Annotated in this window: 208 protein-coding genes, 10 pseudogenes and 1 riboswitch (1 of these 219 only partly in view); of the genes and pseudogenes, 119 read left to right on the forward strand and 99 right to left on the reverse strand. The window is 54.8% G+C overall.

The genetic code is table 11. From position 1 onward, the window contains the following. Positions 1–19 precede the first annotated feature (19 nt). The 3 genes and pseudogenes from ACYAC5_RS20580 to ACYAC5_RS20590 all read right to left on the reverse strand — a co-directional run. A complete protein-coding gene (locus ACYAC5_RS20580; RefSeq protein ID WP_192413349.1) occupies positions 20–319 on the reverse strand; it encodes a putative quinol monooxygenase in 300 nt (99 codons plus the stop codon). A 27-nt stretch (positions 320–346) separates the two neighbouring features. Then, on the reverse strand, positions 347–559 hold the full coding sequence (locus ACYAC5_RS20585) for a hypothetical protein (protein WP_309837885.1): 213 nt from the start codon (positions 557–559) through the stop codon (positions 347–349). Further along, positions 538–780, reverse strand: a pseudogene (locus ACYAC5_RS20590) (glutathione S-transferase N-terminal domain-containing protein); the annotation flags it as partial. The gene ACYAC5_RS20585 and the pseudogene ACYAC5_RS20590, both read right to left, overlap by 22 nt. Positions 781–949: 169 nt before the next feature. Here ACYAC5_RS20590 and ACYAC5_RS20595 point away from each other — a divergent pair. Beyond that, complete coding sequence (locus ACYAC5_RS20595; RefSeq protein WP_462063306.1) at positions 950–1,549, forward strand: TetR/AcrR family transcriptional regulator; 600 nt, start codon at positions 950–952, stop codon at positions 1,547–1,549. Positions 1,550–2,067: 518 nt separating this feature from the next. Here the strand turns inward: ACYAC5_RS20595 and ACYAC5_RS20600 are convergent. Further along, positions 2,068–4,524, reverse strand: a complete 2,457-nt coding sequence (locus ACYAC5_RS20600; protein WP_312464496.1) for a membrane-bound PQQ-dependent dehydrogenase, glucose/quinate/shikimate family — start codon at positions 4,522–4,524, stop codon at positions 2,068–2,070. Positions 4,525–4,828: 304 nt separating this feature from the next. On the opposite strand from ACYAC5_RS20600, the gene ACYAC5_RS20605 reads away from it, so the two are divergent. Next, positions 4,829–5,257 carry a cupin domain-containing protein gene (locus ACYAC5_RS20605; RefSeq protein ID WP_192413343.1) on the forward strand — a complete coding sequence of 143 codons (429 nt, stop codon included), beginning with the start codon at positions 4,829–4,831 and terminating at the stop codon, positions 5,255–5,257. Between the two features lie 457 nt (positions 5,258–5,714). On the opposite strand, the gene ACYAC5_RS20610 is transcribed toward ACYAC5_RS20605, so the two are convergent. From ACYAC5_RS20610 to ACYAC5_RS20625, 4 genes are all read right to left on the reverse strand, one after another. Further along, on the reverse strand, positions 5,715–6,737 hold the full coding sequence (locus ACYAC5_RS20610; protein WP_192413341.1) for an NADP-dependent oxidoreductase: 1,023 nt from the start codon (positions 6,735–6,737) through the stop codon (positions 5,715–5,717). Beyond that, positions 6,727–7,557 (reverse strand): oxidoreductase, encoded by an 831-nt coding sequence (locus tag ACYAC5_RS20615; RefSeq protein ID WP_309837886.1) that lies wholly within the window; start codon positions 7,555–7,557, stop codon positions 6,727–6,729. Before ACYAC5_RS20615 ends, ACYAC5_RS20610 begins: the two co-directional genes overlap by 11 nt. 132 nt (positions 7,558–7,689) lie before the next feature. After that, a complete protein-coding gene (locus ACYAC5_RS20620; protein ID WP_309837310.1) occupies positions 7,690–8,472 on the reverse strand; it encodes an SDR family NAD(P)-dependent oxidoreductase in 783 nt (260 codons plus the stop codon). A gap of 74 nt (positions 8,473–8,546) precedes the next feature. Further along, a complete protein-coding gene (locus tag ACYAC5_RS20625) occupies positions 8,547–9,638 on the reverse strand; it encodes an alkene reductase (RefSeq protein ID WP_309837311.1) in 1,092 nt (363 codons plus the stop codon). Between the two features lie 134 nt (positions 9,639–9,772). Here ACYAC5_RS20625 and ACYAC5_RS20630 point away from each other — a divergent pair, with 134 nt between their 5' ends. Further along, complete coding sequence (locus tag ACYAC5_RS20630) at positions 9,773–10,321, forward strand: TetR/AcrR family transcriptional regulator (RefSeq protein WP_309837313.1); 549 nt, start codon at positions 9,773–9,775, stop codon at positions 10,319–10,321. Positions 10,322–10,417: 96 nt separating this feature from the next. Here the strand turns inward: ACYAC5_RS20630 and ACYAC5_RS20635 are convergent. Continuing rightward, a pseudogene (locus ACYAC5_RS20635) lies at positions 10,418–10,737 on the reverse strand (tyrosine-type recombinase/integrase); the annotation flags it as partial. Between the two features lie 608 nt (positions 10,738–11,345). On the opposite strand from ACYAC5_RS20635, the pseudogene ACYAC5_RS20640 reads away from it, so the two are divergent. After that, positions 11,346–11,891, forward strand: a pseudogene (locus ACYAC5_RS20640) (cysteine hydrolase family protein). A 155-nt stretch (positions 11,892–12,046) separates the two neighbouring features. Here ACYAC5_RS20640 and ACYAC5_RS20645 read toward each other — a convergent pair. The 4 genes from ACYAC5_RS20645 to ACYAC5_RS20660 form a co-directional block, all read right to left on the reverse strand. Then, positions 12,047–12,448 (reverse strand): VOC family protein, encoded by a 402-nt coding sequence (locus ACYAC5_RS20645; protein WP_280173241.1) that lies wholly within the window; start codon positions 12,446–12,448, stop codon positions 12,047–12,049. Between the two features lie 293 nt (positions 12,449–12,741). Next, a complete protein-coding gene (locus tag ACYAC5_RS20650; RefSeq protein WP_280173240.1) occupies positions 12,742–13,863 on the reverse strand; it encodes an alkene reductase in 1,122 nt (373 codons plus the stop codon). 101 nt (positions 13,864–13,964) lie between these two features. After that, entirely contained in the window at positions 13,965–14,738 is a 774-nt protein-coding gene (locus tag ACYAC5_RS20655) for an enoyl-CoA hydratase/isomerase family protein (protein WP_110866701.1), read from the reverse strand. Between the two features lie 123 nt (positions 14,739–14,861). After that, positions 14,862–15,743, reverse strand: a complete 882-nt coding sequence (locus tag ACYAC5_RS20660) for a LysR family transcriptional regulator (protein ID WP_309837317.1) — start codon at positions 15,741–15,743, stop codon at positions 14,862–14,864. Positions 15,744–15,866: 123 nt separating this feature from the next. Here ACYAC5_RS20660 and ACYAC5_RS20665 point away from each other — a divergent pair, with 123 nt between their 5' ends. The 4 genes from ACYAC5_RS20665 to ACYAC5_RS20680 all read left to right on the forward strand — a co-directional run bounded on the left by ACYAC5_RS20665 (position 15,867) and on the right by ACYAC5_RS20680 (position 21,196). Then, positions 15,867–16,499, forward strand: coding sequence for a glutathione S-transferase family protein (locus tag ACYAC5_RS20665; protein WP_280173238.1), 633 nt, complete (start codon positions 15,867–15,869; stop codon positions 16,497–16,499). Positions 16,500–16,580: 81 nt separating this feature from the next. Continuing rightward, the gene (locus tag ACYAC5_RS20670) at positions 16,581–17,300 is read left to right on the forward strand and encodes an SDR family oxidoreductase (protein WP_280173237.1); all 720 of its coding nucleotides are present in this window, start codon (positions 16,581–16,583) and stop codon (positions 17,298–17,300) included. Positions 17,301–17,848: 548 nt separating this feature from the next. Then, positions 17,849–19,102, forward strand: coding sequence for a sensor domain-containing diguanylate cyclase (locus ACYAC5_RS20675; RefSeq protein ID WP_280173236.1), 1,254 nt, complete (start codon positions 17,849–17,851; stop codon positions 19,100–19,102). Positions 19,103–19,651: 549 nt separating this feature from the next. Beyond that, positions 19,652–21,196, forward strand: coding sequence for a methyl-accepting chemotaxis protein (locus ACYAC5_RS20680; RefSeq protein WP_462063313.1), 1,545 nt, complete (start codon positions 19,652–19,654; stop codon positions 21,194–21,196). A gap of 363 nt (positions 21,197–21,559) precedes the next feature. On the opposite strand, the gene ACYAC5_RS20685 is transcribed toward ACYAC5_RS20680, so the two are convergent. Together ACYAC5_RS20685 and ACYAC5_RS20690 are read right to left on the reverse strand one after the other, a co-directional pair. Continuing rightward, positions 21,560–24,676, reverse strand: a complete 3,117-nt coding sequence (locus ACYAC5_RS20685; protein ID WP_462063315.1) for a multidrug efflux RND transporter permease subunit — start codon at positions 24,674–24,676, stop codon at positions 21,560–21,562. A gap of 46 nt (positions 24,677–24,722) precedes the next feature. Next, positions 24,723–25,613 (reverse strand): ABC transporter six-transmembrane domain-containing protein, encoded by an 891-nt coding sequence (locus ACYAC5_RS20690; protein WP_110866708.1) that lies wholly within the window; start codon positions 25,611–25,613, stop codon positions 24,723–24,725. Between the two features lie 86 nt (positions 25,614–25,699). On the opposite strand from ACYAC5_RS20690, the gene ACYAC5_RS20695 reads away from it, so the two are divergent. Both ACYAC5_RS20695 and ACYAC5_RS20700 read left to right on the forward strand, forming a co-directional pair. Next, positions 25,700–26,281 carry a TetR/AcrR family transcriptional regulator gene (locus tag ACYAC5_RS20695; RefSeq protein ID WP_217547616.1) on the forward strand — a complete coding sequence of 194 codons (582 nt, stop codon included), beginning with the start codon at positions 25,700–25,702 and terminating at the stop codon, positions 26,279–26,281. Between the two features lie 463 nt (positions 26,282–26,744). Beyond that, complete coding sequence (locus tag ACYAC5_RS20700; RefSeq protein ID WP_137387222.1) at positions 26,745–27,914, forward strand: ROK family transcriptional regulator; 1,170 nt, start codon at positions 26,745–26,747, stop codon at positions 27,912–27,914. 8 nt (positions 27,915–27,922) lie between these two features. Here the strand turns inward: ACYAC5_RS20700 and ACYAC5_RS20705 are convergent, their stop codons facing one another. Beyond that, positions 27,923–29,350 carry an amino acid permease gene (locus ACYAC5_RS20705; protein WP_462063318.1) on the reverse strand — a complete coding sequence of 476 codons (1,428 nt, stop codon included), beginning with the start codon at positions 29,348–29,350 and terminating at the stop codon, positions 27,923–27,925. Between the two features lie 492 nt (positions 29,351–29,842). Here ACYAC5_RS20705 and ACYAC5_RS20710 point away from each other — a divergent pair, with 492 nt between their 5' ends. Next, complete coding sequence (locus ACYAC5_RS20710; protein WP_110866711.1) at positions 29,843–31,117, forward strand: Glu/Leu/Phe/Val family dehydrogenase; 1,275 nt, start codon at positions 29,843–29,845, stop codon at positions 31,115–31,117. Between the two features lie 75 nt (positions 31,118–31,192). Here ACYAC5_RS20710 and ACYAC5_RS20715 read toward each other — a convergent pair whose 3' ends face one another. Next, complete coding sequence (locus ACYAC5_RS20715; RefSeq protein ID WP_101761060.1) at positions 31,193–31,483, reverse strand: hypothetical protein; 291 nt, start codon at positions 31,481–31,483, stop codon at positions 31,193–31,195. Positions 31,484–31,845: 362 nt separating this feature from the next. Between ACYAC5_RS20715 and ACYAC5_RS20720 the strand changes: the two genes are divergently transcribed. Then, positions 31,846–32,058 (forward strand): hypothetical protein, encoded by a 213-nt coding sequence (locus ACYAC5_RS20720; protein ID WP_462063320.1) that lies wholly within the window; start codon positions 31,846–31,848, stop codon positions 32,056–32,058. Between the two features lie 135 nt (positions 32,059–32,193). After that, the gene (locus tag ACYAC5_RS20725) at positions 32,194–32,586 is read left to right on the forward strand and encodes a tautomerase family protein (RefSeq protein WP_462063322.1); all 393 of its coding nucleotides are present in this window, start codon (positions 32,194–32,196) and stop codon (positions 32,584–32,586) included. A gap of 101 nt (positions 32,587–32,687) precedes the next feature. On the opposite strand, the gene ACYAC5_RS20730 is transcribed toward ACYAC5_RS20725, so the two are convergent. Genes ACYAC5_RS20730 through ACYAC5_RS20740 form a run of 3 tightly spaced genes read right to left on the reverse strand, consistent with a single transcriptional unit; the run spans position 32,688 to position 37,074 of the window. Next, a complete protein-coding gene (locus tag ACYAC5_RS20730) occupies positions 32,688–34,490 on the reverse strand; it encodes an ABC transporter ATP-binding protein (protein WP_309837328.1) in 1,803 nt (600 codons plus the stop codon). After that, complete coding sequence (locus tag ACYAC5_RS20735; RefSeq protein WP_309837330.1) at positions 34,487–35,929, reverse strand: M81 family metallopeptidase; 1,443 nt, start codon at positions 35,927–35,929, stop codon at positions 34,487–34,489. Before ACYAC5_RS20735 ends, ACYAC5_RS20730 begins: the two co-directional genes overlap by 4 nt. An 11-nt stretch (positions 35,930–35,940) precedes the next feature. Then, entirely contained in the window at positions 35,941–37,074 is a 1,134-nt protein-coding gene (locus tag ACYAC5_RS20740; RefSeq protein ID WP_309837332.1) for an ROK family transcriptional regulator, read from the reverse strand. 201 nt (positions 37,075–37,275) lie between these two features. Between ACYAC5_RS20740 and ACYAC5_RS20745 the strand changes: the two genes are divergently transcribed. From ACYAC5_RS20745 to ACYAC5_RS20765, 5 genes are all read left to right on the forward strand, one after another. Continuing rightward, positions 37,276–38,811 (forward strand): ABC transporter substrate-binding protein, encoded by a 1,536-nt coding sequence (locus ACYAC5_RS20745; RefSeq protein ID WP_280173231.1) that lies wholly within the window; start codon positions 37,276–37,278, stop codon positions 38,809–38,811. Between the two features lie 18 nt (positions 38,812–38,829). Then, positions 38,830–39,750 carry an ABC transporter permease gene (locus ACYAC5_RS20750; protein ID WP_008108101.1) on the forward strand — a complete coding sequence of 307 codons (921 nt, stop codon included), beginning with the start codon at positions 38,830–38,832 and terminating at the stop codon, positions 39,748–39,750. After that, positions 39,750–40,616: an ABC transporter permease gene (locus ACYAC5_RS20755; RefSeq protein WP_137387230.1), complete on the forward strand. Its 867-nt coding sequence runs from the start codon at positions 39,750–39,752 to the stop codon at positions 40,614–40,616. The genes ACYAC5_RS20750 and ACYAC5_RS20755 overlap by 1 nt, the downstream gene beginning before the upstream one ends. Further along, complete coding sequence (locus ACYAC5_RS20760; RefSeq protein ID WP_309837335.1) at positions 40,613–41,557, forward strand: ROK family protein; 945 nt, start codon at positions 40,613–40,615, stop codon at positions 41,555–41,557. Before ACYAC5_RS20755 ends, ACYAC5_RS20760 begins: the two co-directional genes overlap by 4 nt. A gap of 148 nt (positions 41,558–41,705) precedes the next feature. Then, on the forward strand, positions 41,706–42,938 hold the full coding sequence (locus ACYAC5_RS20765) for an MFS transporter (protein WP_101761051.1): 1,233 nt from the start codon (positions 41,706–41,708) through the stop codon (positions 42,936–42,938). Positions 42,939–43,042: 104 nt separating this feature from the next. Here ACYAC5_RS20765 and ACYAC5_RS20770 read toward each other — a convergent pair whose 3' ends face one another. Further along, positions 43,043–43,918: a LysR family transcriptional regulator gene (locus ACYAC5_RS20770; protein WP_192234573.1), complete on the reverse strand. Its 876-nt coding sequence runs from the start codon at positions 43,916–43,918 to the stop codon at positions 43,043–43,045. 123 nt (positions 43,919–44,041) lie between these two features. Here ACYAC5_RS20770 and ACYAC5_RS20775 point away from each other — a divergent pair, with 123 nt between their 5' ends. Continuing rightward, a complete protein-coding gene (locus ACYAC5_RS20775; RefSeq protein ID WP_101761049.1) occupies positions 44,042–44,767 on the forward strand; it encodes a pirin family protein in 726 nt (241 codons plus the stop codon). Between the two features lie 129 nt (positions 44,768–44,896). On the opposite strand, the gene ACYAC5_RS20780 is transcribed toward ACYAC5_RS20775, so the two are convergent. Continuing rightward, the gene (locus ACYAC5_RS20780) at positions 44,897–45,334 is read right to left on the reverse strand and encodes a 6,7-dimethyl-8-ribityllumazine synthase (protein WP_101761750.1); all 438 of its coding nucleotides are present in this window, start codon (positions 45,332–45,334) and stop codon (positions 44,897–44,899) included. Between the two features lie 175 nt (positions 45,335–45,509). Then, positions 45,510–45,629: riboswitch (TPP riboswitch) on the forward strand. A gap of 129 nt (positions 45,630–45,758) precedes the next feature. Between ACYAC5_RS20780 and ACYAC5_RS20785 the strand changes: the two genes are divergently transcribed. The 8 genes from ACYAC5_RS20785 (at position 45,759) to fepB (ending at position 52,155) form a co-directional block, all read left to right on the forward strand. After that, a complete protein-coding gene (locus ACYAC5_RS20785) occupies positions 45,759–46,703 on the forward strand; it encodes an FAD-dependent oxidoreductase (protein ID WP_309837338.1) in 945 nt (314 codons plus the stop codon). Further along, complete coding sequence (thiS, locus tag ACYAC5_RS20790; RefSeq protein WP_101761748.1) at positions 46,687–46,884, forward strand: sulfur carrier protein ThiS; 198 nt, start codon at positions 46,687–46,689, stop codon at positions 46,882–46,884. The genes ACYAC5_RS20785 and thiS overlap by 17 nt, the downstream gene beginning before the upstream one ends. 3 nt (positions 46,885–46,887) lie before the next feature. Then, positions 46,888–47,646 (forward strand): thiazole synthase, encoded by a 759-nt coding sequence (locus ACYAC5_RS20795; protein WP_192413250.1) that lies wholly within the window; start codon positions 46,888–46,890, stop codon positions 47,644–47,646. A gap of 11 nt (positions 47,647–47,657) precedes the next feature. Beyond that, positions 47,658–48,623, forward strand: a complete 966-nt coding sequence (locus ACYAC5_RS20800; RefSeq protein ID WP_309837343.1) for a HesA/MoeB/ThiF family protein — start codon at positions 47,658–47,660, stop codon at positions 48,621–48,623. Beyond that, entirely contained in the window at positions 48,620–49,336 is a 717-nt protein-coding gene (locus ACYAC5_RS20805; RefSeq protein ID WP_309837345.1) for an ABC transporter ATP-binding protein, read from the forward strand. Before ACYAC5_RS20800 ends, ACYAC5_RS20805 begins: the two co-directional genes overlap by 4 nt. Then, positions 49,320–50,054 carry an ABC transporter permease gene (locus ACYAC5_RS20810; RefSeq protein WP_309837347.1) on the forward strand — a complete coding sequence of 245 codons (735 nt, stop codon included), beginning with the start codon at positions 49,320–49,322 and terminating at the stop codon, positions 50,052–50,054. Before ACYAC5_RS20805 ends, ACYAC5_RS20810 begins: the two co-directional genes overlap by 17 nt. 9 nt (positions 50,055–50,063) lie before the next feature. Further along, complete coding sequence (locus ACYAC5_RS20815; RefSeq protein WP_192413242.1) at positions 50,064–50,993, forward strand: ABC transporter substrate-binding protein; 930 nt, start codon at positions 50,064–50,066, stop codon at positions 50,991–50,993. A 211-nt stretch (positions 50,994–51,204) separates the two neighbouring features. Continuing rightward, on the forward strand, positions 51,205–52,155 hold the full coding sequence (gene fepB / locus ACYAC5_RS20820; protein WP_192413240.1) for a Fe2+-enterobactin ABC transporter substrate-binding protein: 951 nt from the start codon (positions 51,205–51,207) through the stop codon (positions 52,153–52,155). On the opposite strand, the gene entS is transcribed toward fepB, so the two are convergent. The 4 genes from entS to fes form a co-directional block, all read right to left on the reverse strand. Continuing rightward, the gene (entS, locus tag ACYAC5_RS20825) at positions 52,152–53,414 is read right to left on the reverse strand and encodes an enterobactin transporter EntS (protein ID WP_192413238.1); all 1,263 of its coding nucleotides are present in this window, start codon (positions 53,412–53,414) and stop codon (positions 52,152–52,154) included. The two genes, fepB and entS, sit on opposite strands and share 4 nt — an antisense overlap. Before the next feature lie 105 nt (positions 53,415–53,519). After that, complete coding sequence (locus ACYAC5_RS20830) at positions 53,520–61,922, reverse strand: amino acid adenylation domain-containing protein (protein ID WP_462063332.1); 8,403 nt, start codon at positions 61,920–61,922, stop codon at positions 53,520–53,522. A 52-nt stretch (positions 61,923–61,974) separates the two neighbouring features. Further along, positions 61,975–62,196 carry an MbtH family protein gene (locus tag ACYAC5_RS20835; protein ID WP_110866731.1) on the reverse strand — a complete coding sequence of 74 codons (222 nt, stop codon included), beginning with the start codon at positions 62,194–62,196 and terminating at the stop codon, positions 61,975–61,977. Then, positions 62,189–63,547 (reverse strand): enterochelin esterase, encoded by a 1,359-nt coding sequence (fes, locus tag ACYAC5_RS20840; RefSeq protein ID WP_462063334.1) that lies wholly within the window; start codon positions 63,545–63,547, stop codon positions 62,189–62,191. The genes ACYAC5_RS20835 and fes overlap by 8 nt, the downstream gene beginning before the upstream one ends. A gap of 278 nt (positions 63,548–63,825) precedes the next feature. Between fes and ACYAC5_RS20845 the strand changes: the two genes are divergently transcribed. Both ACYAC5_RS20845 and ACYAC5_RS20850 read left to right on the forward strand, forming a co-directional pair. Next, positions 63,826–66,012, forward strand: coding sequence for a TonB-dependent siderophore receptor (locus tag ACYAC5_RS20845; protein WP_462063336.1), 2,187 nt, complete (start codon positions 63,826–63,828; stop codon positions 66,010–66,012). 173 nt (positions 66,013–66,185) lie between these two features. After that, on the forward strand, positions 66,186–66,671 hold the full coding sequence (locus tag ACYAC5_RS20850; RefSeq protein ID WP_462063338.1) for a hypothetical protein: 486 nt from the start codon (positions 66,186–66,188) through the stop codon (positions 66,669–66,671). Between the two features lie 69 nt (positions 66,672–66,740). Here the strand turns inward: ACYAC5_RS20850 and ACYAC5_RS20855 are convergent, their stop codons facing one another. From ACYAC5_RS20855 to ACYAC5_RS20870, 4 genes are all read right to left on the reverse strand, one after another. Then, positions 66,741–67,370 (reverse strand): LysE family translocator, encoded by a 630-nt coding sequence (locus ACYAC5_RS20855; RefSeq protein WP_277975089.1) that lies wholly within the window; start codon positions 67,368–67,370, stop codon positions 66,741–66,743. A 25-nt stretch (positions 67,371–67,395) separates the two neighbouring features. Then, positions 67,396–67,932, reverse strand: coding sequence for a GNAT family N-acetyltransferase (locus ACYAC5_RS20860; protein WP_192413226.1), 537 nt, complete (start codon positions 67,930–67,932; stop codon positions 67,396–67,398). Next, positions 67,913–68,224, reverse strand: coding sequence for a type II toxin-antitoxin system TacA family antitoxin (locus ACYAC5_RS20865; protein ID WP_110866736.1), 312 nt, complete (start codon positions 68,222–68,224; stop codon positions 67,913–67,915). Before ACYAC5_RS20865 ends, ACYAC5_RS20860 begins: the two co-directional genes overlap by 20 nt. 214 nt (positions 68,225–68,438) lie before the next feature. After that, complete coding sequence (locus tag ACYAC5_RS20870; protein ID WP_110866737.1) at positions 68,439–68,750, reverse strand: PTS lactose/cellobiose transporter subunit IIA; 312 nt, start codon at positions 68,748–68,750, stop codon at positions 68,439–68,441. A gap of 168 nt (positions 68,751–68,918) precedes the next feature. Here ACYAC5_RS20870 and ACYAC5_RS20875 point away from each other — a divergent pair, with 168 nt between their 5' ends. From ACYAC5_RS20875 to ACYAC5_RS20895, 5 genes are all read left to right on the forward strand, one after another. After that, positions 68,919–70,253 carry a PTS sugar transporter subunit IIC gene (locus tag ACYAC5_RS20875; protein WP_061719102.1) on the forward strand — a complete coding sequence of 445 codons (1,335 nt, stop codon included), beginning with the start codon at positions 68,919–68,921 and terminating at the stop codon, positions 70,251–70,253. 9 nt (positions 70,254–70,262) lie between these two features. Then, positions 70,263–71,690, forward strand: a complete 1,428-nt coding sequence (locus ACYAC5_RS20880) for a glycoside hydrolase family 1 protein (protein WP_192413225.1) — start codon at positions 70,263–70,265, stop codon at positions 71,688–71,690. A 9-nt stretch (positions 71,691–71,699) separates the two neighbouring features. Continuing rightward, entirely contained in the window at positions 71,700–72,017 is a 318-nt protein-coding gene (locus ACYAC5_RS20885) for a PTS sugar transporter subunit IIB (RefSeq protein WP_008110135.1), read from the forward strand. A 78-nt stretch (positions 72,018–72,095) separates the two neighbouring features. Beyond that, positions 72,096–72,869, forward strand: a complete 774-nt coding sequence (locus ACYAC5_RS20890; RefSeq protein WP_036650080.1) for an FCD domain-containing protein — start codon at positions 72,096–72,098, stop codon at positions 72,867–72,869. A 78-nt stretch (positions 72,870–72,947) separates the two neighbouring features. Continuing rightward, positions 72,948–73,880, forward strand: a complete 933-nt coding sequence (locus ACYAC5_RS20895) for a protein kinase domain-containing protein (RefSeq protein ID WP_462063343.1) — start codon at positions 72,948–72,950, stop codon at positions 73,878–73,880. A gap of 60 nt (positions 73,881–73,940) precedes the next feature. Here ACYAC5_RS20895 and ACYAC5_RS20900 read toward each other — a convergent pair whose 3' ends face one another. Then, entirely contained in the window at positions 73,941–74,849 is a 909-nt protein-coding gene (locus ACYAC5_RS20900) for a LysR family transcriptional regulator (protein ID WP_462063413.1), read from the reverse strand. Positions 74,850–74,991: 142 nt separating this feature from the next. Here ACYAC5_RS20900 and ACYAC5_RS20905 point away from each other — a divergent pair, with 142 nt between their 5' ends. Beyond that, positions 74,992–75,993, forward strand: coding sequence for a zinc-binding alcohol dehydrogenase family protein (locus ACYAC5_RS20905; protein ID WP_462063345.1), 1,002 nt, complete (start codon positions 74,992–74,994; stop codon positions 75,991–75,993). Between the two features lie 115 nt (positions 75,994–76,108). Beyond that, the gene (nfsB, locus tag ACYAC5_RS20910; protein WP_110866742.1) at positions 76,109–76,762 is read left to right on the forward strand and encodes an oxygen-insensitive NAD(P)H nitroreductase; all 654 of its coding nucleotides are present in this window, start codon (positions 76,109–76,111) and stop codon (positions 76,760–76,762) included. Positions 76,763–76,835: 73 nt separating this feature from the next. Here nfsB and ACYAC5_RS20915 read toward each other — a convergent pair whose 3' ends face one another. Next, on the reverse strand, positions 76,836–77,018 hold the full coding sequence (locus ACYAC5_RS20915; RefSeq protein WP_255527765.1) for a sensor histidine kinase: 183 nt from the start codon (positions 77,016–77,018) through the stop codon (positions 76,836–76,838). Between the two features lie 540 nt (positions 77,019–77,558). Here ACYAC5_RS20915 and ACYAC5_RS20920 point away from each other — a divergent pair. The 4 genes from ACYAC5_RS20920 to ACYAC5_RS20935 all read left to right on the forward strand — a co-directional run bounded on the left by ACYAC5_RS20920 (position 77,559) and on the right by ACYAC5_RS20935 (position 81,105). Then, positions 77,559–78,251, forward strand: coding sequence for a hypothetical protein (locus tag ACYAC5_RS20920; RefSeq protein WP_192413222.1), 693 nt, complete (start codon positions 77,559–77,561; stop codon positions 78,249–78,251). A 225-nt stretch (positions 78,252–78,476) separates the two neighbouring features. Further along, positions 78,477–78,956: an Hcp family type VI secretion system effector gene (locus ACYAC5_RS20925; RefSeq protein WP_061719111.1), complete on the forward strand. Its 480-nt coding sequence runs from the start codon at positions 78,477–78,479 to the stop codon at positions 78,954–78,956. A 231-nt stretch (positions 78,957–79,187) separates the two neighbouring features. Then, entirely contained in the window at positions 79,188–79,958 is a 771-nt protein-coding gene (locus ACYAC5_RS20930) for a transporter substrate-binding domain-containing protein (protein WP_192413220.1), read from the forward strand. A gap of 73 nt (positions 79,959–80,031) precedes the next feature. Then, a complete protein-coding gene (locus tag ACYAC5_RS20935) occupies positions 80,032–81,105 on the forward strand; it encodes a DUF2817 domain-containing protein (protein WP_192413488.1) in 1,074 nt (357 codons plus the stop codon). Here the strand turns inward: ACYAC5_RS20935 and ACYAC5_RS20940 are convergent. Further along, positions 81,100–81,870: a 2OG-Fe(II) oxygenase gene (locus ACYAC5_RS20940; protein WP_192413218.1), complete on the reverse strand. Its 771-nt coding sequence runs from the start codon at positions 81,868–81,870 to the stop codon at positions 81,100–81,102. The genes ACYAC5_RS20935 and ACYAC5_RS20940 overlap by 6 nt on opposite strands. 99 nt (positions 81,871–81,969) lie before the next feature. Here ACYAC5_RS20940 and ACYAC5_RS20945 point away from each other — a divergent pair, with 99 nt between their 5' ends. Genes ACYAC5_RS20945 through ACYAC5_RS20960 form a run of 4 tightly spaced genes read left to right on the forward strand, consistent with a single transcriptional unit; the run spans position 81,970 to position 85,547 of the window. Next, on the forward strand, positions 81,970–82,869 hold the full coding sequence (locus tag ACYAC5_RS20945) for a LysR substrate-binding domain-containing protein (RefSeq protein ID WP_192413217.1): 900 nt from the start codon (positions 81,970–81,972) through the stop codon (positions 82,867–82,869). Positions 82,870–82,927: 58 nt separating this feature from the next. Beyond that, entirely contained in the window at positions 82,928–84,226 is a 1,299-nt protein-coding gene (locus ACYAC5_RS20950; RefSeq protein ID WP_462063350.1) for an SLC13 family permease, read from the forward strand. Positions 84,227–84,247: 21 nt separating this feature from the next. Beyond that, complete coding sequence (locus ACYAC5_RS20955; protein WP_101761724.1) at positions 84,248–85,105, forward strand: AraC family transcriptional regulator; 858 nt, start codon at positions 84,248–84,250, stop codon at positions 85,103–85,105. Between the two features lie 34 nt (positions 85,106–85,139). Next, complete coding sequence (locus ACYAC5_RS20960; protein ID WP_110866750.1) at positions 85,140–85,547, forward strand: DUF2000 family protein; 408 nt, start codon at positions 85,140–85,142, stop codon at positions 85,545–85,547. 63 nt (positions 85,548–85,610) lie between these two features. Here the strand turns inward: ACYAC5_RS20960 and ACYAC5_RS20965 are convergent, their stop codons facing one another. From ACYAC5_RS20965 to ACYAC5_RS20975, 3 genes are read right to left on the reverse strand one after another with little or no spacing between them, the layout of a single operon-like run. Continuing rightward, positions 85,611–86,933 carry an amidase gene (locus ACYAC5_RS20965; RefSeq protein ID WP_462063353.1) on the reverse strand — a complete coding sequence of 441 codons (1,323 nt, stop codon included), beginning with the start codon at positions 86,931–86,933 and terminating at the stop codon, positions 85,611–85,613. 4 nt (positions 86,934–86,937) lie between these two features. Beyond that, complete coding sequence (locus ACYAC5_RS20970; RefSeq protein ID WP_462063355.1) at positions 86,938–87,609, reverse strand: MBL fold metallo-hydrolase; 672 nt, start codon at positions 87,607–87,609, stop codon at positions 86,938–86,940. A 2-nt stretch (positions 87,610–87,611) separates the two neighbouring features. Further along, the gene (locus ACYAC5_RS20975; RefSeq protein ID WP_462063357.1) at positions 87,612–88,292 is read right to left on the reverse strand and encodes an SDR family NAD(P)-dependent oxidoreductase; all 681 of its coding nucleotides are present in this window, start codon (positions 88,290–88,292) and stop codon (positions 87,612–87,614) included. Positions 88,293–88,424: 132 nt separating this feature from the next. Between ACYAC5_RS20975 and ACYAC5_RS20980 the strand changes: the two genes are divergently transcribed. Then, complete coding sequence (locus ACYAC5_RS20980; RefSeq protein WP_462063359.1) at positions 88,425–89,360, forward strand: LysR family transcriptional regulator; 936 nt, start codon at positions 88,425–88,427, stop codon at positions 89,358–89,360. Here the strand turns inward: ACYAC5_RS20980 and ACYAC5_RS20985 are convergent. Continuing rightward, positions 89,318–90,352, reverse strand: a complete 1,035-nt coding sequence (locus ACYAC5_RS20985; protein ID WP_110866755.1) for a LacI family DNA-binding transcriptional regulator — start codon at positions 90,350–90,352, stop codon at positions 89,318–89,320. The genes ACYAC5_RS20980 and ACYAC5_RS20985 overlap by 43 nt on opposite strands. A gap of 217 nt (positions 90,353–90,569) precedes the next feature. Between ACYAC5_RS20985 and ACYAC5_RS20990 the strand changes: the two genes are divergently transcribed. From ACYAC5_RS20990 to ACYAC5_RS21005, 4 genes are all read left to right on the forward strand, one after another. After that, complete coding sequence (locus tag ACYAC5_RS20990) at positions 90,570–91,598, forward strand: ABC transporter substrate-binding protein (RefSeq protein WP_101761718.1); 1,029 nt, start codon at positions 90,570–90,572, stop codon at positions 91,596–91,598. Positions 91,599–91,738: 140 nt separating this feature from the next. Then, complete coding sequence (locus tag ACYAC5_RS20995) at positions 91,739–93,961, forward strand: ABC transporter permease (RefSeq protein ID WP_462063362.1); 2,223 nt, start codon at positions 91,739–91,741, stop codon at positions 93,959–93,961. Further along, positions 93,958–95,019, forward strand: a complete 1,062-nt coding sequence (locus tag ACYAC5_RS21000) for an ABC transporter ATP-binding protein (protein WP_061719127.1) — start codon at positions 93,958–93,960, stop codon at positions 95,017–95,019. Before ACYAC5_RS20995 ends, ACYAC5_RS21000 begins: the two co-directional genes overlap by 4 nt. A 14-nt stretch (positions 95,020–95,033) precedes the next feature. After that, positions 95,034–95,834 carry an inositol monophosphatase family protein gene (locus tag ACYAC5_RS21005; RefSeq protein WP_101761717.1) on the forward strand — a complete coding sequence of 267 codons (801 nt, stop codon included), beginning with the start codon at positions 95,034–95,036 and terminating at the stop codon, positions 95,832–95,834. 36 nt (positions 95,835–95,870) lie between these two features. On the opposite strand, the gene ACYAC5_RS21010 is transcribed toward ACYAC5_RS21005, so the two are convergent. Further along, positions 95,871–96,509, reverse strand: a complete 639-nt coding sequence (locus ACYAC5_RS21010) for a LysE family translocator (protein WP_192413203.1) — start codon at positions 96,507–96,509, stop codon at positions 95,871–95,873. 280 nt (positions 96,510–96,789) lie between these two features. On the opposite strand from ACYAC5_RS21010, the gene ACYAC5_RS21015 reads away from it, so the two are divergent. The 7 genes from ACYAC5_RS21015 to ACYAC5_RS21045 all read left to right on the forward strand — a co-directional run bounded on the left by ACYAC5_RS21015 (position 96,790) and on the right by ACYAC5_RS21045 (position 103,611). Further along, complete coding sequence (locus ACYAC5_RS21015; protein ID WP_277975074.1) at positions 96,790–98,010, forward strand: lactonase family protein; 1,221 nt, start codon at positions 96,790–96,792, stop codon at positions 98,008–98,010. A gap of 291 nt (positions 98,011–98,301) precedes the next feature. Then, positions 98,302–99,543 (forward strand): urea ABC transporter substrate-binding protein, encoded by a 1,242-nt coding sequence (locus tag ACYAC5_RS21020; protein WP_110866760.1) that lies wholly within the window; start codon positions 98,302–98,304, stop codon positions 99,541–99,543. 11 nt (positions 99,544–99,554) lie between these two features. After that, complete coding sequence (locus ACYAC5_RS21025; protein ID WP_462063366.1) at positions 99,555–100,424, forward strand: branched-chain amino acid ABC transporter permease; 870 nt, start codon at positions 99,555–99,557, stop codon at positions 100,422–100,424. Next, positions 100,424–101,452, forward strand: coding sequence for a branched-chain amino acid ABC transporter permease (locus ACYAC5_RS21030; protein ID WP_462063368.1), 1,029 nt, complete (start codon positions 100,424–100,426; stop codon positions 101,450–101,452). Before ACYAC5_RS21025 ends, ACYAC5_RS21030 begins: the two co-directional genes overlap by 1 nt. Further along, positions 101,449–102,180, forward strand: a complete 732-nt coding sequence (locus tag ACYAC5_RS21035) for an ATP-binding cassette domain-containing protein (protein ID WP_137387268.1) — start codon at positions 101,449–101,451, stop codon at positions 102,178–102,180. The genes ACYAC5_RS21030 and ACYAC5_RS21035 overlap by 4 nt, the downstream gene beginning before the upstream one ends. Continuing rightward, a complete protein-coding gene (locus ACYAC5_RS21040) occupies positions 102,173–102,877 on the forward strand; it encodes an ABC transporter ATP-binding protein (RefSeq protein ID WP_192413198.1) in 705 nt (234 codons plus the stop codon). The genes ACYAC5_RS21035 and ACYAC5_RS21040 overlap by 8 nt, the downstream gene beginning before the upstream one ends. Positions 102,878–103,032: 155 nt before the next feature. Then, the gene (locus tag ACYAC5_RS21045) at positions 103,033–103,611 is read left to right on the forward strand and encodes an ANTAR domain-containing response regulator (RefSeq protein ID WP_277975072.1); all 579 of its coding nucleotides are present in this window, start codon (positions 103,033–103,035) and stop codon (positions 103,609–103,611) included. On the opposite strand, the gene ACYAC5_RS21050 is transcribed toward ACYAC5_RS21045, so the two are convergent. After that, positions 103,600–104,547 carry a helix-turn-helix domain-containing protein gene (locus ACYAC5_RS21050; protein WP_462063369.1) on the reverse strand — a complete coding sequence of 316 codons (948 nt, stop codon included), beginning with the start codon at positions 104,545–104,547 and terminating at the stop codon, positions 103,600–103,602. The genes ACYAC5_RS21045 and ACYAC5_RS21050 overlap by 12 nt on opposite strands. A 118-nt stretch (positions 104,548–104,665) precedes the next feature. Next, on the reverse strand, positions 104,666–106,060 hold the full coding sequence (locus ACYAC5_RS21055; RefSeq protein ID WP_277975071.1) for an amidase: 1,395 nt from the start codon (positions 106,058–106,060) through the stop codon (positions 104,666–104,668). Between the two features lie 276 nt (positions 106,061–106,336). Between ACYAC5_RS21055 and ACYAC5_RS21060 the strand changes: the two genes are divergently transcribed. From ACYAC5_RS21060 to ACYAC5_RS21090, 7 genes are all read left to right on the forward strand, one after another. Next, positions 106,337–107,767: a hypothetical protein gene (locus ACYAC5_RS21060; RefSeq protein WP_462063370.1), complete on the forward strand. Its 1,431-nt coding sequence runs from the start codon at positions 106,337–106,339 to the stop codon at positions 107,765–107,767. A gap of 387 nt (positions 107,768–108,154) precedes the next feature. Next, on the forward strand, positions 108,155–109,360 hold the full coding sequence (locus ACYAC5_RS21065) for an SfnB family sulfur acquisition oxidoreductase (protein ID WP_462063371.1): 1,206 nt from the start codon (positions 108,155–108,157) through the stop codon (positions 109,358–109,360). 9 nt (positions 109,361–109,369) lie between these two features. Next, positions 109,370–110,572, forward strand: a complete 1,203-nt coding sequence (locus tag ACYAC5_RS21070) for an SfnB family sulfur acquisition oxidoreductase (protein WP_462063372.1) — start codon at positions 109,370–109,372, stop codon at positions 110,570–110,572. Beyond that, positions 110,569–111,930, forward strand: coding sequence for an LLM class flavin-dependent oxidoreductase (locus ACYAC5_RS21075; protein ID WP_462063373.1), 1,362 nt, complete (start codon positions 110,569–110,571; stop codon positions 111,928–111,930). Before ACYAC5_RS21070 ends, ACYAC5_RS21075 begins: the two co-directional genes overlap by 4 nt. Before the next feature lie 20 nt (positions 111,931–111,950). Continuing rightward, complete coding sequence (locus ACYAC5_RS21080) at positions 111,951–112,757, forward strand: MetQ/NlpA family ABC transporter substrate-binding protein (RefSeq protein WP_462063374.1); 807 nt, start codon at positions 111,951–111,953, stop codon at positions 112,755–112,757. Positions 112,758–112,759: 2 nt separating this feature from the next. Next, positions 112,760–113,860, forward strand: coding sequence for a methionine ABC transporter ATP-binding protein (locus ACYAC5_RS21085; protein ID WP_462063375.1), 1,101 nt, complete (start codon positions 112,760–112,762; stop codon positions 113,858–113,860). Beyond that, on the forward strand, positions 113,844–114,494 hold the full coding sequence (locus ACYAC5_RS21090) for a methionine ABC transporter permease (RefSeq protein WP_061719142.1): 651 nt from the start codon (positions 113,844–113,846) through the stop codon (positions 114,492–114,494). The genes ACYAC5_RS21085 and ACYAC5_RS21090 overlap by 17 nt, the downstream gene beginning before the upstream one ends. 88 nt (positions 114,495–114,582) lie before the next feature. Here the strand turns inward: ACYAC5_RS21090 and ACYAC5_RS21095 are convergent, their stop codons facing one another. Further along, the gene (locus tag ACYAC5_RS21095; protein WP_462063376.1) at positions 114,583–115,485 is read right to left on the reverse strand and encodes a LysR family transcriptional regulator; all 903 of its coding nucleotides are present in this window, start codon (positions 115,483–115,485) and stop codon (positions 114,583–114,585) included. Between the two features lie 100 nt (positions 115,486–115,585). Here ACYAC5_RS21095 and ACYAC5_RS21100 point away from each other — a divergent pair, with 100 nt between their 5' ends. After that, positions 115,586–116,653: an SDR family oxidoreductase gene (locus ACYAC5_RS21100; protein WP_192413174.1), complete on the forward strand. Its 1,068-nt coding sequence runs from the start codon at positions 115,586–115,588 to the stop codon at positions 116,651–116,653. Positions 116,654–116,820: 167 nt separating this feature from the next. Here the strand turns inward: ACYAC5_RS21100 and yahO are convergent, their stop codons facing one another. The 8 genes and pseudogenes from yahO to ACYAC5_RS21140 all read right to left on the reverse strand — a co-directional run bounded on the left by yahO (position 116,821) and on the right by ACYAC5_RS21140 (position 122,328). After that, positions 116,821–117,090: a DUF1471 family periplasmic protein YahO gene (gene yahO, locus ACYAC5_RS21105; protein WP_101761698.1), complete on the reverse strand. Its 270-nt coding sequence runs from the start codon at positions 117,088–117,090 to the stop codon at positions 116,821–116,823. Positions 117,091–117,252: 162 nt separating this feature from the next. After that, positions 117,253–117,882 (reverse strand): NrsF family protein, encoded by a 630-nt coding sequence (locus ACYAC5_RS21110; protein WP_192413172.1) that lies wholly within the window; start codon positions 117,880–117,882, stop codon positions 117,253–117,255. Further along, the gene (locus tag ACYAC5_RS21115; RefSeq protein ID WP_192413169.1) at positions 117,869–118,426 is read right to left on the reverse strand and encodes a sigma-70 family RNA polymerase sigma factor; all 558 of its coding nucleotides are present in this window, start codon (positions 118,424–118,426) and stop codon (positions 117,869–117,871) included. Before ACYAC5_RS21115 ends, ACYAC5_RS21110 begins: the two co-directional genes overlap by 14 nt. A 17-nt stretch (positions 118,427–118,443) precedes the next feature. After that, a complete protein-coding gene (locus tag ACYAC5_RS21120) occupies positions 118,444–119,673 on the reverse strand; it encodes a protein-disulfide reductase DsbD family protein (RefSeq protein WP_462063377.1) in 1,230 nt (409 codons plus the stop codon). 15 nt (positions 119,674–119,688) lie between these two features. Then, positions 119,689–120,255: a peroxiredoxin gene (locus ACYAC5_RS21125; RefSeq protein WP_101761694.1), complete on the reverse strand. Its 567-nt coding sequence runs from the start codon at positions 120,253–120,255 to the stop codon at positions 119,689–119,691. 94 nt (positions 120,256–120,349) lie between these two features. Next, positions 120,350–121,223 (reverse strand): annotated as a pseudogene (locus ACYAC5_RS21130) (HipA domain-containing protein). Between the two features lie 20 nt (positions 121,224–121,243). Beyond that, positions 121,244–121,486 carry a type II toxin-antitoxin system antitoxin HipB gene (hipB, locus tag ACYAC5_RS21135; RefSeq protein WP_110866779.1) on the reverse strand — a complete coding sequence of 81 codons (243 nt, stop codon included), beginning with the start codon at positions 121,484–121,486 and terminating at the stop codon, positions 121,244–121,246. A gap of 176 nt (positions 121,487–121,662) precedes the next feature. After that, complete coding sequence (locus ACYAC5_RS21140; RefSeq protein ID WP_192413165.1) at positions 121,663–122,328, reverse strand: TetR/AcrR family transcriptional regulator; 666 nt, start codon at positions 122,326–122,328, stop codon at positions 121,663–121,665. A 79-nt stretch (positions 122,329–122,407) separates the two neighbouring features. Here ACYAC5_RS21140 and ACYAC5_RS21145 point away from each other — a divergent pair, with 79 nt between their 5' ends. Further along, positions 122,408–123,928 (forward strand): MDR family MFS transporter, encoded by a 1,521-nt coding sequence (locus tag ACYAC5_RS21145; RefSeq protein ID WP_462063378.1) that lies wholly within the window; start codon positions 122,408–122,410, stop codon positions 123,926–123,928. Between the two features lie 5 nt (positions 123,929–123,933). Here ACYAC5_RS21145 and ACYAC5_RS21150 read toward each other — a convergent pair whose 3' ends face one another. The 3 genes from ACYAC5_RS21150 to ACYAC5_RS21160 all read right to left on the reverse strand — a co-directional run bounded on the left by ACYAC5_RS21150 (position 123,934) and on the right by ACYAC5_RS21160 (position 126,788). After that, complete coding sequence (locus ACYAC5_RS21150) at positions 123,934–125,349, reverse strand: amidohydrolase family protein (protein WP_462063379.1); 1,416 nt, start codon at positions 125,347–125,349, stop codon at positions 123,934–123,936. A 7-nt stretch (positions 125,350–125,356) separates the two neighbouring features. After that, positions 125,357–126,319: an ABC transporter substrate-binding protein gene (locus tag ACYAC5_RS21155; protein WP_462063414.1), complete on the reverse strand. Its 963-nt coding sequence runs from the start codon at positions 126,317–126,319 to the stop codon at positions 125,357–125,359. A 175-nt stretch (positions 126,320–126,494) separates the two neighbouring features. After that, positions 126,495–126,788: a hypothetical protein gene (locus tag ACYAC5_RS21160; protein WP_462063380.1), complete on the reverse strand. Its 294-nt coding sequence runs from the start codon at positions 126,786–126,788 to the stop codon at positions 126,495–126,497. 45 nt (positions 126,789–126,833) lie between these two features. On the opposite strand from ACYAC5_RS21160, the gene ACYAC5_RS21165 reads away from it, so the two are divergent. Both ACYAC5_RS21165 and ACYAC5_RS21170 read left to right on the forward strand, forming a co-directional pair. Further along, a complete protein-coding gene (locus ACYAC5_RS21165) occupies positions 126,834–127,811 on the forward strand; it encodes an isopenicillin N synthase family dioxygenase (protein ID WP_280173192.1) in 978 nt (325 codons plus the stop codon). 239 nt (positions 127,812–128,050) lie between these two features. Next, on the forward strand, positions 128,051–128,602 hold the full coding sequence (locus ACYAC5_RS21170) for a C40 family peptidase (protein WP_462063381.1): 552 nt from the start codon (positions 128,051–128,053) through the stop codon (positions 128,600–128,602). Between the two features lie 37 nt (positions 128,603–128,639). Here the strand turns inward: ACYAC5_RS21170 and fhuE are convergent, their stop codons facing one another. After that, a complete protein-coding gene (gene fhuE, locus ACYAC5_RS21175) occupies positions 128,640–130,793 on the reverse strand; it encodes a ferric-rhodotorulic acid/ferric-coprogen receptor FhuE (protein WP_462063382.1) in 2,154 nt (717 codons plus the stop codon). A gap of 452 nt (positions 130,794–131,245) precedes the next feature. Between fhuE and ACYAC5_RS21180 the strand changes: the two genes are divergently transcribed. The 5 genes and pseudogenes from ACYAC5_RS21180 to ACYAC5_RS21200 all read left to right on the forward strand — a co-directional run bounded on the left by ACYAC5_RS21180 (position 131,246) and on the right by ACYAC5_RS21200 (position 133,729). Next, a complete protein-coding gene (locus ACYAC5_RS21180) occupies positions 131,246–132,334 on the forward strand; it encodes a YncE family protein (protein WP_255527759.1) in 1,089 nt (362 codons plus the stop codon). Positions 132,335–132,387: 53 nt separating this feature from the next. Then, positions 132,388–132,495, forward strand: a pseudogene (locus ACYAC5_RS21185) (dihydrodipicolinate synthase family protein); the annotation flags it as partial. Between the two features lie 154 nt (positions 132,496–132,649). Beyond that, positions 132,650–132,865: a YdgH/BhsA/McbA-like domain containing protein gene (locus tag ACYAC5_RS21190; protein ID WP_007890154.1), complete on the forward strand. Its 216-nt coding sequence runs from the start codon at positions 132,650–132,652 to the stop codon at positions 132,863–132,865. A gap of 194 nt (positions 132,866–133,059) precedes the next feature. After that, positions 133,060–133,275 (forward strand): YdgH/BhsA/McbA-like domain containing protein, encoded by a 216-nt coding sequence (locus ACYAC5_RS21195; RefSeq protein WP_277975052.1) that lies wholly within the window; start codon positions 133,060–133,062, stop codon positions 133,273–133,275. Positions 133,276–133,417: 142 nt separating this feature from the next. After that, on the forward strand, positions 133,418–133,729 hold the full coding sequence (locus ACYAC5_RS21200) for a cupin domain-containing protein (protein ID WP_277975051.1): 312 nt from the start codon (positions 133,418–133,420) through the stop codon (positions 133,727–133,729). 201 nt (positions 133,730–133,930) lie between these two features. Here ACYAC5_RS21200 and ACYAC5_RS21205 read toward each other — a convergent pair whose 3' ends face one another. Both ACYAC5_RS21205 and ACYAC5_RS21210 read right to left on the reverse strand, forming a co-directional pair. After that, positions 133,931–134,620, reverse strand: a complete 690-nt coding sequence (locus ACYAC5_RS21205; protein WP_462063383.1) for an N-acetylmannosamine-6-phosphate 2-epimerase — start codon at positions 134,618–134,620, stop codon at positions 133,931–133,933. Beyond that, complete coding sequence (locus tag ACYAC5_RS21210; RefSeq protein ID WP_462063384.1) at positions 134,617–136,176, reverse strand: PTS transporter subunit EIIC; 1,560 nt, start codon at positions 136,174–136,176, stop codon at positions 134,617–134,619. The genes ACYAC5_RS21205 and ACYAC5_RS21210 overlap by 4 nt, the downstream gene beginning before the upstream one ends. A 152-nt stretch (positions 136,177–136,328) precedes the next feature. Here ACYAC5_RS21210 and ACYAC5_RS21215 point away from each other — a divergent pair, with 152 nt between their 5' ends. Further along, positions 136,329–137,156, forward strand: a complete 828-nt coding sequence (locus tag ACYAC5_RS21215; RefSeq protein ID WP_192413146.1) for a MurR/RpiR family transcriptional regulator — start codon at positions 136,329–136,331, stop codon at positions 137,154–137,156. Positions 137,157–137,275: 119 nt separating this feature from the next. On the opposite strand, the gene ACYAC5_RS21220 is transcribed toward ACYAC5_RS21215, so the two are convergent. From ACYAC5_RS21220 to ACYAC5_RS21240, 5 genes and pseudogenes are all read right to left on the reverse strand, one after another. Beyond that, a complete protein-coding gene (locus tag ACYAC5_RS21220; RefSeq protein ID WP_137387291.1) occupies positions 137,276–139,213 on the reverse strand; it encodes a MacB family efflux pump subunit in 1,938 nt (645 codons plus the stop codon). Next, complete coding sequence (locus ACYAC5_RS21225; protein WP_110866794.1) at positions 139,210–140,385, reverse strand: efflux RND transporter periplasmic adaptor subunit; 1,176 nt, start codon at positions 140,383–140,385, stop codon at positions 139,210–139,212. Before ACYAC5_RS21225 ends, ACYAC5_RS21220 begins: the two co-directional genes overlap by 4 nt. 353 nt (positions 140,386–140,738) lie before the next feature. Then, complete coding sequence (locus ACYAC5_RS21230; RefSeq protein WP_192413144.1) at positions 140,739–142,439, reverse strand: ABC-F family ATP-binding cassette domain-containing protein; 1,701 nt, start codon at positions 142,437–142,439, stop codon at positions 140,739–140,741. 364 nt (positions 142,440–142,803) lie between these two features. Next, positions 142,804–143,952: a glycosyltransferase family 4 protein gene (locus ACYAC5_RS21235; protein WP_462063385.1), complete on the reverse strand. Its 1,149-nt coding sequence runs from the start codon at positions 143,950–143,952 to the stop codon at positions 142,804–142,806. Between the two features lie 392 nt (positions 143,953–144,344). Continuing rightward, positions 144,345–144,425, reverse strand: a pseudogene (locus ACYAC5_RS21240) (hypothetical protein); the annotation flags it as partial. A gap of 7 nt (positions 144,426–144,432) precedes the next feature. Between ACYAC5_RS21240 and ACYAC5_RS21245 the strand changes: the two are divergent. The 5 genes and pseudogenes from ACYAC5_RS21245 to ACYAC5_RS21265 all read left to right on the forward strand — a co-directional run. Beyond that, a pseudogene (locus tag ACYAC5_RS21245) lies at positions 144,433–144,696 on the forward strand (MFS transporter); the annotation flags it as partial. A 94-nt stretch (positions 144,697–144,790) separates the two neighbouring features. Continuing rightward, on the forward strand, positions 144,791–145,273 hold the full coding sequence (locus ACYAC5_RS21250) for a glutathione peroxidase (protein ID WP_280173188.1): 483 nt from the start codon (positions 144,791–144,793) through the stop codon (positions 145,271–145,273). A 158-nt stretch (positions 145,274–145,431) separates the two neighbouring features. After that, positions 145,432–146,190, forward strand: a complete 759-nt coding sequence (locus ACYAC5_RS21255; protein ID WP_210080406.1) for a MurR/RpiR family transcriptional regulator — start codon at positions 145,432–145,434, stop codon at positions 146,188–146,190. A 117-nt stretch (positions 146,191–146,307) separates the two neighbouring features. Continuing rightward, positions 146,308–147,816 (forward strand): PTS transporter subunit EIIC, encoded by a 1,509-nt coding sequence (locus ACYAC5_RS21260; RefSeq protein ID WP_462063386.1) that lies wholly within the window; start codon positions 146,308–146,310, stop codon positions 147,814–147,816. An 18-nt stretch (positions 147,817–147,834) separates the two neighbouring features. Further along, a complete protein-coding gene (locus tag ACYAC5_RS21265) occupies positions 147,835–149,268 on the forward strand; it encodes a 6-phospho-beta-glucosidase (protein WP_462063387.1) in 1,434 nt (477 codons plus the stop codon). A gap of 38 nt (positions 149,269–149,306) precedes the next feature. On the opposite strand, the gene ACYAC5_RS21270 is transcribed toward ACYAC5_RS21265, so the two are convergent. Then, positions 149,307–149,993 carry a RipA family octameric membrane protein gene (locus ACYAC5_RS21270; RefSeq protein WP_312462238.1) on the reverse strand — a complete coding sequence of 229 codons (687 nt, stop codon included), beginning with the start codon at positions 149,991–149,993 and terminating at the stop codon, positions 149,307–149,309. 178 nt (positions 149,994–150,171) lie between these two features. Here ACYAC5_RS21270 and ACYAC5_RS21275 point away from each other — a divergent pair, with 178 nt between their 5' ends. The 4 genes from ACYAC5_RS21275 to ACYAC5_RS21290 all read left to right on the forward strand — a co-directional run bounded on the left by ACYAC5_RS21275 (position 150,172) and on the right by ACYAC5_RS21290 (position 152,753). Then, entirely contained in the window at positions 150,172–150,525 is a 354-nt protein-coding gene (locus ACYAC5_RS21275) for a DUF1428 domain-containing protein (RefSeq protein ID WP_462063388.1), read from the forward strand. A 223-nt stretch (positions 150,526–150,748) separates the two neighbouring features. Next, positions 150,749–151,390: a LysE family translocator gene (locus ACYAC5_RS21280; protein WP_462063389.1), complete on the forward strand. Its 642-nt coding sequence runs from the start codon at positions 150,749–150,751 to the stop codon at positions 151,388–151,390. A gap of 122 nt (positions 151,391–151,512) precedes the next feature. After that, a complete protein-coding gene (locus ACYAC5_RS21285) occupies positions 151,513–152,376 on the forward strand; it encodes a substrate-binding domain-containing protein (protein ID WP_462063390.1) in 864 nt (287 codons plus the stop codon). Between the two features lie 26 nt (positions 152,377–152,402). Then, complete coding sequence (locus tag ACYAC5_RS21290; protein ID WP_462063391.1) at positions 152,403–152,753, forward strand: DUF3147 family protein; 351 nt, start codon at positions 152,403–152,405, stop codon at positions 152,751–152,753. A gap of 199 nt (positions 152,754–152,952) precedes the next feature. On the opposite strand, the gene ACYAC5_RS21295 is transcribed toward ACYAC5_RS21290, so the two are convergent. Then, positions 152,953–153,243 (reverse strand): hypothetical protein, encoded by a 291-nt coding sequence (locus ACYAC5_RS21295; protein ID WP_462063392.1) that lies wholly within the window; start codon positions 153,241–153,243, stop codon positions 152,953–152,955. A 117-nt stretch (positions 153,244–153,360) separates the two neighbouring features. Then, positions 153,361–153,612, reverse strand: a complete 252-nt coding sequence (gene ycgZ, locus ACYAC5_RS21300) for a regulatory protein YcgZ (protein WP_110866812.1) — start codon at positions 153,610–153,612, stop codon at positions 153,361–153,363. A 274-nt stretch (positions 153,613–153,886) separates the two neighbouring features. Between ycgZ and ACYAC5_RS21305 the strand changes: the two genes are divergently transcribed. Then, positions 153,887–154,138: a type II toxin-antitoxin system RelE/ParE family toxin gene (locus ACYAC5_RS21305; protein WP_462063393.1), complete on the forward strand. Its 252-nt coding sequence runs from the start codon at positions 153,887–153,889 to the stop codon at positions 154,136–154,138. Between the two features lie 125 nt (positions 154,139–154,263). Beyond that, entirely contained in the window at positions 154,264–154,590 is a 327-nt protein-coding gene (locus tag ACYAC5_RS21310) for a helix-turn-helix domain-containing protein (RefSeq protein ID WP_137387307.1), read from the forward strand. A gap of 102 nt (positions 154,591–154,692) precedes the next feature. On the opposite strand, the gene ACYAC5_RS21315 is transcribed toward ACYAC5_RS21310, so the two are convergent. Next, on the reverse strand, positions 154,693–155,526 hold the full coding sequence (locus tag ACYAC5_RS21315; protein WP_462063394.1) for an oxidoreductase: 834 nt from the start codon (positions 155,524–155,526) through the stop codon (positions 154,693–154,695). A 111-nt stretch (positions 155,527–155,637) separates the two neighbouring features. On the opposite strand from ACYAC5_RS21315, the gene ACYAC5_RS21320 reads away from it, so the two are divergent. Beyond that, positions 155,638–156,573, forward strand: a complete 936-nt coding sequence (locus ACYAC5_RS21320) for an AraC family transcriptional regulator (protein ID WP_462063395.1) — start codon at positions 155,638–155,640, stop codon at positions 156,571–156,573. Between the two features lie 54 nt (positions 156,574–156,627). Then, complete coding sequence (locus ACYAC5_RS21325) at positions 156,628–157,830, forward strand: FAD-dependent oxidoreductase (protein ID WP_462063396.1); 1,203 nt, start codon at positions 156,628–156,630, stop codon at positions 157,828–157,830. 159 nt (positions 157,831–157,989) lie between these two features. On the opposite strand, the gene yddG is transcribed toward ACYAC5_RS21325, so the two are convergent. Both yddG and ACYAC5_RS21335 read right to left on the reverse strand, forming a co-directional pair. After that, positions 157,990–158,877: an aromatic amino acid DMT transporter YddG gene (gene yddG, locus ACYAC5_RS21330; protein ID WP_192413124.1), complete on the reverse strand. Its 888-nt coding sequence runs from the start codon at positions 158,875–158,877 to the stop codon at positions 157,990–157,992. A gap of 126 nt (positions 158,878–159,003) precedes the next feature. Continuing rightward, positions 159,004–159,855, reverse strand: a complete 852-nt coding sequence (locus tag ACYAC5_RS21335; protein ID WP_192413115.1) for a Vmh family MBL fold metallo-hydrolase — start codon at positions 159,853–159,855, stop codon at positions 159,004–159,006. Positions 159,856–159,977: 122 nt separating this feature from the next. Here ACYAC5_RS21335 and ACYAC5_RS21340 point away from each other — a divergent pair, with 122 nt between their 5' ends. Then, a complete protein-coding gene (locus ACYAC5_RS21340; RefSeq protein ID WP_280173183.1) occupies positions 159,978–160,856 on the forward strand; it encodes a LysR family transcriptional regulator in 879 nt (292 codons plus the stop codon). A gap of 119 nt (positions 160,857–160,975) precedes the next feature. On the opposite strand, the gene ACYAC5_RS21345 is transcribed toward ACYAC5_RS21340, so the two are convergent. Further along, positions 160,976–161,746, reverse strand: coding sequence for an AraC family transcriptional regulator (locus ACYAC5_RS21345; protein ID WP_462063397.1), 771 nt, complete (start codon positions 161,744–161,746; stop codon positions 160,976–160,978). A gap of 117 nt (positions 161,747–161,863) precedes the next feature. On the opposite strand from ACYAC5_RS21345, the gene ACYAC5_RS21350 reads away from it, so the two are divergent. Continuing rightward, a complete protein-coding gene (locus ACYAC5_RS21350; RefSeq protein WP_462063398.1) occupies positions 161,864–162,652 on the forward strand; it encodes a sulfite exporter TauE/SafE family protein in 789 nt (262 codons plus the stop codon). Positions 162,653–162,761: 109 nt separating this feature from the next. Here the strand turns inward: ACYAC5_RS21350 and ACYAC5_RS21355 are convergent, their stop codons facing one another. Beyond that, entirely contained in the window at positions 162,762–163,832 is a 1,071-nt protein-coding gene (locus tag ACYAC5_RS21355; RefSeq protein ID WP_462063399.1) for an ABC transporter substrate-binding protein, read from the reverse strand. A gap of 86 nt (positions 163,833–163,918) precedes the next feature. After that, positions 163,919–164,569, reverse strand: a complete 651-nt coding sequence (locus ACYAC5_RS21360) for a TetR/AcrR family transcriptional regulator (protein WP_462063400.1) — start codon at positions 164,567–164,569, stop codon at positions 163,919–163,921. Positions 164,570–164,660: 91 nt separating this feature from the next. On the opposite strand from ACYAC5_RS21360, the gene ACYAC5_RS21365 reads away from it, so the two are divergent. The 3 genes from ACYAC5_RS21365 to ACYAC5_RS21375 all read left to right on the forward strand — a co-directional run bounded on the left by ACYAC5_RS21365 (position 164,661) and on the right by ACYAC5_RS21375 (position 165,822). Beyond that, a complete protein-coding gene (locus ACYAC5_RS21365; protein ID WP_217548336.1) occupies positions 164,661–164,918 on the forward strand; it encodes a YdgH/BhsA/McbA-like domain containing protein in 258 nt (85 codons plus the stop codon). 76 nt (positions 164,919–164,994) lie between these two features. Then, positions 164,995–165,438 carry a DUF417 family protein gene (locus ACYAC5_RS21370; protein ID WP_217548333.1) on the forward strand — a complete coding sequence of 148 codons (444 nt, stop codon included), beginning with the start codon at positions 164,995–164,997 and terminating at the stop codon, positions 165,436–165,438. A gap of 48 nt (positions 165,439–165,486) precedes the next feature. After that, a complete protein-coding gene (locus tag ACYAC5_RS21375) occupies positions 165,487–165,822 on the forward strand; it encodes a DMT family transporter (RefSeq protein WP_008106908.1) in 336 nt (111 codons plus the stop codon). Positions 165,823–165,861: 39 nt separating this feature from the next. Here the strand turns inward: ACYAC5_RS21375 and ACYAC5_RS21380 are convergent, their stop codons facing one another. Beyond that, positions 165,862–166,914, reverse strand: coding sequence for an SDR family oxidoreductase (locus ACYAC5_RS21380; RefSeq protein ID WP_462063401.1), 1,053 nt, complete (start codon positions 166,912–166,914; stop codon positions 165,862–165,864). A 97-nt stretch (positions 166,915–167,011) separates the two neighbouring features. Here ACYAC5_RS21380 and ACYAC5_RS21385 point away from each other — a divergent pair. From ACYAC5_RS21385 to biuH, 4 genes and pseudogenes are all read left to right on the forward strand, one after another. After that, a pseudogene (locus tag ACYAC5_RS21385) lies at positions 167,012–167,911 on the forward strand (LysR family transcriptional regulator). 199 nt (positions 167,912–168,110) lie between these two features. Beyond that, positions 168,111–169,559 carry an amidase gene (locus ACYAC5_RS21390; RefSeq protein WP_192413108.1) on the forward strand — a complete coding sequence of 483 codons (1,449 nt, stop codon included), beginning with the start codon at positions 168,111–168,113 and terminating at the stop codon, positions 169,557–169,559. Continuing rightward, positions 169,552–170,862 (forward strand): purine-cytosine permease family protein, encoded by a 1,311-nt coding sequence (locus tag ACYAC5_RS21395; RefSeq protein ID WP_222183440.1) that lies wholly within the window; start codon positions 169,552–169,554, stop codon positions 170,860–170,862. Before ACYAC5_RS21390 ends, ACYAC5_RS21395 begins: the two co-directional genes overlap by 8 nt. Then, complete coding sequence (biuH, locus tag ACYAC5_RS21400; RefSeq protein ID WP_101761567.1) at positions 170,855–171,562, forward strand: biuret amidohydrolase; 708 nt, start codon at positions 170,855–170,857, stop codon at positions 171,560–171,562. The genes ACYAC5_RS21395 and biuH overlap by 8 nt, the downstream gene beginning before the upstream one ends. On the opposite strand, the gene ACYAC5_RS21405 is transcribed toward biuH, so the two are convergent. Continuing rightward, positions 171,559–172,461, reverse strand: coding sequence for an alpha/beta hydrolase (locus ACYAC5_RS21405; RefSeq protein ID WP_192413103.1), 903 nt, complete (start codon positions 172,459–172,461; stop codon positions 171,559–171,561). The two genes, biuH and ACYAC5_RS21405, sit on opposite strands and share 4 nt — an antisense overlap. Before the next feature lie 186 nt (positions 172,462–172,647). Here ACYAC5_RS21405 and ACYAC5_RS21410 point away from each other — a divergent pair. Then, positions 172,648–172,827 (forward strand): annotated as a pseudogene (locus ACYAC5_RS21410) (PIN domain-containing protein); the annotation flags it as partial. Between the two features lie 42 nt (positions 172,828–172,869). On the opposite strand, the gene betA reads toward ACYAC5_RS21410, so the two are convergent. From betA to betI, 3 genes are read right to left on the reverse strand one after another with little or no spacing between them, the layout of a single operon-like run. Next, entirely contained in the window at positions 172,870–174,549 is a 1,680-nt protein-coding gene (betA, locus tag ACYAC5_RS21415) for a choline dehydrogenase (protein WP_192413101.1), read from the reverse strand. A gap of 28 nt (positions 174,550–174,577) precedes the next feature. Continuing rightward, positions 174,578–176,050, reverse strand: coding sequence for a betaine-aldehyde dehydrogenase (betB, locus tag ACYAC5_RS21420; RefSeq protein WP_280173174.1), 1,473 nt, complete (start codon positions 176,048–176,050; stop codon positions 174,578–174,580). A gap of 13 nt (positions 176,051–176,063) precedes the next feature. Next, positions 176,064–176,657 (reverse strand): transcriptional regulator BetI, encoded by a 594-nt coding sequence (gene betI, locus ACYAC5_RS21425; protein ID WP_101761563.1) that lies wholly within the window; start codon positions 176,655–176,657, stop codon positions 176,064–176,066. A 255-nt stretch (positions 176,658–176,912) separates the two neighbouring features. Between betI and ACYAC5_RS21430 the strand changes: the two genes are divergently transcribed. Continuing rightward, entirely contained in the window at positions 176,913–178,943 is a 2,031-nt protein-coding gene (locus ACYAC5_RS21430) for a choline transporter (RefSeq protein ID WP_462063402.1), read from the forward strand. A gap of 83 nt (positions 178,944–179,026) precedes the next feature. Then, positions 179,027–180,001, forward strand: a complete 975-nt coding sequence (uvsE, locus tag ACYAC5_RS21435) for a UV DNA damage repair endonuclease UvsE (RefSeq protein ID WP_462063403.1) — start codon at positions 179,027–179,029, stop codon at positions 179,999–180,001. Here uvsE and ACYAC5_RS21440 read toward each other — a convergent pair. From ACYAC5_RS21440 to ACYAC5_RS21450, 3 genes are read right to left on the reverse strand one after another with little or no spacing between them, the layout of a single operon-like run. Then, the gene (locus ACYAC5_RS21440; protein WP_192413091.1) at positions 179,988–180,461 is read right to left on the reverse strand and encodes an OmpA family protein; all 474 of its coding nucleotides are present in this window, start codon (positions 180,459–180,461) and stop codon (positions 179,988–179,990) included. The genes uvsE and ACYAC5_RS21440 overlap by 14 nt on opposite strands. Beyond that, positions 180,458–181,672 carry a diguanylate cyclase domain-containing protein gene (locus ACYAC5_RS21445; protein WP_137387329.1) on the reverse strand — a complete coding sequence of 405 codons (1,215 nt, stop codon included), beginning with the start codon at positions 181,670–181,672 and terminating at the stop codon, positions 180,458–180,460. Before ACYAC5_RS21445 ends, ACYAC5_RS21440 begins: the two co-directional genes overlap by 4 nt. A gap of 1 nt (position 181,673) precedes the next feature. Then, positions 181,674–182,234: a YfiR family protein gene (locus ACYAC5_RS21450; protein WP_462063415.1), complete on the reverse strand. Its 561-nt coding sequence runs from the start codon at positions 182,232–182,234 to the stop codon at positions 181,674–181,676. Between the two features lie 474 nt (positions 182,235–182,708). Here ACYAC5_RS21450 and ACYAC5_RS21455 point away from each other — a divergent pair, with 474 nt between their 5' ends. Beyond that, entirely contained in the window at positions 182,709–184,757 is a 2,049-nt protein-coding gene (locus ACYAC5_RS21455; RefSeq protein WP_462063404.1) for an FUSC family protein, read from the forward strand. 174 nt (positions 184,758–184,931) lie between these two features. On the opposite strand, the gene ACYAC5_RS21460 is transcribed toward ACYAC5_RS21455, so the two are convergent. Beyond that, positions 184,932–186,368: a 6-phospho-beta-glucosidase gene (locus ACYAC5_RS21460; protein WP_277975018.1), complete on the reverse strand. Its 1,437-nt coding sequence runs from the start codon at positions 186,366–186,368 to the stop codon at positions 184,932–184,934. A gap of 11 nt (positions 186,369–186,379) precedes the next feature. Further along, positions 186,380–187,831, reverse strand: a complete 1,452-nt coding sequence (gene ascF / locus ACYAC5_RS21465; protein WP_277975017.1) for a PTS cellobiose/arbutin/salicin transporter subunit IIBC — start codon at positions 187,829–187,831, stop codon at positions 186,380–186,382. A gap of 249 nt (positions 187,832–188,080) precedes the next feature. Between ascF and ACYAC5_RS21470 the strand changes: the two genes are divergently transcribed. Further along, positions 188,081–189,100, forward strand: a complete 1,020-nt coding sequence (locus tag ACYAC5_RS21470) for a LacI family DNA-binding transcriptional regulator (RefSeq protein WP_277975016.1) — start codon at positions 188,081–188,083, stop codon at positions 189,098–189,100. A 123-nt stretch (positions 189,101–189,223) separates the two neighbouring features. Here ACYAC5_RS21470 and ACYAC5_RS21475 read toward each other — a convergent pair. Continuing rightward, positions 189,224–189,382 (reverse strand): annotated as a pseudogene (locus ACYAC5_RS21475) (acyl-CoA thioesterase family protein); the annotation flags it as partial. A gap of 231 nt (positions 189,383–189,613) precedes the next feature. On the opposite strand from ACYAC5_RS21475, the gene ACYAC5_RS21480 reads away from it, so the two are divergent. The 8 genes from ACYAC5_RS21480 (at position 189,614) to ACYAC5_RS21515 (ending at position 196,140) form a co-directional block, all read left to right on the forward strand. Continuing rightward, positions 189,614–190,039 (forward strand): RidA family protein, encoded by a 426-nt coding sequence (locus tag ACYAC5_RS21480; RefSeq protein ID WP_008106850.1) that lies wholly within the window; start codon positions 189,614–189,616, stop codon positions 190,037–190,039. A 13-nt stretch (positions 190,040–190,052) separates the two neighbouring features. Next, complete coding sequence (locus ACYAC5_RS21485; RefSeq protein ID WP_462063405.1) at positions 190,053–190,727, forward strand: DUF1028 domain-containing protein; 675 nt, start codon at positions 190,053–190,055, stop codon at positions 190,725–190,727. An 8-nt stretch (positions 190,728–190,735) separates the two neighbouring features. Further along, positions 190,736–191,887 carry an acetylornithine deacetylase gene (gene argE / locus ACYAC5_RS21490; protein WP_277975014.1) on the forward strand — a complete coding sequence of 384 codons (1,152 nt, stop codon included), beginning with the start codon at positions 190,736–190,738 and terminating at the stop codon, positions 191,885–191,887. A gap of 39 nt (positions 191,888–191,926) precedes the next feature. Next, positions 191,927–193,075, forward strand: coding sequence for an ABC transporter ATP-binding protein (locus ACYAC5_RS21495; RefSeq protein ID WP_277975013.1), 1,149 nt, complete (start codon positions 191,927–191,929; stop codon positions 193,073–193,075). A gap of 18 nt (positions 193,076–193,093) precedes the next feature. Further along, positions 193,094–194,077: an NAD(P)H-quinone oxidoreductase gene (locus ACYAC5_RS21500; RefSeq protein ID WP_462063406.1), complete on the forward strand. Its 984-nt coding sequence runs from the start codon at positions 193,094–193,096 to the stop codon at positions 194,075–194,077. Between the two features lie 11 nt (positions 194,078–194,088). Then, positions 194,089–194,700 (forward strand): glutathione S-transferase family protein, encoded by a 612-nt coding sequence (locus ACYAC5_RS21505; RefSeq protein WP_277975011.1) that lies wholly within the window; start codon positions 194,089–194,091, stop codon positions 194,698–194,700. 64 nt (positions 194,701–194,764) lie between these two features. Then, positions 194,765–195,214, forward strand: coding sequence for a type II 3-dehydroquinate dehydratase (locus ACYAC5_RS21510; RefSeq protein WP_137387340.1), 450 nt, complete (start codon positions 194,765–194,767; stop codon positions 195,212–195,214). Next, positions 195,211–196,140, forward strand: coding sequence for a 2-hydroxyacid dehydrogenase (locus tag ACYAC5_RS21515; protein ID WP_277975010.1), 930 nt, complete (start codon positions 195,211–195,213; stop codon positions 196,138–196,140). The genes ACYAC5_RS21510 and ACYAC5_RS21515 overlap by 4 nt, the downstream gene beginning before the upstream one ends. 32 nt (positions 196,141–196,172) lie before the next feature. On the opposite strand, the gene ACYAC5_RS21520 is transcribed toward ACYAC5_RS21515, so the two are convergent. Next, positions 196,173–197,135 carry a LysR substrate-binding domain-containing protein gene (locus tag ACYAC5_RS21520; RefSeq protein ID WP_137387342.1) on the reverse strand — a complete coding sequence of 321 codons (963 nt, stop codon included), beginning with the start codon at positions 197,133–197,135 and terminating at the stop codon, positions 196,173–196,175. Positions 197,136–197,214: 79 nt separating this feature from the next. On the opposite strand from ACYAC5_RS21520, the gene ACYAC5_RS21525 reads away from it, so the two are divergent. From ACYAC5_RS21525 to ACYAC5_RS21545, 5 genes are all read left to right on the forward strand, one after another. Further along, positions 197,215–197,514 carry a hypothetical protein gene (locus ACYAC5_RS21525; RefSeq protein WP_277975009.1) on the forward strand — a complete coding sequence of 100 codons (300 nt, stop codon included), beginning with the start codon at positions 197,215–197,217 and terminating at the stop codon, positions 197,512–197,514. Next, positions 197,504–198,535 carry a polyamine ABC transporter substrate-binding protein gene (locus tag ACYAC5_RS21530; RefSeq protein WP_277975008.1) on the forward strand — a complete coding sequence of 344 codons (1,032 nt, stop codon included), beginning with the start codon at positions 197,504–197,506 and terminating at the stop codon, positions 198,533–198,535. The genes ACYAC5_RS21525 and ACYAC5_RS21530 overlap by 11 nt, the downstream gene beginning before the upstream one ends. Before the next feature lie 63 nt (positions 198,536–198,598). Continuing rightward, a complete protein-coding gene (locus ACYAC5_RS21535) occupies positions 198,599–199,453 on the forward strand; it encodes an ABC transporter permease (RefSeq protein ID WP_101761544.1) in 855 nt (284 codons plus the stop codon). Between the two features lies 1 nt (position 199,454). Then, a complete protein-coding gene (locus ACYAC5_RS21540; RefSeq protein ID WP_192234783.1) occupies positions 199,455–200,273 on the forward strand; it encodes an ABC transporter permease in 819 nt (272 codons plus the stop codon). Positions 200,274–200,399: 126 nt separating this feature from the next. Continuing rightward, entirely contained in the window at positions 200,400–201,650 is a 1,251-nt protein-coding gene (locus ACYAC5_RS21545; RefSeq protein WP_462063407.1) for a flavin-containing monooxygenase, read from the forward strand. Positions 201,651–201,740: 90 nt separating this feature from the next. On the opposite strand, the gene mqo is transcribed toward ACYAC5_RS21545, so the two are convergent. Continuing rightward, positions 201,741–203,387 carry a malate dehydrogenase (quinone) gene (gene mqo, locus ACYAC5_RS21550; protein ID WP_110866851.1) on the reverse strand — a complete coding sequence of 549 codons (1,647 nt, stop codon included), beginning with the start codon at positions 203,385–203,387 and terminating at the stop codon, positions 201,741–201,743. Between the two features lie 456 nt (positions 203,388–203,843). Here mqo and leuC point away from each other — a divergent pair, with 456 nt between their 5' ends. The 4 genes from leuC to ACYAC5_RS21570 are packed head-to-tail and all read left to right on the forward strand — an operon-like array spanning position 203,844 to position 207,807. Next, on the forward strand, positions 203,844–205,265 hold the full coding sequence (gene leuC, locus ACYAC5_RS21555; RefSeq protein ID WP_462063408.1) for a 3-isopropylmalate dehydratase large subunit: 1,422 nt from the start codon (positions 203,844–203,846) through the stop codon (positions 205,263–205,265). A gap of 1 nt (position 205,266) precedes the next feature. Continuing rightward, entirely contained in the window at positions 205,267–205,902 is a 636-nt protein-coding gene (leuD, locus tag ACYAC5_RS21560) for a 3-isopropylmalate dehydratase small subunit (protein ID WP_462063409.1), read from the forward strand. Then, positions 205,899–206,813, forward strand: a complete 915-nt coding sequence (locus tag ACYAC5_RS21565) for an alpha/beta fold hydrolase (protein WP_462063410.1) — start codon at positions 205,899–205,901, stop codon at positions 206,811–206,813. The genes leuD and ACYAC5_RS21565 overlap by 4 nt, the downstream gene beginning before the upstream one ends. Before the next feature lie 31 nt (positions 206,814–206,844). Then, complete coding sequence (locus ACYAC5_RS21570; protein ID WP_462063411.1) at positions 206,845–207,807, forward strand: LysR substrate-binding domain-containing protein; 963 nt, start codon at positions 206,845–206,847, stop codon at positions 207,805–207,807. Between the two features lie 129 nt (positions 207,808–207,936). Here the strand turns inward: ACYAC5_RS21570 and ACYAC5_RS21575 are convergent, their stop codons facing one another. Next, the gene (locus ACYAC5_RS21575; protein WP_101761538.1) at positions 207,937–208,242 is read right to left on the reverse strand and encodes a YdgH/BhsA/McbA family protein; all 306 of its coding nucleotides are present in this window, start codon (positions 208,240–208,242) and stop codon (positions 207,937–207,939) included. Between the two features lie 349 nt (positions 208,243–208,591). Continuing rightward, positions 208,592–210,460 carry a low affinity potassium transporter Kup gene (gene kup, locus ACYAC5_RS21580; protein ID WP_137387352.1) on the reverse strand — a complete coding sequence of 623 codons (1,869 nt, stop codon included), beginning with the start codon at positions 210,458–210,460 and terminating at the stop codon, positions 208,592–208,594. A gap of 348 nt (positions 210,461–210,808) precedes the next feature. Between kup and ACYAC5_RS21585 the strand changes: the two genes are divergently transcribed. Then, a complete protein-coding gene (locus ACYAC5_RS21585; protein WP_277975000.1) occupies positions 210,809–211,918 on the forward strand; it encodes an SDR family oxidoreductase in 1,110 nt (369 codons plus the stop codon). Between the two features lie 41 nt (positions 211,919–211,959). Here the strand turns inward: ACYAC5_RS21585 and ACYAC5_RS21590 are convergent, their stop codons facing one another. The 3 genes from ACYAC5_RS21590 to ACYAC5_RS21600 form a co-directional block, all read right to left on the reverse strand. Continuing rightward, positions 211,960–212,760 carry a MetQ/NlpA family ABC transporter substrate-binding protein gene (locus ACYAC5_RS21590; RefSeq protein ID WP_101761535.1) on the reverse strand — a complete coding sequence of 267 codons (801 nt, stop codon included), beginning with the start codon at positions 212,758–212,760 and terminating at the stop codon, positions 211,960–211,962. A gap of 91 nt (positions 212,761–212,851) precedes the next feature. Beyond that, the gene (locus ACYAC5_RS21595; protein WP_192413481.1) at positions 212,852–213,655 is read right to left on the reverse strand and encodes an MBL fold metallo-hydrolase; all 804 of its coding nucleotides are present in this window, start codon (positions 213,653–213,655) and stop codon (positions 212,852–212,854) included. A gap of 141 nt (positions 213,656–213,796) precedes the next feature. Next, positions 213,797–214,126: a gamma-glutamylcyclotransferase family protein gene (locus ACYAC5_RS21600; protein ID WP_192413047.1), complete on the reverse strand. Its 330-nt coding sequence runs from the start codon at positions 214,124–214,126 to the stop codon at positions 213,797–213,799. Positions 214,127–214,260: 134 nt separating this feature from the next. Here ACYAC5_RS21600 and ACYAC5_RS21605 point away from each other — a divergent pair, with 134 nt between their 5' ends. Further along, the gene (locus ACYAC5_RS21605; RefSeq protein ID WP_192413045.1) at positions 214,261–215,280 is read left to right on the forward strand and encodes an MBL fold metallo-hydrolase; all 1,020 of its coding nucleotides are present in this window, start codon (positions 214,261–214,263) and stop codon (positions 215,278–215,280) included. Between the two features lie 128 nt (positions 215,281–215,408). Here ACYAC5_RS21605 and ACYAC5_RS21610 read toward each other — a convergent pair whose 3' ends face one another. The 12 genes from ACYAC5_RS21610 to ACYAC5_RS21665 all read right to left on the reverse strand — a co-directional run. Beyond that, a complete protein-coding gene (locus tag ACYAC5_RS21610; protein WP_309837541.1) occupies positions 215,409–215,852 on the reverse strand; it encodes a hypothetical protein in 444 nt (147 codons plus the stop codon). A 139-nt stretch (positions 215,853–215,991) separates the two neighbouring features. Further along, a complete protein-coding gene (locus ACYAC5_RS21615; protein ID WP_309837542.1) occupies positions 215,992–216,702 on the reverse strand; it encodes an SDR family oxidoreductase in 711 nt (236 codons plus the stop codon). A gap of 139 nt (positions 216,703–216,841) precedes the next feature. Next, the gene (locus ACYAC5_RS21620) at positions 216,842–218,128 is read right to left on the reverse strand and encodes an MmgE/PrpD family protein (RefSeq protein WP_309837544.1); all 1,287 of its coding nucleotides are present in this window, start codon (positions 218,126–218,128) and stop codon (positions 216,842–216,844) included. A gap of 16 nt (positions 218,129–218,144) precedes the next feature. Continuing rightward, complete coding sequence (locus tag ACYAC5_RS21625) at positions 218,145–218,909, reverse strand: ABC transporter ATP-binding protein (protein WP_309837546.1); 765 nt, start codon at positions 218,907–218,909, stop codon at positions 218,145–218,147. Then, the gene (locus ACYAC5_RS21630) at positions 218,906–219,772 is read right to left on the reverse strand and encodes an ABC transporter ATP-binding protein (RefSeq protein WP_192234809.1); all 867 of its coding nucleotides are present in this window, start codon (positions 219,770–219,772) and stop codon (positions 218,906–218,908) included. Before ACYAC5_RS21630 ends, ACYAC5_RS21625 begins: the two co-directional genes overlap by 4 nt. After that, the gene (locus ACYAC5_RS21635) at positions 219,765–220,700 is read right to left on the reverse strand and encodes an ABC transporter permease (RefSeq protein ID WP_192234811.1); all 936 of its coding nucleotides are present in this window, start codon (positions 220,698–220,700) and stop codon (positions 219,765–219,767) included. Before ACYAC5_RS21635 ends, ACYAC5_RS21630 begins: the two co-directional genes overlap by 8 nt. Further along, complete coding sequence (locus tag ACYAC5_RS21640; RefSeq protein ID WP_462063412.1) at positions 220,697–221,767, reverse strand: ABC transporter permease; 1,071 nt, start codon at positions 221,765–221,767, stop codon at positions 220,697–220,699. The genes ACYAC5_RS21635 and ACYAC5_RS21640 overlap by 4 nt, the downstream gene beginning before the upstream one ends. A gap of 12 nt (positions 221,768–221,779) precedes the next feature. Beyond that, positions 221,780–223,372: an ABC transporter substrate-binding protein gene (locus ACYAC5_RS21645; RefSeq protein WP_192413035.1), complete on the reverse strand. Its 1,593-nt coding sequence runs from the start codon at positions 223,370–223,372 to the stop codon at positions 221,780–221,782. Positions 223,373–223,389: 17 nt separating this feature from the next. After that, positions 223,390–224,817 (reverse strand): M20 family metallopeptidase, encoded by a 1,428-nt coding sequence (locus ACYAC5_RS21650; protein WP_192413480.1) that lies wholly within the window; start codon positions 224,815–224,817, stop codon positions 223,390–223,392. A gap of 133 nt (positions 224,818–224,950) precedes the next feature. After that, entirely contained in the window at positions 224,951–225,865 is a 915-nt protein-coding gene (locus ACYAC5_RS21655; protein WP_192234817.1) for a LysR family transcriptional regulator, read from the reverse strand. A 205-nt stretch (positions 225,866–226,070) separates the two neighbouring features. Continuing rightward, the gene (locus ACYAC5_RS21660) at positions 226,071–227,441 is read right to left on the reverse strand and encodes an amidohydrolase (RefSeq protein ID WP_192413034.1); all 1,371 of its coding nucleotides are present in this window, start codon (positions 227,439–227,441) and stop codon (positions 226,071–226,073) included. Positions 227,442–227,547: 106 nt separating this feature from the next. Further along, on the reverse strand, positions 227,548–228,642 hold the 3' end of the coding sequence (locus ACYAC5_RS21665; protein WP_462063023.1) for a GH36-type glycosyl hydrolase domain-containing protein. Its footprint extends 7,503 nt past the window's final position; only the last 1,095 of its 8,598 coding nucleotides appear in the window; its start codon lies beyond the right edge, outside the window — the gene reads right to left on this strand; it ends in the stop codon at positions 227,548–227,550.

Below are 228,642 nucleotides of genomic sequence, written 5' to 3' on the forward strand. Positions count from 1 at the left end.
ACCTGCCGGTTAGATGGTTTCAGGCGTTTCCGCCCGCTATTTTTTTCAGTGCCACGACTTCTGAATGCTCAATATACGGCGGGAGTTCGCTGAAGAGTTTAACGATATGGTCAGCATTCAGATGCTTTTGCAGTAGGTCAAGAGAAGACCATTCTTCGGTCCAGACAAAACGACGGGGATTCTTTGCGTCCTGGTTAAGTTGATAAGTAATGCAGCCTTCTTCACTCAGAGTTCTCGCAATGACGCTGCAAAACATTTCATGAACCTTATCTTCAAAGCCTTCCTTAACGGTAAATAATGCGACGACCGGTACAGTCATAGTGCCTCCTGAATAGTAACAATTGGTTTATTGAGCCTGATCAAACAGGTTATTCACGCCGCTCAGGGCAGACATGAAATCAAGATAGATGCGCGTCTTTGCACCGAATCGGATGTCATTGACAATCGTGAGAGAGCGCAATAATGGATAAAGCCTGAAGTCCGATTCATTGATCTCTTCCCGGTACTCCAGGAGAGTCTCGAGTTCACCGAGCTGGCATTCCCTTTGCCTTTCAGGAATCTCTCGCCATACTGCCCATCAACGTAGTGAACGATATCCATACTTTCAGCCATGAAGGTGCCGTCGTCCTTCTCAAGGATGGGAGCAATCTTTTTACCAACCATGCTGGTGGGCGTTTCAGCTTCAGGCATTGCGCGCAGTTCAAAAGGAATTTTCTTTATCCCAAAAATCATGCGGGCCCGCACGTAGAATGGACAATGCTCGTAAATATGTAATTTCATCAAGCAACCTCCTTGTAGATTTTAGATTACTCACAAGTAACATTACTATTGAGTAATGTTACTTGTGAGTAATCTTGGTGTCCACACATAATCCTTTATTTTACTTAGCTGTTAGAGAGTGATTACACTAGATGCGTTGCTCATCCAGTTTACTTATCGGAGCCCTGCTTTGTCACATCGCGTTACCCAGCCTCAGAACAGTCCGCAGCCTACCAGAGGCGAAGTAACCCGCCAGCGCCTGCTGGAGCATGCCTGCCGCGAATTCGCCAGACTGGGATTTCACAGCACTAAAGTGAGCAATATCGTCAAAGCCAGCGGGCTGAGCCAACCCACGTTTTACATCTATTTTGACAGCAAAGAAGCCGCATATGAGGAGCTCGTTCATGAGTTTCGCCGCAGACTCAGGATCATCACGAAAGATTTGCTGATCCAAAAGCCCATCGGCGGAGAAGCCTTGGTCAAAAGTCTCCAGTTCAGCTTTATCAGTTTCCTGAGTTTTCTCGCAGAAGATCCGGATCTGACAGAAATTGGTCTGTTCCAGCCGCCGGGCTGCACAGAAACTAAAGCCTCGCTCGCCGTATGGATCGCGGACAACATTGCACAGGAGCAGGAGCTGGGGGTATTCAGCAAGGACGTCGATGCGCTGACGGTCGCGCGATGCTTCGTCGGGATGATCGATCAGGCTGCCAGGGTTTCCCGGGATGAAATGACTTTGGAAGAGCTGGCAATGGGCTGTGCGCGTGTGCTGTGTAAGGGCATAGGGCATTGAGTCGGGTTTTACACCCTTAATCGAAAAAGTGGCGGCAAAAAACTAAAACTCAGACATCTGTCCTTGTAATGACTCTGATAGAGCCTGCACCTCCACGTCTGCAAAAAATTTAACCATTTCTACCGCATCAACGAGGGTAAATCCCCGTTGCGTGCTGTCTGTGGTCTCGTTAAGCGCCTCACTCGCATAAAGGGTATAGCATTATCCCGTCTCTTTTTACTGCATGGTTAACTTGCCTGACAGCACTTAGGCTGCATCGGCATGGGTGGGTATGCCGGGGTAATTCCGTGTGGGGTGGGAGGGGCATACGCATGACGGAAAGCTGTGGCCTGCCCGAAGGATAGTGCTAATAAGGCTGCCCGCTCCATGCTTTATTGCTCTGAAGTACGAGTACGTGCTGCAGGTAAACCTGCTGCGGTTTTTTTTAGCGTGTTCATCCTTCATACACTCCCCTTAAATTTAATTATCGCTGAGTATAGCAGCCGCAAAAACGGCACCCGCAGGTGCCGTGATGGCTATCAGAATGTGTCCGGTAACGCGTAGGCGATGACGTAATCGCCTTTACCTGTTCTCATGAAATGATGTCCGGTTGCTTCGATCACCAAATACTCTTTACCGTTCTGTTCATAAACCATTGGGTTTGCCTGGCCACCTGCCGGCAGCGGCGCTGACCAGACCGTTTTCCCGGTTCTAATATCAATGGCACGGATAAGGTCATCCGTCGCTGCTGCAATGAAGACCAGCCCGCCTTTGGTTACGGCAGAACCCCCATTGTTAGGGGTTCCGATGTTAATCGGCATACCGGTTGGAATGCCAAACGGACCGTTTTTCCTGGCCGTCCCCAGCGGGCGATCCCAGACGGTGTGCCCGGTACGCAAATCAATTGCACGAATGCCACCGTACGCGGGCTCGTTGCAGAGCATGCCGGTAAAGCCATTCTGCCAGCCCGGATTGATGTTTAGAGCGAACGGCGCGCCGCTCTGCGGTGTCAGCGGACTGGCATGGGTGTCAAGGTTATAGCCAATTTTATCCGAAGGATGGACGTGAAGCTTATCCGCAACGCTCCTTGCCACAAACTCGGTATAGTTAACGGTGTTGTTATAGTTGGCAATGACTAGACCATTCACAGGGTCAACTGAAACGCCACCCCAGTCACTTCCGCCGTTGTAGCCCGGATAGGAAATAAACGGTCTTCCGATTGAGCCCGGCGTATAGGCGCCTCTGTAGTCAGCCTGCTGGAATTTAATCCGGCAGTACAGCTGGTCCAATGGCGTTAGCCCCCAGGTGCTGGCAGGCGTCAGATCCGGTTTGCGCATGCTGTTGAAAGTGGAATATGGCTGGGTCGGCGAACGCTTATCCGGGTCGGTTCCTCCCTGTGGCGCTGGCTTTTCAATCACATCAAACAGCGGCTTGCCGTTTTCACGATTAAGGACGTAAAGCTCAGCGTTTTTGGTCGGCAGAATGATGGCGGGAATTTTACTGCCATCGGCCTGAGGATAGTCAACGAGGGTAGGTGGTGAGCCCAGATCGAAATCCCAGATGTCATGATGGGTCGTCTGGAAGTTCCAGCGCGGGAGCCCGGTGTTGATATCAAGTGCTACCAGCGAATCGCCGTACTTCAGCTCAGCAGGGGTACGCGGCGCGCTCCAGTAGTCACCGGAAGGGTTAGCGACAGGAAGATACACCAGCCCCAGTTTTTCATCACCGGTAAACGAGGTCCAAACGTTAGGACTTCCGCGCTTGTAAGCGTCATTGCCGTGCTTAGGCGTGGCGTCCTCAGGATTAGCAGCATCCCATGCCCACTTTAGCTTGCCGGTTCGAACGTCGTAGGCTTTAGTAACGCCTGGCGGGCCAAAGACACGCTGGCCGTCAATGACCTGATGACCAACAACAATCGTATCCCTGATCACTACCGCTCCGGAGGTAATCGAAACGTAGCCGGTGTAGGTTTCACCCATATCCTTAAGGATCGATACCTCGCCGTTATTGCCGAAATCAGTGCAACGGGTTCCGTCCTGCGCATCCACCTCGAATACACGGGCATCCAGCGTGCCCAGAATGATCCTGCGATCGCAGTGCTGATACACGCTGGCGGTGGCAGGAGCGGGCTGCGAAGGTTGTTGAGAGGGTTTCTGAGTACCGTCAAAATAGGCCAGAGAGCGGCATGCAGGAGTGTAAGGCAGCGCATCCCGGTTAATTTTAGGGTCAAAGCGCCATTTTTGTTTTCCCGTAGTAGGGTCTAAGGCGACTATGTTGTTTGCAGCTGTACAGACATAAAGGAAATCACCCACTTTGATTGGCGTGTTCTCCGTTCCCCAGCGAGCGCCTGGTGGCAAATCTCCCGCATGAGTCTGCCAGGCAACCTTCAATTTACTGACGTTTGCAGGCGTAATCTGTGACGTTGAAGAATAACGTGCTGCAGACAAATTTCCACCATAGGCAGGCCAGTCATTTTTGACCTCCTGTGAAGTGGTTCCGGTACCGGTGTCAGCGGAAAAGTTTTTACCGTCAGGTGCCGGAAAACCATTGGCTTCGGTCGTGTTATGAGGAAGAAATGCCAGACCGCCCGCGCCAATAAAGGTGAGAACCAGTACTCCCGTCACAGCCCCGCTGTGCTTACGCTGCAGGCGTGGAAGCAGCGTTGACAGGTGGAAGGAGAACGCGATCGCCAGCAGCAGTATCAGTGCGAAACGAGGCACCCAGCGCCAGTAATCCGTACCGGATTCAGATATCGTCCAGAACAGCGTGCCGAAGAACAGCAGGCTGAACCAGAGAACCGCAATAGCTTTCCCCCTGAAAAGGGCCACCCCAGACAGAATGCTGAGGACGCCTGCAATGGCGTAATACCAGTTACCTCCCAGCGAGATAAGCCAGACACCGCCGGCAAGCATGTAGATTCCCAACAGCAACAGTATTGCTGCAAGCAGTTTACCGACCCATCCTGGACGGTTCTTGAGGTTTGAAGGTTGATTCACGATTATGACCTTGCCTGTATGAATAATTAAACTAAATAAAGCGCGCAAATTGTTATCACGATGTAAGTATTTTGTCACACCAGTTATTTATTTTAAGCACTAATTATCCAATGAGCCTTTAATTCATGAGCGCATGAGAAAAAACTCATCATATTAAAAATGAAAATGTACGCCTATAGTTTTATGGGGCAGGTGCGCTTGAGTAGTGAGGTATTAATCAGATGGTTGGGTTCATAAAATATCTGCTTTATTTATCTCATAAAGTACGCATCTGAAATTTCGTTAACTTTAAAAGGGATTAAATATGGGAACTAAAAGCCAAAAGAAATCCGAGCGATTCATTCCTGCTGAAATAGCTAAGAAACTCCCTGAGACCTCTGAAAGCATGCTGGCGGATGAATATCTGACGGACAGGCCTCAAGCCAGTTGCAGGGTCTTCCGAGCCTACAAAGGTGTTCCCCCGCATTTCCATCAACAGTGTGATGAGTATTTATATGTTGTATCCGGCAGAGGGACGTTCTGGATGGAAGATGAAAGCACCGAGGCCGAGTTTGCTCCGGGTCACCTGTTATTTTTTGAGCGTAACGTGATTCATGCGCTGCCAACGCTCATTGAAGAGCCTGTCGTTTTCCTGTCCATCGACAGTCCCCGTCGGGAACCTGATGATATCATTTTTGTGAACCCTGAGGACGGCTCTGCGTCTGACTTTATGCTACGTAACGGGCAGGGATAGCGCGCAATTGCCCGATGTTCTGCCGTGAGTGTTCTGGCGACAGAGGTCGGGCAGGCCACATATCAAAGCCGTACCTGTCATGCGTGGCATGGTCTTCTGATGCAGAGTTCAGTTAGTGTGATTTCATTCAAAAGCAATAAGTCAGCTAAAGCCGGTTTAGAAATCAGTATTTGTTTCAACCGATTTGACATTCGTGTACAAGATACTGAGCCGATGATCTTTTCGCTCATTTTTAAAATCACCGTCAGCCAGAGATCTTATACCTTCAACTATTAATTTCTCATTCAGAGCCGTCGCATCCGCTAATGGCAGGAAACGGACGCGCGCGTCAGGCTCGCTATGAGCGAATAGCGGACATTCACGGCCATCAATTTAGCTGACAACATGCCCTTGATATATCGTCAAATTAGTGGAGTTTTTCTTTCGATATTCTTTAAACAGATTCAAATTTCATTAGTTATGACTCCTGCATCTTAACGACTACTTTGCCCTTCGCGTGCCCCTGATCCAAATAGGCAAGAGCTTCCTTTGCTTCTATAAAAGGGAATACCTTGTCGATCACCGGCCTGATTTGTTCTGCCTCAATGAGTTTGCCGATTTGGGCGAGCTGATCGCCATCAGGACGGACAAAAAGAAATGAATAAGTGAGGCCTCGATTTTTTGTAAGACGTATGATCTTGCGGCTCATCAGCCCGAAAACTAAACGCAGCAGGACGTTTAGTCTCCGCGACCGGGCGAACGCAGCATCTAATGGACCGATGAGAGAAACAATCTTTCCACCCGGCTTGAGAATTTGGGTGGATTTTTCAATTGAATCGCCTCTGATAGTGCCGAGAACCACATCGTAGCCGCTCAGCTCGTTTTCAAATTCCTGCTTTTTATAATCAATCACTTCGTCTGCGCCAAGATGACTCACCCACCCGGCGTTGTCTGTGCTGGTTGTCGTGGCCACCTGTGCGCCAAGGTGCTTCGCCAGTTGGATGGCAAAACTGCCAATCCCCCCGGAACCTGCCGGGATGAAGACCTTCTGACCAGGCTGCAACCCGGCTCGCTCTGTCAGCGCCTGCCAGCATGTGAGGCTCACCATCGGGAGCGAAGCCGCCTGCACGAAATCCAGGTTCGTGGGTTTTATGGCTGCAGCGCTCTCTGGCACCACTGCAAACTCCGCAAGAGAACCTATTCCCGTGTCGAAAGTGCTGGCGAAAATTTCGTCACCAGGCTTGAACCGCATCACTCGACTCCCCACGGCGATGACAACCCCGGCTAAGTCGCTTCCCAAAGTGGCGGGGAGTTTAAAATGCAAAACCGGTTTGAATATTCCGGTTGGGATCATGTTATCAATCGGGTTCAGACCCACAGCGAAAACTTTTACCAGAATTTCATTATCATTGGGGGAAGGGCAATCGATATTATCGAATCCCAGCTCAGGGGATTTACCATAGCGTTTAAACGTAAGTGCTTTTATCGTCTTATTCTTCATTTATTTTTTTCGCATCAAGCTGAAGACTTTTGCGCACCACATTATCCAGGAATGACGCAGGAGCGAATCTGAGAATAAAATTCAATTGACCTGCCAGCCTTCCCGCCGTGTAGCGCACCTTTGGGCGTAAAGTCTGAGCAGCTTTAACCACCACGTCAGCCACCACCTCCGGACTTTCCGCCTCAGCCATTGCTTTGCTCACCACTTTCGTCAGCTTAGCCCGGATCTGGTCATACTCCTGAAGCTTTGCATCCGCCTCGATATTATTGGCTTCAAACTGTGTTTTCATGTAGGCAGGTTCGATGACAGACACTCTGATGCCCTGTGTGCGCAGTTCATGATCCAGTGCTCCGGTATACCCTTCGACCGCATGCTTACTGGCAGCATAAAGTGCCACATACGGCAACGGAACGATGCCGAGTATCGAACCGATATTGATGATGCGCCCGCTGCCCTGACGGCGCATATGAGGGATCACTGCGCGGCTCAACCTGACGATGCCCAAAAAGTTGGTGTCGAAAATGTGTTTGGCCTGTTCGACAGAACTCTCTTCCGCCGCCGCTGGAGCAACCCCAAAGCCCGCATTATTAACCAGAACATCGATTCGCCCCTCCAGACGCAGCAACTCCTCAATGGCGGCCTCGACAGAAGCGTCGTCCGTCACATCCAGCGCCAGTAAAGGAAATGGATGCTTTCCCGCCTGAGCGCCACGCCGGCTCGTACCATATACCGTAAATCCTGCGGCTAAAAGTTTGTGACCAGACGCTTCGCCGATACCCGAGGACGCGCCGGTAACCAGTGCAACACGTTTTTTTGCCATGCTGAATAAGACCTTCATGAGATGTTTCAGGTTTCTCATCGCTGATGAGACGACAGGCTGTAATGGATTTATGTCGGATTTACCGCTGTGCAGAACAGCCGGAAGACCGTTCTGCACAGGACACCTCATTGATTACAGTGATTTATATCGTTCTGCGGATTCATCTTGTTTGATGTCCGAAAGCAGAGCCTGACGCGAAGCATCCAGGGTGTCCCAGCGGGCAGCATTATGTAAAGGCGGAATGGTGACCCGTTCACGGCGGTCAAAACCTACCAGTGCGGCATCCACTAATTCGCCCACTTCCATGAATTTTGCCGAGTTAGTGATGTCGATACCCGCACGGTCCCAGATTTCCGTGTAAGTGCCGGCAGGGAGCACCGCCTGGATATAAATGCCTTTAGATGACAGCTCGACATTCATTCCCTGAGACAGGAAAAGCACGAAGGCTTTGGTGGCGCCGTAAACCGTCATGGCAAATTCTGGGGCGAGGCCGACGATGGAACTGATGTTGACGATCGATCCCTCGCCCGCTTGCACAAAGCGTGGTGCCACGGCACTGGCAAGTCTCGTCAGCGCAGTAACATTAAGCGCGATAAGGCTTTCTATTGAATCAGGTGTCTGCTCTGCAAAACTGCCGGACTGTGCAACACCCGCGTTATTGATAAGAATGCCAATCTGCGCGTCTTCACGCAGGCGAGCTTCGACCACAGCTAAATCGCTCGTTTGCGTAAGGTCAGCAGGCAAAACATCGACAGAAATGCCATTTTCCTGTCGCAGACGATCGGCCAGTATTTCTAACTTCGTTTTGTCGCGCGCAACCAAAACCAGGTCGTGGCCCCGGCGGGCGAACCGTTCAGCGTAAACCGCACCAATACCCGTGGATGCGCCTGTAATGAGAACTGAAGCTTTAGTCATAATTTGATCTTCTTTATCAAAGTGTAAACATAATTCGCCATGTGCGATGTATGAAGAACCGTCACACCGGTGCTTTACTTACTGGTCTCAGTCAGCGACGGGTAATCGGTATATCCCGCTGCGCCACCGCCATAAAGTGTTTCAGGATTGATTGAGGCCAGAGGTGCGCCCGTCTTCAGCCTTTCGACCAGATCGGGGTTGGAGATGAACGGGCGACCAAACGCGAACAGATCGGCTTTACCCTGCGCAAGCTGAGCGGACGCCAGTTCCAGGTCATAGCCATTGTTGCCAATGTAGGTGTTTTTAAAACGCTGGCGCAGGGAGTCGTAATTGAACGGGGATACATCACGCGGGCCGCCCGTCGCACCTTCAACTACATGGAGGTACACGATGCCTAATGCGCTGAGTTGGTCAGCGACGTAATCATATTGCTGCTGCGGATCACTGCACGAAATCGCATTAGCAGGAGAAACCGGTGAAATACGTACGCCGGTGCGGTCAGCACCAATCTCATCTTTTACAGCCGCCGTGACTTCCAGCAACAGGCGCGCACGATTCTCAACAGAGCCGCCGTATTCATCAGTACGCTGATTTGCGCCATCTTTGAGGAACTGTTCCAGTAGATAACCATTCGCGCCGTGAATCTCTACGCCGTCAAAGCCGGCGGCAATGGCATTGGCCGATGCCGTTCTGAAATCGTCGATAATCCCCGGTATTTCCTGCAACTCCAGCGCACGTGGCTCAGAAACATCAGCAAAGCCATTGTTCACAAAGGTTTTTGTCTCGGCGCGAATGGCTGACGGCGCGACCGGTGCAGCGCCACCCGGCTGTAAATCGACATGCGAAATTCGTCCTACGTGCCATAACTGTACAAATATGCGCCCACCTTTGGCATGCACCGCGTCAGTCACTTTACGCCAGCCATCGATCTGAGCCTGCGTGTAGATCCCCGGCGTATCCTGATAGCCCTGCGCCTGTGCGGAGATCTGCGTGGCTTCAGTGATCAGCAATCCTGCTGTGGCACGCTGGGCGTAGTAGGTCGCCGCCAGTTCGCCCGGTACCAGCCCCGCTCCGGCCCGGTTACGTGTCAGCGGTGCCATCACGATGTGGTTGGCCAGTGTTAGTGAGCCAAGTTCATAGGGTTGAAATAATGTCTGATTCGTCATGCTTATTCGCCCGTTAATGGTGGGTTGAGGTGTCAATGTAATGATGATGATCATAATCTATAAAGTCAACCCGTTTGATTACGGTCATCATCAATGTATACTTAAACTCAATTTTTAAGAGGGGGCAGGAAAGCATGAAAGTGTCGAAAGAGCAGGTTCGGGAAAACCGGACACGCATTGTTGAAACGGCCTCAGAACTCTTTCGCGAACGCGGTTACGATGGCGTGGGCGTGGCGGAACTGATGTCAGCGGCAGGCTTAACCCATGGCGGGTTTTACAAGCACTTTGGTTCAAAGGCAGACTTGATGGCGGAAGCGATGAGCTGCGGATTTACGCGTACTGCAGAAAGCACGGCAGGTGTGGACCGGGAAAAATTTATTGCATACTACCTCTCCCGACAACATCGCGATGATATGGGAAAAGGGTGCGTGATGTCAGCACTGGGCACCGATACATCCCGTCAGTCTGAATCAATTAAGGCGACATTTGCCGCTGGAATTGAACGCCAACTCGCCGTTTTAGGAATTGAAAATGGCACGCGCGCTGACCTGATAGATACCATCGCCCATCTTGTGGGTGCACTGGTGTTGTCTCGTGCCTGCCCAGATAATTCCGCTCTGGCTGATGAAATTCTGGATGTCTGCCGTGCGCGTCTTGTTAATCATGAAGCCAGTGAGGATTGAATGTGTTGGGCTAAGGGGACTTGTTTTCAGCAGTGCATATAAATAAATCACCAACGTCCGCTTCTGGCACAGGGCTGCTGTTGCAACCCTCGCTAGTTAGACTTCAATCGATTCAGATATCTCCAGGGCATCATCGACTTTAATGCCCAGGTAACGAACTGTGCTTTCGAGTTTTTTATGGCCCAACAGAAGCTGGATTACCCTCAGATTTTTTGTTTTTTGTAGATTAGATAAGGTTTAGTCCTGCGCATAGAATGCGTGCTGTAAAGCGAATCGTCGAGACCGAGCTTCTCAATCCATCCGTGAAAAATACGGTTATATTGCCGGGTTGAGATGTGGCGTTATGAGCCAACGCGAGACTGGAATAGATAGTCGCCATTTCGCAGGTGAGCCATTTTGATCCAGGCCGCTACTGCCCCCTGTGCAGTATGAAGAATACAGAGTAGCCACTTTAAGTAAGGCTGAATGTGTCAAACTTTTCGATGAAACTAACCACAAAAAGTTCATCCTTAGCCACGAACGCAGTTTCATGAAGCCGTTGCTATCTGATAAACAGCATTAACCTGTTATAAGATGCAATGAGATAAATAGACGAGCTAAGCCAGGTGAAACTGCATAACTCAGATAATATCTGCTTTTGCCAAAAGTGTAATGACGTCAGGCCAATGTCCCATATTAGCGAGAAGCGGAAGCCAAATTGCTTTCCTTTGCGGGGCAGGGGGTGCCAACAAAGCTCGGCAATATTGAGGAAACATATTTGTTGAATCCGGTAAATCTCAGTGCTAAAAGAAAAGAGCAATTTTTTTGGATTCGTTGTGTTTCCTGTTCCTGATACCCAACCCATAAGAGAAAGTCAGAAAATGATTAAGTCAGTTCATCCAGTTACAACCGTTACCACCACCGGAACTTTCGGCGGCGTGGGCGTATCTGTGACTGGCTCCTGACAAAACAGACTCTGACTCCCCGCCAAACCGGACGGGGAAGAAAATTTCTCCGTTCATGACTCACTGAATGGAGATACATCATGATTTCATCTGAAAATGCGCTTTTAGTTATCGATATGCAGCAGGGACTTTTCCGTGGCCCCGCCTCACCGTATTTTGCCGACTCGGTTCTGTCTAACATCTGCTTGCTGATTGAAAAAGCGAGGTAGGCTAAGGTGCCCGTATTTTTTGCCCGCCACACCGGACCTGATGATTCTCACTTCTCTGAGCAAAGTCCGTTGACACAACTGATACCCGAAATGAATGTGAACGCCGAGCACGATGTCGTGTTTATCAAAAAGCACCCCAACTGTTTCCGGGATACGAACCTGCAGCGTCAGCTTAGCCAGCGAGGTGTTAAGGAACTGGTTATCGCCGGGATGAAAACAGAATTCTGTGTGGACACTACCTGCCGCGCAGCACCGGAACAGGGATTCAGGACCGTGCTGATTTCAGATGCGCACACGACAATGGATAACAATTACCTTTCCGCAAATGAAATCATCAGCCACCACAACGTCACACTAGCTGGCCCGTTTGTGTCGCTCGCGACAGCAGCTGACTGGGCCTTTCACTCTGAGAAATGAGTTGAGACTGAGAGCCGCCCTCAGGGCGGCTAAGGTGCTTAAAGTCCGCTTCAGGCACGAAGCAGAAGTGCGTCTTAGACAAGGTCCGCTATGAGCGAAAAGCGGACATTATTTTGGGGGCGGAAACGTCGTAATGACTCAACCGTTAGGGAGTTTTAATTTTGCTTGTTCTGGTAAAGATCCCAGCGGTTGCCGTACAGGTCCTCAAATACAACTACTGTTCCGTACTCCTCTTCGCGAGGCTCTTGGGAGAATGTAACGCCTTTTAATTTCATGGAGTTGTAGTCGCGCCAAAAGTCATCAGTTTGCAGAAAAAGGAATACCCTTCCACCACATTGATTGCCTATAAAATCTTCCTGCCTCTCATTTGAAGCGCGTGCCAGTAGAAGATTGCAATCGCTTTCCGGGTTAGGTGTGATTACGACCCAACGTTTACCCTGCTGAGGTGTATCTTCAACGAGAGTAAACCCCAGCGTTTCCGTGTAATACTCAATTGCCCGATCATAGTCATCAACGACTATGGCCACATATCCCATGCATCGCTTCTGCGTTCTCATTTCTGTTCCATTAGGTTTCAGACATAACTACCAAGAAACATTTTTTTAACATAAATGATCCTTAGTTGCATTATGGGTTTGTCCAAAGCACTGAAGTCTGCTTTTCGCTCATAGCGGACATGGGCCTGCACAACGTCCGTTATGAGCGAAAAGCGGACGTCTCAGCTTTAAAAAGTTGATGTCGATTTTAAATTACAAATGATCCGGTATTAGTTTGGCGTACCGGATCATCAATAATGACTAAATTTTCTATGGTTCTAAAGCACATGTGGTCGATGCAATCAAACCACCCTTTACAGCGGTAAAGGGGAATAAGCAGGAAAATCGGTATAACCTCGCGCGTCCCCGCCAAAGAAGGTGTCGCGGTTAAATGCGGTCAATGGGAATGCATGGCGAATACGCTCTGGCAAGTCGGGGTTTGAAGTGAAAAGGCGACCAAAGGCGATTAGATCAGCGTCACCCTGTTGCAGCATACTTTCTGCATCATCCGGCTTGAAACCGCCTGCCGCAATAATGGTTCCCTGATAAAAAGCACGCAAATCTCGGCTTGCGACCGGTTCGGAATAATGTCCTGACTCCCTGTCATCTGGACCGACGATACGGGGTTCAATAATGTGCAAATAGGCCAGCTCTAACGGGTTCAATTGCTCGACCAGATAGCGGAAAGTCGCCGTGGGATTACTGTCATGCATATCGCCATAGATACCGCTCGGAGAAATACGTAAGGCAACGCGTCCCGGCCCCCACACAGCATTGAGTGTTTCCACTGACTCCAGCAAAAAACGCGCACGGTTTTCAAGGCTGCCACCGTAGTTATCAGTGCGCTGATTGCTGCCATCCAGCAGAAACTGTTCAGGTAAATAGCCATTGGCTGCATGCAACTCGACACCATCAAATCCAGCGGCTTTGGCTCGAAGGGCGGCCTGTCGCAGCTCATCCATAAGACCTTTTATCTCACTCGTTTCTAATGCACGGGGCTCAGGAAAAAGTTTGCCCTCATACGCGCCCTGGGGATTTTTAACCACGCCATAGGTATCTCTGGCGATCAGCGCAGAAGGGGCGATGGGTTGGCGGCCTGCTGACAATTCAGGCAGCGACTGGCGGCCCGGATGCCAAAGCTGAAGTACGATTTGACTGCCACGAGCATGTACCGCCTCGACTAATCGTTGCCAGCCCGACTGTTGTTCATCAGTAAAAATACCCGGAGCATCTTCATAAGCGTTAGCAAAGGGAGACACAGCTGTTGCTTCAGCGATAAGTAGTCCTCCCTGACTTGCACGCTGGCGATAGTATTCAATCATTAATTCGCCCGGGATACCGCCCTTTACGGTTCGCATGCGCGTGGTGGGCGCCATCACCACGCGGTGACTCAGCTGTAATTTTCCAGCAGAAACAGGTAACAGTAACGTCTTCATAATATTCCCCTCGCAATGAGGAAGAGCTCCTGTTCACAGGGAGTTCCTCGTTATGGTCATTATCAAGTTCAGTGGTTTACTTTATCGGTGGTGGCTAGCCATCAGGCCTGTTGCTGAGCCATGGTGTGTACAACCTGGGCCGCGCTTATTCCCTCAAGGGCCAGACCATAACCAATGCCTTCTTCTAACAGTCGTTTCAGGCGTTGAGTCAGTGCAATACGGGTATAACGCGAGGTCAGCGGCGGAAGGGCGGCAATACCATCAGCAATTTCATGTGCACGAGCAAGGAGGTTATCTGCGGGAACAATTTCGTTCACTACCCCCCACTCTTTCGCCGTCTGCGCATCAAGCACCTGACGGGTAAGCAGGAAGTAACGACCGCGGATTGAGCCGATGACTTCTGGCCACAAAATGTGAACGCCATCGCCGGGAACAATACCGAATTCGAAATGGGGTTTATCCTGGAAAACCGTCTCTGGAGTTGCCAGTACGATATCGGTCAGCAAGGCATATTCGCTGTGAAGCAGCACCGGGCCATTTAACGCGGTGATCATCGGGACTTCGATATCCAGAATGTTGCTGAGCACCTTTTTGCCTTCACGCAGGATTTTGTCGAAACCGAGCGGACTGAAGAAATCGAACCCTTCCGGGCTGATGGCGTCCATAAAGGCATCACCTGAGCCGGTTAGGATCACAGCGCGGTTTTCACGGTCTTCGCCGATGGCGTGAAAAAGGGAAACAAACTGTTCGTGGGTGTGGCCATCAAAAACCAGCTTTTCACCGGCTGTGTGGAACTGGACTTCCAGTACGCCATTGGGTTTGCGCGTCAGGCGGGCATTGGCAAAGGCATTACGATAAGAGTCAAACGTTGTCATGGAGGCGATCCTTGTTGTTTCCAGCCCGGAGTGGCTGGCCGTGAAACAACACTATTCCATTCCCATTAAAAAGGGATCGCCTCATGATTAGATAACAGCTATTCCCATAAGGAATAGCTGTAGCTATTTTTCCGCCATGATGGTTTCAACAAAGCCGGCGAACTGTCGTGCTTTGGCGCTTGCCAGACGGCCATTAGGGAACACGGCCCACAAATCGATGGATGGCAGCTGCCATGCCGTTAGCACTTTTCTGACCGCGCCGCTTTTAAGTTCCCCTGCAAACATCCAGTCAGAAGCAATGCACAATCCCATATGACTGAGCACGGCAGCGCGCTGACCTTCGGCGGCACTGACTCGAATGCGCCCTCTCAAAGAAATGGGAATAACCGCGTCCTCGCGGGTAAATGACCACAGGCTTGGCTGAGGGTTATAAAGAACGGCATCATGTTCTGCCAGTTCGGCTGGCGTGCTGGGCTCCCCTTTGCTGGCAAGATAGTCTGGCGTGGCGATAACGGATCGTGGACTTGTCGCCAGTTTACGGGCTACGGCAGTAGAGTCGGGCAGGTTTCCCATCCTTAACGACACGTCAACACCTTCGGCAATCAGGTCAATCACCCGGTCATCAAGAATGACGTCCACATCCAATTCGGGGTGTTCCTCAAGAAAACGTGGAAGCTGAGGAATGACATGCAGCCTCGCAAACGTGGTGGCTGCTGAAATGCGTAATTTTCCGGACAGCCCTTTTCCCGCGCCTCTGGCGGCCAGTTCAGCCTCGTCTGCTTCCTGCAAGGCGAGACGCGCCCGCTCGTAAAATCGCTGGCCTGCCTCGGTTGGTGTCAGGCCATGGGTTGAACGGGTCAACAAACTGGTGTGTAAGCGGGCTTCTAGCTGAGCCACAATTTTCGATACGGCAGGTTGACCGATGTTGAGCTGTCTGGCCGCAGCTGAAAAAGACCCTGTATCCACTACGCGAATAAACGTGGCCATAGCCTGAAAGCGATCCATCTCATTCCCCTGAAGAATAGTTGTTATCCCGGCAGGATAACTACTATTCCCGTGACGTGCCAGCCAATATCTTGCACAGCACCTCGGGAATGGCCCGGCGGTAATTTTAACCAGGAAAGGATCATGATAGATATCTATGCATTTGCTACGCCTAACAGCATCAAAGTGCCGATTGCGCTGGAAGAACTCGGTCTTGATTATATTTTACACGCTGTGAATGTGCGTAAAGGAGAGCAGAAATCGGCTGAATTCATCACCCTTAATCCTCACGGCAAAGTCCCGGTGCTTGTCGATACGGATGCCGGTTTCGGGAAGCGGGTGCTGACCGAATCCGCCGCTAATCTGGTTTATCTTGCCGAAAAGAACGGAATACTTTTGCCTGCCGCTGGCCTGGAAAGAGCGCGCGTATTTGAGCAGTTATTTTTTCATGCTTCTGGACTGGGGCCTGCTTTTGGTCAGGCCGGATTCTTTCTACGTCAGGCAGCTGGGCCGCAACCGCTGGCAATGCAACGTTTTTCATCAGAAGCCGACCGTACAGTAAAAGTGCTGGATAGCATCCTTGCCGATCATGAGTTTGTCGCTGGAGAGGCATTTTCGATTGCCGATATCGCGCACTTTGGCTGGTTGTGGCGTCGCGAGTTTGCTGGCGTAAGCCTTGAAAACGCACCGAATGTTACACTATGGTTTGAACAGATGGCGGCACGCCCTGCCGTCAAGCGCGCGATTGAACGCGTTAACGCGCTCGCCTCAGTTTGAGGCGCTGCACTTTAGAATATCTGAGAGATGGTTTTTAACCCTGTTCCGGCGCTCTGTCCCTGAGATCAATAACTGGAGTAAATGATGAAGAAAACATTTCTGATTACCGGTGCCAGTAAGGGCATCGGGCTGGCACTGTCCCATCGGCTTGCCGGTGCGGGGCATCAGGTGGTTGGACTGGCGCGAGGCGCTAACCCACACTTTCCCGGTACCTTAATCAACGCAGATCTGGCAGACGTTGAGCAAACCCGCCAGACCTTTGAATCCTTGAGTCAGCAATTCGTCTTTGACGGGATAGTAAACAACGTCGGGCTGGTAAAGCCACAGCGCCTTGGTGAAATCGATTTAACCCAGTTTGACGATGTGATGCGCGTCAATCTCTTCCCGGCGATACAGGGAACTCAGGCTATTCTGGCTGGAATGAAGGATCGGGGCTGGGGAAGGATCGTCAATATTTCCAGTCTTACCGTGCTGGGCAGCGTTGAGCGGACCGCGTATGCCGCAGCTAAAGCGGCCTTGATTAGTTTCACCCGTAACTGGGCTCTGGAACTCGCTCAGACCGGAATTACCGTGAACGCCGTGGCGCCCGGTCCTACTGAAACCGAACTTTTCAGGGCAAACAATCCGCCAGGAAGTGAGGGTGAGGCGCGCTATCTTGCGGGTGTACCTATGAAACGGTTTGGGCAACCGGTTGAGATCGCTGCAACAATTGCCTTTCTGATGTCGGAGGATGCGGCCTTTATAACAGGACAAACCTTATATGTTGATGGCGGTGCATCGATAGGCAACCTAATTTTTTGATAGGTAAAAATCGAGGCCAGAATCAAATTTTGCCCCTTCAAGTGACTTAATAGCGGCATGCTGTTATGTCCGCTGTTGGCGAGAAGCCGACATGCACACTGCACGATCCACTTTAACCACGAAGCAGGTCATGTGTTTACAGCTCTGAGAGCGTTGAGAAGAAAGCAAAGTATGATGACTCAATACTCACCTATAATTGCCCGACTGAAGACGGAGCGGTGAATATTGCCTATGCATTTTCAGTCGCGCCCACGCGTATGGCATGAGCATCAGATGTCGCTGGATAATACCTGCTCGATAAAAAGCACGAAGCGAAACGCCGTGTCGAGATCGGCAATGTTTAATGCGGGTCACTAAAGATCCTGAACTCATCAGCCGATAAATAGAGATCAGCTTTTGCGGCCCTAAGATGCCTCATAACAGGCTCTGGCAGTGCTGCGATGGAAAGCATGACGTTATCATAATCAGGCACTTTTTCAGCACCTGATGGGTTTTAGCAGCAGAAATAAATGTGTTCAGCATCATCGGCAAACAACGGAATCACCAGCATGAATATCGCGATCAAACCCACACTTTCTGCCGTTTGGTCGACGGATGCACGGGGCATTTGCATTGCCAGCCAGGAAAGCCCTGAAGGCTTATTGCCCCTACTTAAAGGCATAACGCTTTGTGAGTGGCTTAGCCTTGCGCTGGTAGAGGAAGATGCAAAAATCGCGATGCAGCTGACAGCGGCATTAGAGTTTAAGACGCCATTTAATATAGAGGTGCCGATCAAGTGTCTGGATGGAACGATGCGCCATGTGATTGTTTCAGGTCTGCCGGCATGCCAACCAGGTGATTCTCATACACAGTTTAGCGGCTTCGTTTTAGATGTTACCGGACAGCGCAAAGCCCTTCAGGACGCGCTGCGCACGGCGACAGAATATCGTTTGTTGATTGAAAACAGTACTGATCTGATCGCCCACTGTGATGCGGATGGTCGGTACGTTTCGATCTCTCCTTCGTATAGCGAAATGATAGGCTGGTCAGCCGATGAAATAGTGGGCCAGCTGGTGGTGGACTTCCTGCATATCGACGATCAAAAGCCTGCTGCGGCAGTTCTGGCAAATATCTTCAACGGTGCTGAGTTACCAGACGTCGTCGAGGTGCGTAAAAGGCATCGTAACGGTCACTACATTACACTTGGCACTAAGGCCTGCGGCGTAAGCGATCCCTCTACAGGTAAAAATATCGGAGCAGTGCTGGTTTCGCGTGACATCACCCGTGATAAAGAAAAGATGTTGATGCTTGAGCTGCTCGCGACCCGCGACACCTTAACCGGACTGCCAAACCGAGCCTGGATCAACGACAAAGTGCAATCCATGCTTACGCACGTAGAAGATCCTGCGTATACGACTGTCCTGTTTATCGATCTGAATGGATTCAAAGCAGTTAACGATTCGATGGGGCACGCAATAGGGGATATGTTGCTGCAGCAGGTAAGCGAACGGCTACAAAGTTGCATGCGCCAGGGCGACTCGTTAGCACGTCAGGGAGGAGACGAGTTTGTCGTGGCAGCAAAGTGCAGTAGTCATGATGCTGCAGCCGCTATTGCACTGCGCCTCATAGACGGCCTGAAGGGTCCTTTTGCTATCAATGGCGTAGAAGTAAAGATCGGCGCATCGATTGGCATCAGCCTGGCACGATTTGGGACAAAAACGGTAAATACGTTATTTGAAAATGCCGATACAGCGATGTATCAGGCTAAAGCACGACGTGATGGGTCATATCAATTTTTCCAACCTGATACGCTGCCAATGTGAGATTAAGCCAGCCCGTTTCACATGCTCTCTCCGGCGCTCAACTTCTTTTCCATTTAGCATGATCTTCAAGTATGTGATGAAGTTGGCCAGAGGAGGGCATGCCGGTCGCCGTTACCACGGTGAGGGCAAATAGGCCAGACTTTCAGTATGATTATGGCATTTACTGGTATTACAGGAAGCTGTCGTTTCCTTTTCAATCCAATCTGAGTAATGGTAAGAGCGCAACATAAGTTAAATTTTTCTTGAAGTCAGCGTGTTTTTAAAACACGCTTCTTTTTTAAAATAATGTAACTAAAAAAATCTAAAATATTTCCCCTAGAATAAAGGTTAATTTAAATTTAGTTATTTACGGAGTTAAATTAAACCAAAGCATTTAAAAATGCCAAATTTAACTTAAGTAATCCGTGATAACTCAAGTAGTTCTTATATTTTCCGTGCGTGATAAATTTGAGTGAAGCCCTTATAGATTTTTCGCCCAGGCAGGGTTAATTTCACTGTCTATAATTCCTCTTCTTCGGCAAAGCATCTTGAACTTTAAGAGAATTATAAATGAAAATATCTACACGTCTGGCTGCGGGTTTCAGTCTGCTCATTATTCTTTTCGTATTGTGCACGGGGATTGCTCTGAACGCATTATGGCAGGCGCGGGATGGGATGGAAGATACGGTCAATAACAAGATTAAGCGCTTTACGCTGGTTCAGGATATGCGAGGAATTGCTCGAGATATGGCCATTGCCGTGCGCAACCTGGCTTTACTGAGCGATCCCGTAGAAATGCAGCCCGAATGGCAGAGATTAATCTCGCAGCAGAAAAATTATATTGAGAAGCGCCGTGAGCTGGTGGATAGCATGAGGATCAATGTTTCCTCTCACGGGAAGGAGGCTCTTGAAAAAGTCCTTGCCTCTGAGAGCGCCGCGATGGAGACGTTAATGATCGCAGGTCAAATGGGACTCGATAACCGTCAGCAGGAAGCAACGGTTTACCTCATGAAAACGGCGCGACCGGCGCAGCAGGCATTAATGGGATCGCTGGATGCGCTAACGAACATCGAAATGACACTCAGCAAGGATACGATGGCTGAGAATAGTGCATCCACGACACGTACAGCGTTTATTTTATTAATAATGGCGGCGCTCTCAGTGATTATTTCTGTGGTGACCGGTTATTTAATCGTACGTGTACTGATGCGTCAGCTAGGCGGCGAGCCCGCCCAGGCACAGGCACTTGCGGCAGCCATCGCCGCGGGGAATCTGACAACCTCAATAACCTTGCGCCGTAACGATAAGCACAGCCTACTGGCATCGTTAGATCGTATGCAGGAGAGTCTACGTGGACTGGTATCACAAATTAAAGACTCGGCTGGATCCGTTGCTTTAGCCGCGGATGAGATATCAAAAGGCAACACTGAACTTTCATCGCGTACTGAACAGCAGGCCGCTGCGCTTCAGGAAACGGCCGCGAGTATGGAGCAACTCACGGCAACGGTGAAAAGTAATACTGCAGGTGCACAGCAGACGGCACAAGTTGCACGTGGGACAGCAGAGCTGGCGCGAGCTGGTGAGGCGGATGTGCAGAAAATGTCGGATACGATGAACGAGATTTCTCTCAGCGCGACAAAAGTGAGGGATATTACTTCAGTCATCGAAAGCATTGCCTTCCAGACCAATATTCTTGCACTCAATGCCGCCGTTGAAGCTGCTCGCGCCGGTGAAGAAGGAAGGGGATTTGCCGTGGTTGCCGGTGAAGTCAGAACGTTAGCACAACGAAGTGCGACTGCTGCACGGGATATCAAACAACTCATTGAGCAGGCCGTAGGGCAGGTGGAAAGTGGTGTGAACGTGGCGACAGGAACCGGGCAGAGCATCATGAAAATCGTCAGCATGGTAGGTGAGCTCGCGGATGCGATGGACGAGATATCTCTGGCTTCCTCCGAACAAATGCAGGGAATTTCACAGGTCAGCATTGCCGTCAGTCAAATGGATGGCGTAACGCAGAACAATGCTGCATTGGTTGAAGAGTCCTCCTCTGCGTCGCAAGAGCTTTCTGCTCAGGCACATGCTTTACGAGGCATGGTTGAAGCGTTCCTGGTTTAATATTTTCATTTACAATGCGGGGCCCTGCTTTAATCTGGGCCCCGCATTGTTTGAATTCTTTTCGTTCGACTCCGTGTGAAAACAGCCTTAGGCAAGCTTACTCTGTGGCTCTTCCTGTTAAGGATGGGTCGCTGAGATGGCGCTAAATACCTTGTCAGTGACGATGGCCGGGTATTATCGAAATATGAACTGCTCAGTTAACAATAAACACGATACCAACAATGTCCGCTCCTGCCAAAGTGGACGCTGTGCATGACAGCGTCCACTATGAGCGAAAAGTGGGTCTTCGCGTTTAAAGCAGGGTTTATTAACATTGTCGATGGATGGCAATGCAATCAACTCAGGATTGCCTGGGCTTAGCATTCAGCCTTTATTTACCCTTTTCAGCAAGCCGCTAAGCTTTTGCACAGCCGATGTGATAATCACAAAAAATACGGGCACAAAGAAGATGGCCAGCAGCGTACCGCTAAGCATCCCGCCGAACACGCCTGTGCCAATCGCATTCTGGGTGCTCTTACTGGCACCGTTTGCCATCATCAGGGGAACTACACCAAGAGTAAAAGCCAGTGACGTCATGATAATTGGCCGCAGGCGTAGTCGGGCTGCTTGCTTCGTTGCCTCAAGCAGCGGCTCACCCTGCGCATAAAGTTGTCGCGCAAACTCTACAATGAGGATGGCGTTTTTGGTTGAAAGTCCGATTAGTGTGATCATACCGACCTTGAAAAAAACATCGTTAGACATACCTGCGAGAAATACCGCCAGTAGAGCGCCAGCCATACCCAGCGGAACGACAAGTATTACTGAAAGCGGTACTGACCAGCTCTCATACAGCGCGGCAAGCACCAGGAAAACAATAAGAACGGATAAGGCGATCAACAGCGGCATTTGAGCCGCTGAGCTACGTTCCTGCAGCGAGGTGCCAGTCCACTCGGCGTAATAGCCTGCTGGAAGAGAAGCGGCAAGTCGGTCCATTTCAGCCATCGCTGCCCCGCTGGAGTAGCCAGCAGCGGCGCTGCCAGTGATTTTAATCGCCGGATAGCCCTGATAACGACTGAGCTGCTGCGGCGACTGGGTCCAGTCCGTCGAGATAAAGGCCGACAGCGGCACCATCTCACCCGAGGCATTCCTGACGTAAAGCTTAAGTAAATCTGCCAGTTGCATACGGTAACGGGAGTCCGCCTGCACAATAACCTGTTGTACTCGCCCGTTATCTACGTAGTCATTGACGTAGTTTGAGCCAATCGCGACTGACAGCATCTGATTAATGTCGTCAAAGCTGACGCCCATTGCCTGCGCTTTTTCTCTGTCTACCTCAAGAGTGGCACTTACACCCGCAGGTAAACCCTCAATGTAGACATCACTGACCACGCCACTGTTATTGGCTTTCTCCGTTAGCTCTGAGGCTGTCTGCAACAATGCTGTAAAACCGCGGCCGGCACGATCTTCGAGGTAGAGGTCAAAACCCGATGAAGTCCCCATATCAGAAATCGCGGGCGGCATCAGGCTCATTACCGTGGCGGCGGGATCGTCATTCATCTTCGTCTGGACAAATTTTGCTTCACCATCAGCGGTCGCGCCTTGCCGTTCGCCCCATTCTTTCAGGGTGGTAAAGGCCATCGCGGTGTTCGGACCGGATCCGGAAAAACCAAAGCCAAAGATGGAGATATTACTGGCAATGCCGGGCCTTTCCATGATCGTTTTTTCAAGCCGATCAACCACATGACGGGTTCTCTCTTGTGTGGCATCTGACGGCAACTGGATCGACGTCATAAAGTAGCCCTGATCGTCTTCAGGGATAAAGGATGAAGGCAGCGCCAGATAGGCAGCAAAAATCACCGCGCTCAGCATGGCATAAATCAGCATGACGCGGCCGCCACGGCGTAGCGTGGCGTGCAATGCCCGCTCATAGCTTGTCGTTAGGGCACTGAAGCGGCGGTTAAACACGCCTGCAAAGCCTTTCTTTTCTACGCCGTGCTGCGCAATCGGCTTCAGCAGGGAAGCACACAGTGCAGGGGTCATCGTCAGCGCAAGAAAAGCCGAGACCAAAATGGAAACAGCCATCGAAAGTGTGAACTGCCGATAGATGACGCCAACCGAGCCGGTGGCGAATCCCATGGGAATAAATACGGCGGTAAGCACCAGCGTAATACCGATAATCGCTGGCGTAATCTCGCGCATTGACTCACGTGTTGCTTCTTTTGGCGACAGGCCTTTTTCAGCCATCAGGCGCTCAACGCTCTCCACTACCACTATCGCATCGTCAACAATGATGCCGATAGCCAGCACCATGCCAAACATGGTCAGCACATTAATGGAAAACCCGCTCATCAGCATTACGGTAAAAGTGCCGAGCAGCGCCACCGGCGCGACAATTGACGGAATAAAGGTGTAGCGCAGATTCTGCAGAAATAGCAGCATCACCAGGAATACCAGCACCATGGCTTCAATAAAAGTGTGGATGACTTTCTCAATCGACAGCTTCACAAACGGCGCGGTATCAAACGGCACCGAGAACGTCATGCCCTGAGGCAGCACCGTTGAGAGTTCATTTAGCCGAGAACGCACGCCCTCCGCCGTGCTGACGGCATTGGCACCCGGCATCAGCTGGATCGCTGCGGCAGTAGCCGGATGGCCGTTTTCACGAATCGCGTACGCGTAGCTCTGCAGACCCTGTTCCACGCGCGCCACGTCAGCCAGCCGGACGCGCGAACCGTTACTTAGCGCCTTAAGCGTAATGTTGCGGAACTCTTCCTCAGAACTGAGCTGCCCGCGTACGTTAAGCGGGTAGGTCACAGCTTGTCCGGGCTGCGCCGGTTCATCGCCGATTCTGCCCGGCGAGACCTGGGCGTTCTGCTGGCTCAGCGCGGTGGTAACGTCGCTGACCGAGAGCTTATAGTTAAATAGTTTGACCGGGTCCAGCCATACGCGCATTGCTTTCTCAGCGCCGAACAGCTGTACTTTGCCAACGCCTGGCACGCGACGTAGTTCCTCAGAAACGTTACGCGCAAAATAGTCGCTTAGGTCCTGTTCGCTGAATCGACCCGAGGGCGAGCGCAACCCGACGATCATCAGAAATCCCGCGTTGGCCGCCTCCACGTTCAGACCGTTCTGACGTACGGTCTGAGGCAGCCGGGATTCAACCACCTTGATTTTGTTCTGCACATCAACCTGAGCGAGCTTGATGTCCGTTCCGGGGTTAAAGGTCACTGTAATGCTGGCAGTGCCTGACGTATCACTTGAAGACTCGAAGTAGAGGATGTCGTCAACGCTGGAGATTTCTCTCTCGATCAACGAGATGACCGAATCATTCATCGTTTCTGGCGTGGCGCCGGGATAGGTCACCGTAATGCTGACGCTCGGAGGAGCCACAGCGGGGTACTGCGCCACGGGCAACTGCGGAATGGCAATTATGCCTGCCAGTACAATAAACAGGGCGATAACCCATGCAAAAACAGGCCTTTCAATAAAAAATTGCGGCATCGGAATATCCGGGAATAAGCAGTAAAATTTGCAGTGTGCGTTAGGATCAGATTTGTTCCGTATGGACGCGGCGGCCGATATCACTCAGCTGGGAGTATTTCTCCAGCAGTTGAGGGCCATTATCCAGGCTGGTAGCGAACATCCACATATAGGTCATGACCGAATAAATGTGCCCGGCACTGATCCCCGTTGTCTGCGTCATCCAGATAATGGTCAGACTAAATAGCATGGCGACAAGCACGCCGATTGACAGATATCCCATTGCTTCGCGATCGGAGAGGCGTATGCGTAATCTGGCGAGCGTGGAGTAATGTCGCTGTAAAGATAACGATGTCGCCCTGCTAACAAAATCAACCTCTTTTTCCAGCCGATTATTGAGTTTGTTATAGAGCACTTCATTTTTACGGGCAAAACCAGGCAGGAAACAGGCCAGTAAAGCCAGGATGACCAAACAGGCAATACCCGCCCAGAATTCGATAATCAGCAACATTACTGCGGCACCCATCATCGAAAACAGCGAAGTGATGAGCATAGGAAAGTGCAGTTCAAAAAAATCAACAAACTCTCTCGACAACACAACCCGTGCTGCAACGGTTGAATGATTAAAGTTATTTTTACGTTGAGTCTTAATCACGGATACCGCCAGGGCCGCATAAATCCTGGCAAAAGTGCGGGTATCAACGCTTCTGCGCGCTGCACCCAGACACCAGATAAATAAGATCAATACGCCATAGAGCATCGCATTTATCGTCTGCCCGGACATGATGGCGTTAATGGAGACGCCAGCCAGAATCGGATACAACAGATAAGTGACGTTTTCGGCAACGACCAATAAAAAAGTAAAGAACAGCTTTTTGCGGTAGCGGTTAGCCAGTGATTTCAGCGTGCCGGAGGCGCTTGTGGTCGGGGAGATAGCCTTTATATTTTCAGTGTTCATGAGTGGTACTTCTGTTAAAATAGAGCAAGTGCTCAATAATGGTATATGTTATTTGAGCAACCGCTCAAAGTCAACTGAGGTAAGAGATGAACGCTAAATCTGAGCTAATGAAAGAGAAAATTCTTAATGCGGTTATTGAGTTATTTACAGAGAAGGGTATTGATAAGGTTAAAACGCGAGATGTAACAGAGTATCTGGGCCTATCACGAAGCCATATTTACCATTATTTTAAAGACTGGCAGTCGCTGAGTCTCGCGGCAGTAACAAGTTTTATCAATGCAGAAATTAAGGAATTTCGTCTCATCATTCAGCCTTTATCCGCCAGGCAAAAATTGCAGGAATTTATTAACGGGATGATTACCGATGCCCCCGACCCGACCCGTAAATTATATGGTTCCTTATGGTTACTCTCTACTCATGACGAAGCTTACGCGAGTCTGATGCAAACCTTTCTGGATGAGTGGCATGAGGTGCTGGCAAACATTATTCAGACAGGCATGGACGAGCAGTCGTTCCGAATTGTTGATGTGCACCGCGTAGCGCGCCAGTTGGATGCAATGCTGTTTGGTTATAGTGAGCAGATCTTAACCCTGCCATCTAAAGGCTTAGTAGAGCAGGCGAAGGAAGATATCGACGATTTTATCCATAGAAACATACTGACATGCTGATAAAACATTAATTTAGCGTGACGGCCCTGAACTGCAAGGGTGGAGCGGTCAAGACTTAGGGGCGGCAGAAGCGTTTTGCTTCAACTCTGTCTCCTGCAAGCCCCCCGGATGAATATGTTTAAATTATGAAGTGGGCTATAAAACGGGAAAAAGCTCTACTAGCAACATCCACTGCTGGGGCTAACCAAATACAAATGCAGAGCCATGCCCGTTCATCATTTATTTCAGACGACAACTCATTCATTCGTAACAGGCGCGGTTTTCGCATCGTTGTTAACCGGCCTGGTAGCCGTGACGGGTTGGCTTTTTATCAAATAACCGTTGAGACGGTCACCAAAGATTAAAATTGTCGAAATCCCCTCCTCAACCATTCACCTGCCCGAAAGGGTTGTAAAATGTGTGTACGATCAGGGATATTGATGCGGCTATTCGCAGCGCAGGTGACGAAAGGGAAGGGAGCAAGGTGAAAACGTCGGGAACCAATCTGGAACACGCACGGGCGCACAATCGCCGCGTGATCATTGAAGCCATTCGCCTGCACGGCGAATTGACCCGCGCCGAGCTGGCTCGTCTCACGGCGCTGACGCCGCAAACCGTGTCGAATATTGTGGCGGAGCTGGAGCAGGCCGAACTGCTCACCAGTCGCGCGCCGCGCAAACAAGGACGCGGGCAACCGGCAATTCCGGTGACGCTTAATCCCGCCAGCGCCTTTTCGATCGGCATCCATCTTGATCATCAAACGTTGCTGATTGTGCTGGTGGATCTCACCGGCGAAATTCATTTCCGCCGCCTGATTCTGGTACAAAAACCCCAGCCGGATGCCACATTAGCGCGCATCGCCGATGTGCTCAGCGAAATTAAAACGCAGCTGGGCGATCGCTGGCAGAAAGTGCTGGGCATTGGCGTGGTGATGCCCGGTCCGTTTGGTGTTGAGGGCATCTCGTCGATGGGGCCGACCACGCTGCACGGCTGGGAACAGGTGGATATCGAAGCCAAACTCGCCGCGATGAGCGGCGTGCCGGTGACGTTGGAAAACGACGCCACGGTGGCAGCAATTGGTGAGCGTTTTCATGGCGTCGCGCGTCAGCTCAATTCGTTTGTCTATCTCTACATCGGCACCGGTTTAGGCGCGGGCATCATCATGGATGGCCACGTCTATAGCGGCCATGCGCATAACGCCGGCGAAGTCGGGCATGTGGTGGTGGAGCCGGGCGGACGCGAATGTTACTGCGGCAATCACGGCTGTTTAGAACGCTATGTTTCACTGCAGGCGGCGTACGAGTTTTGCGGGCTCGATCCGATGACCGCTTTGCCGGAAGATTTGCTGGAAGTCGATCCGGCGCTGTTCGATAAATGGATCGATAGCGTGTTAACGCCGCTGCGTCAGGCGATTAACCTGCTGGAATGCATCTTCGATGCCGAGAGCGTGATAATCGGCGGCATGATGCCTGCGGTGCTGCTGGATAAAATCATGCGTCGCCTGCCGCCGCTCTATCAGTCAGTGCGCGGTCGCTACCTCACCGGAACACGCGTAAAGATCGGTATGACCGGCAGCGATACCGCCGCGCTGGGTGCCGCCGCGCTGCCGATTTTCGACGAGTTCAATCCACAGTTTAACGTGTTGATGAAGTAGCGGCCTGATCATGCCGCGACCTTCACTGCCGTTTTCCGCTTCTCCTTCATCTTCCAGCACAGCCACAGCGCAATGAACCACACCGGCGAAGCGGCTAGCGCGGCGAGCGTGTCGGGATCAAATATCATGATCACCACTGAAAACAGGAAGAACATCAGCGTTGCCCACGCCATCATCCTGCCGCCGGGCATCTTAAATTTGGATTTTTGATGCAGATCCGGGCGCTGCCGGCGGTACACCAGATAAGAGACCAGAATCATACCCCAGCAATAGATCACCAGAATGGCGGCCAGCGTCGAAACGATGGTGAACAGCGTTGTCACATTCGGCACCAGGAACAGCAGCAAGGTGCCGCTCAGCATGCAGAAGCAGGAGAACAGCAGGCTGCGCAGCGGGATACGCGTGGTACGTGAAAGAATACGAAACTGCCAGTGGGCATGCTTCTCGATCGATAAGCCGTATAACATGCGGGTGCTGGAGTAGACGCCGCTATTGGCGGAAGACATCGCCGAGGTGAGTGCGACGAAATTAATGATCGCTGCCGCCGCAGGCAAGCCGGCTTTGGCAAACAGCGTCACGAACGGGCTGGTATCCGGCGATACCCCTTGCCAGGACGTCACCGCGATGATCACCATCATCGAGAGCAAGTAGAAAATCACAATCCGCAGCGGCAGAGAGTTGATCGCGCGCGGCAAAATTTTCTCGGGATCGCGCGTTTCTGCCGTCATGGTGCCGAGCAGCTCAATGCCGGTGTAAGAGAAAATCGCGATCTGAAAACCAGCCAGAAAACCGGTGATGCCATGCGGCATGAACACCGCAGGATCGGTGAGGTTGTGCACCGAGGCTTTAACGCCATCCGGCGAGGTCCAGCCGGTAAATACCATCCATCCGCCGGTGATGATCAGCGCGATGATGGTGATCACTTTGATCAGCGCAAACCAGAATTCAGCTTCACCAAAAGCCTTCACCGACAACATGTTAAACAGACACAAAATACCGAGGGTAAATAACGCGGGTATCCACGCCGACATTTCCGGGAACCAATACTGCATATACGCGCCGCATACCACCACATCGGCGATGCAGGTTACCACCCAACTTAGCCAGTACGACCAACCGAGAAAGAAGCTGGCTTTGGGGCCGAGATAATCACTGACAAAATCGGCAAACGAGCGATAGTCGAGCCGACTAAGCAGCACTTCCCCCATTGTCCGCATCACCATATAGCTAAAAAAACCCACCAATAGGTAGATGATTAATATCGAGGTTCCGGCTACCGCAATATTGCGTCCCGCGCCCATAAACAGCCCGGTACCGATCGATCCGCCCAGCGCGATCATCTGAATATGGCGTTCGCTCAGCCCTCGCTGCAGTTTTTGCGGGGCGTCGTGAGCCCGAGCAGGCTGAATCTGCCCTTGTGTAGGTTTGTTAGACACAATGATTCCTTCAGTCTGGCGAAAAGACGCATGACGATGCCTGCCCGCAAGCATCAATGGCAAATATGGGTTGAACCTTAAAGAGGCACGTTTAAATAGATGAAAGAAAAACGAAATTAATAAAACGCTAATTCATGATGGAGGTTTCCAGCTGGGTTTTACTCATCGTGGTGGCGAGTGTTAACAAAGTCAATGCGGAAAAATAACAGTTTATTCACTTTTTGATGACCATCAAAGAACTGAAAAATAGGGATAAAATCAAAATTTATGCAATTAAGTGCATAATTAATGCATGGATATGCGCCATATGTGGCTCTTTTTTAATGCTTAGTTATTCATTTATTCAGGCATTTTTGTGTCGAAAAAGTTAAACCCCTCTTATTTGGCCTGACCCGCTTGTCTGAAAAGGTGTTAAATTACTTTCCGTCTAGTGCAATGCATTACCTTTCCACGTCTTTTCAATATAAATAACTCTGAACCTACAGGCTTCTCATGGAAAAGTTATCTTACGCTTCTGAAAGCAGTACATCTCCCTGGACTACCTACCTGAGCCAAATTGACCGTGTTGCGCCTCATCTTGGTGAATTGTCTCGCTGGATAGAAACCCTGCGTCACCCCAAAAGAGCACTGATTGTCGACATCCCGGTGCAGATGGATGACGGCTCGATTCGCCACTTCGAAGGCTATCGCGTACAGCACAATCTCTCACGCGGGCCGGGCAAAGGGGGCGTGCGTTATCATCCTGCTGTCGATTTGAATGAAGTGATGGCGCTATCCGCCTGGATGACCATCAAGTGTGCGGCGGTTAACCTGCCTTATGGCGGCGCCAAAGGCGGCATCCGTGTCGATCCGCACTCGCTGTCTGAAGGTGAACTGGAGCGATTAACCCGCCGCTACACCAGTGAAATCGGCCTGATTATTGGCCCGCAGAAAGATATTCCCGCACCCGATGTCGGCACCAATGGCAAAGTGATGGCGTGGATGATGGATACCTACTCCATGAATCACGGCACCACCATTACCGGGGTGGTCACTGGTAAACCGATCCATCTGGGCGGCTCGTTAGGGCGTGAGAAAGCGACGGGGCGTGGCGTATTTATTACCGGTCGGGAAGTGGCACAACGCTCCAATATCACCATTGAAGGCGCACGCGTGGCGCTGCAGGGCTTTGGTAATGTCGGTAGCGAAGCCGCGCGTCTGTTCGCCGAAGCCGGTGCGCGTGTGGTGGTGATTCAGGATCACACCGCAACCTTACTCAACGAAGGCGGTATTGACTTAGCCGCGTTGACTGCATGGCAGATCGAACATAAACAGATTGCCGGTTTCCCTGGCGCGCGAGAGATCGACAGAGAGCAGTTCTGGACCACCGCCATGGATATTCTGATCCCGGCGGCGCTGGAAGGACAAATTACCCGCGAGCGCGCAGAAGTTATTAGTGCCAAACTGGTACTGGAAGGGGCAAACGGCCCAACTTATCCGGATGCAGATGATATGCTCGCGAGTCGCGGCGTGCAGGTGGTGCCAGACGTAATCTGTAACGCTGGCGGGGTAACGGTGAGTTACTTCGAATGGGTGCAGGATATGGCGAGTTTCTTCTGGAGCGAAGATGAGATTAACCAGCGTATGGACCGCATCATGACCGAAGCCATGGTTCACGTTTGGGACAAGGCCGCCGAAAAGCGCTGCTCGCTGCGCACTGCCGCTTATATCGTTGCCTGCGAACGTATTTTACTGGCACGTAAAGATCGCGGTATTTATCCGGGCTAATTAATTATATTTTAAGTTTATTTAAATTAAAGGATAAACGCCTTCGTAGTGGGCAGAGGGCGTTTATCTTCGCTATTAAGCGAGGTTTACGCCGCGTAAACCTGACCAGCACCTTGCGGCGGATTGAGTAATCATCACCGAAGGATCCTCACTGAACTCGCTCACCAAAGTCACCACCCGGTCGGTTAAACTCCTTATATTCTCGCTGCCTACATAAACGTATTCATTGGTGGGTAACACATAAGTGTAGCCTTTCTCGCACACCAAGCTACGCGCGAAACCATTCTCAAGCATCGCATAGAGTAATTCAATTTGCGCGCCAGCGGTGGGTTCTTTCAATTCGATACGGATAGTATAACTGAGCATGATATTATCTCCGGTGGCTTAATTTAAGTTTACTTAAGTTTAATTGACCAGAAATGAATTTCATTTTTTTAAGATAAATCTTAGCGCGAATTTATAAGTGATGACCGCCGATAACAGTAAATACTGGCCCTATTAAGCGCAGCGACAAAAAGGGTTAAATAATAGTTATTAAATTACTCTTTTATTACGTTCGGCTTAAATAAGTTTATTTTTAATTAAAGACAGCCGACTCCACGAAGACTATAATTATTTTATGGCTCATTTTGGGCTGATTACTAAAAAGTGTACAAATAGTATCCGCAACGGGCGATTTTAAAGATTTTTATTAATTAGTATTTATCTCTGCCCATGAGGAGTAGCGGATGAACTTAAGCATCACGGATTTTTATGTCTTTAGTCAGGCAGATACAGAAGGGTGCTGCAATCTACACCGCGATAGTTGCCGCCTGGCTCCTGCCTATGATAATCGTGTGTTCATGGGATCATTTTATTCTCCTGACCATGCCTGGCAATATTTCCATACGCATTATCCCGACTGCCGAGCGGTATTTTGCTTGTTATGCATGAAAGAATAATGTGTGAAAAACCTTCTGCCTGAAAAATAGCGGCAGAAGGTTGTATTTAACTTTAACGAGCAGGAAAGAAACTGGCCAGCAATGGATGTTTTACCCGCTAGCACAACGCATCTAAGCCGTTCCAACCTCACTGTGATGAATATAGCCTGCCACCGCACGCCGCGTAAGCTGCGCCAGCATCTGCTGCGCACCATCTGCTGCATTGTGCTGACACAGTGCGATGCCCATATTTCCCGCCGCGGGCAGCAACGCATTCAGGTGATTGAATCGCTGGCGGCGCCGCGCTTTATCTACGATCGCCATTATCTCAGCGGTGGTCGTAGCGATCGCTATGTTTTGCTGAACATCGTGGCAGGCAAACCGCGCAGCGCGGAACAGAAGCGGAGAACCTATCGGGTGTTGAGTGAACGGCTGCAACAGCGGCTCAATCTCGATCCCAATGATTTAATGATCATCATCCAGCAAACCCAGCCCGAAGACTGGAGTTTTAGCGGCGGGAAGATGTTGGATTTGGGGATGATAGTTTAGAGCCGCACAAATCGTAGCGGCGCGATATATCGCGCATTGGTGCATAAACTTCATGCGTAATAAATCGCGCCGCTACAGCGTGTACGCTTTGTAAAAAGCAGTCATTCCATTACCCAATGCCCCTCACTCACCTCACGATAACGTCGCGCTTCGGGCACAAATCCCAATGCACGCACCGGGCTTTTCAGCTCGCTGATGTCAATCTGGCGCTTCACATGACGTCGCGCCGGATCGGGCACCGGCACCGACGACAGTAATTTGCGCGTGTAATCATGCTGCGGATTTTCAAATATTGCCGCGCGCGGGCCGATCTCGACGATTTCACCCAGCAGCATCACCGCCACGCGATGACTGATGCGCTCAACCACCGCCATATCGTGGGAAATAAACAGATACGACAAGCCGAGGCTCTGTTGCAGGTCGAGCAGCAGATTGATGATTTGCGCTTTCACCGTGACATCCAGCGCCGACACCGATTCATCGGCGATGATCATTTTTGGATCAAGCATCAATGCGCGAGCAATGCAGATACGCTGGCGCTGGCCGCCGGAAAATTCGTGCGGATAGCGTTTCATCATGTCAGCGGATAACCCGACGCGCTCCATCAGCGAGGCGGCTTTCGTGCGCGCCTCGGTTTTGCTGCCTAAACGATGTTGCAGAAAAGGCTCGGTAAGCGCTTCCAGCACCGACATGCGCGGATTGAGGCTGGCAAATGGATCCTGAAAAATCATCTGCATGGCGCGGCGCAAAGTGCGCAGCTCATGAACAGAAAGATTCAGTACGTCGTAACCATCAAAGGCCACTTCACCCGCGTCGGGTGTGACGAGGCGCGTCAGTGAACGTCCGGTGGTGGATTTTCCACAGCCCGATTCACCAACCAGCGACAAGGTTTCGCCCGGCATTAGATCAAACGAGATGTTCTCCACCGCATGTACCGCGCCGGTTTTGCGGCTGAATACGCCTTCGTGGATGCTGAAGCGGGTGCTGAGATTTTTCACCGACAGCAGCGGCTGCTGCGATGTCGATACAGGGTTGGTCTCAGATGCGTCGCGCGGGTCAAAGGAAAACTTACGCGGCCCAGCAATGCCGCGCATTGCACCAAGCTGCGGCACGGTCGCAATCAGCGTGCGGGTGTAATCGGCAGCGGGCGCGGAAAAAATCGCGGGGGTGGTGCCGGTTTCCATCACATCGCCTTGATACATCACCAGCGTGCGATCCGACACTTCTGCCACCACGCCCATATCGTGGGTGATAAACAGCACCGCCGTGCCTTCCTCTTCCTGCAACGTCTTGATCAGGTCAAGAATCTGCCCCTGAATGGTGACGTCCAGCGCGGTGGTCGGTTCATCGGCAATCAGCAGTTTTGGCCGCAGCGCCAGCGCCATCGCAATCATCACGCGCTGGCGCATGCCGCCGGAAAAGTGGTGCGGATAATCATTGAAGCGTTTCGCCGCGTTGGGAATACGCACTTTCTCCAGCAGCCGAATGGTCTCTTCACGCGCGACGCGTTTACTGATTTTGCGGTGATTGATCAGCGCCTCAGCAATTTGATTGCCGATGGTGAACGACGGATTCAGGCTGGTCATCGGCTCCTGAAAAATCATCGCCACCGCATTGCCGCGAATGTCACGCATGGTGGATTCACTCAGCGTCAGCAGATCGACGCCGTTCAGCAGCACTTTGCCGCTGACCCGCGCGTGGCGCATGTTGAGTAAGCGCATGATCGCCATCGAGGTGACGCTTTTCCCCGAACCGGATTCACCGACAATCGCCAGCGTTTCACCGGCATTAACGGTGAGCGACAGGTTCTTTACCACCTCGCGCCAGTGATCCTCAACGCGAAAGGCGACGGTCAGATTTTCGATGCGCAGCACCGGTTCGACTGCTGAAGCGGGCGCGTTCATTTCGCTGCCATAAAGCGTGCCGATAAGTGGCTAACCGGCAGATAAGTGAAATCGGTATCGAACGGATAGGCGGGCTGCAATTTGCGCTGGCGAGTTAAGCGTTCCACATATTGATCGACTACGCCTTCCGACAGCGCCATCAGGTTGGGATTGGCCAGCGGGGCCAGCTCCGGCGACAAATAACCGGACTTCACTACCACGATTTTAGCCGCTGCAGGATTGAGGCCGAGCAGGGCGAAATCCGCCAAGTTGTGATAGGGACGGCGACGGTCGGCGACCACCAGCGTGATGCCGTCGGTTTGCAGCAGCGCCTGTTTCGCCAGCGAACGCGCATCATCGCTGAGATGTTTCACCACAAATTCGGCCTGCACTTTGCCGCCGGCCGGATCGAGTGATGCGCCAACGGTCAGCGTTAAGCTTGCGCCAACGCCAGCAGCAAAGGCCGCGTCAGTGGCCGGTTTATCGGTGATACCAGCCACGATCACCTGCTGCGCATCCTGGCGAATCAGTTCCGCCAACACATCCGCGCGATCGCCGACGCCGCCGCCGGTGGGATTATCCCCAGAATCAGCCAGAATCACCGGCGCGGTTTCGCTGGCGATGGCCATGCTGACGCACTCTTCAATGCTGCCGGTGACGCAGCCAAAACTAAATTCATCGCGCGCCTGCCAGTAAGCCAGCGCCAGTTTAGCCGCCTGTTCCGCCAGCACATCGGCATCGGTGCCGGTCATGATCGCGGCGGCGGTGGCGCGCGGTTCATCGGCCCAGACGTAACCGACCATCAGCGACGCATCCCAGACGTGCTCCAGCTGGTTTATCGCGGGCAAACGGGCATACAAACTTTTGGCGGGTTCATCTTCGGTGCTGGTGCGTTCACCGGGTAACACCACCGGAATCGGCGCCCACACCACGCCGGGTTTGACGCCGGTTTGCAGGCTTTTCACCAGCATCGATACCGAGCGGCGCATGGTCTCTTCGACATCGATGTGCGGCGCAGTGCGATAGGTCGAGAACATATCGATGGCATCAATGATGCGTTGCGTAACGTTGCCGTGCAGATCGTAGCTGACGGTGATCGGGCACTCCGCGCCGACTAACTCGCGCGTGGCGCTGATCCAGTCGCCTTCGGCATCTTCCATGCCTTCAACATAAACCGCACCGTGCATCGCGAGATAAACGCCATCCACCGGCAAATGTGCCGCGAGGCGCGTCAGAAAATCCTGCTTAAAATCGTCGTAGGTGACGCGCGCCACCGGACCACCGGCGATGGCGCGCGCGTGGAAGGTCGGCAGAAACTCGGCATCATAATCCTGCAAAAAGGCGAAATAAGGATTGGTGGTCAGTTCATCCCCGCGCACGATGCGGAAGTCGTCGGCATAATTCAGCACCGGATTATAAGTACTGCACTCAGTATGAATGCCACCAAAAGCAATGCGCATAGCAGCCTCCGCTAGTCGGGTAAATGAATGATAAAACGATACGCCGCCACACTGGCTGCGGCTCTGGCCCAGCTCTCTTCGTTGATCACCATGCTGGCGATCGGGGTTTTGCCGATAATCGACGGCAGCACATGGCTGTCGATGGCCTGCATCACCACGGTTTTAAGCAATCCATCAAACGCATTGGGCTGATGCGCAATCACAATCAACTCGGGATCGTTCATCTGGATAATATTGGCGATGGATAAGCCCAGCGCATGACCGGCCTGATGCAAAATGGCAATCGCCGCGCTGTTACCTTTCACCGCCAGCGCTTCCAGTTCGGTAATCGATTCACACTCTAGCGCTTTATCACGCACGCTTTCGCGGATGGCGGTTAACGAGGCCAGCGTATCGAGGCAGCCGCGTTTGCCGCAGCGGCAGGGACGTCCGCCGGGCTCGATGGTGCAGTGGGCGATTTCACCGGCAGCGCCGTGCGCGCCCCGATGCAGTTGGCCCTGAAAGAAATGCGCCGACCCAATGCCGTCACCGTGCGAGATCAGGGTGAAGTTGCGCGTCTTTTTTGCCACGCCGAAAATCTTCTCGCTCACCGCCAGCGCTTTGGCATCGTTTTCTAACGACACTTCCAGCCCGGTTTGCTGTTTTAGCAGTTCCGCCAGCGGCACGTTCTTCCAGCCCAGCAGCGCCGACTGCACGCAAATCGCCTGATGTTCATCGACAAAGCCGGAAAGCGTCACGCCCAGGCCAATCAGCTGATCCTGCGTAATTGATTTCTGCGCAATCAGGTTCGGGATCGCCGCTGCAATGGTTTTTGCCAGCTGCGGTGGATCGAGATTCAACGGCATCTGGGTGGCGGCCAGCGTGCGGCCGTGCATATCAATCAGCACTAATACCACGCGTTCGTCCAGCAGCGAGGCACCGAGAAAATAGGCGCTGTCGGCACGCATTTTTAATAACACCGATGGGCGACCCTGGCCGCTGGATTCCGGAATACTCTCTTCCAGCAATCCGGCCTGCAGCATCTCTTTCACCAGCGTGCTAATTGCGGCTTTGCTTAATTTCATTTTTTCCGCAAGCACGGTGCGGCTCATGCCATGCGACGCAATAAGTAAGCGCAGAATTTGTTGCTGGTGGGCATTGAGCATTGAAGTTCTCACAGCGTTAGCACTATGCGCTGACAATAATAAGGACAGAAAACAAATACAATGCTATTTAGTTAAATTTCTGAATGTAGATCTGATTATAAGTAAATTATATGAACCAACCTATTGGCTTTTGTTTGGTGAGTGTGGCTTATATAGCGTGGATATTTCACCGATCGTTTCAATGATTCATTGAGGGCCTTCATGGAAAGCAAAAATAAGCATTTCAAGGTACTGACGCTGGCTGGCTGTTTACTGGCGTCGATGGCGAGCGCCTCCGTTTTTGCCAGCCAGCTGGTGATCATGCAGAACGAACCACCGCGCAGCATGGATCCTGGCAACCAAACCGCGACCTTTACCGGCACGGTGCTGGACCCAATGTACGAAGGCCTGACGCGTCTCGGTGATGACGGCAAAATCATTCCGGCATTGGCATTATCCTGGACATCCGATGACAGCGGACTTAACTGGACCTTTACCCTGCGACCCAATGTGAAATTCCACGACGGCACGCCCTTTAATGCCGATGCGGTAGTGGAAAACTTCCAGCGTCATTTGAATACGCAGCGCGGTTTAGCGGGTAGTGGGAAAATTCGCACCTTTATTCAGGACGTGAAGAAAAAAGACGATCTTACCGTCACGTTTCAGCTGAAAAAAATCAATCCGGCTTTTTTAACTGTTTTAGCCTCCGGCCCAGGATTAATGGTGAGCCCAAAAGCGGACAAGGCGGGCAGTATTAACAATAAAGCCGACGGCACCGGGCCTTATAAACTGGTGCAGTACAAATCCGGTGAATATGTACTTGAACAAAAGAATCCCGACTATTGGGGAAAATCTTCCGGGCCGGATGAAATTAAATGGACGTGGAGCAGCGAGCCTTCGGTGATGAATATGGCGCTGCAATCGGGTCAGGTTGATATTATTAACCCGGTGCCGCCGCAGTTTGCCGGCATGTTAAAAAACAACGCCAACGTAAATCTTAAACAGTCGCCGGGCGCGGCGGTGTTCTGGGTCGATCTCAATACCCAAAGCAAAGCGCTGAGCGATGTGCGCGTGCGTCAGGCGCTGAATTTCGCCACCGACCAGCAGGCGCTGGTGAAAGCCATCATGTTTGGTTATGCGCAACCGGCAAACTCCGCGTTGGCACCGGTCGATCCCAACTATGACAAAAGCTTGCATGACTATCCGTACGATCTGCAAAAAGCCAAAGATTTGCTGAAAGCGGCGGGCTACGCCGACGGTTTCCCGATGTCGATTGCGGTGCAGGCGCCGGATGCGCGTACCGCACAAGTGCTGCAGGGCATGTGGAGCAAAATCGGCGTGAAACTTAACGTGCGCCAGATGGAGAGCGGCGTGTGGACCAAAGCGGCATTTGCTGATGGCAAAGAGAAAGCCGCGCAGGGCACCGATGCGGTGCTCGCGTCCTGGTCTTCCGGTTTATATGGCTCAGATCTGCAGCTGCGTCCGCTGTATCACACCAGCAGCTTTGCGCCGGGCGGGGCCAATCTGGGCTTCTTCAGCGACAAGCAAACCGATGATCTGATCGATACCGCCGCATCCACACTCGACGATGCCAAACGCAAAGATCTCTACTTCCAGGCGCAAAAACAGATCAGCGGATTAGCGCCGCAGGTGCTGCTGTTCTATCAGGACGATCTCTATGCCGCACGTAAAAATATCAGCGGCGTGGTTATGCAACCGGGCGGACAAATCGTCGTGCGCGACGCAGTGAAGCAATAACCTCATGGCTGATGTGATATGAAAGCGTACGTCGCAAAAAAGGTGCTTTCGCTGCCGTTAATCATTTTCGGCGTGTCGATTATCGTGTTTATCGCCATCCGCGCGCTGCCGGGCGATCCGGCGCGGCTAATGGCGGGACCGGAAGCGCCGCAGGAAGCGGTGGACAGTATGCGCGTGCGGCTGGGGCTCGATCAGCCGCTGCCGCTGCAATATGTCAAGTTCGCGGCGGAAGCGCTGCACGGCAACCTTGGCTTGTCGTTGCAGTCGCAGCGTCCGGTGATGACGGAGATCAGCGAGCGTTTGCCGTACACCTTATCGCTGGCGGCGCTGGCGTATCTGCTGGCGATTGCGATAGGTGTTCCGGCGGGCATGACTGGCGCCATTTATCGCCAGCGGATTCCGGATCAAATCGTGATGGTGTTGACCATTGCCGGTGCGTCGATTGCCAACTTCTGGCTGGCGCTACTGGCGATGAATTACTTCGCGGTCGAGTTGGGCTGGTTACCGCTGCTGGGCGCCGATTCGTGGAAAAACTACATCATGCCCACGGTTACGCTGGCAATCCTACCGATGGCGATGATCGCCCGCATGACGCGTTCCAGCATGCTGGATGTGCTGAGTCAGGATTACATCCGTACCGCCAAAGCCAAGGGATTATCCTCCGCCAGCATTAACTGGAAGCATGCGCTGCGAAATGCACTGATCCCGATTGTCACCATTGTGGCGCTCAACTTCGGCAGCCTGATTGGCGGCGCGGTGGTCACTGAATCGGTGTTCAATTGGCCGGGCATTGGCCGCTTGCTGGTGGATTCGGTGCGCTACCGCGATTATCCGGTGATTCAGGGCGTGACGCTGGTGGCCGTGACTGGCGTGGTACTGATGAATCTGGTGGGCGAAATCCTGATTGGCTTGCTCAATCCAAAAATAAGGTTCGACTGATGAACAGCATTGATACTTCCGTGCTGCCGCCGCGTTCGCGCAGCCGACACCTGATCAGCACTTTACTGGCAAATCCGTCCATTGCCATCGGCGGTGCGTTAGTGCTGCTGGTGGTGCTCGCCGCCGCGCTGGCCCCGCTGATTACCCATTGGGATCCGGTGGAGCAGGATCTGCTCAACACCTTGCAAGCGCCGTCGGCCGCGCACTGGTTTGGCACCGACGATTATGGCCGCGATATTTTTTCGCGCGTGATTTACGGCGCGCGTATCACGCTGTTTGAAGTGAGCCTCAGCGTCGCGATCTCCATGGTGATCGGTATTCCGCTCGGCATCATTTCCGGCTTAGCGGGACGCAAGATGGATGCGCTGATCATGTGGGTAATGGATATCATCTTCGCCTTTCCCGGCATCGTGCTGGCGATTTTGATCGTTAGCGTGCTCGGCGAAGGACTGACCAATATGCTGATCGCCATTTCGCTGTTTTCGATTCCGGTGTATGCGCGTCTGAGCCGCAACCTGACGCTGGGCCTGAAGAACATGGAGTACATCGAAGCGGCGCATATGCTCGGGGTGCGCTATCCGCGCATCATTACGCACTACATTCTGCGCAACTCAATTGGACCGCTGATTGTGCAATCCACGCTGACGGCGGGCGCGGTGGTGCTGTCCGCCGCCAGTTTGTCCTTCCTCGGTTTAGGCGTGCAGCCGCCGATGCCGGAGTGGGGCACCATGATGAGCGATGGGCGCAACTTCCTCGGCCTGAATATTTATGTGTCACTCTTCCCTGGATTGGCGATTTTGATTACCGTGCTGGGCTTCAATGTGCTGGGCGACGGTTTGCGTGATGTGATGGATAAACGTTTATGAGAAGACAATCTGCGGTGATTTGCCTCGATCTGGGCGGCTCTTTTATCAAGCTAGGCGTGATGAATGCGCAGGATCAATTAATCCTGCTCGATCAGCATAAAATTCCGGCTACCAGCTGGGACGATTTCACCGCGCTGGTACGTCGCATGATAGCCCAGCATCACCTGCAGTTTACCGCCAGCAGTGCGGTCGCGATCTCCACCGCGGGCATTGTGGCACCCGAAACTGGCGAGATATTTGCCAGCAATATCCCCGCGTTTCACCAGCACAGTTTGGCGAACGAGCTGGGCGCGCTGCTGCAACGCCGGGTGATTGTGCATAACGATGCCGACTGCTTCACGCTGGCGGAAGCGCTGGCGGGCGCGGGAAAAGGTCACAAAGTGGTGTTTGGCGCGATTCTGGGTTCGGGCGTTGGCGGCGGATTGGTGGCAGATGGCCGCATCATTACCGGGCAAAACGGATTGACCGGCGAATGGGGACATGGGCCGATCACGTTAACCGAAGTGGAGATTGGTGGCGTCACGCGGCGACTGCCGCGTAAGGCGTGTCCATGCGGGCAAAAGGGCTGTCTCGACAGCTACGGCGGTGCGCGCGGGCTGGAAAATCTGCATCAGACGTTACATGACCGCACGGCGAGCAGCGTTGAGATTATCGAATGCTGGCAGCAGCAGGATGCGCTGGCGCAGCAAACCGTTCAGGCATGGCTGCAAATTGTCGGTCAGCCGCTGGCATACACCATCAATATCACCGGCGCGTCGCGCGTGGCGGTGGGAGGCGGATTGGCATCGGTGGCTCCGCTGATCGCGGCGTTAAATGAGGTGGTGCAGGGTTACGTATTACGCCGCACCGCACATCGTCTGGTGGTGCCAGGTGAGTTCGCGCATCACGGCGGCATGATGGGCGCAGCGCTGTTGGCGCTGCAGAATACGCATACTCCTTAGCGGCGCGATTTATCGCGCAATGAATTGCGCCGCTACGGAAGCGGGATTTTGCGCTATCATAAGCCGCTCACTCTGCTCAGTCCTGACGATGATTGTTTCAGGCAATCACGATCCTGACTGAGTTCTTCACTTGCGGTTCGGAAAACTCATGTCATCAGTACAACCCCAACTTACTCAGCTGCCGGATGAGGCATCGCTGCCGCGTCAGAGCGTGCTAAAAGCTTTGTTCGCGCTCGGCACCGGCGGCTTTGCCATTGGTACCGGCGAATTCGTCATCATGGGACTGCTGCCCGATGCAGCCAAAGGTCTCAACGTATCGATCCCCTCGGCCGGGCATCTCATCAGCATCTATGCGCTGGGCGTGGTGATTGGTGCGCCGCTGCTGGCGGTGCTGGGCGCGCGCGCTTCACGTCGTAATTTCCTGATGACGCTAATGGGCCTGTTTGCCGCCGGCAACCTGCTGAGCGCCATAGCGCCGGGATACTACTCGATGCTGCTGGCGCGTTTCCTCGCCGGTTTCCCACATGGCACCTTCTTCGGCGTGGCGGCGCTGGTCGCAGCCGGTTTGGTTGAACGGCGCAAACGCGCGCAAGCGGTCTCGATGGTGCTGTTCGGCCTGACCATCGCCAACTTACTCGGCGTGCCCGCCGTCACCGCTATCGGCCAATGGTTTGGTTGGCGCGATGCCTTTGCCATTGTCGGCGGTCTGGCGCTGGTGACCTTGCTGCTGATCTGGCTGTGGGTGCCAAACGTAGCGGGCGACAAAAATGCCAGCCCGCTGCGCGAATTGTCGGCGCTGACGCGCAAACAGGTACTGCTGACGCTGGCGATTGGCGCGGTGGGCAGCGGCGGTTTGTTTTCGGTGTTTAGCTACGTGAAGCCGACCATGACCGAACTGGCGCAGATGCCGGTGAGCTGGATCCCGGCGGTGCTGGCGTTGTTTGGTTTAGGCATGATCATCGGTAACATCGCTGGCGGTCGTCTGGCCGATCGCGGCATTGAAAAGACCATCCGCATTTTGCTGATCTGGTCATTTTTGGTGCTCAGCGCCTTCGTGTTTGCCGCGCATTATGCGCTGGCAGGTGCCATCAACGTCATGCTGGTGGGCACCATGGTAGCGCTGGCGGCGGTGTTGCAGATCCGTTTGATGGATGTTGCCGGTGATGCGCAAACCATGGCGGCGGCAATGAACCATTCGGCGTTTAACCTCGCTAACGCGCTCGGTGCATGGCTGGGCGGCGTGACCATTTCAGCTGGTCTGGGATGGCAATCCACCGGTTGGGTAGGCGCGATTCTGGCGGTGTTGGGTCTGCTGATCCATGCGGTGGCGATGCGCGATGCGCGCCGTAAATCGATTACCTTTGCACACGAAAGTCATTAACACCCTACCTACCGTAGCGGCGCGATATATTACGTATTGCCGGGATGGGCACATTGCCGCCCTTGATATGCGCATTAGATCGCGCCGCAACGGGGACTTAATTTTTACGCCAACTTCTGCTGCAAAAATGTCATAAACACCCGATTGATCTCACTGCGCTGACGGTGCTGCGGATAGAGCGCATTGAGATGGAGCGAGGTCGGCTGCCACTCTTCCAGCACCTTCACCAGCTCACCGCTCGCCAGCGCTGGCGCCACAATAAACTCTGGCAGCATAATCAGACCCAATCCGGCCACTGCTGCGTCGCGCAGCATTTCCCCGTTATTACTCACCATCGGCCCATGCACGCTAATCACTTTGCGCTGGTCGCCGTTAAACAGTTCCCAGCCGGTCTGGCTTTCGCGCCCGTAGCGCAGACACAAATGCTCGCTCAGCTCCTCCGGCGTTCGCGGTGCGCCTGCGCCCTGCAGGTAGGACGGGCTGCCGCAGATCACGCGGCGGAACTCGCCCAGTCGCCTGGCGATCAAACTCGAATCTGGCAGCGTACCGATGCGAATCGCCATATCAAATCCTTCACCCACCATATCGACATGCCGATCCGCCAGTTCAACCTGAAACTGCAACCCCGGATGCTGGCTGAGAAACTCGGCAATAAACGGCGACAAATGGCTGATACCAAACGACATCGGCACGCTCAGGCGGAAGCTGCCCTGCAGCACCTGACGACGCCCCGATACCGCCAGCTCGGCTTCCTGCACATCATCGAGAATGCGCTGCGCGTGCTGCGCAAACAGCTGGCCGTTATCGGTTACCGATAACTTCCGCGTGTTGCGATTCAGCAGCCGCGCGCCAAGCGACTCCTCCAGCGCGGCGATGCGGCGGCTGACATACTGCTTCGACAGCATCAGCTGTTCGGCGGCAGCGGTGAAGTTGCCAGCTTTGATGACGGCTACATAAATACGGAGATCTTCAATCTGCATATTGTCCACTTTTCGGTGACAGTCATTGTCATTTTGACGCATTGTTAGGCAAATCAGTTTACGTATACTTGTTTGCAACGGGAAGGGCAATCGCCTCCCAACAGCAAATTTGAGGAGCAGACCATGATTGAACAACGCCTGTCAGAACAACGCGGAGTGGGTGACCACGGTTGGTTGAACTCGCATCATACGTTCTCTTTTGCCAGTTACTGGGATCCAAAACAAACCGGCTTCTCAGATTTGCTGGTGATCAATGATGACCGCGTTGCACCGGGTCGCGGTTTTGGTGCGCATCCGCACAACAACATGGAGATCATCTCCTACGTGCTGGAAGGCGCGCTGGAGCATAAAGATTCCATGGGCACCGGTTCGGTGATTGTGCCGGGTGATGTGCAGCTAATGAGCGCCGGCAGCGGCGTCACGCACAGCGAGTTTAACCACTCGAAAACGGACAACGTGCACTTCCTGCAGATCTGGATTGTGCCTGGCGAACGTAATTCGCCTCCCGGTTATCAGCAGATTTCAGTGGCGGAACGTGACAAACGCGGTCAGCTGCGCCTGATTATTTCGCCGGCAGGGGATAACGGTTCACTCAGCGTGCGTCAGGATATTCGCGTTTATGCCGGACTGTTCGACGGTGTCGAGCAGCAAACCTTCGCGTTGGATGCCGATCGTTACGCCTATATTCACGTGGCTCGCGGCAGCATCGAAGTGAACGGCGTGAAGTTCAAAGAGGGCGACGGTGCACGCGTTCGCAACGAAAGCGCGCTGCAGTTTGCTAACGGTGATGATGCGGAAGTGCTGGTGTTTGATCTGCGTCCGCTGGAAGTGAATCATCCACAGCGTTAATGACGAATAGCAAGTACTTTGTTCGTTAGACTATTTTACGAGATGACTGGCACTATTCTGAAAATGAGCCGTTGAAGGTCATCATAAATAAAAAGGGAGCGCCTGAAGAGGTGCTCCCTTTTTAATGCATCAATCAATCGACAAATTATGGATCGCTAACACTGCGCGCGCCGCTTCTTTGCCTTTCTTAATGAAATGCTCGGTATAGAAGTTTTCAATCACATCAACCGGCTGGAAATTATGTGGCGTTAAAGAAACGGAAAATACCGGTACGTTGGTGGTCAGCTGCACATTCATCAAGCCATCAACCACCGCAGCGGCAACGAAATCATGGCGATAGATACCGCCGTCAACCACCAGCGCAGCGCAGACAATCGCATCGTATTTGCCGGTTTCGGCCAAACGCTTAGCCAGCAGCGGCATTTCAAATGCGCCAGGCACTTCCAGCACTTTTAATTCCGCTTCTACGGATTGATCGGCTAATTCTTTTTCAAAACCCACCAAGGCATTATGGACAATTTCTTTGTGCCAGCCGGCTTTAATAAATGCAATTTTAATATTGTTCATGGTTATTCCGACATCACCTGTAATGTTTTCTTGCGCATAAAATAATGTGTTTGTATACCATATGTTACGTTTGTGATCCACAAAGCCTAAGTAGCGATAAATGCCGTGATGCTAAATGCCACGTAAAGCATCCGGTTATTCCGCGCTTGACGGCGACCATCGCCTGCAATACAAATAGACGCGTCGGGGGAGTCTCGCCAAAGAGACTGAGAGGCTAATAGCGCACTGCGCGGTTTAGCGACCCTTTGAACCTGACCCAGTTGATACTGGCGTAGGAAGACTGACAGTCTTTATCATTGGGCTGTCTGGCGCTCAAACCAGCTCGATGTATGCGCCATTTCCCTTCTCCTGTATCTGCGGGTCTCAGCTAACACTGAGAGGCCGATGTGAATTCCCCCTGTTTGAACATCCTGGAACCGGCGCTGTGAGCCGCTGGAGCGTGCTTGGCTGCGGCGTGGCGGGCCTATGCGTAGCCACTTTACTAGCGGAACGCGGTGAAGACGTTGAGGTGATGGGCGATGACGCGCGCCGCCCGGCATCGTGGTTTGCTGGCGGCATGCTGGCGCCCTGGTGTGAAGCCGAGAGCGCGCCGCGCGATGTTATCACTCTTGGGCAACACGCCGCCGCGTGGTGGCAACAGCGCGTCAGCAGCGTCGAGCATCAGGGCACGTTGGTGGTTGCGCCGCCGCGCGATAGCCAGGAACTCAACCGTTTCGCCCGCATGACCGAGCAGCATCAATGGGTCGATCCCGCCAACATTGAACCGGCGCTGGAAGGGCGCTTTACGCGCGGTCTGTTTTTCGCCGGTGAAGCGCATCTCGATCCGCGTCTGGCGTTGCAGGAGATGCGTGACGCGCTGATCGCGCGCGGCGTGTCATTCAGCAATCACGCGCCGAGCGGCCAAATTATCGATTGTCGCGGCATCCACGCTGCGCCGCAACTGCCGCGCCTGCGCGCGGTGCGCGGCGAGATGCTGATTTTGCACAGCGATGAAGTGCAGTTTTCCCGCCCGATTCGTCTGCTGCATCCGCGTTTTCCCTGCTATCTGGTGCCGCGTCGCGGCGGCCATTTTATGCTCGGCGCCACCATGATTGAGAGCGACGATGCCAGCGCCATCAGCGCGCGCGCCATGATGGAGTTACTCAGCGCCGCCTATGCCATCCATCCCGCATTAGCCGAAGCGCGCGTGATTGAGAGCGGCAGCGGGCTGCGTCCGGCTTATCCGGCGAATCTGCCGGAAATCCACTATCACAATCACACCTTTTATCTCAACGGCATGTATCGCCACGGTTTTCTACTGGCGCCAATGCTGGCAGAGCAGCTGATGCAACGCATTTCTGGGGAGCTCAACTATGAATATTCAGCTTAACGGCCGCCTCATCAACACGCAGGCAACAAGCCTGAGCGAATTGCTGATCGAGCAGCAAATTGATGTGGCCTGCGTCGCCACCGCCTATAACGGTGCGTTTGTGCCAAAAAGTCAGTACGACACGCAGCGGCTGGATGAAGGTTGCCAGCTTGAAGTGCTGTCACCGATGCAGGGAGGTTAAGCGATGTTTTACGATTTTGAACCGCAATCACGCTTCCTGCTCGGCACCGCTGGCTATCCTTCACCCGCTATTTTGCAGCAGGCGATTGCCGCCGCTGGCACCGACATCATCACCGTCAGTTTGCGGCGCGAAGGCGCGGCAGGCGCGGCATTCCGCGAACTGCTGACCAGCCTCAATATCCGCGTGTTACCGAATACCGCCGGTTGTCACACGGTAAAAGAGGCCGTCACCACCGCGCACATGGCGCGCGAACTGTTCAACACCGCGTGGATCAAACTGGAAGTGATTGGTCATGCCGACACGCTGCAACCCGATCCTTTCGCACTGGTGGAAGCCGCGCGCATCCTCAGCGCAGAGGGTTTTCAGGTATTTCCGTACACCACCGAAGATCTGATCGTCGGCGAAAAGCTGCTGGCGGCGGGCTGCGAACTGTTGATGCCGTGGGGCGCGCCGATTGGTTCCGGCCAGGGTTTGCGTAACATCGACGGCCTGCGCGCCATGCGTGCGTGGTTCAGCGACATCCCGCTGATCATTGATGCGGGCATTGGCGCGCCGTCGCAGGCGGCGCAGGCGATGGAAATGGGCTTCGATGGCATTTTGCTCAACACCGCCGTCGCCAAAGCCGGCGATCCAATCGGCATGGCCAACGCTTTCCGGCTGGCGATTGAAGCCGGACAAGCCGCGCGCGCTGCCGGACTGATGGAGAAGCGCGATATGGCAGCCGCGTCCACGCCGATCTTCGGCCTGGCAAATCTGAGTTAAGGACGGCAACTATGCAACGTTATCAACGCCAGATGATGCTGGCGGAAATCGGCGAAGCCGGGCAGCAAAAGCTACTTAACGCGCGCGTGCTGGTGGCGGGCGCGGGCGGACTAGGCGCCACGCTCCTGCCGCAGCTGGTGGGCGCGGGCGTCGGCCATATTCGGCTGTATGACGACGATGTGGTGGCGCTGCATAACCTGCATCGGCAAACGCTGTTTACGCAGCAGGATATCGACCAGCCCAAAGTGCTGCGCGCGCAGCACGCCTTGCAGCAGCGCAATCCGCAGGTGCAAATCGAGGCGCTGCAGCAGTCGCTGAGCGCCAGCAATCTGCAGCAGGCGCTGGCGGGATGCGATCTGGTGATCGACGCCGCCGATAACTTTGCCGTCACCTACCAACTTTCCGATGCTTGCATGCAGGCGGGCATGCCGCTGATCAGCGCCTCGGTGCTGGGGCGGCAAGGTTACGTCGGCGGATTCTGTGGCGGCGCGCCGAGCTATCGCGCGCTGTTCCCGCGCTTGCCGTCATCGGCCGCGAACTGCAACACCGCAGGCGTGATGGGCCCGGCGGTGGCAACGCTCGGCGCGATGCAGGCGCAGATGGCGCTCAGCGTACTGCTGGAATTACAGCCTTCACCGCTCGGTTGTCTGGTGAACTGCGATTTTGTGAACTGGCACTTCCGCCAGTTCCGCTTTGATGATGCTGAAGAGCCGGAATATGCGGTGCCGTTTATCGACCTGCAAATGCTGGCCGCCGATGACTGTATTGTCGAACTGCGCAGCTGTGAAGAAGCGCCGGTCAGCGTGGCGGATGGCGTTGAGCGCATCTTGCCGCAGGCGATCGCCGCGTGGCAGCCGCCCGCCCAGCAGCGCATCGTGCTGGTGTGCGCCAGCGGCATCCGTGCCGCGCAAGCCGCCAGCGCCCTGGCGCAGCGCGGATTTCATCAGCTGGCGATTCTGGCGGCCAATCGCCCATGAATCACGACATTCTCTTCAACGATGTGAGCTTTAGCTGGGGCGATAAACCGCTATGTCAGCGGCTGAATCTGCACCTGCGCGGTGGCAAAACCACGGTAATGCTGGGACGCAGCGGCATCGGCAAAAGTACGTTGCTGCGGTTGGTGGCCGGTTTACTCCAGCCGCAGCAGGGCGCGGTGCAGGGCTTGAGCGGCAACGTGGCGTGGATGGGCCAGCAGGATCTGCTGTATCCGTGGCTGACGGTGCTCGACAACGTGATGCTGTCGGCGCGGCTCAGCGGCGACAAGCCGGATCGCCCGCGTGCGCTGGCGCTGCTCGAGCAGGTAAAACTCAGCGACGTTACGCATGCACCCCCGCATCAACTCTCCGGCGGCATGCGGCAACGCGTGGCGCTGGCACGCACGCTTTATGCGCAGCGCGACGTGGTGCTGATGGATGAACCCTTCGCCACGCTGGATGTGATGACCAAACTCAGTTTGCAAACGCTGACCGCCCGATTACTGCGGGGCAAAACTGTGCTGCTGGTGACGCACGATCCGCTGGAAGCGTGCCGCATGGCCGATGACATTCTGCTGCTGCAAGGCCAGCCGCTGGCTATCGAAAGCTGGCCGGTTGCTGGCGGTGACGCGCCGCGTCCGTTTGATCATCCCGACGTCCTGCAGGCGCAGGCGCAACTCTTCTCCCGACTGAATACCCATGAAAACAGTGTTTAGCGCGATCTACCTGATCGTGGTGCTGCTGTGCGGCTGGCTGCTGGCGCGTCACAGCGGCGTGCCGAGTTTCCTGCTGCCCGCGCCACAGGCGGTGCTGGAGGCGCTGTGGCTGCATCGTCAACTGCTGTGGCATCACGCGCTCTATACGCTGGCGGAAATTGTGCTGGCGCTGCTGTTGGGCGTCGGCGCGGGCGTGACGCTGGCGGTGCTGATGGCCGCCAGTTCGCTGCTGCGTCGCGTGCTGTTTCCGCTGGTCACCGCCAGCCAGGCAATCCCGGTGTTTGCCCTCGCGCCGCTGCTGGTGCTGTGGCTCGGCTTTGGCATCGCCTCAAAAGTGGTGGTAGCGGCTTTGATCCTGTTCTTCCCGCTGTGCTTGTCACTGTTTGATGGGCTGTGCCGTACGCCGGTCGGCTGGCTGGAGCTGGCGCAAACCTCCACTTCATCGCGTTTCTGCATCTTCTGGCGCGTGCGCTGGCCCGCCGCGTTACCGCAGTTTTTCTCCGGCCTGCAGATGGCGGTGGTGTTGGCCCCGATTGGCGTGGTGATTGGCGAATGGGTCGGCGCCAGCGAAGGGCTCGGCTATCTGATGATGCAATCCAACGCGCGACTGGAAACCGCCACCAGCTTCGCGGCGCTGCTGCTGTTACTGATTCTGGCGCTGCTGCTTTCGGGCAGCGTGGCGTTGATGCGCAAGAAAATCCTCTGGCAATCTACATAAGGAAATACCGTGAAAACCCTACGAATGGCATTGACCGCGTTGCTGCTGCTGGCGACCGCTAACGTGCAGGCGGCGGAGAAAGTTCGCCTGCTGCTTGACTGGTTTATCAACCCCAATCACGCGGCGATTTTTGCTGCCCAGCACAGCGGCGCGTTTAAGAAAGAGGGGCTGGATGTGGAGATGATCGCGCCCGCCGATTCCGCGTCCGTGCCGCTGCTGCTGGCGGCGGGCAAAGTCGATCTCGCCGTAAGCTACCAGCCGCAGCTCTACACGCTGGTGGATAAAGAGGTGCCAGTGATCCGCGTCGGCACGTTGATTAATCAGCCGCTGAATACGCTGACCACGGTGTCAGACGATATTCACTCGCTGAAGGATTTCGCTGGCAAAACCATCGGCTACGCGGTGCCGGGCACCGAAGATGTGGCGATCCGCAATATGCTGACTTCGCAGGGCGTTGATGCCGACTCGGTGAAGCTCATCAACCTGAATATGGATGGCACCTCCGCGTTGCTGACGCACAAGATTGATGGCGCGATGACCATTTTCCGCAACTATGAGCTGCTGGATCTGAAAGACAAAGGCGCGCAGCCCACGGTGTTCAAGCCGGAAGATTACGGCGTGCCTGCTTATGATGAGTTGATCATCCTGGCAAACCAGAAAACTGCCGCGCAGGACAAACGCATTCCGGCGTTTTTACGTGGCCTGGATGCCGGCGTGGCGTGGCTACGCGCGCATCCGCAGGAAGCGTGGCAGGCGTTTATCGAAAAATATCCCGAGCTGAATACGCCGCTCAATCACCAGGCGTGGCAGGCCACGTTGCCATATTTCGCCGCGCACAGCGCGGCGTTTGATCAGGCGCGCTATCAGGCGTTTGGTGAGTATATGAAGGGTAATGGTGTGATTAAGGCTGTAGCGCCGATGGCGCGTTATTCGTTGTAGGTTGGTGCGATTTGCCCCTCACCCCAGCCTTCTCCCGCGCGCAGGAGAAGGAGCCGGCCGCGCCCACCTAACCATTCTCTCCACCTAATTATTCCCTCTCCCGCCTGCGGGAGAGGGTTAGGGTGAGGGCATCCGTTTACAATTTCCCTTGCACCCGCACTTATTTTTGATAATGATATTTATTCTCAATTATCAAGTGATGGACAACCTGATGCGTTTCCCCGCTCTTTCTCTGCTGCTTAGCCTGTTTTTCATCTGCACCCATGTTCACGCCAACGCAACCTGGCCGCGCACTATCGCCACACCGAAAGGCCCCTTCACGCTGCAACAGCCGCCGCAGCGCATTGTCTCGACCAGCGTTACGCTGAGTGGCACTTTGCTGGCAATTAACGCGCCGCTGGTTGGCTCCGGCGCCACCAGTCGCAATAGCAGCGTATCGGATGCGCAGGGCTTTTTTACGCAATGGAGCGCGGTGGCCAAAGCGCGTCAGGTTAAACCGCTCTATATTTCACAGCCGAATGCCGAAGCGATTGCCGCCGAAGCGCCGGATTTGATCGTGATTGCCGCCACCGGCGGCGATTCGGCGCTGCGCCTCTACGATCAGCTGCAAACCATCGCGCCGGTGTTAGTGATCGACTATGGCGATAAGAGCTGGCAGGCATTGACCCTGCAGCTGGGCGAGATTACCGGCCATGAAGCTGATGCCAATAAGGTGATCGCAGCATTCGACCAACGAGTCGAAGCAGTGCGTCACAAGATTACGCTGCCGCCGCAGCCGACCTCTGCGCTGGTCTATTACGAAGATGGACGCGGAATGAACTTGTGGACGCCAGCATCGGCGCAGGGCGCGCTATTACAGGATTTGGGCTTTACGCTGGCCGCGCCGCCTGCCAGTTTTCAGGGCAGCACCAGCATGGGTAAGCGCAATGACATTATTCAGCTGAATGGCGAAAACATGGCCGATGGCATCACCGGCAACACGCTATTGCTGTTCGCCGCTGATGAGAAAACCGTGCCGCAGGTGGCGAAGAATCCATTCCTCGCCCATCTGCCGGCGGTACAGCAGCACGACATCTTTGCCGTAGGTAACGATACTTTTCGTCTCGATTACTACAGCGCCAGCAATATGCTCAGCAGCATCGAGCGGCAGTTTACCCGTTAAGCCTCTGCGGTGGCGGGCTGCGGCGCGTCCGGTTGTTCACTGATACGCGCCGAGCGCAGGCCGCGCGCCGCCAGCGACAACAGCACCAGCAATCCCGCCGCCAATCCGCCAAACCACAGCACGCTGCTCAACGGTGCCAGCACACGTGCCAGCGCGCCTAAACCCAATGCACCGACCGAATCGCCGGTCACATCCTGCGCGGTGCCGAGGCTGTTGACGCGTCCCAGCAGCGCATCCGGCGTGTGGTGCTGCGTCAGCATAAACTGCAATAGCGAGGCGATGGCGTTGCTGTAGCCGTAACACACCAGCGCCAGCAGCGCGGGCATCAGATGACTGTAAAGACCGAGTGAGGCGATACAGGCAAATGCCAGTAGCGCACAACCCATCAGCACCCATCCCGGGCGCGTTAACTGCCGCACCCAGCCGCTGGTAAAGGCACCGATCATCGCACCCAGCGGCACCGCCGAGTACATCAATCCTAATGCGGATGCATCGGCGTGATAGGTGATCGCCAGCGCCGGGAACAGAATACGCACCGCGCCAACCATGCTGAGCAGCAAGCCAACCAGCACCACCGCGCCCACCACTTTATGCTGGCAGACAAACTGCATGCCGCTCGCCAGCGCGCGCAGCGGATGCTCCGGCTCCTGTTGTTCGGGCTTCATCGACGGTAAACGCACCAGCGGAATCAGCGTTGCTAGCGTACCAATCGCGGCGACCGCAAACGCCCACCCGACACCCGCCGCAACGATGATCATGCCGCCGAGCGCGGGCGACAAAATCGCGCCGAGGCGCACCGTTAGCATACTGAGCGCACCGGCTTCCGCCAGATGTTCACGTCCGACGATTAGCGGGATCACTGCCATTAGCGCAGTCATGCCGAGCGCGCCAAAGAAGCCATCCCAGAAGGCGAGGAAGTAGAGCGCCAGCAACGAAGGTGCTGGGCTGAAGGCGTTGAGGCTGAGCAGCACAAAGCCGATGCCGCAGGTGCCGCGCGCGAACAGGATTAGTTTGCGGCGATCGTAGCGATCGGCCAGCACGCCGCCGAGCAGCAGGCCGACGAACATGCCGATGCCATCGAGCATTACCGCCACGCCAACCTGCAACGTGGAGCCGGTCATCGCCTGAATTTGCACCGGCACGCCAACCGCCAGCATGCCAAGGGCGAATACCGAGAGCATGCGCGCGCAGAATATCGCGCGGAACGATGCATTGTTTTTAAGCAAACTGAAATCTAGGAATATCGAGGGCTTAGCCATAAATCTCCAACGGTGAATCACATTTGCATCACCCGTAGCGGCGCAACTTATTGCGCGTTTTTTGTCAAAACGCGATGAATCGCGCCGCTACGGTATGTGCCTTAATTAACGCCGAGCTAACAAACGGTTTATCAACGGTCCCAGCACCTGCAACGAATCTGCTGAAAGAATATCGGCGTGTTCGCAATCCAGCGGGAAGATCGTCAATTCATCAACGAACGGTGCCCAACTGGCGCGCACATCCATCTCCGGCGGCAGCGTTTTCTCGGCCATAAACAGCGTGGCGTGGCCGGCATAGCGCGGCGTTCGCGCTTCAGCCAGGCGTGCGACGGCGTCTTTGTAGTTCGCGACGATGGTGCTAAACATCGCCGCCTTCTCTTCACGCAGTAGCGGATCGCGCTCATCTTCGGTCGCAGCTATAAACTCGGCTTGCTCACGCGCCACTTCCTGTTCCGCTTCATCGGCATCCGGCGTGCGCCAGTCCTGACCTTCTGCCGGATAGGTATCCAGCAGGCCGAGGAATGCCACCGTTTCACCCTGCGCCTGCAAACGTGACGCAATGCCTTGCGCCAGCGTGCCGCCGAGTGAATAGCCGAGCAGGAAATACGGACCGCTCGGCTGCTGCTGGCGAATCGCCTGCAGATGGCGTTCGCACATCGCCTCCACGCTGTGACAGGCAGCAATCACGCCGTTTGGCCGCGGCGATTGCAGGCCGACAATCGGGAAGTCGCCGTCGAGATAGTGCAGCAGGGCGCTGTACTGCCAGGCGAAGCCGGATGCCGGATGGATGCAGAACAGCGTCGGGCCGTGACCGGCGCGCAGCGGCAGCAGTTCGCCGTTGCCACCGCTTTCACTGTTGGCACCGCCGTCAAGCAGCGCCGCCAGCTTATCCACGCTGCGCGCGGCGATGATCTGCCCGACGCTGAGCGGCGGCACCTCACGACGACGCAGTTCCGCCGCCAGACGCATCGCCAGCAGCGAATGCCCACCGAGCGCGAAGAAGTCGTCATCGGCAAACACGCTGTCGCAACCAAGCAGCTGCTGGAACAGATCCGCCAGCAAACGCTCGTTGGCGCTGTGCGGCAGGCGGCCGCTGCGCGCGCTGAGCTGCGGCACCGGCAGCGCTTTACGATCCAGCTTGCCGTTGGCGCTGAGCGGCAGATGGTCGAGCAGCAGATAGCTGACCGGCTGCATATGCGCCGGCAGACGTTCGCCGAGCTGCTGCTTCACCGCGTCGATATCCAGCGCCACGCCCGTTTCGGCCACCAGCCAGCCGAGCAGCTGACGGTTATCGACGCCCGGCGTGGCGTGCTGCGTCAGCGCGCGCGCCGCCACCACCGCCTGCGCCACGCCCGGCAGCGCCACTAGCGCCTGTTCGATTTCGCCCGGCTCGATACGTTGTCCACGCATTTTTAGCTGATCGTCGCTGCGGCCGAGATACTCCACCGCGCCGTCGGCGCGCCAGCTGGCGATATCGCCGGTGCGATACATGCGCTCGCCTTCGGCAAACGGCGCGGCGACAAAGCGCTGTGACGTAAGATCAGCGCGATGCAAATAGCCATCGGCCAACTGCACGCCGCTGAGATAGAGATCGCCCGGCACGCCAACCGGTACCGGTCGCAGCAGGCTATCGAGAATATGCAGCTGCGTGTTCCACACCGGACGACCAATCGGCACGCCCGGCCCGTTAAGGCCTTCCAGCGCGCTGCCGCTGGCCGGTTGCCAGGTGACATCGACGGCGGCTTCGGTTGGGCCATACAGATTGTGCAGCGGCGCGGCGATCATCTCCTGATAGCTGCGCGCCAGGTCGCACGCCAGCGCTTCACCGCTGCAGAATACGCGGCGCAGCGTTGGGCAAGCCCGATCGGTTTGCGCGGCGAGATGGCCGACAAAGGCCGCTAACATCGAGGGCACGAAGTGCAGGGTGGTCACGCGATAATCGTCGATCAGCTGCCACAGCGCCTGCGGATCGCGGTGCGCTTCCGGCGGCGCCATCATCAGCTGCGCACCGGTCATCAGCGGCCAGAAAAACTCCCACACCGAAACATCAAAGCTGCACGGCGTCTTCTGCAACACTACATCGTCGGCGCGCAGCGGGTAGCTGGCCTGCATCCAGCGCAGGCGATTGACGATGGCGCGCTGATTCACCACCACGCCTTTTGGTTTACCGGTCGAGCCCGAGGTGTAAAGCACGTAAGCCGGGCGATTGGCATCCGCCTGCGGCAAAGGATGGCGCGGCTGAATGTGTTCACCGGCTAAACCATCAAACATCATCAGCGTGCCAAACGTGGCAAAGCGGGTTTCCAGCGCGGATTCGGTGATCAGCACCCACGGCCGCGCATCTTCCACCATATAAGCCAGACGTTCATCGGGATAACCGATATCCAGCGGCAAATAGGCCGCGCCCGCCTGCAGAATGGCAGTGAGCGCAATGCTGAGACGCACCGAGCGCGGCAGCGCCACGGCGACGATATCGCCCGGCATCACGCCCGCTTCAATCAGACGATCCGCCAGCAGCGCGGCCTGACGCTGCATTTCGCCGTAGCTCAGACGATGATCGACATCCATTAGCGCCAGCGCGTCCGGCGTGCGCGCCGCCTGCTGGGCAATCGCCTGTTGCAGGGTTTCATTCTCCAGCTGCACGCCGGTGTTATTCACCCAGGCGAGCAGCGATTGCTCGGCCAGCGTTTGCAACTTCCACTGCGTCAGCGGCAGATCCGGCGTGCTGACCAGCTGTTGCAACAGCAATAACAGCCGCTCGGCCAGACGTTCCGGCTCGCTAACGCAGTCGCGATACTCTATCAGCAGCGTCAGCTGTTCGCCCGGCAGCACCAGCAGCGTCAGCGGATAGTGCGTGTAACCGCGATTATGGATCGCTTCGCAGCGCACGGTGGCGTTGGCATCCAGCAGCGTTTGGTTGTCCGGATAGTTCTCCACCACCAGCAAGGTATCGAACAGCGTACCGGCGCCGACACATTGCTGAATCTCGGCGAGGCCGAGGCAATCCTGCTCAATCAGCTGGATTTGCTGCGCCTGATGATCGGCGAGCTGCGCCAGTAACGGACGCTGATGATCGAAGCGCACGCGCACCGGCAGCGTGTTGCTGAACAGGCCAACGTGTTGATCGATGCCGTCAATCTGACCAAAACGGCCAGAAACCGGCGCACCAAACACCACGTCTTGCTGGCCGCTGGCGACCGACAGCAGCAAGCCCCACAATCCCTGCATCACGGTGTTCAGGGTTAAGCCGCGCGCCCGGCATAGCGCATAGAGTTCCCGCTCCAGCGTGGCATCCAGCGTAATGCGCTTTTCCTTAACCGCACTGTCGGCGGCCTGCGGATAGAGCAGCGTCGGACGCACGTCTTTCAGGCAAGCTTGCCACTGCTGACGCGCTTCATGGCTGTCGCGCTGGCTGAGCTGACGCACGATGTCGGCGTAGCTGCTGCTGTGCGCGGGCAAGATCTGCTGGCGCAGCGCGCTGAGCAGATCGTTGAGGATCACCGGCGTTGACCAACCATCCACCACCAAGTGATGCGCGTTGAGCAGCAGCGTCCAGCGTGCGCCATCGCGATGGGCGATCAGCGTGGCGTGCAGCATGATTGGCTGGCTAAACAGATCCTGCGCCAGCGCCTGATGTTCCAACGCCTGAATGTTCTCTTCCTCGCCCAACTGAAGCAGCGTCAGCGGCCAGTGCAATTCGCCTTCCGGTATCAGCTGCAGCGGTTGCAGGCTGAGTTCGGCGTCGAAGCGCGCCGCCAGCTGCGGATGACGCTGCAACACCGCGTCGAGCGCGGTTTGTACCGCTGCGGGGCTGATATCGCCGCTCAGCGTCAGGCGGGTTAACGAGTTATAGCTGCCTTGCTGCGCGGTGGTTTGCGCGTGGAACAGCAAACCTTTCTGCAGCTGCAACAGCGGCAGCGCATGGCTAAACGCACCGTGACGCGCATGCAGCTGTTGCAGCAGCGCGTCATCGACGCCTTCCAGCGCCACCTCGGCGGCCACCAGCGTGTGGGCGGCGTGCTGCGGTTGCTGTTGGGCCAGCGCGATCAGCGCCTGCGCGGCAGCCGCCATTGCCCGATGTAAATCGGCAATCGCTTCGGCGTTGAGCACGCCGTCCGCCCAGCTCCAGTTCAGCGCCAGCTGCGCCGCATGTGGCTGCTCCTCAACGAAGACGTTGAGTTCCAGCGCGTGCTGCAGCGGCAGCGCGTCATCCTGTAATACCGCGAAAGTGTCACGGAACTGTTGCGCGGTGCGCTGTGGCGTCCAGTCACCGCTGCGCGGTGTAAAGCGCCCGAGGTAGTTAAACAGCACCTGCGGCGCATGTTGCGCTGCCAATTTTTCCAGCGTCACGCCGCGATGCGCATCGAGCCAGCGCAGCTGCCCGTAGCCAATACCGCGATCCGGCACCGCACGCAGTACCGCTTTCACCGCGCGTACGCACTCATTGAGCGGCGCATGTGGATTTTCTGGCAACGGCAGCAGCAGCGGGAATTCGGACGTCAGCCAGCCGACGGTGCGCGCCAGATCCTGCTGCGCATGCAGTTCGGCACGTCCATGCGATTCCAGCGTGACGCGCTGCTGTGCGCTGCCGTTGAGCTGGCGCAGAGCGAGGGTCAACAAGGTCAGCAGCAGCTCTTCGCTGGTGGCGCGATAGTGCTGCGGCAACGTGTTGAGCAGCGCGTGCGTGGTTGATGCATCCAGCAGCGTGCGTTGATGCTGTTGGCGATCGCCGGACTGAATCGCCCGTTGACCGACAAGCGGCAGCGGTTCCGCCAGCATCTGTTGCCAGAACGGTAACTCGCTGGCGCGCGCCGCAAGGTTCGCCAGCAGCGCGGCAGACCAGTCGTGCAGTGAGGTTTCCTCGGCAGGGATCACCAGCGGCGTGTTATTGAGCAGCGCGTCCCCAGCCTGTTGCAATTCTTCCAGCAATACGCGCCACGAGACGCCATCGACAATCAGGTGATGCAGCGTCAGCACCAGCCCACAGCTGGCGCCATCTTGCTGCAGCAGCGTGGCGTGCAGCAGCGCGCCTTTAGTCGGGTCGAGCGCCTCAGCATCTTCGCTAAACGCCCGTTCCGCTGCGCGGTCGCGGTCCTGCACCTCCAGCGCACGCACGCGGGCAGGGCGCGTCGTCAGCGCTTCGCCGACAATCAGCTGATCGCCGCGCGTAAAGGCGTTGAGCGCCGGATGCGCCTGCGCCAGCTGATCGATCAGTTGTTCCAACTGAACGAGCTGCAACTGCGGCGGCACCGACAGCAGCACGCCGTGAGCAAAGCGCGCATTGATGCCCGCCTGGGCGTTGAACCAGTGCAGAATCGGCAAGCCGCCAATCGCGCCCTGTTGCGCCACGCGCGCGCCGGTGTTGTGCTGCGCCAGCGGCTGCAAACCCCGCGCCATGCGGGCGGCGGTACGTTCGGCAAAGATTTCGCGTGGACGCAACAGATAGCCAGCGCGACGGGCGGCGGTGCTGAGCCCCATTGCTGAGATGCTGTCGCCGCCGAGCGCGAAGAAATCATCTTCCGCGCCAACGCTCTCCAGCCCCAGCAGACTGGCAATCGCGTGGCAAATCAGCTGCTCCTGCGGCGTGCTGGCGGCGCGACTTTGACTTTGCTGCGCCTGTTGCGGCTTTGGCAACGCCTGACGATCAATCTTGCCGTTAACGTTGAGCGGCAATTCGTCCAGCACCATCAGCACCGCAGGCACCATGTAATCCGGCAGCTGCGTGGCCAGTTGCGCCAGCAAACGGGCGTTGAGATCGGCATCGGCGCGCAGCGCGTCATCCTGCACCGAGCAGTAACCAATCAGGCGATGCGTGGCGCCCATCACTTCGGCGATCACCACGGCGGTGCTGACTTCCGGCAGCGCCACAAGCGCGTTTTCAACCTCGCCGAGTTCAACGCGGAAGCCGCGCACTTTAATCTGGTGATCGGTACGGCCAATAAACGCCAGCTGTCCATCCTGACGCCAGCGCATCAGGTCGCCGCTGCGGTACATCACATCGCCGTCGCGGAAGGGGTTAGCGACAAAGCGTCCGCTGGTGAGATCGGGACGACGCAGATAACCGCGCGCGATGCCGGTTCCGGCGATATACAGCTCGCCAGCAGAACCAATCGGCACCTGACGCAGTTGGTTATCCAGCAGATAGACTTCGCTGTTGCCCACCGGACGACCAATCACCGGCTGCGGTGACGCCATAACGCTGGCCCCGAGCGTATCGATGGTGTATTCCGATGGGCCGTAATAGTTGTGGATCTCCATCTGCTGCTGTTGCTGCATCAGCTTCCACAGCGTTGGCGTGGCCGCTTCACCGCCAATCATCACAAAGGAGGGACGATGGTTGTCGGCTTCCAGCAGGCCGCTGTCGATCATCTGCGAGAAGAATGACGGCGTGATATCCAGCAAATCGACCGGCACTGCGTTCATCTGCTGAATCAGGCCCCACGCATCGCGGCGCAGCTCTTCGTCGAAGATATTCAGCTCGCAGCCCATCAGCATACAGAACAGCGGTTCCCATGAGGAATCGAACGAGAAGGAAGCGGTGTGACCAGCGCGCATGCGGCGCGGGCTGCTGGCGCTGAAGCGCGCAATCGCCGGGCCAAACAGATGCTCGCGGTGCGACAGGAACAGATTGAGCAAACCTTGATGAGTGCTCATCACGCCTTTCGGGCGGCCGGTCGATCCTGAGGTGTAGATCATGTAGGCCAGATCGTCGCCGCACAGTTGGGTATCGGGTCGTGCGGTGGAAAGGGTGCTCAACGCAATCTGATCAATCAGCAGATTTGGCAGCTCCGGCATGTGCGCCAGCGTACTGGAGTGCGTCAGCAGCAGCTTCGGCAGCGCGTCATCGCACATCAGCGCCAGGCGTTCGCGCGGATAGTCGAGATCGAGCGGCATATAGGCCGCGCCGCTCGCCAGCACGCCGAACATCGCTACCAGCGAATCCACCGAGCGCGGAATGCCAATCGCCACCACGTCGTCTGCTTGTAAACCGCGCGCAATCAGCAGATGCGCCAGTTGCATCGCGCGATCGGCTAACTGGCGATAGCTCAGGCTGCGCGCGCCGCACACCACCGCAGTTTGCTCGCCGTATTGCTCAGCGGCTTGCAGCAGGATATCGACGATGGTGTGGGTATTGACGGGCGGCACGATGGTTGGCCCGGTCGACCAGCGTCGCAGATCGATCAGTTCCTGGGGCGCCAGCAGTGACAGCGCGCCGATTTGCGTGTTGGCATCCGCCGCAAATTGCGTGAGCACGTGGCTAATGCGCTCGGCGTGACGTTGTAGCGTTTTTGCCTCATAGCGGCGCGGGTTTGCCACCAGCGTCAGCTGCAATGCGCCAGCGCGGAAGCCGACTTCAAACTCGAGATCGTCGACCGGGCCCATCGCCAGCGTGTGCGTTGGAGCTGCATGGCCATCGAACTGCAGATCGTCGTGGTAAACCTTGACGTTAATCACCGGGCCATACAGCGCCTGGCTGCTGCCGACCAGACCTAGATCGCGGCGCAGCTGTTCAGCTTCATAACGCTGATGACGGCGCGCTTTGCGGATTTCGCCTTGCACCTGCTGCACCAGCATCGGCAAGGTCATCTCATCGCTGACGCTGAAAATCAGCGGCAACACGTTGACCACCGGGCCGAGGGTAGAAATTGCCGCCGAACCCATGCGGCGCATAAACGGGAAGCCAATCGACAAACGTTGGCTGTTGCTGAAGCGTGCCAGATAGGCCACCAACAGCGCGCTGACGATATCGCCTTCGCTGCTGTCGGCGAGTGGATGCTGCTGACGCAGCGTGGTCAGTTGCGGCAGCGTTACCTGACAGCTGATCGGGCGATCGCCGGGATCGCTGACGTTTTCACTGGCAAGCGTCAGGGTTTCCGGCAAATCCGCTGCGTAATTTTGCCAGTGGCTGGCGGAGCGGGCAAAAGCCGGCGAATCCTGCCACTGCTGAATCTCTTCAATCACCGTGGTGAACGGGGTAAACGGCGAGGGCGCGGGCGCTTCGCCGGCGCAAAGGGCGGCGTAGATCGCTGCGACGCGTTGAGTCGTCGCTTCAAAGCTGAAGCCATCCACCAGCAAATGGTGATAGCGCTGATACCACAGCCAGCTGCCGTCGCCGATGCGCATCAGCGCGTGACGATAGAGCGGTTTGTCGCCGTCGGCGGGCAGATCGGCAGCGAGATCTGCCTGCATCAGTTTGTGCGCCTGGCTGCTGGCATCGCCGCGCTGGCTGAAATCGTGCCATTCCGGCGCGACCGGCGCTTGTGCACCAAACCACTGCGCCGGATTGCCCTGCTCATCCAGGCCGAAGCGCGCCTGCACGGTATCGGCTTCCGCCATTGCCTGCTGAATGGCGCTGTCCAGCGCCGCGCGATTGATGTCGCCGTGCAGCACGCTGTAGTGCGCCACGGTAAATTGATTGCGCTGCTGCGCAATGCTGTCAGCGATCCAGATGCCGGGCTGCGCCGCGACGAGTGGATAGGCTGGAGAATAGTTGTTTAGCGATGCCAAAGGACAATTCCTGTCGAGAAAAACAATTTAAAAAAGAGAAAGTTAAAAAAATTTAATGCGCGGTAGACGACGTCTGTTGCGTCGCTGGCCGCATGTCGTGCCAGTTTGCTTCGATAAACTCAATGGCGGCGCTGCGCGTCAGCGGTCCCGCCACGTTGTGCCAACCTGCCGGAACCGGGGCAAAAGCGGGCCACAGGCTGTATTGCTGGCGCGCGTTAAGCAGCACAAAAAAATCGAGCGCGTCGTTATCAAACGGATTCTGTTGTTCAGACATGGTGGTTACCTTCAGAGGTTGATGTAGGGGAGAGAAAATCGGCCAGCAGCCAGTGGCAGCCGTCGATCAAACCGCCACGCCAGCACAACGCATCGTGCCCTCCGGCGAAGCGGCGAAAATGTAATTCATGGCCTGCGGCTTGCAGCGCCGGGACGATCTGCTGGTTGACGTACACCATGTCCGCCTCGCGATCGCCCACTTCCTGGAAAATCTTCAGCTTGCCCGGCGGTAAATCGCCCTGTTGCAGCCGCTCGAGTAGCAAGCCGGGTGCGTGCTGCTCGCGATTGGCGTAGTCGCGGATGTATTGCAGATGCGGCCACCAGAAGGAGCCGGATTGCGTAAGAATGCGGCCAAAACGCTGCGGCCAGTGCAATCCGGCATAGAGCGCGGCGAGTCCGCCATAGCTTTGCCCGGCCACCAGCGTGCGGTCAGCGTCGCTACTAAAGGCCGCGTGCTGGCGTGCCAGCGGCAACAGTTCCTGCTGCACCGCCTGCCAGAAGGTTTCATTGCACGGCAATTCGGCTTCGCGGTGCTGGCTGTCGATAACATCGATAAATAGCCAGCAGGCGGGCGGCAGGGCGCCATCGGCGGTGACCTGATCCAGCGCGCTGAAAATCGGTTGACCGTACACCCAGTTTTGTCCATCGAGCAGGATTGCCAGCGGACGCTGTTCGGGATGAGCGGTTGTTCCGGTGCTATAAAGCCAGACGTTGCGTGTGACGTTGAGCAACGCGCTGTGCCACTGCAGGGTTTGCAGCGTATCCGGCCAGGTTTCCGCCATGCCGGCATCCAGCGCGCGCCAGGCCGATTGAACCGGCGCATCCGGCATGTGCGCGTTGCTCAGCGCAAAACGGCGGCTGCTGAGAAACGGCGGCGTGGGATTGAATTTGTCGGGGATCGCCAGCGGTATCAGCGAGATCCACCACTTACGCTGCAGCGCGCGGCAGTCGGCATCATCGCCACAAAACAGCGGCGGTAACTGCTGCGCGGTGGCGGGGATCAGGCTATAACTGCCGCGCCAGTCAGATTCAATGGCAGTCGACCAATGCCAGACGTTGCTGTCGCCGACGCGCACCAGACTTTCTGGCGCTTCGCTGTGGTGATCGGTGACGCCATTAATATCGACATAAACCCGTTTAGTGGAAGAACGTGCGGAATGTCCTTCGGGATCGCGCCAGAAGAAGTGCATGGTCGTTTGGCCGCTTTCGTCTCGCTCCACCAGCGGCGTACCGACCGCGTAAAGCCGCTGCCACCAGCTTTCGCTTCCTACTTCGGCCTGCTGCAACCATTGCGCAACTGTCCCGGCGGGCAACCACGTCTGCGTTGTATTTTCTGCGCTTGTTTGAAACATCCTGCAACCCATCTCCACATTTTGTTCACTGTCTTTACTTAACCAAAGCTAATGCAAATGCTATTGATAACGATTTACATTTGCAATATGATTTTTCGTTCCTGATAAACCTTCGTAATTTCAGTGGATTATTTTGTGAAGGACGTCACGCAGGGAAATTAGGACCGTCAATAACGCAAGAGATTAATATTTCAATCCGTTACGGCCATTGTCGTTAGGCGAGGGCGACTGAACGGATTATTTCATTTACAAGGCAGTTTGAAATAGAGATGGCAACTATGTCCGTTAACGCTAAAAATTCAGCAATACCTGCTGTGGCACGGCAGTTCAGATTCAATCCTCTGTACCTTTCTCTGGCCTCAATTCTGTTAGTGGCTCCGGCCGCCTTCAGCGTGGCCGCCGAAGAGACCCTTACCGTCAACGCCGACACGCGTGAAAGCGTGACTTCGCCGCTGCAGGGCTACGTGGCGAAAGAGAGCGCGGCAGGCACCAAAACCGCGACGCCGCTGCGCAAAACCCCACAATCCATTTCGGTGATTACCCGCGAGCAGATGGACGATCAGGCTGCGGCCTCCGTTGCGGATGCGCTGAGCTACAGCAGCGGCGTGTTGACCAACTATCGCGGTAACTCCAACCGTAATGATGAGATCATCGCGCGCGGTTTCCGCTACGCGCCAAAATTCCTTGATGGCCTGAGCTACGGTTTATCCGGCCAGGCGGGCGCAGCGGGGCAGATCGATCCCTGGTTGCTGGAGCGCGTAGAGATGATCCACGGCCCAGCTTCTGTGCTGTACGGCCAGGTGAATCCGGGCGGTATCGTGGCCATGACCAGCAAGCGCCCGACCGCGCAGAGCATTCACAAAGTACAGCTCAGCACCGGCAATCAGCATTTGGGTGAAGCGGCGTTTGATTTTGGCGGCAAGCTGAATGATGACAACACGCTGTTTTACCGCCTGAACGGTATTGCCAGCACCAAACATGAGTTCGTTAAGGACAATAAACAGCAGCGCATGGCGATTGCGCCAGCGATAACCTGGCTGCCAAACGCGGACACCAGCTTTACGCTGCTGACGATGTATCAGAACGAGCCGAAAGCGGGATACCGTAACTTCCTGCCGGCCAGCGGTACGTTGAAAGAGAGCAGCGCTGGGTTTATCCCTTACGATTTCAACGTCAGCGATCCGAGCTTCAACGAAGCCAAGCGCGAACAGACTTCGATCGGCTATATCTTCGAGCACAATTTAAGCGATAACATCAGCTTCACGCAGAATCTGCGCTACAGCAACATGGACGAATCGTACAAATATCTGGTGTATACCTTTGATGCCGATAACGATCACTCCATCAATCGTCGTCCACAGCATGACAAGATCAAGTCGAAAGAGTTGGGTCTTGATAACCAGCTGAAAGCCACCTTTGAAACCGGCAACATCGCGCACACCGTGCTCGGCGGGCTCGATTACAAGTGGAGCGACGTCGATAACAAACTGTGGCGCGACAGCGGCGATCAGTACATCCTCGACTGGGCGAATCCGACGCGCATCAGCATCAACGAGAGCGATTTGACACTCACTACCAGCACGCGCAAGAAGCTCGATCAGGTGGGTGTTTATCTGCAGGATCAGCTGGAGTGGAATCAGTGGAACCTGCTGCTCTCCGGACGTCACGACTGGAGCGAAGTGCGCACGCAGGATCGCACCGACGACAGCCAAACCCAGCAGAATGACAACAAGTTCACTGGCCGCGCGGGTCTGCTTTATGCATTCGATAACGGCATTTCACCGTACGTCAGCTACAGCACCTCGTTCGAGCCAAACCTCAACAGCGGCGCGCCAGGCACCGATCCTTTTAAACCGACCACCGGCGAACAGACCGAAGTGGGCGTGAAGTATCAGCCGGTAGGTTGGGATGCGGTGTTTACCGTGTCAGCGTTTGATATCACGCAGAAAAATATCACTGCTTATAACAGCGTGACCGGTTATAACGAGCAGATTGGTAAAGTGCGTTCGAAAGGCATCGAAACCGAAGCGCATGCGCAGATTACGCCAGAGATCAAACTGTTAGCGGCCTATACCTACACCGATGCGGTGACCAAAGAGAGCAGCATCACGCAGCGCATCGGCCATTCACCGTCGAGCATTCCGCGTCATGCGGCGTCGGCGTGGGGCAGCTATACCTTCCTTGATGGCGTGCTGAGCGGCTTAACGCTGGGCAGCGGCGTACGTTATACCGGCACCGCGCCAGCGGATGAAATTGGCGTCGACAAAGTACCGCACTACACGTTGTATGATGCGATGGCGAAGTATGAGCTGGGCGAAGCGGCGAACTCGCTGCGTGGCACCACGCTGCAGCTCAACGTCAATAATCTCGCGGATAAGCACTACGTGGCGTCATGCAGTAATGAAAGCGCCTGCTTCTACGGCAGCGGTCGCACCATTGTGGCTTCCGTCAGCTACAGCTGGTAATTCCCTCCGGCGGCCTGCGTGGCCGCCGTTTCGTTTCGCATTCCGTGCGACGCGCTTTTCAGCCAGGTATTTATTAAGCGGTTTTCGGAAAATACTGTATTTGTGTGACTGTCATCACTCTGCAAGGCACGTTAAAATACGCGCTTCTCATTTAGCAGGGGTTTTTCGTCACGATGTTATCGCGCTTCACTTTAGCCACTTTGATGGCAACAATCATGCTCACCGGCTGCGCCCGCCTTGCCGCCGTTACTGGTACATCTCATGACAGCACTGCGACTGCGGATGCGTCCGCCGCTCAGCCTGCAACCGGCGCGCCAATCGACAATAATGATTCGCCTTCTCCATTCGAGACCGGCCCAACGGTGATTAATGTTTCGCACCTGGTGACGCGTACCGATGACGGTTCTTCTGTCTATGTGACGGTAGATGGTCAGGATGCGGGGTTGCTGAAGAAGGGTGAAAAACGAGAAATTCGTGTTGCGCCAGGTAAACACCAGATTGGTGGTTACGTGCAGACGCTGTTTGGTTTTGGCAAAGTGACCATCGCATCCGTGGATGTCACCACCGATCCGAACAGCCCGAAAAACGTGGTCTATTCTGTAACGCGCCAGAAGCCCGCGTTCAGCGAAACCGACGCCTCGCCGCCGAATAATTCCTGATGTATGGGTGCGCACAAATGCGCACCAGTATGGTTTTTTCAGGTCGCCATTGATGGCGACCTGCCCACATCAACTCCGGCTAAACACCAGCTTCAATCCCGCAACTGTGAAGCAGCAAGCCAGCAGCGCATCCAGCCCACGACGGATGCGGCGGTAGAAAGCCGTCATCACCGCAGTGGAAAACAGCAGCGCGTAACCGCCAAACACCAGCACACAAATTGCCGCGCAGCCTGCAACAATCATCGGCAAGGTTGATGCCGCCGCACCCGGTTTTAACGCCACCGACATGATCGCCACCCACGTCAAAATCGCTTTAGGATTGCCGACGTGCATCAAAATGCCCTGACGAAACATTCTGCCGAATCGCGCTTTTTCGCTGACCGGTGCGAATTCACTGGCATCTGGCCGACGCAGCGCCGATTTCCCTGCTTTGAACGCCAGCCACAGCAGATACAATCCGCCGCCAATCTTCAGCACAATCAGCAGTTGCGCAAAGGTGGCCAGCACGGTGAGAACCCCGCAAGCCGCCAGAAGCGCCCACATCATTGAACCGCCAATCACGCCGCTCGCTAATGCCAGTGCCGCGCCGCGTCCCTGTTTCATCGCCGTGCCCATAATCGCCATATTGCTCGGGCCGGGACTGGCGGTAGCGACGAAATAGGTGGTGTAGATCAGAATCATTTCATGTGACAGCGCCATAGGTTCCTCGGTTAATCATGATGGATTACGCAGCGAGTATGTGCTGAATCGCCAGAAACATCGGGATTGCGCCAAATACATTGGGCGGCTCATGCAATGCCACAAATCCCAGGCGGGTGTAAAAATTCACGGCTTTGGGTTCAGCGTCAAGATAAACGCCTTTTACAGGTAATGCGTCATGGATTATTTTGACGTGTTCGAAGAATTCGCCTAACAAATCCTGTCCAAAACCCTTGTTTTGTTCTTTGACGGCGACTCCCAGCATAACCAGGCGCACCACGCCGGCTTCGGCTGGCATTGAACCGGACACCACGCCTGTGAGCTTTTGTCTCAACAGGGAGTAGGCGCTGAAGGTGCAAATACCCAACAGTTCGCCCGAGTTAGCATCAATCAACGCCTTCGCTGCACAATTTCCCTCTTTTACGCTTTTTTTAAGCGAGTTGCGCACGAAGGAGTTGATAATTGCGTTGCCGCAATCGAAGTGCTTATTACCGGGATAGGTGATATCAGCCTGATAAGCGCACACCATAACGTCAGCGCTGTTATTCCGTGAATTTTCCATCTGCTCTTTTCCTTCGCATCAACGCTTGTAACGCCAGCGTCGGAGCTGCAGGTTCAGACATGAGCTGATTCACTTGCTGCCAACTCTCTTCCGAAAGCTGGCGACGTCGCTGATTATCCAAAACGGTTTCTGCACGCTCAAGCGCCGCATTTAAGATAAAGGCACTCAAATCTAACCCTGCAGCGGTTGCTGCTTCCTTTAAGACTTCTTTGAGATTCGAACTGGTTTTTAACTCTACGCGCGCATCTTTAACGGCGCGCGTATCGGTGGAAAGTGCGGATACTTTTGGCATAGCGAGAGCCTCGTTGAGTAAAAACGCCTCCTGTTGACGTCAGTCCTTAAACTTATGCAGCGTTGCAATGTGAGTGAAGTCTTTCATTTCAGTTAGCTTGGTACGGCTAATAACCGTATGCGGATAATGTAAACCTTATCGCTTTGATAAGTCAACGCGTACGGTTAATAGCCGTATAGCATTTGATGTCGGTTAAATTTACCGTGCTGCACCCTTACTCCCCATGCAACTCCTTCCTTAACAGCACCAACTCGCCTGCCAAATCGCGGCACAGCATCGCCGTCATCAGATGATCCTGCGCATGCACCAAAATCAGCGTGACCGGCACTTTGCCGCTGCCTTCATCGGCGCCAATCAACGCGGTCTGGATTTTATGCGCGGCTTTCGCGGCCTCGTCGGATGCCGCTAAAGCCTCGTCCGCCCCTTGCCAGTCAGCTTTACGCGCTTGCTGGATCGCCATCATGGCTTGCGATCGCGCCTCACCAGCATTAATCAGCAACTCCATCATCGTTTGTTCAAAATCCATATCCGCCTCACTTATTGGTATGCCAAATTGGTAATAAAGATGCTACCGGAATACCAAAAAGGAGTTCCGCGAGCATGATCACAGAAATTAACGGCAAATATCGCCATTTTGGTATGCCACGAACCATCAAGCTGATGCATAACACTTAAAACCGCTGAGGGTTGACCAATGTCTCTACAGGAACGTCTTATCGATTCACTGGGTAGCTTTGCCACGCGATTCAACAGCTACCGCTACATCATGGCGATCAAAGCCTCGTTTATTACGCTGATGCCGGTGATCATCGTCGGCGCGTTTTCGGTGCTGATTTCCAACATGGTGCTGGACCCGAAAAATGGCCTCGCCAGTTTCTCTGCGCTGTCGTTTCTCGCCGATCTGAAACCGATCACCAGTAGCATTAACTACGCCACGCTGAGCTTTCTGAATATCGGCGCGGTGTTTCTGATTGGTATCGAACTGGGCCGCATTAACGGCATTAAAACGCTGTTTCCCGGCCTGCTGGCGATCATCTGCTTCATCTCGGTGACGCCCACCACGCTGCAAATGCTGGTGGATGGCCAGATGCATGTGGTAACCGATGTGCTGGCGAAACAGTTCTCCGATACCAAAAGTCTGTTCCTCGGCATGTTTATCGCCATTCTGTCGGTGGAGATTTATTGCCGGCTGGAGCAGGTTGAACGGCTGAAAATCAAAATGCCGGATACCGTGCCGCCGAACGTTGCCGCGTCATTTTCTGCGCTGATTCCGTCGATCATCACCGTCACGCTGGTCGCCACCTTTGGCTTTATCTTCCATCAGATCACCGGCATGTACCTGTACGACGCGGTGTACAAAGTGGTGCAGCAGCCACTTGAATCGGTGGTGCAGAGCTTGTGGGGCATTCTGCTGCTGATGTTTGTTGCCCAGCTGTTCTGGGTAATTGGTATTCACGGCAACCAGATGGTGAAACCGATTCGTGAGCCGCTGCTGCTGGGGGCGATTTTGGTCAACATGAACGCCTTCGAGCAGGGTAAGGAAGCGCCAAACATCATCACCATGCCATTCTGGGATGTGTACATGAGCATCGGCGGTTCCGGCCTGACTATCGGGCTGTTAACCGCCGTGATGATTGCCACCAAACGTAAAGAGATGCGTGAAATCGCCAAACTGTCGTTTGGACCTGGCTTATTCAACATCAATGAGCCGGTGATTTTTGGTATGCCGATCATGCTCAATCCCATTCTCGCCATTCCCTTCATCATCACGCCGCTGGTCACCGGTTCGATTGGCTATTTCGCCACGGTGATGGGCTTTGCCGGTAAAGCGGTGGTGATGGTTCCCTGGACTACGCCGCCGATCATCAATGCGTGGCTTTCTACCGCCGGTTCGATGGGCGCGGTGGTGACGCAGATCATCTGCATCGTAGTTTCGGTGTTGATTTATCTGCCTTTTGTCAAGGTGGCCGCGCGTCGCGCCGAAGCGGCGGAAGCAAAAAATCTGCAGGCCGAACTGGCACAAAATTAAGGAGAATCTATGAGTAAGCACACCATTGCGCTGCCGCAGGGTTTTATTCTCGGCGCGGCGGCATCGGCCTGGCAAACCGAAGGCTGGAGCGGCAAAAAAGCCGGCCAGGATTCGTATCTGGATGCCTGGTATCAGCAGGATCGCCACGTCTGGCATAACGGCTATGGACCGGCGGTAGCAACGGATTTTATCAACCGCTTCCGCGAAGACGTGGCGCTGATGAAAGCGGCGGGGCTGACGCACTATCGCACCTCAATCAACTGGTCGCGTTTTCTCACCGACTATGAAAACGCGGTGGTTGATGAGGAGTACGCGGCCTACTACGACCAGCTGATTGACGAGATGCAGCGTCAGGGCATTGAACTGATGTTGTGTCTCGAACATTACGAACTGCCGCTACAGTTGCTGGAAGAGTACGGCGGCTGGCAATCAAAACATGTGGTTGAGCTTTTTACTCGCTATGCCGAGAAGGTGTTTGCCCGCTACGCCGGAAAAGTGACGCGCTGGTTTGTTTTCAATGAGCCGATTGTGGTGCAGACGCGCGTCTATCTTGATGCACTGCGCTGGCCGTATGAGCAGAACACCCATAAGTGGATGCAGTGGAATCACCATAAAAATCTCGCCACGGCGAAGGTGGTTAAGCTGTTCCGTCAGCAGGGTTATGCTGGCACGGTGGGCACCATTCTCAATCCGGAAGTGACCTATCCGCGCTCTTCGGCGGCGCACGATGTTAAAGCCGCAAAAATCTACGATCTGTTCTACAACCGGGTGTTTCTCGATCCGGCAATCAAAGGCGTCTATCCAGCGGAATTACTGCAGTTGCTGGATAAACATGAGGTGCAGTGGGATGCGACCGAGGAAGAGCTGGCGATCATCGCCGCCAACACCGTCGATGAAGTGGGGCTGAATCTTTACTATCCGCATCGTGTTAAAGCGCCTTCACGCGCCTGGCACCCAGAGACGCCATTCCATCCCGCTTTTTACTACGAACATTTTGAGTTGCCAGGCCGCCGCATGAACAGCTCGCGCGGTTGGGAAATTCAGCCACGCATTGTTTTCGACATGGCGCAGCGCATGAAACAGGAGTACGGCAATTTGCCGTGGTTTGTGGCCGAGAGCGGCATGGGCATCGAGAACGAAGTGCAGTTTAAGGATACGCAGGGCGAAATTCAGGACGACTACCGCATCAACTTTATTGCTGAACATCTTTACCAGGCGGTGCGTGCGCGTGAAGCGGGCAGCAACTGTCAGGGCTACATGCTGTGGGCGTTTACCGACAACGTTTCGCCGATGAACGCCTTCAAAAACCGCTACGGACTGATCGAGATCGACCTAGACAACCAGCGGCAGCGGCGGATGAAGAAATCCGCGCACTGGTTCCGTCAATTGCGCGATACCCAGCAATTGACCCTCAACATTGACGATGAAGCCAAATAAGGACCACCAATGAAACGCATTATTCTGGCCTGCGCGGCAGGCATGTCGACTTCGATGTTAGTCACCCGCATTGAGAAAGAGGCGGTAGCACGCGGTCTTGAGTACCAGATCTACGCCATTCCGGAACAGAACCTGCGTGAAGAGTTACAAAACTACGGTCAGGACGTGGTGGTGGTGCTGTTGGGACCGCAGGTGCGCTTTAAGCTGGAGGAGAATAAAAAGCTGACCGACAGCTATCAACTGCCGATTGCGGTGATCGATACCGTGGCTTACGGCACGTTGAATGGTGCAAAGGTACTCGATCAGGCACTGGCTTTGGTACACTAGCGCCCAGATAGCAGTCAGGCTCCGGCTCGCACAGGACGCGGCCGGGCCGAATGCACCATGATGCAAAAGGGTGAGAGCGTGGAAAAAGCCGAAGCGCCACAAGAGAAAAAGCAGTATCAGGAAATTGGTCAGCATCTGCGTCAGCAAATCCTTGATGGTCATTATCCGGTTGGATCACGACTGCCGCCAGAGCGGCAGTTGGCCGAAACCTGGGGCGTGAGCCGCACCATTGTGCGTGAAGCGTTGCTAATGCTGGAGCTGGAAGGCACGGTGGATATCCGTCAAAGTTCTGGCGTTTACGTGATGCGCATTCCTTCGGAAAGCGAGGATGCGGAAGAGGCCTTTTTCCGCAGCGATGTCGGCCCGTTCGAGATGTTGCAGGCGCGTCAGCTGCTGGAGAGCAACATCGCAGCCTTCGCTGCCAAAATGGCCACCAAAGCCGATATTGAAAACCTGCGCCGCACGCTGGAGCAAGAGCAGCGCGCCATTGCACTCAACGACAGCAGCCAGGATAACGACAAGCTATTTCATCTGCTACTGGCAGGCGCGACGCAAAATCAGATGCTGCTCGATACGGTGACCAGCGTCTGGCGTCATCACGAAGCCAGCCCGCTCTGGCAGCAACTGCGACCGCAGTATGAAACCCGCGCCTATCGCCTGAAGTGGCTGGGCGATCATCAAACGATTCTGGCCGCGCTGCGCCGCCGGGATGTGATGGGTTCCTGGCAGGCGATGTGGCAGCACCTGGAAAACGTCAAGAACACGCTGCTGGAGTTATCTGATGCCGATGCGCCAGATTTTGATGGCTATCTGTTCGAATCGGTGCCGATTTTCCAGGGTAAGTTGATGTGATGAGGTCGGCATGAATGGCGTAATGCTTTTTCGTTAAATCAACGATGAGTTCAATGCGCATTAATACAAGGATGCTATATGAAAGTAGTGTGCGATGTTTATTTAAATGATGGCAACTATGCCAAAATATGGGTAGGGATGGACGATTTAAATAGAAAGGTCGCGATCAAAGTAATGAAGGAGGCTGGAGCCAACGTCTCCACGTTAGAAGAACATGCAGAAGTCCTTATTCGAGCAAGTCATCGCAATGTTGTTAATGTTTATTCAATTGAAGATGTAGATATTCCTGAAGCTGGCATCAAAAAATCCATCATCATGGAATTTATTGAAGGCGACACGCTGGATGTTTATTTAAATTATGAACACAATGAACATGATCTTTATGATGTAGGTGCACAAATAATTGAAGGATTGGAATTTATACATAATCAAGGTTTGGTGCATATGGATTTACATGAAAAAAATATCATGATAACAAATGATAATCATGTGAAACTAATAGATATCATGTATCTGAGCTCCTTAAAAAATGAGAGCCGAAAGACTGCAGATAGCAGAAGAAGTAGAGATTTCGATCTTCTTAAAGAAGTTTTAACGCAACTAATTCTAGCATCGATTCTTGGAAAAGATGGTGTCAGTGAATTTGAAAAACTGATTGTCAGCAGTAATGATTTGGTTGAGATTAAGCATGCGTATCATGATGTTTTTACGTTTGCCTGCGCTCGCTGCCGTATTGGAACGCTTTTCTCCAATAACAAGAAAGGTTTGGAAAAATTACGGTTGTATAAGTTTAGGGCAGAGTGTCTAACGGATGTGTTGCAATTTATGGAACAAGCGAAAGGAAAAGTCAGAGGTTATAGTATTGAAAATGATTACATTCCAGACGTTGAAGTAGAAATAGTCTCCAGTCATAGCAAGTCGGAATTATTACAATTATTTGAAAACATTATCGATGCGCACGTAATGATCGATACATTTGAGTCGATACATAAGTATACCGGTGAACGTTAAATTTTTTTTAAAATCATCACGCGCTGATGCCATTAAACCATTTAGTTTCATAATTCCGCATTAAAGCTTCGCGGTTAACGCACGCAGCGGCGTACGCAGCACCTCATGCAGCGCGCGGATCGCCGGGGAAAACTGTTTGCGATGTGGGCAGATAAGGTGCAGCGGCGTGCTTTCACCCGGCATCTCCGGCATTACGCGTTCCAGCCTGCCGGCCAGCACATCGTCACACACATCAATCCACGATTTATACGCGATGCCCATGCCGGCGATGGCCCAGCGGCGCGCCACTTCGGCATCATCACACAGCATGCGGCTTTTCACCGTGATCTGGCGGCGCATGCCATCCTGCGGAAAGGTCCATTTGTCGTAAACGTGGCCGCCCATCATAAACAGCAGGCCATGATGCTGCTGGGCAATCTCCTCCAGCTGTTGCGGGCGACCGTGACGATCAAGGTAATCCGGCGACGCCACCATCACGCGGCGATTGTCCTCCGCCAGCGGCAACGCCACGTAGCTGCTGTCTTCCAGTTTGCCGTAGCGAATGGCGATATCCACCGGATCGCGAAACACATCGCTGATCTGGTCGGAAAAGGAGAGCCGCACCGCCAGCGCCGGATGCGCGCGGCAAAAGTCAGTGATCAACGGCAGCAAAATATTGCGACCAATATCCGACGGCAGCGCGATTTTTAGCTCGCCGCTCAGCGCATCTTCATCGCTCTGCAAGCTTTCGGCACCGGCATGCATCAGCGCCAGCATCTCCTGCGCAAAGGGCAGATACTTTTCCCCTTCGGCGGTTAAGCGCAGGCTGCGGGTAGAACGGGCGAACAAGCGGCGATCCAATTCCCGCTCCAGCCGCTGAATTGCCGCGCTGACCTGTCCGGGCAGTAAATTCACCTCGCGCGCCGCGCGTGAAAAGCTGCCGAGTGCGGCTGAACGCACAAACAGAGTGACATCTTCCAGTCGGATCATCTTCTTATTCATCATGGTAGTCAGCAGGGATTTTCACTCTAAGAGTGAAAGTGTTCACCTGCAACTGGCATTTTTCATTGCGCTGCGGACCGCTATGCTGAATTTACTTCACCAAACCTGCTGATGAATAAGGATCTGCCTGATGAAAGCCATTGTTTATAGCCAAAACGGTTTACCGATTTCCGATGAAAATGCGCTGTATGAGCTTGAGGTTGATAAGCCAACGCCGGGCGCGCGCGATCTGCTGGTAAAAATTCACGCCATTGCGGTGAATCCGGTGGACACCAAAGTGCGCGCCGGTGCGCCAACCGATAAGCCGCGCATTCTCGGTTGGGATGCGGTAGGCGTGGTGGAAGCAGTGGGCGCAGACGTCACGCTGTTCCAGCCGGGCGACGAGGTGTTTTATGCTGGTGATATCACGCGCGCCGGCAGCTATGCCGAATATGGCCTGGTGGATGAACGCCTCGCCGGGCACAAACCGCGTTCACTGAATGACGCCGATGCCGCCGCGCTGCCGCTGACCTCGCTGACTGCGTGGGAACTGCTGTTTGATCGTCTTGAGGTCCAAGCCGAGGACAACGCTGCGCTGCTGATTATTGGCGCAGGTGGCGGCGTCGGTTCCATATTGACGCAACTCGCCAGCAAGCTAACCAAATTGACGGTGATCGGCACCGCTTCCCGCCCGGAAACGGCGGATTGGGTGCGTTCACTCGGTGCGCGCCATGTGATTGATCATTCTCAACCGCTGGGCGAACAGCTGGCGGCGATTGGACATAAAGAGGTGCGCTATGTCGCCTCGCTGACGCATACCGACAGCTATTACGATCAGCTGATTGATGCGCTCGCGCCGCAGGGCAAGCTGGCGTTGATCGATGATCCTGAGACGCTGGATGCGGTGCCGCTCAAGCGCAAAGCGATTTCACTGCACTGGGAATTGATGTTCACCCGTTCGCTGTTCCATACCGCCGATATGCAGCGCCAACATGAGATTCTGCAGCGCGTGAGCCAGTTAATTGATGACCAAACGCTGCAAACCACCGCCGGCGAACATCACGGCATTATCAATGCCGCCAATTTGCGCAAAGCGCATGCGCTGATCGAGAGCGGTCGTGCACGCGGCAAGATCGTATTGAGCGGGTTTTAACCAAATTAACGCAATAAATCATGCAAACCACGCGCAATAAATTGCGCCGCTACGGATATCCGCACGCTTCTGTAGCGGCGCGATTTATCGCGCTACAAAGAAAAAGGATTAAGCCATGACACTCAATGATGCAGTCGCTCGTCGTCACACTGTGAAAGCCTTTGAACAGGGTAAAAGCCTGCCGCAGGATGAAATCGAAACCCTGCTGAACGTGCTGCGCAACAGCCCGTCATCCGTAAACTCCCAGCCTTGGCATTTTGTGGTGGCGTCCACCGAAGCGGGTCGCGAGCAAATCGCCGCATCCACCGATGGCGCCTTTGCCTATAACAGCCCGAAAGTGCGCAATGCCTCGCACGTTATCGCGCTGTGCATGCGCACCGATCTGGATGAAGCGCATTTGCAGAACGTGCTCGATCAGGAAGATGCTGATGGCCGTTACGCCAAGCCGGAAAGCAAAGCGAACAATGACATGGTGCGTCGCAGCTATGTCGATATGCATCGCTATGAATCACGCGATGTGCCGCAGTGGATGGAAAAGCAGGTTTATCTGGCGTTGGGCGGATTGCTGCTGGGCGCAGCGATGTTGGGCATTGATGCCACACCGATGGAAGGTTTTGACCAGCGCGCGCTGGATCAGGCGCTGGGTCTGCGTGAGAAGGGCTTTACCAGCGTGGTGCTGGTGTCGCTGGGTTATCGCAGCGATGCGGATTTCAACGCCGCGCTGCCGAAATCACGTTTGCCACGTGACGAGATTTTTACCTTTATTTAAATATTTCGCGCAATAAATTGCGCCGCTAAGGATGGACGCACGTTTCTGTAGCGGCGCGATTTATCGCGCAAGATCAATACGGAAACCGCAACGTAAAGCGGTTCACACCCTGCTCGCTATGCATTTCACAACTTCCCTGATGTAATCGCATAATGCTGCGCACAATCGACAATCTCATACCGCTGCTACCCTGATGACGTGACGCATCGGCGCGCCAGAAGCGATCAAAGATGTGAGCCTGCTGTTCCGCGCTCATTGCCGGGCCCTGATTCTCCACCATCAAAGCGCTGCCCCGATTGAAAATGCGCACGGTGGAATCTCGTTCGCCCTAGCACAAGGCGTTTGCCATCAGATTCGCCAGCGCGCGTTGCAGCAGTTGCGGATCGGCGTGCGCAAATCGTGCGCCTTATCAACATAAACCTGGCTCAACTGTTGATAACCCCGTTCAAGGCGCCCCAGCATCTAATTGAAAGCCGCCACCAGCGGCTGCAGTTCCGCTACCGCCTGTTTAGGCATTCGCTGCGACAAAAGGCGCACGTCAATCGCATCCGCCTGCGATAGCCAGCAGCATACCCGCTGCAAGGGTGAGTTTGTTCGATTTCATCTTAATACTCCTGATTTGAAGGTAGGCCATCAGGATATGCAATCGGCTCTGACATCAGCGTGAGCGAGTTATGACAAAAGAATGACATGCGCACTTGTTATATATAAATGACCTGACGTAATAGGTGGATCTAAAATTTGATAATCAGTATCGTAGACCACAGTTACTATAAGGATATAGGATGCAAAAGTTATGTTTAACAACAGTGAAGTCATCAGTTATCTTCAAGCAAATAAAATTCTCGCAATGAAACTTGACAATGCCGTTGATGTCGTCGGAAAACAGGTAGCGGAACAGGTTAAATCAATCGGTGCTGGTGCTACCCGAGCGTTGTTTTACACGTCCTGTTTCACTGATGAATATAACGATGTATGCCTGCGGCAAAAAAATGAAGATGTCCGTTTTCGGGATGGGGTTTACCGACTTCTCAGTCATGGAGATATTGGCTTTGAGATGCTTAAAGTATATTTTGAAGAACTGCTAAAATATAAAACTGCACAGCAATTAGAATACATAAAGAAAAAGCTTATGACGGTTAATGTTCATATTGCTGCAAGTTCACTGACTAACGCAGGTTTTGCTATGGCGGCAGCCAGCGCCGTTCGCATGGGATTAAACCTGAGTATGGAGATCAGCGCGCTGACAGGGCGAATAGCCGGTGGTGTAGTGGGAGCAGCAGCTTTGTATGGTATTGTTCAGAGGGCAGCAGATAGTGCGCACCGCCTTCAAACTCAATATCCCGTCTATTATTCAGCGCTCTATTTACAGAATCTGGAAATGATGTATTTCCTAATTGAACCCGTAATGCAACGCGCGAGTGCCCTGGATGCTCAGTGGGCAACTGAAGAAAATATTGCAGATATCATTACCCGGTTGATTAGGTAGCTATGATTAAATTTATAAAAGACTCAATGTGTTCATTAGTTAGATCGTTAGTATGGATATACGGACCGGCAATATTGACCATTGTCTTTGCATTACTTCAGGCTCATTTTTTTCCAGGAAGTCCAGTTTGGCCTATTGCGGTTTTCTTTATATTCGCGCTGGTCATCGTGGCTCGTTACATAAAATGATGAAGTTTAAAAAACTGTTAACAGATAAGGATATTGTATGTCGACGCCCGCACATTTATGGCTAGAAGATGAAAATGGCTCGCCTATTGTTGGAAGTTGTTTAATCCCACTGAGGTTAGGTTCTATCGAATTAAAATCATTTTCACACGGCATAACCATCCCAGTAGATCCAAATAGGGGAAAATTGACCGCAACGCGAGTCCATCAACCTATCGTGATAGTAAAAGAGTTCGACAAGACAACACCAATTCTTTATCGCGCTGTATGTGAAGGGCGCACACTTAAAAAAGCTACGATCAAGATGTATCGGATTCTTGAATCAGGCATTGAGTCCGAATATTTCAATATCATTTTGGATAACGTTAAAATCACCACGGTTTCGCCTTACCTTGCCCCAAATGGTCAGAGCAACACTCATGTTGAAACATTAGAGTTGCGTTATGAGGCGATCACCTGGAAGTACACGGAAGGAAATATTATTTACCGCGATACATGGAATGAATACGCTTGCGCGTGACACTATTTCAGTGACCAAAGTTATAAAGTGTATCCAAACTAAGTTTGTTTCCGCATAACGTTCATCTTCGGCATTAAGATTCTCTTACTGCCGAAGATAAAATCGCTTAACCCCTTCTGTTTAATAAGTATTCCCTCTGCATTAAATCCGTAATTTCTGTAGTGAGATCATGTCCACCATGTTATTAACTCTGAATGACGTTGTGAATTTAGCTACCTGCCGGAGATAACAATGAAGAAAAGTTTGTCCTTTGCCTTACTGCTTTCGCTGAGTGCTTTCAGCCACGCTTCATTTGCCCAGCAAACCTTGCGCTTCGGCGTTGATCCGACGTTCCCGCCGTTTGAATCCAAAGCCAGCGACGGTTCTTTGCAGGGCTTTGATATCGACCTCGGCAACGCGATCTGCGCCCAGGCCAAAGTGACGTGCCAATGGGTGCAGATTGGTTTTGATGGCAGCATTCCGGCGCTGCAGGCGAGAAAGTTTGATGCGATTCTTTCGGCGATGTCGATGACGGAGAAACGCCGCGAGCAGGTCGCCTTCAGCGACATGCTTTACGTCACGCCGAGCGCATTGCTTACACCCGCCAAAGCGCCGCTAACGGGAGACATTAACGCGCTGCGCGGCAAAAGAATCGGCGTCGCGCAGGGCACCATTCAGGAAACCTACGCCAAAGCGCAGTGGGCAACCAAGGGCGTGAGTGTGGTTTCTTACCCTAATCAGATGGAGATCTATCCTGACTTGGTGGCGGGACGGCTCGACGCCAGCCTGGCCAATGCGGTTTCGGCAGAACAAGGTTTTCTTAACACGCCAGCCGGCAAAGACTACGTCATCAGCGCCACGCTGGTGGATAAAGAGGTATTGGGCAATGGCGTGGGCATTGGATTGCGTAAAGACGATGCGGCCAATCTGAAGTTGATCAACAGCGCGCTGGCCGAACTGCACAGCAACGGCACTTACGACCAACTGGCGAAGAAGTACTTCAAATTCAAGGTCTATCCGTAAAATTCATCTGCACGCAAGGTCGCCATTGATGACGACCTTGACCACCAACCGCACCCACACTCACTCAAAAATCATGACGAACTTACCGCACTACCCAACTCAACGCGCCCGCTTTCTCGCCGCCGTCAAACGGCAAAACGGCGCATTAACGTCCTACGCGCATCCGTTACCCGGCCCGCAGGGCGAGGAACTTTTCACTGACGTAGCGGTAATCGGCGATGCCAACGCATCACGGCTGATGCTGGTGATCTCCGGCACGCACGGCGTAGAAGGCTATTACGGCTCCGATTGCCAGATCGCCTGGCTGGATACCTTCAACCTCACGGCGCTGCCCGCGGATACCGCTATCGTGATGCTGCATTTGCTCAATCCGTGGGGCGCGGCGCATTTACGCCGCGTCAATGAAGACAACATCGACCTCAATCGCCACTTTATCGATTTTTCACAGCCCACACCCGCCAATCCCGATTACGCCGCGTGGCATGGCATTTACCACGGCGATCGCGCCCGCGCCGATAAGCTGTTAGCTGACGCGCTCAACAGCGTCGGTTGGCCGGCAATAAAACGCGTGGTGGAAGCGGGGCAATATGGCGCGGCGGACGGATTCTTTTACGGCGGCCAGCAGCCAGGCTGGTCGTATCGCACGCTGCAAACCATCATCGCCGATCACTTGTCGCAGGCCAAAACCATCATCAGCTTCGATCTGCACACCGGCGCGGGCGCATGGGGACATCCGATGCTGCTGTCGATTGCCGAGCAGCGTTTTGCCGCACATGACTGGGGCAAGGAGATTTATGGAGAATGGTTAACGCTGCTGTTCACCGGCGCAGGGCGCGACAGCGAAACCGGCGTGACCGCGACGGCTACCGGCTATTTGTCGCAATTTCTGCTGACGTCGCTACCGGAAACGCAGATTTTGCCGCTGGTAGTGGAGTGCGGCACCTATCCTGGCGAGGAGATGCATCGTCGTGTGCGCGACGATCATTGGCTGCATCTGCAAGGCGATCCAGCCAGTGAAAGCGGGCGGGCGATAAAGCAGGAACTGGTGGAAGGATTTTGGCCCGCCGACGCTGACTGGCGCGCGCTGGTGGCTTTTCGCACCCAGCAGATTTTTGTGCGTGGCTGGCGGGCGTTAATCGATTTATAAGCGTCCGTAAAACGTCATGCGGGCGGTTTCCGACAGGGCAATGCCTGGCTCGGTGTTATACGCCAGCACCGCCAGCATGCGGGTGATATCGCCTTCGGTTGGCGTAACGCGATGCAGCGAATTACGGCCACGGAACAGCACCAAATCACCGGCATCAATCGCCAGCGCTTCTACCGGCTGGCGCTGATCCAGCACCGCCGCTACACCGTCGAAATTCATCTCACCGGCATCGGCATCGCTCAGATCTTTCACATACTGGAACACGGCGCCGGCGCGCGGTTTCTGCACCAGCAGCGTGATGGCGAACGACGAGTTATCAAAGTGCCAGCCCAGTTCCTGGCCGTCGGGCGCGTAGTGCAGATTGATCGACGAAAGCGGATCGGCATACGGATAGAGCGCCTCTTCACCCAGCACATCGCACAGGAAGCTTTTGAACAGTTCATCGTTGTAGAGCTGGCGCAGCGGCGAATCCGCGGCAATCACATCATCGGTGATGCAGCCTTTGGTGCTAATGACATCGCGATTACGCGGATGATCGGCGCTGAAGGCCTCATCTTTTTTCATCAGATAAACGTTGTGTTTGCTGGCGGTGTGATACGCCAGATGGCGCTGCGCATCGCCTTCGGCAATGATGGCCTGCAGCGCAGCGGGCTGCAGGAACTGACGCAAAACTAAAGCGCCGTGCTGATTAAGTTGCTCACGGCAGGTGCGACGCCAGTCGGCATCGGCCAGCGGATGCAGATCGAAACGAATCAAGGCAGACATAGTTTTACTTCTCATGTGTTACAGGTGTGTAAAGAATGTAACTCGCTGATATGTTAATACGTAACGATAAAAATTTAACACCTTGCTAAGGAAACCTTAATGCCCGCGCCATCACCGCGTTTGCCCAAAATCAGCGTCATTCAATCCTTCAAAGTGGCGGCGGAACTGGGCAGCCTGGCGAAAGCGGCTGCGCAGCTGGCGTTAACGCCCGCCGCCGTGAGCCAGCAAATTCGCCAGCTGGAAGAGCAGTTGGGCAGCACGCTGTTTGTGCGCACACAAAGCGGCGTGATGCTGACGGAGATGGGCAAAGAGTATCTGCGTTATGTCACTGAGGCGTTCGACATTCTGCACCTCGGCCAGCAAAACCTGCGCCATGCGGCGTCGGCACCGCGATTAACGCTTTATTCGCTGCCGGCGCTGGCCTCAAAATGGCTGCTGCCGAATATTGCGCAGTGGCGCGCGCACTGTCCGGAAATCGATTTATCGCTGCACGGCACCCATACGCAGGTGGATTTCAATGCCACGCCGGCCGATTTTGTCATCTGTTTCGGCGAAGATCGCTATCCGCAGCTGGACAAGCAGCTGCTGTTTCTCGATGAGGTGTTGCCGGTGGCGAGCCCAGCGCTACTGCATCGTTTTGCCGGTCAGAAAGTGTTGCAGCACGCGCCGCTGATTCACCTCGACTGGGGCAACGAAGGGCGTTTCTTACCTGACTGGCGCAGCTGGTTTCAGGCCAAAGGCATTGACGATGCGCCGCCGCAGCCGTCGTTCAGTTTCAATCTTACCTCGCTGGCGATTGATGCCGCCGTGGCAGGCGCGGGCTTGCTGCTCGGTCAGCGGCGTTTGATTGCCAACGAACTGGCGCGCGGCGAGCTGGTGGTTGTCGATCCGCTTAGCTTGCCGCTCAGCAAACCCTATTTCCTCGCCTGGCCGCAGCGCTCGCTCAGCCAGCCGGGCAGCACTGCGCTAATCCACTGGCTCACGCAGCTGGCGGGATAATATACCCATTCGTAGCATCGCCCTTTATGGCGACCTGGAAAAGAAAGGGAGTTCATCAATGACCGCAGATCTCAACTTCTGGCTCACCGCGCTGGTGGTGGGCACCACCATTTTGCTATGGGCCAGCGCGCGTTTGCCGGAATACGTTACCGCTTTGCTGTTTTTCACGGCGGCGATGTTGCTAAAGTTGGCTCCTGCCAGCAGCATATTCAGCGGTTTTGCCTCGTCGGCGTTTTGGCTGGTACTCAGCGGGTTTGTGCTGGGCGCGGCGATCCGCAAAGTTGGTCTGGCGCAGCGCTGGGCGAACTGGCTGGTGGTGCCGCTTAGCCAAAGCTGGCCGCGTATGATTGCGGGAACCGTGCTGCTGACTTATCTGCTGGCGTTTGTTATGCCCTCAAATATGGGACGCATCGCGCTGCTGATGCCGGTGGTGCTGGCGATGGGCGAACGCGCAGGAATCAAAGCGGGCAGCCGCGGCAGTATTGGCCTGGCGCTGGCAGTGGGATTTGGCACCTTCCAGCTCTCCGCCAGTATTTTGCCCGCCAACGTGCCGAATCTGGTACTGAGCGGTGCGGCGGAGAGCGCGTATCAGCTGCATCTGCAATGGTTGCCGTGGTGGTTGCTGCATATGCCGGTGGTGGGCATCGCTAAAGGATTGTTGTTGATAGGTTGCCTGCTGTTTCTGTTTCGTGCGCAGCCCAAAGCGGTCCACCAGCGCGACAGCTTAACCGCGCTTAGCCGCAGCGAGTGGCGCTTGATTGGCCTACTGGCGATCACCTTGCTGCTGTGGATGACCGACAGCGTGCACGGCTTACCGGCTGCGTGGGTGGGATTGGCGGCGGCCTGTATCTGTTTATTGCCGCGCGTAGGTTTTATCTCCAGCGAGGACTTTGCCAGCGGGGTGAATTTCCGCACCTGCATTTACATTGCCGGGATTCTTGGCGTCGCCACGCTGGTAGTGGATTCAGGCCTGGGACGGATGATCGCCAATGCGCTGCTTAACGTGTTGCCGCTGCACGAACACCCATCCTTCAGCAATTTCGCGGTGCTCAATGCGCTGGTGTCGCTACTGAATTTTGTGCTCACCGCCAACGGCGTACCGGCGATGGTGACGCCGATGGCGCAAGAACTGGCGAACGCGTCTGGCTTTCCGCTGCTCACCGTGATCATGTTGCAGGTGTTTGCCTACGCCACGCCGCTGCTGCCGTATCAGGCATCGCCGGTGGTGGTGGCGATGGGACTCGGCAACGTTCCGGCGAAGGCCGGTTTACAGCTGTGCGCACTGATTTTTCTGCTTAGCGCGGTGTTGCTGTTACCGCTGGATTATCTGTGGTTTCGGCTGCTAGGCTATGCCTGATGTGTTTGCCAGAGATTGCCTATGCCAGCCAATAATGATTGGGTTGATTTTCGTCGTGATGATGAGACCGGAATTGAAAGCGTCAACGCGCACTTTCGCGGACACGCTTACGATCCGCACGATCACGACGAACTGCTGGTGGGCGTGACGCAACAAGGTTTACAACGTTTTAACTGCCATCGTTCACTGCACACCAGCACGCCGGGCCGGGCGATTTTGATCGAGCCGGGCGCGGTCCACGATGGCCATGCGCCGGACGCCGAGGGTTTCACTTACGTGATGCTCTATCTGCCGCAAAGCTGGGTGGCGGAGATGATGCAGCGTCGCGGCTTGGGCGATGTGTCGAATATCGAAGGCGCTTTCCGCCACACGTTAACTGACGATGCGCTGTTAGCCAGCGCCATTCAGCAAGCCTGGTTTGCCGTGCATCAGGGCGAAGGGCGGTTGGCGCGCGATCAAAGCCTCGATCATTTGCTCACCCTGCTGTCACGCCATCTGGATACCAAACCCAGCCTGCAGCACAGCGAAGCGATGCGTCAGATGCAGCTGTTGCGCGACTATCTGCACGATTTTATGGCGCAGGATATTGGTCTGGATGAGCTGTCGCGCCTTTCCGGCATCGATCGATTTCGCCTGACGCGCCAGTTCAAACAGGCGTTCGGCCAATCGCCGCATGCCTATCTGGTACGTTTGCGTTTGCGCAGCGCGCGCGCGTTGCTGGCGCAGGGCATTGAGCCGGTGCAGGTGGCGGCGCAGGTTGGATTTGCCGATCAAAGTCATTTGGGCCGTTGGTTCCAGCGCGCCTATCGCATGACGCCCGCCGCTTATCAACGTCAGTGCACAAACGTTCTATACGCTTCCCCGCCTGCTCTTAGATGATGAGGTTTTCGTTGTCATTGGAGAGTTGTTGCAGATGTTTGATACCAAAATCGCCCTGATCGTACGTGATGATTTAGCCACCTGGCAGCGCCTGAATGTGGTGGCGTTCCTCGCTACCGGCGTGGCGTCCGCCGCCCCCGAGATGATGGGCGAACCTTATATTGATGCCAAAGCGCGACAGTACGGCAACATGGCGGGCCAGCCGATGCTGGTGTTTGCCGGGGATTTAGCCGGTTTGCAGCGTGCGCACCGTCAGGGACTGGAGCGCGAGTTAACCATTATTCCTTACGTGGAAGCGATGTTTTCTACCGGCCACGACGCGGCGAACCGCGAAGTGTTTATGGCGGAGGATGCTGATCATTTGAATCTGGTCGGCATTGCGCTGCGCGGTCCGAAGAAAGCGGTGGATAAGGCGATTAAGGGATTGGCGTTGCACGGGTAAAGCACGTTTTCCCTCACCCTGGCCCTCTCCCGCGGGCGGGAGAGGGCCAGGGTGAGGGCGCTATTAAACAAACTTATCCGCCGCGCTCAGCAACAAATCTTCCCGCCCACGCAGCGCCAGCAGCTCCAGCCCAATCGGCAAACCTGCGGCGCTGAATCCCGCTGGAATGCTGATCGCCGGTGCGCCGGTCACCGCTGAAATCAGCGCGTTGCTGCCATCCTGCATCTCACCGTGCTTAACCGGCGCACGGCGCACCACCGGATAAGCCAACAGATTGATCTGCTGCGCGGCGAAAAATTCAGCCAGCTGCAAATACAGATCGCGCTGACGCTGCTGCACCCGCCGGTAACCTTCACTCTCAACGCCCGGATGCTGGGCCCGCGGGGTAAACACCGTCTCCAGCTGCGGATGATAGCGCCCGGACGCCACCACTTCCGCCAGCGTGCGGACCTGCGCCTGCGGTTTATCCGCCAGATATGCCGCCAGCGCAGCGGCAAATTCGTAGCCGATGATATTAGCGTCGGCGGCCAACGTCTCCAGCTGCGGATAACTCACCTCACGCGGCACGAAATCCACCAGCGCCGCGCGCACCGCCTGATTAATCTCGCCTTCATCGGCAGCAAACCCTTCCAGCCAGATGCCGATGCGCAGCGGCTCATCGCTCTCCGCAAACTGTTGTCCGCTGAGAATTTCAGTCGCTAAACGTAAGTCCGCCGCCGACCGCGCCAGCGGGCCGGGAATATCCTGAGTTGGCGACAGCGGCACAATGCCGTCGGTGCTGATTGCACCGCGCGTCATGCGCAGGCCAAAAAGATGGTTAAACGCTGCCGGAATGCGCACCGATCCGGCGGTATCGCTGCCGATCGCCAGCGGCACGTAACCGGCTGCGACCGCCACGGCGGAACCGCTGCTCGATCCGCCCGGCGAGCGGCCTTCAACCCACGCATTATGGGTAAATCCACTTAACGACGACGCACCGGTAATGCCCGCCGCCAGCTCATGCATGGCGGTTTTGCCGATCAGAATCGCGCCTGCCTTTCTCAGTCGGCTAACCAGCGGCGCATCGTCGCTGGCGATAACCTCACGCAGCAGCACCGAACCGGCGCTGGTCGGCCAGCCCTGCACTTCGATATTGTCTTTAATCAGCACTGGAATCCCTTCCAGCGGTCCTGCCGCCTCGCCGCGCTGACGACGCGCATCGCTGGCGTCCGCTGCCGCTAAGGCTTGTTCGGCAAACAGCCAGGTGATGGCGTTGTAGCGCGGTTGATCCACCTCGCCAATGCGCTGCAGCGCGAAGGTGGCTAACTGGCGCGCGCTCACCGTGCGCTGGGTCAGCGCCTGCTGTAAATCGTTAATCGAAGCGGTGAGATAATCAGCGTATTGCATTAGGTTAATTCTCCAGCGGAATCCATTGTCCGTCGCGCGTGACGCGTCCGCACGCGCTGCCATTAAAGTGGGTGCTGAACCAGATTGCCTGATGTTGTGCGCACCAGTCCACCACCCGTTGCCGTGAAGTGACCGCCAGCGCTTTATCCTCGCAAAACAGTGAGTTCCAGTGCGGATACTGAAACTGAATGACATTGTGCATTACGTCGCCAGCAAAGATCGCCGATTCACCGGCACTTTCCAGCACGATCGAGGCATGATCAACGCTGTGGCCGGGCGTGGAGAGATAGCGCAGCACGCCAGCAAACAAAGGTGAATCCTGCACGTTGATAGTCTCAAGCTGGCCGCTCACGATCAGCGGCAGAATGCTGTCGCGATAGAGCTCCTGCGCCGCCGCATTCTGTTGACAGTGCGCCAGTTCCCGCGCCGAGCAGATATAGCGCGCATTCGGGAACATCGGCAGCCATTCGCCATCACGCTGATGCGTATTCCAGCCAACGTGATCGGTATGAATGTGCGTCATCAACACCAGCGTCACTTCGGCTGGATCAACGCCCGCCTGCGCGAGGTTTGTGGCATACGGCGTGTTCAGCTGGTGAAATAATGGCTTGTTGTCGCGATTGCGGCCGTTGCCGGTATCGATAATGATGAGGTCGCCATAAATGACGACCTGCACGTTTACCACGGCACCACACGCCCTAAATAATCCAGATAATGAATTCCGCGTCGCCCAGCATAGCTTTCCATGGTGTTCAGCAAGTTCGGAATGCTCTCCTCAATGGTCAAACGCGCTTCCGGGCCGCCCATATCGGTGCGCACCCAGCCGGGTGCCATCAGCAATAAAGTGCGCTCGCCGCCGCTACGTGCGGCGAAGCTGCGCATAAACATATTCAGCGCCGCTTTGCTGCCGCGATACACCTCGTAATTACCGTTGGTATTGTTAGTCAAACTGCCCTGGCCAGATGACATCACCGCAATAGTGCCGCTGGGCGTAACGCGATCTTTAAAGGTTTCAATCACCCGCAACGGGCTTAGCGCGTTAGTCACCATCACGCGGGTGAACTCACTGGTTGTGACATCGGCGATGGTTTCTCGGTCATCATTTTTCACCCCCGCGTTGACGAACAGCATATCGAACTGCCAATCCGCCAGCCGCGTATGCAGCGCTGCGACCTGTTCCGGTTCATTGATATCCACGCTCTCCACCGTCAACTGTGCGGGGAAGCGATCGGCCAGTTGTTGTAAATTTCCTGTCGAGTTTTCACGTCCGGTGGCGACTACCTGATAACCGCGCTGCAGCATGGTTTCCGCCAGTGCCAAACCCAGGCCACGCGATGCGCCAATCAGTAATATCTTCATGTTGTTCTCCACGGTGTTTGCGATAAGAAGAGTGTAGCGCCGGGCGAGGGCAGGCGGAACGCGCAGCACTCGCAGTATTAACCTGCACCAAACGCCTTGTCTCAAAGTGCGCAATAGGCGAGGATAAAGCGTATGAATGATGCCGATTTGAATCTGTTAATTGCTTTGGATGCACTGCTGATTGAAGGCAGCGTGATTGGCGCTGCGCGTCGCTTGAGCTTGAGCGAATCGGCGATGAGCCGCACGCTGGGACGCTTACGCGCCACCACCGGCGATGCGCTGTTAGTGCGCGCCGGACGTAACATGGTGCTGACACCTTATGCCGAAGCGATTCGCGAGCGCACGCATCACACGGTGCGCGAGGCGCGTGCGGTGTTAAGCCCAACGGCGCAGTCGCTGGATCTGCATCAGCTAGATCGCTGCTTCACCCTGCGCACCAATGAAGGATTCGTCGAAGCCTTTGGCAGCGCGCTCATCGCTGCCGTGGCGCACCAGGCGCCGCACGCGTGGCTCAGTTTTGTGCCCAAGCCGGAGAAAAGCGCGCGCGATTTGCGCGAAGGCAACATCGATCTGGAGATTGGCGTGCTGGGCAATATGGGCCCGGAGATTCGCCTGCAGGCGCTGTTCCGCGATAGCTTCGTTGGCGTGGTGCGCGCCGTGCATCCGCTCACGCAGCAGCGGGATATCACCCAGTTTGCCGCCTTTGGTCATATCGTGGCGTCACGGCGCGGTGAGCTTGGCGGGCCGATTCACGATGCGCTGCAGCAGGCTGGGTTAACCCGCAAGGTGGCGGCGGTGGTAGCGGCATTCTCCAGCGCGGTGGCGCTGGCGCAGGAATCGGATCACATCGCTTTGGTGCCGCGTTCGCTGTTTCTGCATCATCCGTTGATCAAAAACAGCACCCACTTAGCGATGTTTGAACTGCCGTTCGCCACGCCAGAAATGACAGTGTCACAACTGTGGCATCCGCGACTGGAAAATGACGCGGCGCATCATTGGTTACGCGGCGTGGTAAAAAAGGTTTGTCAGCCGCCGCGCACCGAACCACGCCACACTACATCGGCCTGATACAGCAGGCTGTCGTGCTGCTGTTCAACTTGCGGCGTGAAGCCGGTTTCCTCCTGCTCGGTTTGTATTAACCATTTCACCGCGTCCTGCGCGAACTGCTCAACCGGCTGGGAAAACGTGGTGAGATTGTAGGATGACCAGCCGGCCTGCGCGATGTTGTCGTAACCGATCAAACAGAGATCTTCCGGCACGCGAAGCGCAAAGCGGTGGCGCGCTTCATCCATAAAGCCGCAGGCCACCAAATCGGTGACGCAAAACACGCCGTCCGGTCGCTGATGACGCGTTAGCAAGCGGTGCGCCAGAATCTGCCCACTCTCGTAAGAGGTGGTACCAAAACGTTCGATGGTCACGGTTAATCCCGCCCGTTCGGCCGCCAGCACAAAGGTGTCTTCGCGCTTTTTCAAGCTCGGCGTGCCCGCCAGCGAATTGGCAAATGCCAGATGCTGACAACCGGCGCGCTGAAACGCCATTACCGCCGTTTGCGCGGCGCTTTCGGCATCGAGATTGATGCTAAGCGAGCCCGGCAACGCTTCATCGCGGTTGATCAAAATGATGCGCTGGCCGTGTTTATAGCATTGGCGCGTGATGGTGCGATCCGGCATGCCGGAGAGAATGATTGAGGCATCGGCGCGGAAATTAATCGCCTGCTGCAATGCCGCCGAAACGCTGTTATCCGAGCGATCGGTGTTGATCAGCATCGCCACTTTGCCCGCTTCCTGCAAAAACTGCGTCAGCCAGCGTACCAGACTGGCGCGATAGGGCGTGGCGATTTCCGAGACGATCAGGCAGACAATGCTGCTGCGATTACGCACCAGACCGCGTGCCAGATGATTGACGTGATACCCCAACTCTTCCGCCGCCTTCATCACCCGTTCTCGCGTTGCCGGTGACACGCTGGCGCCCGGCGTAAACGCGCGCGACACCGCTGAGCGCGATACGCCCGCGCGTTCAGCGACATCCTGCGCGCTCACCACCGCTTTCTCATGCTGCATGTTCAACACCTCTTCACAATCTGGCTGAAACTGAGTCTGCCTCAGATTGCAAAGCTGTGCAAACCGCTTTAGATCTCATTTGTTGCATTTTTGTGACATCGCCTAACAATTGCGCAGCGTGGTGTTTGACAGGACATTTCTTGTTCATTACTACTTTGCACACACGTGCAAGAAAAGGTGCCAATGAAGCACCAACCCTACAATCCAGGAGAACACTATGCGAGTCACCTCAATGGCCATCGCGCTATCCCTCTGTTGCACTGCCATACCTTTTGCCGCTTCGGCGGCGGGCAATCTGAACATGGTCTGCTCCGCCGATGTGGTGGTGTGCGAGCACATGACCAACATCTTCAGCAAGGCGCATCCGGATATCAAAGTCAGCATGGTGCGCCTCTCGGCGGGCGAAGCTTATGCACGCCTGCGCAGCGAAGCACGCAATCCGCGCACTGATATCTGGTGGGCCGGCACCGGCGATCCGCATATGCAGGCGGCGGAAGAGGGGCTGACGCAGCCGTACAAATCGCCGCTGCTCGATCAGCAGCAGGATTGGGCGCAGAAGCAGGCGGAAAACTCTCATTACCGCACGGTGGGCATCTACGCCGGCGCGCTCGGTTGGGGTTACAACACCAAATTACTGGCGTCGAAAAAGCTTAAAGAGCCGAAATGCTGGGCCGATCTGCTGGACCCAAGCTTCAAAGGGGAAATCCAGATCGCCAACCCGAACTCGTCGGGCACGGCCTACAACACGCTGGCGACGCTGGTGCAGATCATGGGTGAAGATCAGGCCTTTGATTACCTGAAAAAACTCAACGCCAATATTTCGCAATACACCAAATCCGGCTCGGCGCCGGTGAAATCGGCGGCGCGTGGCGAAACCACCGTTGGCATTGTGTTTATGCATGATGCGGTGGCGATGGAAGTCGACGGTTTCCCGATCAAGACCGTCGCGCCCTGTGAAGGCACGGGCTATGAGATTGGCTCAATGTCGATTGTTAAAGGAGCGCGCAATCTCGCTAACGCCAAAGTCTGGTACGACTGGGCGCTGAGCGCCGAAGCGCAATCGCATATGAAAGAGGCCAAATCCTTCCAGCTGCCGTCGAACCGCAACGCGGAGATTTCTGAGTACGCGCCGCGCTTTGAGAACATCAAATTGATCGATTACGACTTCAAGACCTACGGCGATTCGGCCAAACGTAAAGCATTACTGGGACGTTGGGATAAAGAGATTGGTGCCAGCGCGCAGTAACAGAATTTGCGCACACCGTAGCGGCGCAATTTATTGCGCGTTGTTCGTCGGTGCATGCGGTTCGAATGTTGAAAAGCAAAGACGCGCGAGAAATCGCGCCGCTACGCATACGTGCACGCAATGACGTTTTGGGGGATTGGATGAATGCAAATAATCGCCGTCTGACAGGCGCGCTGATCATCGGCGCAGTGGCGTTACTGCTGCTGCCGTGGTTCAGCCTGGAAGCCGGTTTCTTCAGCCGCGGCTGGTTAACCAGCCTGTGGAGCGATAGCGCCAACGCGCCTGCGTTGTGGCAAGTGGGCGAACATCCGTGGCTCATCATCGCCATCGCGCTGTTTGTGCTGTGCGCTGGCTGCGGCCTCCTGCCAGGCGCGGCGCGTAGCCGTTTGCTGCTGCTGTTCAGCGCACTTGGCGTGCTGTTCCTCATCATCGAAGGTCACGCCATTGGCTACAGCGGCTGGAACTGGCTGTGGCTGGAAAACCGCTTCGGCGCGCTCGCATCGGGCCAGCCGGCGATGGGCGCAGGTGCGCTGCTGTTACTGACCACTTTCCTGCTGCTATTCTCCTTTGCGCTGGCCGAACGCGGCGTGATGAAAGGCGACGCCTTTGTGGTGGCGTCGCTGGTGCTGCTCACTGCGCTGGTGAGCATCTTTGTGCTCTACCCGGTGCTGAGCATGTTTGTGGTGTCGGTGCAGGACGTAGACGGCAGCTTCAAACCGGATGGCTTGATCAGCAACATTCAGGATCCGTCGATCTGGAGCTTGTCCTGTTTGTCGGGCGGCACCTGCGGCACCGCGTGGCGCACATTGTGGCTGGCGCTGATGACCGCCGCCGGTTCAACGCTGCTCGGTTTGGCGTTTGCCTTAGCCGCTACGCGCACGCCGCTGCCGTTTAAGAAAGCGCTGCGCATGCTGACCATTTTGCCGATCATCACGCCACCGTTTGTCATTGGTCTGGCGCTGATCCTGCTGTTTGGTCGCTCCGGTGTGGTGACGGAACATCTGGCGGCGCTGTTTGGCATCGAGCCGGGCCGCTGGTTATATGGCTTAACCGGCATCTGGATTGCGCAGGTGCTGTCGTTTACGCCGATCGCGTTTCTGGTGCTGATTGGCGTGGTGGAAGGTGTTAGTCCGTCGCTGGAAGAGGCATCACAGACGCTGCGTGCCAATCGCTGGCGCACCTTCACACGCGTTTCGCTGCCGCTGATGGCGCCGGGTTTAGCCAACGCTTTCCTGATTAGCTTTATCGAAAGCATGGCCGATTTCGGTAATCCGATGGTGCTGGGCGGCAGTCACGGCGTGCTCTCCACGGAGATCTTCTTCTCGGTAGTTGGCGCGCAGAACGATCCAAGTCGTGCGGCGGTGCTGGCGATGATTCTGCTGTGCTTCACGCTGACGGCCTTTGTGCTGCAGCGCTGGTGGCTCGGCGGTAAAAACTTCGCCACCGTCACCGGCAAAGGCGACGGCGGCAAACATGTGCAGCTGCCGCGCGTGCTGCGCTTTGGCGTGTACGGCATGGTGATTCCGTGGGGCCTGTTCACGCTGGTGATCTACGGCATGATTGTGGTCGGCGGCTTTGTGCAGTCGTGGGGATTGAATGATGCGCTGACCATCGAGCATTACGTGCGCGCCTTCGGCGTCAGCTTCAGCGACGGGCATCTGCTGTGGAGCGGCGTGGCGTGGAACTCGTTCTGGACCACGCTGGAGATCGCGCTGATTGCCGCGCCGCTGACGGCGATTGTCGGCCTGCTTACCGCATGGCTAATTGTGCGTCAGAAGTTTGCCGGTCGTCAGACCTTCGAGTTCCTGCTGATGCTGAGCTTCGCCATTCCCGGCACGGTGATCGGCGTGAGTTATGTGATGGCCTATAACCTGCCGCCGCTGGAGATCACCGGTACCGCGATGATCCTTGTAGCCTGCTTTGTGTTCCGCAACATGCCGGTCGGCGTGCGCGGCGGCATCGCAGCGATGAGCCAGCTGGATAAAAGTCTGGATGAAGCGTCATTAACGCTCGGGGCTAACAGCTTCCGCACGCTGCGCAAAGTGGTACTGCCGCTGCTTAAACCCGCCATCAGCGCCGCGCTGGTCTACGCCTTTGTGCGTGCCATTACCTCAATCAGCGCGGTGATCTTCCTCGTCAGCGCGCAATACAACATGGCAACCTCTTACATCGTCGGGCTGGTGGAAAACGGCGAATACGGTGTGGCGATTGCTTACTCAACCGTCTTGATTGTGGTGATGCTGCTGATCATCGGCATATTCCAGTGGCTGGTGGGCGAACGGCGTCTGCGCCGCGTGGCCCGTCCGGTCGATATTGCGGTGCCGCCCGCAACAACCTCATTAACGCAGGAGAGAGCCGTATGACACGCGTAACCGCTGGATCTGTGGTGTTTGAACACGTCTCGAAACGCTTTGCCGGATTTGATGCCATTCCCGATCTCTCGCTGACGGTGGAGCCCGGCACGCTGGTAACGCTGCTGGGTCCATCCGGCTGCGGCAAAACCACCACGCTGCGCCTGCTGGCCGGGCTCGAGCATCCCAGCGCCGGGCGCATTTTGATTGGCGGCAAAGATGTCACCAACTTGCCCGCCAATGAGCGCGACGTGGCGATGGTGTTTCAGTCTTACGCGCTGTTCCCGCACATGAGCGCGCTCGACAACATCATGTATGGCTTGCAGTCGTCGGGCATGAATAAGCGTGAAGCGCAGGACCGCGCGCGCGAAGGGTTGAAGCTGGTGGGCCTCGAACATCAGGGCCAGCGATTGCCATCTGAGCTCTCCGGCGGGCAGCAGCAGCGCATTGCCGTGGCGCGCGCGCTGGTGCTGGAGCCGCAGGTGCTGCTGCTGGATGAACCGCTCTCGAATCTCGATGAGCGTTTGCGTCGCCGGGTGCGCACCGATATCCGCGATCTGCAACAGCGGCTCGGCTTCACCGCGGTGTACGTCACGCACGATCAGGAAGAGGCGCTGGCGGTCTCCGATAAGATTATTGTCATGAAAGAGGGGGATATTGCCCAGCAGGGCGCGCCGGAAAGTCTCTATCACGCGCCGAACTCGGTGTTTATCGCCGACTTTATGGGCGAAGCTAACATTCTGCCGTGCGAAGTGGAGCAGCTTGATGGCAGCGAAGCGCTGGTGCGACTCGGCAGCCAGCGCTATCGCGTGCGCGGCAACGGCCTGAAAACCGGCGCAGCACAGCTGTCGGTGCGACCGCAATTCATCACCCTGCGCGGAGAAGGCGCAGGTGCACTGCGCGGCGAAGTGACGCACAGCACCTGGCTCGGCGACCATATCGAATATGAAGTCGCCACCGAATTGGGTTCACTGTTTATTGTCGATGCCGAGATGGAGCAGCAGTTGCCGCTGGCCTCGAACGTCGCGATTGATTTTAAACCTCAGGGTTTGGCCCTGATTGCCGGTTAATGTAAGGATGGATGATGAGTGAATTAGACAATGACCCGCTGTTATCGCGCCTGATTCTGGCGGAGAAGGTGGCACGCGCCGGCGGCGCGAAGGCGCTGGAGTATTTCCATCAGCGTGAAACTTTGGTGGTCGAGACCAAATACGATTTGCAGGATGTGGTGTCGCGCGCTGACCGCGAAGTGGAGCAGATGATCGACCAGCAAATTCGCGCGCAGTTTGCCGACGACGGTTTCCTCGGCGAAGAGTACGGATTGCAGGAAGGTTCATCGGGTTATACGTGGGTGGTTGATCCGATCGACGGCACCAGCCCGTTCCTTAACGGCATGCCGAACTGGTGCGTGTCCGTGGCGGTGCTGCATGACGGCGTGCCGGTGATTGGCGTGATTTTCGCGCCCACTTATCAGGAGTGTTACGTGGCAGCGATGGGTCAGGGTGCCACGCTCAACGGCAAGCGCTTGCAGGTGGATGCGTCGCGCACGCTGCAAAACCACGTCACCGGTTTTGGTGCCAACAGCCACGTCAGCCCGGATGAAGTAGGAAAAATCCTCGCATCGCTGCTGGCGGCGGGTGGGAATTTTATCCGCATTGGGTCCGGCGCATTGATGCTGGCGTGGGTCGCGGCTGGGCGCGTGGTCGGTTATTACGAACCCTATATGCATGCGTGGGATTGCCTGGCCGGTTATTGCCTGGTGAAGGAAGCGGGCGGCTGGTATCACCCGTTCAATACCGAAGGTGAACGATTGTTGAAAGGCGCACAGGTATTGGCGGTTGCGCCAGGTGCGGAAGCGGATTTGAAGCGGATTGCCGGATTGTGATGTTGGTTGCGGTCGCCATTAAATGGCGACCTTCTATCAAACCAGAATAAATTCCCGGTAACCCGACCAAATCACATAGATGGCGAAATAAACAAAAATCAACGCCGAAGCAAGATAGGAATACTTCAATAAACGCTGCCCCAGCAGCTTGCCGCCCATGCTCCCCACCAGGCACAGCACGCAGGTCCACACCACGCCCGCGATAAAGAAGCCGCCAAGAAACGATGAGGTTGCCGCCGCGCTGCCGTGTCCCATGCGGGAAATCAACGCACCGCCGACGCTGGCAAACCACAAAATCGCGGTCGGCGATGACATCGCCAGCATTACGCCACGACTGAACTCGCGCAGCAGCGATCGATAGGGCTGTTGTTCGGTTTCCGGCAGTGCAGCCTGCTTTTGCAACGCCGCATACAGCATTTTTCCGGCAAACCACAGCAGCATCACACCGCCGCCAATCCACAATATCCAGCGCACGGCGGTGAATTGCAGCACTATCGCCATGCCCGCCAGCGCCAGCACCGCATAGACTAAGTCACCAATGCAGGTGCCAATCCCCAACCAAAAACCGTGAAAATAGCCGCGCTGCATCGCCAGCGTGATCATGGCGATATTGGCGAGACCAATATCAAGGCATAACGACAAACTCAGCAGAAAACCATTTGAAAACTGCAGCATAGCAACGTCAGCATCCCTGGCATGTTAATAGGGCTGTATTAAAGCATGCAGGAAAACGCAGTAATAATAAGAATTACGCATTTGTGCTATTCCGGCTGCCACGTTTGGAGGTAATCGTGCTCTACCGGCGGATAAATCCCCGATAATGTGAACACGATCACGCCTGTTCGCCGCGAATCAAAGCAATCCCACTATAGTCGTTATGCGGCCTGCAGCATTGGCCGCAATCACAATAAAAAATCCAACTCTGCGAACGATTTTTATAAAGAACATTCCGATTATGGTGGGTACCACAATGAAAAATCACAATAAAACGGTGTCTGGCGGTATGGCGTCACGTCTAAGCGTGGCATTATCGCTAGCTGTTTTCACATTAGCGGGAAGTGCAATGGCAACTGCAGCGGAACATCACAACCAAACGGCTTTAGTGGGCACATGGACCAGCATCCCGGATGCGCCGTTAGTGCAAAATCCAGGTCATCCCAGCGAAGGTTTATACCGTTTGAAGGTCAATAGCGACGGCACGCTGACGCCGCTCGATTTCATCAAAATGAAAAGCCCATCGTGGATTGTGAAATCGCACGATGGACGTTTTGCCTATACCACTAACGAAGAAAACGCCGGTGCCGTCACTGCGCTGGCGATTGATCACGGCGGCGAAGTGCGCGTGATTAACGCGGTGGATAGCCACGGCCAGCAGCCGACGCATGCCACCATTAGCCCGGACGGGAAATTCCTGTTTGTCGCCAACTACTCGGTGGCTAAAGGCGGTGCCAGCGTGGCGGTATTCCCGATTCATCACGACGGTTCGCTCGGCGAGCAGGTACAGAATTTCCCGTTCGCCAGCGGCAGCGGGGCAGTGAAAGATCGTCAGGATAGCGGGCATGCGCACTCCACCACCTTCACTCATGATGGCAAATACCTTTACGCTGCAGATCTCGGCGGCGATAAACTGCACGCTTATGCCTATCACGCCGGCAATGCTCAGCCGCTGCAAGCGGATACCTCGCGCGATGTCGCCTTCCCGGCCGGTTCTGGCCCGCGCCACATGGTGTTTTCACCAGATGGTAAACACGCCTATGTCATAACCGAAATGGCCGGTGAAGTGGTGGTGTTTGCGGTTAAGGACGATCGTCTGCAGCAGCAATCTAGCGTCAAACTGAATACGGAAAACAGCAGCGCCGAGTATCGCAGCGGCGGCGGCATTATCCTCAGCCCGAACGGCAAGTTTGTGATTGCGGCTAATCGCGGATCGGATAACAGCTTAGTGGTGTTCCGCATTGAGCAGGATGGTTCACTGGGATCGCCGGTGCGCTATAAAGCGGATGGCATTGAACCGCGCGCTTTCGCCTTTGATGCCAGCGGCAAATACCTTTATGTGGCGAACGTGTTTACCAATAACATCACCCTGTTCCATTTCGATGAACAGAGCGGTGTGCTGAAAGCCGCGGGTGAAGTGGCGAAGATTGCCACGCCGACGGATATTAAGTTTTTTAACTGAGTTTTATTGAGGTCGCCATGAAGGGCGACCTCGCACCTAATTGGTGCTAATTGCCATTTAACAGTGCGCACGTTGTCGTAGCGGCGCGATTTATCGCGCAATGAATCGCGCCGCTATGTGAATGTGCAGAGCCTAATTAATTTGGCCCACTTCTTGCTTCATACAAAATAACGCCCCAACGATGTGGCAACCCTCTTGTCAATGCAGACAGCGCCGTCTGTAGATCGCTTTTATTCTCTCCGGCCTCCCGGAAACACTCCTGTTTGATCCTTCTCTTTTCAAGAGGTTGCTATGGCTATTAGTCGTCGTTCATTTATCCAGGGTTCAGCCGTTTCGGCATTAGGCTTGGCTGCAGGCGTTGCGCCTCAATTCTCTTTCGCCGCCGACAGCAAAGACGCCATCAAAATCGCCAGTATTCTCGACTTATCCGGCGGGCTCGATATTTACGGTAAGCCGATGTCGAACGCCATTAATCTGGCGGCAGAAGAGATCAACGCGGCGGGTGGTTTATTAGGTCGACCGTTGCAAGTGATTAATTACGATGCGCAATCCAATATGCAGCTTTATGCGCAATATGCGCAGCAGGCGGCGCTGAAAGATAAAGTGGCGGTGGTGCATGGCGGTATTACCTCGGCCTCGCGTGAGGTTATTCGTCCGGTATTGGATCGTTTCCGTTCACTCTATTTTTATCCGGCGCAATATGAAGGCGGCGTGTGCGATCGCAATTACTTCTCATCCGGTTCTACGCCGGCACAAACCGTGGAAAAGCTGGTGCCTTATGCGGTGAAGAAGTGGGGCAAAAAAGTCTACGTGCTGGCGGCGGATTATAACTACGGCCAAATCGTCTCGGCGTGGGTGAAAAAGTCGGTGCACGATAATGGCGGTGAAGTGGTAACGGTTGAATTCTTCCCGCTGGATGTTACCGATTTTGGTGCGGCGATCTCTAAAATCCAGAGCGCCAAACCCGACATGGTGTGGTCAGCGCTGGTCGGTGGCGCGCACATCTCCTTCTATCGCCAGTGGCATGCGGCTGGTATGAGCGGCAAGATCCCGATTGCCTCCACGGTGTTTGGCGGCGGCAACGAACATATCATTCTGTCGCCGGAAGAGAGCAACGGCATTCTGGTTGCCGCCAACTATATGCAGGAAATCCCCTCACCGGAAAACAAAGCTTTCGTTGAGCGATTCCATGCGCGCTACGGCGCCAATACGCCGTACATCAGCGACCTGGCGATGGGCGCTTATCAGGGCATGTTGATCTGGGCGGAAGGGGTGCGCAAAGCGGGCGATATCGATCGCATGAAGGTGATCGAGGCACTGGAGTCCGGCGTCACGCTGACCTCGCCGAGCGGCAAGCTGAGCGTGGATCCTGCGACGCATCACTGTTCGCTGGATGTGCATATCGCCGAAGTGGAAAACCATCAGATGAAAATTCTGCAAACCTTCACCGATCAAGCGCCGGTGGATACCGCGATGGTGTGCGATCTGAAGAAAAACCCGCGCGATACCAAACAGTATCAAATTGAGCTGTGACAGGAGCCGCTATGGATCTGTTCATTATCTACGCCATTGAAGTGCTCAATGCCATCGCCGTGCTGGTGATCATGAGCGTCGGGCTGGCGGTGGTGTTCGGCATGATGAAAATCGTCAATATGGCGCACGGCGAATTCATGATGCTGGGCGGCTACAGCGCCATTCTCGCCACCAATCAGTGGGGCGTGCCGATCTGGATCTCGATGCTGGTGATTGCGCCGCTCACTGTGGGGGTGTTTGGCGCGGTAATCGAGCGCGTAATTATCCGTCATCTGTACGGGCGGATGATCGACACCATGCTGGCGACATGGGGGCTGAGTCTGGCACTGATTGGTGCCGCCACCATGCTGTTCGGCAATACCACGCTGGGCATCAGTTCACCGCTGCCCAGCGTCAGCATCGGCAGCTACAGCACCAGCGGTTATTCGCTGTTCATGATTGTGTTTGCGATCGGCTTGCTCGGCGCGCTGTGGTTGCTGTTGCGCTTCACCACTTTAGGTTTGTGCGCGCGCGCCACCATGCAGAATGCGCGCATGGCGGCGGCGCTCGGCAGCAATCCGGGCAAAATCTACAGCCTGACGTTTGGCCTGGGCGCAGCGCTGTCGGGTTTAGGCGGCGCGCTGTTAGCGCCGATTACCGGCGTGATCCCGATCATTGGCGTCAGCTTTATCGCCAAAGCCTTTATCACGGTGATTGGCGGTGGCAGCGCCATCATCGCCGGAACGCTCTCCGCCTCGACGTTATTCGGCACCATTTCGCAACTGGTGACGTACTTCTCCACGCCGGTGTTTGGTGCCGTCGCGCTATTGCTGAGCGCCATTGTGCTGCTGCGCTTGCTGCCGCAGGGCATCACCGGACGCTTCTTCAGGAGATCGCTGTAATGAAACTGTTCTCGGAAAAGATCCAGATTGTCATCACCTCACTGGCGATGGTGCTGGTGGCGCTGTGGCTGTCAGGCGCGATTGAGCTCTACACCTTGCTGTCGCTGACGGTGTTTCTGGTGATGGGTTTGTTGTCGCTCAGCCTGGCGTTCATCTGGGGCTACGGCGGCATCCTGTGCTTTGGTCAGGCGGCATTTTTCGGTTTAGGGGCCTACACCTATGCGATTTGCGCTATCAATTGGGGCGATTCGACCTGGGCGGTGGTGATGGCGGTGCTGCTGCCAACGTTGTTCTCGCTGTTGCTCGGCTATGTGATTTTTTATGGCGGCGTCAGCGATGTCTATCTCGGCGCCATCACGCTGGCGGTGAGTCTGGTGCTGTTTAACTGGGTCAATTCCACCTCCGGCAGCGAATACCACATCGGCGAGGCGCTGTTGGGCGGCTTTAACGGCATTCCTTCGGTGCCGACGCTTAACCTGCCGTTCCAGCCGGATGCGATTTTATCGCCCGAGGCGATCTTTATGGTCACCGCCGGATGTCTGGCGCTGTGCTACGCCTTGCTGAAGTTCGTGCTGCTGAGCCGTTTTGGCAAAACCGTGGTGGCGATCCGTGAGAACGAGCAGCGCGCCGGATTGCTCGGCTACAACGTTCCGGCGCATAAATTGGCAACCTTCGCCATCGGCGCGGCCATTGCCGGACTGGCTGGCTGTTTGTACGTCAACTGGGGCGCCTTTGTCAGTCCCGGCGTGTTTAGCATCAGCCAGTCGGCGCAGATCATCATCTGGGTGATTGTCGGTGGCCGCGGCACGCTGCTGGGTCCGGTGATCAGCTGCGTGTTGTTGCAGTGGATGGTGACGCGGCTGGGCGCGCAGCAAACCGTGGATGTCAACTTAGTGCTCGGCGTGATTCTGGCGGTGTTTGTGTTGCTGATTCCGGGCGGCATTCTGCCAACGTTGCAGCGTCTGCGGCGGCGCAAGCGTCCCGCCGCGCCTGCCAGCCGCGCGCAGGTCAGTGAGGTGAAACCATGACGGCCAACGTGTTACTGGAAACCCGCAAAATGGGCGTCAGTTTTGGCGGCGTGCATGCGGTGAAAGAGGTGGATTTCACCCTTCGTGAAGGTGAGTTGCGCTGCCTGATCGGCCCTAACGGCGCAGGCAAAAGCACTTTCTTCAAGATGCTGAGCGGCCAGGTCACGCCGACGCGCGGCGAGTGCCGCTATCGCGAACAGGTGATCTCCGGCAAACGGCCATGGGAAATCGCGCGTTTGGGGATTGGCATTAAAACTCAGGTGCCGAGCGTGTTCGAAGGCTTAAGCGTGCGGGAAAACCTGTGGCAGGCGGCAGCAAATAAGCTGGCGAAAGCGGCGCTGCCGGCGGCGATAGAACAGGTGCTGGAGGATATCGGTCTGGTCGATCTGCAACATGCGGTGCTCTCGGAACTGGCGCACGGTCAGCGGCAGTGGGTGGAGCTGGGGATGATTCTGATCTCCAAACCGCAGCTGGTGCTGCTGGATGAACCGGCGGCGGGTATGACGCATCAGGAAGTGCGCAAAACCGCGCAGCTGATCAAGGCGATTAATCAGCAGAGCACGGTGGTGGTGGTGGAGCATGACATGGAGTTCATCAGCATGATTGCGCAGCAGGTGACGGTGTTTAACCAGGGCGCGGTGCTGGCGGAAGGTAGCTTCCGCGAGGTGACGCAAAATCCGCGGGTGAAAGAGGCGTATCTCGGCAATCTGGAGATTAAACATGCTTGAAATTAAAGAGATGGTCTCGGGTTACAACAAGATTCCGGTGCTGAACTTATCCGAGCTGTTTGTCGGCGCGAAGTCGTTTACCGGCGTGCTGGGCCGCAACGGCATGGGCAAAACCACGCTGCTGCGCACCATTATGGGCGAACTGCCGGCCTGGCAAGGCCAGATCGCGTTGAACGGCATCGATATTACCCGTTATCAGGCGCACCAGCGGGCGGTGGCGGGCATCGGTTTTGTGCCGCAAGGCCGACAGATTTTCCCGCAGCTGACGGTTGAGGAAAATCTGCGCATGGGCTGCGTGAAACATTTTTCCCGCGCCGGAGAGATTATCGAGCAGATGCTGGCGTATTTTCCGCGCCTGAAACGCCTGCTGGCGCAGCCCGGCGGTGCGCTATCAGGCGGCGAGCAGCAGCTATTGGCGCTGGCGCGCTGCCTGTGCGGCCAGCCGCAGCTGGTGCTGCTGGATGAGCCAACGGAAGGGATTCAACCGAATATCTGCGAGGAGATTATCGAGACATTGCGGCGGCTGCGCCATGAGATGGATATTTCAATCATTCTGGTGGAGCAGGATATTGAGTTTCTTTACGCTCTTTCTGACCAGATTCATGTGATTGAAAAGGGGCAGATTGTGCAGAAGATCGATCCGAAAACCCAGTCGAGCGCCAGCGTGGCGGAGCCGTTTTTGGGGTTTCATGTTTGAGCATCATTTAAAAGGTGCGCATGAATGCGCACCCTACAAAACCGTTCCTCATCCTTGTCCGCCCTGACACAGCACCCGGCAGCATCAGCACAGCGTTAACCCATCCGCTCGCTTACTGTGAGCTTTCCTCATTCGGGATGCGCATAGGGTGAACCATGACTGAACAATCATTACTGGCAACGCTTTCTGGTGTCCGGCTGCATATTTTCCATCCTGATTCACAGAGCGTGCGCGCGTTTTGCGTCTCGCTGACGCAGCTGGGCTGTCACGCGCAGCACAGCTGGCCGCCTGCCGCGTCACTCTCCACGGATACGCAGCTGCTGCTGGTGGCGATCGATATGCATCAGCAGCCACTGTTAACCTCGCTGTTTATCAGCGCGCGCGAAAGGGATATTCCCATCATCGCGATGGCGGATAGCCACAACGCGCGGCTGTTTCCGCTACTGCTGCAACTCCAGCCGAATGCCATCGCTGCGCGTGAACTCAATCCGTTTGCCTTGATTGTGCAAATGATTGGCACGCTAAAGACCGTGCGTCACCAGCAGCGGTTGCGTGCGGTACAGCAGGCGCGTCAAGCGCGTAGTGAGCGACTGGCGCAGGCCAAAAGCGTGCTGATGCAAACCTTCGGGCTGGATGAATCGGGGGCGTACCGCTTGATGCGCAGTGAAGCGATGAACACGCGCAGCAGCATGGAATACACCGCCGAGCGCGTGATCACCACGCTACAAAAGTAGCGGCGCGTCCGGCTGCCGTAACAGGCTGCTGGGCGTATAACCAAAGGTTTTGCGGAACGCCAGGCTGAAGTGCGACATATCGCTAAAGCCGTGATCCAACGCCACTTGGGTGATATTGCGCGCTTTGCCTTCGGCGAGAATGCGATGACACGCCTGTAAACGCTCCTGCCAGAGAAAGTTCATCGGCGTGGTGCCGTGCGCGGCAAACACCCGGCTGATGGTGCGCGGCGAGACATGATGCGCATTGGCGATCTGCGTCACCGACAGCTCTGGCTCCTGCAGGTTGTGACGCAGAAAACTCACTACGCGTGAGTAAAGATCCGGCTTCAGCGCCTCTTCGCTGTGCTGCAAATTGACGCTCACCGAAATCATATTCAGCAGCGTGTTGGCAAACTGCTCTGCCAGAAACGGGTTCTCGCGGTCGGGATTAAACACGAACGCTTCCTGCAGCAGCAGCTTGAGCGATGCCATGCCGGGGCGCGTGAGATCCAGCGTTTTGCCTGCCAGTTTGGCGGTGGCAGGCGCTTCCTTCTCCATGATGTGACGTGGCAGATGCACGATATTGATCGCCACCTTTTCCATCGCAAAATCAAACGGCGTGGCAGCATCGTAAATCACCACATCGCCGGCGCTGACGCGTGATTGATGGCCATTCTGCCGCAGCGTGCCGCTGCCGGCGCAGACGTAGCCCAGATAGAAATCGTGATTAGGATGGCGGCGGATGCATTCTGCTGTGCGTTGCCACGTCAGCGCGGTATGCGATACGTGATTGGCAATATCCATGTGACCGAGCGTCGAATAGGCAAAGCTGCCGGAAAAAGTGCCTGAATGCATCTGTCGCGCTTGGGCGTTGATCAGACGCGAGCACACCGCATCACGCCAGGCATCGAAGCGATGACGGTTATCGAGATCGTCGGTGGTGAAAAGCTCTTTCATATCAGCATCCCCTAAACATGGCGAAAAAGGGCGGAAGTCAGGAAGTTGAAGCAAGTTTCAGGCCATGAGCGGGTGAAATGACCGCCCCGAAGCTATCGGGGCGGCAAACAACGCAGATTTATAACGCAGGATGCTGATTATGCCAGTCGGTGACCTGCTGGAAGGCCCACGCGCCCTGAATCATGGTGGTTTCGGCGAAATGTGCTGCCACCAACTGGAAGCCAATCGGCGCGCCGCCTGCGGTTTTGCCGCACGGCAGGGTGATGGTGGGATGACCGCTGGCATCGAATGCACTGGTATAGCGCAGCACGCCGTTAAACAGTGCCTGATCGGTACCAAAACGGGTCATGGTGTCCCAGGTCAATCCGGCATACGCGGTAGCCGGTGCCAGAATCAGATCAACCTGAGTAAAGAGCGCGGAGATATCGCCGCGCAGCGCCGCACGGCTGAGCAGCAAACGTTGATACTCCAGCGCGGTAACGCTGTGACCGAGATCGAGCAGACCAGCCAGGCCCGGACCGTAGTGATCTTTCTGCGCCGGATAAGTGTCTTCATGCGCCAGCGCAGTTTCCACGGCGCAGAGTGCGCTCCACTCGGCGGCGGCTTTTTCGGTATCGGGCAAGGTGATATCTACCAGCGTCGCGCCGAGCGAACTCAAGGTGGCGATCGCCGATTGCAGCGCAGCGCGCGTCTCCTCGTCGACTTTCTCCAGCGCCCAGCTTTTATCTACGCCGATGCGCATCTTGCTAATGCCGCGCGTCATCAGCGCCAGATAATCGGGCACCGGCTCGCTGCTGGAGGTGGAATCTTTATCATCGCGACCGGCAATCGCCTGCAACATGGCGGCGGCATCGGCGGCGTTACGTGCCATCGGGCCGATATGATCCAGTGATGCCGCCAGTTCACAGGCGCCGTGACGCGTGACGCGGCCCCACGTCGGTTTAATGCCGGTCAGGCCGTTGGCGTTGGAGGGAAAACGAATCGATCCGCCGGTATCGGTGCCAATTGAGCCGAAGCATAACCCTGCGGCGGTGGCGACGCCGGATCCGCTGGAGGAGACGCCGGTCCACAGCGCGCTGCCCCACGGATTATTCGGCCGGGTGATGTCGGGATGGTGATCGGCGAAGGCGCTTTCGGTTTGCGTCAGCTTGCCGAGAATCACCGCACCCGCCGCGCGGAAGCGCTCCACCACGGTGGAGTCTTCTGAAGGGTAACGATCTTTGTGGATGATCATGCCGTGGCTGGTGGGCGCGTCTTTGGTCCAGATCAGATCTTTCAGTGCGATTGGCACGCCGTGCAGTGGACCGCGCATTTTGCCTTGGGCTATTTCAGCATCGGCTTCAGCCGCCTGTTGCAGTGCACTGTCGCGCATCACGTAGAAGTAGCTGTGTAAGTCGCGATCGAGCGTATCAATGCGCGTCAGCAGGGTTTGCGTGACGTCTACCGAAGAGATTTCGCCCGACTGAATCAAGCGGCCAATTTCCAGCAAGCTTTTGTAATGCAGGTTATTCATCGTGACCTTACCTCGTGAGTGAGAGATGTGTTGATGAATAACCTAAGTCACTGCGCAAAGTACGGCTGTGTTTAGGCGGACAGATGTTATGTCAGAACTGCCAATACATTTCCCTCACCCCAGCCCTCTTCTGCAGGCGGGAGAGAGAGCAGACGGTGCACAATTGGTTCCCTCTCCCGTTTATGGGAGAGGGTTAGGGTGAGGGCAAAAACCATTAAAGCCGCTGAACATTTCGCCGATAACTCTCAGGAATAGTACACAACGAGGATTATTTTCATGCTAAATGGGATTGGCAGCAGCGTACTGAGAAATTTAATCGCATCGAATGCGGTGGTGACGCCGGCGGTGAACAACAAATCCGCGCAAAACGCCCTGACGGCGGAAGCGTCGACCAAAGTCACCTTCAGCGAGGCGAGTGATGCCATCGCCGCGATCTACAAAATCGAGCCCGCGCAGGTCAAGAGTTCCGTCAATGTCACCAGCAGCTTGCAGGCGCAGCTCAACGGTGCCGCGCATGCCAGCGGCGTCGGCATGAACGGTCTCGGCAGCACCTTATTGAGTAATCTGGCCAGCCATCGCGGCGATGTAACCTTAAGCGTGCCAGCGACGGAAGCGGTAAACGGTGCGCGGAGCAGCAGCCAAAGTGCGCTGGCGCTGACCATCACTACCCAATCTGGTGTGCAGGTGAGTTTGCAGATGACGCGTCAACAGGGCGGCATGGTGGTGGAGCTGAAAACCAGCGGCGGCCAGCTCAGCAACGTTGAAGCGGCGGCGATGGGTCAGCTATCCGCCGGTTTGCAGAAGGCGCTGGATGGCCTGGATGGCAGCACCACCAAACTCGATATCCGCGATCTGATGAACTTCGACACTTCAGTGTTGAAAAGCGTCGATTTGAAGACCGATCTGCGTAATGGCAATAACGTCACGCAGTCGCTGAACTTGCATGCCGACGATCAGGCGCGCTGGCTCGGCTTCCACAACGGCGATGTCAGCATCAAACTCGATACCGATGTTTCGAAACTGACGCAGGCGGGCAGCGCGGCACAGCAGGCAGCGGCGCTGGATCAGTGGAGCAGCAAATTTGATCAGGCCGCTTCGCGCGGTCACGGCGATAGCGACATGTTGACGCTGTTTAAAGCCAGCTTCCGCGCGCTCAATACCACCGAAGGCAAAGCGGCTGAAAGCATCAACACGCAGCGTGTGAAGTCGATTGATGCCAATGCGGCGAAGAACGGCGCAATCAGTGGACTGGCGGACTTCTCGGCGAGCTATCAGCAGACGCCGGTTTCCGGTAATCCGTATAAGCCGGAAGAGCAAGACACCTTCTCCCTGAACGTGGCGCAAAAAACCGCTACGCAAACGCATGGTGATACCCAGGATTTGACCCAGCAAACGCTGTTTAAACTCAAGGCCAGCTTCCACACCGCGCTGGATTCTGTCTCAGCGGCGAAGCTGACCGAACAGAAGTCGTCGCAAAACTATAAGTATCATTTGATCGATGATGAAGAGCGCAGCCAGACCTCGGTGACGCAGAATAAGAAAGGGGATTTGACCGCGAATTATGCGCAGCAGCTAACGCAAAATGAGACGGTGAAAACCTATCAGTTGGCGAAGTTGATCGATAGCGTGCAGATTCCGCATAGTGTGAAAAGCGAATCCACCCGCAGTTTCACTGCCGCGCAGTTTGATGCGCAATTAAATAATTAATATTTCGCGCCGCTTTTAAATTCCGCACCATCCGTAGCGGCGCGATTTATCGCGCGTTTTTGAAAGTTAAACATCAACGCGCGATAAATCGCGCCGCTACATTATTTGCGGAATTAAACTTTTCTTAGCGTTATTTGATCTTAAGAATTACTCGCCGCTTTTCTATACTCGCTAATTGCCCTCAGCGCCGCCGCTAGCCTGTTGTTGTGCTTAAATAAATCCATAGCTTAATAATGGCAACGCATTGCCGGATATAGCATAACCGCGCTATTTACTTGCTTTAACCCCGCTGATTATCATCGCTTTCAATCCGTTATTCATTCCACGGCCTGCTGAGTTTTTCAGTGCAGGCTTACACTTCGCTGTGCAGTAAAAGTGAAATCAGCTATGACGCAAAACAGTGACGAGATTATTAACCGCGCAGCGGTATTAAACAGCGATGAAGAAGCCATCGCCGCCGCACGCCATTTGGCCGGGCAGGCGAAAGGCGGCGCAGTCGAGCGCGACCAGCAGCGCATTTACCCCATCGCGCTGCTCAACCAGTTCAGCGCGTTGGGACTTGGCAGCATCAGCGTGCCGCGCGAATTGGGTGGTGCGGGTTTGTCTTACCAGACCATGGCCGAAGTGTTTCGTCTGATCTCCGCCAGCGATCCGTCGCTGGGGCAAATCCCGCAAAACCACTTTGGTCTGATCCAGTTCATCCTTGGCGAAGGTTCTGCCGCGCAACAGCAGCGGCTGCTGAGCGCGGTGGTGCAGGGCAAACGTCTGGGCAACGGCGGACCGGAGAAAAACACCAAACATACGCAAGACGTACAGGCGCAACTAGTGACAACGTCACACGGCGTGCAGCTCACCGGCGAGAAGTTCTACTCTACCGGCGCGCTGTTTGCCGACATTCTGGTCACCACCGCGATGCACGATCAGCAGCCGAAAATGGCCTTTATTCCGCTGCCGACGCCGGGCGTGGAAATTGTGGATGACTGGTCCGGTATTGGCCAGCGCACTACCGCCAGCGGCACGGTGAAGTTGCATCAGGTTGTGGTTGATCCCGAGTTATTGATGTCGTTGCCTCCCGCTGAAAAACCGACGCTGCGCGGCGCAGTTTCTCAGCTGATTCAGGCGGCGATTGATGCGGGCATTGCGCAAGGCGCGCTGGATGAGGCGCTGGAGTTTGTGCGCAGCAGCTCGCGACCTTGGGTGGATGCCAATGTCAGCCGCAATGCTGACGATCCCTACATCCTCGCCGACGTGGGCCGCATCAGCACTGAACTGAGCGCCGCCAACGCGCTGCTGGCTCGTGCTGCCCGGGTACTCGATAGCATCGATCAACAGGCGCTGACCGCCGAAAACTGCGCACGCGCATCGATTGCGGTAGCGGAAGCCAAAGTGCTGACCACCGAAGTGGCGCTGCGTGCCAGTGAGAAGCTGCTGGAATGGGGCGGCAGTCGCGGCACCTTGCTGCGCCACGGTCTCGATCGTCACTGGCGCAATGCGCGCACCCACACGTTGCACGATCCGGTGCGCTGGAAAACTCATGCCATCGGCAACTATTACCTCAATGATGCGCTGCCTGCGCGTCATGCGTGGATTTAAGGAGCAACCATGACGCAGGTATTGCCTAAACAGCGCGCGACGCGCATTGAGAATGCCCAGCAGGCGTTGCAGGTCGCGCAGGAGCTGGCGGAGCGTTTTCGTGCCGGTTCTGCCCAGCGCGACCGCGAACGTGAACTGCCGCACACCGAATTACAGCAGCTGTTTCAATCCGGGCTCGGTGCCATCACCGTACCGCGTGACTTTGGCGGCATTGAGATTTCAACTGCCGAACTGGCCGGGATTTTTGTGACGTTGAGCGCCTCCGACGGTTCGATTGGTCAGGTGCCGCAGAACCATTTTTACGCGCTGGAAGTGCTGCGCATCAACGGCAGCGAGGCGCAGAAACAGCGGCTCTACGCCGAAGTGCTGGCAGGCGTGCATCACGGCAACGCGCTGGCGGAATTCAGTTCGCCCGCCGCGCATCAGCGTTCTACGGCGGTTTCGCAGCAGGCGGAAGGATTGCGCCTCAACGGCAACAAGTTTTACTGCACCGGCGCGCTGTATGCCGACCGTATTCCGACGCTGGCGATTGCTGATGATGGCAAAGAGCAGCTGGTGTTTGTGCCGCGTCATCAGCACGGCGTCAACGTGATTGATGACTGGAGCGGCTTCGGTCAGCGCACCACCGGCAGCGGCAGCGTGCAGTTCCGCGACGTAGCCATTGCGCCGGAAGATGTGGTGCCGTTCCAGACGGCGTTTGAGCGTCCGAGCACCGTTGGGCCCTTTGCGCAGATTATGCATGCCGCTATCGATCAGGGCATTGCACGGGCGGCGTTTGACGACATGCTCGATTTCCTGCGTCAGCGCGCGCGGCCGTGGCCGGACAGCGGCGTCGATCGCGCCAGCGACGATCCGCTGACGCTTGATCGCACCGGTCGTCTGGCTGCTCGTTTGAGTGCGGGCGATGCGCTGCTGGCGATTGCGGGTGATGCGGTTGACGTGGCGCAGCGCGATCCCAGCGCTGAAAACGTCGCGCTGGCGTCGGTGGAAGTTGCGAAAGCGCGCGCCTGGACCACGGACGTGTCGCTGGAGGCCAGCAATCTGCTGTTTGAACTCGGCGGATCGCGTTCCAGCCTGCGCGAGCATAACTTCGACCGTCACTGGCGCAATGCGCGTACCCATACTTTGCACGATCCGGTGCGCTGGAAATATCCGGCCATCGGCAACTACCTGCTGAATGGCGTGTTGCCGCCGCGTCGGGGGACGATATGAGTCATAAACAGATTCTGCTCAACGCCTTCAATATGAACTGCGTTGGGCACATTCATCACGGTATGTGGACGCATCCACAGGATCGTTCAGTGGATTTCAACTCGCTGGATTACTGGCTGGATCTGGCGCGCTTGCTGGAGCGCGGGCTGTTTGATGGGCTGTTTATCGCCGATATTCTCGGCGTGTATGACGTCTATCAGCAAGGCATTGGTCTGACCGCCAAAGAGTCGATTCAGCTGCCGGTGAACGATCCGCTGATGCTGATTTCCGGCATGGCCAGTGTTACGCAGCATCTGGGTTTTGGCGTCACCGCCAACCTGAGTTATGAAGCGCCGTATCCGTTCGCGCGCCGCCTTTCCACGCTCGATCACCTGACCAAAGGGCGCATCGGCTGGAACATCGTCACCGGTTATCTTGATAGCGCCGCGCGTGCCATGGGCCAGCAACAGCTGCTGGCGCACGATCGCCGCTACGATCAGGCCGATGAGTTTCTCGATGTCACCTACAAGCTGTGGGAAGGCAGCTGGCAGGATGATGCACTGGTGCAGGATAAAGCCAATCGTCGCTACGCCGATGCCAATAAAATCCGCCAAATCAATCATCAGGGCGAGTTTTATCAGGTGCAGGGTTATCACCTGAGCAGCCCGTCGCCGCAGCGCACGCCGCTGCTGTTTCAGGCCGGTTCCTCGGCGCGCGGCGTGCAGTTCGCCGGACGTCACGCCGAGTGCAGCTTTGTGAATGCCGCATCACCGGCAGCGATGCGCGAGCAATCGACGCGCTTGCGCCAGGCGGCGGTGCAGGCCGTACGCCATCCTGACGATCTGCGCATCTTTATGGGCGTTAGCGTGATTGTCGCGCCTACCGAACGTGAAGCGCAGGAGAAGCATCAAAGCTACCTCGCCTACGCCAGCCCGGAAGCCGGCATCGCGCACTTCTCCAGTTCGATTGGCCTCGATCTGGCGGCATTCGAACTCGATGAGCCGATTCAGACCGGCGACACGCGCGCCATAGAATCGGTGAGCAAAGCCTTCAGCGGCTGGACGCGGCGTCGTTTGCTGGAGCAGCACGCGATGGGCAGCCGCTATCCGTTGATCGTTGGCAATCCGAGCCAGGTCGCGGATGCGCTGATTAAGTGGATCGATGAAGGCGATATCGATGGCTTTAACCTGACGCGCATCCTTAATCCGCAGAGCTACCGCGATTTTATCGATCTGGTGGTGCCGGAATTACAGCAGCGCGGCCGCTTCAAGACCGCGTATCAGCCCGGTTCATTGCGGCAGAAAATTTTTCAACAGCAGGACCGCTTGCCCGATCGCCATCCGGCGGCGCGCTGGCGCGACGGCGTTAACCTTCGTTAATTTAACCTCAGGGATCTGATATGAACATTGCACGTCATTTTGCGCTGGCTGCCAGCGTCGCACTGCTGGCGTTTAGCGCCGTCGCCGCCGAAAACTACAGCGGACCGCTGAAGGTCGGTACTACAGCAGCCTTTGCGCCGCCGCTGGAAACCGCGGTGGCCGAAGCGAAAAAACATGGTCTGAACGTTGAGCTGGTGGAGTTCACCGACTGGACCGCGCCGAACGTCAGTGTGGAAAACGGCGATATTGATGTGAACCTTTTCCAGCACAAACCGTTCCTGGAGAACGCCAACCAGCAGGGCGGATTCCATCTGGTGCCGTACGCGCCGGCGATCATCAACAACATCGGGCTCTATTCGAAAAAACATACCGCGATTGACCAGATTCCCGATGGCGGCACGGTGGCGATTGCCAACGATCCGATCAACGGCGCGCGCGGCCTGCTGCTGCTGCAAAAAGCCAGGCTGATTACCTTAAAACCGGGCGCGGGCCTCAAATCTACCGTGGATGACATTGTCAGTAATCCAAAGCATCTGAAGATTATCGAAGTGGAAGCGGTGCAGCTGTCGCGTTCGCTGGATGAAGTCGATTTAGCGCAGGGTTATCCGCACTATCTGCGCCTGTCGAAGACCATCGATCCGAACAACGCGCTGCTGTTCGATGGCCTGGAACATCCGGAATACGTAATTCAGTTCGTGATCCGCGACGGTCATCAGAACGATCCGCGCCTGGCGAAGTTCGTTGATATCTACCAGCATTCGCCGGTGGTGCGCGCCAAGCTGGATGACTTTTACGGCAAGCTGTATCAGCCGGGCTGGAGCCAGTAAGCATGGTGAGCCTGACGCTACCCGGCGAGCGCGATGCGTTGCTGTCACCGACGGCCGAGACGGCAGGGAAAATCCACGTGCAGATTCGTGGCTTGAGTAAACGCTATCCCGGCCAAACTCAGGATGCGCTGAAAGAGGTCGATCTGCAGGTTAAGCGCGGCGAGATTTTCGGCATCATTGGCCGTAGCGGGGCCGGTAAATCGACGCTGATCCGCTGCCTTAATCGGCTGGAAAAGCCTACTCGCGGTCAGGTGGTGATTGACGGGATTGACCTAAGCACGCTGAGCGATCGTCAGCTGGTGGATTGGCGACGCGGTACCGGCATGATTTTCCAGCACTTCAATTTGCTGTCGGCGAAAACGGTGCGCGAAAACATCGAGTTGCCGATGAAAGTGGCGGGCGTGCCTGCGGCGGAGCGGCGGCGCAAAGTGGATGAACTGCTTGCGCTGGTGGGCCTTGAGCAGCGCCAGCACGCGTGGCCAGCGCAATTGTCCGGCGGGCAGAAGCAGCGCGTTGGCATTGCGCGCGCGCTGGTGCACGATCCCGAATTGCTGCTGTGTGATGAAGCCACCTCGGCACTCGATCCGGAAACCACGCGCTCGATACTGGCGCTGCTGAAGAAGATCAATCAACAGCGTCACATCACCATTGTGCTGATTACCCATGAAATGGACGTGGTGCACGATCTCTGCCATCAGGTGGCGGTAATCGATCAGGGCGAAATCATCGAGCGCGGGCCGGTGTGGCAGGTGTACAGCGATCCGCAGCAAGAGACTACGCGACAGCTGCTCAATCCGCAGTTCAGCGCGCTGCCGGAAGCGATTCAACCGCTGCTGACGCCGACGCGCGAGCGTGGCGATTCGCGTCTGCTGGTGCGGTTGCGCTACACCGGACAGGGCGCACAGCCGGATTTGGCGGCGCTAAGCGCACGAGTTGGCGGGGAACTGACGTTAATTTATGGCGCGGTGGAGTGGGTGGACAGCAAACCGACCGGGCAAATGTTGCTGCTGCTTGATGCGCAGCATGACGCTGACACCGCGCGGACGCGTTTAACCCCGATTGCGGATCAACTGGAGATACCGGGCTATGTCACTGGCTATTGATCGTTTATGGATTGGGCTGCTGGATACGCTGCTGATGGTGGGCGTGTCGTCGCTGCTGGCGCTGGCGCTGGGTTTGCCGATGGCGGTGATTCTGGTGGTAACCGGACGCGGCGATCTGTTTCCCAGCCCGCTGCTGAATCGCGTGCTGGGCTGGGTGGTGAACCTGTTCCGCTCGATCCCGTTTTTGATTCTGATGGTGGCGCTGATTCCCTTTACCCGCTGGATCGTCGGCACCACCTACGGCGTGTGGGCGGCGGTGGTGCCGCTGACGCTGGCGGCGACGCCGTTCTTTGCGCGTATCGCCGAAGTGAGCCTGCGCGAAGTGGATAAAGGGCTGACCGAAGCGGCGCAGGCGATGGGTTTTCATCGCTGGCATATTATCTGGCATGTCTTATTGCCCGAAGCGCGGCCCGGCATTGTGAGCGGCTTTACCATTACGCTGGTGACGATGATTAACGCCTCGGCGATGGCCGGCGCGATTGGTGCGGGCGGCTTGGGCGATTTGGCGTATCGTTATGGTTATCAACGCTTTGATATGCAGGTGATGCTGACGGTGATTGTGGTGCTGGTGGCGCTGGTGACGGTCCTGCAGTTTTTTGGCGACAGGTTGTCGCGCCGGTTGAATCACCGTTGATATTAAGAAAAGCGCAATAAATTGCGCCGCTACGGTATGTACAGGTTGGTAGCGGCGCGATTCATCGCGCGCTTTTGACCTTATGTTTCTATCTGATCTGTAATTCTTCTAACGCCGCCAGTAGCGCATCCACTTTAGGTAGCAGCTGCTTGCGGCGCGGCCAAATCAGCGTCAAGGCCAGGCCGTCCGGCTGCTGCTCGGGCAGAATGATCTCCAGCTCGCCGCGCGCCAGCGGTTCACGCACCAGCCACGATGGCATCTGCGCTACGCCTAATCCGGCACACAGCGCCTGCATCTGCGCATCCACATCACCCAGCGCCATGCGGTGCGGCAGGTTGCGCCAGTGCGGATAGCCATCTTCCGTAGTAAACAGCCACGGTTTGGTGCTGCCATCGACGCGTTCATACATGATCGCCTGATGCTGCAACAATTCGGCTTCACTGGAGGGCCGCCCAACGCGCGCCAGATAATCGGGTGATGCGCAAAACACCATGCGTTCGCGGCCCATCTGACGACAGCCAAGCGAGGCGGGTAGATCCGGCGATCCACCAATGCGCACTGCAACATCAATCCCTTCATCAAACAGATCGATAAAGCGATCCGAAAAAGTCAGATTAAGCTCCACATCCGGATGCTGGCGGCAAAACGGTATCAGCAGCGGCATCACACCGAGGCGTCCATAGGTGTTCGGCACCGCTAAACGCAAGCGCCCGGAAGGAATGGTGCGCTGCGCCGCTAGCACCGCTTCGGCTTCTGCCAGCTCCTCCATAATGCGTAAACAGGTTTGGTAATAGGCGTTTCCGGCGTCGGTGAGTTTCAGGCTGCGGGTGGTGCGCTCCAGCAGGCGCGAACCCAGGCGGGTTTCCAGCCGCGTCACGCTTTTGCTCACCGCCGAACCCGTGAGATGCAGGCGCTCAGCGGCGGCGGCAAAGCTGCCGCCCTCGACGCTGGCTACAAAAGGAACGATATCTTTCAGGCGCTGGTCGTGCATGGATTCGTGAACTCAGGTTATGAATGCCGTGAATTAATGCCAATGATAGGAATTAAATTCTCTATTAAACTCATCATTACTGAAACCAAGGAGAATTGAAATGCAAAAGCAGGCATTGATTGTAGGCATTAGCGGTGTGATTGGACGTGCGCTGGCGGAAAAATTGCAGCGCGAAGGTTGGCAGGTCAGCGGTTTATCGCGCGGACGTGGCGCAGTGCCTGAAGGTTGCCGCAGCCTGACCGCCGATCTAACGGATGGTGATGCGGTGCGTGCTGCGTTAGCAGAAGAGCAGCCGGATGCGCTGTTCTTTAGCGTCTGGTCGCGCCAGGAAAATGAGAAAGAGAACATCCGCGTCAATGGCGGCATGGTGCGTAACGTCATTGAAGCACTGGGCGAGCGTCTGAAGGGATCGCATGTGGCGCTGGTGACCGGCCTGAAGCATTACCTCGGCCCGTTCGAAGCCTACGGTAAAGGCGCAGTGCCGGTGACGCCATTCCGCGAAGAGCAGGGACGCCAGCCGGTCGATAACTTCTATTACGCGCAGGAAGACGAGGTGTTTGCCGGTGCGGAGAAATATGGCTATCGCTGGAGCGTACATCGTCCGCACTCGATTGTGGGCTTTGCGCTGGGTAACGCGATGAATATGGGCCAGACGCTGGCGGTGTATGCCACGCTGTGCCGCGAGCAAGGTTTGCCGTTTATCTTCCCGGGTTCGCCAGAGCAGTGGAACGGTGTTTCCGACGTGACCGACGCGGGTTTGCTGGCAGAACAGCTGCTGTGGGCCGCGACGGCGGCAGAAGCGGCCAATCAGGATTTCAACGCGGTGAACGGCGATGTGTTCCGCTGGAACTGGTTGTGGCCACGTCTGGCGGCTTACTTTGGCGTGGAAGCGGCGGAGTATCCGGCGCAGATGATGCCACTGGAAGGACGCATGCAGGATGCGGCTGAAACGTGGCGCGAGGTGGCGGCACGTTATCAATTGCGTGAAGCGGACATCACTAAACTGGCATCATGGTGGCATACCGACGCGGATTTGGGACGCCCAATGGAAGCGTTCACCGATATGAGCAAGAGCCGCAAAGCGGGCTTCACCGGTTATCGTTCAACGCTGGATGCATTTACGCAGTTATTTGATCGACTGAAAGCGGAGAAAGTGATTCCGCAGTAAATTTTGATTAAAAAGGGCGGCTCATAGGGGCCGCTTTTGCATCATTAAAATATAGCGACACACCATCCGCTTTATTGCCAGGCAACCTGATCGGCAATTTAATTTATTGAATATAATGCCCCAGCATAAGCTATGCTTTTAAGCTTATACTGAGGCAAAATGGAAACTTACTTTTTCTTATAAACGATGGCGGTGCCATGTATTTTGTTATTGGTATTCGCGGAGGTTACGACAAAGATATCGCCGCCTTTTTCTTCAGCCAATTTAGACAGTTCCTCTCTGGCGCTGGCGGGATCCGTTTCACCTGAGGTGGAAATGTTCCCTACCTCTACATATTGATCTTTTACCTTTTCAAACTCAACTTTGCTCATCAGGTCTGCGGCGAGTGAGCTGAAAGATACCGAGCTTGCTAATAATACGAAAATTAACTTTTTCATACGTATCCTTGGATGAGGTAATTGATGGGAATGGAATTATATTGCTATTATTCTATAGTTTAGAAATAGCGTATTTACAATATGGGTGAGCCGATTTTTAATCTTTTGCGTGGAAATATCACACCAAAGAATTAACTTAACCATTGCACTCTTTCACTCGACTCATTTCAACGTCACCCATCGTTTCCCAACCAGCACCGTCATCGCCACAATCGTCGCTATCGCCGCCAGATGCATGACAAAATCCAGCGGATGCAGATGTACCGGATGGCAAAATGCCAGCAGCGTCACCGCCATGCAGGAGACGCCCAAACCGGCCATTGCCAGGCTGCGCACCGGATGCAATGCGCGGGTGCGGCGTAGGCTGGCGATCATCAGCACCATCATCGGTGTGCTGACCACCAGCAGAAAGGTAAAGCAGCGCGCGCTGTCATTGTCATGTTCGATTGGCACTTCACCGGGAATCTGGCTGATGCTCATGCCGAGCCACAGCAGGCCAATTGGCAGTAGCGCTTTCCAGCTGATACTGCGGCGTCCGGCGATGCTCATGTTGAAAGCGCTACGAATTGCCAGCGTGCCGAGTACAAAGGCCAGCACCAGCTGCAAGATCGCCTGCAGCGCGCCCGGCTGCGCCCAGTCGGTGGCACTGCGCTGCACCAGGAAGCTGGCGGCAATGCCGCAGGGCAATGCCAGCAGTAGCCAGGTGATAACGCGCCAGCTAGTGGATCGCAGCGGTTTAACCGGTCGCATCTCGCGCCCGAGTTTTTCAATTAACAGGTCATGATCGGTCATGATTGGCTCCAAAGCGGCGCAGATTGGTCAGCGCGCGATGCAGCAGCGATTTCACCGCGGCCACACTCAGATTGTTATGCGCGGCCGCTTCCGTCAGGCTCATTTCGCGCAGATGCACATGTTCGACAATTTCGCGCTGACGCGAAGGGAGCTGACGCAGATATCCGGCCAACTCTTCCTGCGAGTCCTGCTGCGGTGCGTCTGGCGCACTGACGGCTTCCGGCACGATATCGTTGTTAACTTCCCACTGCTGATGGCGGCCACGTCGCCGCAGCGCATCAATCGCGCGCGCCGAGATAATCGCCATCAGCCAGGGTAAAAAAGGGTAGGCAGGATCATAGGTGTGACGCACCCGATGCACCGTTAGCAGCACATCCTGAATCACATCTTCTACCAGTGCATCATCGGCGATCTGTTTGCGTGTTTGCGAACGAATCACCGGCACCAGCGCTTTCAGCAGTCGGGTATAGGCGAGCTGATCGCCCGCCTGCGCCTGTTCCATTAGCGCGGGCCAACCTTCACGCGCGCTATCGCTTGTTTGCATAATCCGCCTTGTTGTTCTTACGCCTTCTTGCTCGCCTGGTTGAGTGCGTTCACCACAATACTCGGTGTCAGCACCTGCGGCAGCACTTTGGGCGGTCCGCCGTCGGCAGGATAGACCAGATACATCGGTAATCCGCCCTGACCAAACTCACTCATGGTGTCATCCACGTCCGGGTTAAATTTAGTGGAATCTGCCACCATGTACAGCGTGCCGGTTTTGGCGATGGCCTCTTTCACCGCCTGGGTTGAGAGCGAGGTTTTCTCGTTCACCTGACAGGTGATGCACCAGGATGCGGTGAAATCGACAAAGATCGCTTTCCCGTGACCGCGCTGCGCTTCAACCGCCTGCGGCGTCCATTTGGCTTTGGTCACTTCCGCCGTCAACTGATCGCCCGCCAGGCCTGCACCGGGTTTGATCAGCGTTGGCAGCGGGGCGATCACCGCGATAATCAGCAGCGCCGTAACGGCAAACAGCACCTTGTGACTTTTACCGGCAAAGTGGCGATGTTGCGCCATGCCGTACAACCAGCCGGCGAAGGCTACCACCACGGAAGCGGCCAGCAAGGTGGCCAGCGCCGCGCTTCCCGCTTGCTGCGCCAGCACCCACACCAGCCAGGCATACGCGCCAAACATCGGGAACGCCAGACCGCGTTTCAATACATCCATCCATGCGCCGGGACGCGGCAGAAATTTCGCCAGCGCCGGGAACAGTGAAACTAGCGTGAACGGTGCGGCGAAGCCGATGGCCAGCGCAAAAAAGATCACCAAGGCGACGGCGGGCGGCTGCACTAACGCATAACCGATGGCGCTCGCCATAAAGGGTGCGGCGCACGGCGTGGCGACGATAATCGCTAGCGCGCCGGTCAACGCCGAGCGTGTAAAGGCACCGCGACCGACGTCTACCGAGCCGACGCGCTGCACGGATAAGCCCACTTCAAACACGCCGAGCAAATTGAGCGCAGCGGCGAGGATCACCAACGACAGCAAGGCGATCACCAACGGCGATTGCAGTTGGAAACCCCAGCCGACCGCCGCGCCACCGGCGCGTGCCGCCAGCAGAATGCCCGCCAGCGCCATCATGGTCACCACAACGCCGAGTAAAAAGCCCAAGCCTTCGCGACGCGCGCTGGCGGCGTTATCGGTATGGCGCAACAGGCCGAGCGCTTTCAGCGAGATCACCGGAAACACGCAGGGCATTAAGTTCAGAATGATGCCGCCGATGAAGGCGGCCAGCATGGCGGTTAACATCGCTGGCCTCTTTACTTAATGAGTTTGCGGGTGAGAAGCGTCGTACTGCTTAACGGCGGCAAGCGCTTTCTCGATATGTGTGTCCGGGTTTCTGTCAGTGTAACTCAGCAGAATGTCGCCATCGGGCGCAATCACGTAAGAGGTGCGATCGGAAAGGGTTTTGCCTTTCATCTGCATGGTGGTTTGATACTGCGCCGCCACTTTTGCACCCGGATCGGCGGCGACGGTGAATTTATCGCGGCACTCGAGTTTAGAGAAATCGCTGACCTGATCGGTATTGCCCGCGGTCACGCCAATTACCGTGGCACCCATTTTGCTGAAGCTGTCTGTGGCTTCAGCAAAATCGTGCGCTTCAATGGTACAACCCGCGCTAAACGCCGCCGGGAAGAAATAGAGCACCACCGGACCTTTCTGTAACGCTTTCTGCAGCGAGAAGGTCAACGGCTTACCGGCCAACGCGCCCTGCAGTTCGAAGTTTGGCGCTTTCGCGCCCACCGGCAATGCGGCACCGGCGTTAAAGGCGGAAAGACCCAGCGCTGCGGTCATGGTCAGGGTACAAACGAGGGATTTGATGCGTTTCATTTTCTGCTCCTGCGATGTATGGGAGTTCCGATTTGGATGTCTCATTAGTTCAGTTCGCTGGGGCAGGGAGGAAAGTTTCGGTGGGGGTGAAAAATTATTTTTGCAGGCGAGCCAGCATGCGCAAGCTGTTTTCAAACAGCGGTTCAGCAATATGCTGAGAAAAATTTGTCGGCAATATTTTGCTGACTTGCTCAATCGCGCCAGCCAGTTCGGCTATAAAGAAATCGATAATTTCAATCATTTGGTTTTGATCAAAATTCACCTGCTTTGCCGTGGCTAAAAAATGGCGAGGGAAAATTTTATCTATTTGATTTTTTCTGCCTTTGCTGGCTTTCAAACTCATCGCCAGTTTCAGGTCGCGGATATTCAGACCATTTCCGCCTATCGAGGTGAAGACCGAAATGATGTCGTAGAAAGGCGTAAGACGATAACTTCCGCCGCGTTCGATAAAAACAGAGAAATTTTTGGCATGACCATCCGTTGCGCCAATCAACCACTGGAATACCTGGAATTTCATAAAGGCATAGCGATCGGCCAATGCATTACTGGATCCCATCAGGAATTGCATAATATCGGCGATGCCGGGTCCACCATCAGATTCATATTTGCGTGCTGAAGGTAAGCCGAATGCCTGACACATGTCTTCCTGAGGTAAACGTAGCAATTGTGTCTGCTGGTGGTTCCAGCGCCGATCAAAACGTTGCTTTGCCGATTTCACTCAGCAGATCGAAAGGCTGACGCGATTTCGCGTGATAACGCGCGACAATGCGATCGCGTACTAAAGGGTTGTCAGGGAGTAGATTATCAAAATAGTTGAGCACTGCGGTGGATGTGATCACCGGTAACTGTAATGGCAACGACAGAGATAAAGGCCTGGCAAGGCGATTACTCAACCAGCTCGGGTGGTATTGGAAAGTATGCGCACCGTTGGTATTGCGCGTGAGAATGCCTACGCGTTCGCCGTTCATCCAGGCAATCAATTCCTGTTTCACCAGTCATTCTCCTGACCATTTACAGCCGATGGATCTTTTTCCTGCACGTCCATTTTTAGATCAAGTGACTGTAATATTTTGAACAGCGTCGCGAGCGTGGTGAGGTCGGGATTGTTTTCAAAGTGAGATATGGTGGCTTGCTTAAGGCCGACTTTTTTCGCCAGCTCACTTTGCGTCCAATGGTTTTTTTGGCGAATTAGCCTGACGTGATGAGCAAGTTGACGCGGACTGTAAATCATCGCTTATTCTCATTTAGGATCGATGCGAAAGCCAGAATTATCCTCTATTGAGGATATTAATGACATTATCCGCTGAGAGGGATAATGTCAACGCTATCCCTTGCGGGGGATAAATTGAGTTTTATCCTTTACAGAGGATAAATTGGTTAAAATTAAGGTCGCCATGAATGGCGACCTTAGGGTATTGACTGGATCCCCTGACAAAACAGACTCAACGTGTGCTGGACAATGATTTCACGCGAGTACGCGGGATCGCTGGCAAAGCGGGTAAAGGGCACCAGCACCAGGCTGAGAATCGAAGTCATCAGCAGTTGTGGCTCCAGATGGGGGTTGAGTAATCCTTGCTGCTGCCAGCCTTCAATCAGTTTTTTCACTTCATCACGTTCACCGTGACCAAAGCGCTTTTTGATATGCTGACCTAAACCGCCTTCACCTTGCATCACTTCCTGCATCCACAGCGGCGCGAACCAGTTGTGTGTGGTGACGATGTCCGCGACTTCACGGATAAAGGCGCTGAAGGTGGTGACGGGATCGCGCGGGTCATCCATAAAGTGCGCCACCAGGCGCTGGCGTAACGGCAAAAAACGCTCCTCAACCACAATATCCAGCAGCGATTCGCGAGATTGAAAATAGTAATTCAGCATCGCTGGACTCACGCCCGCTTTGCGCGCAATCGCGTTGAGCGAGGTTTCGCCGATGCCGTTTTCGGCATACAGCGCTAAGGTGATGTCGAGCAGATGTTCGCGCTGCTGCACGTTGATCGCGCCGCCGCGCGGACGGCCGGGACGGCGGGGTTTGACTGCGTTGGCCATATCGTCAGCAGGGACTTTTCGTGCGGTCATCTTTACTCGCTCACTTGATTCATGTCAGACTGCAAGCAATATTAATTGTGTATTTAATTAATTTCAATTGGTGTCTGTTATGAAACCCCAAACACTCGCGCCGCAGTGGGGCGGCGGGCAGGAGAATCCTCCTTCTGTCCGCTTACTGATGAGCGCTTTATTACTGGTGATGCTGCTGGCGGCGCTGGATCAAACCATCGTCTCCACCGCGTTGCCGACTATCGTCGGCGAACTGGGTGGGCTCGATCGCCTGTCGTGGATCGTCACCGCTTATATGCTGGCTTCGACGATTGTGGTGCCGCTGTACGGCAAATTCGGCGACCTGTTTGGTCGCAAATCGGTGCTGCAGATCTCGGTGATTCTATTCCTGATCGGCTCGGCGCTGTGCGGTCTGGCGCAGAATATGGAGCAGCTGATTTTCACTCGTGCGCTGCAAGGCTTAGGCGGCGGTGGTTTGATGGTGGTGAGCATGGCGGCGGTCGCCGATGTAATTCCCCCGCAAGAGCGCGGTAAATATCAGGGCCTGTTTGGCGGCGTTTTCGGTCTGGCAACGGTGATTGGGCCGCTACTGGGCGGTTTTATCGTACAGCACGCTTCATGGCGCTGGATTTTCTACATCAATTTGCCGCTAGGTTTGTTTGCGCTGGTGATCATCAACGCGGTGTTTAAGACCGACAACAAACGCAAGCCGCATGAGATTGACTATCCTGGCGCGGTGTTTCTCAGCCTGGCGCTGGTGGGTATCACGCTGTTTACCAGCGAAGGCGGCACGTTACGTGAATGGTCCGATCCGCTGCTGTGGTGCATTCTGGCGTTTGGTGTAATTGGTGTGATCGGTTTTATTTATGAGGAGCGCCGCGCCTGGGAACCGATTATTCCGCTGTCGCTGTTCCGCAATCGCAGCTTCTCGCTCGCCAGTTTGATGGCGTTTATCGTTGGCATGTCGCTGTTTGGCAGCGTGACGTTTTTACCGCTCTATCTGCAAGTGGTGAAGGGCTCCACGCCGACCGAAGCCGGTTTGCAGCTGCTGCCGCTGATGGGCGGATTGCTGATCACTTCGATTGTCAGCGGACGCATTATTAGCCGCACCGGCAAATATCGCCTGTTCCCGATTGGCGGTACTTTGCTGGCGACTGTCGGCATGGCGCTGCTGACCACGCTGACCATCGATGCACCGCTGTGGCATATCTACCTGTTTGCCTGCGTGTTGGGGATGGGAATGGGCATGGTGATGCAGGTGCTGGTGCTGGCGGTACAGAACACCGTGACGCCCGATCGCATCGGTGTCGCTACCTCGTCGGTCACGTTATTCCGCTCGGTTGGCGGTTCGATTGGCGTGGCGCTGTTTGGCGCGGTGTTTAGTCAGGTGCTGAAATCGGGTTTGACCACGCTGGTGGAGCAGGGCAAAGCATTGCCGCGTACGCTCGATCCTGATGCGGTGCACCGTTTGCCGCATGATGTGCAGCAAGCCTATTTGCAGGTGTTTGGCGATGCGGTGCATTCAGCCTTTCAAATGGCGGCGGGTGTGATGCTGCTGGCCTTTGTGCTGTCGCTGTTTCTGCCAGAATCACCGCTGCGTAAGAAAGACGCAGCGGCGTAACGCGGTTAAACCGCCGCGCGTTGTTGCAAGGTTTTTACCGCTTGTGCAGCGTCGCGGCCCAGTTCCGCCAAATCCACTCCGGCAATCACATCATCCTGCACCAGCAGTTTTCCGGCACAAATCAGCGCCTTTAAACTGGCGCGTCCGCCGCTGGCCACCGGGCCAATGGCGGGATCGTGCAAACCAAAATAGCGCGGATCGTCGAGCCGATAGATGGCGATATCGGCGGCCATGCCAGGTGCAAGGCGGCCGGTGTTTAAGCCCAAAACCTGCGCGCCACCGGATGTGCCCCAGCGCACCACATCTTCAATGCGGGCGGCGTCGCCACCGCCTTCAAAGGTTCCACCGGCATAACGCGGCTGCGCCAGCATGCCTTTGCGTGCGCGCTGGAGCTGCCAGGCGGCGTGGGCTTCGCTTTGCATATCCGCCGCTTCATTTGAGGCCGCGCCATCAACGCCAATCGAGATCTTCACGCCTGCGTGTTCCATCGCCACCAAATCGGCAATGCCGCTGCCGAGGCGCGCGTTACTTTGCGGGCAGTGCGCGATACCGCTGCCCGCCGCGCCCAGCATGGCGATCTCTTCCGGCAGCAGTTTCACCAGATGCGCAAACCACACGTCATCGCCAATCCAGTCGTGTTCGGCGCAAAACTGCAGCGGCGTCATACCGAACTTTGCAAGTGCGGCATCGAGATAATCAACGGTTTCCGACAGATGGCTGTGCAGGCGAATACCAAGCTGACGCGCCAGGCGCGCGCTCTCGCGCAGCTCCTGCGGCGTGGTGGAGTGCAGCGTGGTGGTCGGCGCCATCACGATGCGGCGCATCGCGCTATCCTGCGGTTGGTGATAGCGCGCCACCAGACGATCAACATCGGCCATCATGCTGTCAAAGCTTTCCGGGCGCAGTGCGGTGGGCAAGTCGCTCTCTAAGCCACGGCTTTGCGTCGCACCGCCGCGACACAGCACGAAGCGCACGCCTAGCTTGTCGGCTTCATCGAACAGGATTTCTGCGCCATCAAACGGCATATCAGGCCAGTAAAGATAGTGATGGTCAGCGATGGTGGTGCAGCCGGAACGCACCAGCTCGACCAGACCCACCCGCGCGGCGATGCGAAATGTCTGTTCGTCGAAGGCACCACGAAAGCGATACGGCGTCGCCGCCAGCCAGCCGCCCAGACTTAGATTCAGACCTTGGGGCTCGCCTTTCAGCAGCGATTGAAACAGATGATGATGCGTATTAACCCAGCCGGGATAAACCACGCAATCGCGGGCGTCGATCACGGTTTCATCGGCGACAGCATCGAGTTCACCCATCTCCACAATCAGGCCATCGCGCAGTCGAATATCGCGCGCGCTGCTGCGCGGTTGCTGTTTATCGCCGGTCAGGATCGCGGCGCAGTGTTGAATTAGCAATTGGCTCATGAGCACCTCACTCCGCTTTCGCCGCGACAAACTGCGTGCTAAACGCGCTCTGCCAGTCGGTGGACGCTTTGAGTAAACCGGCGTTGACCATAAAGTCACGCGTTGCCTGCCAGCGTTTATCCGTCATCACGCCTAGACCTTGCTGCGCGGCATCGCCGCCGTCAATCAGGTGCAGGGCTTTCATCTGTGATACGCCAAAGGCGAGAACCGCGTCAGTCATCTGCGGGTTCTCCTTTTTGATCAGCGCATTACCGGCAGTCGGATTGGCAAGGTAGGATTTCCAGCCTTCCATCGATGCCGCCACAAAACGCTTCAGGACATCCGGCTCTTTTTGCAGCAAATCGTCGCGCGTCACCAGAATGCCGCCGTATGCCGGATAGCCATAATCGGCAAACAGATAGAATTTGCTGTCCGGTTGCACCTCTTTAATTTGCTGCACTTCGGAGGTGGCGTAGGCCTGCTGCGCAGTGTTTTTGTCGGCGAGAAACGGTTGCATGTTGAAGGTGTAAGGGCGCGCCTGCCCATCCTGCAGCTGATATTTGCCTTTCAGCCACGGCCACCAGCTGGCTTGTCCGCTGGCAGAAACCAGCACGGTTTTACCTTTCAGCTGATCCAGCGACTTCACATCGCCGTGGGTGACAATGCCTTGCGGGTCAAACTGAAACGGCGCGGCGATGGCTTTCAGTGGGAAGTTGCGCTCAATGCCCTGCAGCACTTGCAGATCGTAGCTGACGATGACATCAGCACGATTCGCCAGCAGCAGCGTCATGTTATTCAGCTGTGGCCCGCCGGAGCGCACCTCAACATCCAGCCCATATTTTTTATAGATGCCGGTGGCGAGCGCCTGGTAATAACCGCCTTGTTCAGCCTGCGCGACCCAGGTGGTTTGCAATATCAGTTTGTCGGCGGCGTGCGACAGTGCAGAGCTGCTCAGCAGAGCAGCGAATAAGGAGAAACGGAAACGCGACATTGTCATATAACCCCCAATAAACGTTGAGTTTGTTGTCGTCATCAGGGGCGTAGCGGCGCATGGCGTGCTCACGATGCGTAAAGCGCATCGTCCCCTGACGAGGTACAGCTAATGCTGTAGAGCAATGTCCTGCGTGCATCTGTTGTCACGCTGACCGCTTATACTCAGTGGGGATTTAGCAAAGCGCATGCCATTCGTGCAACCCACTGAAAGCAATATAGTTGATATTGATGGTGCCGGGCTTTTGCTTCATTGACCGCTCATTGATGAGGCAAGTCAGCGCGTTTTGCACCGCCATTGTGCAGACCGGATGTGGCAGATTCCCTAACGTATTGATTTTAAGCGGCGCAGCGTGCTGGCACAGCCTTTGCTTGGCTGAAACTGAGTAGAAGCTGTCAACCGTGGTTTCACCCGGTGGGTCATTGCTCGATCGCCTGTGGTATTCAGCAGGCGCGGGGATGACTGCCACGCTGCGGGCGGGTCATCCGTTATCGCTCAATAACGAGGTGCACCAATGGAAAAGACCACTTATGACATGCATGAACTGGCGAAAGAATCGCGTATGGGCGCGCGCGGCGTAGAAGCTGCACGTGATGTGCGTATCATCGATCTCTCCGATTTCGACCAACGTAAAGCCGAAATAGCCGATCAGCTGTGGCAAGCCGCCACCGAGATTGGGTTTTTCCAGGTTTCCGGCCACGGTATTCCACTCGACGACATCAATGCGGCTTTTGCTAACGCAGAGCGCTTTTTCTCGCTGCCGCAAAGTGACAAAGCGCGTCATCCACTCAGCCGCAATGCCGGCTGGGAATACCGCGCGCAAATCCGTCCATCTACCGGTAAACCGGACCAAAAAGAGTCGTACCAGGTGACGCGTCCGCGCATGGCAGGCTTGTGGCCGGATGAGGCCACCTTGTCGGGTTTTCAGCATGATGTACTGAAGTTCGAGCGTCAGTGCTGGGAAGTTGGCATGCGCTTGCTCTCCTGTTTTGCCCTGAAGCTGGGATTCCCCGACGATTTCTTTGCCAAAGCGCATGAGCCTTCGCACGAAACCTACCAAAGCACGCTGCGGATGCTGCACTACTTTGCCATCAGCGGCGAGCCAGATGGTCCGTGGCGCGCCGGGGCGCACACCGATTTCGATTGTCTGACCTTGCTGTTCCAGCGTGATGGGCAGGGTGGTTTGCAGGTGTGTCCGGGCAAAGAGATGGAAGAGCAAATCTGGACGCCGATCCCGCCGCTGGAAGGCTTAATTACCTGTAATATCGGCGATATGTTGATGCGCTGGAGTGATGACAAGTTACCGTCGAACTTCCATCGCGTCAGCAATCCGCTGCCAGGTGAATCGGTGCCGGCACGCTACAGCCTGGCGTTTTTCTGCCAGGCGAATGAAGATGTGATTATTGAAGGACCGGAGAAAAAATACCCGCCTATTTCCGCGAAGGATTATCTGGCGCAGCGTATTAGCGCCAATTTCTCCGGCAAGTATTAAACGTACAGCTGTAAGTCGAAATTGATGTCGTTCTGTGCAGGAGCGCAAATATTCTCCTGCACAGAAAAAGCGCAGCGCGGAAAATAGATTTTTAACTCAAATACAAGATGTTACCGTTGCGTAAACTTAGGTAAAATCAACCGACAAATAAAAGATTTCACTGCGCGCCTATTTATTTCTGCAACTTTTTTACGGTATAAATCTCTGACCACTGTCTCCCTCAGCGAAATCACCAACACATGATCAATTCTGCCGCCAGCAAAGTTATCGCCTGCCTGTTTCTTTTCACTCTGGCAGGTTGTTCTTCGAAGTCTTCGCATGCGCCTGCTGAGGAAAGCGTTGATACCTCGGCAGACAACGGAAAACAGCCCGATTTAATCCCGGTGATTGCCGCGCTGCACGATCAAATGCATTCGTGGGAAGGGACCAAATATCAGTGGGGCGGCACACAATTAACCGGCGTCGATTGCTCGGGATTTGTCTGGCGCACGCTGAAAGATCGTTTCAATATTCCGATGGATCGCGTCACCACCAAAGAGTTAATTGCCATGGGCAAACCGGTGGATCAGGCGCATTTGCAACCCGGTGATTTAGTGTTCTTCCGCATTAAGCGTGAGCTGCACGTCGGGTTTTATGACACCGATCATCAGTTCCTGCACGCATCGGTGAGTCAGGGCGTGATGCGCTCTTCGCTAAATAATCCGTACTGGAAATCGGTTTATTTAGAGGCGCGCCGCTTGCCGAAAGAACAGAATTCGCAGATTAGTTTCAATTATAAAAACAAGGTTTGATGAGAGGCGCGCATAAATGCGCACCTTTAGCCTTTATTTAAAATTGATACGAAACGCTCATCGAAACACTGCGCGGTGCGCCATAAACGTAGCTGTTCATGTAGCTGTAATATTCGCGATCAAACAGATTATCGACGTTCGCCTGCACCGCCACCTGCTTAGTCACCTGATAGCGCGCAAACAGCGAAACCAGCGGAATGCTGCCCTGATAAACACGCACGCTATCGCCGCTGGCATTGGTGGCATCTTCAAACACGCGGTTCTGCCAGTTGATGCCGCCGCCAACCGTGAGATCCGGCAACATCGGCAGCTGATAACGGGTAAACAGCTTAAAGGAAGTCTGCGGCTGATAGCTGTTGAAACGTCCCTCTTTATCCCGCGCCACGTAGCGTGTGGCACCGAAAGTCAGCTGCAGATTATCCGTTAGCGCGCCATTCAGCTCAAACTCCGCACCTTTACTGACCGCACCTTTGGCGGGCGCATAAGCCTGTTCGTTGCCGCTCAGATAGACGCCATTAATCGTCTGACCGACGTTGTCCTGCTCAATACGGAATACCGCCACCGTCGCGGTTAATCGACCATCATACCAGGCGGACTTCAGACCGGTTTCATAGCTTTTGCCGGTTACCGGCGACAGGTATTTACCGTTGATGTCGCGATCGGTTTGCGGCAGGAAGATCGAGGTATAGCTGCCGTACGCCGACCAGGTATCGTTGATGTCGTACACCAAACCAGCGTACGGCGTGGTGTTATTGTTCGTCATATCACCGCTGCTGCCGTTGGTGCTCCACTGCGTGTAACGCGCACCAATAATCAGCGATAGCGGATCGGCCAGCGAGAAGCGCGCGGCGGTATAAGCCGATTTCTGGCGAATGGTATCGTCGGCATTCTGATACCAACCTTGCCACTGCGGCTCGGCAATGTTGCCGTTCCAGCTGTTATTGAAAATGCCCATATCGTTTGAGGCGATGTTGTAGTTTTCCAGATCGGTAACGCCATCCTGGCTGTAAGTGGCGTTGTGCTGGCGGCTGTAGCTCACGCCCGCCATTAACTGATGCTGACGACCTAACAGCTCAAACGGACCGCTGGCGTAGCCGTCGAACGAATCCATCTGACGTTTACCGCGATCCATGCTGCCATAGCCGGTGGTGCCTTCGCCGCTGTCCTGATCGGCGCTGCCCATCACATACAGCAGTTTATCGTTGAAGGTGTTCTCGGCGTGCGTGCCGTTGACGTGGATGTTCCAGCCGTTATCGAAGTTATGATCGATGTCGGCGAATATTTTGCGCGAATTGGTGTTGTAGCGCGCCCAGTTGGCGGCGGAGTTGAGGCTGCGATCGTAATGCGTGGTGGCGTTGTTGCTGTAGAACATCGGCAAGCCGCCCCACGTTGGATTGCCGGTGTTGGCATCTTCGTAGTCGTAGCCCAGCGACAGCGTGGTGTGCTCAGTGATGTCGGCATCAATCACGCCGTAGAGGAATTTTTTGGTTTTGTGGTAGCGATCAAGCCAGCTGTCTTCATCGCTGTAACCGGTTACCACGCGACCGCGCAGGCTGCCATCCTGGTTTAGCGGTGCTGAGAGATCCGCAACATAACGCTGTTTGTTCCAGCTACCGTAGCTGGCGCTGACCGTACCGGTAAAGGTTTTGCTGTCGGCGTGTTTACGCACCATGTTGATCGAGGCTGATGGGCTGCCCGCACCGGTCATCAATCCGGTGGCGCCGCGTACGATCTCAATACGATCGTAAATGGCGGTATCAGAAGCGGCATCACCGTAGTTCCAGTTGTCATTAACTGATGTTGGGATGCCATCGAACGAGAAGTTGGTGACTTTAAAGCCGCGCGAATAGTATTCCGAGCGTTCACTGTCGATCAGATTGGTCGAGATGCCGGTGGCGTTGGTCAGCACATCGTTCACCGATTGCAGGTTTTGATCCTGCATGCGCTGTTGCGTTACCACGCTCATTGACTGCGGTACATCGCGTGGCGTCAGCAACAGCTTAGTGCCCGCTCGCGTGGTTTTTACCGCGTAATCCTGCTTTTCATTGTTATCGCTGTCGCCTCTTGCGGATGCATCGACCACCAAATCCTGCTGCGAATCGCTTGCTGCCTGCGCCAGGCTTGGCGTAAGTAGGGCATGAATCGTCACCGCCAGCAGTGAGACGTTAAAGGTTTTCCTGATGCCAGACATAAAATTTCCTGTTGAAACGCGTGTTATAGGAAGCTGTTTTGCTTCGTTTTTTATCGTTTACGTCGTGACTCATTCGCCCAAAAGGGCAGAAGAGAAGGCACGCAAAGCGCCACTGCGCATTTATTGAGAAAGCCAATGATAATCATTTGCTTTAAAGAATCTGTGGAAGGTTGCAACTGTAATTGTAATAATGTGTAAGTAAGTTATGAATCAATGGGTTACGGGTGAAAATAACCTGTTAATTGCTCACGTTTTCCTATTTTTTCAGGCAATATTTGGAGGTTTTTAGTAAAGAAAGGTGTGCGGCATGCTGGAATCGATCTACGGCAACGTAAGGAAGATCGTCGAGAAAGTTGCTAAGTTTATGCTAATGCGTATGATTCTCATTCTTCTTGTGTTTTCCGTACGCGTTCGCGCGTAACGGAGCCGTTCATCCATTGATGGAGTTGAGCATGAAATCGTTATTTAGCCCGCGCAAAGCCGCCGTAGCGGCAGCGATCGTCGCTGCATTCAGCCTGACCGCTTGTCAGGCTCCGGCGAAAAAAGCCGAAGCGCCAGCCGCCGCTGCCAAGCCAGTTGATACTTCTTTGACCCAGCGCACGCTGGGCGATGGCCTGTATGAAATGGCGTATTCGCCTGCTGCGAAAGCGTTATACGTTGCCAGCGCGCAGAGCTTTAAAGACGTTAACGGTGGTGTAATTTATCGTCTCGACCCAACCACACTGGAAACCAAAGGCGTTACGCATACCGATTTGAAAAACTTTGGTACGGCGATCGATGAAGCCGGCAACGTGTTCTACACCACAAACTCGCTGGATGGCGCTATCTCTAAAGTGGATGCGCAGAGCGGCAAAGTGCTGGAACGTTTAGTCTTCCCAGGTAAGAAAGATAAAGAAGGTTATCCGGCGGGCGCGCGTGAAGTGCTGTGGCACGGCAACGAGCTGTATGTCGGTCGCGTAGCCGATCCGGGTTATATCTCGGTGGTTGATGAGGAAACCTTCAAGCTGAAAGCCACCATCAAGAATGCAGGCAAATGGGTAACCGGCATCATCTATTCCCCGCTGACTGAGCGCATTTACGCGACCAACGGCGCGGGCGAAATTCTGGTGATCAATCCACGCACCCACAAAATTGAGAAGCGCTGGACCGCCGGCGACGGTAGAGAGTATCTGTTCCTGAACATGGCGGAAGATCCGGCGACCGGCCGCCTGTTCGTAACCGATGACTCAAAAGGCAAAGCCACGCTGGTATTTGATGAGCGCACTGGGAAAGTGATCAAGCGTATTGAAGGTGATGCGCTAGCGATTAAATTCAACGCTAAGCGTAATGAGATCTACATCAGCCAGCGCGAATCGAAGAAAGTGCTGCAGCTGGATGCCACCACTTACGCGGTGAAAAACAGCTGGTCGTTTGATAACAATCCAAACAGCCTGCTGATTGGCCCGGACAACAACACGCTGTATGTCACGTTGAAAGCGGAGTTCAACAAAGACTCCTCAACCAAAGGCCAGGATCAGATTGCGCGCATCGTGCTGAAATAATCCCCGACTTGTAGCGATAATCCATGCCCTCGTAAGAGGGCATTTTTGTTTCTGATGTCTTTGCCGCAGCAGGCCTAACCGCCGGTTGTGAAGTGTGGTATTCCGTGTGCGGCGGACTGTTTCCGCGCACCGCTAAAGCGCTTATGGATGTGGCAAAAGTCAAAAAGGTCATCACCGAGCTCGAGCTGGCATAGTGATAATGAGTTGATTAACTGTGATCGCACTAATAGTTAATCTGATAATAGTTTCAATGGTTATCATTGTTTCCATCGAAGGCGCATAGCCTTCAAATCAAACAATCAAAGGAATACGACCATGAAAACTATCAAAACTCTGACTATTGCCGCTGCTGCCGCTCTTTCACTGATGTCTGCTGCCAGCTTCGCACAGACCGTTTCAGCAACCTCGCTGACTCTGGATGGTGCTGAAGCGAAAATCGCTGCGCAGGCAAAACAGAACGGTGAGCAGTACAAAATTTTAGAAGCGAGCAACGGCAACGTCGTACACATGACTGCAGAACTTTACAAATAACGGATGGTTGCATACGGATGTGCCAGAACAGGTCGCCTACGGGCGGCCTTTTTTGTCGATATAACGCAGAAACTGCATAGTTACGTAAGTTATCGTGATCGCACTAATGGTTAATATTGAAACGATAACCTGAGTTATTATTGTTCTCATCGAAGGCACACAGCCTTCTCGTTAAACCACTAAGGATTATGACCATGAAAACTATCAAAACACTGTCTATCGCCGCTGTTGCTGCTCTTTCAATGATTTCTGCTGCTAGCTTTGCACAAAGTATATCTGTTGAGTCTTCTACTCTGGATGGCGCAGAAGCGAAAATTGCAGCACAGGCACAGGAGCAGGGCGCTCAATACAAAATTACTGAAGCCAACACTAACAACCGCGTACACATGACTGCCGAGTTATACAAATAAGTTAATTGCACAAGCAGTTGTGTTAAGGCCGCCTCCAGGCGGCTTTGTTGTATCTGAATGTCCGTAAATGGCCTGCGCATGTCCCGCCGCACGTCCAGGCTGTGTGTATCATCAACGCAGTCCTCCCCCACACGGATATCGCATGAAAACCTACATCAGCAAAAAATTCTCTCCCGCCAAAGCCTGGGATGCGTTAGACATCGCCAACTTCGCCGGCACCAGCGTGCGTCTGCACTGGACCAATCAACCTTACAAGTGGCACATCAATGATGGCGAGGAAGTGTTTGCGGTGCTGGATGGTGCGATAGAGATGCATTACCGCGAAGCAGGCGAGCTGAAGAAAGTGCTGCTGAATAGCGGCGACATTTTTTACGCCAGCATCGGCACCGAGCATGTTGCGCACCCGCAAGGCGAAGCGCGCGTATTAGTGATCGAAAAAGAAGATTCGGTTTAACGCCTGCTACTGACTCACCCAAACACGCTAACGTATCAAGTGTGTTAGCGTGTTTGAGATTCACAATCGTGCGAAAAGTAACCGCCTGCGCGCATCGGGCGCGGTGTGGTGCGAGGCGAGTTTTATCCACAGGTTAACGGCGACTCTACGCACGGGGATTGTGGATAACCTTAGGCGAGGTGCCTAATGGGCACCTCAAAATTAATTTATGGCATTCACAAAGCGGCGCGTTATCTGCTGTGGACGCGTAATCGCGCCGCCGACCACCACCGCATGCGCGCCCAGCGCCAGACAATGCGCCGCCATTTCCGGCGTTTCAACATTCCCCTCGGCAATCACCGGCACCTTTACCGCAGCCAATACGTCACGCAGGAAGCGGCAATCATCGGCGGCCAAATAGCAGCCTTGCGTTTCTGCGGTGTAGCCGTGCAGCGTGGTGCCGACACAATCGAAAGCTAATTGCGCCGCCTGTCGCGCTTCTTCCACCGTGGCGATGTCCGCCATCAGCAACAGTTGCGGATAGCGTTGGCGAATCGCTGCCACCAACGCCGGCAGCTGCAAATCGCCGGGACGTGTGTGTAACGTGGCATCCAGCGCAATCATCGCCGGATTCGCCACCATCAACTCATCCACTTCCCGCAGCGTCGCGGTGATATACACATTGCTTCCGGGATAGTCGCGCTTAATAATGGCGATAATCGGCAAATCCACGGTTTGCATAATCTGCTGCACGTCGATCAGGCTGTTGGCGCGAATCGCCGCCGCACCACCTTCCATCGCCGCTAACGCCATGCGCGACATAATAAACGGGCTGTGTAACGGCTCATCTTCCAGAGCCTGACACGAGACCACCAGTTTTCCCTGAATCTGGGCCAGCATCGGTGCTTTCATAGCGCGAGTAACTCCTCTAGTTCATTTTTGATAATGGTGACGTGCGCGCCATAAATCACCTGCACGCCTTTGCCACGTTGGATCACGGCGCGTGCGCCGGTAGCTTTCAATGCGTTTTCATCGAGTTTGCTGCTGTCGATGAGCGTGATGCGCAGACGGGTGGCGCAGCAATCCAGTTCGGCGATGTTCTGCTTGCCGCCTAAAGCCGCGATCACCTGCAGTGGACGCTCTCCGGCGACCATAGGCACAGTTTCAACGCTGGCGTCTTCGCGCCCCGGCGTTTTGAAATTGAAGCGGGTGATCAGCAAGCGAAAAGTAAAGTAATAGAGCAGGAACCACGGCACGCCAACCAGCGGGACATACCACCAATGGGTTTTCGCTTCGCCCTGCAATACGCCGAACAGAATGAAATCAATCAGGCCGCCCGAGAAGGTTTGGCCGATGGTGATGTGCAGGATGTGGGCGATCATAAACGCCAGCCCATCAAACAGCGCGTGGATGACATACAGCATCGGCGCGACAAACAGGAACGAGAACTCAATCGGTTCGGTGATGCCGGTAAGGAAAGAAGTCAGCGCCGCCGACAGCAGCAATCCGGCCACGCGTTGGCGGTTTTCCGGCTTAGCGGTGTGGTACATCGCCAGACACGCGCCGATCAGGCCAAACATCATGGTGATGAAGCGCCCGGACATAAAGCGCGCGGTGCCAATGTAGAATTGTTGCGTGTGGGGATCGGCAAGCTGGGCGAAGAAGATGCGCTGCGTGCCTTCCACCAGATGTCCGTTGATTACTTCGCTGCCGCCGAGTGCGGTGGTCCAGAACGGCAAATAGAAGATGTGATGCAGGCCGAACGGGCCGAGCATGCGCAGTACGAAGCCGTAAATAAAGGTGCCGAAATAGCCGGTGGCATCCACCAATCCGCCCATGCCAAAAATCAGCTTCTGGAAATGCGGCCAGACGATGGTCATTGCCGCGCCCACCAGAATGGCGACCAAGGAGCTGATAATCGGCACGAAGCGCGAGCCACCAAAGAAGCCAAGGAACTGCGGCAGGGCGATTTTGTTGTAGCGATTATGCAGCATGGCTGTCACGAGCCCGATCACCACGCCACCAAATACGCCGGTTTCCAGCGTCTGAATGCCGAGCGCCATGCCTTGTCCCACTGCGCTAAGGTTGCCCTGCGCCAGCACGCCGGTCAGCGTCAGCAGCGCATTGATGGTGGCGTTCATTACCAGATAAGCCAGCAGCGAGGCCAATCCTGCGGTGCCTTTGTCGCTTTTGGCCAATCCTACCGCTACGCCAACCGCAAACAGCACCGCGAGGTTGGCGAACACCACCGATCCGGCGCTCGCCATGATGGTGAACACGCCTTGCAGCCAGGCGACATCGAGGAACGGATAAGCTTTGACGGTGTTGGGATTGGAGAGTGCGCCGCCAATGCCCAGCAGCAAACCGGCCGCCGGTAGCACGGCGATCGGTAACATGAACGACTTACCAAACCGCTGGGCTTTTTCAAACCAAACCCCTGAAGAGGCACCGCTGAACAGTGATGACATAAATTTTTATCCATGAAGTGAGATTGTGATAAAAATTATTATCACAATCTCATTTATAAGATGAAAATTTCCATCATTATTGTGATAGCTTTCACTTATGCTCGAATCTGCTGCACACTGTGCGCCCTTAATGTCGTGAAGAAGAGGCCGCCATGACGGACAACGAAAACATCTTGCTGCACCTGCGCCAGGGCTTGCCGGGCTACAGTCCGACGCTGCAAAAGCTGGGCGATTTCATCCTCACCGACCCGCAGAAAGTGCTGTATCTCACCATCACTGAACTGGCGCGTGAGACCGACACCAGCGAAGCGAGCGTCACGCGGCTGTGTCGTCATCTCGGCTGCAAAGGCTATACCGAATTCAAAATGGCGCTGGCGCTGGATGTGCAACACAATCAGCCCGCGGCCGTTGCTAGCGGTGACAGCATCGACATGCTGGTGGAGGAAACTGTGCAGGCGCTGCGCGATACCGGGAAATTCATTAACCGCGAAGTGCTTCAGAGCGCGGTGGAAGCGCTGCATCAGGCTAAAACTATCCAGATCTACGGCGTGGCGGCCAGCGCGATTACCGGTGAGTATTTGCACTATCGCCTGTTGCGCTTAGGTAAATCGGCGCAGCTGTTTGGTGATATGCATCGCGCGGCGATGAATGCCTCGACGCTCAGAGAGGGCGATTTGGTGATCGCCATCTCCGCTTCCGGCTCGACCAAAGATGTAATGCACGTAGTGAAGCTGGCGAAGAAGCAAAACGCGCGCGTGCTGATGCTGAGCAACACGCTGCGCAGCCCGATGGGCAGTTTAGCCGATATGCTGCTGGTGGCTGCGCGGCCGGAAGGCCCGTTCAACGCCGGCGCGCTGAGCGGTAAAGTGGGTGCAATGATGTTGGTGGAAGTATTGATTAACGAGTTGATGACGCATGATGCCCGGTATCAGGCGGCCAGCCAGCAGACAGCAACGGCGACCTTGCCGATGTTGATGTAAAACGGCAAATCCATAGCGGCGCGATTTATTGCGCGTTTTTACACAAGTAAAAAGGTCAAAAGAGCGCGATAAATCGCGCCGCTACGGAACAGTGCTAATAGATTAAAGCGGTATTTCAGTTATTCGCTTGCCAATGCCGCCACCGGATCCATGCGTGCGGCTTTGCGCGCGGGCAGGTAACCAAAAATCATGCCGATGATGGTGGAGCAGGCAAAGGCCGCACCCGCTGACTGCCATGAGAAGATCGCCGTGATCATGCCGCCCGCCAGCAGGCTGATAATCGGACCAATCACCAGCGCCAGCGCGACGCCGAGCGATCCGCCCACCAGACAGACTAAAACTGCTTCGATCATAAACTGCTGCATGATGTCGCCGCGCCGTGCGCCCACCGCCATGCGCACGCCGATTTCATGGGTACGCTCCGTTACCGAGACCAGCATGATATTCATCACGCCGATGCTGCCAATCATCAGTGCAATTGAGGCGACCAGCAGAATCAACAGCGTTAACGTCGCGGCGGCATCTTCAATCGCTTTGCGGTATTTGTCGCGGTTGAACACCAGGAAATCTTTGCTGCCGTGACGCGCGGTTAGCAGTTGCGTCAGCGATTCCACCGCCGGGCCGCTCACCACATCGTCCTTCAGCTTAATGCTGATGCTGGTTAGCGCGGTTTGCCCGCTGATGCGATACATCACGGTGCTCCACGGCAGCCACACGCTGAGGCGATTGGGCGACATGCCATCGTTATTATCCGCCACGCCAATCACGCGCACCGGCACCGAACCCAGCACGATCATCTTGCCAATTGGGCTTTCCCCGTGTTCGCCAAACAGTTTGTTGCGCGTGTTGGTATCGATAATGATCTCCTGACGCGCGTGGCGTTCATCGCTGAAGTTGCTGCCTTCCAGCAATTTAATGCCCTGAATCTGGAAATACGCTTTGCCGACGCCGTACACTGAGGTTTTGGACGCGTTGGAAAGATAGCGAATAGGCTGATTGGCGATCATTTCCGGGCTGACCGCTGCGACAAACTGCTGACGCCCAATCACGTCGGCATCGGCCATCACCAGCGTCAGCACCGGATGCGCTTCATCCTCGACAAAATCACCGCCGGCATAGATCGACACCACATTGGTGCCGAGCCCGGAAATACTCTCCAGCGTTTTTTGCCGCGCGCCCTGGCCGAGCGCCACCACCGTGACCACCGCCGCGATGCCAAAAATAATCCCGGTCATGGTCAGCGCGGTGCGCAGCCGATGCGCGTTCATGGCATTCAGCGCCATGCGCAATGATTCGCGAAAGCGGTCGAGCAAGCCGCGCAGCTTGCTCTGGCTTTTAGGCGCGGCGGGGACATATTGCGCGCGGGTTGCATCCTGTTTGCGGCCGCTGTCGGCAAAAATCTCGCCGTCCTGAATCTCAATAATGCGATCGGCGTGCTGCGCCACTTTCATGTCGTGCGTGACGATGATCACCGTGTGACCTTCGCGATTGAGATCGTGTAGGATGCGCAGCACCTCTTCGCCGGAATGCGAATCCAGCGCGCCGGTCGGTTCATCGGCAAGAATAATTTCGGCACCGTTAATCAGCGCGCGCGCGATACTGACGCGCTGCTGCTGGCCGCCGGACAGCTCGCCCGGTTTATGATGTTCGCGGCCCTGCAAACCTAAACGTGCCAGCAGATCCGCCGCGCGCTGCAGCCGTGCTTTGCCCTGCAGATTGGCGTAGATCGATGGAATCTCGACGTTGCTCAAGGCGCTGAGATCCGGCATCAGATGATAACGCTGGAAGATAAAGCCGATATGCTCGCGGCGGACTTTCGCCAGCGCATCCGGCGACAGCGTGGCGGTGTTTTGGCCACTAATGAAATAGTCGCCGCTATCCGGCGCATCCAGGCAGCCAAGAATATTCAGCAGCGTCGATTTACCCGAACCGGACGGCCCGATAATCGCCACCAGCTCGCCGCTAGCAATGCTCAGGTTAATGTCTTTCAGCACATGCAGAGATTGCGAACCGTTAACATAGCTGCGCTGGATGTTTTTCAGTTCGATGATATTCACATCAACACCTCGTCAGCGCCCGCCGTCTGCGTAGCAAGGATCACTTTCTCGCCGACTTTTAAACCGCTCAGCACCTGAATATCAACGCTGTCAGTGATGCCAGTGGTGATGATGCGTTTGACCGGCTGGTTATCCTGATCGGGGATTTCCACGTAGGTTTTGCCATCCGCGTCTTTCTTCGTCGCCTGCACCGGCACCAGCAAAGCGTCTTTGGCGGAATCACGCAGCAGGTTGACCTGCGCCGTCATGGAGATGCGCAGCGCGTTGTCGGGGTTTGGCACATCCAGCAGCGCGTTGTAATAGACTGCGGCGTTGGTGCTGCTGGCTGGCGTGCTTTCGCTGTTGCCCATCAGCGCGTCATCTTTCATCACCGATTCCGGCGCCAGTTCGAGGCTGCGCAGCGTGGCGTTGTAGCGCTTGTCTGGATTGGAGAAGGTGGTGAACCACGCTTGCTGGCCTGGCTGCACGTTGTTGATGTCGGCTTCGGAGATCTGCACTTTAATCGTCATGGTGCCGAGCTGCGCCAGCTTGGCGATGGTTGGCGCGGTTTGTACCGCGTTCACCGTTTGACCTTGCTTAGTGACGATGGCGATGACCGTGCCGTCCATTGGCGCCATGATGCGGGTATAACCGAGATCGAGCTGCTTCTTATCCACCTCAATCTGCGCCTGAATCACGCGCGCTTTTTGCGCGGTTAGCTCGGCGCGTGCACTGCGCCACTCTTGTTCGGCGGTATCAAAATCCTGACGCGAGATCGCATTGGTTTTAATCATCTGCTGCAAGCGCTGATATTGCGCTTGCTGTCGCACCAGCGCGGCTTCGCGGGTTTCCAAATCGGCCTGCGCCACGCTCAGCGCCGCCTGCGCGTTACGCAAATCGCTGCGCTGCGGTTGATCGTCAATTTCGGCGATTAGCTGGCCTTTGCTGACGCTATCGCCAGATTTGATATAGAGCTTTTTCACCTGACCAGAAACCTGCGCACCGACGTTGACGCGTTCAACCGCATCCATTTTGCCGGTGGCAGCAATCACGTTTTCGATATTTCCCTGACGCACTTCGGCGGTGACCACCGCGTTAGGTTTATGGCGTGAACCGGCGAAATGCCAGATCAACAGCAGGAGAATGACGGCAGCGAGCGTAGCGAATAGCCACTTTTTTGAGATATTGAGCATAAGCGTCCCTTATATGAAGCGAGAATCATAATCACTTAAGGGAACAAACTGGAGAAAATTCGCCGGATTTATCTGGGTAATGCGCGCTGGTTGAAAAATGATTAAAGTTTTCCGAATAGAAAGGGCGGCTGGGTTGTTTACAGCGTATCTGAGTCACTGATTGGGCGTAGGGTCGCCATTTATGACGTAATGTTTGTCAGTTAAGCCACGAAACCTCTCATCACCCAGAGCACATATTGTAGCGGCGCAATTTATTGCGCGATAAATCGCGCCGCTACGGAAGGTGCGGTGATTTGATACGACGCTTAACTGAGCGGCATTACGTCATTTATGGCGACCGGTTCACTACCGATTTACAGATCGAGCTGGGTTTTCAGCTTCGCGATCTCCTCACGCCACTGCGCTTGCAACGCGGGTTTCTGATGCTTCGGCTTACGCGCCAGATCCTCATCCAGTTTGCTTTCCACCTCTAATAACGCCAGCAGCAAAGCATCTTCATCCAACGCGTTTTCCGTCGCCGCAGGTGCAACAACCTCAGACATGGATATCACCTGTTCAGCACGCAGGCGCTCGGTCACCGCGTCAAAATCGTGCCACTGGCTGAGTTGCTGGTCCTCTATCAGCCAGAAACGATTGCAGCTGTTGGCGATTAACTGACGATCGTGCGACACCAGCAACACCGCGCCCTCGAACTGATTCAGCGCCTCCGCCAGCTCCTCTTTCCCTACCATATCCAGATGGTTAGTGGGTTCATCGAGCAGCAGCAGTGAATAGCGCGCCAGCGTCAGCCCCACAAAGAGTAAACGCGAGCGCTCGCCGCCGCTCAGTGATCCAATCAGCTGCTGGTGACGCAGATACGGAAAACCCGCACCGATCAACGCCATCTTGCGCTGCTCATCGCTGAGCGGCGCAAAATGCGCCAGCGCATCACTTAACGTTTCCGCATCGTGCAACTGATGCAGACTTTGATCGTAATAACCGAGGCGCGCGCGGGGATGAAAAAGCGCGCTATCTGCTTGTTGAAATTCACGCCACAAATGGCGCAGCAGCGACGATTTACCGCAACCGTTGCGGCCAACGATCGCTACGCGATCGCCACTTTTCACCTGCAGCGTTGGTAGTGAAAACAGTGCAGGTGCGTCATCGGCCGGCCGAATCGACATCTGCGGCAATGCCAGCACGCGATCGGCATCCAGCGCTTCACCTTGCAGCTGCAGCCGCCATAGCGATCCTTCGCTCAGCGTGGTTTGTGCTTCTTTCAACCAATTGGCGCGTTTCTCCATCTGCTGCGCTTTGCGCGACAAACCTTCGTTATCGTAAGTGCGGCCCCAGATCGCCAGACGTTTGGCACTTTTCTCTACGCGTTCGATCTCTTTCTGCTCGGCCTGATAACGCTGCGTGTCAGCGTCATCCTGCTCGATCAGCGCCTGACGCGCCGCGCTGCAGGGCAGACGGAAGAATTGCAGACCGCGATCGCGCAGAATCCAGCTGCAGTTAGTCACCCGATCGAGCAGGGTGCTGTCATGGGAAACCAGCACGAAGCTGCCGCTCCAGCCGTTGAGGAAATTCTCCAGCCACAATAGCGTTGGCAAATCGAGGTGGTTGCTGGGTTCATCGAGCAGCAGCAGATCCGGTTGCAGGATCAGCGCGCGCGCCAGCAGCAGGCGCATATGCTGACCGCCACTTAACGTTGCGGCAGTTTGCGTTTGATGCTCAGCGGTAAAACCCAGGCTGCCCAGCAGCGCTTCGGCGCGCCAGCGATCGGCTTGTTCCGGCAAGCGCGCCATCACGCCATCCAGCAGCGACGCGTTGTGCAGTTCTGCTGGCAGATGCTGCTCGATGCGCGCCAGTAAACAGTGATTAGCCGGCGTAACGCTGCCGTGGCTGGCTTCAAGTTCACCACTGAGAATTTTCAATAAGGTGCTTTTACCGGTGCCGTTATCACCCAGCAAACCGATGCGATCGCCTTTTTTCAGGCTGAAATGGATATCGTGAAATAGCGTACCGAAGGCGTTATCGAAACCGACAGCGTGGGCGGACAGTAAAGTGCTCATGTGCTTACTCATAAGTTGCAGGCGCAAAAAGGCCCGACGTCAGAAATCGCTGACGACAACCCGGTAAGCCGGAGGAAGGGATTAGATTTTCAGTTAACTTCGCTCAGGACGGATTATCGCAGCACGAGTGCGGAAATGCCTGAACGCGGCCAATTACTGTAGAAGTGTGAGTAAATAAACAATTCACACAGTGGCATAGTAATCCTCCTTAGTTATCAGTGGGTGAATAAGTGAGCTGATGATAGTGGCGGAAAGGTCTGTTTTCCAGTTAAGAATGCCCGAAATGTTGGGAGGGCAGGTTATCCGTATGAGCAATGTGAACAATACCCATACAGAAAACGGTTAATTTCTTTATTTGTCTGGCTCAAAACCCCCTGTATATCGCACTCAGGTAATTTCTGAACTCCACAGGATCGTGTTCATTACGTATGCGAGCGACTGACTGTATAGCGCGCACTTTGACAATTTTTCTGTCGCTTAAGATATGTAAAATATGGGCTTTTAACTGAGAAACGATGGTGCTTCTCAGTGCGGCTTTATCGTTGAGCGATCCAACCGTCAGCTCCAACATCGGATTCAGGGGGCAGCGAATCAGCCAGCCGGCATTTTCCGGATTAATTTCCGGCAAGGCTCTGACATTCGTCGTTATTACCGGGCAGCCGCAGGCCTGCATTTCCAGAACGGAAAAGCCGTATGTCTCCTGCCATGTGGGCAGCAGCCCGACATCAGAGGTCTTAATCAACGCCAGTACCGCGTCGTTGGTCAGCGACGTATAGTGCTGGAATAGAGGGCATTCACGAAGTGTATCCTCCACGCTTCTTCTAAATGCGTCATCATCCTGGAACGCCTGGTGAGCCACGTTATGCGTTTTGCCAGGATCACCAACCAGATTTACGCGTACGTCGTTCACACTTATCAGGTTTTCCCTTAATAACTGGCTAAAGGCTAGCACAACTTCTGCCCCTCCTTTGCGATAGAACTCCTTGCCCACGAAGGTAAAATTCAGCGGACCTCTTTCAACCAGAGCATTTTTTTCCTGCAGTACCGGCTGCGGGGGATGCAGTACGTGCAGTTTGGGCCCGATGATAGCCTGCTCCCTGGGGAAATGTTCCAGCAGCCGCAGTTGGATCTGACGTGTGGCTTCTGAGATAGCGATGATACCTTTGCAGCGCGGAGAGCAGACGTACCGGAGTTCCCGCGCCAGCTCGGGGTTGGCAAATTTGGGTATTCCCTCAACGGGAAGAACACGGGGCAGTTCGGTTTCAAAGGTCGCTACCCAGTCGCCTGGCCCCGAAGAAACTTCGTTAAAAAGGTGGATAATGTCCGCATCACCTGAAGACATCAGAGGCAGCGGACGAAAAATAAAGAGTTTATTTTTATGCAATAAGCGCCGCCTTATAACGTTGATCCAGGTCCAGATATTTCTGGGACGGTAATCCAGATAGCGATTTGCAGGGTCTGTAATGATGTTTCTCTTTTCCGGGTAGCCGTTTCCACCGACGATAATCTTCATTCTTCCCCCTGCTGGCGAGTGCAAAAAATTAACAGAATTAATTTAAATGTCCTCGTTATTAAGAGGATGAAAAAGTATTTAGTTTATGTAAGGCTATGGTTTTTCAGATAAGATCTGAATTCAACATGGTTATTCAGGCTGTTGATACCAGAGCAAAATCTGCTTTTTGCGCCGCTTCCCAACATGTCAAATTATGCACGGCCAAACAGCAAAAATACGTGTATTTGCTGGTGTTTAATCGATTTCCAGAAAACGTCGGGAGGGAGAGTGCCAATGCTGATTAAAGTTTCAGGTTGCTAAGAAGCCTTTATTTACTTCAGGATTAATTAACAGTGGGCGAATGAGAGAGATGATGATATTGACAGGTATACATATTTTCCATTGAAAATCATTTAAATTCTCAATGTATCAATAGCCGCGCGCAAAGTGGGTGACACATTGCGGTGCGGATAATAGAGAAATGACGCTTCCAGAGTAACCGTTGCCGTTTTGCTGAGCCTGTGGGGAATGCTTGCGACAGCCGCGCCAACCGGATGGTGGACATGGCTCGCGCGGACGCTACCCGAAGATGCAGAGGCAGGTGGTGGTCTGATGGTTGCTGTCATCCAACTCTCCATTGCGCTTGGATCAACCGTTGGGGGTTTGATTTTCGACAGTCTGGGTTGGCAAAGTGCTTTCGGCTTGAGTGGTTTATTACTTCTTGGTGCGGTAGTCATGACTTTTCACACATCACGTCTAACATGAATCGCAGGCGCTTTAATCATAGAATAAGGCGCAGAGGCCGCTGATTAAAGCACCGTCTTTAATGCCGAACTGATTCTGCTCTGAGGATTGATACATGACCACCTTTCATCAACTTAATGCCATCAGCTTGCGAGGCCAGCCCATCTCTATGGCCGATTACGCCGGGAAGCTGGTTCTGGTGGTGAATACCGCCAGCCATTGTGGATTTACTCCTCAATATGCAGGCCTTGAAGCGCTCTACAAGAAGTACGCGGACAATGGGCTGATGATATTGGGTTTCCCCTGCAATCAGTTTGGCAAGCAGGAACCTGGCGGAGCCGATGATATCGCGCAGACCTGCCTCATCAACTACGGTGTGAGCTTCCCGATGTTCGATAAAGTCGAAGTTAACGGCGCCGCAACGCACCCCGTATTTCGCTACCTGAAAGCCGAATTACCCGGTGTGTTGGGCGGGCGGATCAAATGGAACTTTACTAAGTTTCTGATCGGACGCGACGGCAAACCGATCAAGCGATTTGCACCGATCACCAAACCAGAAAAAATGGAAGCGACGATCCTTACTGCGCTGGAAAACTAATATGCATTCCGCCATGCTTGATCCAAATTGTGCGAGCTATCACAATTAATACAATTTCTTTTGGTTTGCCGCGCGGGTTTACTCGTTAAACATCCCTCAGATGTCACGGTTTGTGACATGATAAGCGTCATAATTGAATCGTCAGGATGTTTGAATAGATGTTTAACGCCAGAAAACTATCAACCTTAAATGCCCTCGAAAGCAGCGTGCATAATTACATTATTAAAAACATCAATGCCGTTATTTATATGACGATAAGAGAGCTAGCTGATAATTCTGGCGTATCTACCGCGACTGTTCTGAGATTCTGTAAAAAAATGGACTTCAAAGGTTACTCAGAACTCAAAGCCAGTATGAAGTTGCACCTGAACAAAAATAACACATTACTGATTCCTCATGGAGCTGAGGAAATATTGACCTTTTTTAAAAGCATCAGAAACGATGAATTTGATGAGATGATCAATCAGGCGGCTCAATACATTCGTGATGCCGAACGGGTGTTCTTTGCTGGCGCAGGCAGCTCTGGCACGCTTGGCAGGTATGGTGCGCGTTTCTTCTCTAATGTAGGCAAGTTCAGTAATCACATTGATGATCCCTATTATCCGGTGAGTACCGATATGGTGCAGAGTTCAGTGGCTATCGTGCTTTCTGTCTCTGGCGAAACTCCCGAAATATTGAAGCTTGCCAGGCAGTTTGTTATTCACAAGTGCAAAGTGATTTCTATTACCTGCAACCCGGATTCAACACTGGCAAAACTTTCTGACTTTATTGTTCCTTACCATGTTTCTCGCATTTTGATTGAAAGCGAATACGATATTACCACTCAGGTTCCGGTCATTTTTATTCTTGAATCGATAGGCAGAAAACTGGTGGTGAATAATGTCAGCGATATGTCACGCGGTGTGACATTTTTGTAATTAGCGACCCGTTATAACATATTGTGACCTCGTGACATTGCCGGGATGATTTTCTAACATTGCCGGAATTAGTCCGCTCCTGACGGACTGAATTCCCTCTGGCAATGGAAGAAAACCATGGCAATAGATTATGCGGATTCTGCGAAAGAGATCGTTAGACTGATAGGTAGCGATAATAATGTGATAAGTGTGACACATTGCGCTACACGTCTGAGGTTTGTGCTGAAAGATTATTCTCTGGTCGAGGTTGAATCACTAAAGCGGGTAAAAGGCGTTATCACCGCGATGCAGGCCAGCGGCCAGATGCAGGTGGTGATTGGCAATCACGTTGGTGATGCTTATCGCGAAGTGCAGAATCTACTCACTTTCGACGAAAGTACAGCGGTACCACCGCCTAATGTCGGTATGGTTAGCCGCATTATGGATATCATCTCCAGCATATTTGCGCCTTTTCTCTATCCGCTGGCAGCCTGCGGTGTGCTGCAGGGCATCATTTCGCTGCTGACCGCCATCGACCTGATGGATCCTGCAAGCGGCACTTATCGCATCCTTAACTTCGTTTCGTGGACCGGCTTTACCTTCCTGCCCGTGATGGTGGCGTTTACCGCCGCCAAAAAATTCAATGTCAATCCGTTCACGGCGGTTATCTCCGCCTGCGCGCTGGTGTCGCCGGATTATCTGAGTATGTTGACGGCCAACAAAATCCTTACCGCCAACTCAGCCGATCCCGCAGTGCAGGCCTTGATGAAGGGCGCGGTTGAAAATCCCGAAATTTCAAGGGTGATGGTGCAGACCGTTGGCATTCCGCTTGATGCCGCGCCGCTGACCTTTATGGGGCTGCCGGTAGAGTACTTGAGTTACACCTCGTCGGTGATTCCCATTATTTTGATGGTGTGGGGCATGTCGTATGTACAGCGTTTCTTCGAGCGCCTGCTTCCGATGGTGATACGCAACCTGTTCACGCCCATGTTCTGCCTCGCCATCATGGTTCCGTTCACGCTTCTGGCATTCGGTCCGATCGGCAATATGATCGGCGGCGCCATCGGTGGCGTCTATAACACCCTTTATCATCTCAGTCCTGCCATTGCCGGATTTGTGGTTGGTGCCTTCTGGATGCCACTGGTTACCTTGGGCGTGCATTGGGGCATCACGCCAGTGACCGTCGGTAACTATGCCACCCTGGGCTACGACACCTTTACCGGACTGCAAGCCTCCGCGGTATTCGGTATGGCGGGCGCGGTGCTGGGCGTATACCTGAAGGCGAAAGACGCTGAGCTTAAGCGCATGGCGCTCTCTGCGGGTGTAACGGCGCTGTTCGGCATCACTGAACCCGCCATTTACGGTGTGGCTCTGCGTCTTAAACGACCGATGATTTGTGGCTGCCTGGCGGGCGCTGCCGGCGGCATGATCGCCGGGGCTTTCAACGCGGTTTCATGGAGTTACTGCATTCCCGGCATTGCCGTCCTGCCGGTGTTCTTTAAAGAGGGGCACATGACGCAGTTCCTCGGCTTCCTGGTATCCATATTCGTCGCCTTCATATTGGGCATGGTTTTCTCTTGGGTCGCGGGATTCAAAGAAAACAGCCAACCTGACATTCGCTCTGTGCCGCAGCCTGGCACCCTCTGATAAATAGAGATACAGATTATGAATAAGCCATTTCCAGAAAATTTCATGTGGGGCGGTGCTGTTGCCGCTCATCAGGTCGAGGGAGCCTGGGATAAAGGCGGTAAAGGCCCGAGCATAGTCGATGTCCTGACCAGCGGGGCGCACGGTGTTGATCGCGTCATCACCGCCGGCATTCAGGATGACTGCTTTTATGCCAATCACGAGGCATCAGACTTTTACCATCGCTATCCTGAGGATATCGCGCTGTTGGCAGAAATGGGCTTCCGCTGCTTCCGCACCTCAATTGCCTGGTCGCGTATTTTTCCACGCGGCGATGAAGCCGAGCCGAACGAAGAGGGGTTGCGTTTTTACGATGCGCTATTCGATGAGCTGCTGAAATACGGGATTGAACCGGTAATTACGCTGTCCCATTTTGAGATGCCAAACTTCCTGGTCACCGAATATGGCGGCTGGAAAAGCAGAAAGGTTTTGGAATTTTTTGTCCGCTTCAGTGCGGTGGTTATTGAACGCCTCCAGCACAAAGTAAAATACTGGATGACCTTCAACGAAATTAATAATCAGCGCAACTGGAAAACTCCGCTGTTTGGTTATTGCTGCTCGGGCGTTATTTTTACCCACGAGCCTAATCCTGAAGAGTGCATGTATCAGGTTCTGCACCATCAATTTGTGGCGAGTGCTCAAGTGGTGAAGTTGGGACATGAAATTAATCCTGCACTACAAATTGGCTGCATGATCGCCATGGTGCCGCTCTATCCGTTTTCCTGTCATCCGGATGACGTGATGTATGCTCAGGAAGCGATGAGGGAGCGATTCCTATTCAGTGACGTGCACATGCGCGGTCATTATCCGGCTTATATTCTCAATGAATGGCAACGCAAGGGATACCATATTGCAATGGAGCCCGATGATCCGCAGATTCTGCGGGAAGGCTGTGCCGATTATATCGGGCTGAGCTATTACATGAGTAATGCGGTCAGTAAAGAAAATGCCGGCAGCGGGACGGCGCTTTCTGGCTTTGAGGGCAGCGTACCGAACCCGCACGTTAAAGCCTCAGATTGGGGCTGGCAGATCGATCCGGTCGGGCTGCGTTATGTGCTGAATATTCTTTATGAGCGTTACGAAAAGCCACTGTTCGTGGTGGAAAACGGTTTTGGTGCCATCGACAAAATGGATGAAAAAAGCGAGATCAATGATGACTACCGCATCGATTATCTGCGGGCGCATATTGAACAGATGAAGAAAGCTGTGACCGAAGATGGTGTCGATCTTATGGGATATACCCCTTGGGGATGTATTGACTGCGTATCTTTCACCACCGGCCAATACAGCAAGCGCTATGGTTTTATTTACGTAAATAAAAACGATGATGGTAGCGGTGATTTTTCCCGCTCGAAGAAGAATAGTTTTGATTGGTATCGCCGGGTCATCGCCAGCAATGGCGAAGAACTCTAGCGAAATATGTGCGACAGGGATGTCGCACATTGAGATCCTTATGGCTTCTCTTTTTCGTCTTCAACCGGAATCAGCGGTTCATCAATAGCAATGGATGAATTGGATTTCAGCAGCTGAATATCCAGAATCACGTAGGTCATGGTGGTGATGAACAGTGAAATCACGCTGCCAATCACGCCGCTGGTGGTGAACGTGAAATAGTTATACATCACCACCCAGGTCACACAAATAAACAGCGCTAGCACAACGTTAATTGCCGATTGCGAATAATCAGTGGTGCGTGATCCCATTTCATTAATTTGCCGACTGAAATTCGCGCCGCTGTATTTCTCCAGCACAAATATTCCCTGTTCCCAATTACGCAAGCGTCGAGCGCCACTGCGAGTCAGAAATACGTACAGCAGCGAGATGAATAAACCAGAAAAAGCAATCAGTACCGGCACCGCTTCCAGCGCGTAAGCGAGGCTTTTATGGCTCGATGCCTGCGGCGTGAGATCCAGCGTTAACGACGCACCGAGTGCGGCATATAAAAATACAAACAGTAGCAGAAACAGCGCGTTGCGGCGCCAGTCGAGGTCGGCTTCGTGATTCTTCTGCTGTCGTGCGCTGTGTAGCGCCTGCTGTAATAACGTGGCATCGGTGGATGCGGTGTCAATACTCTCAATCTCTTCACCCAACAAACGGTGAATAAACGGCTGATCGGCCGGTTCAATGGTGATGCGCATAGATTTCTCGGTGACGTAACGATCAAAGGCGTCAGTGTAACGTAAATCGTCTGGCGCGCGCAGAATCTGCGAGTAAGCGCGCAAATTTTCATCTCTGTTTCGGCTCGGGTTGCACATCATTTATACAATTAATGCGCGGTTATTACTGACCGCGCAAATGACGACGGAGTAACGAGCTATGTCGTATGTAGATGGTTTTGTCGTAGCGGTGCCGGAAGCTAATAAGGAGGATTATCGTGCCATGGCGGCTAAAGCCGCGCCGCTGTTTAAAGAGTTTGGCGCCACGCGTGTTGTCGAGTGCTGGGCAGACGATGTTCCCGAAGGCGCGCAGACCGATTTTTATCGCGCGGTAAAAGCCGAAGAGGGCGAAACGGTGGTGTTCAGCTGGATCGAATACCCATCGCGGGAAGTGCGTGACGCCGCCAATGCCAAAATGATGTCCGATCCGCGTATGAAAGAGATGGGCGAGAATATGCCGTTCGATGGTAAGCGTATGATCTATGGTGGATTCGCGATTTTGCTGGAGGCGTAGTTGAGTATTTGCAACTGCAGTGAACCGTAGCGGCGCAATTTATTGCGCGGTAATTCGCGCCGCTACGAAATGTACGGTGATTTGATGCGGTACTTAATTGATCGGCCTTACGCGATTTATCGCGATATTTTTAATCATTGTGTGTCTCTTACTTCTATTGTGCGCAATTAATTGCGCCGCTACGATAGGTGCTGGAATTATTCACCCTTTACAAGGAGTCACTATGCTGGATATCACGCACTTTCCGCTTTTCCTCGCATCCGTATTTCTGCTGTGTATTACACCGGGACCGGATTTAGCTTATGTCGTAGGACAAAGCGTAGCGAATGGACGACGTAGCGGTGTGATATCAGCCAGTGGCGTAGCGTTAGGAAGTTGCACGCATGCCATCGCCAGCGCCGTCGGATTAACGGCGCTAATTACCGCTTCGCCACTGTTATTTACGGTGATTAAATATATTGGTGCGGCATATTTAATTTATCTGGGCAGTAAGATGGTGTGGAGAACCTTTTTTAGCCGTGAAGAAGAGAAAACACCGCAGGCTGAAATTCCACGCTCTAATACGCGCAACTTATTAGTTCGCGGTTTTATTACATCGATTACCAACCCAAAAGTATTGCTGTTTTTCATCTCCTTCTTCCCACAATTCGTGGTAGTTGATGGCGATCATCATGCCAGCTCGTTTCTGTTGCTCGGCCTGACGTATGCGGTTGTGGGTTTAATGACTGACGTGATATTTGCTCTGGTTGCTGGCAGCGCGGCTAGCGCGGTGTCGCGCAATGTGATGTTGCAGAGATTGCTTGATCGTGTGGTGGGCATCACCTTTATCGGTTTAGGCGTACGCCTGGCGCTGACGCGTCGTTAACAAATTCATCTCAGGAACAACGGCCAGCGATTGGCGCTCGCGGATTATTCGGGTAACGTGGAATGCTTAACTTTGTTACCTACAAATAATTACCGCACGCTAAGTTGCAGGAGAGTCATTTCATGGCCGTTAATTCTAATATCGTCGGCATTGTCAGCGATGAGTTCATCAATCCCAACACCGTAAAGCTGCTTAATGAAGTCACGCGCCAGTTGAATGAGCGTGGTTTTATTACGCTGCTGCTGAATGCGAATTCCCGCGAAAGTTTTCAAAGCGCGCTGCGTAATGCGGCTCAACTTCCTGTTGGCGGCTTGGTTTTTCTGACTTCGCTGTTTAGCGATGAACTGAGTGTGGCGGCCGATATTCTGCCGCAGACGACAACGGTTCATCTCAGCCACAGCGCCAGCGCGGATGCTAACGTTGTGATTGCGGATGGTTATGACGCAGGCGAAGAGATGGGATTGCTGCTGCTGTCGCAAGGTCATCAACGTTTCGGCTTTATGCACAGTCAGGAAAATAGCGCGCCGGCGCGCCAGATGGACGGTTTTGTCGCTAGCCTGCAAGCTGAACAGAAAGAACTGAATATCGAGCTCTCTGCCGGTGGCAACGATCGCGAACTGGCTTATCAGGCAATGATGGCGTATTTGAAGAAAACGCGCGCTGCCGAGCGCATCAATGCGCTGTTTTGCGAAAGTGATGTGCTGGCGTTCGGCGCGTTACAAGCGGTGCGCGACTTCGCGCAAGGCGCACATGTTGCGGTGGTGGGTTTTGATGATGTCGATGAGGCGCGCGCGTCAACCTGGCATCTCACCAGTTGGGCGCAGCGACGGGATTTGCTGGTGGCCGAAGCGCTGAATCGTTTGCTGGAAAACCGTGCCGACGCCAGTAACGCCTGGCAGCAGGGCGAATTGCAGGTGCGCCATTCACATCACGGCAAACATGTGCCGGGCGAAATGTCGCAGTGCGGATGTGCGATTCGGCATTAATCGCCTGAAGCAGGAAGGGGAATCGGATGCTCTGGCTCATCGCCAAATACGCCATAACCGCTGGCATGGTAGTGCTGATATCTGAAGTGGCTAAGCGTAGCGATCGCCTTGGCGGGCTGATTGCCGCACTGCCTTTGGTGACGGTGCTGGTGCTGATCTGGATGAAGCTGGAAGGCCAAAGTCAGGCCAAAATTGCCAGTCACGCGTGGTACACCTTCTGGTATGTGGTGCCGACCTTGCCGATGTTTGTCGCCTTTCCAATTCTTTATCAACGCCTCGGATTCTGGCCGACGTTGTTCGCGAGTTGCGTGCTCACCATCTTGCTATTTCTGCTTTGGGCCACGCTGCTCAAGCGTTTGGGTATTGAGTTGATGTAGGTTTATTAGGATAACGCTTCACCAATATCCGATCTTGCAATGCATCCATCTGCATTTCAGGAATAAGCTTAGTCAGCAGGCTGCTCTCGGCGAAAGGCGATTTTTCCGGTCCAGTGTGGCGCGCGAAGAAAACAAGAGTGATGTGTTTACATTGAAAAACAAAAGGGCGAACGCGGATCAACCAGCATTCGCCCAACGTTTAGTGCTTGGTTCCATTACCTGAACCGTCACGATTGCGGAAAATATGCGTAACGTTATCGGTGTTTTTAATCGCAATTCCGCTCTGCTGCGGGGTTTCGATATAATTCATCACTTCCGACATCGCACGGCTCAGCGCTTGCTGGCGCGGCGGATCGCGTTCAATCGAAGCCATCACGCGCAATTTATCAAGCAGCGCGCGAGTAGAAACCGGGCCGGATTTTTTCAGCAACTGTAAAATCGCATCGCCCATGATGATGTCGGTGAGCCGTTCTTCATCACTTCTGTACATATATTCTCTCTGATTACCGCGGCAGACCTGCGGCAAATAACGAAGTGGATTCAGTCTAACCTGTAGCTGAATGAGGCGGAAACCACTTGGTTAATTCTCAGGCCAGCGGCGCCTGATTTAGGCTTCTCGTTCTACGGAAAACATCAGGCCGATTAATTGCTGATAGTGAATTTCCGCTTCAGTACCGCGTGCTTGCTCCATACGGCACAGCAGCTTGGTGCATAGCGTTTTACGGCTTAACGTTCGGCCTGAACGCAAGATCTCGACCACAATCTGCCCCAGCGTTTCCTGCTGCGAAGGCAATGAGGCTTCTTTAAAGTAGCGTGCAATAGCTTCCGACGCTGTGGAAAAGTTACGATCCTGACGCATGGTTCCATCCTCAAGGTTGACGTATAACTTTAGCCATCAAACTTATACAAGTTTAATTAATATGTACAGGAATATGGCGAATCAGTTGCGTAGTCATTTGGCCAGAAGTGCTAATTTATTGTTAACAATCACTTAATGAACAGGTCAGGGAGGTTGAGTGTATTTCATACAATGCTAAGTGATGAAGGCTGTTCTTGAGTATATATATTGCACTTAGTACAATAGGTTTTCATGCCAGGACAAGGAGAGTCCTCATTAAGAACGGAGGGAACACATGGCAATTTATGTCTTAAAGCCATTCGATAGAAACACCAAAGGTGACGCTATCGATAGTGCAAAATTATGCAAAGCGGCGCTGGAAGTCATGGCAGGGATTTATGAAGCCAGTTTCGGCGGGGGAGTTTACAAGAAGCGCATTCCTTTAGTTGCTGGAAAAAGTGGCGGGGCCCGGGCGGTTGTAGCCTTTAAAACTGAAAAACATCTTTTTTTCGTCAACGGCTATGCTAAATCCGCATTCAAAAAGTAGTGGTCGAGAGATATCTGAATCTGATCTCGCTCTCTACAAGGAAGTGGCCAAACAACTATTTGAAATGACATCAGAACAAGCAAAAGTAGCCATCAAGACTGGCAAGATGCGTGAGGTAAAATGTGATGGTTAATCATCTGAAAGATTTACAAGAGATCGCCAGGGATTTTAATGAAATTGGCGTGGTCACCGATGAGCTAAAAGAAAAAATTGATTCTCGTGTGAGATTGCGTGAATTGCGCGCTTCGCTACCTGTCCTGCACATGATGTCGGGAGATGAAATAAATCAGTTACGTCAACGATATAATCTGAGCCAGGCGATGCTGGCCGCCTACGTCGGCATGTCAGTGGGGACGGTAGTGAAGTGGGAACGAGAAGAGAAAAAACCTAACGGCGCAGCACTGCGATTGCTCAATCTTATCGAGCGAAAGGGGTTGGAAGTGCTGCAATAATGCCTGTTAGTTGAGGGTAAACCGGTCGCCATGAATGTCAGCGTGGCGAGATTTTATAGGGTGCGCATTCATGCGCACCTGAATATCACCGCAATTATTCCATCAGCCATCCGTCGATCGCGTCAGTGCTTCCCAGCGATCAATCTCCGCGCTGAATGATTCCATCTTCTGCCGCACCAATGCCAAAGCATCGCTGCCCAGCAACAGATGCGCGGGTGGATTGCTGCTTTCGATCACATCGAGCATCGCGCTGGCGGCTTTAAGCGGATCGCCCAACTGTTTGCCACTCTTCTCTTCACGCGCCTGCCGAATCGGGTCGAACAACGCATCATAATCGGCGATGCTGCGTGCGCTGCGCACCATCGAACGCCCGGCCCAATCGGTGCGAAACGATCCGGGTGCGACGGCGGTCACATGAATATTGAACGGCGCCAGCTCTTTGCTGAGGGTTTCCGAAATCCCTTCCAGCGCAAACTTGCTGCCGCAGTAATAGCTGATGCCGGGCAGGGTGATAAAACCGCCCATCGAGGTGATGTTAATAATGTGGCCCTGACGGCGCTGGCGCATAAAGGGCAGCAGCGCTTTAATCATCGCCACCGCACCAAACACGTTAACGTCAAACTGGCGGCGCATCTCGTCCAGTGATGATTCCTCCATCACGCCTTCGTGACCGTAACCGGCGTTGTTCACCAGCACATCAATTGGGCCAACGCGGGTTTCAACATCGGCAATTAACGCCTCAATGGCGGCGAAATGGGTAACATCCAATTCATAGGCGAAGGCATTTTCCGTATGCAAATTTTCAAACTCGGCTTTTGCCGTAGCATTGCGCACCGTACCGACCACGCGATAGCCACGATTTAGCGCAACCTGCGCCAGCGCGCGGCCAAATCCGCTGCTGACGCCAGTGATGAATAATGTTTTAACGTTGGACATTTGCGGTTTCTCCTCAAAAAGTAGAGGATGCATAATATTCTGGCGCTGAAACGGCTATAAGGCCTTATCTTGTTTAATTCTTGCCTAATATTATGAAGGTGATGTTATTCGATGAAAGAAACGCTCCAGCAGCAAACCGTACAACTGCTTACAACGTTAGCGCCGCAGGAAGGTTACAATCTCACCGCGTTGCCGGACGTGCGCATCCTGCGTTCCAATCGGCCGCTGGCGCGTACGCCGGTGCTGTACGACCCGGGCATCGTGATTGTTTGTCAGGGATCGAAACGCGGCTTCTTTGGCGATCAGGTTTATCTCTACGATGAGCAGCACTATCTGGCGGTTGCGGTGCCGGTGCCTTTTACCATGGAAACCGCGGCATCGGCGGAACATCCGCTGTTGGCGATTTACCTGCATCTCGATTTCAGCGTGGCGACAGAATTGCTGTTGCAGCTGGAGCAGCAAGATGTGGCGTTTGAGAGCCAGGCGGCGCAGAGCATGATGTCGAGCCCCATGGATCAGACGTTGCGCGAGACGGTGTTGCGCTTTCTCACAACGCTAAATCATCCGCTGGATGCGAAGATGCTGGGTCCAGCGCTGGTGCGTGAACTCTATTATCGCGTGCTGACCGGTGCGCAGGGCAGCGCGCTGCGAGCGGCGTTAACCTTGCAAGGCCAATTTGGCAAAGTGGGCAAAGCGCTGAGCCACATTCACGCGCACTATGCGCAGCCGCTAACGCTGGGACAACTCGCGTCGCTGGCGGGCATGAGCGTGCCCACTTTTCACACCCATTTTAAAAGCATCACCAATCAGCCGCCGATGCAGTATGTGAAGTCGGTGCGATTGCATCAGGCGCGCATGTTGATGGTGCGTCAGGAGATGACGGCGGCTGCGGCCTGTCATGCGGTGGGCTATGAAAGCGCCTCGCAGTTTAATCGTGAGTTCAAACGCCTGTTCGGTTTACCGCCGGCCGAGGAGATCAAACGCATGCAGCGTAACTTTGCCGTGCCGCCGGCGCATCAGGCCTCGACGTTCGTTTCATCACATTAGCGCAAGGTTATGCTATAAATGATAACGATTATCATTTTTGGCGTGAGGCAGAGGATGCAGGTAGCACAGGAAAACGCGATAAGCGCGGATTGTTGTATCGTTGGCGGCGGCCCGGCGGGATTAATGCTGGGCTATTTACTGGCGCGCGCGGGCTTACGCGCCGTGGTTATTGAAAAACACCCCGACTTCCTGCGCGATTTTCGTGGCGACACCATTCATCCCTCAACGCTGGAGATCATGCGCCAGCTGGGATTGCTCGATGAGCTGCTCACCTTGCCGCACCAGCGCGCGGAGAAGCTGCAGGCGGAAGTGGCGGGTGAAGAGATCACCATGGCCGATTTCTCACGTCTACCGGTTGAGTGCCGCTTTATCGCCTTTATGCCGCAGTGGGATTTCCTCAATTTTCTCGCTAAAAAAGCCGCCGAATTTCCGGGGTTTACCCTGCTGCAATCCACCGAATTTAATGACTTTATTTATGAAAATGGCGTAATCAGTGGCGTAAAAACGTTACAGGGTAACGAGTGTCACATCATACGCACCGCTTTAGTGGTAGGTGCGGATGGCCGCAATTCGCAGGTCAAAGCCAAAGCCGGATTAACCGGAAAAAGCTTTGGTGCGCCACGCGATGTATTGTGGTTTCGGCTGGAAAAACATCCCGACGATCCGCAACTCGGCATGGGTCATAAAGGTCCGAAGCAAAACTTTGTCGTTATCGATCGTGGTGATTACTGGCAGTGCGGCTACACCATTCAGAAAAATCAGTTCGACGAGTTAAAGCTGGCGGGATTGGACGCGCTAAAAAGCACCATGGCGCAGGTGGCTCCGTTCAGTGCAGAGCGCATGGCGGAAGTTGATGAGTGGGACAAACTTAAGCTGTTGTCGATTCGCATTGACCGCCTCGATCGCTGGATGAAACCTGGCGTGCTCTGTATCGGTGATGCTGCGCATGCCATGTCGCCGATTGGCGGCGTGGGGGTTAATCTGGCGATTCAGGATGCGGTGGCCGCAGCCAATATGCTGACCAAACCGCTGCAGCAGGGCAATGTAGCCTTGCACGATCTGCAAAAAGTGCAGCAGCGCCGCCAGTTCCCAACCGTCGCCACCCAATTCCTGCAAATCAAAATGAGCAGCAACAAGCGCAAACGCAGCACACCAAGCAAAGTGCCGCAGATCATCAGCCGTTTTCCGTTCCTGCGCCATCTGTTCGGCCGCTTGATTGGCCTCGGCTTCCGCACCGAAAAGCCGCGTTATTTATAACCGGCAAAAAAAAAGCCCGCTAAGCGCGGGCCAGGTAAAGGTTACCAATCTGAAATTCTCGTAGCAACGCATTGCTGTGTGTTGCGTCGCTATAATAGCAACAGATCGCCATCTGTGCAGGAAAGGATTAACGAGTTAATTTTGTTCTAAGGATAAGCATTATGCTTGCTGCACCCGCGTTGACCACCAGCACATCAGCGATCCCAGGCTGACCATCGCGGTACCTTGCCAGAAGGAGACGGTCAAATGCGAGCGCAGAATAAAGGCGGCGAGAATCGAAGAGATGATCGGAATGAAGTAGGACGCAGCGGCCAAAAGGGTCACGTTGCCATGCAGTATGCCGACATTCCATGCGGCATAGCCAAAGCCCATCGCCATCGCAGCAAGCGCCAGACTGATGCAAACCTCAGCGGATAACACAAACGGCGGCTGCGGTGAGAGCAAAAACTTCAGCCACAGCGTCAGCGCAGTCAGGATAAAGAACAGCGTTATCCCATTGTTGCCGTCAGCAATTTTTTTGGTTACCACACAGTACACCGCCCAGATAATCGCGCCGCTCAGCGCCAGGCCGTAACTCCACGGATTATCCATCACGTTATGGGTGATTTCGCTGAATGAAAAACCTTGGTCGCCGCCCAACACGCGACAAATGCCGGCAACCGCCAGCAACACACCCGGAATAATCAGCGGATGGGTTTTTTGTCGATTGACTATCACCGCGAAAACAATGGTCAAACTTGGCCACAGATAATTGACCATGCCAACTTCAATCGCCTGGCGGCCGCTGTGGGTAAAGCCTAATGAGAGTGACAGGCAGAGTTCATAACAGACGAACAGCACGCTGCCGATAATCAAATAGCTGCGCGGAAAAGTGCGCAACTTTGGCAAGCCTACGGTGAAAATCAGCATAATAGCGCTGGCGCTGTAGATAAGCGCCGCGCCGCCTACCGCGCCGAATCCTTCGCTGACATTTTTAATCAGTCCTACAATCGCGCTCCACAGCAGAATGGCCAGCATGCCAATCAGCGTCGCCTTTTTTTGGGGCATGACCCGCCACCTTATTTCGCAAATTCGGGCCAAAATCCTATCAAATCAAACGCGCTTTGTATTTGCTCGATTTACTGCTGCGATGCTGGTCGCCATTTATGGCGACCACACTCACTGAAACATTATTTACCACTTCATCTCGCCGGTATTAACTTTGGCGCTCAAATCCAATGAACTCTCCTCCGGCAGATGCGGATAAGCGGCTTTCATGGTCTCGATCACCTGCGCGGAACCTTTGTGCTGCTGCAGCGTTTTCTCAAAGGTTTGCAGATAGTTCAGGGTAAAGCTAACAGCCGCATCGCCCGCCGGGCGCTCGCCGAGATAATGGCCCGGAATCACTTGCTTAGGTTGCAGCTTTTGCATCTCGCTCAGCACATTGCGCCACCGCTGACGAATGGCAGGCGTTTGCGTATCGGCGGTCCAGACGTGAATGCCGGAAGCCACGCCGGTGCCGCCGAGAATCGCTTTGTTCGCCGGGATCCACACGTAAGCCGCGTAATCATTGGCGTGACGCAGTTCCAGCGTTTCACCATCAATTTTAAACGTCGTGGCATGCGTAACCTGCGGAACATACAGCTGCTTTGGCGCGCCGTCCTTCATCTGCGGCCCCCAATATGCCAGCTTGGCGGCTTTACTGGCTTCGATGTGTTGTACCACCTCCGGCGTTGCCACGATCTTCACCTGCGGGAACGCTTTTACAATCGGTTCCAGACCAAAATAGAAATCAGGATCGCCGGAGGTAATAACAATCTGCGTCAGCTTCTTGCCGCTGGCATTGATCATCTGCACCAGCTTCTCGCCGTCTTTGGTGCTGAACTGCGCATCAAACAGTATCGCTTCATGCGGACCAGAAACCAGCGTCGAAGAGACCGGGAAAATGCCGTTCTCCTGCGGGTTATACACGTCTAAATTCAGCGGCGCAGCGAAGGCCGGCAGGGCGGTAAAGGCCAATGCCAGCGTCAACGTTTTCATTTTCATCGAATTTTCCTTTATCCGGCACCTCGCCGTCTTTGAGGGCTTTATTGTAGAGAAATTGCTGGCTGGTAGAATTCCCGAAACTGGATATGATCAGTTTCATAAAACGATCAGATGGAGCCAATATGGACAGAGTCACGGCGGCAACGGTGTTTAACCGCATTTGCGAGCTGGGCAGCTTAAGTGCTGCGGCGCGTGCATTGGATATTTCGCGGCCGATGGTCAGCCGCTATCTGGATGAAATGGAGAAGTGGGCCGGTGCACGTTTGCTGCACCGATCATCGCGCAAACTGACCATTACGCCCGCTGGCGAGAAGATCCTCGAAAAATCGCGCGCGCTGGCGAGATTGGCTGAAGAGATTGCCGATCAGGGCGCGGATAGCGAACCGCACGGCACCTTGCGCGTCGCCTGCGCACATTCCACCGCCACGCATATTCTGGGCCCGATAATTCCGGCATTTCTCGCGCGTTTTCCGGCGGTGCGTATCGAACTGGAGATCAACAATCAACCGGTGAGTTTAATCGGCGAACGCATTGATGTGGCGGTGCGGATTACCGACGATCCCGAACCTGGCGCCATTGCCCGACGTTTAGGCGAATGTGTTTCGGTGGTGTGCGCCTCGCCTGGCTATCTGCAGGCGCGTGGTGCGCCGCAAACGCCTGCCGATCTCGCACAGCATAATTGCCTGCATTACAGCCGTTTCGCCGGGCAGAGCTGGCAGTTTTCCGATGCGCAGGGCGAAACCCTCTCAGCGGCAGTGCACGGGAATTTCAGCGCCGGTATCTCGTCGGTGTTGTGTGATGCGGCGATTGCCGGTTGCGGTTTAGCGATGGTGCCGGAAATGGAGGCACGTCACGCCCTCGACAATGGAAAGCTACAAACCGTGCTGCCGGCTTATCAGCCAAAAACGCTGGCGATCTATGGCCTCTACATGTCACGCGAACGGCAACCGGCGGCGCTGCGGGCGTTTTTAGATGCGGTGCAGCAGCAGTTAACCGCCTGAATTTCGACACGTATCTGTTTCAAAAGAAATTAGATTATTTTCAGTGTGTTATGCATGAGATCGTATCCTCAGAAAGCCGATTTCAGCCTGAAATCGCCAAATGAGTGGTGAAACTTTGCTCAGTTATGGTCGATGTAAAATGATGGCGCCTGACCGGTGACGCGACGGAACATGGTGGAGAAAGCGGAGCTGCTGTCATAGTCGAGCGAGAGCGCCACGTCGTTAACGGATTTGCCCGCCACCAGCCACGCCAGCGCCGTCACCACGCAGGCGCGCTGTCGCCAGGCGGAAAAAGACAAACCGGTCTGCTGCAGGAAATGGCGGCGGAAGGTGCTGGGACTCATAAACAGTGTGCTGGCCCAACGTTCGGCCGGGTCGTGAATGGTTGGTGCTTGTAAGAAGTTCTGGCATTGCGCCAACAGCGCCGGATGTTGCGGCAGCGGAATATCAAATTCCCTTACAGGCATCGCCGCTAACTCAAGCAGCAGCAACTGCACCAGCGCTCTATCGCGATCGGATGCGTATAACAGCGGTAATTCAACGGCTTCAATCAATAGCTGTCGCAGCAGCGGCGAGACGCTGATGACGCGACAGCGATCGCTTTCACGCAGAGCTGCCGCACAAACCGGCTCGATATACAGACTGCGCGTAGAAACACCCACAAACTTAACGCTGTGCGCAGTGTTTGGCGGAATCCACACCGCATGCTGCGGCGGTACCACCCATTCGCCCGCCTGCGTTGCGACGTGCATCAAACCCGTTGCGCCATACAGCAGCTGCGCGCGACGATGGCGATGCTCTGGCAGCACAAATCTCTGCGCGTAGTCATTGCCCAGCGCCACCACGTCACGATCAATATGGTCGTATTCATCAATGTGGCTATTTCGCATCCCCGACATCCACCGCAAATTGACTGATTTGCAAGGGTAATTGAGCGCTGCACAAATGGGAAGCTGGCAGGTTGCTGCGTAAGCTACATCACTCTTTTCATGACGCAGAGAAAGACGATGAACGAGCTGTTAATCATTGGGCTGGCGGGTTTTGCTACCGGCATCACCACGGTGCTGTTTGGTTTTGGCGGCGGTTTTGTCGTGGTGCCGTTTGTCTATCAATTGTTGTTGCAGCAGCCGTTACTGGCGGCTCAGGCGATGCATATCGCGGTGGCGACCTCGACCGCCGTGATGATTTTCAACGCCGGCTGGGCCAGTTATCAAAACTGGCGGGCTGGCAAATTGCATGATGTTCCTTTGTTGCCGCTAATTTGGTTTATCGCGCTCGGAGCGGTGATGGGATCGTGGCTGGCGGGCGTGATGAGCGACATTTGGGTGCGCAGGCTGTTTATGCTTTACATGATGGTGACTATCGCTGATTGCCTGCTGCGGAAAGGCTTCTTTAGCCGCACTGCACCGCGAAGGTTGTCACGGTTGACCGTCAGCGCGGGCGGCACAATGATTGGTGTGATCGCCGCCATGCTCGGCGTTGGCGGCAGCGTAATGACCGTGCCGCTGCTGCGGCGTCATGGTTATGCCATGCGCGACTGTGTCAGCGCGGCCAATCCGCTGTCGCTGCCGGTCGCCGTTTTTGGCGCGATAACTTACGCCATCAGCGGCTGGCAGCAGATTCCCGTCAGCGGTTATCTCGGCTTTATCAGCCTGAAAATTTTACTGCTGCTGGTGGCCGCCGGTTTTATCGGGATCGTGTTTGCCCGGCGCTGTATTCCGGCGGTGCCCGATGTCTGGCATGCGCGTATCTATGTGCTGCTGTTGTGCATGGTGTTGTTGGCTATCGCGGTTTAAACCGTGGATTGGAAACCATGCTGATGCAGAACCATGCTGGTGCAAGATGAGCTGCGCTGTGGCTGAAGAGATAAATGCCGCCACCAGATCCGGCCACGCCGCGCGCAAACTACCGGCCGCCAGAATCTTCAGCGTGGTCATGATAGTGCGTCTGGTAGAAGCGCTGATACCAGCGATCGGCTTGTTGTTGCATATTGATGTCGCGGAATTTTTCCGGGTAGAGCTTTTTCGCCATCCACAGCTCTCCGAGGCCAATCGCTTCTGGCATCGGATAGCCCCACGCTTTGGCGTATTCCGGCATCAGCCACACCCGATGATTCTTCACCGCGTCAATGGTTTGCCAGCGCGCATCCTGCTGGATTTCCTGCACCACGTTGGGATAGCGATCCTGCACGAAAATCACTTGCGGATTCCACGCCACTACCTGTTCCATGCTGACCTGTTTGAAACCCTGCACGGTCGCGGCCGCTACATTGAATGCGCCCGCGTGCGCCATCATCAAGCCAGTATATTTGCCCGAGCCGTAAGTGGTGAGGTCGGGATTCGCCATATAGGCACGCACGCGCTGCTGTTCAGACATATTTTTTAAACGATCGCTGATGATTTTGCGTCCGGCAAAGGCGGCATCAATCAGTTCCTGCGCCTGCTTTGGCTTGTTAACCACATTGCCAATCAGCGTGATGCCTTCCTTAATGCCGAGATCGTAAGCCTGATCTTCATTCTGCATACTGGGATTGATTTTGCCTTGCTGACCGGCGTCATCGTGACGCAGTGAAATCGCCAGTACCGGAATGCCCAGGGCAGAAATCTGGTCGATCATCTCTTTCGGCGCATAGTTGGTGACAAACACCACCTGCGGATGCAGCGCCACCAGCTTTTCCAAATCGACATGCGTCAAATCACCGAGCATCGCTTTGTGCGTCAGTTCCGGCACTAATTGCGCATAACCCTCACCTAACTGCTGCTTCCAGTTCGCCAAAATCCCGACGATTTTATCGGTGGCGTTGAGCTGCACCAGCAGGTTCAGAGTTTGGTGCTGCAGCACCACTACGCGTTCAATCCTGTCCGGAATCTCCACCTGACGACCAATTTGATCGGTGACGATGCGGCTGGCATAGCTATGAAACGAGGTGAGAGTGAGTAATTCCGCCAGAATAATCCGCTTAAGAGAGGTATGCATAAAAGCTCCTGAATTCGATATGCACCGGAGTATATAGCGTTTAGTGAGCGGAGATATGGCTGTTTTTAACATCACAATGCTCAGTATCACTCGCACATTACTGCATCGATCACCTTATCGATCATACTGTTAATCACTTCCTGGTCGGGATTATCCAGCGCCATCAGGGCTAAACCACTTTCAAAAGTCAGAATAAATTCAGCGGCTTCGTCAGGAGATAATTTGCCTGAAAGGGTGTTGTTCTGCTGTGCAAGCTGCGCTTCCTCGATTATCCACGCTTTAAATGCATGACGTTCGTTGAATAACTGCGCGCCTAACGATGAGGCTTCAGGGCGAAATGTGAGCGCGGAAAACACCAACAAGCAGCCTGGCGGTTTGCCTTCGCAGGAAAAAAGGTTAAATGCCGAAAACAGGAACTGCTTAATCTTGTTGCTAAAACTCAATTCTTCAGAGGAAAGAATCGCCTCTAAATCTGGCAGCCACGTCGCTTTGTAATGTTCAAGCGCAGCGATAAACATCCCTTCTTTATTACCAAATGCCTGGTACAAGGTGGCGGGCTTGGTACCGGTTGCCTGGGTAAGATCGTTGAGTGAGGTGGCTTCATAACCTTTGTCAGCAAAGATCGAGAACATGATCGCCGCCAGCTCTTCTTTGGGTAACAAACGTGGTCTGCCTGATTTTTTGTTGACATTCATTGACATAACTCCCTTCCCACCTGAAGTTTCTGATAAATCCATCACATATTTTAGCGTTCGCTAATAAAGTGTGGTGCGTTTGCTCTTCGGTTGCGTTATATATTTTAGCGAACACTAACAAAAGGAAGATATTATGAAAAGCGCAATCATCGCAGTTTTGGTTTTGATCCCATTTTTCTCTAACGCAGCTCAGGAACTCACGCGTAACAGCAGTGAAAATGTGGTGCGTTCCGGCAGTATCAGCGTGCAGGGCGGCACGCACAGTGAACTGGTGACAAAACTAATGGCGAAAGCCGAGATGACGGGCAGTGATTTTTATCGAGTGACCTATATCAATACGCGTCAGCAGGGTTATGCCACCGCCACCTTATATGACAGCGTTGAGATGTAATCGACATCATGAACCATGACTTTATGCCAGCTCATTTCTTATTGAGCTGGCTGCATAAATCACTGGAGAGTTTATTATGACAACAGCTAATCAAGTCTGTACTTCACGAGTGGTCCATTTCCTCGCGAGCAAAGAACCGATGGTATTGCGATTATCGGTGATTATTATTTTCCTGGTTTTTGGTGTGGCGAAGTGGTTTGAATTCGAAGTTCAGGCGCTGGAACCCATATTTATAAAAACATGGCTGAGTATATTTCCCTACTTCCTCGGTCTCCATGGCAGCAGCTATTTCCTGGGCGTAGTAGAGATGACGACGGTTATTCTGCTCATCGCAGGCTTTAAACGTCCACTGTTAGGTATGATCGGCGCTGGATTGTTGATACTTACCGGGTTAGTTACCTTAAGTCTGTTACCGCAGTTAGGCGGACTCGATTCGTTTATTTTTAAAGATATTATGGTGGTGGCGATTGGTCTGACGTTACTGAAGCGCGATTTAATCCGTTGGAAAAACAACCTCTAACAGCTACTCTATAACGCGTGTTTACTCTCGGGCATTTAAGAGGGCTTTATGAATAATGTTTACGTGATACTGGCGATATCCATCGTCGCTGAGACGATTGCCACAACCATGATGAAGGCCTCGCAAGGATTCTCACGCCTTATTCCCAGCGTAGTTGTGGTAATAGGTTATGCCATTTCATTTTATGGATTATCTCAAGTGGTTAAACAGATGAATGTCGGCATTGCTTATTCTATCTGGGCCGGAATGGGTATATTTTTGGTGTCGGTCATGTCTTATTTTTTCTACAACCAGAAACTGGATTTCGCTGCAATGGCGGGCTTGATGTTAATCGGGTTAGGCATTGTGGTGATTCAGGTTTTCTCCAAAACCATTCTGCATTAATGAAGTAATAACAGGGGAGCACAGGCTTCCCTGTTAGCGTTAAGGGATAATGCGTGCTGCGCGTAATTGCGCAAACAGAGCAAAGAACATCTCATCCGTCGCCTGATAGCCGTTAAAACCTGCGCGCCGTAATTTGCTGCCATCACCAAACATGTCGTAATCCCAGCCAAAAACAAAATCGGCAAACTGCCCATCATTCAGCTGCAAGATATCTGGCTCTATCAGCTGATGTTCTATAGCGATGGTTTGCCATAGCGCGCGGTAATCCTGAAACAGCTGAGAAAACGACAGATTCACCGCCGGCGCGCTTTCCAGTTCAAACCAGCGGGCAATCGCAGGCCACAGCTCACTCCAGCGCCATAAATCGCCGTTGTTAACGTTGAAAGCCTGATTGCGCGCGCCGGGCGCATTGGCCGCCCACAGCGTGGCCTGCGCGAGTAATCCCGCATCGGTATGATCGACCATGCTGTGCCAGGCGTGCGATGAACCGGGAAAACGTAGCGGTAATCCCTGAGATTTACACAGAGATGCGTAGAGCGCGATGCTCAGCGCCAGGTTCATGGCATTACCGGGTACCGCGCTGCCGACCACACCGGGTCGCAAGGCGTGCCAGTGCCAGCTTTTACCGCGCTGAAAGTCACTTAGCCAACGCAGCTGTTGCGCATTGAATTCGGCTCCCGCGACGCCGGGATCGCTTTCACGCGCGGGCGTTTTGAACGGTCCCAGATGCGCGCCATACACTTTGTATCCCTGCATCAAACTAACGCTGCGCAACGGCGCGCTTTTATCGATGTTAACCACCAGATTGCGCAGCATGGTCACGTTGGGTTCGACCATTTCACGCCAGTTGGCTGCATTCAGCCAGGCGCTGTAGAAAATATGCGTGACCTGATTGAGCGGGGCCAGCGCCTGTGCACTGTGCTGCGCATCCAGCAGATCGACATGGATGAAAGGGATATTCTGCGTTGAGATTGCAGGCTGGCGCGTCAGGCCGATCACCTGCCAATCCTGCTGACGCAGTGTTTTTACCAACTCACTACCGACAATGCCGGTTGCGCCCGCGACCAGCGCGACGTGATGTGTTTTCGACATGATGATTCTCCTGTGAACAAGACAGGCACAGTGTTATCTATTATTTTTATTGCTGATATCCCACTATCCAGATGCCACTTATCAGAAAAATCATTAAATGAATAATAAACTCAACGCCATCAATACCTTCCTTCGCGTGGCGGAAGCCGGATCGTTTTCGGCAGCAGCGCGCCTGAGCGGGATGAAGCAATCCGCCGTGAGCCAGCAAATCGCGGCGCTGGAGGAGGAACTCGGCATCGTGTAGTTGCACCGCACCACACGCGCGATGAAATTGACCGAGCAGGGCAAGCGATACTTACAGCAGATGCAGCCGCTGCTGGCCGCGATGCAGGACGTTGAAAGCCAGTTGCGCCCGGCGCAGCAAGCGCTGCAAGGCAGCGTGCATATCCAATTACCCAGCGGATTAGGCCAGCGCTTGCTGCCGCCATTGCTGGCGCTGCAACGCGCGAACCCAGAACTGCATCTGACCATCGCGCTCGACGATCGTGTGGCTGAACTGGTGAGCGAAGGCGTGGATATCGCGTTGCGCCTGAGTGAAATGCCGCCTGAGATGTTTCCGGCGCGCTTACTGGCGCGTATTGAAACGCCGCTGTTTGCTGCGCCTGAGCGGGTACGCGCAACACCGATTACCTCGCTGGCAGAGCTAGCCGCGCATCCGCATGTTCGCTTTAGCGGTATCGACAAACAGGCACCGCTGCGTCTGATATCCAACCAGGAAACCGTCGCGCTAACCGTGAATACCGTGTTTCGCGCCAACAGCAGCGAAGGGTTGTTGCAGGCGCTGCAGGCGGACATCGGCGTCGGGGGCATGCAGTTACCGCTGGTGCAGGAGGCATTAAAATCAGGTTCGCTGGTACGCATCTTGCCACAATATCGTCTGCCAGACCGTTTTCTCTACGCGGTATTCCCCGATGCGCGCTTTATCCCGCTGCGCGTCAAACGTGTGGTGGAAGTGATCGAACAGGTTGTGGATGCGTTAATTCCTGCGGCCGGTTAAGCCGCTCTCCATGGTGGCGCAAGACTGCGCCATTTTCGTGCTTCCTATCGCAACCGCTGCATTGTAAAGAAACATAAGTATTCGATCTTGTATCCAAGAGCGTATCCCATCTGGCCTGGCCGCTAGCGCCCTCGTTTATGGAATTTTCTGGCACGCAAACTGCAACGTTTCCGATAAGTGATAAATCGGGAGTATTCGCATGTTTGATGCACTGTTGGATGAAGATGCCACTACGCTGGCGGCGTTAATTCGCGGCGGAGACGTTTCGGCGCAGGAAGTGACGCAAGCCGCCATCAATCGCATGGAGCAGCGCGAGCCGCAGATTCAGGCGTTTTGTACCGCTACGCCACAGCTGGCGCTGCAACAGGCGGCCGCTGTTGATGCAAAACGCGCGCGCGGCGAAACGCTGGGGGCGCTGGCGGGCGTTCCACTGGCGGTGAAAGACTTGATTTGTACCGCAGGCGTGAAAACCACTTCTGGATCGCATGCCTACGCTGATTTTGTCCCGGAAGAAGATGACATCACCGTTGAGCGCCTGCTGGCGGCCGATGCGGTGCTGCTGGGGAAAACCACCGCACCGGAGTTTGGCTATAGCGGCGTTGGGCACAATCCACTGTTTCCATCACCGCGTAATCCGTGGGATCTCTCTAAAACGCCGGGCGGATCGAGCGCCGGTTCCGGAGCGGCATTGGCGGCGCGCCTGTGTCCGATTGCGCTGGGCAGCGACGGCGGCGGTTCGGTAAGAATTCCCGCCGCGCACTGCGGCGTGTTTGGCCTGAAAGCGTCGATGGGGCGCGTACCCTTATGGCCGGGCTGTCGCGACGAGCGTTATCCCGGCGTTTCCAGCTGGGAGTCGCTGGAGCATATCGGCCCGATGACGCGTTCGGTGCGCGACAGCGCGCTGATGATGTCGGTGATGGCGGGGCCAGATATGCGCGATCGCCACTCGATTCCCTGCAACGACGTGGATTGGCTGGCCTCGCTGGAAAAACCGCTGAGCGGTCTGCGCATCGCTTTCAGCGCGGATTTCGGCTACATTGCCATTGATCCCGAAGTGCGTGACATTGTCACGCACGCCGCGCGTCGTTTTGCCCGTGAGCTTGGCGCTGAACTGGATGAAGTCGATCCCGGTATCGCCGATGAATGTGCCACCTTTGCTGCGCTGGTGGCTTTTGAGAGCGATCTCACCGGCATGCGTCACATGCACGCCGAACTGGGTGCACGCATGTCACCGCATCTCAGCGCCATGCTGCAACATGACTGGCGCGCTGAAACTTTTACCGACGCCAATACCGCACGCAAAAAGCTGTGTAACCAGATGTGGCGCTTCATGCAGCATTACGATCTGCTGCTGTCGCCGACGCTGGCGGTGCCGCCGTTCCCGCTCAATATGCAGGGACCCGAGATCATCGATGGCCGCATGGTGCGCAGCGATCACTGGCTCTCATTCTGCTTCCCGTTCAATTTCACCGGCCAACCGGCGGCGTCTGTTCCTGCGGGCTTTACCGCCAGCGGATTGCCGATTGGCATGCAAATCGTGGGTCGTCATCTGGACGATGGCCTGGTGCTGGCGGCGAGTGCCGCGTTCGAGCGCATACAACCCTGGAATCACATCACACCTGTTTCAATCGGAGTTGCCCATGACTAACAAAAATTCACCGGCTTTAGAGCAGGAGTTCGAGCATGAACCGGTTCCGCTCAGCCATCGCCACTCGACGGGTTCGGTGTCGGCGGTGTGGTTTGGTTTCCCGATGATCCTCACCAATGCGCTATTTGGCGGCATCATTACCTGGCATCTCGGCTTCTGGCCGGCGCTGATTGCCATTCTGCTGGGAAATCTGGTGCTGTTTGCCTATGTGGGTGCGCTGAGCTGGTTCGCCGGTAATACCGGCATGAACTTCGCGTTGCAGGCGAAACGCACTTTTGGCACCAAAGGCTACATTTTGGTTTCGGGCTTCCTTTCTACTGTAGTGATCGGTTGGTACGCCTTCCAGACCGGGTTAACCGGCACGGTGATCAACCAAACCTTTGGCTGGAATGCGCTGGCGGTGACGGCGTTTGCCATGGTGCTGTATACCGCCATCACCTTCCTCGGCGTGCGCGCATTGTCCGTGCTCGGCATGATCGCTGCGCCGCTGTTCGTGGTGTTGGGATTGGTGGCGCTGTGGCTGATCAGTAAGGATCACGATTTCAGCACCATCACGCAGTTTACCGGCAGCAGCAGCGCAGTGGGCGCAATGAGCATGGGCACCGCCGTCACCATGGTGGTGGCCGGTTTCGCCGATTCCGGCACCATGACGGCAGATTTCACCCGCTGGTCAAAAGACGGTAAATCGGCGGTGATTGCCGCGTTCTCAGCGTTCCCGGTGGCGAACGTTATCTCTTATCTGTTTGGCGTGGTGATTGTGGCGGTGGGCGCGGCGGTTGATCCGGCGAGTAACGGCGGCAACTTCCTGCCAATGCTAATGGGGCACGGCATGCTGCTGTCGGTGATTGCTTTCCTGTTTGTGTTTATCAATCTCGGTTCGGTGTGTACGCACTGTCTGTATAACGGCGCAGTCGGCTTTAGTCATCTGTTCAGCAGCAAAATGCGTCTGTGGACGGTGATCCTTGGCGTGATTGGCGGGGCGCTGGCGCTGGCTGGCGTGTGGTCCTATTTCCTCGAATGGCTGAGCTTGCTCGGCATCGTGGTGCCGCCGTTTGGCGCGGTGATGATTGTCGATTTGATCTTCATGGCCAAAATCAGCGAACAGCGCCAATTGCGCCGCATGCGCGGTAGCGCCTTTGCCGCCTGGGCGATTGGTAGCTTGTGTGCGGTGATTGCGCACATCGCCTTCCCACAGTTCGGTGAAGCGGTGATTGGCCTGGTGACTGCTGCCGCCAGCTATACGCTGATTGTGAAACTAAAAGGTGAAAGCACAGTAACGGTGATGGAGGAAAAAAATGCCTGATTACGCCATTGATTCAACCCCTTACTCGTGGCCGTATGACGGTCGCTGCAGCCCGCAGGATACCGCACTGATCGTTATCGATATGCAAACCGATTTCTGCGGTAAAGGCGGTTACGTCGATAGCATGGGCTACGATATTGCCTTAACGCGCGCGCCTATCAAACCGCTGCAGCAGGTGCTGGCAACGATGCGCGAGTTGGGCTTCCCGATCATCCATACGCGCGAAGGGCATCGGCCGGATTTAAGTGATCTGCCCGCAAATAAGCGTTGGCGATCCAGGCGCATGCAGGCGGAAATCGGCGCGCCCGGTCCGTGCGGGCGCATTCTGGTGCGCGGTGAACCGGGCTGGGAAATTATCCCGGAACTGGCGCCATTGCCGGGAGAAGTCATCATCGATAAACCGGGCAAAGGCTCGTTTTACGCTACCGATCTCGAACTGATTCTGCGTAGCCGCGGCATTCGCAATCTGATCATCAGCGGCATCACCACTGATGTCTGCGTCCACACCACACTGCGCGAGGCTAACGATCGCGGCTTTGAGTGTTTGGTGTTGTCAGATTGCTGCGCGGCGACGGAGCTGAAACACCACGAAGCGGCGCTCAGCATGATCCATATGCAGGGCGGGATTTTTGGTGCCGTAGCCAGTTCGCAGACCCTGCTGGCGGGATTAATTAGCAAGCAAACGGTTGAGGTGGATTAGCTCTTTAACCACTTTTCATAGTGCTCTGGCCACGCCATGGTCGGCGTGCCGGGCCTGCCCATACCAAATCCATGTCCGCCGCTGCTGTAGCGATGCATCTCAACCGGCACATGCTCACGCTTACAGGCGTCAGACATAATCAGCGTGTTATGCGGATCGGAGATCGGATCGTCCTCTGCCTGCACCAGAAAGAAGGGCGGCGATTGCGGATTGACAAACTCCTGCACTGACCATGCTGCGTTTTCACTGGCGGGCGCGTGGTTGCCAACCAGCATTTTATGGGTTGAAGTGTGGGTGTAAGGCGCTTCCAGCGTGATGACGGGATAGATCAGCGCCGCGCGATCGGCCGTGGCGGGCAGGTTATCCAGGGTATCGGTTGCCCTGTAAGATCGAAAATCTGCTCGCGTGACCGTCATACCGAGCAGATGACCGCCAGCGGAAAAGCCCAACACGCTGACATATTTTTCCCGTTGCCGCACCAGGCGCAGCGCGCGCTGTGCATCCTGCAGTGAAACCATCGCACCATCTTTCCAGCCTTCATGCGGTAAACGATAACTCAGCACATAAACGGTATATCCGCGCGCCGTCAGCCAGGCTGCGGCAGGCCAGGCTTCTTTACCCATTTCAATGCGCGAATAGCCGCCACCTGCGGCAATCAATACCGCGCGACCATTAGGCGAGGGCGGCGTTAATAAGGTGAGTGTGGGCTGTACGATATTACGCTGCGCGCCTTTGGTAGAAATCACCAGATCGCCAGCAGGACCGCCACCGCCCGGCGGTAAATCTGGCCATAGCGGCAAGATTTGAGTTGTTACGCGTTTCGAAGCAGCCCAGATTAGCCCGCTGCGCACTGTCAGCGCGGAAAGAGTGAGATACGACAAAAAATGGCGGCGCTCCATGGCAGCTCCTCATGAAATTGGCGATTTATTGAAGCAGAAAAATCAGCAGAAAAGATGAAGAGGGCGGTGCTATGTATGAACAAATGCGACGGGAAAAGCATTAAGGTTTGTAGTTACAACATACTTTTACTTGTTTCCTTAATCGTGAGCCTGGCAGCAGTGCGGTTGTCGTTGTGACAGTGAAACGCGGCTAAAGATGCTACGACGAAAGTGACAATGTCCTTGGATGTGTCTGGTACTCCGATTGGTGCTAATGATGCGGCGATCGCCGGACATGCCATTGCGGCAGGCACAATTTTAGTCACTAACAATACGCGGGTATTCGCTCGGGTAGTGGATTTTGATCTTCAGGATTGGGCTAGTTAGCCACCAAAGAAAAGGGCGACCAACGTCGCCCCTAAATCAACCTCAACCACGCATCGGTTCAGTGCGGACCGGTTTATCACCGGCAACAAAGTAATCCGCTTCGCTGCGCGGCAGCGGCTGTCGACCACGAATGTTATCTGCGATTTTCTCGCCGATCATGATGGTCGTCGCGTTCAGGTTACCGGTGATGATCAGCGGCATGATTGAAGCATCTACCACGCGCAGGGCTTCAACGCCGTGAACGCGGCCTTCACCATCGACGACAGACATCTCGTCGTTACCCATTTTACAGGTGCCACACGGGTGATAAGCCGTTTCGCCGTGATTTCGCACAAACTCATCCAGCTGTTCATCGGTCTGGCAATCCAGGCCTGGGCTGATCTCTTTACCGCGATATTTATCCAGCGCCGGCTGGTTGATGATCTGGCGCGTGATACGAATCGCATCGCGGAACTCCTGCCAATCCTGCTCATGTGACATGTAGTTGAACAGAATCGCTGGATGACGACGCGGATCGCGTGATTTCAGGCGTACATGACCGCGGCTCGGTGAGCGCATCGAACCAACGTGGCACTGGAAGCCGTGCGCTTCCACCGCGTTCGAGCCGTTGTAGTTAATCGCCACCGGCAGGAAGTGATACTGAATATTCGGCCAGCTGAACTCTTCACGGCTGCGGATAAAGCCGCCGCCTTCAAAGTGGTTGCTGGCACCGACGCCGGTGCCATTAAACAGCCACTCCGCACCGATTTTCGGCTGGTTCCACCACTTCAAGGCCGGGTAGAGCGAAACTGGCTCTTTGCACTCATATTGCAGGTACATTTCGAGGTGATCCTGCAAGTTCTCACCCACGCCCGGCAAATCATGCACCAGCGGGATATCGAACTGTTTCAGCAATTCAGCGGATCCGACTCCGGAACGCTGCAGAATCTGCGGCGAGGCGATGGCTCCGGCGCACAGCAGCACTTCACGACGTGCATGCGCCTGGTGCGAGGTATTGCTGGAACCCAGCAGATACTGCACGCCAACTGCGCGTTTACCTTCAAACAGAATGCGGTCGGTGGTCGCATGGGTGACGATTTTCAGGTTCGGACGGGTTTTCGCGGTATCGAGATAACCGCGCGCGGTGCTGGAGCGGCGACCTTTCGGCGTCACAAAGCGATCCATTGGCCCGAAACCTTCCTGCTGATAGCCATTCAGGTCATCAGTGCGCGGATAACCTGCCTGCACGCCGGCTTCAATCATCGCCGCAAACAGCGGATTGTTATCAGGTTTACAGGTGGTGATGCTCACCGGACCTTCGCCGCCGTGATAATCATTGGCACCGATATCGCGCGTTTCTGATTTGCGATAGTAGGGCAGGCAGTTCAGGTAGCTCCAGTTTTCCAGACCAGGCTCCCTGGCCCAGTTATCGAGGTCCATCGCGTTACCACGGATGTAGCACATGCCGTTGATCAGCGACGAACCGCCCAAACCTTTACCGCGGCCGCACTCCATTCGGCGGTTGTTCATGTACGGCTCAGGTTCAGTTTCATACGCCCAGTTGTAGCGTTTTCCCTGCAGCGGGAACGCCAGCGCCGCAGGCATCTGCGTGCGGAAGTCGAAGCGGTAATCTGGGCCGCCGGCTTCTAAAAGCAGCACATTGACGCTGCTATCTTCGGTCAGTCTTGTTGCCAAAACGTTCCCTGCGGATCCGGCTCCGATAATGATGTAATCAAATTCCATTAGTCGTTCCTCAGGTTAAAAGCCAAAATTAAAATACGGACTGAAAACGGGTCATTTCGAGCTGCACAGATTTCACCTGCGTGTAGTTTTGCAGCGTCATCAGGCCATTTTCACGGCCCACACCCGAATGTTTGTAACCGCCCACCGGCATTGCGGCGTCAGATTCGCCCCAGGTATTGATCCAGCAAATGCCCGCTTCAATCTGGTGAATTACGCGGTGCGCGCGGTTAAGATCCTGGGTTACCACACCGGCCGCCAGGCCAAATTCGGTGGCGTTGGCGCGGCGAACCACTTCTTCTTCGCTTTCATAAGTCAGAATCGACATCACTGGCCCGAAGATCTCTTCACGCACAATGGTCATCTCATCGCGGCAGTCGGTGAACACGGTCGGTTCCACCCATGCGCCGTTATCGAAAGCCGCACCGCTCAGACGTTTACCGCCGCACAGCAGGCGCGCACCTTCGCTGATGCCGGATTCAATAAAGCGCATCACGTTGTCGCGATGCGCGAAGCTCACCAGCGGACCGAAGTTGGTATCTGGATGGTTGAGATCGCCGGCCTTAATACGCGCCACGCGCTCAGCGATTTTGGCTTCAAACGCCGCTTGCAAATTAGCTGGGATAAACACGCGCGTGCCGTTGGTGCAAACCTGGCCCGAGCTGTAGAAGTTCGCCATCATCGCGATGTCAGCGGCGAGATCGAGGTCAGCGTCATCGAAAATGATCAGCGGAGATTTGCCGCCCAGCTCCATGGTGACATCTTTCAGCGTCGAACCGGCCGCATTGGCCATCACTTTCTTACCGCTGGCAACGCCGCCGGTGAAGGAGACTTTATCGATGCCCGGATGATCGGTAAGCAGCTGGCCGGTGACCGCGCCGCGACCGTTCAACACGTTGAACACGCCGTTCGGCACGCCCGCTTCAGTATAGATTTCCGCCAGTTTCAGCGCGGTCAGCGGCGTGACTTCGCTGGGTTTGAAGATCATCGCGTTACCGGCGGCCAATGCTGGCGCGGATTTCCACAGCGCGATCTGAATCGGATAGTTCCACGCACCGATCCCGGCCACCACGCCCAGCGGTTCGCGGCGGGTGTAAACGAACGAGGTATCGCGCAGCGGGATCTGCTGGCCTTCCAGAGAAGGAATCAAGCCCGCGTAGTACTCGAGCACGTCGGCACCGGTGACGATGTCCACGTATTGGGTTTCGCTCAGCGGTTTGCCGGTGTCGAGGGTTTCCAGCGCGGCCAGTTCGTCATTGCGCTCACGCAGAATATCAACCGCACGGCGCAGAATGCGTGAACGTTCCATCGCGGTCATCGCCGCCCAGATTTTCTGGCCTTTTTTCGCGGCGGCAACAGCGCGATCAACGTCTGCGCGTTCCGCTTCATGCACGTCGGCCAGCACTTCGCCGTTCGCCGGGTTGATGGTCTGGAATGTCTTACCTGCCGCAGCGGGAACCAATGCGCCATCAATATAAAGGTGTTGCTCGGTGAATCGGGACATGATTTCTCCTTCCTCAGTGATTCTGGTCAGCCAATTGCTGACGAATGAATTGGGTGGTGAGCTGTCTGGCGATAGCCAAATCGAACGGTTTGCCGCTGAGCGCCGCGCGCAGCCACAGGCCATCAATCAATGACGCGAGGCCATGTGCCGCCAGACGCGCCTTTTCGCGCGGGATAACGCGACGAAACTCGGCTGCCAATGTGGAAAACAGGCGACGGCTGCTCACGCGTTCTAAGCGGCCCAACTGTGGCTGATGCATGCTGCTGGCCCAGAAATCCAGCCAGGCTTTCATTGCGGCGCTGTGCACCTGCGAATCATCAAAGTTGCCTTCCACAATCGCCAGCAGGCGCGCTTCCGTTGTGGCGTCTGCTAGCGGTTTTAACCTTGCTGCTACCGCATCACGTAGCTGACGTGTTACGTCACGCATTGTGGCTTCCAGCAGACCGTTCTTGTCTTTGAAGTAGTGGCTAATGATGCCTGTCGATACGCCAGCACGTCGCGCAATCTGCGCAATGGTGGCATCGTTGATCCCGACTTCGTTGATGGTGCTCAGGGTCGCATCAATCAGTTGCCGACGACGTATCGGCTGCATTCCCACCTTTGGCATAACACTCCAGCTCCACTTCAATCTTAGAACACTATTAAAACTTTTTTTGATTGCACGTTCAATATAAAAAAGAAATTTGTTAGGATGCTGTGCTTGGATTGTTACAAAAACGAAGCGGGGAAGCGAAGGGACTCAGCGGATGCGTATGCACGCGCATCCCACGAAAACCGCATTTTGCCTCGTCGGGATGCCGTTAATGGTGATCTCGGCGAGCTTCTTTGGCACGTACTACAGGAAATTAACCAGAGGTAATCGATGATTAATCCACCTGCCAGTGAAAAAGACAGAATCAATCCTGTGGTGTTTTACACCTCCGCCGGACTGATTCTGACATTTTCACTTGTCACGATTTTTTACAGCGAACTCGCTGCCAGCTGGCTTCTGACCGCCGTTAACTGGGTCACCTCCACGTTTGGCTGGTACTACATGCTCGCTGCCACGCTGTACATCGTGTTCGTCATCTACATGGCGTGTTCGCGCTACGGCGCTATCAAGCTGGGGCCGGAGCAATCTAAACCCGAGTTCAGCTTACTGAGCTGGTCGGCGATGCTGTTTGCCGCCGGCATCGGTATTGACCTGATGTTCTTCTCGGTTGCCGAGCCGGTAACCCAATATATGCAGCCGCCAGAAGGTGCAGGGCAGACCATGGAAGCCGCGCGTCAGGCGATGGTGTGGACGCTGTTCCACTACGGCGTCACCGGCTGGTCGATGTACGCATTAATGGGCATCGCGCTCGGCTACTTCAGCTATCGCTACAACCTGCCGCTCACCATCCGTTCGGCGCTCTATCCGATTTTCGGCAAACGCATTAATGGCCCTATTGGTCACACGGTGGATATCGCCGCGGTGATCGGCACCATCTTTGGAATCGCCACCACGTTGGGGATTGGTGTGGTGCAGCTGAACTACGGCCTCAACGTGCTGTTCGATGTGCCGGAAGGTTTCACGGCGCAGGCCGCGCTGATTGTGCTGTCAGTGATCATCGCCACCATCTCAGTAACATCCGGCGTGGATAAAGGCATCCGTATTCTTTCTGAGCTGAACGTCGCGCTGGCGCTGGGCTTAATTCTGTTCGTGCTGTTTATGGGCAAAACCGATTTCCTGCTCAACGCACTGGTGCTGAACGTTGGTGATTACATCAATCGCTTTATGGGCATGACGTTGAATACCTTCGCCTTCGATCAGCCACGCGAGTGGATGAATAGCTGGACGCTGTTCTTCTGGGCGTGGTGGGTTGCCTGGTCGCCGTTTGTCGGTCTGTTCCTCGCACGTATTTCGCGCGGTCGTACCATTCGTGAGTTCGTGTTGGGTACGCTGATTATTCCGTTCACCTTTACGCTGCTGTGGCTGTCGGTGTTTGGTAACGCGGCGCTGTATGAAATCATTCACGGCGATGCCGGCTTTGCGCAGGAAGTGATGGCGCATGCCGAACGCGGCTTCTATAGCCTGCTGGCGCAGTATCCGGCGTTTAAATTCAGTGCTTCGGTGGCCACCATCACCGGCATGCTGTTCTACGTGACGTCGGCGGATTCCGGTTCGCTGGTGCTGGGTAACTTCACCTCGAAGCTGAAAGACATCAACAGCGATGCACCGAACTGGCTGCGTATCTTCTGGTCGATTGCGATTGGTGTGCTAACGATGGGCATGCTGATGACCAACGGGATTTCTGCCCTGCAAAACGCCACGGTGATCATGGGCTTACCGTTTAGCTTTGTGATCTTCTTTGTGATGGCCGGGCTGTACAAATCGCTGAAGGTGGAAGATCACCGCCGCGCCAGCGCCAGCCGCGACACTGCGCCGTACATTCCGGCCAGTAACGATCGCCTGAGCTGGAAGAAGCGCCTGTCGCGTCTGATGAACTATCCGGGCACGCGCTATACGCAGAAGATGATGGAAGAGGTGCTGTTCCCGGCGATGCAGGATGTGGCGAAAGAGCTGGAGCTGCGCGGTGGACGTGTATCGCTGGAGCGTGCCGAGCCAGAAGAGGGGCAGCCGCTGGGCCACCTTGATCTGCGCGTGTTGTTGGGCGAGGAGCAGGATTTCGTTTATCAAATCTGGCCACAGCAGTATTCGGTACCGGGCTTTACCTATCGCGCACGTAGCGGTAAATCGACCTATTACCGCCTGGAAACCTTCTTGCTGGAAGGCAGCCAGGGCAATGATTTGATGGACTACAACAAAGAGCAGGTGATCATCGATATTCTCGATCAGTACGAACGTCACCTGAACTTTATCCATCTGCATCGTGAAGCGCCGGGCAGCAATATGACCTTCCCAGACGTATGATGTCAGCCAGGTGCGCCGCGATGCGCACCTGGCACTTTCTCCGATCGCAGCTACACTTTCACGCTGATTAAACGGGGGATGAAATGAAATTAGGCTTTGCTTGTAAGTATCTGGATCAACAGGCTAAACAGCCGTATCCCTTCAAAAGCACCACCCGCACGCGCTTTCTCGGCCTCGATGATGAATCACGCATCACGCTGCTGAACCAACTGGCGCAAAACAATCTGCAAAATCTCACTCTCACGCTTGAAAAGCTGGCCACGCAGCCCGACGCGCTGCGCATGATGCGCATCGGCAGCGATCTATTGCCGCTTTACACGGTGCCGCAAGCAATGCAGTTATATGGTGAATTATTGCCCGATCTTACGCCGTTACTGCGCCGCTGCGGCGAGCTGGCGCGCGCTAATAATATTCGGCTTTCATTCCACCCCGGCCAATATACGGTGCTGGCCTCCGATAATGACGGCGTGGTCGATCGCGCGATTGAGGATGTGGAGTATCACGCCACCTGTGCGGTATTAATGGGTTATGGCCGACAGTTTCAGGATTTCAAAATCAACATCCATATGAACGGCAAAAAAGGCTTTGATGGATTCCGCGCCGCGTTTCTGCGGCTCACCCCTGAAGCGCGCAATATGCTGACGGTGGAGAATGATGAAATATCCTGTTCGCTGGACGATGTGTTGCAGGCGCGTGAGTTGTGTCCGGTAGTGCTGGATATTCACCATCATTGGGTGAAAGAGAATCACTATATTCAGGCTGATGATGCGCGCATCGCGCTGATAAAAGCGTCGTGGCGCGGTGTGCGGCCAGTTTTGCACTATTCGATTGCGCAGGAAGGTTTGATTCCCGATCACGTTTTCCCGGATCAGCAGGATTTAGCGGTGTCGAAAACCAAACTTCGCGCCCATGCCGATTATTACTTCAATCAAAGCTTAAATGATTGGGCGCTGTCGTTTGATGCCTTCGATATTATGTGCGAAGTGAAGATGAAGAATTTAGCGCGCGACCGTTTGTACGATTATGCAGTCGAGCGCCAGATCATCACGGCGCCGTAATCACAATCGCCACGCGGCGGTTTTGCGCCCGGCCCTGCGGGTTATTGTTGCTGGCAATCGGCGCGCTCATTCCTAAGCCGCGCGTAACGATATTTTCGCGCGGAATTCCCGCGCCTTGCGCCCATTGTGTCGCAACGGCGTTGGCTCTTTTCAACGACAGCTGCTGGTTGTAATCCGCTTTGCCGTAATTATCGGTATGACCATCAATACGCACATGCTTAATGCCGGTCGTCGCCAGATTTTTCGCCATTGTCTGAATGGTGTTTTTACTGGCGGGAGTGAGTTCAGATTCGTTGACGCCAAACAGAATTTTGTCCGACAAACCTAATCCCCAACCTTCGCTATTTTGGCTGAAACCGGCATTACGCATCGCTGCGATCTGTTCATCGCTGAAACGTCCCTTTGCCTGGCAACCGACCAGCGCCAGCACACACACCATCAGGAAAATTTTCATCTTCATCTCCGCACCTTACTCTTTCCCTTATTTTTGTACATGTTCATATCTGCGCGTTCCAGAATCGACTCAACCGTATCGCCGTGCTGCGACCAGGCGTAGCCAATGGTCACCGAGGTGGAAATCGGAGTGCCTTCAGCAATAACAATTTTCTGGCTGATGGCTTCATTAATATCCTGCATCAGCAACTGCAATTGCGCCTCGCTGGCGCGGCTGCTCACCAGCATGGCAAACTCATCGCCGCCTAAACGCGCGACTAAATCCTGTTTATACGCCAATGCGGAAAGGCGCGAACCAATCGCTTTCAGTACTTCATCACCGGCGGCATGGCCCCAGTTATCATTGATGCTTTTAAAGCGATCGCCATCGAGAAACAGCAAAACAAAGCGCTCTTTCGCCAGTTGCTGATCGAGCAGTTGAGTTAGACGCGCCACAAAGGCGGCGCGATTGGCGAGGCCGGTTAGCGGGTCTTCCAGCGCTTTGGCGGCCAGCGTGCGATTATCGCGGATCAGAGAAGCCTGCAGCGTCTGCATCTCTGTCAGCAACGAGTTGAGGTCATTGGAAAACAGCTGAAATTCGCGCGTCGGGCTTTCCGGGATACGTAAGGAAAAATCACCGGAATGGATCACGTAGTGGATCGAGCTGGTGATATTACGCAACGAGGCAAGTATGCCGCGATGGAGAAATTCACTCAGCAGGAAGGAGATGATTAACACGCACAGCATGCCGCTGGTCAGAATCATCAGCGAATAACGGATGAAATCGGCCGCACCGGTAACGGTGCCTTCCAGCGTCAGCGTACCGACATTGGCTTCCGAGTGGTTAATATTAACGCTGAGCGGTTTAAGATAAATCCACTCACGTAATAATCGCGGATACCAGCCGGTCTGTTCTTGTCGATCATGCCAGTCAACTAAAACAGTGTGATCGTCAGTCACCAGTTTGGCGGAATCGAACATGCCTTCATTGCCGAGGCGCGCGATTTTATTATGCGCGTCGTAGCTGTCTTCAAATACCGTGGCGGCCGTCAGCGTGGTGCTGAGCGTGGCGGCAATTAATTCCAGATTTCTTTTCTCGTAGCTTTTAATAAACAGCAGGGAAGTCGATGAGAGCAGCAGCCAGCACAGCAATAAAATCACCGCAGAGTTGATGGTGCTAATCTTGCGCAGCTTGTTACGAATCGATGATTTGTCATTTAGTGAATTTTCTATTTTCATCTTATTTGCTTCCATTGCGGGACAGCAACAGTACGTCCGGACTCACCTTGACGCCGCTCCTGGCTAGCGAATCAAGGTTGACTGAGAACAGCGTGTGGTCGGGTTTAAAAATCAGGCAGAAGGCGGCGCCAATGGTACATTCCGCATTGTTTTCAGCGAGGGTTAATACCGCCTTACCTTTGAGGTGATTAAAAAGTTCAACCTGTTGTTGCGGCGTCTGATCGCCAAAATAGACCGCATCGCAATGCTGCGTTGCCAGTTCACTTTCACTGGCGAGATAAATCACGCTAAACGGAACGGCTGAAGGCACACTATTTTGTGGCAATGAGAGATGTTGCGCGGAGGAAAATACGCAGAGTTGCGGCGCGCCGGTTAAACCCGGCCAATGGGTAAAACTAATAATACCGCTGACAATGCGATTGGCTTTATCGTCTTTTATTTCAGCAATTGCTGAGCGAGAAATAAACAGCAGCAGAAATAGGGCAGTTACGACGATTTTGCAGATATGGAGCAGGGAGAGCAGGACGTCGGCTTCCCGATGAAGTTGATGTTTACGTAACATACTGCGTTCCCGAGAGTTCTTCGCATTATTCAGCGCGCAAATAGTAGCACCGCTACGGTTAAAAATGTACTTACAGTTCGTAGGGTCGCTATTCATGGCGACTTTTCTCGAAAATACTCACCCGAGCATTCCACAAATTTCTGCGATATTTGTAGACGGCATTGCGCGAAATTATTTTATGGATAAACGACCAAAAAGGGCGCACTTCACCAAAGTGTGATCCAGCACACATTTATCGGCCTGATAACTGCTACGCGTTAAAACGGCTTAAATCGCTGATGCCGGATAAATTAGCGACAAAACCGCATCTTTAACGTGGATTTTCATTAGCCGTGCTTACGCATCTGCGCCACGTGCAAACCGCGCGATGAACATGGTTTTCGATTACGAAATAATTCGACATATTTATCGAGGTGAGGCTTTTTCACATTCTGGCAGGATACGCAACATTCAGTACATCCTGGTCACCGTGTCATGCAGTGGTTTTCAAAAAACGCCGTTTTTTTTGCTGTAAAAACCTGTCTGGCCGCCTTTCTGGCACTCTATTTCGCACTCGAACTGAATCTGGATAAACCGGCGTGGGCGGTGACCACGGTATTGCTCGCATCACAGCTCTATTCCGCCTCAACCATTTCCAAATCGGTGTTCCGTCTGCTGGGGACACTATTGGGCGGCGTATTCGTCTTCTTTATCTTTCCGCCGACCGTTCAGCATCCGCTGCTGTTCTGTTTCTGCATTTCGTTATGGGTCAGCGTTTGCCTCTATCTGTCACTGCACGACCGCACGCCGAAGAGTTACGTGTTTATGCTGGCCGGTTACAGCGCGGCGATCATGGGTTTTCCGGAAGTCACCACGCCGCTGTCGATCACCAGCACGGTGATTTCGCGTATAGAAGAGATCACGCTCGGCATCGTCTGCAGCAGCCTTGTGCATGCGCTGTTGTTTCCGGTATCGATGCGCAGTCTGTTGGAGCAGAGTGTCAGCCACTGGTATCTTAACGCGCGCAAACTGTGCAGCGATTTGCTTTCCGGCATTCCCAGCGATAGTTCGCCCGAGCGTGACGATATTCTGATCCGCATGGCAACGCATCCGCAGCAGGTGGAAGTGCTGATCACCCACTGCGTTTATGAAGGTGACGCCGCGCGGAGACTGATTCGCCTGGTTAGCGTGCAGTATCAACATCTCTCCTATTTGATCCCGACTCTCACGGCTATCGAGATGCGCCTGCAGCGGCTCTCGATACTGCAGATCGCCTTTCCGGAAAACGTGGCGCAAACCTTTCAGCTGTTTCTACAGTGGCTCAATGATGGTGAAGCGGTAGGGGAAACCGGCGGCATCCAGCAGACGTTAAGCGCTTGTCAGGCTGAACTTAACCTCGCCTGGCAAAACGGCGACTTGCCTACTGAAAACTGGCTGCTTTTTACCGGATTAATGGAACGGCTGGCGGATTTTGTCCGTATTGCCGGGGCCTATCAAAGCGTTGGTGGATTGGTAAGCGACCTGTCGGGCGACACCACACTGGCGCGCGGCAAACGCACGCACCGCTTTTTCGATAAAGGGTTAATTCGGCTTTCGGCGCTAACCGCGTTCTGTGCCACCTTCGGTTCCTGCTTGCTGTGGATGGGATCAGGCTGGCGTGATGGCGCATCGGCACCGGTGATGGCGGCGATTCTCTGCTCATTGCTCGCCAGCCAGGATACGCCGCTAACTTCAATGAAGCTGTTTGTACGTGGCGTAATCGTGGCGATCATTATCAGCGTAATTTATGTGGCGCTGCTGCTGCCGCAAGCCACCTCGTTTGAAGCGCTGATGATTTGTCTTGCACCCGGACTGATGATTCTGGCGCTGATGATCGCGCGGCCCTCGACCAACATGATAGGCCTGAGCGTAGCGATTCAGATCCCCGGCTTTATCGGCCTCGGCCACCATTTAAAACCCGATTTGGTCCTGCTAATCAATAACGCGATTGCCACCATGGCGGGCGTGATGTTTGCGGTAATCATCACCGCCATCATGCGTAACAAACGCCCATCATGGACCGCGCGCCGCGCCGTGCGACAAGGTCTGCGCGAGCTGTTGCGCTTTATTAAAGAGACCGAACGAAACGGTTCGTCACTGCTGGGACGGCAACGTTTTATCAGCCTGATGCTGGATAAAGTGAATGTGGTGTTGCCGCGCTTACGGCTCGATCCGCATCCCGATATGCGTTCAGCTGGCATGTTGCTCAAGGAAGTGTGGCTGGGCGTGAATAGCTTTGATTATTACGCGCGCCACAAAGAGCTGCTGCAGCAATATCATCTGGATAGTGGACAGATGTTTCATGAGCTGGCGCTGTTTCTCAAACGCCGCCTGAAGTCACTGCAAACCCCACCGCATGCGGATTTGCAGGATGAGCTGGATTTACTGTTGCTGAAGCTGGAACAACTGGCGAAGCGCGACGAAAGGGTGCTGACGCCGCTGTTCCATCTGTTCAGTATTCGGCTCTATCTGTTCCCGCAACAAGCGTGGCCAATCATTAAGTAGGGTCGCCATTCATGGAGTAATGCTCGTCAGTTAAGACATGAAACCCTCATCACCGAGAGCACACATTGTAGCGGCGCAATTCATTGCGCGATAAATCGCGCCGCTACGGAAGGTGCGGTGATTTGAAACGGCGCTTAACTGATCGGCATTACGCCATTCATGGCGACCACTTATTTACAGCGCCTCCAGATTCCGCCCGTTGCTGGCGATCACTTGCTTGTACCACCAGAATGATTTTTTGCGGATGCGTTCCAGGCTGCCGTTGCCTTTGTCATCACGATCGACATAAACAAACCCATAACGCTTACTCATTTCGCCGGTCGAGGCCGCCACCAAATCGATGCAGCCCCACGTGGTATAACCGATCAGCGGGATACCATCGGCAATCGCTTCGCCCATCGCCTGAATATGCTCTTTCAGATAGCTGATGCGGTAATCGTCGTTAATCTCGCCGTCGGCATTGATTTCATCGTGCGCGCCGAGGCCGTTTTCCACCAGAAACAGCGGCTTCTGGTAGCGGTCATACATCATGTTCATGGTGATACGCAGACCGAGTGGATCGATGCCCCAGCCCCAATCGCTGCGTTTGACATGCGGATTGGTCAGCGATTTCACCACGTTGGCGGCGCTGCTGTTTTGTTCGTTCATCTCTGCCGAGGCGCAGCGTGAGGCGTAATAGCTGAAGGAGACGAAATCAACGGTGTGACGCAGTGTAGCGGCATCTTCCGCTTCCATCGCAATCTCTACGCCTTTCTCGCGGAACACCCGCGCGGCATACGAAGGATAAGCGCCGCGCGCCTGCACATCGATAAAGAACAGGTTTTCGCGATCCTTCTCCAGCGCGGCCCATACATCCTCCGGCTTACATGACCACGGATAGAAGTTGCCACCCGCCAGCATGCAGCCGACCTGGTTTTCCGGGTTAATTTCATGGGCGATTTTGGTCACCAGCGCGCTTGCCACCAGCTCGTGATGCGCCGCCTGATACTTCACCTGCTCCGGGTTTTCGCCCGGTTCAAACACCAAACCTGCACCGGAAAACGGGCTGTGCAGCAGGATATTGATCTCGTTAAAGGTCAGCCAATACTTCACCAGACCCTTGAATTCTTCAAAGCAGGTACGCGCGTAGCGGCTGAAAAATTCGATCATTTTGCGATTGCGCCACGAACCGTATTCGGTCACCAAATGCATCGGCACATCGAAGTGGCACAGCGTCACCAGCGGCGTGATGCCATATTTCTGGCACTCTTCAAACAGGCTGCGATAGAACGCGATGCCTTCCGCGTTTGGCGTCAATTCATCGCCTTGCGGATAAATACGGCTCCAGGCAATCGAGGTACGGAACACGGTAAAACCCATTTCTGCCATCAGCGCGATATCGTCTTTATAGCGACGGTAAAAATCGATGGCGTTATGGCTTGGGTAATACTCATCGCTGCGCAGTTCGAAGCGCTTTTCCTGGCCCAACTTTACCGGCATGCGATGCGTGCCGTGAGGAATCATATCCACCGTGGTTAAACCTTTACCACCCGCCAGATAGCTCCCCTCTGACTGATTAGCGGCTAATGCGCCGCCCCACAAAAATCCCTTTGGAAATGTCACTTCAGACATAAAAACCTCTTTTACACCTTGGATAAATTAACGTTGGCGGGTTTGGCATCATCTGTCACCGGCTTTGGCTGTGCGGGCTCGGTGACCGGGATATCTTCAAAGCCGAGAATCAACGTCAGAATGAAGGAGAGCACCACCGACAGCACCATCACGCCAGCAACCCACACGATGCTCATCGGATTGGTGGGATCGAAAAACTGTACGCTGGTGAACAAGCCCGGCGAGGCCATTGAATGGCTGGCGAGCCCACCAATCCCGGCCACCGCGCCGCAGATAAAGCCGCTGATCAGGCTAGCGATCAGCGGACGTTTCAACCTGACCGCCACGCCATACAGCGCCGGTTCAGAAATGCCCGCGACAATCGCCGATGCCGCCGCTGCAAACGCGGTTTGACGCAGTTCAGGATTCTTGGTTTTGAATGCCACCGCCAGCGAAGAACCGCCCAGCGACAGGTTGGCCCCAATTTCCGACGGCATCACCATGCCTTCTTTGCCGGTTTCGGCGATGGTTTGAATGATGGTTGGGGTAAACACGCGATGCATCCCGGTCATCACCAGCAGCGGCCACAGTGCGCCCATAATCGCCACCGACAACCAGCCAAGATAGTCGTGAATGGTGTAGACCAGCGCGGAAATGCCGCTACCAATCCAGATGCCGAGCGGTCCAATCAGTACAATGGCAATCGGCGCGGCCACCAGCACAATCAGCATCGGCTTGAGGAAGTTCTTGGTAACCGCAGGCGTGATGCGATCAACCCAGTATTCGATATGCGACAGAATCCACGTCATCACTAACGCCGGAATAACCGTGTAGGTGTACTTCACCGCCGTCACTGGAATGTAAGCAAATTCCACCGCCTGGCCTTGTGCGGCTTTCGCCATTAAATCGACAAAGTTGGGATGCACCAGCACGCCCGCGATGGCAATCGCCAGCGACATGTTGGTTTTGAATTTCAGCGCGGCGGAGGCGGCCACCATAATCGGCAGGAAGAAGAACGCGCCGTCACCTATCACGTTGAGGATGATCAGTGTGGAAGAGCCTTTCTCCAGCACGCCGCTCATCTCCAGCACCATCGCCAACAGCTTTACCATCGAGCCACCAATAATCGCCGGGATCAACGGTGACATGGTGCCCACCAGCGCATCCAGGATGCCGGCACCGATGCTGCGCAAGGTGATTTTGCGTTTCACTGGCGCGGCGCCTTCGCTGTTCGGCGTGCCGAGCTTTAATACTTCCTGATAGGCGAGGTTAACGTTGTTACCAATGATCACCTGACACTGCGTGTCGGTGTGCACCACGCCCATCACGCCGGGAATGGCTTTCAGTGTGGCGTTATCAATGCTGGCGCTGTCTTTCACCACGAAACGCAGGCGCGTCATGCAGTGCGTCACCGCTTCGATATTGTTCAGGCCGCCGAGCGCAGCCACGATGGCGCGCGAGACATCCGCATAATTTTTAGCCATGGATTTTTAATCTCTGATTATTTGGTAGGGGTACAACAGTTTCTGCGTGATTTTTCATCATGAGAAACCGGTTTCACAAAATCATGAAGATGCAATGTAATCCAGGCAAGAAATTTAAAATTCGATAGTTGAAAGTGTGAAGTTGATCGCTTTGAGTAACTGGACGGCTATGCGGTAATGGCAGAAAAATTGCCGCCTATTTCGTGGCTTAGGTACACTGCTGCAATGAGCATGGAAAAAGAGTGAATCATGGCGACGATAATCGAGGTGGCAAAAGTAGCAGGCGTTTCCAAAGCGACTGTGTCGCGTGTGCTGTCTGGCAACGGCTATGTCAGCCAGGAAAAACGCGAGAAGGTGTATCAGGCGATTGCCGCTACTGATTTCCGCCCTAACTTGCTGGCGCGCAATCTGGCGACCAAATCCAGCCAGACGATTGGGCTAGTGATCACCAATACCCTTTACACCGGCAGCTACTTCAGCGAGTTGATGCAGCACTCTGCGCGCCTGATGGAACAGCAGGGACGTCAGTTGTTGCTGGTGGATGGTAAACACAGCGCCGAAGAGGAGCGTGCGGCCATTCAGTTCCTGCTCGATTTGCGCTGCGATGGCGTGATCATCTATCCGCGTTTTCTCACCACCGATGAAATGGACAGCATCATTGCGCAGCATAAACACCCGATATTGGTGATCAACCGCCGTCTGCGTCAGCACGACAGTTACTGCATTTACTCGGATCAACAGCGCAGCAGCAGCGCAGCGGTGGAGCAGCTGATTGCGCTGGGCCATCGCGACATCGCCTTTATCACCGGTTCGCTGGATTCGCCGACCGGCCGCGAACGTCTGGCGGGCTACCACGCCGCGCTGACCAAACATGGCATTGCCGTTGAAGATGCGCTGGTGGTCGAAGGAAAATGGCAGGCGCAAAACGGCATGACAGCGGTACAACAGTTACTGAACCAGGGCAGAAATTTCACGGCGCTGGTGGCCAGTAACGATGATATGGCGGTGGGCGCGCTCAAAGCGCTGGCGGCCGCGCAGATTGCGGTGCCTGCACAAGTGGCAGTGATCGGTTTCGATGATATCCCGCTGGCGCCGTTTACCATTCCGGCGTTATCCAGCGTGAAAATGCCGGTAACCGAGATGATTCAGGAAACCATTGAACGCCTGATTTCCATGCTGGATGGCGGCGAAATGCGCAACGACAAAACCTTTGCCGGGGAATTAATTATGCGTGAATCAGTTGGGCCGGGACCGCATCACCATCAGTGATGAAAAATTGGGGTTTCTTATTCCAGTCATTTAGCCACTGATGTTATGTGGAAATTTATTTCTCTATTAACAGGCTGAGGGGAAAACGGGTTCCCCCCGCACCGCAATCCGGTGCGGGAGCGTAATTTTGCCCTGTTTAAACTCTTCTTCAATATCGATACCTAAAGCTTCACGCATATAAGCGTGGCGCGTCCACTCCATATAAAACGGATAATAAAGGCCATCGACCACGCCCTGAAAATCGATATGCTTTTCATCCACCTCATACTGCTTTGCAAACATTTTTATATCCTTATCTGAGAGTTAGGGGAATAAGGAGGGTGGTATACCTCAGAACGCACGTCCGGTAAACGCCGGTTAGTCGGCAGGTGATGGTGTTCACAATTTAATGCTAAAAATCATCACCGTTAGCTCCTTCGGATTTTTTAAAGCAACACCTCGGTTAATGCTGTTTTCGCTGCCAGGCGTAGGAGGGTATACCTTGCGAAACAATTTTTCGCATAGCAGGCCAGCATGACCACACATACTCGCATCCGTAAATTCAACACCAAAGAAACCTATCCCAATCAGGCACTGGATAACGATCTCTGTCAGGCGGTGCGCGCAGGCAATACCGTGTATGTCCGTGGGCAGATTGGCACCGACTTTGCGGGCAACCTGGTAGGATTAGGCGATCCCGCCGCGCAAGCCGAACAGGCGATGAAAAACGTTAAACAGCTACTGGAAGAAGCGGGCAGCGATTTATCGCATATCGTCAAAACCACCACTTACATCATTGATCCCCGCTATCGCGAGCCGGTGTATCAGGTGGTCGGCAAATGGCTGAAAGGTGTGTTCCCGATCTCCACCGGTTTGGTGATTTCCGGTTTAGGTCAGCCGCAATGGTTGATGGAAATCGATGTGATCGCGGTTATTCCTGACGACTGGCAAGCGGAATAAGAGGCGCGAAACGATGACGTTATCCATTGTGGGACGCTGCGACGCAACCGGTCAAATCGGCATTGCCATTAGCTCATCCAGCATTGCGGTAGGCGCACGTTGCCCATGGCTACGCGCGGCAGTGGGCGCAGTATCAACCCAGAACATTACCTTACCCGCGCTAGGCCCGCGCATTCTTGATCGCCTGCAACAAGGCGACACCGCAGAAGCCGCGCTCAGAGCCGGACTCGCCAGCGACGACTATTCCTCTTATCGCCAGGTGACGGTGTTAGCCGCCGATGGCCAAGCGGCCTGCTTTAGCGGCGACAAAACGCTGGGCATTCATAACGCGCAAACCGGTCATCACTGTGTTGCGGCGGGCAATCTGCTGGCTAATCCTGAGGTGATTCCGGCGATGGTAAGCGCCTTCGAACAGCATTCCGGTCATTTAGCCGAGCGCTTAATGGCGGCGATGCAAGCGGGCATGCAGGCGGGCGGGGAAGCGGGGCCGGTGCACTCTTCTGCCTTGTCGATCGTTGATGATCAGGTGTGGCCGATTGTCGATCTGCGTGTTGACTGGACGGATGGCGAGCCAATTAGCGAACTCGTCCAGTTGTGGCTGGCTTATCAACCGCAAATGAACGATTACGTGACGCGCGCCATTGATCCAACGCAGGCACCCAGTTATGGCGTGCCGGGCGACGAGTAGGAGTTTCCATGTTTACCAGCCGACAACTGCTTGAAAAGCTGGTGGCGTTTGACACCACCAGCCGTGAATCCAACCTGGCATTGATCGATTTCGTCTGGCGTTACCTGAATGATTTGGGTGTAAGCGGTGAGCTAATTCACAACGCGGAACGCAGTAAAGCCAATTTGTATGCACGTCTTGGACCCGCTGGCGATGGCGGCGTGATGCTCTCCGGCCACAGCGATGTGGTGCCGGTGGAGGGACAAAACTGGAGCGTGCCACCGTTCACGCTCACCGAACGTGACGGCAAGTTATACGGGCGCGGCACTGCTGATATGAAAGGTTACATCGCCTGCATGCTGGCGGCAGTGCCCCATTTTCTGGCACAGCCGCTAAAGCAGCCGCTGCATCTGGCAATCTCCTATGACGAAGAGGTCGGCTGCCTGGGCGTGCGCACCTTGCTGGAGGCGCTGTCGCAGCGCCCGGAAAAGCCGTCAATCTGCCTGATTGGTGAACCCACTGAATTGCAACCGGTGCTCGGTCATAAGGGAAAACTGGGTGTGCGCTGCGAAGTGAAGGGCGCGGCTTGTCATTCTGCCTATGCGCCGCAGGGTGTCAATGCCATCGAATATGCTGCGAAGCTTGTTCATCAATTAACGGCGATCGGCGAGCGCCTTGCGCAGACTGAACAACATGACACACGTTTTGATCCCCCTTTTACGACGGTGCAAACCGGCATTATCCGTGGCGGCACTGTATTGAACATTGTGCCCGCTGAATGTGTTTTTGATTTTGAAGTGCGCACCTTGCCACAGCATGACGCGCAAGCCGTTGCCGCTGAGATCGAGACCTTCGCGCAATCAGAGCTGGTGCCGCGTATGCAGGCCGTCGCAGTGGACAGCGCGATCCGTTTTTATCCTATCAGTGGCTATCCCGGGTTATTAACCGATGCGCAAAGTGACGCTGCGCGATTGATCGCCTATCTCACTCAATCCAGCGACTTCAGCACGGTAGCCTTTGGCACCGAAGGCGGCTTGTTCCACCAGGCCGGTATTCCCAGCGTGATTTGTGGGCCTGGCAGCATGGCGCAAGGTCATAAACCCGACGAATTCATCAGCATCGCTCAGTTGGATGCCTGTGACGCCATGATGCAGCGCTTAGCCGCATGGATGAGTCAATAATTACTGTGACAACGTCACACCAATTGCTTTGGAGAGTTCATGGTTAGTGCAGAAATCACCCGATTGCCACAGCCCGATATGCCGCGCGCCGCAGTGAAAAGCAGCAACATCGCCGTACAATTAGATGGCGTGCTGAAAAAGTTTGGCGACGCTATCGCGCTGCACAAAATTTCCCTGACTATTGAGGAAGGGGAATTTATTACCCTGCTCGGCCCCTCGGGCTGCGGCAAAACCACGTTGCTCAATTTGATGGCCGGTTTTGCTGAAGCAGATGGCGGCGAGATTTTTATTGATGGCGAATTGGTCACGGAAATCCCCCCTTACCAGCGTGAAATCGGCATCGTGTTCCAGAACTACGCGCTGTTTCCGCATATGACGGTGGAAAAAAATGTGGGTTATGGTCTGCGTATGCGCGGGGTGCCAAAGGCCGAAATCGCGGAGCGCGTTGAGCAAGCATTAGCGTTGGTCAAACTGGCGGGTTACGGCCATCGCAAACCGCGTGAACTCTCCGGCGGACAACAGCAGCGTGTGGCACTGGCGCGTGCGCTGGTGATCCGTCCAAAAGTCTTGTTGCTGGATGAGCCATTTTCCGCGCTAGACAAGAATCTGCGTTTATCGATGCAGGTCGAGCTGAAAGCCATCCAGCGTAAGTTAGGCGTCACCACGGTGTTTGTCACCCACGATCAGGGCGAAGCGCTTAGCATGAGCGATCGTGTGGTGGTGATGTCAGCGGGGCATGTGCGCCAAATCGGTACACCGGATGAAATCTATCGCCAGCCGCGCGATCCGTTTGTGGCGGGCTTTGTCGGTGACGTCAACATCTTGCCTGGACGTTATGCCGGGCGCGATCACGCTGCGGTGCTTGAGCTGGGCGGCAATGTGCTGCGTCTGCCGGCAGAGCGCGTGCAGGCGAGCGTTGGCGAGCGACTCGATGTGTATGTGCGTCCGGAAAACATTCAATTGGGGCCGCTCTCTTCGCACTGTTTCCTGAGCGCCACGGTGATCACCCATGTGTTTCAGGGCGATCACGTTGATGTGCATCTTGATGTGCCAGCGCTCGGCAGCGCCTCGCTGTTTGCGCGCCAGTCGGGTCTGGAATCCCTAACCCGCTGGCCAGTGGGTAGCGTAGTGGGCATCACCTTTGATGATGAAGGCGTGTGCGCCTTTACCGCCGCTAAGCAAGGATAAGATCCGATGGTGCCTGAAATGATGAACGCGGTAATTGCCCGCCAGCCGGGCGGCGCAGAGGTGTTAACGGTGGTAGAACGTACAGTGCCACAACCTGCGGCGGGTGAAGTATTGATTCGCGTCGCCAGCGCGGGTGTTAATCGTCCTGACATTATGCAGCGTAGCGGCATGCCAATCCCACCGGGCAGCTCAGATGTATTCGGTCTGGAGGTAGCAGGTAACGTGGTGGCGTTAGGTGCAGGGGTTAGTGGTTTCACCATCGGCGACGCAGTAATGGCGCTGCTGAACGGTGGCGGTTATGCCGACTATTGCGTGGCGCGCGCTGAATTGTGTTTGCCGGTGCCCGATAATCTGCCGTTGTCGCATGCAGCGGGCATCCCCGAAGCGGCATTTACTGTGTGGCACAACCTGTTTGAGCTGGGCCGTTTAGCCCCCGGTGAAACCGTGCTGATTCACGGTGCCGCCAGCGGTGTTGGCACCTTTGCCATCCAATGTGCGCACGCCTGTGGTGCACGTGTGGTGGCCACCGCAGGCGGTGCCGACAAAATTGCGGCGCTGCAACAGCTTGGCGTCTGGCGCGCCATCGATCGTCATAAAGAGGATTTTGTCGCGGTGATTGCAGCGGAAACCGCAGGGCAAGGCGTGGATGTGGTGCTGGATAACGTGGGTGGTGATTACGTGGCGCGTAATCTTAGCGTGTTAGCGCAAGGCGGACGTCATGTGAGCTTGTCATTTATGCAGGGTGCGAAGATCGAGCTCGATCTGCAATTGGTGATGCGTAAAGGACTGAGTTTGACCTCTTCCACGCTGCGCCCCAAAAGTGCTGCTGAAAAGGCGCGCCTGGCAACGTGCATCCGTAAACATCTGCTGCCGCTGATCGTAGCAGGCAAAATCAAACCCACGCTGCATCAAATTTTGCCGCTGGCGCAGGCAGCGGACGCTCATCGTATCCTCGAGGCCAACGCCAACATTGGCAAAGTGTTGCTGAGCGTGGATCAGTAGGGAGCGTTGGCATGATGCAACTGTTTTACGCCACCACCTCTGCCTATGTGCGTAAAGTGATGGTGACTGCGCATTGTCTTGGGCTCATGAATGAGATTGAGCTTCTGGATTCGGCGGCGCATCCGGTTGAACGTGATGAGCGCATCGCCATCGTTAATCCGTTAGCCAAAGTGCCCGCACTGCGAACCGAACAAGGGGCATGTCTGTACGACAGCCGCGTGATATGCGAATACCTCAATGCCCGCGCGAAGGGCGACTTAATCCCGTCACAGGGTGATGCGCGCTGGTTGAGTTTGTCGCGCCAGGCATTGGGCGACGGTTTGATCGATGCCGCCTTGCTGGCGCGTTACGAGTTCAGTGCCCGCCCATTGGAAAAGCAGTGGCAAGGCTGGGCCGATGCTCAGCTGAAAAAAGTCCATGCGGCGCTACGGGAAATTGAGTGTCAGGTTGCGGGTTTTAGTACGCAGCCTGATGACGTGGGTTTGATTGCCATTGGCTGCGCGCTCGGTTATCTCGATTTTCGCTTCGATGTTCTTAACTGGCGGGCAAACCATCCGCGGACTGCCGCGTGGTTCGCCCTGTTCGATGCCCATCCCGCGATGGCCGCCACGCGCCCGCATTGATCGCCATTAATCGTCATTTGGTCACCCTTTCGGGCGACAACTGCACAGTGACTCAGGAGCTCAGATGACACAGCAGATTTTTTTTCTTAACGGCCCGAACGCTAATCTGTACGGCATGGACAAGAACGGCACTTACGGCAGCGAAAGCTTTGCCAGCATTGATGAACGCTGCCAGCGCCGGGCAGCATCACACAACATCACACTGCAATTTCGCCAAAGCAATCACGAAGGCGTGCTGGTTGACTGGATTCAGGAAGCGCGTCAGCAGGCTGCCGGATTGATCATTAACGCCGCCGGTTTAACCTACAGTTCGGTGCCGATTCTCGATGCATTGCTGATGTTTGATGGCCCGATCATCGAAGCGCACATGAGTAACATCTGGAAACGCGAGCCGTTCCGCCATCATTCACTGGTATCAAAAGCCGCCACTGGCGTGATTGCAGGCTTGGGCGTGATTGGTTACGAACTGGCAATAGATGCGGTAGTTGAGTTGATCAAGGCGAATGCGGCATGAGTATTTTGGTCTTTTACAGCGAGTTCGACAGTTTTGAACAGTGGTCAGCGTTGCTCGCACTGCATCTGCCGGGCGTAACGCTTTGTCGGGCGGAAGAGGTGCAAAACGATGATGAGGTGCATTTCGCGTTGGTGTGGAAGCCGCCGCACGGTTTTTTCGCCCCTTATCGCAACCTGAAACTGCTTATAAATCTGGGCGCGGGCGTTGATTCGCTGGTCGGGCGCGATGATTTACCGGATATCCCTATTGTTCGTTTGTCTGACCCGCATATGGCGCGGATGATGGCCAGCTTCGTGCTGTTTGCCGTGCTGCGTTATGTGCGTGACATTCCGGCTTTTGAGCGGGCACAACGTGAACGACGCTGGCATTACCTGCATCCGCGTTCGCCGGAAACCGTGCGCGTTGGCGTGCTGGGATTGGGTGAATTGGGCGCGCACGCCGCGCAGGAGCTGGCGCGCCAGGGATTGGATGTGCGCGGCTGGTCACGATCGCAGAAAACCATCGATGGCATTATCTGTAGCAGCGGAATAGACGCGCTGGATGCTTTCCTCGCCAGCAGCGATATTTTGGTAGTGATGCTGCCGCTCACGCCGCAAACCCAGGGCTTACTGAGTGCTGAACGACTGGCACGGTTACCGCACGGCTGCGCGTTTATCAATGTGTCGCGCGGAGCGATTGTTGATCAGGCGGCGTTAACGCAGGCGTTGCAGCGTGGACAGATCGCCGAGGCGACGCTGGATGTGTTTGACCGCGAACCGTTGCCGCCCGAAGATGCGTTGTGGGGTATGGATAATGTATTGATCACGCCGCATCTGGCTTCGGTTGCCATTCCGGCCAGCGCGGCATCGCAGGTCGCCGCGAATATCCAGCGCGCCGCACGCGGCGAAGCGGTATTGCATCAGGTCTTCCCGCAGCAGGGGTATTAACCGTTGGTCGCCATTCATGGCGACCAGGGATCTCACGCTACTCGCACCACTTGCGGATCGAAATAACTCGGAGCCGCCATGCCGGGAATGTATTGGTCGGAAATAAACATGCGGCAACGCTCGGCAAAAGCGCTTACCACCCTGGATTGCTGTACCTGCGCCATGGTGGCATAACCCAACTGCATCGCCTTATTAACCCCCGCCAACCGCACGCGAATCAAGCGTTTACCATCCTGCGACATATGCGCTTTAGGTCGTACGTTAGCGATACCAAAGCCGACACCGTTGGCCACCATCGCGCGCACCGTTTCCATGCTGCTGGAGCGCATCACCACATTCGGCGTCACCCCGGCTTCGCTGAACAAGCCAAGAAAATACTCACGACTCCACGGCATATCCAGCAGCACCATCGGCGCTGCAGCCAGATCCTGCATCGAAACCGCGGACTGTGTGGCGAACGGATGATGCTCGCCCACCATCACGTAGGGCGGCAGTTGCGCCAGCGACTGGAAAGTCACATCGCTGGCGGGCACCAAATCATAGGTGAGGGCGATATCGATATCCGCTGAGCGCAGCTGTTTTAACAGCAACTCATGATTACCTTCCACCAGCGAGATACGCACGCCGGGAAAGGCGCGGCCGAAGCCAAACACCAATTCCGGCGTCAACATTGGCGCTAACGTATCGAGGCAACCAACACGCAGCGGGCCGCGTACGTTGTTCATTGATTCCGATGCAATGGTGTAAAGGTTCGACATCTGTTCGAGGATCAGTTTGGCCTCTTTTAATACCTGGTGGCCGATTGCGGTGAGTGAAACGCCCTGGGCATGGTGACGCACAAACAGCTGCACGCCAAGCTCAGACTCAATGTGGGTGATGGCGGCGGAAATCGACGGAGAGGAGACGTGAATACGCTCCGAGGCGCCAATAATGCTGCCCGCTTCACCGGAAGCGACAAAATATTCCAGCTGACGCTGGGTGATGCGACTGAGCATGCAGGTTCTCCTGAGATCGCTGACACGCTCATGTCGCGTCAGTCATTCTAATAAGGTCGATTCAACTCAAGCATTTCTCATGCCAAATTCCGACTTACAGCATAATCACCTGTCAATGCGCCAGCGACCATTCGCGTCTGCCTCACTCCTGCTTCAGAAAATCCTTGTTAAGCAGGCCACTTTTTTAGCCTCAGAAATCCTGATGCAACAGCGAGGGAAATGCTGTTTTACCCAATCTCACCGCAACGGCATTATCGCTTCAACACCCGAGAGCCGCCTTCGCACTGTTTTAGAGCATTGCGACGCGATGGACCAGACGGTGGTGCAAAGCAGCGACAACAGCCATTTCATTCATTGGGGACAAGAATATGTTGCGTAAGATAGGTGCCTTAACGTTATTGACCACGTGTGTATTAAGCGCAGGGAATGCAGTGGCCGCAGATAAGCTTATTGTCAGCACCTGGGGTGGCAGCTTTAAGGATCTGATTGATCAAACTATCGCCAAAGAGTTCACCAAAGAAACCGGCGTAGAAGTGCAGTTCGTCACCGGTGGCACCATCGATCGTTTGAACAAAGCGAAGCTGGCGGGCGGTTCGCCGGAAACTGACGTCACCTTTACCACCGCGCATGTCGGTTACCTGTATGCCAACAGCGGCCTGTTTGAAAAGCTCGACATGAACAAAATCCCTAACGCGGTGAATCTGGTACAGCAGGCCAAAGTCAGCCCGTATCACCTTGGCGTGTGGGGCTACGTTTACACCATCGGTTACCGTCCAGATTTAGTGCCGAAGGGCGAAGAATTTACCAGCTGGAACGATCTGTGGCGTCCGGAACTGAAGAGCTCGATTGCGCTGCCAGATTGGGATCCGAGCCATATCATCGCGGTGTCCGCCAAACTTTCTGGCTCGGACGCAGCGCATTGGGAACAAGGCCAGTCCAGGCTGAAAGCGCTGATCCCGAACATCAAATCCTTCTATACCGATGATGCCAACAGCCAGCAGCTGATCTCCACAGGTGAAACGCCGGTACAGGTGATGCTGTCGATGAACGCCTACAGCATGATTGCAGAAGGCGTCAACATTAAGCTGGCAGTGCCAAAAGAGGGCGCGATTTTGGGCGTCGATACCGTCGGTATCAATAAAGGCAGCAAACATGCGGAACTGGCCTACAAGTTCATAAATATCGCGCTGAAACCGGAAATCCAGCAGGAAGTGGCGAAAATTTATCGCGGCAGCCCAACGGTGACCAATGCGCATATCGATCCAGAACTGGCGAAGCTGCCTGGCATGCTGACCACGCCTGAGCAGTGGAATGCCACCATCAACACCGATCCGCAACTGCGCGCGGAGAAAACCGCCGAGTGGCGGCAGTGGTTCTCTGAAAACATTATGTCACATTGATAAATAGCGGCGGCCGATTGGCCGCCCGGTGAGTCGCAACACTTTATTCAGGCAGCAACGTCTATGACGAAAAAACCGACATTCTTACCCTGGTTCATTATCCCCGCTACGTTCACGGCGCTTGGGCTGGTGGTGGCCATGTTTGCCGTGATGCAGTTTAGCGTGCGGGCCTATATTCCAGGATCGCTTGATGTAGGCGGATTCACGCTGGCGAACTTTAACGGTCTATTTAAGAAAATCTATGCCGATGCGTTTATCAACACGGTGATGCTCAGTGCGAAAACGGCGATTTTTGGGCTGCTGATGAGTTATCCGCTGGCGTATGCGCTGGTGAGAACGCGCACCACCTGGATCAAATCCACCATCTTGATTATCGCCATTACGCCGCTGTTTCTCGGCGAAGTGGTACGGACATATTCGTGGATCATCGTGCTGGGTAATAGCGGCTTCCTCAATAGCTTGCTGCTGGCGATGGGTCTGATAAACAAGCCGATCCAGTTTATGTTTACCCAAACCGGCGTGGTAGTTGCGCTGGTGCATGTGACCATGCCAATCATGGTGATGATGCTGGCAACTGCGCTGTCGCACATCAATCCTGATTATGAGAAAGCCGCGACCAGTCTGGGGGCGGGGCCGATTCGCACCTTGCTGACGGTGACCATTCCGCTATCGATTCCCGGCATCGTTTCCAGCCTGACCACCGCGTTTGCCTGGACGTTCAGCGCCTTCGCTACGCCGCAGCTCATTGGTGGTGGACGCGTCAGCACCGTGGCTACCATGGTGTATCAGCTGGGTTTCTCATCGATGAATTTTCCGTTTGCCGCTGCGCTCAGCATAGCGGGTTTGATTCTGACCATTCTGCTGCTGATGGCGCTGAAACGTATGAGCCGCTTCCTCCATGCGATGGGAGACCACTGAAATGACCCGATCCCTCAACGACAAACTGATTACCCTGGCGGGACGCTCGCTGGTGATTGCGATTTTGTTGTTCGTGTTGCTGCCAACCATTGTGGTGTTGATCTCTTCCTTCAGCAGCACCTCGGTGCTGTTCTTCCCACCGAAAGGCTGGTCGCTGCGTTGGTTTGAGCGTGCTGTGAACTACGATGACTTCCGCCACGGCTTCTATTCAGGTTTGATTGTGACGGCATGGGCCTCAACGCTGGCGGTAATTATTGGCGCCACGCTGGCGATTGCCATTGAACGTTACACTTTCCCCTGTAAACAGGTGCTGGAAGGCGTGCTGTTGTCACCGCTGTTTATTCCGCACTTCACCATTGGCCTCGGCTTACTGATGCTGGTCTCGCAGTTGGGCATTGGACGCGGTTATTCACTGGTGATCTTCTGCCATGTTGTGCTGGTACTGCCGTTTGTGCTGCGCAGCGTGTATGTGTCGCTGAAAAACCTTGAGCAACGTATTGAAATGGCGGCTGCAAGCCTCGGCGCTTCGCCGTTGCGTGTGGTATGGACCATAACCGTGCCGTTGATTTTACCAGGCTTGTTTGGCGGATGGTTATTTGCCGCAATTCTCTCCTTCAACGAATTTACCGCTTCGCTGTTTATTACCACGCAAGCGACGCAGACCTTGCCGGTGGCAATGTACAACTATGTGCGTGAATTTGCCGACCCAACGCTGGCTGCACTGTCGGTTATTTATATTGCCGTAACGGCGACGATGTTAATTATCGCGAATAAGTTTTTAGGCTTGGGGAGAATATTGAACGTCGAAGCAGGGCATTAATGTATTCGCACGGAATGCTGTGCTTATTGAATAGCACAGCATTTATTAATCTGAATAGTAGTCATCCGGCACCTGATTACTCTTTTCCATGAAAAGATCGGGGTCGATCATCTTTAGGGATCTCACATGTCAGTAGAAAAAATTAATACCGTGGTGGTCGGAGCGGGTCAGGCAGGTATTGCGATGAGTGAACATCTGTCGTTAATGGGCGTGCCACATGTGGTGTTAGAGCGTAGCCGTATTGCTGAACGCTGGCGTTCAGAACGTTGGGATTCATTGGTGGCCAATGGCCCAGCCTGGCACGATCGTTTTCCTTCAATGAAATTCGATAATATTTCCCAGGAAGCGTTCCCACCGAAAGAGCGGATGGCGCAATATTTCGAAGACTACGTAAAAATGCTCGATGCGCCGGTGCGCACCGGCGTGGAAGTCCATTCGGTTGAGCGTCTACCAGAACGTAGCGGTTTTAAGATACTGACGTCGGCCGGTGAATTTGAAGCTGACAATGTGGTGGCGGCAACCGGTCCTTTCCAGAAACCCGCTTTTCCGCAGATCGTGCCGGAAAGCGCTGCGCTGCATCAGATCCATTCATCGGCGTATAAAAATCCGCAGCAGCTGCCGCAGGGCGGCGTGCTGGTGGTGGGCGCTGGTGCTTCAGGCTCACAAATTGCGGAAGAGTTGCGTAAATCTGGCCGTGAAGTGACGCTCTCCATCGGCGAACATTATCGTCCGCCACGCTCCTATCGTGACCGCGATTATTGCTGGTGGCTGGGCGCGCTGGGCTTATGGGATGAAGTCAAAATCAAGCCGAAGAAACAGCACGTTGCTTTTGCCGTGAGTGGTTATGAAGGTGGCAAAACGGTCGATTTTCGCCGACTGGCGCACTTGGGCATTACGTTGGTGGGGATCACTAAAACCTGGGATAACGGCGTGCTGAGCTTTGCTGAGGGTATAATGGACAATATTGCTGAAGGCGACAAAGCGTATTTCGACGTACTGCGTGATGCCGATGCCTATATTGAACGTAATGGCCTGAACTTACCGCCCGAACCGCAAGCATGGGAATTATTGCCAGATCCAGAATGTTTAATTAATCCATTATCAAAACTGGATCTACAGGCCGCAGGTATTACCAGCATTATCTGGGCCACCGGTTTTAAATTTGATTTTAGTTGGCTGAAAGTGGATGCCTTTGATGCCAATGGTGCGCCGTTCCATAAACGCGGTATTTCCGCCGAACGGGGTATTTACTTCCTTGGTTTGCCCAATCTGGTGAATCGCGCATCATCGTTTATTTATGGCGTATGGCACGATGCCAAATATATTGCCGACCATGTGGTTTTACAAAACGCCTACACCGATTATAAAAAGTCGTAAAAATATTCGTGAGGTCGCCATTAATTCGGCCCTTACAAAAGACAATAAAAAAGCCGGACAGTGTCCGGCTTGATTCACTTCTGGCGGGAATTACAGCGCCATATCCTGTTTGCCTGATTCGGTACGCGGCTTAGCCTGCGTTGGCGCAACCGTTTGATCACCCATGTTGATGACCGGCGGCTTGGTCAACAGCAGCGTCGCTGCGGTGTTGTCCCAAACTTGCTGCGTCAGCGCGGTGTTGCCGTTCAGCTTCTGACCGAAGCTTGGCACGATAGCGCGGATCTTCTGCTGCCACTCTGGCGAAGCGAACTGCTCTGGGAACAGCTTCTTCATCACGTCGAGGGTGATTGGTGCAGCAGTCGATGCGCCCGGTGACGCGCCCAACAGTGCCGCCAGGGTTTTCTGCTGATCGGTCACGATTTCGGTACCCAGTTTCAGCAAGCCACCTTTTTCGGCATCTTTCTTGATGATCTGCACACGTTGACCCGCCTGAATCAGTTTCCAGTCCTCTTTACGCGCGTTCGGATAGTACTCTTTCAGCGCAGCAAAACGGTCGTCGTCATTCAGCATCACCTGACCAATCAGGTATTTCACCAGATCGAAGTTGTCGATGCCCACATGCGTCATCGGCATAATGTTGCTGGTGGTGGTCGCGCTCAGCAGATCGAACAGCGAACCGTTTTTCAGGTACTTGGTGGAGAAGGTAGCGAAAGGACCAAACAGCACCACTTTCTTACCGTCGAGGGTACGTGAATCGATGTGTGGAACCGACATCGGTGGCGCACCCACAGAAGCCTGACCGTATACTTTTTCCAGGTGACGATTAGCGATCTCTGGGTTCTCGGTCATCAGGAACGAACCGCCGACCGGGAAGCCGCCGTAGTTATCTGCTTCCGGAATGCCGGTTTTCTGCAGCAGCTTAATCGCGCCGCCGCCTGCACCGATGAACACGTATTTCGCATCAACTGAACGCTTATCGCCGCTCTTCACATCTTTAATAGTGACGTGCCACGAGTTATCGCCGTTACGCTTGAAATCAGTGACTTCTGACGAGGTTTCCAGCTTGAAGTTCTGATCTTTCTTCAGGCTACCGATCAGCTGACGGGTGATTTCACCGTAGTTTACATCGGTGCCGACTGGCGTCCAGGTTGCCGCAACTTTCTGGTTCGGGTCACGACCTTCCATCACCAGCGGTGCCCATTGCTGGATCTGCTGATGATCGGTAGAGAATTTCATGCCCTGGAACAGGGTGGTTTTCTGCAGCGCATCGTAACGCTTCGTCAGGTACTCGACGTTTTTGTCGCCCCAGACGAAGCTCATGTGCGGCGTCGAGTTAATGAAGGAGTGCGGATCATGCAACACACCGCGCTGCACCTGCGACGTCCAGAACTGGCGCGAAATCATGAAGGATTCGTTAATTTCCAGCGCTTTGCTAACGTCGATTGAACCGTCTGCACGCTCGGGCGTGTAGTTCAGCTCCATGTTAGCAGAGTGACCCGTACCGGCATTGTTCCAGCCGTTGGACGATTCCAGCGCGACGCCGTCCAGCTTCTCAACCATCAGCTGTTTCCAGCCCGGTTGCAGCTCTTGCAGCCAGGTGCCAAGCGAGGCGCTCATGATGCCGCCGCCAATCAGCAGAACGTCAGTTTTTTCTGGTGCGTCTTCAGCGCGAACCGCTGAAGAGACAAGCAGCGCTGCCAGCGATAGGGCAGACACGATCTTTTTGGTGTGAGTCATTCCAGTCCTACTTATTATGCAATGCAGGTGAACGTTAAAAATTCGGTTTGCACATTAAGAGATTGTTACGGAATGATTAACTTGTTTTTAGTTAATAAAGTATTGGTGTTAATTAATTAACTTACAAAAAAGAAAATAGCGTGAAATATAAGCAGAAGGGGGAATTAATCGGAGATAAACCGCTTAAGCTGCGCGGTTATTCTTTATATCGGTAGACGCGACTTAGGTCAAATAAAACTCCTGCTATTTTACGCACATTGCGTAGCGGCGCGATTCATCGCGCAATCAATTGCGCCGCTACAATGCGTGCGCGATGTTCTGCCATTCATGGCGACCAACTTACCTACTGCACATTTCATAAAACATCACTTCACGAAGCGTGTTCGTTCCCCGCGCACAAACTGATTTACCCTAACATCTCTAATGACTTGTTTTACTTTTCGCGTGGGCAACGGCATGGCTAACAAAACACTGTATGAAAAACTGATCGATCAGCATGTGGTTCGTAAGTTAGATGATGAAGGGCATGTGCTGCTCTATATCGATCGTTCGATTCTCAATGAATACACCAGCCCGCAGGCGTTTAGCGGCCTGCGCGATCACCAGCGTCTTGTGCGCAATCCGGGCACCATTTTGCTGAATGTCGATCACGTTAACCCGACGCGCCCCGAGCGTGATGAGGCGATGACCGACGCGGGTGGACAGTTACAAGTCGATTACTTTCGCCAGAACGCCGCGCATTTTGGCATCGAACTGTTCGATGTGCTTGACCCGCGTCAAGGCATCGAACACGTCGTCGCACACGAGCAAGGCCTGGTAATGCCCGGTATGGTGATTGCCGCAGGCGACAGCCATACCACCACTTACGGCGCGTTTGGCGCGCTCGGTTTCGGCATCGGCACCTCGGAAATCGAGCACCTGCTGGCGACGCAAACCCTGATTTATCGCACCCTAAAAACCATGTTGGTGACGTTGAGCGGTGAGCTGCCGTTTGGGTGTTCGGCGAAGGACATCATCATGGCGCTGATCGAGCAGATTGGCGCATCAGGCGCGACCGGATTTGCCATTGAATTTGCCGGTGTTGCCATCGAAGCGCTGAGCATGGAAGGGCGCATGACGCTGTGCAACATGGCAGTGGAAGCCGGTGCGCGCGGTGCGATTATCGCGCCGGATGAAAAAGTGTTTGCCTATATCGCCGGCAAACCGCAAATGCCGACCGGCGAGCTGTGGCAGCAGGCCGTTGCGGAGTGGCGCGATTTACGCAGCGATGCGGACGCGCATTTCGACAGCCGCATCGCTATCGACTGCAGCGATCTTGAACCCAAAGTGACATGGGGAATCAGCCCGGACCAAGCCAGTGCCATTACCGGCCACGTGCCCGACCCGGCGCAGGAAACAGATGTGGTGAAACAGCAGACGCTGCGGAGCGCGCTGCAATATATGGGGCTGGAACCCGGCACGCCGTTAGCGGAGATCGCCATCACGCATGCCTTTATTGGTTCCTGTACCAACGGGCGCATTGAAGATCTGCGCGCTGCCGCTGCGATTATCGACGGACACAAAATCGCGCCGCACGTACGCGGCATTATCGTGCCGGGATCGACGCAGGTGCGTCAGCAGGCAGAAGCGGAAGGTTTAGCCGCGATATTCGTCAACGCCGGTTTCGAATGGCGTCAATCGGGCTGCTCGATGTGCCTGGCGATGAACGAAGATGTGTTAGCGCCCGGCGATCGCTGTGCGTCCGGCACCAACCGCAATTTCCCTGGCCGCCAGGGCGCGGGTGCGCGCACGCACTTAATGAGCCCGGCGATGGTCGCCGCCGCCGCGATTGCCGGCCATCTGGTTGATGTCCGCAAATTCATGACTGCAGAGGTTTGAGATGGAAGCATTTAACAACATGACGGGCACGCTGGCGCCACTACCGGCGGCCAATATTGATACCGATGTGATCATGCCAAAGCAGTTTCTCAAAGGCATCGATCGTAAGAATTTGGATCGCGGTGTGTTCTTCGACCTGCGCTTCCTGCCCGACGGCCGCCCAAATCCCGCTTTCATTCTTAATCAAGCCGGTTGGGAAAACGCCGCCTTCTTACTGGTGGGCGCCAATTTCGGCTGCGGCTCCAGCCGCGAACATGCGGTGTGGGGACTCAATCAGCTTGGTATCCGCGCCATTATCGGTACCAGCTTTGCCGGCATCTTCGACGATAACTGCCAGCGCAATGGCGTTTTGACGCTGACGTTAAGCGAAGAGGATTATCAGCGCCTGAGCGCGGTAGCGAACGATGCCGCCAGTAATCGCATTACCGTGTCGCTGGAACAACAGGCAATCCTCTTCAATAATCAACGCATTGCCTTTTCAGTTAGTGCGTTGAAACGCGAGATGTTATTGGGCGGCGGCAGCGCGGTGGACTGGACGTTACAGTACGAATCCGATATCACCCAGTTTGAAGCGCAGCATTTTGCCCAGCGTCCGTGGCTAAAACGCGATCAAATCCAACAGGATGCACCAGCATGAGTGAGATTACGCCACGCGGTGATTCACCCTTTATCAGCGGCTTTACGCTGAGCGATGTGCGTCTGGCGAACGGCGTGACGCTGCGCGTTGCGATGGGCGGCGAAGGTCCGCCACTGCTGATGCTGCACGGACATCCGCAAAATCATCTGGCGTGGCGCAAAATTGCACCGCAGCTGGCGCAGCAGTATCGCGTAATCCTGCCGGATCTGCGCGGTTACGGCGACAGCGACAAGCCGCCGAGTGATGAGGCGCATCGCGCTTACTCGAAACGGGTGATGGCGCAGGATATCAGCCTGTTAATCGAGGCGTTGGGATTAGAGCGCGTGGCATTTGTCGGGCACGATCGCGGTGCGCGCGTGGGCCATCGGCTGGCGCTTGATCATCCGGAAAAACTTTCCTGCTGCGTGTTTGTGGATATTGCGCCGACCGCGACCATGTACGCCTTAACCAACAAAGCGTTTGCCACGCGCTATTTCTGGTGGTTTTTCCTGATTCAACCTTATCCATTACCTGAAACCCTGATCGGCCACGATCCGGCATTATTCCTGCGTAAACACATTGATGGGCAATTAAAAACGCCGGGCGCCACCGAGGAGGTCATCTTCAACGATTACCTGCGCTGTTATCAAAATAAAGAGATGATTCACGCGGTGTGCGAAGATTATCGCGCCGCGGCGACGATTGATTTAGACGATGATGCGCAGGACAGCGATAAACGCATTGAGGCGCCGCTCCTGTTGTTATGGGGAGAAAAGGGCACGGTTGGCCAGTTATATAACGTGGTGGAAACCTGGCGGGACAAAGCGCGCAATATTCAGGGCAACGCATTACCTTGCGGTCATTCACCGCATGAGGAAGTGCCTGAACTGTTTTTAAGTCAGCTTCAGTGCTTTCTGGATTCTGTGTTATAACCGGCTAAATTTCGCTAACGCCGTGGTGGTGATGAAAATACTGCTTGCCGGAAAAAGTTATCAGAAGCCGCTTCAGGGTTGGCCGTCCGTCGAAGATCTGTATGTCTTTATCAGCGTAGCGCGCTATGAAGGTTTTGGCCGCGCTGCGATTGAGCTCGGCCAGTCGCCATCCTATATCAGCAAGCGTATTGCCATCCTCGAAAAGCAGCTGGAAACCCGGCTGTTTTTCCGCACCAACCGCGTAATGCGCCTGACGCCAGAAGGTGAAAAGGCGTTGGAAGGTGCGTTGCAAGTGGTGCACGAAATGGATTCCTTCCTGAATAACTTTCAGCAGTGGCGCGGCGAATTAACCGGCGATCTGACTGTGGCCTGTTCATTTGGCTTTGGCCAGGATTATTTGTCCGATGCGATTGCCGAATTTATGACGCGTCATCCGTCACTGAACATCAAATTGATGCTCAGCGATCGCGATATTGATTTATTGCAGTCAGGCACTGACGTCGATATTCGGGTGGGTGATGATGTGAATCACGCCTACATTGCACGAAAATTAGCCGCCAATCGGCGCATTCTTTGTGCTACTGCAGATTATTTAGCCCGGTCACGTCCGCTGGAGACGCTGGATGATTTAATCGATCACAGCTGTCTTATTATTAATGAAAATAATAATACCTTTGGGCATTGGACGTTAACCGACGGCGAAAATAAAATAGTTTGTCGCCTGAATAGCCATTACTCATCGAACAGCGGAAAAGTGATTCTGAATTGGACATTAAAATCGCACGGGATTGCGTTGCGTTCTGTGTGGGATGTGGCGCCGTATTTACGCGAAAACCAATTGCTGCACGTATTACCGCAATGGTATCAGGAAGCGAATATCTGGGCGGTTTACACCCAGCGTGCTTCTGAATCGCCGCGCATTAAAGTGTTTATTGATTTTCTTGTCGACTATTTTGCAGAAAAAAGCCTGCCGATGATGAAGGGTAAATTATAAATACCCTAAATAATTCGAGTTGCAGGAAGGCGGCAAGTATGTGAATCCCAGGAGCTTACATTAGTAAGTGACTGGGGTGAACATGCGCGGCCAACGCTCCTGCAACTTGAAGTATGACGGGTATTAACATTAGCCATAAGCCACTTTGCTATTGATGTGATAAAGGGTGGCAGTGGCGGCCATGACGTGCTGACCATCGTGCGCCGGTTCGTGGGATTCCACTTCGGTGATGTGATAACCCACCGCACCGGCAGCAACGGCTTTCTGCACAAAGGCGTCATTCAGCTCTTCCATTGAAGTCGCCCAGCTCACCGAAGTAAAGCCTACCGGATGAATCGATGAAAGCTCGCGATGGGTTAAATCGCCGCGAATTAAAACCGGTTTAACGGATTGCGGTGTGAAAATTGATATTACGTCATTAATTAATTGTTTCATGGCGATACTCCTCGCAAATAATAACTGAGCCAATGGCCGCAGCTACGAATCTTTCAATTGTTGGTAATGTGCTGACACCCTAAATGTTTACGGCGAGTGATGATGGCCGGTGAAGTTAATAAACACCTTTTCAGGTTAAGCGTTTTAGCTTTAATTGCTAATTAGATGTTAAGAAAGATTCAGCCACAACTCATTCAACCTTACGCGACTATTTTTGCATCTGGTTACATTTGGTGTGTTAACCCTAACAGTCGACAGGAAGTTGAATATAAAGCCTGATCGTAGCGGCGCGATTTATCGCGCAATGAACTGCGCCGCTACAATCCCTGCGCTTTATGTCATCGGCAGATTAAAATTCGCGCTGCCCGCCCAATTCAATGACTCGATTCGGCGGGATATTGAATTGCTCATGTGCGCGCTGCGCATTGCGCTGGCAGAAGTGGAAAATACCGCCTTTAATGCGCATCAAACCTTTTCTCTTCTTCATCACCAGCGTGTCGTGCGAGGTAAAGAACGAGGCTTCATTGACGGTACAACCCAATCCTTCCAACCCGCACAAATGCAGGATCTCGGCCATCGATGGCGTCTCGCGCCAGCCGTAAGCGGCGGTCACCTGCCAGAACGTTGGCGACAATTGAGTGATGCTCAGACGCTTCTGGTTATAGACGCGCGGGATATCGGTAGTGCGAATATGCAGCAGCACCACACGTTTATGCAGCACGCGGTTGTGTTTAAGGTTATGTAACAGCGCCTGCGGAATCTCATGCTCTTTACGTGAGAGGAAGATTGCGGTGCCCGGCACACGACTGGGCGGATGGGTTTCCAGCGATCGCACCAGCGCCTGCAGGCTCTCAGGATCGTTATTCAACTTGCGGATTAGGCGATTACGCTCGCTGCTCCAAATGAGCATCAATCCCATCATGCTCAGCGCCAGCAGCACCGGCACCCAACCACCGGACAGCAGTTTCATCAGGTTGGCGCTGAACAGCGGCACATCTATGCTTAACATACACAGCAGGAAAACCAGCGCCACCGGCAGCGGCCACTTCCAGTTACGCAGCGCTACCACGCCCGCCAGACAAGCGGTGATCACCATTGTGCCGGTCACCACAATGCCGTACGCCGAAGAGAGCGCCGAAGATTGTCGGAACGCCAGCACAATCACCGTCACCGCGACAAACAGCAGCCAGTTCACCACCGGAATATAGATCTGACCGGATTCCGTGTGCGAGGTGAAGATGATGCGCATCGGCGGCAGAAATCCCTGACGGATCGCCTGATGCGTCAGCGTATACACGCCGGTAATCACCGACTGCGCGGCGATCACCGTGGCCAGCGTTGACAGCACAATCAGTGGGATCTGTCCCCAACCCGGCGCGAGATTAAAGAACGGATTATTGAGAGCCTGCGCATCGGCAATGACCAGCGCGCCCTGCCCAAAGTAGTTGAGCACCAGCGCGGGCATGGCGATCACCAGCCAGGCCATGCGAATCGGCGCTTTGCCCAGATGTCCCATATCGGCGTACAGCGCCTCCGCGCCGGTCACCGCCAGCACCACCATGCCCAGCGCGGCAAACGACAGCGCTTTGTGGCTAAGCAGGAACGTCAGCGCATAGGAGGGATTCAGCGCGTAAAGCACTTCAGGATTAAGCAGGATGCCGCGAATGCCTAACAGGGCAATCGACACAAACCAGACAAACATCACCGGGCCAAAAACCTTACTGACCTTCTCGGTGCCGTGTTTTTGAATCATAAACAGTAGCGTGAGAATCGCCACTGCCAGCGGCACCACATATTTATCCAGCTCAGGTGACACCACTTCGATACCTTCGATCGCCGACAGCACCGAAATCGCCGGTGTGATCACGCCATCGCCGTAGAAGAACGCGCCGCCAATCAAGCCCGCTAACACAATGATGTGCGAGGCTTTCGGCCCAACATGCTGGCGTGCCAGCGACATCAGCGTTAATACGCCGCCTTCGCCATCATGATCGGCGCGCATCACAAAGCAGACGTATTTCAGCGTCACGATCAGCGTCAGCGCCCAGAAAATCAGCGACAAAAATCCCATCACTGCGGTGGTGGAGACGGCGCCATTAGGCAAAATGGAGAGGCACTCTTTAAGGGTATAAAGCGGGCTGGTGCCGATATCCCCAAACACGATCCCCGCGGCCGCCAGCATGCCAGCAGGCAAGGACTGTTTTTCACTTTGACTCATAGATTTCCTGTGGTTTATCAGGGTTGAGGCTAATGAGGGCGAACATACCTGTTTGCGATCGAAGCGAACAGTGGCAGGCGAATTTACGTACAGCATTTTTACGCGTAACGCCGATATTTTTACACCATTTTTATATCGCGCTCATTTTTCACGCTGAGCGTAGTGGAATATTTGACTGCGCACTGAGGCCCAAATATCACATTTGAACATATATAAACCAATGCTCACTGGAGCGGTTTTACCCGCAGGAAAGCACAGGGCATTTATTCATCATTTACCCACGCGAGCATAGATTCTAGCCAGCTAAATGCACAGTTTTTCCTGTAACGAACCGGTGGGTTAAAAAATATGAATACAGTACTCATAACGGGTGCAACTGGATTTTTGGGCGGTGCGGTCGCGGTTAATCTGCTCAAGAAAAGTGATCATTACCGACTACTTTTATTAGTGCGGGCTAATAGTCAAGCTGCAGGATTAGAGCGAATTAAGGAAAACCTGATTAAATTTGGCGTTGAAGCCGGTCAATTAAACAGGCTCACCCACGAGAACATCTTAATAGGCGATCTTGCTGAGCCGGAACGGTTTATTGACGATGCGCGCTTGACCAAGGTTACGCATGTGCTTAACTGCGCCGCTGTCGCCTCTTTTGGCGCGAATCCCCTCATCTGGAAAGTCAATGTAGAAGGCACCTTCGCATTTGCCAGTCGTATGGCGCGGGTGAAAGGGCTCAAGCGCTTTGTGCATGTCGGTACCGCTATGTCGTGTGCGCCCGAAGCCAATTCGCTGGTGGTGGAAAGTGAGTTGAATACGCTGCGCGAACAACACGTTGTGGAATATACGTGGAGTAAAGCGACGGTTGAAAGAATGATGAGCGAGATGTTACCTAATCTGCCCTTAGTCATCGCGCGACCATCCATTGTGGTGGGGCATTCGGACTGTGGCTGTGCGCCGTCCCCAAGCATTTTTTGGGTATTTCGCATGGTGCTCACGTTAGGCAAATTTATGTGTGAGCTGAATGACCGTATCGATGTGGTGCCGGTCGATTACTGTGCCGATGCGCTGGAGTTGTTATTGACGGCTCCCAACGTGGAGAAAACGATTATTCATATTTCAGCGGGCGAAAATAGCAGCGTCACGTTTGCCGAGATTGATCGGGCGATGGCACAAGCCTCGGGACACGTTGCGGTGGCCGAAACGTATCAGAAAGTGAATTACCGTGAACTGGCAGCGAGCAGGAGCTCATTTTCTACCCTGTTTGGTCCCTGTAATGAACGCATCTTATTACGCGCCATGAATCTGTATGGACATTTTTCAAAACTGAATGTGGTGTTTAGCAATGAAAAATTGCTGGAGCTGGGTATGCCGCCATCGTCAAAGTTTACTGACTATTTGCATCATTGTGTCGCTTCAACGCGTAATGCAACTATTGCGGAGCTGATGGAGGTCGATTTTAAATAAGCTGAAACTGCGCAGTTAATATCTGCGCAGTTTTCGCCGAATTACCAGCCTTTAATAATATCGCCTTTGTAGATCTCGTTGGCTTTATCCAGCACTTCCTGTGACTGGAAGGCTTGTTTCAGCTTCTGCACGTTGGCGCTGTCTTTATTATCTTCACGCGCCACAATCGCATTCACATAAGGCGAGGCTTTGCCTTCCATAAACATGCCGTCACGCGAGGCAGAGAGATTAACCAGCGCGGCGAAGTTGTTGTTGATGATCGAAAGATAAACCTGCGGATCGTCCAGCGTACGCGCCAGCTGCGGCGTATCCACCTCAACAATTTTCAGCTTCTTCGGATTGTCGGTGATATCCAGCGTGGTTGGCAGCAAGCCCGCTTCGGGTTTCACTTTGATCAAGCCCTGCGCCTGCAACAGCAGCAGGCTGCGGCCGAGCGTGGTGGCTTCGTTGGAGAGGGTCACGGTGGCGCCGTCAGGCAACGCTTTCAGCGATTTAATCTTGCGCGAGTAGCCTGCAATCGGGAACACGAAGGTGTTGGTGACCACGGCGAAGTGGTAGCCGCGCTCTTTGGATTGCATCTCCAGATAAGGCAGGCTCTGGAAGGCGTTGGCATCGACATCTTTGTTGAACAGCGCTTCATTCGGCTGCACATAATCATTGAAGGCCACCACATCGACATCCAGCTGATATTTGTCGTGCGCCACTTGCTTCACGGTATCCCACAGCGCCTGGTCTGGTCCGGTATTAATGGCCACTTTGATTTGATTTTCATCGTCTTTGTTGCAGCCACTAAGCAGCGCCACGGATGCAGCCAGCAGCGTCGTGAGTAAAATTTTCTTCATTACGCGGATTCCCTTTAAACGTAGGGAACGGACTATAATGGATGTTTAGACGTCTGTACATCCATCCACGGCGCGTTTGCTTACAATTCGTTCAGGAGAGAGACTTCTGCAAGCAGGCAATATATTTCTCGCCCGACTGCATCACGATCCGCTGCGCGTCAGTGAGAATTTGGCGATGCTCGAACGCGCCGTATAAGCGCGAAAATTTTAGCGCCGCCAGCCGACGCATAATATCGCTGACTGCCGCCGCCGGTAACGGCAGCATATTTGGATAGCTCCACATAAATGACACCGCATCCGCGCCAGGCGTGACTTGCACGATATCGCCACTCAACAGCACGCCGTCATCGTGCGTCCAATGCAATACGCATCCGCCAGCAAAATGCCCGCCAAGGCGGACCAGTTTCACTTCCGGCACAATTTCCAGCTCGTCATTTTGCCAAAGATGAATATGCGGGCTGTCGCGCATAATCCATTGACTATCGTTAGCATGCAGATAGATCGGCGCGTCGAATGCCGCTGCCCAATCCTGCATGGTGCTGTAATAGTGCGGATGCGATATAGCGATGGCGTGAATACCACCGAGCGCGGTAACAATCGCTTTGGTGGCATCATCGAAATTAGCGATGCAATCCCACAAAATATTGCCGTGCGGCGTTTGCAGCAGAAACGCGCGTTGATTAATAGCAAAGCTGGGCACGGTTTGCAGACTGAACACGTTGGCAGCATGCTGCTGCCATTTATTGCAGTGTGTGGCTTGCAGGCTATGCAGTGGAGTCCATTTTTGCCCGCTGGCCGGCACAAACTGTCGTTCATCTTCACATATTTTGCAGTGTTCGATTTGACTCTGTTGCTCATCGTAAGATGTGCCGCAGGCGGTGCAGACTTTGATCATCATGAATTCCTCTCGTCTATTTGAGATTCATTCTAGAAGCCGAAATCAGGGCGTGCGCAGATCATTACAGATTGTATTGAGGACGTTGCACCGCATTGGGGGTGGAAGAGGAAATCGGGCGTAAATACTGGCATTGTGAAGTTAAAGTTGCGGCTGCAACTGATAAATCCACGCCGTGATCAGCTCGCCATTGCTGGTGGTGACATCAACTTCCACGCGATCGTAGCCATCTTCAAACTCATCGAGCATCGGCCAATGCGGTTCAAGTTTCTCTGAGATAAACAGATAACCCGGCACGCGTGGGCCGTTTTCCTGCAACACAATGCCGGGGAAATCTGCTGCTGCGCCCCAGCCGCGCTCATAAAAGGTGCCAGAAACCGTTCCCGCCAGCCATTCGCCACCGATGTTTTCCAGAACATGCGCATTTGAATGGCCGGGCTGGAGCGTACCGTAAACAAATAAACGTTTCATTTTCCCTCATAAAATCAAGCAAAAGCGTTAATTTAACTCTCGGCGTTAGCGAAGTCATCAACCGCCCAATATGCGATGTGCGTTGCCGTAAAAGTGACTATTCTGAAGGACCCGGGATGAGAGGTAAAAGATCAATGTTGAATAGTTCGAGCATTTGTCGCTGCAATATAAAACGCTATCCGCAATCCGCTCAGTTTGATGGCAAAAGGTTTAACAATAAGATCCCACGCCAGCAGTTAGGATTAACTGAGTTCGCCAAACTATTCTGGGATTTTGCCTTTAACAAACCGAAAAATACCGCACCTGAATCTGCGCTGCCGCTCATCAAACTCGACGCGCAGCAACTTGCGGCTGCGGCGGATAACAGCGTATTTCGCCTTGGCCACTCATCATTGCTATTTAAAATGCAGGGCAAATACTGGCTGACCGATCCGGTATTTACGCAGCGCGCCTCACCCTTTAAGTGGTTTGGCCCGAAACGCTTCCAGCCTGCGCCGATTGCGCTTGAAGATTTGCCGCCCATCGAAGGGGTCATTCTTTCGCATGATCATTACGATCATCTGGATTATCACACCATTTTGCAGCTCAAAGATCGCGTGTGCTATTTCCTGACGCCGCTGGGTGTCGGTGATTTACTGATATCCTGGGGCGTTGCGCCGGAAAAAATCACCCAGCTGGATTGGTGGGAATCAAAGAATATCGGCGGTATTCATTTTGTCGCCACGCCATCGCAGCATTTTTCTGGCCGTGGCATGTTCGACAGTAATAAGCGGCTGTGGTGCTCATGGAGCATTATCAGCGATGATTTCCGCCTGTTCTATGGCGGGGATTCCGGTTATTTCGATGGTTTCAAACAGATCGGTAATAAATTCGGTCCGTTCGATATGGCCTTTCTGGAAAACGGCGCTTATGACCGTCGCTGGGCCGATATTCATATGCTGCCACAAGACACCATCAAAGCCTTTATCGACCTCAACGCGAAATGGCTGTTTCCGATTCACAATGCCGCTTTCGATTTAGCGTTTCATGCATGGAATGATCCGCTTAATCAAATCGTGACGCTGGCACAGGAACAGCAGATTAATGTGTCGATGCCCCAACTCGGGCAGGGCGTGCAATTTTTGCAGCCGCAGCAAGAGAAAAAGTGGTGGTAAATGATGCCCGATTGCCAGGCAATCGGGTCATCCGGTTATTTCGTCAGTTCGCCCGCGAATGAACGCATTTAACTTAGTGCGGCAGGCGGTGATTGCCGACATCAGCAGTGAATCCTGCGCCATCACGCTTACCCGGCGTCGCTGGATTTGGGCGGATTATTCTCTGGCTGCGGACGCGTTTCACCTCGCTCATCATAACGACCATGCCAGTCGCAGCGATCGTGATGACCACGATGACCAAAGCGATTGCGGCGATGCTGCATAAACTCTTCGCGCTGTTCTGGCGTCATCTGCATCCAACGTTCGTGCATGCGGCGACGCGCCATGCCGAACATGCCCGGACGGAATCCCAAACCGCCAAACAAGATGCGGCACAACGCCAGCAAGCCCAGCGCCTGCCAGAAACCGATGCTTTTCACACCGATGATGCCCGGCAGCAACGCATTCCACAGCGACATCACCAACAAGCCCAGCGCGGCGATAATCACCGCGCCCATCAGCAGCGGTTTCGCCAGGCGATGACCGCCAAAATGCTCCCGATGACCGTGTCTGTGCATATCAAAATCTCTCATTGTTTTGTCCTCATGACATTAACGGATAACTGCTGGTGATGAGGTAGACGAATGAGCAGTGAGAATATTGCTAAAAAAACGTAAAAAAGAAAAAGGCCGCCGTAAGGCAGCCTCGCGTTATGGATTTTTCACTGCTGAATCAGCGCCTGGCTTTATCGCGGCGTGGACGAATCACAATATCTGCAATCTGCGTATCTTCCGGACTATCCACAATAAACCGCACGGCGCGCGCCACCGAACTCGCATCGAGATACTCCTGCGGATTGATCGGCGCATGGTTACCCGCGCGGGCACGCGAGGCTTGATTCATCGGCGTATCGGTTGGGCCGGGCGCGACTGTCGCGACCCGCACGCCATGTTCGCTCTCTTCGCTACGCAGCGCATGCGCCAGCGCGGTAAGGGCAAATTTGGAGGCGGAGTAAATGACGTGTCCCGCTAACGCCAGCGTCCCGGAGCCGGAGTTGATAAACACCACTTTGCCCTGTGAGGCGCGCAGGGCGGGCAAGGTTAAGCGCGTGAGTTCTGCAGGCGCAATGACATTAATGTTCAGGTGCTGTTGCCACAGTTCTGGCGTGGCGGAGAAGGTAGTGCTGAGAATCGAGATCGCCGCCGAATGCACCAGTACATCAACCCGATTTAATGTGGCGGTGAACGCGGCCACGGCGGCAAAATCTGTGATATCCAGTGCAACCGGAATTACATTGGTGACCTGTTCTAAAGCCTGCAACGTTTGCTGATTGCGCCCAATCGCGTAAACCTGATGGTCGGCCGCCAATAACTTCACGGTTTCCAGGCCAATGCCGCTGTTGCCGCCGGTGACAATCGCGACCGGTAGTGCTGATGCTGTCATAGGTTCCTCTCCTGTTGATGATTTCAAGCTATGGAAAAGGACGGCCGCAGGCAAATGCCTAAATTGACTATGTTTACCTGGTGCGCATGAATGCGCACTCGTTGTAGCGGCGCCATTCATGGCGGCCAATATCAAAAACTCATACCATCAACTCACGCATAAACCCCAAATCATGCTGTTGTTCGAGCTGCAGCAGTTGCTGATAGATATTCCCAGCGTTGGGCAAATCCGCACAGCAGTCATGAAATTTCGCCTCGCGCTCCGCTGCGCTAAAAGGTTCATCGTGCGCGCCGCGCGCATGGCGACGTGAATGCACCATTTCGCGGCCATCTTTAAAGCGCAATGTGAGAATGTGGGGTAAATCGCGGCTTTCCGCTTCCTGTTCTGCCGTCCACGGCGACATGCTGATACTTGCCATCAGCGCGTTATCCGTCTGCGCCCGCACGCTTTGCGCGGTAAAGTCCGTGACGCTCAGCGCCCCTTTTTCCAGCATCATCGCCACACAATATTGCATCGAGAAGCGCGCCTGCATTTCATCCTGCGGCTGTGCATAGGCGAGGTTGCGCCAGTTGGCGATGCCCACCTGACAATGCACGCTTTTGATCTCGTCCAGTGATAGCGTCTGGCGCTGCTGCAAATCGGCAATGGCGTCGAGAATGCGATGCGTTGAACCGCAGCACGGATGCTTTTTCGGCATCACGCCGATGCGCTCGATAACGTGTTCATTCTCACAAGGCAACGCGGACACACTGAGTTTCCCCGCGTACAACTCAGCAAAACCCTGCGCGCATTCAATGATATCAGTGCGGCCTTGCATGCCAGTTTGCGCCAGCAGCGCGGCATCGACGGCGCTACGTGCGGCCATTCCGGCATGAAAGGGTTTGAGCGGCGTGCCGAACTGTCCTTTCACACCGCTGGCGAGACTCACCGCGATGCTGAGTGCGCGCGCAATGCCCGCCGTATCCATGCCCAGCAGCGCCGCAACGCCCGCCGCGCTGCCGATGCAGCCGACAGTGGATGTGCCGTGCCAGCCGGCGGTGTAGTGCTGATAGCCAATCGACTCGCCCACAAAGGCTTGTGCCTGCAGGCCAATCAGGTAAGCACGGACAAGCTGCGCACCATCGCATTGTTGCGCCACCGCTAGCAGTGCGGGCACCAGCACCGCCGAGGCGTGACTCATGCCAGGCGCAAAGTTGTCGTCATAATCGATGGCGTGCGCGGCGGTGGCGTTAAACAGCGCATCCAGTGAGCGGGTGCGTGGGTGTTCGGGCCAGGTTTGCAGCACCGCGCGGGTTGAGAAATCATTGCGCCCCGCGACCATGCAGCCGAGCGTATCGGCAATGGCATCGCAGGCTAGCTGGCGAGCATGAGGCGAGAAGGCGGGCGGCGTGAAGCACCACTGCGCCAGCTTTTCAATAAGTGTCATGAACGAATCCTCATAGTCAGGCCTCGCTGGCCGCGAGAAACTCACGCGTGTAGTTTTCCTGCGTCAGCCCTTGCCGCACGTTGTCGGCGTTCAGCTCTTCCAGCAGTTTGCCGTGATGCATGATGCCAACACGGCTGCACAGATGCGTAACTACGGCTAAATCGTGCGTTACCATCAGATAGGTCAGCCCTCGCTGGCGGCGCATGTTGCTGAGTAAGTTGAGGATCTCCGCTTGCACCGACACATCCAGCGCCGACGTCGGTTCATCCAGCAGCAGCACCGAGGGTTCAAGAATCAACGCGCGCGCAATCGCCACGCGTTGTCGCTGTCCGCCAGAGAGCTGATGCGGATAGCGATAACGGAAGGCATCGGAAAGTCCCACCGCGTGTAATACCTCGCTGATGCGCGCCTCATGGCGATCCAATCCGTGCAGCTTGAGCGGTTCACGCAGGCTGGCCCATACCATTTTGCGCGGATGCAGTGAGGCATACGGATCCTGAAACACCATCTGCACCTGGCGATAAAAAGCTTTATCGCGCTGTGGCTGCTGTTCGCGGTTATTGAACAGAATATGGCCGTGATAATCGTGATTAAGGCCAGCCAGAGCGCGCAAAATTGTCGATTTGCCGCAGCCGGATTCACCAATCAGGCCGTAACTTTCGCCGTACGCCAGCGTAAAACTCACGCTATCCACCACCTGACGACGACGCGTTCCGCTACCGAAAGCGATGGTGAGATCGACCAGTTCGATGCTGCGTTCTGACGTTGGGATCATATTCATAGCGCCACTCCATCGCGGTAGCAGGGACCGTGAAGCCAGTTGGCTTCACGCAGCGGCACGCGCAGCATCTCAACCGGCTGATGCAGACGCGGCTGGCTGGCTAATAGCGCTTGCGTATAGGGATGTTGCGCCTGTTCAAGGCGGTCGGCGCGGATCTCTTCGACGATGCGCCCGGCGTACATCACCAACACGCGGTCACAGAAGCGCGACACAAGATTGAGGTCGTGGCTGATAAACAGCAGCCCGGTTTGGCGGCGCGCCAGTTGCTCGTTGAGAATGCTCAACACCTGCTGGCGCACCGTCACATCCAGCGCCGACGTCGGTTCATCGGCAATGATCAAATCAGGCTCCGGGATTAGCATCATAGCAATCATCACGCGCTGTCCCATGCCGCCGGAGATTTCATGCGGATAGCGCTGCGCGACGCTTTCGACATCGCGAATATGCACCGATTCCAGCATCGCCAGCGCCCGCAGTCGTGCTTCGCCTTTGCTGACACGACGATGCAGCCGCCAGGCTTCCGCCACCTGATCGCCGATGCGCATCAGCGGGTTCAGTGAGAAGCGGGGATCCTGCAGGATCATTGAGATGCGATTGCCGCGAATAGCGCGCATCTGTTTTTCGCTGCAGCTGAGCAGGTCGATATCGCCAAACTGCATCTGATCGGCGCTGACGTGGCCGATTTTCGGCGTCAGCTTCAGCAACGCGCGGCAGGTTTGTGACTTGCCCGAGCCTGATTCGCCGACGATCGCCACTTTTTCACGACCGACCTGAAAACTGACGTCGCGCACCGCATGCTGCTCGCCATGCGCGCTGCGGAATACGATATTCAGGTTCTTGACCTGAAGCAGGGAATTAGTCATGGCGGATATCCATTACGTCGCGCAGGCCATCACCCAACAGGTTGAAGGCGAGGCTGGTGAACAGGATGGCTAAACCGGGAATGGCGGCAACCCAGCCGTTGTTAAGCATGAATTCACGCCCGGAAGCCAGCATCGCGCCCCATTCCGGGCTCGGCGCTTGTGCGCCGAGGCCAAGAAAGCCAAGTCCGGCGGCAGTGAGGATAATCGCCGCCATATTGAGCGTGACGCGCACCACCACGGAAGGCAGACACATCGGCACAATGTGGCGCACGATGATGTGCCACGACGATGCGCCTTGTAAGCGCACGGCAGCGATGTAATCCATTTTGCGGATGGCCAGCGTTTCGGCGCGCGCCAGACGCGCAATCGGCGGCCACGATGAGAGTGAAATCGCGATGATGGCATTCTCGATGCCGGGACCAAGCGCGGCGACGAACGCCAGCGCTAGAATCAGGCTGGGAAAGGCGAGAAAAATATCCACCAGCCGCATCAGAACGGTATCGACCCAACCGCCGAGATAACCGGCGGTGGTGCCGACCAGCAGCCCGAGCGGCGTAATAATCAAGGCGGTCAGCCCGGCGATATACAGCGTGATGCGTGCGCCATACAGCAGGCGGCTGTAGATATCGCGGCCCAGCTCATCCGTGCCGAGCCAATGCTCAGCGTTGGCGGGTTGCAGGCGCAGCGCCAGATTTTGTGCGTAGATATCGTGGCTGACGATCCACGGTGCCAGCAGCGCGGCAGCGATAATCACCAGCAACACCAGCAGACCAAACAGCGCGGAGTGATTGGCGCAAAAGCGGCGCCATTGAATCCACATCAGCTGCACTTGCGCCTGCAACGGCGATTGCGGTGCCGGATCGCGCAGCCAGGCGCGTAAGCTCCGCGAGGCGGGCAGCGTCGGGGATTTGTTCACGGAATCGGTCATGGTTCCTCCTGACGCGTGCGGGGATCAAACAGGCGATAGAGCAGATCGCACAGCAGGTTGAGGGCAACGAAGATGGCACCAATCAGCAAGGTGCAGCCAACCACCGCATTCATGTCGCCGGCCAGCAGCGCATTGGTGAGGTAGCGGCCAAAACCGGGCCAGGCGAACACCGTTTCAGTTAGCACCGCGCCTTCCAGCAGCCAGGCCCACGACAGCGCAACCACGGTCAAGGTCGGCACCGCGATGTTGCGCAGCGCATGCACCCAAACGCAGCGCGCCCACGACAAACCTTTCACCCGCGCGGTAATGATGTACTCCTGCGAAAGCTGCTCCAGCATGAAGCTGCGCACCATGCGGCTGATATAGGCGAGTGCGCTGAGACCCAAAATCGAGGCGGGCAGAATGATGTGACCCAACACGTTGCGTAACACCTCCCATTTGCCGCTCAGCGCGCTATCAATCAACCAAAAGCCGGTCACCGGTTGCAGATCGAACTCGTAGATGAAATCAATGCGTCCTGGACCGCCAATCCAGCCCAGCGTGGCGTAAAATAGTAGCAACCCCATTAGTCCCAGCCAGAAGTGCGGCGTGGAGTAGCTGAGCAAACCGACAAAGCGCATCAGATGATCGAACCAGGTGTTGTGATACATGGCGGAGAGCACGCCCGCCGGTACGCCCAATCCCACGCCGATAATCGCCGCCACCGTTGCCAGCTCCAGCGTGGCGGGAAACACACGGGCGATGTCCTGTGCCACCGGATGGCTGGTGGTGAGCGCGATACCAAAATCAAGATGCAGCAGTTGCCAGACGTAAGCGACAAACTGCTGCCACAGCGGCTGATCGAGGCCGAGCTGCTGGAACATCTTGTCGTACGCTTCCTGGCTGGCGTTATCCCCAATGATCGCCACCACCGGATCGATCGGCAGCAAACGGCCAATAAAGAAGGTGAGTGCGGCCAGCCCCAACAGCGTGCAACCGATCGAAATAACGCCCTTAGAAAGGCGTCGCAACAGACGCCAGCCAGCGGAAGGTGTGTTCTGTGCTAGCGGTGAGATCACCTGAGACATCAGCCACCTCCATTATTTACTTGCGTCACCGTACCAAACGCGGAAACCGTTCCATGTCCAGTTCTTCACCACGGCGTTAATGCCCGCGCTGTTGTACATCTGGAACATGATCGCCATCGGGCCTTTCTGCATCTGCTCTTGCTGCAAATCGGCGTACAGCGCGCTGCGTTTGCTGTCATCCGGCTCCAGCAGCGCGGTCTCCACTTTCTGGTTCATCTGCGGGTCGAAATACGCGGCTCGCCAGCTCGGATACTGCGTGGCGCGCGCCTCTTTGCTGTTATCCGGGTTATAAACCAGACGCGAAGCGTTGCCGTAGGCATCCGGCACCGAGGTTTGCCACGCCATCATCGCGCTCTGGAACTCGCGGCCGCGCACGCGGCTAAACAGCTGCGCATTCGCCATGCGTTCGAGATTGAGTTTCACGCCAATTTTAGCGGCGTTTTGCTGGATGCTTTGCGCGATCGGCGCTGAGTGTGGCAGCGTGCCAAACAGCACCGAGGCGCTAAAGCCGTTGGGATAGCCCGCTTCGGTCAGCAGCTGTTTGGCTTTGTCTAAATCGAGATGGAAGGGCTGTCCTTGTTTGGCATCCAACGCGCCAAAGGCACCTTGCTGTACAAAGCTGGCGCGCGGCACGCCGAGATAAGGCATCACGCTGTTGCCGAGGCCGTCGTAATCGATCAGATAACGCATCGCCAGACGCACTTTTTCATTTTTGAAAATCGGGTCTTCGTTGTTGTAGGTCCAGAAGAACAGCTGCGGCTTCAGCACCTTCTCCACTTTGACCTTGCCGCCTTCATCCAGCGTTTTCAGATCATCTGCCGACAGATCGCGTGCGATATCCACATCACCTTGCGTCACCAGCAAACGCTGTGTGCCGGTTTCGGCGACGTGACGGATCAGAATGCGCTTCAGCAGCGGCGCTTTGCCCCAGTAGTTGGGTGAGGCTTGTAGCACCACGCCTTCACCGGCGTTCCAGCGCACCAATTGATACGGACCGACGCACGCCGTGTGGGTGGAGAGATATTTGTGGCCGAGATCGCTGTCCACCGCTTGCTTCTCAAGCAGTTTGCGATCCAGCAGCGATGAGACGTTATTGGCGGCGATTGCCTGCAGTACCAGATTGGTGGGATAGGCTTTGTCGAAACTCATCACCAGCGTTTTATCATCCGGCGCGGTGATGCGGTTATCAACATTCTCTTTGCTGAAGCCATACTCCTTGATGGCGGCGGCGTTGCCGTATCCGAGTTTCACCACGCGCTGCATCGACCAGGCTAAATCGCCTGCCGTCGCCGGTGAGCCGTCGGCAAACTTCAGGTTGTCCTGCAGATGAAAGGTGATGGTTTTACGATCGGCTGAAACGTCCCAGCTTTTCGCCATGCCGGGATCGAGCTGGGTTTCATCGCTGACGCGAAAATCCACCAGCGTGTCACAGGTATTGGAGTAGATCTCGCTAGTAACCACTTCACCAATTTGTGCCGGATCCCAGGTGCTGATGGCGTCAATGTTCCATGCCATCACCAGCGAGTCGGGCGGCGTGGCGGCCTGCGAAGCGGCGCAGCAACCTGCTGCCAGCGCGATGGCGGCAGTGAGTGTTTTCATCGTCATGCTTCTCTCCTGAGTGGTTACAGATTGTCCGGACGTGGCTGAATCGGCGGCTTAACCTCCGCAGGGATCGGGCAGTGGTACGGTTTCTCGCTCACCTGTTCGAAGTGTGCTTTTTTCACCTGCGCCAGTAGCACTTTGTCGGTCAGCACATCCACCGCCGTCGCTGCCATCACTTTGGCGACATGCGACAGCGCTTTGTGCGCCGCGGGCATTTTGCCCTGCGCGGTAAGCTGCCATGAGTGGCCGGGCGTACCTATCGCCATGGTCGGCACGTGTGCCTGCACGGTGGGGATCACCCAGCTGACATCGCCGACATCGGTGGAGCCGATCATCACTTCGCCGTGAGTATCCAGCGGGATGATGTAGTCGCTGAGTGGTTTAGGATTGGCGGGCTTTACGCCGGTTTTGCGGTAACAGTTTTCGATCTCTTCGGGGGTTAAAGTAGCCTGAATTTCAGCGGCAAAGGCGAGGTCTGCCTGGTCAAACGGCACTGGACCCAGCGCTTCGAGATTGAACTGCATCGCCTGTTCCAGCGGGCGATTGCCGAGCAGATTGGAGACGGCGCTCATGATGCTGATATCGACCTGAGTATCGGTCATCATTGCCGCACCAGCGGCCACGCGCTTAACGCGCTCATTGAGATCAAACATGGTGTGCACATCGCGCGAACGAATCGCGTAGCGCACGGTGGATTTGGCCTGCACCACATTAGGCGCGACGCCGCCGGCATCAAGAAAAGCGTAGTGAATGCGCGAATCCTGCGGCACGTGTTCACGTAAAAACTGCACGCCGACATTCATCAGTTCAGCGGCATCCAACGCGCTGCGCCCGAGATGCGGCGAGGCGGCAGCGTGTGACGATCGGCCACTGAAGGCAAAATCCATCCGCGTGTTGGCTAATGACAGCGGTTTGGCGACTTCATGGTGCGCGCTTGGATGCCAGGTAATAGCAACATCGACGCCATCAAAGGCACCGGCGCGGGCCATAAAGGATTTTGCTGCACCGCCTTCTTCTGCCGGACAGCCGTAATAGCGTACGCGACCCGGCACGCCAGTTTCTTCGAGCCAGGCTTTCAACGCCGTTGCTGCCAGCATAGCGGCTGAACCCAGTAGGTTATGCCCGCAACCGTGGCCATGACCGTTGCCCGGCAGCGGCGAATAGTGCGCAACACCGGCTGCCTGGCTCAGGCCCGGCAGCGCATCGTATTCGCCAAGAAACGCGATGATCGGCCCACCTTCACCGGCTTCGCCCATCACGGCGGTGGGAATCTCCGCCACGTTCTCCGTGACGCGAAAGCCTTGCTGTTTCAGCATCGCGGTATGCTCCGCCACCGAGCGATATTCCGTATAACAGATTTCCGGCATGCCCCACACGCGATCGCTCAGATCACAAAAGTCCGCTTGATGCGTTTCCACCCATTTCCACACTAACGCTTTGTTTTCCATCATGGTCCTCAGCTTGGTTGGTCAGGTATCGCCAGAGGCGGCAGCCTCTCTGAACTCGCAGCATGGAGGAAAACAACAGCGTTAGGCCAATGAGCAATTCACACTCCCCATTCCAAAATTGCATAGTTTGCCGTCAGGCGGCGTCTGCCGTATCGCTGGCGCAAGCGCGCAACCACAGCTGTTCTGCCTGCGGGTTTTGCAGCACCGGCTGACGATAAAGCCGAATTGCCAGCGAGATATCCCAACTGCTTTCATCGGCACGTACCAGGTTGCCGCTGGTCAGCTCTTCGTGGATCAAACTCAGCGGCAGCCAGGCCACACCCGCGCCGGCCAACACCATCGCTTTGAGGTTCACCGACATGCCGTTTTCATACACGGCTTCCAGCGGCAGCGGCCGTTTACTCAGCATCTGCGCCAGCGCGTGGGCGAAGAAGGTGTGCTGGCCGTAACTCAGCCACGGAATTGGTCCGCCGTCAGCGCGCACCGGATAGAGCGGTTTGCCGCTGCTGTCGGGGCGACACACGGCGATAGCGCGCTCGCGGCCCAGTTGAATCATCGGGTACGCCGCCAGCTGATGAATTAAGGAAACTGCATCGTTGGCGTAGGTCAGCAGGAAATCGGTTTCACCGCTGTGCAGAGTAGAAATGTGTTCGACGAAGCTCGGCTTCTGATTACATAAGCGGATATAGCTGAGGTGCGGCTGCAAATTTAGCCGCTGGATCCAGTCGGGAAAGAAGGTCAGCGAAAGGGTATTCAGCATCGCAAAGCGCAGCACGGCGGTGCGTGAACTATAACGCTGATGCAGATCGTTTCGCAGATGCGTCATGGAGAATACCGTTTCGCTGGCGGTGGCGAGAAAGGTTTGGCCTTCCGGCGTTAGGGTGACGGGATAGGTTTTGCGGTCAAACAGCGGCACACCCAGCCACTCTTCTAGCTGGCGGATGCGCCGACTAAGCGCCGATTGCGTGATATGCCGCTCATTGGCGGCGCGGGTAAAACTGTAACAGCGGGCGACACTGAGAAAATCTTCAAACCATTTCAATTCCATAGCGCAGACCTCTTTGGACGAAAGGGAACGATAAGTCACAATTTGTTACACGCAAGAAACGCGCCAGTCTGCGGATGGCCTGATAGCTCGCGTATCAGCTTGATGAGATGAATAAACTGCCGCTGTTGGAGCAGCAACTGCACCCCGCAGGTGCAAGTGAGGATTTTCCCCGTAGGGTGCGCATTGATGCGCACCAAATCGAAATTTACACCTTTCTCAAGCTGCCAAACGCTTGTTTGCCGTTAAAGAACGTCGCCATCACCGGCGCGATGTGCGCAACAGCTTCCGCAGAGCAACTGGCGTTAACCAGCATCATGGTGGCGTGGTCCTGCGCTTTCGGCCATTGCTGTTCGCCGTGGCTATTCAGCGGCAACACCTCGTTGGTGGCGATACCTAACGCGCGGCTCAGAGAATACTCATCCGGCCCACGATAGAGCTGCGAATAGACGTTGGCTTTCTCCAGCATGCTGCCGCTGCCAAAGGGCTGCCAGTGATCGGCGATGGTGTCGGTGCCCGACCACACCGGCACGCCAGCGGCGCGCAATTGCGGCAGCGGCATGATTACGCGACCAATCGGTAAGGTGGTGGCGATACTAAACTGCTGCTCTTTCAGTTCCTCAATCATCGCCGTCAGTTCGTTACCCTGTAACGTCCCCAGGGCAAAGGCGTGGCTGAGGGTGACTTTGCCTTTCAGCTGCGGATTGTCGCGCACCGTTTTTAGCATGTAGCGGATCGCCGCCACACCGTGCGGTTCGGTTTCGTGCAAGTGAATATCGATGGGTGCAGCGAAATCGAGCGCGATGCTGAACAGGGTATCCAGTGACTTCTCCATCGCGCCGTCAACATTAGTTGGGTCCAGTCCGCCGACGTAGTGCGCGCCCATCTTCATCGCTTCACGCATCATGCCTTCAACCTGTGAACGCAATAATCCGTGCTGTGGGAAGGCGACAATGTCGGCATGAAAATCATCGCGATGGCTGGCAATCGCCTGCTGCAGATGCTCCAGACCGTGTAATTTGCTGACCGGATCGATGTTGCAATGGCTGCGTGCAGAACTGCTGCCTTTGGATTGCAGCAGGCCAATTAGTTTCCCGGCACGGATTTCAGAAGTCGGCAGCAGTTCGGGCAGGATCTGCTCTTCCTGATGGATCATATCGATCACGCTGTGGCGCGGCAGCGGCGCGCGCCAGCCTTCGCCGTAGAAGGTTTTATCGAGATGGATGTGCATGTCGCGCGTGGCGGGCAGCAGCAGATAGCCGGCGGCGTCCCACGTTGGCAGATTAAGGCTGACGCCCGCAGGATGAATGGCGGCAATCTTGCCAGCATTCACCTCAACATCATACAAACCGGTTTGCGTGGCGGTGATCACATCTTTATTGCGGATAAAGGCTTCTTCCAGGCGCACATTGCGCAGCAAAAAGTGCGTGGCATCAACGCGGCTGGCAGGCGCCAGTTGGCAGGTTTCTACCGCCTGAATGCTGCGGCTCATGCCCGCGCTGAGTAAGGTACCTGCGGCGGTGAGTTTTATGCCGGCGGAAAGAAAATCCCGGCGATTGCCGGGTGATAAGAGGCTCATGAATTATTCTCCTTGTAGGGGAGAATAACCCTAAAATAGCCGCTGGCAGGGCGCTGCGATATTTTCCACTGCTGGCTATGGTAAAAACTAATGACCTTAGTGATTGCTACTCAGCGAGATGAATTCGTACCTGATGATTTCCGACGTCGCAGCTGAGTGTGATGGCATCATCGGCGCTCAGCACATCATCCAGCCACAGCTGATAAGCGCCGGGCGTGCGCCGCATCTCAATCTCATAGCGCGCGGACCCTTCATGATAAATCACCTTCGCGCCCGGCCATGCTTTGGGCAGACGCGGACGCAGCCGCAATTTATCGCCGTGGCGCGTGATACCAAGCAGGCTTTCGATGATCAGCTGATAAGTCCAGCCCGCCGATCCGGTGTACCACGTCCAGCCGCCGCGACCTTCATGGTTCTCGGCGCTGTAGACATCCGCCGCCATCACATAAGGTTCGACTTTGTAAGTTGCAACAGCATTCGCATCCAGGCTGTGATTGATCGGATTGATCAGCGCCAGCAACGCCCATGCGCGCTCGACCTGGCCCATCTCGGCGAACGCCATAATTGCCCACAGCGCGCCGTGCGTGTATTGCCCACCGTTTTCACGGATGCCAGGCAGATAACCGCGAATGTATCCCGGATTGGGGCCTGCGCCATTGAACGGCGGCGTCAGCAGTTTAATCAGGCCGTTATCGCTATCCACCAATTGCTGATCGAGCGCCTGCATCGCCGAGGCGCATTTGTCGTGATCGCCAGCCGCAGACAGCACCGACCAACTCTGCGCGATGGCATCAATGCGACATTCGGCGTTGCGCTGTGAACCCAGGGTTTCACCGTTATCGAAGTAGCCACGCAGGAACCATTCACCATCCCAGGCGAGCTGATTCAGTGCCGTTTTCAGCTTGTCAGCTTGCTGTTCGCACAAGCTGGCGGCTTCCGGCTGATCGATACGGGTGGAGAGCGCGGCAAAGCGCGTGAGCACGCTGTAAAGGAAAAAGCCGAGCCAGACGCTTTCACCTTTACCGGCAATACCCACTTCGCTCATGCCGTCATTCCAGTCGCCGGAACCCATCAGCGGCAAACCATGCTCACCAAACCTCAGACCATGCTGGATGGCACGCAAGCCATGCTGCCACAGGTTTTCCTGCAGCTGACTGACGTTCGGCAGGCTGTAAACCGACTCTTCTTCGGCGGTGAGCAG

The organism is Pantoea sp. y20 (assembly GCF_054903455.1).

What these genes read in the sequence shown, in the direction of transcription:
- ACYAC5_RS20580 (WP_192413349.1), bottom strand. Translation starts at nt 319, where the DNA reads ATGACTGTACCGGTCGTCGCATTATTTACCGTTAAGGAAGGCTTTGAA.
- ACYAC5_RS20605 (WP_192413343.1), top strand. Translation starts at nt 4,829, where the DNA reads ATGGGAACTAAAAGCCAAAAGAAATCCGAGCGATTCATTCCTGCTGAA.
- ACYAC5_RS20610 (WP_192413341.1), bottom strand. Translation starts at nt 6,737, where the DNA reads ATGAAGAATAAGACGATAAAAGCACTTACGTTTAAACGCTATGGTAAA.
- ACYAC5_RS20615 (WP_309837886.1), bottom strand. Translation starts at nt 7,557, where the DNA reads ATGGCAAAAAAACGTGTTGCACTGGTTACCGGCGCGTCCTCGGGTATC.
- ACYAC5_RS20620 (WP_309837310.1), bottom strand. Translation starts at nt 8,472, where the DNA reads ATGACTAAAGCTTCAGTTCTCATTACAGGCGCATCCACGGGTATTGGT.
- ACYAC5_RS20625 (WP_309837311.1), bottom strand. Translation starts at nt 9,638, where the DNA reads ATGACGAATCAGACATTATTTCAACCCTATGAACTTGGCTCACTAACA.
- ACYAC5_RS20630 (WP_309837313.1), top strand. Translation starts at nt 9,773, where the DNA reads ATGAAAGTGTCGAAAGAGCAGGTTCGGGAAAACCGGACACGCATTGTT.
- ACYAC5_RS20645 (WP_280173241.1), bottom strand. Translation starts at nt 12,448, where the DNA reads ATGAGAACGCAGAAGCGATGCATGGGATATGTGGCCATAGTCGTTGAT.
- ACYAC5_RS20650 (WP_280173240.1), bottom strand. Translation starts at nt 13,863, where the DNA reads ATGAAGACGTTACTGTTACCTGTTTCTGCTGGAAAATTACAGCTGAGT.
- ACYAC5_RS20655 (WP_110866701.1), bottom strand. Translation starts at nt 14,738, where the DNA reads ATGACAACGTTTGACTCTTATCGTAATGCCTTTGCCAATGCCCGCCTG.
- ACYAC5_RS20660 (WP_309837317.1), bottom strand. Translation starts at nt 15,743, where the DNA reads ATGGATCGCTTTCAGGCTATGGCCACGTTTATTCGCGTAGTGGATACA.
- ACYAC5_RS20665 (WP_280173238.1), top strand. Translation starts at nt 15,867, where the DNA reads ATGATAGATATCTATGCATTTGCTACGCCTAACAGCATCAAAGTGCCG.
- ACYAC5_RS20670 (WP_280173237.1), top strand. Translation starts at nt 16,581, where the DNA reads ATGATGAAGAAAACATTTCTGATTACCGGTGCCAGTAAGGGCATCGGG.
- ACYAC5_RS20675 (WP_280173236.1), top strand. Translation starts at nt 17,849, where the DNA reads ATGAATATCGCGATCAAACCCACACTTTCTGCCGTTTGGTCGACGGAT.
- ACYAC5_RS20680 (WP_462063313.1), top strand. Translation starts at nt 19,652, where the DNA reads ATGAAAATATCTACACGTCTGGCTGCGGGTTTCAGTCTGCTCATTATT.
- ACYAC5_RS20685 (WP_462063315.1), bottom strand. Translation starts at nt 24,676, where the DNA reads ATGCCGCAATTTTTTATTGAAAGGCCTGTTTTTGCATGGGTTATCGCC.
- ACYAC5_RS20690 (WP_110866708.1), bottom strand. Translation starts at nt 25,613, where the DNA reads ATGAACACTGAAAATATAAAGGCTATCTCCCCGACCACAAGCGCCTCC.
- ACYAC5_RS20695 (WP_217547616.1), top strand. Translation starts at nt 25,700, where the DNA reads ATGAACGCTAAATCTGAGCTAATGAAAGAGAAAATTCTTAATGCGGTT.
- ACYAC5_RS20710 (WP_110866711.1), top strand. Translation starts at nt 29,843, where the DNA reads ATGGAAAAGTTATCTTACGCTTCTGAAAGCAGTACATCTCCCTGGACT.
- ACYAC5_RS20715 (WP_101761060.1), bottom strand. Translation starts at nt 31,483, where the DNA reads ATGCTCAGTTATACTATCCGTATCGAATTGAAAGAACCCACCGCTGGC.
- ACYAC5_RS20720 (WP_462063320.1), top strand. Translation starts at nt 31,846, where the DNA reads ATGAACTTAAGCATCACGGATTTTTATGTCTTTAGTCAGGCAGATACA.
- ACYAC5_RS20725 (WP_462063322.1), top strand. Translation starts at nt 32,194, where the DNA reads ATGAATATAGCCTGCCACCGCACGCCGCGTAAGCTGCGCCAGCATCTG.
- ACYAC5_RS20730 (WP_309837328.1), bottom strand. Translation starts at nt 34,490, where the DNA reads ATGAACGCGCCCGCTTCAGCAGTCGAACCGGTGCTGCGCATCGAAAAT.
- ACYAC5_RS20735 (WP_309837330.1), bottom strand. Translation starts at nt 35,929, where the DNA reads ATGCGCATTGCTTTTGGTGGCATTCATACTGAGTGCAGTACTTATAAT.
- ACYAC5_RS20740 (WP_309837332.1), bottom strand. Translation starts at nt 37,074, where the DNA reads ATGCTCAATGCCCACCAGCAACAAATTCTGCGCTTACTTATTGCGTCG.
- ACYAC5_RS20745 (WP_280173231.1), top strand. Translation starts at nt 37,276, where the DNA reads ATGGAAAGCAAAAATAAGCATTTCAAGGTACTGACGCTGGCTGGCTGT.
- ACYAC5_RS20750 (WP_008108101.1), top strand. Translation starts at nt 38,830, where the DNA reads ATGAAAGCGTACGTCGCAAAAAAGGTGCTTTCGCTGCCGTTAATCATT.
- ACYAC5_RS20755 (WP_137387230.1), top strand. Translation starts at nt 39,750, where the DNA reads ATGAACAGCATTGATACTTCCGTGCTGCCGCCGCGTTCGCGCAGCCGA.
- ACYAC5_RS20760 (WP_309837335.1), top strand. Translation starts at nt 40,613, where the DNA reads ATGAGAAGACAATCTGCGGTGATTTGCCTCGATCTGGGCGGCTCTTTT.
- ACYAC5_RS20765 (WP_101761051.1), top strand. Translation starts at nt 41,706, where the DNA reads ATGTCATCAGTACAACCCCAACTTACTCAGCTGCCGGATGAGGCATCG.
- ACYAC5_RS20770 (WP_192234573.1), bottom strand. Translation starts at nt 43,918, where the DNA reads ATGCAGATTGAAGATCTCCGTATTTATGTAGCCGTCATCAAAGCTGGC.
- ACYAC5_RS20775 (WP_101761049.1), top strand. Translation starts at nt 44,042, where the DNA reads ATGATTGAACAACGCCTGTCAGAACAACGCGGAGTGGGTGACCACGGT.
- ACYAC5_RS20780 (WP_101761750.1), bottom strand. Translation starts at nt 45,334, where the DNA reads ATGAACAATATTAAAATTGCATTTATTAAAGCCGGCTGGCACAAAGAA.
- thiS (WP_101761748.1), top strand. Translation starts at nt 46,687, where the DNA reads ATGAATATTCAGCTTAACGGCCGCCTCATCAACACGCAGGCAACAAGC.
- ACYAC5_RS20795 (WP_192413250.1), top strand. Translation starts at nt 46,888, where the DNA reads ATGTTTTACGATTTTGAACCGCAATCACGCTTCCTGCTCGGCACCGCT.
- ACYAC5_RS20800 (WP_309837343.1), top strand. Translation starts at nt 47,658, where the DNA reads ATGCAACGTTATCAACGCCAGATGATGCTGGCGGAAATCGGCGAAGCC.
- ACYAC5_RS20805 (WP_309837345.1), top strand. Translation starts at nt 48,620, where the DNA reads ATGAATCACGACATTCTCTTCAACGATGTGAGCTTTAGCTGGGGCGAT.
- ACYAC5_RS20810 (WP_309837347.1), top strand. Translation starts at nt 49,320, where the DNA reads ATGAAAACAGTGTTTAGCGCGATCTACCTGATCGTGGTGCTGCTGTGC.
- fepB (WP_192413240.1), top strand. Translation starts at nt 51,205, where the DNA reads ATGCGTTTCCCCGCTCTTTCTCTGCTGCTTAGCCTGTTTTTCATCTGC.
- entS (WP_192413238.1), bottom strand. Translation starts at nt 53,414, where the DNA reads ATGGCTAAGCCCTCGATATTCCTAGATTTCAGTTTGCTTAAAAACAAT.
- ACYAC5_RS20835 (WP_110866731.1), bottom strand. Translation starts at nt 62,196, where the DNA reads ATGTCTGAACAACAGAATCCGTTTGATAACGACGCGCTCGATTTTTTT.
- fes (WP_462063334.1), bottom strand. Translation starts at nt 63,547, where the DNA reads ATGTTTCAAACAAGCGCAGAAAATACAACGCAGACGTGGTTGCCCGCC.
- ACYAC5_RS20845 (WP_462063336.1), top strand. Translation starts at nt 63,826, where the DNA reads ATGTCCGTTAACGCTAAAAATTCAGCAATACCTGCTGTGGCACGGCAG.
- ACYAC5_RS20850 (WP_462063338.1), top strand. Translation starts at nt 66,186, where the DNA reads ATGTTATCGCGCTTCACTTTAGCCACTTTGATGGCAACAATCATGCTC.
- ACYAC5_RS20855 (WP_277975089.1), bottom strand. Translation starts at nt 67,370, where the DNA reads ATGGCGCTGTCACATGAAATGATTCTGATCTACACCACCTATTTCGTC.
- ACYAC5_RS20860 (WP_192413226.1), bottom strand. Translation starts at nt 67,932, where the DNA reads ATGGAAAATTCACGGAATAACAGCGCTGACGTTATGGTGTGCGCTTAT.
- ACYAC5_RS20865 (WP_110866736.1), bottom strand. Translation starts at nt 68,224, where the DNA reads ATGCCAAAAGTATCCGCACTTTCCACCGATACGCGCGCCGTTAAAGAT.
- ACYAC5_RS20870 (WP_110866737.1), bottom strand. Translation starts at nt 68,750, where the DNA reads ATGGATTTTGAACAAACGATGATGGAGTTGCTGATTAATGCTGGTGAG.
- ACYAC5_RS20875 (WP_061719102.1), top strand. Translation starts at nt 68,919, where the DNA reads ATGTCTCTACAGGAACGTCTTATCGATTCACTGGGTAGCTTTGCCACG.
- ACYAC5_RS20880 (WP_192413225.1), top strand. Translation starts at nt 70,263, where the DNA reads ATGAGTAAGCACACCATTGCGCTGCCGCAGGGTTTTATTCTCGGCGCG.
- ACYAC5_RS20885 (WP_008110135.1), top strand. Translation starts at nt 71,700, where the DNA reads ATGAAACGCATTATTCTGGCCTGCGCGGCAGGCATGTCGACTTCGATG.
- ACYAC5_RS20895 (WP_462063343.1), top strand. Translation starts at nt 72,948, where the DNA reads ATGAAAGTAGTGTGCGATGTTTATTTAAATGATGGCAACTATGCCAAA.
- ACYAC5_RS20900 (WP_462063413.1), bottom strand. Translation starts at nt 74,849, where the DNA reads ATGATCCGACTGGAAGATGTCACTCTGTTTGTGCGTTCAGCCGCACTC.
- ACYAC5_RS20905 (WP_462063345.1), top strand. Translation starts at nt 74,992, where the DNA reads ATGAAAGCCATTGTTTATAGCCAAAACGGTTTACCGATTTCCGATGAA.
- nfsB (WP_110866742.1), top strand. Translation starts at nt 76,109, where the DNA reads ATGACACTCAATGATGCAGTCGCTCGTCGTCACACTGTGAAAGCCTTT.
- ACYAC5_RS20915 (WP_255527765.1), bottom strand. Translation starts at nt 77,018, where the DNA reads ATGAGCGCGGAACAGCAGGCTCACATCTTTGATCGCTTCTGGCGCGCC.
- ACYAC5_RS20920 (WP_192413222.1), top strand. Translation starts at nt 77,559, where the DNA reads ATGTTTAACAACAGTGAAGTCATCAGTTATCTTCAAGCAAATAAAATT.
- ACYAC5_RS20925 (WP_061719111.1), top strand. Translation starts at nt 78,477, where the DNA reads ATGTCGACGCCCGCACATTTATGGCTAGAAGATGAAAATGGCTCGCCT.
- ACYAC5_RS20930 (WP_192413220.1), top strand. Translation starts at nt 79,188, where the DNA reads ATGAAGAAAAGTTTGTCCTTTGCCTTACTGCTTTCGCTGAGTGCTTTC.
- ACYAC5_RS20935 (WP_192413488.1), top strand. Translation starts at nt 80,032, where the DNA reads ATGACGAACTTACCGCACTACCCAACTCAACGCGCCCGCTTTCTCGCC.
- ACYAC5_RS20940 (WP_192413218.1), bottom strand. Translation starts at nt 81,870, where the DNA reads ATGTCTGCCTTGATTCGTTTCGATCTGCATCCGCTGGCCGATGCCGAC.
- ACYAC5_RS20945 (WP_192413217.1), top strand. Translation starts at nt 81,970, where the DNA reads ATGCCCGCGCCATCACCGCGTTTGCCCAAAATCAGCGTCATTCAATCC.
- ACYAC5_RS20950 (WP_462063350.1), top strand. Translation starts at nt 82,928, where the DNA reads ATGACCGCAGATCTCAACTTCTGGCTCACCGCGCTGGTGGTGGGCACC.
- ACYAC5_RS20955 (WP_101761724.1), top strand. Translation starts at nt 84,248, where the DNA reads ATGCCAGCCAATAATGATTGGGTTGATTTTCGTCGTGATGATGAGACC.
- ACYAC5_RS20960 (WP_110866750.1), top strand. Translation starts at nt 85,140, where the DNA reads ATGTTTGATACCAAAATCGCCCTGATCGTACGTGATGATTTAGCCACC.
- ACYAC5_RS20965 (WP_462063353.1), bottom strand. Translation starts at nt 86,933, where the DNA reads ATGCAATACGCTGATTATCTCACCGCTTCGATTAACGATTTACAGCAG.
- ACYAC5_RS20975 (WP_462063357.1), bottom strand. Translation starts at nt 88,292, where the DNA reads ATGAAGATATTACTGATTGGCGCATCGCGTGGCCTGGGTTTGGCACTG.
- ACYAC5_RS20980 (WP_462063359.1), top strand. Translation starts at nt 88,425, where the DNA reads ATGAATGATGCCGATTTGAATCTGTTAATTGCTTTGGATGCACTGCTG.
- ACYAC5_RS20985 (WP_110866755.1), bottom strand. Translation starts at nt 90,352, where the DNA reads ATGCAGCATGAGAAAGCGGTGGTGAGCGCGCAGGATGTCGCTGAACGC.
- ACYAC5_RS20990 (WP_101761718.1), top strand. Translation starts at nt 90,570, where the DNA reads ATGCGAGTCACCTCAATGGCCATCGCGCTATCCCTCTGTTGCACTGCC.
- ACYAC5_RS20995 (WP_462063362.1), top strand. Translation starts at nt 91,739, where the DNA reads ATGAATGCAAATAATCGCCGTCTGACAGGCGCGCTGATCATCGGCGCA.
- ACYAC5_RS21000 (WP_061719127.1), top strand. Translation starts at nt 93,958, where the DNA reads ATGACACGCGTAACCGCTGGATCTGTGGTGTTTGAACACGTCTCGAAA.
- ACYAC5_RS21005 (WP_101761717.1), top strand. Translation starts at nt 95,034, where the DNA reads ATGAGTGAATTAGACAATGACCCGCTGTTATCGCGCCTGATTCTGGCG.
- ACYAC5_RS21010 (WP_192413203.1), bottom strand. Translation starts at nt 96,509, where the DNA reads ATGCTGCAGTTTTCAAATGGTTTTCTGCTGAGTTTGTCGTTATGCCTT.
- ACYAC5_RS21015 (WP_277975074.1), top strand. Translation starts at nt 96,790, where the DNA reads ATGGTGGGTACCACAATGAAAAATCACAATAAAACGGTGTCTGGCGGT.
- ACYAC5_RS21020 (WP_110866760.1), top strand. Translation starts at nt 98,302, where the DNA reads ATGGCTATTAGTCGTCGTTCATTTATCCAGGGTTCAGCCGTTTCGGCA.
- ACYAC5_RS21025 (WP_462063366.1), top strand. Translation starts at nt 99,555, where the DNA reads ATGGATCTGTTCATTATCTACGCCATTGAAGTGCTCAATGCCATCGCC.
- ACYAC5_RS21030 (WP_462063368.1), top strand. Translation starts at nt 100,424, where the DNA reads ATGAAACTGTTCTCGGAAAAGATCCAGATTGTCATCACCTCACTGGCG.
- ACYAC5_RS21035 (WP_137387268.1), top strand. Translation starts at nt 101,449, where the DNA reads ATGACGGCCAACGTGTTACTGGAAACCCGCAAAATGGGCGTCAGTTTT.
- ACYAC5_RS21040 (WP_192413198.1), top strand. Translation starts at nt 102,173, where the DNA reads ATGCTTGAAATTAAAGAGATGGTCTCGGGTTACAACAAGATTCCGGTG.
- ACYAC5_RS21045 (WP_277975072.1), top strand. Translation starts at nt 103,033, where the DNA reads ATGACTGAACAATCATTACTGGCAACGCTTTCTGGTGTCCGGCTGCAT.
- ACYAC5_RS21050 (WP_462063369.1), bottom strand. Translation starts at nt 104,547, where the DNA reads ATGAAAGAGCTTTTCACCACCGACGATCTCGATAACCGTCATCGCTTC.
- ACYAC5_RS21055 (WP_277975071.1), bottom strand. Translation starts at nt 106,060, where the DNA reads ATGAATAACCTGCATTACAAAAGCTTGCTGGAAATTGGCCGCTTGATT.
- ACYAC5_RS21060 (WP_462063370.1), top strand. Translation starts at nt 106,337, where the DNA reads ATGCTAAATGGGATTGGCAGCAGCGTACTGAGAAATTTAATCGCATCG.
- ACYAC5_RS21065 (WP_462063371.1), top strand. Translation starts at nt 108,155, where the DNA reads ATGACGCAAAACAGTGACGAGATTATTAACCGCGCAGCGGTATTAAAC.
- ACYAC5_RS21070 (WP_462063372.1), top strand. Translation starts at nt 109,370, where the DNA reads ATGACGCAGGTATTGCCTAAACAGCGCGCGACGCGCATTGAGAATGCC.
- ACYAC5_RS21075 (WP_462063373.1), top strand. Translation starts at nt 110,569, where the DNA reads ATGAGTCATAAACAGATTCTGCTCAACGCCTTCAATATGAACTGCGTT.
- ACYAC5_RS21080 (WP_462063374.1), top strand. Translation starts at nt 111,951, where the DNA reads ATGAACATTGCACGTCATTTTGCGCTGGCTGCCAGCGTCGCACTGCTG.
- ACYAC5_RS21085 (WP_462063375.1), top strand. Translation starts at nt 112,760, where the DNA reads ATGGTGAGCCTGACGCTACCCGGCGAGCGCGATGCGTTGCTGTCACCG.
- ACYAC5_RS21090 (WP_061719142.1), top strand. Translation starts at nt 113,844, where the DNA reads ATGTCACTGGCTATTGATCGTTTATGGATTGGGCTGCTGGATACGCTG.
- ACYAC5_RS21095 (WP_462063376.1), bottom strand. Translation starts at nt 115,485, where the DNA reads ATGCACGACCAGCGCCTGAAAGATATCGTTCCTTTTGTAGCCAGCGTC.
- ACYAC5_RS21100 (WP_192413174.1), top strand. Translation starts at nt 115,586, where the DNA reads ATGCAAAAGCAGGCATTGATTGTAGGCATTAGCGGTGTGATTGGACGT.
- yahO (WP_101761698.1), bottom strand. Translation starts at nt 117,090, where the DNA reads ATGAAAAAGTTAATTTTCGTATTATTAGCAAGCTCGGTATCTTTCAGC.
- ACYAC5_RS21110 (WP_192413172.1), bottom strand. Translation starts at nt 117,882, where the DNA reads ATGACCGATCATGACCTGTTAATTGAAAAACTCGGGCGCGAGATGCGA.
- ACYAC5_RS21115 (WP_192413169.1), bottom strand. Translation starts at nt 118,426, where the DNA reads ATGCAAACAAGCGATAGCGCGCGTGAAGGTTGGCCCGCGCTAATGGAA.
- ACYAC5_RS21120 (WP_462063377.1), bottom strand. Translation starts at nt 119,673, where the DNA reads ATGTTAACCGCCATGCTGGCCGCCTTCATCGGCGGCATCATTCTGAAC.
- ACYAC5_RS21125 (WP_101761694.1), bottom strand. Translation starts at nt 120,255, where the DNA reads ATGAAACGCATCAAATCCCTCGTTTGTACCCTGACCATGACCGCAGCG.
- hipB (WP_110866779.1), bottom strand. Translation starts at nt 121,486, where the DNA reads ATGATTTACAGTCCGCGTCAACTTGCTCATCACGTCAGGCTAATTCGC.
- ACYAC5_RS21140 (WP_192413165.1), bottom strand. Translation starts at nt 122,328, where the DNA reads ATGACCGCACGAAAAGTCCCTGCTGACGATATGGCCAACGCAGTCAAA.
- ACYAC5_RS21145 (WP_462063378.1), top strand. Translation starts at nt 122,408, where the DNA reads ATGAAACCCCAAACACTCGCGCCGCAGTGGGGCGGCGGGCAGGAGAAT.
- ACYAC5_RS21150 (WP_462063379.1), bottom strand. Translation starts at nt 125,349, where the DNA reads ATGAGCCAATTGCTAATTCAACACTGCGCCGCGATCCTGACCGGCGAT.
- ACYAC5_RS21155 (WP_462063414.1), bottom strand. Translation starts at nt 126,319, where the DNA reads ATGTCGCGTTTCCGTTTCTCCTTATTCGCTGCTCTGCTGAGCAGCTCT.
- ACYAC5_RS21165 (WP_280173192.1), top strand. Translation starts at nt 126,834, where the DNA reads ATGGAAAAGACCACTTATGACATGCATGAACTGGCGAAAGAATCGCGT.
- ACYAC5_RS21170 (WP_462063381.1), top strand. Translation starts at nt 128,051, where the DNA reads ATGATCAATTCTGCCGCCAGCAAAGTTATCGCCTGCCTGTTTCTTTTC.
- fhuE (WP_462063382.1), bottom strand. Translation starts at nt 130,793, where the DNA reads ATGTCTGGCATCAGGAAAACCTTTAACGTCTCACTGCTGGCGGTGACG.
- ACYAC5_RS21180 (WP_255527759.1), top strand. Translation starts at nt 131,246, where the DNA reads ATGAAATCGTTATTTAGCCCGCGCAAAGCCGCCGTAGCGGCAGCGATC.
- ACYAC5_RS21190 (WP_007890154.1), top strand. Translation starts at nt 132,650, where the DNA reads ATGAAAACTATCAAAACTCTGACTATTGCCGCTGCTGCCGCTCTTTCA.
- ACYAC5_RS21195 (WP_277975052.1), top strand. Translation starts at nt 133,060, where the DNA reads ATGAAAACTATCAAAACACTGTCTATCGCCGCTGTTGCTGCTCTTTCA.
- ACYAC5_RS21200 (WP_277975051.1), top strand. Translation starts at nt 133,418, where the DNA reads ATGAAAACCTACATCAGCAAAAAATTCTCTCCCGCCAAAGCCTGGGAT.
- ACYAC5_RS21205 (WP_462063383.1), bottom strand. Translation starts at nt 134,620, where the DNA reads ATGAAAGCACCGATGCTGGCCCAGATTCAGGGAAAACTGGTGGTCTCG.
- ACYAC5_RS21210 (WP_462063384.1), bottom strand. Translation starts at nt 136,176, where the DNA reads ATGTCATCACTGTTCAGCGGTGCCTCTTCAGGGGTTTGGTTTGAAAAA.
- ACYAC5_RS21215 (WP_192413146.1), top strand. Translation starts at nt 136,329, where the DNA reads ATGACGGACAACGAAAACATCTTGCTGCACCTGCGCCAGGGCTTGCCG.
- ACYAC5_RS21225 (WP_110866794.1), bottom strand. Translation starts at nt 140,385, where the DNA reads ATGCTCAATATCTCAAAAAAGTGGCTATTCGCTACGCTCGCTGCCGTC.
- ACYAC5_RS21230 (WP_192413144.1), bottom strand. Translation starts at nt 142,439, where the DNA reads ATGAGCACTTTACTGTCCGCCCACGCTGTCGGTTTCGATAACGCCTTC.
- ACYAC5_RS21235 (WP_462063385.1), bottom strand. Translation starts at nt 143,952, where the DNA reads ATGAAGATTATCGTCGGTGGAAACGGCTACCCGGAAAAGAGAAACATC.
- ACYAC5_RS21250 (WP_280173188.1), top strand. Translation starts at nt 144,791, where the DNA reads ATGACCACCTTTCATCAACTTAATGCCATCAGCTTGCGAGGCCAGCCC.
- ACYAC5_RS21255 (WP_210080406.1), top strand. Translation starts at nt 145,432, where the DNA reads ATGTTTAACGCCAGAAAACTATCAACCTTAAATGCCCTCGAAAGCAGC.
- ACYAC5_RS21260 (WP_462063386.1), top strand. Translation starts at nt 146,308, where the DNA reads ATGGCAATAGATTATGCGGATTCTGCGAAAGAGATCGTTAGACTGATA.
- ACYAC5_RS21265 (WP_462063387.1), top strand. Translation starts at nt 147,835, where the DNA reads ATGAATAAGCCATTTCCAGAAAATTTCATGTGGGGCGGTGCTGTTGCC.
- ACYAC5_RS21270 (WP_312462238.1), bottom strand. Translation starts at nt 149,993, where the DNA reads ATGCGCATCACCATTGAACCGGCCGATCAGCCGTTTATTCACCGTTTG.
- ACYAC5_RS21275 (WP_462063388.1), top strand. Translation starts at nt 150,172, where the DNA reads ATGTCGTATGTAGATGGTTTTGTCGTAGCGGTGCCGGAAGCTAATAAG.
- ACYAC5_RS21280 (WP_462063389.1), top strand. Translation starts at nt 150,749, where the DNA reads ATGCTGGATATCACGCACTTTCCGCTTTTCCTCGCATCCGTATTTCTG.
- ACYAC5_RS21285 (WP_462063390.1), top strand. Translation starts at nt 151,513, where the DNA reads ATGGCCGTTAATTCTAATATCGTCGGCATTGTCAGCGATGAGTTCATC.
- ACYAC5_RS21290 (WP_462063391.1), top strand. Translation starts at nt 152,403, where the DNA reads ATGCTCTGGCTCATCGCCAAATACGCCATAACCGCTGGCATGGTAGTG.
- ACYAC5_RS21295 (WP_462063392.1), bottom strand. Translation starts at nt 153,243, where the DNA reads ATGTACAGAAGTGATGAAGAACGGCTCACCGACATCATCATGGGCGAT.
- ycgZ (WP_110866812.1), bottom strand. Translation starts at nt 153,612, where the DNA reads ATGCGTCAGGATCGTAACTTTTCCACAGCGTCGGAAGCTATTGCACGC.
- ACYAC5_RS21305 (WP_462063393.1), top strand. Translation starts at nt 153,887, where the DNA reads ATGGCAATTTATGTCTTAAAGCCATTCGATAGAAACACCAAAGGTGAC.
- ACYAC5_RS21310 (WP_137387307.1), top strand. Translation starts at nt 154,264, where the DNA reads ATGGTTAATCATCTGAAAGATTTACAAGAGATCGCCAGGGATTTTAAT.
- ACYAC5_RS21315 (WP_462063394.1), bottom strand. Translation starts at nt 155,526, where the DNA reads ATGTCCAACGTTAAAACATTATTCATCACTGGCGTCAGCAGCGGATTT.
- ACYAC5_RS21320 (WP_462063395.1), top strand. Translation starts at nt 155,638, where the DNA reads ATGAAAGAAACGCTCCAGCAGCAAACCGTACAACTGCTTACAACGTTA.
- ACYAC5_RS21325 (WP_462063396.1), top strand. Translation starts at nt 156,628, where the DNA reads ATGCAGGTAGCACAGGAAAACGCGATAAGCGCGGATTGTTGTATCGTT.
- yddG (WP_192413124.1), bottom strand. Translation starts at nt 158,877, where the DNA reads ATGCCCCAAAAAAAGGCGACGCTGATTGGCATGCTGGCCATTCTGCTG.
- ACYAC5_RS21335 (WP_192413115.1), bottom strand. Translation starts at nt 159,855, where the DNA reads ATGAAAATGAAAACGTTGACGCTGGCATTGGCCTTTACCGCCCTGCCG.
- ACYAC5_RS21340 (WP_280173183.1), top strand. Translation starts at nt 159,978, where the DNA reads ATGGACAGAGTCACGGCGGCAACGGTGTTTAACCGCATTTGCGAGCTG.
- ACYAC5_RS21345 (WP_462063397.1), bottom strand. Translation starts at nt 161,746, where the DNA reads ATGCGAAATAGCCACATTGATGAATACGACCATATTGATCGTGACGTG.
- ACYAC5_RS21350 (WP_462063398.1), top strand. Translation starts at nt 161,864, where the DNA reads ATGAACGAGCTGTTAATCATTGGGCTGGCGGGTTTTGCTACCGGCATC.
- ACYAC5_RS21355 (WP_462063399.1), bottom strand. Translation starts at nt 163,832, where the DNA reads ATGCATACCTCTCTTAAGCGGATTATTCTGGCGGAATTACTCACTCTC.
- ACYAC5_RS21360 (WP_462063400.1), bottom strand. Translation starts at nt 164,569, where the DNA reads ATGGATTTATCAGAAACTTCAGGTGGGAAGGGAGTTATGTCAATGAAT.
- ACYAC5_RS21365 (WP_217548336.1), top strand. Translation starts at nt 164,661, where the DNA reads ATGAAAAGCGCAATCATCGCAGTTTTGGTTTTGATCCCATTTTTCTCT.
- ACYAC5_RS21370 (WP_217548333.1), top strand. Translation starts at nt 164,995, where the DNA reads ATGACAACAGCTAATCAAGTCTGTACTTCACGAGTGGTCCATTTCCTC.
- ACYAC5_RS21375 (WP_008106908.1), top strand. Translation starts at nt 165,487, where the DNA reads ATGAATAATGTTTACGTGATACTGGCGATATCCATCGTCGCTGAGACG.
- ACYAC5_RS21380 (WP_462063401.1), bottom strand. Translation starts at nt 166,914, where the DNA reads ATGTCGAAAACACATCACGTCGCGCTGGTCGCGGGCGCAACCGGCATT.
- ACYAC5_RS21390 (WP_192413108.1), top strand. Translation starts at nt 168,111, where the DNA reads ATGTTTGATGCACTGTTGGATGAAGATGCCACTACGCTGGCGGCGTTA.
- ACYAC5_RS21395 (WP_222183440.1), top strand. Translation starts at nt 169,552, where the DNA reads ATGACTAACAAAAATTCACCGGCTTTAGAGCAGGAGTTCGAGCATGAA.
- biuH (WP_101761567.1), top strand. Translation starts at nt 170,855, where the DNA reads ATGCCTGATTACGCCATTGATTCAACCCCTTACTCGTGGCCGTATGAC.
- ACYAC5_RS21405 (WP_192413103.1), bottom strand. Translation starts at nt 172,461, where the DNA reads ATGGAGCGCCGCCATTTTTTGTCGTATCTCACTCTTTCCGCGCTGACA.
- betA (WP_192413101.1), bottom strand. Translation starts at nt 174,549, where the DNA reads ATGGAATTTGATTACATCATTATCGGAGCCGGATCCGCAGGGAACGTT.
- betB (WP_280173174.1), bottom strand. Translation starts at nt 176,050, where the DNA reads ATGTCCCGATTCACCGAGCAACACCTTTATATTGATGGCGCATTGGTT.
- betI (WP_101761563.1), bottom strand. Translation starts at nt 176,657, where the DNA reads ATGCCAAAGGTGGGAATGCAGCCGATACGTCGTCGGCAACTGATTGAT.
- ACYAC5_RS21430 (WP_462063402.1), top strand. Translation starts at nt 176,913, where the DNA reads ATGATTAATCCACCTGCCAGTGAAAAAGACAGAATCAATCCTGTGGTG.
- uvsE (WP_462063403.1), top strand. Translation starts at nt 179,027, where the DNA reads ATGAAATTAGGCTTTGCTTGTAAGTATCTGGATCAACAGGCTAAACAG.
- ACYAC5_RS21440 (WP_192413091.1), bottom strand. Translation starts at nt 180,461, where the DNA reads ATGAAGATGAAAATTTTCCTGATGGTGTGTGTGCTGGCGCTGGTCGGT.
- ACYAC5_RS21445 (WP_137387329.1), bottom strand. Translation starts at nt 181,672, where the DNA reads ATGAAAATAGAAAATTCACTAAATGACAAATCATCGATTCGTAACAAG.
- ACYAC5_RS21450 (WP_462063415.1), bottom strand. Translation starts at nt 182,234, where the DNA reads ATGTTACGTAAACATCAACTTCATCGGGAAGCCGACGTCCTGCTCTCC.
- ACYAC5_RS21455 (WP_462063404.1), top strand. Translation starts at nt 182,709, where the DNA reads ATGCAGTGGTTTTCAAAAAACGCCGTTTTTTTTGCTGTAAAAACCTGT.
- ACYAC5_RS21460 (WP_277975018.1), bottom strand. Translation starts at nt 186,368, where the DNA reads ATGTCTGAAGTGACATTTCCAAAGGGATTTTTGTGGGGCGGCGCATTA.
- ascF (WP_277975017.1), bottom strand. Translation starts at nt 187,831, where the DNA reads ATGGCTAAAAATTATGCGGATGTCTCGCGCGCCATCGTGGCTGCGCTC.
- ACYAC5_RS21470 (WP_277975016.1), top strand. Translation starts at nt 188,081, where the DNA reads ATGGCGACGATAATCGAGGTGGCAAAAGTAGCAGGCGTTTCCAAAGCG.
- ACYAC5_RS21480 (WP_008106850.1), top strand. Translation starts at nt 189,614, where the DNA reads ATGACCACACATACTCGCATCCGTAAATTCAACACCAAAGAAACCTAT.
- ACYAC5_RS21485 (WP_462063405.1), top strand. Translation starts at nt 190,053, where the DNA reads ATGACGTTATCCATTGTGGGACGCTGCGACGCAACCGGTCAAATCGGC.
- argE (WP_277975014.1), top strand. Translation starts at nt 190,736, where the DNA reads ATGTTTACCAGCCGACAACTGCTTGAAAAGCTGGTGGCGTTTGACACC.
- ACYAC5_RS21495 (WP_277975013.1), top strand. Translation starts at nt 191,927, where the DNA reads ATGGTTAGTGCAGAAATCACCCGATTGCCACAGCCCGATATGCCGCGC.
- ACYAC5_RS21500 (WP_462063406.1), top strand. Translation starts at nt 193,094, where the DNA reads ATGATGAACGCGGTAATTGCCCGCCAGCCGGGCGGCGCAGAGGTGTTA.
- ACYAC5_RS21505 (WP_277975011.1), top strand. Translation starts at nt 194,089, where the DNA reads ATGATGCAACTGTTTTACGCCACCACCTCTGCCTATGTGCGTAAAGTG.
- ACYAC5_RS21510 (WP_137387340.1), top strand. Translation starts at nt 194,765, where the DNA reads ATGACACAGCAGATTTTTTTTCTTAACGGCCCGAACGCTAATCTGTAC.
- ACYAC5_RS21515 (WP_277975010.1), top strand. Translation starts at nt 195,211, where the DNA reads ATGAGTATTTTGGTCTTTTACAGCGAGTTCGACAGTTTTGAACAGTGG.
- ACYAC5_RS21520 (WP_137387342.1), bottom strand. Translation starts at nt 197,135, where the DNA reads ATGCTCAGTCGCATCACCCAGCGTCAGCTGGAATATTTTGTCGCTTCC.
- ACYAC5_RS21525 (WP_277975009.1), top strand. Translation starts at nt 197,215, where the DNA reads ATGCCAAATTCCGACTTACAGCATAATCACCTGTCAATGCGCCAGCGA.
- ACYAC5_RS21530 (WP_277975008.1), top strand. Translation starts at nt 197,504, where the DNA reads ATGTTGCGTAAGATAGGTGCCTTAACGTTATTGACCACGTGTGTATTA.
- ACYAC5_RS21535 (WP_101761544.1), top strand. Translation starts at nt 198,599, where the DNA reads ATGACGAAAAAACCGACATTCTTACCCTGGTTCATTATCCCCGCTACG.
- ACYAC5_RS21540 (WP_192234783.1), top strand. Translation starts at nt 199,455, where the DNA reads ATGACCCGATCCCTCAACGACAAACTGATTACCCTGGCGGGACGCTCG.
- ACYAC5_RS21545 (WP_462063407.1), top strand. Translation starts at nt 200,400, where the DNA reads ATGTCAGTAGAAAAAATTAATACCGTGGTGGTCGGAGCGGGTCAGGCA.
- mqo (WP_110866851.1), bottom strand. Translation starts at nt 203,387, where the DNA reads ATGACTCACACCAAAAAGATCGTGTCTGCCCTATCGCTGGCAGCGCTG.
- leuC (WP_462063408.1), top strand. Translation starts at nt 203,844, where the DNA reads ATGGCTAACAAAACACTGTATGAAAAACTGATCGATCAGCATGTGGTT.
- leuD (WP_462063409.1), top strand. Translation starts at nt 205,267, where the DNA reads ATGGAAGCATTTAACAACATGACGGGCACGCTGGCGCCACTACCGGCG.
- ACYAC5_RS21565 (WP_462063410.1), top strand. Translation starts at nt 205,899, where the DNA reads ATGAGTGAGATTACGCCACGCGGTGATTCACCCTTTATCAGCGGCTTT.
- ACYAC5_RS21570 (WP_462063411.1), top strand. Translation starts at nt 206,845, where the DNA reads ATGAAAATACTGCTTGCCGGAAAAAGTTATCAGAAGCCGCTTCAGGGT.
- ACYAC5_RS21575 (WP_101761538.1), bottom strand. Translation starts at nt 208,242, where the DNA reads ATGAAACAATTAATTAATGACGTAATATCAATTTTCACACCGCAATCC.
- kup (WP_137387352.1), bottom strand. Translation starts at nt 210,460, where the DNA reads ATGAGTCAAAGTGAAAAACAGTCCTTGCCTGCTGGCATGCTGGCGGCC.
- ACYAC5_RS21585 (WP_277975000.1), top strand. Translation starts at nt 210,809, where the DNA reads ATGAATACAGTACTCATAACGGGTGCAACTGGATTTTTGGGCGGTGCG.
- ACYAC5_RS21590 (WP_101761535.1), bottom strand. Translation starts at nt 212,760, where the DNA reads ATGAAGAAAATTTTACTCACGACGCTGCTGGCTGCATCCGTGGCGCTG.
- ACYAC5_RS21595 (WP_192413481.1), bottom strand. Translation starts at nt 213,655, where the DNA reads ATGATCAAAGTCTGCACCGCCTGCGGCACATCTTACGATGAGCAACAG.
- ACYAC5_RS21600 (WP_192413047.1), bottom strand. Translation starts at nt 214,126, where the DNA reads ATGAAACGTTTATTTGTTTACGGTACGCTCCAGCCCGGCCATTCAAAT.
- ACYAC5_RS21605 (WP_192413045.1), top strand. Translation starts at nt 214,261, where the DNA reads ATGTTGAATAGTTCGAGCATTTGTCGCTGCAATATAAAACGCTATCCG.
- ACYAC5_RS21610 (WP_309837541.1), bottom strand. Translation starts at nt 215,852, where the DNA reads ATGAGAGATTTTGATATGCACAGACACGGTCATCGGGAGCATTTTGGC.
- ACYAC5_RS21615 (WP_309837542.1), bottom strand. Translation starts at nt 216,702, where the DNA reads ATGACAGCATCAGCACTACCGGTCGCGATTGTCACCGGCGGCAACAGC.
- ACYAC5_RS21620 (WP_309837544.1), bottom strand. Translation starts at nt 218,128, where the DNA reads ATGACACTTATTGAAAAGCTGGCGCAGTGGTGCTTCACGCCGCCCGCC.
- ACYAC5_RS21625 (WP_309837546.1), bottom strand. Translation starts at nt 218,909, where the DNA reads ATGAATATGATCCCAACGTCAGAACGCAGCATCGAACTGGTCGATCTC.
- ACYAC5_RS21630 (WP_192234809.1), bottom strand. Translation starts at nt 219,772, where the DNA reads ATGACTAATTCCCTGCTTCAGGTCAAGAACCTGAATATCGTATTCCGC.
- ACYAC5_RS21635 (WP_192234811.1), bottom strand. Translation starts at nt 220,700, where the DNA reads ATGACCGATTCCGTGAACAAATCCCCGACGCTGCCCGCCTCGCGGAGC.
- ACYAC5_RS21640 (WP_462063412.1), bottom strand. Translation starts at nt 221,767, where the DNA reads ATGTCTCAGGTGATCTCACCGCTAGCACAGAACACACCTTCCGCTGGC.
- ACYAC5_RS21645 (WP_192413035.1), bottom strand. Translation starts at nt 223,372, where the DNA reads ATGACGATGAAAACACTCACTGCCGCCATCGCGCTGGCAGCAGGTTGC.
- ACYAC5_RS21650 (WP_192413480.1), bottom strand. Translation starts at nt 224,817, where the DNA reads ATGGAAAACAAAGCGTTAGTGTGGAAATGGGTGGAAACGCATCAAGCG.
- ACYAC5_RS21655 (WP_192234817.1), bottom strand. Translation starts at nt 225,865, where the DNA reads ATGGAATTGAAATGGTTTGAAGATTTTCTCAGTGTCGCCCGCTGTTAC.
- ACYAC5_RS21660 (WP_192413034.1), bottom strand. Translation starts at nt 227,441, where the DNA reads ATGAGCCTCTTATCACCCGGCAATCGCCGGGATTTTCTTTCCGCCGGC.